This window comes from Pantoea agglomerans NBRC 102470 (assembly GCF_001598475.1).
Classification (GTDB): domain Bacteria; phylum Pseudomonadota; class Gammaproteobacteria; order Enterobacterales; family Enterobacteriaceae; genus Pantoea; species Pantoea agglomerans.
In genome coordinates this window covers 401729-629510 of the sequence record NZ_BCZA01000001.1, presented here as the reverse complement: position 1 = coordinate 629510, position 227782 = coordinate 401729, and the positions used below count along the sequence as shown (strand labels likewise).

The 227782-nt window shown below is 56.3% G+C and carries 217 protein-coding genes, 3 tRNA genes, 1 other RNA gene and 1 other annotated feature (1 of these 222 only partly in view); of the genes, 108 read left to right on the top strand and 113 right to left on the bottom strand.

The window, feature by feature from the left end:
- The 4 genes from PAG01S_RS03000 to PAG01S_RS02985 form a co-directional block, all read right to left on the bottom strand.
- A protein-coding gene (locus PAG01S_RS03000) for a sugar ABC transporter ATP-binding protein (protein ID WP_062757640.1) crosses the window boundary here: on the bottom strand, window positions 1-1374 show its 5' portion. It extends 129 nt beyond the left edge of the window; the window shows 1374 of its 1503 coding nt (coding positions 1-1374); its start codon is at window positions 1372-1374; its stop codon lies beyond the left edge, outside the window.
- 16 nt (window positions 1375-1390) lie between these two features.
- Window positions 1391-2431 carry a sugar ABC transporter substrate-binding protein gene (locus tag PAG01S_RS02995; RefSeq protein WP_062757638.1) on the bottom strand — a complete coding sequence of 347 codons (1041 nt, stop codon included), beginning with the start codon at window positions 2429-2431 and terminating at the stop codon, window positions 1391-1393.
- A gap of 55 nt (window positions 2432-2486) precedes the next feature.
- Window positions 2487-3467, bottom strand: a complete 981-nt coding sequence (locus tag PAG01S_RS02990; protein ID WP_010244956.1) for a TIM barrel protein — start codon at window positions 3465-3467, stop codon at window positions 2487-2489.
- Between the two features lie 309 nt (window positions 3468-3776).
- Window positions 3777-6134 (bottom strand): membrane-bound PQQ-dependent dehydrogenase, glucose/quinate/shikimate family, encoded by a 2358-nt coding sequence (locus PAG01S_RS02985; RefSeq protein ID WP_010670139.1) that lies wholly within the window; start codon window positions 6132-6134, stop codon window positions 3777-3779.
- Between the two features lie 668 nt (window positions 6135-6802).
- Between PAG01S_RS02985 and PAG01S_RS02980 the strand changes: the two genes are divergently transcribed.
- Both PAG01S_RS02980 and PAG01S_RS02975 read left to right on the top strand, forming a co-directional pair.
- Window positions 6803-7816, top strand: coding sequence for a GT-D fold domain-containing glycosyltransferase (locus PAG01S_RS02980; protein WP_033757620.1), 1014 nt, complete (start codon window positions 6803-6805; stop codon window positions 7814-7816).
- 191 nt (window positions 7817-8007) lie between these two features.
- Window positions 8008-9330 (top strand): MFS transporter, encoded by a 1323-nt coding sequence (locus PAG01S_RS02975; RefSeq protein ID WP_010670137.1) that lies wholly within the window; start codon window positions 8008-8010, stop codon window positions 9328-9330.
- Between the two features lie 91 nt (window positions 9331-9421).
- Here PAG01S_RS02975 and PAG01S_RS02970 read toward each other — a convergent pair whose 3' ends face one another.
- Together PAG01S_RS02970 and PAG01S_RS02965 are read right to left on the bottom strand one after the other, a co-directional pair.
- Window positions 9422-10852, bottom strand: a complete 1431-nt coding sequence (locus tag PAG01S_RS02970) for a purine-cytosine permease family protein (RefSeq protein ID WP_062757637.1) — start codon at window positions 10850-10852, stop codon at window positions 9422-9424.
- Window positions 10853-11206: 354 nt separating this feature from the next.
- The gene (locus PAG01S_RS02965; protein ID WP_062757635.1) at window positions 11207-11662 is read right to left on the bottom strand and encodes a winged helix-turn-helix transcriptional regulator; all 456 of its coding nucleotides are present in this window, start codon (window positions 11660-11662) and stop codon (window positions 11207-11209) included.
- A gap of 129 nt (window positions 11663-11791) precedes the next feature.
- Here PAG01S_RS02965 and PAG01S_RS02960 point away from each other — a divergent pair, with 129 nt between their 5' ends.
- Both PAG01S_RS02960 and PAG01S_RS02955 read left to right on the top strand, forming a co-directional pair.
- On the top strand, window positions 11792-13003 hold the full coding sequence (locus PAG01S_RS02960; protein WP_062757631.1) for an MFS transporter: 1212 nt from the start codon (window positions 11792-11794) through the stop codon (window positions 13001-13003).
- Window positions 13000-13884 carry an EamA family transporter gene (locus PAG01S_RS02955; protein ID WP_022625667.1) on the top strand — a complete coding sequence of 295 codons (885 nt, stop codon included), beginning with the start codon at window positions 13000-13002 and terminating at the stop codon, window positions 13882-13884. The genes PAG01S_RS02960 and PAG01S_RS02955 overlap by 4 nt, the downstream gene beginning before the upstream one ends.
- A 16-nt stretch (window positions 13885-13900) precedes the next feature.
- Here the strand turns inward: PAG01S_RS02955 and PAG01S_RS02950 are convergent, their stop codons facing one another.
- The 4 genes from PAG01S_RS02950 to PAG01S_RS02930 form a co-directional block, all read right to left on the bottom strand.
- A complete protein-coding gene (locus tag PAG01S_RS02950) occupies window positions 13901-14533 on the bottom strand; it encodes a DapH/DapD/GlmU-related protein (protein ID WP_010244979.1) in 633 nt (210 codons plus the stop codon).
- Between the two features lie 626 nt (window positions 14534-15159).
- Entirely contained in the window at window positions 15160-16461 is a 1302-nt protein-coding gene (locus tag PAG01S_RS02940) for a PQQ-dependent sugar dehydrogenase (RefSeq protein WP_010670132.1), read from the bottom strand.
- Between the two features lie 12 nt (window positions 16462-16473).
- Complete coding sequence (locus PAG01S_RS02935; protein ID WP_010244987.1) at window positions 16474-16881, bottom strand: DUF2231 domain-containing protein; 408 nt, start codon at window positions 16879-16881, stop codon at window positions 16474-16476.
- 165 nt (window positions 16882-17046) lie between these two features.
- Complete coding sequence (locus PAG01S_RS02930) at window positions 17047-18162, bottom strand: ABC transporter substrate-binding protein (RefSeq protein WP_010670131.1); 1116 nt, start codon at window positions 18160-18162, stop codon at window positions 17047-17049.
- A 346-nt stretch (window positions 18163-18508) separates the two neighbouring features.
- Here PAG01S_RS02930 and PAG01S_RS02925 point away from each other — a divergent pair, with 346 nt between their 5' ends.
- The 6 genes from PAG01S_RS02925 to PAG01S_RS02900 all read left to right on the top strand — a co-directional run bounded on the left by PAG01S_RS02925 (window position 18509) and on the right by PAG01S_RS02900 (window position 24960).
- On the top strand, window positions 18509-19663 hold the full coding sequence (locus PAG01S_RS02925) for a mandelate racemase family protein (protein WP_010244993.1): 1155 nt from the start codon (window positions 18509-18511) through the stop codon (window positions 19661-19663).
- Window positions 19664-19786: 123 nt separating this feature from the next.
- Entirely contained in the window at window positions 19787-21418 is a 1632-nt protein-coding gene (locus PAG01S_RS02920; protein WP_062757630.1) for an ABC transporter substrate-binding protein, read from the top strand.
- Window positions 21415-22446 (top strand): ABC transporter permease, encoded by a 1032-nt coding sequence (locus PAG01S_RS02915; RefSeq protein ID WP_010245000.1) that lies wholly within the window; start codon window positions 21415-21417, stop codon window positions 22444-22446. Before PAG01S_RS02920 ends, PAG01S_RS02915 begins: the two co-directional genes overlap by 4 nt.
- The gene (locus PAG01S_RS02910; protein ID WP_062757628.1) at window positions 22443-23348 is read left to right on the top strand and encodes an ABC transporter permease; all 906 of its coding nucleotides are present in this window, start codon (window positions 22443-22445) and stop codon (window positions 23346-23348) included. The genes PAG01S_RS02915 and PAG01S_RS02910 overlap by 4 nt, the downstream gene beginning before the upstream one ends.
- Entirely contained in the window at window positions 23320-24186 is an 867-nt protein-coding gene (locus PAG01S_RS02905; protein WP_010245006.1) for an ABC transporter ATP-binding protein, read from the top strand. Before PAG01S_RS02910 ends, PAG01S_RS02905 begins: the two co-directional genes overlap by 29 nt.
- Window positions 24187-24195: 9 nt before the next feature.
- The gene (locus PAG01S_RS02900) at window positions 24196-24960 is read left to right on the top strand and encodes an ABC transporter ATP-binding protein (protein WP_060680191.1); all 765 of its coding nucleotides are present in this window, start codon (window positions 24196-24198) and stop codon (window positions 24958-24960) included.
- A 70-nt stretch (window positions 24961-25030) separates the two neighbouring features.
- On the opposite strand, the gene PAG01S_RS02895 is transcribed toward PAG01S_RS02900, so the two are convergent.
- Complete coding sequence (locus PAG01S_RS02895) at window positions 25031-25669, bottom strand: RpiB/LacA/LacB family sugar-phosphate isomerase (protein WP_003853539.1); 639 nt, start codon at window positions 25667-25669, stop codon at window positions 25031-25033.
- Between the two features lie 139 nt (window positions 25670-25808).
- Here PAG01S_RS02895 and PAG01S_RS02890 point away from each other — a divergent pair, with 139 nt between their 5' ends.
- From PAG01S_RS02890 to PAG01S_RS02880, 3 genes are all read left to right on the top strand, one after another.
- Window positions 25809-26138: a cupin domain-containing protein gene (locus PAG01S_RS02890; RefSeq protein ID WP_061901453.1), complete on the top strand. Its 330-nt coding sequence runs from the start codon at window positions 25809-25811 to the stop codon at window positions 26136-26138.
- Window positions 26139-26404: 266 nt separating this feature from the next.
- On the top strand, window positions 26405-26644 hold the full coding sequence (locus tag PAG01S_RS02885) for a hypothetical protein (RefSeq protein WP_010245020.1): 240 nt from the start codon (window positions 26405-26407) through the stop codon (window positions 26642-26644).
- 321 nt (window positions 26645-26965) lie between these two features.
- Window positions 26966-27460 (top strand): P-loop nucleotide/nucleoside kinase family protein, encoded by a 495-nt coding sequence (locus PAG01S_RS02880; protein WP_022625673.1) that lies wholly within the window; start codon window positions 26966-26968, stop codon window positions 27458-27460.
- 19 nt (window positions 27461-27479) lie between these two features.
- On the opposite strand, the gene PAG01S_RS02875 is transcribed toward PAG01S_RS02880, so the two are convergent.
- A complete protein-coding gene (locus tag PAG01S_RS02875; RefSeq protein ID WP_062757626.1) occupies window positions 27480-28373 on the bottom strand; it encodes a dihydrodipicolinate synthase family protein in 894 nt (297 codons plus the stop codon).
- Between the two features lie 125 nt (window positions 28374-28498).
- On the opposite strand from PAG01S_RS02875, the gene PAG01S_RS02870 reads away from it, so the two are divergent.
- The 5 genes from PAG01S_RS02870 (at window position 28499) to PAG01S_RS02850 (ending at window position 32365) form a co-directional block, all read left to right on the top strand.
- Window positions 28499-28813 (top strand): antibiotic biosynthesis monooxygenase family protein, encoded by a 315-nt coding sequence (locus tag PAG01S_RS02870; protein ID WP_010245030.1) that lies wholly within the window; start codon window positions 28499-28501, stop codon window positions 28811-28813.
- A 1-nt stretch (window position 28814) separates the two neighbouring features.
- Window positions 28815-29198: a hypothetical protein gene (locus PAG01S_RS02865; protein ID WP_062757624.1), complete on the top strand. Its 384-nt coding sequence runs from the start codon at window positions 28815-28817 to the stop codon at window positions 29196-29198.
- Window positions 29199-29202: 4 nt separating this feature from the next.
- Entirely contained in the window at window positions 29203-29913 is a 711-nt protein-coding gene (locus PAG01S_RS02860; protein ID WP_062757623.1) for an ArsR/SmtB family transcription factor, read from the top strand.
- Window positions 29914-30238: 325 nt separating this feature from the next.
- Entirely contained in the window at window positions 30239-31546 is a 1308-nt protein-coding gene (locus PAG01S_RS02855) for an MFS transporter (RefSeq protein ID WP_088234226.1), read from the top strand.
- A 9-nt stretch (window positions 31547-31555) separates the two neighbouring features.
- Window positions 31556-32365 (top strand): molybdate ABC transporter substrate-binding protein, encoded by an 810-nt coding sequence (locus tag PAG01S_RS02850; protein WP_062757621.1) that lies wholly within the window; start codon window positions 31556-31558, stop codon window positions 32363-32365.
- Here PAG01S_RS02850 and psrA read toward each other — a convergent pair.
- The 17 genes from psrA to PAG01S_RS02770 all read right to left on the bottom strand — a co-directional run bounded on the left by psrA (window position 32340) and on the right by PAG01S_RS02770 (window position 46496).
- Window positions 32340-33239: an L-proline-binding transcription factor PsrA gene (psrA, locus tag PAG01S_RS02845; RefSeq protein WP_010245041.1), complete on the bottom strand. Its 900-nt coding sequence runs from the start codon at window positions 33237-33239 to the stop codon at window positions 32340-32342. The two genes, PAG01S_RS02850 and psrA, sit on opposite strands and share 26 nt — an antisense overlap.
- A 114-nt stretch (window positions 33240-33353) precedes the next feature.
- Window positions 33354-33794 carry a thiol-disulfide oxidoreductase DCC family protein gene (locus PAG01S_RS02840; RefSeq protein ID WP_062757619.1) on the bottom strand — a complete coding sequence of 147 codons (441 nt, stop codon included), beginning with the start codon at window positions 33792-33794 and terminating at the stop codon, window positions 33354-33356.
- Complete coding sequence (locus tag PAG01S_RS02835; protein ID WP_062757617.1) at window positions 33763-34386, bottom strand: P-loop nucleotide/nucleoside kinase family protein; 624 nt, start codon at window positions 34384-34386, stop codon at window positions 33763-33765. Before PAG01S_RS02835 ends, PAG01S_RS02840 begins: the two co-directional genes overlap by 32 nt.
- Window positions 34383-34820, bottom strand: coding sequence for a PTS sugar transporter subunit IIA (locus PAG01S_RS02830; protein WP_010245049.1), 438 nt, complete (start codon window positions 34818-34820; stop codon window positions 34383-34385). Before PAG01S_RS02830 ends, PAG01S_RS02835 begins: the two co-directional genes overlap by 4 nt.
- Before the next feature lie 9 nt (window positions 34821-34829).
- Window positions 34830-35099, bottom strand: a complete 270-nt coding sequence (locus tag PAG01S_RS02825; protein ID WP_010245053.1) for a hypothetical protein — start codon at window positions 35097-35099, stop codon at window positions 34830-34832.
- 95 nt (window positions 35100-35194) lie between these two features.
- Window positions 35195-36037, bottom strand: coding sequence for a class II fructose-bisphosphate aldolase (locus tag PAG01S_RS02820; protein WP_010670115.1), 843 nt, complete (start codon window positions 36035-36037; stop codon window positions 35195-35197).
- The gene (locus PAG01S_RS02815) at window positions 36024-37391 is read right to left on the bottom strand and encodes a PTS sugar transporter subunit IIC (RefSeq protein WP_050679525.1); all 1368 of its coding nucleotides are present in this window, start codon (window positions 37389-37391) and stop codon (window positions 36024-36026) included. Before PAG01S_RS02815 ends, PAG01S_RS02820 begins: the two co-directional genes overlap by 14 nt.
- On the bottom strand, window positions 37384-37698 hold the full coding sequence (locus PAG01S_RS02810) for a PTS sugar transporter subunit IIB (protein WP_010245062.1): 315 nt from the start codon (window positions 37696-37698) through the stop codon (window positions 37384-37386). Before PAG01S_RS02810 ends, PAG01S_RS02815 begins: the two co-directional genes overlap by 8 nt.
- Before the next feature lie 10 nt (window positions 37699-37708).
- A complete protein-coding gene (locus tag PAG01S_RS02805) occupies window positions 37709-38689 on the bottom strand; it encodes a 6-phosphofructokinase (RefSeq protein ID WP_062757615.1) in 981 nt (326 codons plus the stop codon).
- A gap of 458 nt (window positions 38690-39147) precedes the next feature.
- On the bottom strand, window positions 39148-39732 hold the full coding sequence (locus tag PAG01S_RS02800; RefSeq protein ID WP_010245067.1) for a YceI family protein: 585 nt from the start codon (window positions 39730-39732) through the stop codon (window positions 39148-39150).
- A gap of 114 nt (window positions 39733-39846) precedes the next feature.
- Complete coding sequence (gene pqqF / locus PAG01S_RS02795) at window positions 39847-42123, bottom strand: pyrroloquinoline quinone biosynthesis protein PqqF (protein ID WP_062757613.1); 2277 nt, start codon at window positions 42121-42123, stop codon at window positions 39847-39849.
- Entirely contained in the window at window positions 42123-43289 is a 1167-nt protein-coding gene (gene pqqE / locus PAG01S_RS02790; RefSeq protein WP_161939645.1) for a pyrroloquinoline quinone biosynthesis protein PqqE, read from the bottom strand. The genes pqqF and pqqE overlap by 1 nt, the downstream gene beginning before the upstream one ends.
- Window positions 43252-43530, bottom strand: coding sequence for a pyrroloquinoline quinone biosynthesis peptide chaperone PqqD (gene pqqD / locus PAG01S_RS02785; RefSeq protein WP_010245072.1), 279 nt, complete (start codon window positions 43528-43530; stop codon window positions 43252-43254). The genes pqqE and pqqD overlap by 38 nt, the downstream gene beginning before the upstream one ends.
- 3 nt (window positions 43531-43533) lie before the next feature.
- Window positions 43534-44289 carry a pyrroloquinoline-quinone synthase PqqC gene (gene pqqC / locus PAG01S_RS02780; RefSeq protein ID WP_010245074.1) on the bottom strand — a complete coding sequence of 252 codons (756 nt, stop codon included), beginning with the start codon at window positions 44287-44289 and terminating at the stop codon, window positions 43534-43536.
- Window positions 44290-44292: 3 nt separating this feature from the next.
- Window positions 44293-45210 carry a pyrroloquinoline quinone biosynthesis protein PqqB gene (gene pqqB, locus PAG01S_RS02775; protein ID WP_010245077.1) on the bottom strand — a complete coding sequence of 306 codons (918 nt, stop codon included), beginning with the start codon at window positions 45208-45210 and terminating at the stop codon, window positions 44293-44295.
- Between the two features lie 54 nt (window positions 45211-45264).
- Entirely contained in the window at window positions 45265-45336 is a 72-nt protein-coding gene (pqqA, locus tag PAG01S_RS21460; protein WP_010245082.1) for a pyrroloquinoline quinone precursor peptide PqqA, read from the bottom strand.
- A 143-nt stretch (window positions 45337-45479) separates the two neighbouring features.
- Complete coding sequence (locus tag PAG01S_RS02770) at window positions 45480-46496, bottom strand: dipeptidase (protein ID WP_033767177.1); 1017 nt, start codon at window positions 46494-46496, stop codon at window positions 45480-45482.
- 239 nt (window positions 46497-46735) lie between these two features.
- Here PAG01S_RS02770 and leuA point away from each other — a divergent pair, with 239 nt between their 5' ends.
- On the top strand, window positions 46736-48451 hold the full coding sequence (leuA, locus tag PAG01S_RS02765; protein ID WP_062757735.1) for a 2-isopropylmalate synthase: 1716 nt from the start codon (window positions 46736-46738) through the stop codon (window positions 48449-48451).
- Here the strand turns inward: leuA and PAG01S_RS02760 are convergent.
- On the bottom strand, window positions 48372-49151 hold the full coding sequence (locus PAG01S_RS02760; protein WP_010245094.1) for an AraC family transcriptional regulator: 780 nt from the start codon (window positions 49149-49151) through the stop codon (window positions 48372-48374). The two genes, leuA and PAG01S_RS02760, sit on opposite strands and share 80 nt — an antisense overlap.
- The gene (locus tag PAG01S_RS02755; RefSeq protein WP_255265338.1) at window positions 49148-50134 is read right to left on the bottom strand and encodes an NAD(P)-dependent oxidoreductase; all 987 of its coding nucleotides are present in this window, start codon (window positions 50132-50134) and stop codon (window positions 49148-49150) included. The genes PAG01S_RS02760 and PAG01S_RS02755 overlap by 4 nt, the downstream gene beginning before the upstream one ends.
- A gap of 68 nt (window positions 50135-50202) precedes the next feature.
- Between PAG01S_RS02755 and pqqU the strand changes: the two genes are divergently transcribed.
- Window positions 50203-52323, top strand: coding sequence for a TonB-dependent receptor PqqU (pqqU, locus tag PAG01S_RS02750; RefSeq protein ID WP_170933467.1), 2121 nt, complete (start codon window positions 50203-50205; stop codon window positions 52321-52323).
- 21 nt (window positions 52324-52344) lie between these two features.
- Window positions 52345-52608, top strand: a complete 264-nt coding sequence (locus PAG01S_RS02745; RefSeq protein ID WP_245006261.1) for a contact-dependent growth inhibition system immunity protein — start codon at window positions 52345-52347, stop codon at window positions 52606-52608.
- Window positions 52609-52699: 91 nt separating this feature from the next.
- On the opposite strand, the gene PAG01S_RS02740 is transcribed toward PAG01S_RS02745, so the two are convergent.
- The 3 genes from PAG01S_RS02740 to PAG01S_RS02730 form a co-directional block, all read right to left on the bottom strand.
- The gene (locus PAG01S_RS02740; protein WP_062757609.1) at window positions 52700-53260 is read right to left on the bottom strand and encodes an isochorismatase family protein; all 561 of its coding nucleotides are present in this window, start codon (window positions 53258-53260) and stop codon (window positions 52700-52702) included.
- A 15-nt stretch (window positions 53261-53275) separates the two neighbouring features.
- A complete protein-coding gene (locus PAG01S_RS02735) occupies window positions 53276-53701 on the bottom strand; it encodes a MarR family winged helix-turn-helix transcriptional regulator (RefSeq protein WP_062757607.1) in 426 nt (141 codons plus the stop codon).
- 66 nt (window positions 53702-53767) lie between these two features.
- Window positions 53768-54325, bottom strand: a complete 558-nt coding sequence (locus tag PAG01S_RS02730) for a helix-turn-helix domain-containing protein (RefSeq protein ID WP_062757605.1) — start codon at window positions 54323-54325, stop codon at window positions 53768-53770.
- An 84-nt stretch (window positions 54326-54409) separates the two neighbouring features.
- Here PAG01S_RS02730 and PAG01S_RS02725 point away from each other — a divergent pair, with 84 nt between their 5' ends.
- The 4 genes from PAG01S_RS02725 (at window position 54410) to PAG01S_RS02710 (ending at window position 62490) form a co-directional block, all read left to right on the top strand.
- Window positions 54410-55621, top strand: a complete 1212-nt coding sequence (locus PAG01S_RS02725; protein WP_140417621.1) for a benzoate/H(+) symporter BenE family transporter — start codon at window positions 54410-54412, stop codon at window positions 55619-55621.
- Window positions 55622-55793: 172 nt separating this feature from the next.
- Entirely contained in the window at window positions 55794-57161 is a 1368-nt protein-coding gene (locus PAG01S_RS02720) for an SrfA family protein (RefSeq protein ID WP_062757601.1), read from the top strand.
- Window positions 57162-57163: 2 nt separating this feature from the next.
- A complete protein-coding gene (locus PAG01S_RS02715) occupies window positions 57164-60127 on the top strand; it encodes a virulence factor SrfB (RefSeq protein ID WP_062757599.1) in 2964 nt (987 codons plus the stop codon).
- A complete protein-coding gene (locus PAG01S_RS02710; RefSeq protein ID WP_062757597.1) occupies window positions 60124-62490 on the top strand; it encodes a virulence factor SrfC family protein in 2367 nt (788 codons plus the stop codon). The genes PAG01S_RS02715 and PAG01S_RS02710 overlap by 4 nt, the downstream gene beginning before the upstream one ends.
- On the opposite strand, the gene PAG01S_RS02705 is transcribed toward PAG01S_RS02710, so the two are convergent.
- From PAG01S_RS02705 to PAG01S_RS02695, 3 genes are all read right to left on the bottom strand, one after another.
- Window positions 62487-62750: a barstar family protein gene (locus PAG01S_RS02705; RefSeq protein ID WP_010670099.1), complete on the bottom strand. Its 264-nt coding sequence runs from the start codon at window positions 62748-62750 to the stop codon at window positions 62487-62489. The two genes, PAG01S_RS02710 and PAG01S_RS02705, sit on opposite strands and share 4 nt — an antisense overlap.
- Before the next feature lie 2 nt (window positions 62751-62752).
- Window positions 62753-63187, bottom strand: a complete 435-nt coding sequence (locus tag PAG01S_RS02700; protein ID WP_022625697.1) for a ribonuclease domain-containing protein — start codon at window positions 63185-63187, stop codon at window positions 62753-62755.
- 86 nt (window positions 63188-63273) lie between these two features.
- On the bottom strand, window positions 63274-63615 hold the full coding sequence (locus tag PAG01S_RS02695) for a helix-turn-helix domain-containing protein (protein WP_009090299.1): 342 nt from the start codon (window positions 63613-63615) through the stop codon (window positions 63274-63276).
- A gap of 302 nt (window positions 63616-63917) precedes the next feature.
- On the opposite strand from PAG01S_RS02695, the gene PAG01S_RS02690 reads away from it, so the two are divergent.
- The gene (locus tag PAG01S_RS02690) at window positions 63918-65072 is read left to right on the top strand and encodes an efflux RND transporter periplasmic adaptor subunit (protein ID WP_010245312.1); all 1155 of its coding nucleotides are present in this window, start codon (window positions 63918-63920) and stop codon (window positions 65070-65072) included.
- Window positions 65073-65084: 12 nt separating this feature from the next.
- Complete coding sequence (oqxB, locus tag PAG01S_RS02685; RefSeq protein WP_062757596.1) at window positions 65085-68237, top strand: multidrug efflux RND transporter permease subunit OqxB; 3153 nt, start codon at window positions 65085-65087, stop codon at window positions 68235-68237.
- A gap of 234 nt (window positions 68238-68471) precedes the next feature.
- Here oqxB and PAG01S_RS02680 read toward each other — a convergent pair whose 3' ends face one another.
- The 4 genes from PAG01S_RS02680 to PAG01S_RS02665 form a co-directional block, all read right to left on the bottom strand.
- Window positions 68472-68897 carry a type II toxin-antitoxin system HicB family antitoxin gene (locus tag PAG01S_RS02680; protein WP_010245317.1) on the bottom strand — a complete coding sequence of 142 codons (426 nt, stop codon included), beginning with the start codon at window positions 68895-68897 and terminating at the stop codon, window positions 68472-68474.
- A gap of 21 nt (window positions 68898-68918) precedes the next feature.
- Window positions 68919-69101: a type II toxin-antitoxin system HicA family toxin gene (locus PAG01S_RS02675; protein ID WP_010245321.1), complete on the bottom strand. Its 183-nt coding sequence runs from the start codon at window positions 69099-69101 to the stop codon at window positions 68919-68921.
- Window positions 69102-69298: 197 nt separating this feature from the next.
- On the bottom strand, window positions 69299-69793 hold the full coding sequence (locus PAG01S_RS02670; RefSeq protein WP_010245324.1) for an RrF2 family transcriptional regulator: 495 nt from the start codon (window positions 69791-69793) through the stop codon (window positions 69299-69301).
- Window positions 69794-70000: 207 nt separating this feature from the next.
- Window positions 70001-71185 carry an MFS transporter gene (locus PAG01S_RS02665; RefSeq protein WP_062757594.1) on the bottom strand — a complete coding sequence of 395 codons (1185 nt, stop codon included), beginning with the start codon at window positions 71183-71185 and terminating at the stop codon, window positions 70001-70003.
- 202 nt (window positions 71186-71387) lie between these two features.
- Here PAG01S_RS02665 and tus point away from each other — a divergent pair, with 202 nt between their 5' ends.
- A complete protein-coding gene (gene tus, locus PAG01S_RS02660) occupies window positions 71388-72317 on the top strand; it encodes a DNA replication terminus site-binding protein (protein ID WP_033757557.1) in 930 nt (309 codons plus the stop codon).
- 43 nt (window positions 72318-72360) lie between these two features.
- On the opposite strand, the gene fumC is transcribed toward tus, so the two are convergent.
- Complete coding sequence (fumC, locus tag PAG01S_RS02655; protein ID WP_010245332.1) at window positions 72361-73758, bottom strand: class II fumarate hydratase; 1398 nt, start codon at window positions 73756-73758, stop codon at window positions 72361-72363.
- Between the two features lie 199 nt (window positions 73759-73957).
- Between fumC and manA the strand changes: the two genes are divergently transcribed.
- Window positions 73958-75133 (top strand): mannose-6-phosphate isomerase, encoded by a 1176-nt coding sequence (gene manA / locus PAG01S_RS02650; protein WP_062757592.1) that lies wholly within the window; start codon window positions 73958-73960, stop codon window positions 75131-75133.
- Window positions 75134-75265: 132 nt separating this feature from the next.
- A complete protein-coding gene (locus PAG01S_RS02645; protein ID WP_062757591.1) occupies window positions 75266-76765 on the top strand; it encodes a YdgA family protein in 1500 nt (499 codons plus the stop codon).
- Window positions 76766-76807: 42 nt separating this feature from the next.
- On the opposite strand, the gene malI is transcribed toward PAG01S_RS02645, so the two are convergent.
- Entirely contained in the window at window positions 76808-77833 is a 1026-nt protein-coding gene (gene malI, locus PAG01S_RS02640; RefSeq protein ID WP_062757589.1) for a Mal regulon transcriptional regulator MalI, read from the bottom strand.
- Between the two features lie 174 nt (window positions 77834-78007).
- On the opposite strand from malI, the gene malX reads away from it, so the two are divergent.
- The 3 genes from malX (at window position 78008) to add (ending at window position 81926) form a co-directional block, all read left to right on the top strand.
- The gene (gene malX, locus PAG01S_RS02635) at window positions 78008-79597 is read left to right on the top strand and encodes a maltose/glucose-specific PTS transporter subunit IIBC (RefSeq protein WP_062757587.1); all 1590 of its coding nucleotides are present in this window, start codon (window positions 78008-78010) and stop codon (window positions 79595-79597) included.
- 17 nt (window positions 79598-79614) lie between these two features.
- Window positions 79615-80787 (top strand): MalY/PatB family protein, encoded by a 1173-nt coding sequence (locus tag PAG01S_RS02630; RefSeq protein ID WP_062757586.1) that lies wholly within the window; start codon window positions 79615-79617, stop codon window positions 80785-80787.
- Between the two features lie 143 nt (window positions 80788-80930).
- Window positions 80931-81926 (top strand): adenosine deaminase, encoded by a 996-nt coding sequence (gene add / locus PAG01S_RS02625; protein WP_010245359.1) that lies wholly within the window; start codon window positions 80931-80933, stop codon window positions 81924-81926.
- 82 nt (window positions 81927-82008) lie between these two features.
- Here the strand turns inward: add and PAG01S_RS02620 are convergent, their stop codons facing one another.
- The 5 genes from PAG01S_RS02620 to PAG01S_RS02600 all read right to left on the bottom strand — a co-directional run bounded on the left by PAG01S_RS02620 (window position 82009) and on the right by PAG01S_RS02600 (window position 87751).
- Window positions 82009-83055, bottom strand: a complete 1047-nt coding sequence (locus tag PAG01S_RS02620) for an oxidoreductase (protein WP_062757584.1) — start codon at window positions 83053-83055, stop codon at window positions 82009-82011.
- A 102-nt stretch (window positions 83056-83157) separates the two neighbouring features.
- Window positions 83158-84075, bottom strand: a complete 918-nt coding sequence (gene araC / locus PAG01S_RS02615) for an arabinose operon transcriptional regulator AraC (RefSeq protein ID WP_003853440.1) — start codon at window positions 84073-84075, stop codon at window positions 83158-83160.
- A 76-nt stretch (window positions 84076-84151) separates the two neighbouring features.
- Complete coding sequence (gene araH / locus PAG01S_RS02610; RefSeq protein ID WP_010245363.1) at window positions 84152-85135, bottom strand: L-arabinose ABC transporter permease AraH; 984 nt, start codon at window positions 85133-85135, stop codon at window positions 84152-84154.
- 12 nt (window positions 85136-85147) lie between these two features.
- Window positions 85148-86668, bottom strand: coding sequence for an L-arabinose ABC transporter ATP-binding protein AraG (gene araG, locus PAG01S_RS02605; RefSeq protein ID WP_010245364.1), 1521 nt, complete (start codon window positions 86666-86668; stop codon window positions 85148-85150).
- A gap of 99 nt (window positions 86669-86767) precedes the next feature.
- Complete coding sequence (locus tag PAG01S_RS02600) at window positions 86768-87751, bottom strand: arabinose ABC transporter substrate-binding protein (protein WP_010245365.1); 984 nt, start codon at window positions 87749-87751, stop codon at window positions 86768-86770.
- Between the two features lie 365 nt (window positions 87752-88116).
- Between PAG01S_RS02600 and PAG01S_RS02595 the strand changes: the two genes are divergently transcribed.
- From PAG01S_RS02595 to PAG01S_RS02585, 3 genes are all read left to right on the top strand, one after another.
- On the top strand, window positions 88117-89814 hold the full coding sequence (locus PAG01S_RS02595; RefSeq protein WP_050679511.1) for a ribulokinase: 1698 nt from the start codon (window positions 88117-88119) through the stop codon (window positions 89812-89814).
- 209 nt (window positions 89815-90023) lie between these two features.
- Window positions 90024-91523, top strand: a complete 1500-nt coding sequence (gene araA, locus PAG01S_RS02590; RefSeq protein ID WP_062757582.1) for an L-arabinose isomerase — start codon at window positions 90024-90026, stop codon at window positions 91521-91523.
- An 828-nt stretch (window positions 91524-92351) separates the two neighbouring features.
- Window positions 92352-92819: a GNAT family N-acetyltransferase gene (locus PAG01S_RS02585; RefSeq protein ID WP_062757580.1), complete on the top strand. Its 468-nt coding sequence runs from the start codon at window positions 92352-92354 to the stop codon at window positions 92817-92819.
- Between the two features lie 44 nt (window positions 92820-92863).
- Here the strand turns inward: PAG01S_RS02585 and yjfF are convergent, their stop codons facing one another.
- The 4 genes from yjfF to ytfQ all read right to left on the bottom strand — a co-directional run bounded on the left by yjfF (window position 92864) and on the right by ytfQ (window position 97409).
- Window positions 92864-93850: a galactofuranose ABC transporter, permease protein YjfF gene (gene yjfF / locus PAG01S_RS02580; protein ID WP_010245373.1), complete on the bottom strand. Its 987-nt coding sequence runs from the start codon at window positions 93848-93850 to the stop codon at window positions 92864-92866.
- On the bottom strand, window positions 93847-94863 hold the full coding sequence (gene ytfT / locus PAG01S_RS02575; protein ID WP_010245375.1) for a galactofuranose ABC transporter, ATP-binding protein YtfT: 1017 nt from the start codon (window positions 94861-94863) through the stop codon (window positions 93847-93849). Before ytfT ends, yjfF begins: the two co-directional genes overlap by 4 nt.
- Window positions 94856-96376: a sugar ABC transporter ATP-binding protein gene (locus PAG01S_RS02570; RefSeq protein ID WP_010245377.1), complete on the bottom strand. Its 1521-nt coding sequence runs from the start codon at window positions 96374-96376 to the stop codon at window positions 94856-94858. The genes ytfT and PAG01S_RS02570 overlap by 8 nt, the downstream gene beginning before the upstream one ends.
- 76 nt (window positions 96377-96452) lie before the next feature.
- Window positions 96453-97409 carry a galactofuranose ABC transporter, galactofuranose-binding protein YtfQ gene (gene ytfQ / locus PAG01S_RS02565; RefSeq protein ID WP_010670079.1) on the bottom strand — a complete coding sequence of 319 codons (957 nt, stop codon included), beginning with the start codon at window positions 97407-97409 and terminating at the stop codon, window positions 96453-96455.
- Window positions 97410-98096: 687 nt separating this feature from the next.
- On the opposite strand from ytfQ, the gene ydgT reads away from it, so the two are divergent.
- From ydgT to PAG01S_RS02505, 12 genes are all read left to right on the top strand, one after another.
- On the top strand, window positions 98097-98312 hold the full coding sequence (ydgT, locus tag PAG01S_RS02560) for a transcription modulator YdgT (RefSeq protein ID WP_003853427.1): 216 nt from the start codon (window positions 98097-98099) through the stop codon (window positions 98310-98312).
- Window positions 98313-98422: 110 nt separating this feature from the next.
- Window positions 98423-98866, top strand: a complete 444-nt coding sequence (locus PAG01S_RS02555) for a DUF2569 domain-containing protein (protein WP_045140389.1) — start codon at window positions 98423-98425, stop codon at window positions 98864-98866.
- A 123-nt stretch (window positions 98867-98989) separates the two neighbouring features.
- The gene (gene rsxA, locus PAG01S_RS02550) at window positions 98990-99571 is read left to right on the top strand and encodes an electron transport complex subunit RsxA (protein WP_003853423.1); all 582 of its coding nucleotides are present in this window, start codon (window positions 98990-98992) and stop codon (window positions 99569-99571) included.
- A complete protein-coding gene (gene rsxB, locus PAG01S_RS02545; RefSeq protein WP_010245386.1) occupies window positions 99571-100149 on the top strand; it encodes an electron transport complex subunit RsxB in 579 nt (192 codons plus the stop codon). Before rsxA ends, rsxB begins: the two co-directional genes overlap by 1 nt.
- The gene (gene rsxC, locus PAG01S_RS02540; protein WP_062757579.1) at window positions 100142-102685 is read left to right on the top strand and encodes an electron transport complex subunit RsxC; all 2544 of its coding nucleotides are present in this window, start codon (window positions 100142-100144) and stop codon (window positions 102683-102685) included. Before rsxB ends, rsxC begins: the two co-directional genes overlap by 8 nt.
- Window positions 102686-103744 (top strand): electron transport complex subunit RsxD, encoded by a 1059-nt coding sequence (rsxD, locus tag PAG01S_RS02535; RefSeq protein ID WP_010245395.1) that lies wholly within the window; start codon window positions 102686-102688, stop codon window positions 103742-103744.
- A gap of 3 nt (window positions 103745-103747) precedes the next feature.
- Entirely contained in the window at window positions 103748-104380 is a 633-nt protein-coding gene (gene rsxG, locus PAG01S_RS02530; RefSeq protein ID WP_062757576.1) for an electron transport complex subunit RsxG, read from the top strand.
- Window positions 104373-105077: an electron transport complex subunit E gene (locus PAG01S_RS02525; protein WP_010245400.1), complete on the top strand. Its 705-nt coding sequence runs from the start codon at window positions 104373-104375 to the stop codon at window positions 105075-105077. Before rsxG ends, PAG01S_RS02525 begins: the two co-directional genes overlap by 8 nt.
- Window positions 105074-105706 carry an endonuclease III gene (gene nth / locus PAG01S_RS02520; protein WP_031591465.1) on the top strand — a complete coding sequence of 211 codons (633 nt, stop codon included), beginning with the start codon at window positions 105074-105076 and terminating at the stop codon, window positions 105704-105706. The genes PAG01S_RS02525 and nth overlap by 4 nt, the downstream gene beginning before the upstream one ends.
- Before the next feature lie 207 nt (window positions 105707-105913).
- Window positions 105914-106633: an HPP family protein gene (locus PAG01S_RS02515; RefSeq protein ID WP_062757574.1), complete on the top strand. Its 720-nt coding sequence runs from the start codon at window positions 105914-105916 to the stop codon at window positions 106631-106633.
- A 257-nt stretch (window positions 106634-106890) separates the two neighbouring features.
- A complete protein-coding gene (locus PAG01S_RS02510; protein ID WP_010670073.1) occupies window positions 106891-108234 on the top strand; it encodes an MFS transporter in 1344 nt (447 codons plus the stop codon).
- Window positions 108212-109555 (top strand): enolase C-terminal domain-like protein, encoded by a 1344-nt coding sequence (locus PAG01S_RS02505; protein ID WP_062757570.1) that lies wholly within the window; start codon window positions 108212-108214, stop codon window positions 109553-109555. The genes PAG01S_RS02510 and PAG01S_RS02505 overlap by 23 nt, the downstream gene beginning before the upstream one ends.
- A 39-nt stretch (window positions 109556-109594) precedes the next feature.
- Here the strand turns inward: PAG01S_RS02505 and PAG01S_RS02500 are convergent, their stop codons facing one another.
- On the bottom strand, window positions 109595-110290 hold the full coding sequence (locus tag PAG01S_RS02500) for a CTP synthase C-terminal region-related (seleno)protein (RefSeq protein ID WP_062757569.1): 696 nt from the start codon (window positions 110288-110290) through the stop codon (window positions 109595-109597).
- Between the two features lie 669 nt (window positions 110291-110959).
- Here PAG01S_RS02500 and dtpA point away from each other — a divergent pair.
- A complete protein-coding gene (gene dtpA / locus PAG01S_RS02495) occupies window positions 110960-112456 on the top strand; it encodes a dipeptide/tripeptide permease DtpA (protein ID WP_010245419.1) in 1497 nt (498 codons plus the stop codon).
- 151 nt (window positions 112457-112607) lie between these two features.
- Window positions 112608-113213 carry a glutathione transferase GstA gene (gene gstA, locus PAG01S_RS02490; RefSeq protein WP_062757567.1) on the top strand — a complete coding sequence of 202 codons (606 nt, stop codon included), beginning with the start codon at window positions 112608-112610 and terminating at the stop codon, window positions 113211-113213.
- A gap of 32 nt (window positions 113214-113245) precedes the next feature.
- Here the strand turns inward: gstA and pdxY are convergent, their stop codons facing one another.
- The 4 genes from pdxY to PAG01S_RS02470 form a co-directional block, all read right to left on the bottom strand.
- Window positions 113246-114106 (bottom strand): pyridoxal kinase PdxY, encoded by an 861-nt coding sequence (gene pdxY / locus PAG01S_RS02485; RefSeq protein ID WP_010245428.1) that lies wholly within the window; start codon window positions 114104-114106, stop codon window positions 113246-113248.
- 57 nt (window positions 114107-114163) lie between these two features.
- Window positions 114164-115438 carry a tyrosine--tRNA ligase gene (tyrS, locus tag PAG01S_RS02480; RefSeq protein WP_010245429.1) on the bottom strand — a complete coding sequence of 425 codons (1275 nt, stop codon included), beginning with the start codon at window positions 115436-115438 and terminating at the stop codon, window positions 114164-114166.
- 140 nt (window positions 115439-115578) lie between these two features.
- Complete coding sequence (gene pdxH / locus PAG01S_RS02475) at window positions 115579-116235, bottom strand: pyridoxamine 5'-phosphate oxidase (RefSeq protein WP_010670068.1); 657 nt, start codon at window positions 116233-116235, stop codon at window positions 115579-115581.
- A 25-nt stretch (window positions 116236-116260) separates the two neighbouring features.
- On the bottom strand, window positions 116261-116575 hold the full coding sequence (locus PAG01S_RS02470) for an MliC family protein (RefSeq protein WP_010245432.1): 315 nt from the start codon (window positions 116573-116575) through the stop codon (window positions 116261-116263).
- A gap of 189 nt (window positions 116576-116764) precedes the next feature.
- On the opposite strand from PAG01S_RS02470, the gene PAG01S_RS02465 reads away from it, so the two are divergent.
- From PAG01S_RS02465 to PAG01S_RS02450, 4 genes are all read left to right on the top strand, one after another.
- Window positions 116765-116968 (top strand): hypothetical protein, encoded by a 204-nt coding sequence (locus PAG01S_RS02465; RefSeq protein WP_003848989.1) that lies wholly within the window; start codon window positions 116765-116767, stop codon window positions 116966-116968.
- Window positions 116969-117335: 367 nt separating this feature from the next.
- The gene (locus PAG01S_RS02460; RefSeq protein WP_062757565.1) at window positions 117336-117569 is read left to right on the top strand and encodes a YgdI/YgdR family lipoprotein; all 234 of its coding nucleotides are present in this window, start codon (window positions 117336-117338) and stop codon (window positions 117567-117569) included.
- Window positions 117570-117584: 15 nt separating this feature from the next.
- A complete protein-coding gene (locus tag PAG01S_RS02455) occupies window positions 117585-117815 on the top strand; it encodes a YgdI/YgdR family lipoprotein (RefSeq protein WP_010245445.1) in 231 nt (76 codons plus the stop codon).
- A 443-nt stretch (window positions 117816-118258) separates the two neighbouring features.
- The gene (locus tag PAG01S_RS02450) at window positions 118259-118531 is read left to right on the top strand and encodes a hypothetical protein (RefSeq protein WP_010670065.1); all 273 of its coding nucleotides are present in this window, start codon (window positions 118259-118261) and stop codon (window positions 118529-118531) included.
- Between the two features lie 551 nt (window positions 118532-119082).
- On the opposite strand, the gene PAG01S_RS02440 is transcribed toward PAG01S_RS02450, so the two are convergent.
- From PAG01S_RS02440 to umuD, 4 genes are all read right to left on the bottom strand, one after another.
- The gene (locus PAG01S_RS02440; RefSeq protein WP_033771678.1) at window positions 119083-119697 is read right to left on the bottom strand and encodes a TetR/AcrR family transcriptional regulator; all 615 of its coding nucleotides are present in this window, start codon (window positions 119695-119697) and stop codon (window positions 119083-119085) included.
- 186 nt (window positions 119698-119883) lie between these two features.
- Window positions 119884-120159, bottom strand: coding sequence for a hypothetical protein (locus tag PAG01S_RS02435; RefSeq protein ID WP_033767133.1), 276 nt, complete (start codon window positions 120157-120159; stop codon window positions 119884-119886).
- Window positions 120160-120310: 151 nt separating this feature from the next.
- The gene (gene umuC, locus PAG01S_RS02430; protein ID WP_010245457.1) at window positions 120311-121579 is read right to left on the bottom strand and encodes a translesion error-prone DNA polymerase V subunit UmuC; all 1269 of its coding nucleotides are present in this window, start codon (window positions 121577-121579) and stop codon (window positions 120311-120313) included.
- A gap of 2 nt (window positions 121580-121581) precedes the next feature.
- Window positions 121582-122001, bottom strand: a complete 420-nt coding sequence (gene umuD, locus PAG01S_RS02425) for a translesion error-prone DNA polymerase V autoproteolytic subunit (protein ID WP_010245460.1) — start codon at window positions 121999-122001, stop codon at window positions 121582-121584.
- Window positions 122002-122336: 335 nt separating this feature from the next.
- On the opposite strand from umuD, the gene PAG01S_RS02420 reads away from it, so the two are divergent.
- The gene (locus PAG01S_RS02420; RefSeq protein ID WP_062757563.1) at window positions 122337-122588 is read left to right on the top strand and encodes a hypothetical protein; all 252 of its coding nucleotides are present in this window, start codon (window positions 122337-122339) and stop codon (window positions 122586-122588) included.
- Window positions 122589-122697: 109 nt separating this feature from the next.
- On the opposite strand, the gene PAG01S_RS02415 is transcribed toward PAG01S_RS02420, so the two are convergent.
- Complete coding sequence (locus PAG01S_RS02415; protein ID WP_010245468.1) at window positions 122698-122922, bottom strand: hypothetical protein; 225 nt, start codon at window positions 122920-122922, stop codon at window positions 122698-122700.
- Between the two features lie 541 nt (window positions 122923-123463).
- Between PAG01S_RS02415 and PAG01S_RS02410 the strand changes: the two genes are divergently transcribed.
- The 3 genes from PAG01S_RS02410 (at window position 123464) to PAG01S_RS02400 (ending at window position 125812) form a co-directional block, all read left to right on the top strand.
- Entirely contained in the window at window positions 123464-123721 is a 258-nt protein-coding gene (locus PAG01S_RS02410; RefSeq protein WP_022625723.1) for a biofilm development regulator YmgB/AriR family protein, read from the top strand.
- Window positions 123722-124010: 289 nt separating this feature from the next.
- Window positions 124011-124859 (top strand): manganese catalase family protein, encoded by an 849-nt coding sequence (locus tag PAG01S_RS02405; protein WP_052271713.1) that lies wholly within the window; start codon window positions 124011-124013, stop codon window positions 124857-124859.
- Between the two features lie 89 nt (window positions 124860-124948).
- Window positions 124949-125812, top strand: coding sequence for a glucose 1-dehydrogenase (locus PAG01S_RS02400; protein ID WP_062757561.1), 864 nt, complete (start codon window positions 124949-124951; stop codon window positions 125810-125812).
- Here the strand turns inward: PAG01S_RS02400 and PAG01S_RS02395 are convergent.
- Window positions 125805-126815, bottom strand: coding sequence for a UV damage endonuclease UvsE (locus tag PAG01S_RS02395; RefSeq protein ID WP_062757559.1), 1011 nt, complete (start codon window positions 126813-126815; stop codon window positions 125805-125807). The two genes, PAG01S_RS02400 and PAG01S_RS02395, sit on opposite strands and share 8 nt — an antisense overlap.
- 101 nt (window positions 126816-126916) lie before the next feature.
- Between PAG01S_RS02395 and PAG01S_RS02390 the strand changes: the two genes are divergently transcribed.
- Window positions 126917-127282, top strand: a complete 366-nt coding sequence (locus tag PAG01S_RS02390) for an MmcQ/YjbR family DNA-binding protein (RefSeq protein WP_031591491.1) — start codon at window positions 126917-126919, stop codon at window positions 127280-127282.
- 105 nt (window positions 127283-127387) lie between these two features.
- Here PAG01S_RS02390 and PAG01S_RS02385 read toward each other — a convergent pair whose 3' ends face one another.
- The 3 genes from PAG01S_RS02385 to zinT form a co-directional block, all read right to left on the bottom strand.
- A complete protein-coding gene (locus PAG01S_RS02385) occupies window positions 127388-127672 on the bottom strand; it encodes a helix-turn-helix domain-containing protein (protein WP_010245485.1) in 285 nt (94 codons plus the stop codon).
- Window positions 127665-127985 (bottom strand): type II toxin-antitoxin system RelE/ParE family toxin, encoded by a 321-nt coding sequence (locus PAG01S_RS02380; RefSeq protein ID WP_010245489.1) that lies wholly within the window; start codon window positions 127983-127985, stop codon window positions 127665-127667. The genes PAG01S_RS02385 and PAG01S_RS02380 overlap by 8 nt, the downstream gene beginning before the upstream one ends.
- 140 nt (window positions 127986-128125) lie before the next feature.
- A complete protein-coding gene (zinT, locus tag PAG01S_RS02375) occupies window positions 128126-128773 on the bottom strand; it encodes a metal-binding protein ZinT (protein WP_010245496.1) in 648 nt (215 codons plus the stop codon).
- A 389-nt stretch (window positions 128774-129162) separates the two neighbouring features.
- On the opposite strand from zinT, the gene katE reads away from it, so the two are divergent.
- On the top strand, window positions 129163-131427 hold the full coding sequence (katE, locus tag PAG01S_RS02370; RefSeq protein WP_010245500.1) for a catalase HPII: 2265 nt from the start codon (window positions 129163-129165) through the stop codon (window positions 131425-131427).
- A gap of 68 nt (window positions 131428-131495) precedes the next feature.
- On the opposite strand, the gene PAG01S_RS02365 is transcribed toward katE, so the two are convergent.
- Complete coding sequence (locus PAG01S_RS02365) at window positions 131496-133154, bottom strand: methyl-accepting chemotaxis protein (protein ID WP_062757558.1); 1659 nt, start codon at window positions 133152-133154, stop codon at window positions 131496-131498.
- Window positions 133155-133376: 222 nt separating this feature from the next.
- On the opposite strand from PAG01S_RS02365, the gene PAG01S_RS02360 reads away from it, so the two are divergent.
- Window positions 133377-134633 carry a mechanosensitive ion channel family protein gene (locus PAG01S_RS02360; protein ID WP_010245507.1) on the top strand — a complete coding sequence of 419 codons (1257 nt, stop codon included), beginning with the start codon at window positions 133377-133379 and terminating at the stop codon, window positions 134631-134633.
- 54 nt (window positions 134634-134687) lie between these two features.
- Here the strand turns inward: PAG01S_RS02360 and PAG01S_RS02355 are convergent, their stop codons facing one another.
- Complete coding sequence (locus PAG01S_RS02355; protein WP_033767119.1) at window positions 134688-134984, bottom strand: hypothetical protein; 297 nt, start codon at window positions 134982-134984, stop codon at window positions 134688-134690.
- Window positions 134985-135410: 426 nt separating this feature from the next.
- Between PAG01S_RS02355 and treZ the strand changes: the two genes are divergently transcribed.
- The 4 genes from treZ (at window position 135411) to budC (ending at window position 142746) form a co-directional block, all read left to right on the top strand.
- Window positions 135411-137195, top strand: coding sequence for a malto-oligosyltrehalose trehalohydrolase (treZ, locus tag PAG01S_RS02350; protein WP_062757556.1), 1785 nt, complete (start codon window positions 135411-135413; stop codon window positions 137193-137195).
- Window positions 137192-139720 carry a malto-oligosyltrehalose synthase gene (treY, locus tag PAG01S_RS02345; RefSeq protein WP_062757554.1) on the top strand — a complete coding sequence of 843 codons (2529 nt, stop codon included), beginning with the start codon at window positions 137192-137194 and terminating at the stop codon, window positions 139718-139720. The genes treZ and treY overlap by 4 nt, the downstream gene beginning before the upstream one ends.
- Window positions 139721-139779: 59 nt before the next feature.
- Complete coding sequence (gene glgX, locus PAG01S_RS02340) at window positions 139780-141855, top strand: glycogen debranching protein GlgX (protein ID WP_010245519.1); 2076 nt, start codon at window positions 139780-139782, stop codon at window positions 141853-141855.
- 126 nt (window positions 141856-141981) lie between these two features.
- On the top strand, window positions 141982-142746 hold the full coding sequence (budC, locus tag PAG01S_RS02335) for a meso-2,3-butanediol dehydrogenase (protein WP_062757553.1): 765 nt from the start codon (window positions 141982-141984) through the stop codon (window positions 142744-142746).
- Between the two features lie 114 nt (window positions 142747-142860).
- Here budC and PAG01S_RS02330 read toward each other — a convergent pair whose 3' ends face one another.
- Window positions 142861-143136, bottom strand: coding sequence for a hypothetical protein (locus PAG01S_RS02330; protein ID WP_010670051.1), 276 nt, complete (start codon window positions 143134-143136; stop codon window positions 142861-142863).
- A 542-nt stretch (window positions 143137-143678) separates the two neighbouring features.
- On the opposite strand from PAG01S_RS02330, the gene PAG01S_RS02325 reads away from it, so the two are divergent.
- Together PAG01S_RS02325 and PAG01S_RS02320 are read left to right on the top strand one after the other, a co-directional pair.
- Entirely contained in the window at window positions 143679-144218 is a 540-nt protein-coding gene (locus PAG01S_RS02325; RefSeq protein WP_062757552.1) for a TetR/AcrR family transcriptional regulator, read from the top strand.
- A complete protein-coding gene (locus PAG01S_RS02320) occupies window positions 144215-145363 on the top strand; it encodes an MFS transporter (RefSeq protein ID WP_062757550.1) in 1149 nt (382 codons plus the stop codon). The genes PAG01S_RS02325 and PAG01S_RS02320 overlap by 4 nt, the downstream gene beginning before the upstream one ends.
- Before the next feature lie 151 nt (window positions 145364-145514).
- Here the strand turns inward: PAG01S_RS02320 and PAG01S_RS02315 are convergent, their stop codons facing one another.
- Window positions 145515-145748, bottom strand: a complete 234-nt coding sequence (locus PAG01S_RS02315; protein ID WP_010670048.1) for a hypothetical protein — start codon at window positions 145746-145748, stop codon at window positions 145515-145517.
- Window positions 145749-146037: 289 nt separating this feature from the next.
- Between PAG01S_RS02315 and PAG01S_RS02310 the strand changes: the two genes are divergently transcribed.
- From PAG01S_RS02310 to PAG01S_RS02300, 3 genes are all read left to right on the top strand, one after another.
- The gene (locus tag PAG01S_RS02310; protein ID WP_062757548.1) at window positions 146038-146559 is read left to right on the top strand and encodes a GNAT family N-acetyltransferase; all 522 of its coding nucleotides are present in this window, start codon (window positions 146038-146040) and stop codon (window positions 146557-146559) included.
- Window positions 146560-146659: 100 nt separating this feature from the next.
- Entirely contained in the window at window positions 146660-147871 is a 1212-nt protein-coding gene (locus PAG01S_RS02305; RefSeq protein WP_062757546.1) for a diguanylate phosphodiesterase, read from the top strand.
- Window positions 147872-148100: 229 nt separating this feature from the next.
- Window positions 148101-148334 (top strand): DUF4060 family protein, encoded by a 234-nt coding sequence (locus tag PAG01S_RS02300; RefSeq protein ID WP_010245542.1) that lies wholly within the window; start codon window positions 148101-148103, stop codon window positions 148332-148334.
- A 46-nt stretch (window positions 148335-148380) separates the two neighbouring features.
- Here PAG01S_RS02300 and anmK read toward each other — a convergent pair whose 3' ends face one another.
- Window positions 148381-149502 (bottom strand): anhydro-N-acetylmuramic acid kinase, encoded by a 1122-nt coding sequence (anmK, locus tag PAG01S_RS02295; protein WP_033767108.1) that lies wholly within the window; start codon window positions 149500-149502, stop codon window positions 148381-148383.
- A gap of 282 nt (window positions 149503-149784) precedes the next feature.
- Between anmK and slyB the strand changes: the two genes are divergently transcribed.
- Complete coding sequence (gene slyB / locus PAG01S_RS02290) at window positions 149785-150252, top strand: outer membrane lipoprotein SlyB (protein WP_010245548.1); 468 nt, start codon at window positions 149785-149787, stop codon at window positions 150250-150252.
- A gap of 40 nt (window positions 150253-150292) precedes the next feature.
- On the opposite strand, the gene slyA is transcribed toward slyB, so the two are convergent.
- A complete protein-coding gene (gene slyA / locus PAG01S_RS02285; RefSeq protein ID WP_010245551.1) occupies window positions 150293-150730 on the bottom strand; it encodes a transcriptional regulator SlyA in 438 nt (145 codons plus the stop codon).
- 150 nt (window positions 150731-150880) lie between these two features.
- On the opposite strand from slyA, the gene PAG01S_RS02280 reads away from it, so the two are divergent.
- From PAG01S_RS02280 to PAG01S_RS02270, 3 genes are read left to right on the top strand one after another with little or no spacing between them, the layout of a single operon-like run.
- Entirely contained in the window at window positions 150881-151117 is a 237-nt protein-coding gene (locus tag PAG01S_RS02280; RefSeq protein ID WP_010245554.1) for a DUF1656 domain-containing protein, read from the top strand.
- A 5-nt stretch (window positions 151118-151122) separates the two neighbouring features.
- A complete protein-coding gene (locus tag PAG01S_RS02275) occupies window positions 151123-151980 on the top strand; it encodes an efflux RND transporter periplasmic adaptor subunit (RefSeq protein WP_033771647.1) in 858 nt (285 codons plus the stop codon).
- Window positions 151977-153977 carry an FUSC family protein gene (locus PAG01S_RS02270; RefSeq protein ID WP_010245560.1) on the top strand — a complete coding sequence of 667 codons (2001 nt, stop codon included), beginning with the start codon at window positions 151977-151979 and terminating at the stop codon, window positions 153975-153977. The genes PAG01S_RS02275 and PAG01S_RS02270 overlap by 4 nt, the downstream gene beginning before the upstream one ends.
- On the opposite strand, the gene PAG01S_RS02265 is transcribed toward PAG01S_RS02270, so the two are convergent.
- The 4 genes from PAG01S_RS02265 to PAG01S_RS02250 all read right to left on the bottom strand — a co-directional run bounded on the left by PAG01S_RS02265 (window position 153978) and on the right by PAG01S_RS02250 (window position 156385).
- Window positions 153978-154445, bottom strand: coding sequence for a hypothetical protein (locus PAG01S_RS02265; RefSeq protein WP_010245563.1), 468 nt, complete (start codon window positions 154443-154445; stop codon window positions 153978-153980).
- 130 nt (window positions 154446-154575) lie between these two features.
- On the bottom strand, window positions 154576-155094 hold the full coding sequence (gene sodC, locus PAG01S_RS02260) for a superoxide dismutase family protein (RefSeq protein ID WP_033757495.1): 519 nt from the start codon (window positions 155092-155094) through the stop codon (window positions 154576-154578).
- A gap of 84 nt (window positions 155095-155178) precedes the next feature.
- Window positions 155179-156075 (bottom strand): aldo/keto reductase, encoded by an 897-nt coding sequence (locus PAG01S_RS02255; protein WP_062757545.1) that lies wholly within the window; start codon window positions 156073-156075, stop codon window positions 155179-155181.
- 70 nt (window positions 156076-156145) lie between these two features.
- The gene (locus tag PAG01S_RS02250) at window positions 156146-156385 is read right to left on the bottom strand and encodes a DUF1289 domain-containing protein (protein ID WP_010245573.1); all 240 of its coding nucleotides are present in this window, start codon (window positions 156383-156385) and stop codon (window positions 156146-156148) included.
- A gap of 174 nt (window positions 156386-156559) precedes the next feature.
- On the opposite strand from PAG01S_RS02250, the gene PAG01S_RS02245 reads away from it, so the two are divergent.
- From PAG01S_RS02245 to rnt, 4 genes are all read left to right on the top strand, one after another.
- Window positions 156560-157156 (top strand): TetR/AcrR family transcriptional regulator, encoded by a 597-nt coding sequence (locus PAG01S_RS02245; RefSeq protein ID WP_010245576.1) that lies wholly within the window; start codon window positions 156560-156562, stop codon window positions 157154-157156.
- Between the two features lie 50 nt (window positions 157157-157206).
- Complete coding sequence (locus tag PAG01S_RS02240) at window positions 157207-158304, top strand: alkene reductase (protein WP_010245578.1); 1098 nt, start codon at window positions 157207-157209, stop codon at window positions 158302-158304.
- Window positions 158305-158420: 116 nt separating this feature from the next.
- The gene (gloA, locus tag PAG01S_RS02235) at window positions 158421-158828 is read left to right on the top strand and encodes a lactoylglutathione lyase (RefSeq protein WP_010245580.1); all 408 of its coding nucleotides are present in this window, start codon (window positions 158421-158423) and stop codon (window positions 158826-158828) included.
- A gap of 120 nt (window positions 158829-158948) precedes the next feature.
- On the top strand, window positions 158949-159617 hold the full coding sequence (rnt, locus tag PAG01S_RS02230) for a ribonuclease T (RefSeq protein ID WP_010245582.1): 669 nt from the start codon (window positions 158949-158951) through the stop codon (window positions 159615-159617).
- A 43-nt stretch (window positions 159618-159660) separates the two neighbouring features.
- On the opposite strand, the gene PAG01S_RS02225 is transcribed toward rnt, so the two are convergent.
- Window positions 159661-159996, bottom strand: coding sequence for a Grx4 family monothiol glutaredoxin (locus PAG01S_RS02225; RefSeq protein ID WP_170933470.1), 336 nt, complete (start codon window positions 159994-159996; stop codon window positions 159661-159663).
- 365 nt (window positions 159997-160361) lie between these two features.
- Here PAG01S_RS02225 and PAG01S_RS02220 point away from each other — a divergent pair, with 365 nt between their 5' ends.
- Window positions 160362-161159 (top strand): C40 family peptidase, encoded by a 798-nt coding sequence (locus PAG01S_RS02220; protein ID WP_010245589.1) that lies wholly within the window; start codon window positions 160362-160364, stop codon window positions 161157-161159.
- Window positions 161160-161205: 46 nt separating this feature from the next.
- On the opposite strand, the gene cydH is transcribed toward PAG01S_RS02220, so the two are convergent.
- Window positions 161206-161295: a cytochrome bd-I oxidase subunit CydH gene (cydH, locus tag PAG01S_RS22175; protein WP_010245592.1), complete on the bottom strand. Its 90-nt coding sequence runs from the start codon at window positions 161293-161295 to the stop codon at window positions 161206-161208.
- 281 nt (window positions 161296-161576) lie between these two features.
- On the opposite strand from cydH, the gene purR reads away from it, so the two are divergent.
- Window positions 161577-162602 (top strand): HTH-type transcriptional repressor PurR, encoded by a 1026-nt coding sequence (purR, locus tag PAG01S_RS02215; RefSeq protein ID WP_010245595.1) that lies wholly within the window; start codon window positions 161577-161579, stop codon window positions 162600-162602.
- Here purR and punR read toward each other — a convergent pair.
- Window positions 162599-163504 (bottom strand): DNA-binding transcriptional activator PunR, encoded by a 906-nt coding sequence (gene punR / locus PAG01S_RS02210; RefSeq protein ID WP_033771638.1) that lies wholly within the window; start codon window positions 163502-163504, stop codon window positions 162599-162601. The two genes, purR and punR, sit on opposite strands and share 4 nt — an antisense overlap.
- A gap of 107 nt (window positions 163505-163611) precedes the next feature.
- Between punR and punC the strand changes: the two genes are divergently transcribed.
- Together punC and cfa are read left to right on the top strand one after the other, a co-directional pair.
- A complete protein-coding gene (punC, locus tag PAG01S_RS02205) occupies window positions 163612-164814 on the top strand; it encodes a purine nucleoside transporter PunC (protein WP_062757543.1) in 1203 nt (400 codons plus the stop codon).
- 310 nt (window positions 164815-165124) lie between these two features.
- The gene (gene cfa / locus PAG01S_RS02200) at window positions 165125-166273 is read left to right on the top strand and encodes a cyclopropane fatty acyl phospholipid synthase (RefSeq protein ID WP_062757541.1); all 1149 of its coding nucleotides are present in this window, start codon (window positions 165125-165127) and stop codon (window positions 166271-166273) included.
- A gap of 343 nt (window positions 166274-166616) precedes the next feature.
- Here cfa and PAG01S_RS02195 read toward each other — a convergent pair whose 3' ends face one another.
- Entirely contained in the window at window positions 166617-167276 is a 660-nt protein-coding gene (locus PAG01S_RS02195) for a riboflavin synthase (RefSeq protein ID WP_052271704.1), read from the bottom strand.
- Window positions 167277-167478: 202 nt separating this feature from the next.
- Here PAG01S_RS02195 and PAG01S_RS02190 point away from each other — a divergent pair, with 202 nt between their 5' ends.
- The 6 genes from PAG01S_RS02190 (at window position 167479) to PAG01S_RS02165 (ending at window position 171547) form a co-directional block, all read left to right on the top strand.
- Window positions 167479-168852, top strand: a complete 1374-nt coding sequence (locus tag PAG01S_RS02190) for an MATE family efflux transporter (protein ID WP_062757539.1) — start codon at window positions 167479-167481, stop codon at window positions 168850-168852.
- A gap of 152 nt (window positions 168853-169004) precedes the next feature.
- Window positions 169005-169081 (top strand) — tRNA-Val (locus tag PAG01S_RS02185).
- Between the two features lie 3 nt (window positions 169082-169084).
- Window positions 169085-169161: transfer RNA gene (locus PAG01S_RS02180), tRNA-Val, on the top strand.
- Window positions 169162-169172: 11 nt separating this feature from the next.
- Window positions 169173-169249 (top strand) — tRNA-Val (locus PAG01S_RS02175).
- 344 nt (window positions 169250-169593) lie between these two features.
- Entirely contained in the window at window positions 169594-171006 is a 1413-nt protein-coding gene (pykF, locus tag PAG01S_RS02170; RefSeq protein ID WP_010245613.1) for a pyruvate kinase PykF, read from the top strand.
- A 304-nt stretch (window positions 171007-171310) separates the two neighbouring features.
- The gene (locus PAG01S_RS02165) at window positions 171311-171547 is read left to right on the top strand and encodes a major outer membrane lipoprotein (protein ID WP_003853216.1); all 237 of its coding nucleotides are present in this window, start codon (window positions 171311-171313) and stop codon (window positions 171545-171547) included.
- An 81-nt stretch (window positions 171548-171628) separates the two neighbouring features.
- Here the strand turns inward: PAG01S_RS02165 and PAG01S_RS02160 are convergent, their stop codons facing one another.
- The 7 genes from PAG01S_RS02160 to sufA are packed head-to-tail and all read right to left on the bottom strand — an operon-like array spanning window position 171629 to window position 178291.
- A complete protein-coding gene (locus PAG01S_RS02160; protein WP_010670037.1) occupies window positions 171629-172654 on the bottom strand; it encodes a L,D-transpeptidase family protein in 1026 nt (341 codons plus the stop codon).
- Between the two features lie 56 nt (window positions 172655-172710).
- Window positions 172711-173127, bottom strand: a complete 417-nt coding sequence (sufE, locus tag PAG01S_RS02155) for a cysteine desulfuration protein SufE (protein ID WP_010245623.1) — start codon at window positions 173125-173127, stop codon at window positions 172711-172713.
- A gap of 21 nt (window positions 173128-173148) precedes the next feature.
- Window positions 173149-174372, bottom strand: coding sequence for a cysteine desulfurase SufS (sufS, locus tag PAG01S_RS02150; RefSeq protein ID WP_062757732.1), 1224 nt, complete (start codon window positions 174370-174372; stop codon window positions 173149-173151).
- Window positions 174372-175652 carry a Fe-S cluster assembly protein SufD gene (gene sufD / locus PAG01S_RS02145; RefSeq protein WP_062757538.1) on the bottom strand — a complete coding sequence of 427 codons (1281 nt, stop codon included), beginning with the start codon at window positions 175650-175652 and terminating at the stop codon, window positions 174372-174374. Before sufD ends, sufS begins: the two co-directional genes overlap by 1 nt.
- Window positions 175627-176373 (bottom strand): Fe-S cluster assembly ATPase SufC, encoded by a 747-nt coding sequence (sufC, locus tag PAG01S_RS02140; RefSeq protein WP_010245631.1) that lies wholly within the window; start codon window positions 176371-176373, stop codon window positions 175627-175629. The genes sufD and sufC overlap by 26 nt, the downstream gene beginning before the upstream one ends.
- Before the next feature lie 42 nt (window positions 176374-176415).
- Window positions 176416-177909: a Fe-S cluster assembly protein SufB gene (sufB, locus tag PAG01S_RS02135; RefSeq protein ID WP_010245634.1), complete on the bottom strand. Its 1494-nt coding sequence runs from the start codon at window positions 177907-177909 to the stop codon at window positions 176416-176418.
- Window positions 177910-177916: 7 nt separating this feature from the next.
- Window positions 177917-178291, bottom strand: a complete 375-nt coding sequence (gene sufA / locus PAG01S_RS02130; protein ID WP_010245637.1) for a Fe-S cluster assembly scaffold SufA — start codon at window positions 178289-178291, stop codon at window positions 177917-177919.
- Between the two features lie 388 nt (window positions 178292-178679).
- On the opposite strand from sufA, the gene PAG01S_RS02125 reads away from it, so the two are divergent.
- Window positions 178680-179084, top strand: a complete 405-nt coding sequence (locus tag PAG01S_RS02125; protein WP_010670035.1) for a hypothetical protein — start codon at window positions 178680-178682, stop codon at window positions 179082-179084.
- Window positions 179085-179117: 33 nt separating this feature from the next.
- Here the strand turns inward: PAG01S_RS02125 and ydiJ are convergent, their stop codons facing one another.
- Window positions 179118-182171: a D-2-hydroxyglutarate dehydrogenase YdiJ gene (gene ydiJ / locus PAG01S_RS02120; protein WP_062757536.1), complete on the bottom strand. Its 3054-nt coding sequence runs from the start codon at window positions 182169-182171 to the stop codon at window positions 179118-179120.
- A gap of 205 nt (window positions 182172-182376) precedes the next feature.
- Between ydiJ and ydiK the strand changes: the two genes are divergently transcribed.
- Both ydiK and rprA read left to right on the top strand, forming a co-directional pair.
- Window positions 182377-183495 (top strand): AI-2E family transporter YdiK, encoded by a 1119-nt coding sequence (gene ydiK / locus PAG01S_RS02115; protein ID WP_062757534.1) that lies wholly within the window; start codon window positions 182377-182379, stop codon window positions 183493-183495.
- A gap of 292 nt (window positions 183496-183787) precedes the next feature.
- Window positions 183788-183895, top strand: an RNA gene (rprA, locus tag PAG01S_RS02110) — antisense sRNA RprA.
- A 69-nt stretch (window positions 183896-183964) separates the two neighbouring features.
- Here the strand turns inward: rprA and ppsA are convergent.
- Complete coding sequence (gene ppsA / locus PAG01S_RS02105) at window positions 183965-186349, bottom strand: phosphoenolpyruvate synthase (protein WP_010245649.1); 2385 nt, start codon at window positions 186347-186349, stop codon at window positions 183965-183967.
- A 437-nt stretch (window positions 186350-186786) separates the two neighbouring features.
- Here ppsA and ppsR point away from each other — a divergent pair, with 437 nt between their 5' ends.
- Together ppsR and PAG01S_RS02095 are read left to right on the top strand one after the other, a co-directional pair.
- On the top strand, window positions 186787-187614 hold the full coding sequence (gene ppsR / locus PAG01S_RS02100) for a posphoenolpyruvate synthetase regulatory kinase/phosphorylase PpsR (RefSeq protein WP_010245652.1): 828 nt from the start codon (window positions 186787-186789) through the stop codon (window positions 187612-187614).
- Between the two features lie 151 nt (window positions 187615-187765).
- A complete protein-coding gene (locus PAG01S_RS02095; protein WP_062757532.1) occupies window positions 187766-188812 on the top strand; it encodes a 3-deoxy-7-phosphoheptulonate synthase in 1047 nt (348 codons plus the stop codon).
- Between the two features lie 7 nt (window positions 188813-188819).
- Here PAG01S_RS02095 and PAG01S_RS02090 read toward each other — a convergent pair whose 3' ends face one another.
- From PAG01S_RS02090 to PAG01S_RS02025, 15 genes are all read right to left on the bottom strand, one after another.
- Window positions 188820-190271 carry a protein adenylyltransferase SelO gene (locus PAG01S_RS02090; protein WP_062757530.1) on the bottom strand — a complete coding sequence of 484 codons (1452 nt, stop codon included), beginning with the start codon at window positions 190269-190271 and terminating at the stop codon, window positions 188820-188822.
- An 80-nt stretch (window positions 190272-190351) separates the two neighbouring features.
- Window positions 190352-191098 (bottom strand): EAL domain-containing protein, encoded by a 747-nt coding sequence (locus PAG01S_RS02085; RefSeq protein ID WP_010670031.1) that lies wholly within the window; start codon window positions 191096-191098, stop codon window positions 190352-190354.
- A 295-nt stretch (window positions 191099-191393) separates the two neighbouring features.
- Window positions 191394-191852, bottom strand: a complete 459-nt coding sequence (locus tag PAG01S_RS02080; protein ID WP_010245666.1) for a C40 family peptidase — start codon at window positions 191850-191852, stop codon at window positions 191394-191396.
- Window positions 191853-191920: 68 nt separating this feature from the next.
- Window positions 191921-192670, bottom strand: coding sequence for a vitamin B12 ABC transporter ATP-binding protein BtuD (btuD, locus tag PAG01S_RS02075; RefSeq protein ID WP_062757529.1), 750 nt, complete (start codon window positions 192668-192670; stop codon window positions 191921-191923).
- Complete coding sequence (locus tag PAG01S_RS02070) at window positions 192671-193216, bottom strand: glutathione peroxidase (protein WP_010670029.1); 546 nt, start codon at window positions 193214-193216, stop codon at window positions 192671-192673.
- Window positions 193217-193266: 50 nt separating this feature from the next.
- Window positions 193267-194250 (bottom strand): vitamin B12 ABC transporter permease BtuC, encoded by a 984-nt coding sequence (btuC, locus tag PAG01S_RS02065; protein ID WP_010670028.1) that lies wholly within the window; start codon window positions 194248-194250, stop codon window positions 193267-193269.
- Window positions 194251-194429: 179 nt separating this feature from the next.
- Window positions 194430-194732: an integration host factor subunit alpha gene (ihfA, locus tag PAG01S_RS02060; RefSeq protein ID WP_003853259.1), complete on the bottom strand. Its 303-nt coding sequence runs from the start codon at window positions 194730-194732 to the stop codon at window positions 194430-194432.
- 4 nt (window positions 194733-194736) lie between these two features.
- Window positions 194737-197124, bottom strand: a complete 2388-nt coding sequence (gene pheT, locus PAG01S_RS02055; RefSeq protein ID WP_062757528.1) for a phenylalanine--tRNA ligase subunit beta — start codon at window positions 197122-197124, stop codon at window positions 194737-194739.
- 14 nt (window positions 197125-197138) lie between these two features.
- The gene (gene pheS / locus PAG01S_RS02050; protein WP_010245680.1) at window positions 197139-198122 is read right to left on the bottom strand and encodes a phenylalanine--tRNA ligase subunit alpha; all 984 of its coding nucleotides are present in this window, start codon (window positions 198120-198122) and stop codon (window positions 197139-197141) included.
- Between the two features lie 71 nt (window positions 198123-198193).
- Window positions 198194-198319, bottom strand: a sequence feature (Phe leader region).
- Window positions 198270-198314 (bottom strand): pheST operon leader peptide PheM, encoded by a 45-nt coding sequence (gene pheM, locus PAG01S_RS22170; protein ID WP_106120997.1) that lies wholly within the window; start codon window positions 198312-198314, stop codon window positions 198270-198272. (Overlaps the previous feature by 45 nt.)
- Before the next feature lie 117 nt (window positions 198320-198436).
- Window positions 198437-198793, bottom strand: coding sequence for a 50S ribosomal protein L20 (gene rplT / locus PAG01S_RS02045; RefSeq protein ID WP_003853267.1), 357 nt, complete (start codon window positions 198791-198793; stop codon window positions 198437-198439).
- Between the two features lie 42 nt (window positions 198794-198835).
- The gene (gene rpmI / locus PAG01S_RS02040; protein ID WP_010245683.1) at window positions 198836-199033 is read right to left on the bottom strand and encodes a 50S ribosomal protein L35; all 198 of its coding nucleotides are present in this window, start codon (window positions 199031-199033) and stop codon (window positions 198836-198838) included.
- Between the two features lie 99 nt (window positions 199034-199132).
- Complete coding sequence (gene infC, locus PAG01S_RS02035; protein ID WP_029519030.1) at window positions 199133-199684, bottom strand: translation initiation factor IF-3; 552 nt, start codon at window positions 199682-199684, stop codon at window positions 199133-199135.
- A gap of 3 nt (window positions 199685-199687) precedes the next feature.
- Window positions 199688-201616, bottom strand: a complete 1929-nt coding sequence (gene thrS, locus PAG01S_RS02030) for a threonine--tRNA ligase (protein ID WP_062757526.1) — start codon at window positions 201614-201616, stop codon at window positions 199688-199690.
- Window positions 201617-201862: 246 nt separating this feature from the next.
- Window positions 201863-202624 carry a DUF481 domain-containing protein gene (locus PAG01S_RS02025; RefSeq protein ID WP_031590484.1) on the bottom strand — a complete coding sequence of 254 codons (762 nt, stop codon included), beginning with the start codon at window positions 202622-202624 and terminating at the stop codon, window positions 201863-201865.
- A gap of 350 nt (window positions 202625-202974) precedes the next feature.
- Between PAG01S_RS02025 and ghoS the strand changes: the two genes are divergently transcribed.
- Together ghoS and PAG01S_RS02015 are read left to right on the top strand one after the other, a co-directional pair.
- Window positions 202975-203292 (top strand): type V toxin-antitoxin system endoribonuclease antitoxin GhoS, encoded by a 318-nt coding sequence (ghoS, locus tag PAG01S_RS02020; protein ID WP_033757474.1) that lies wholly within the window; start codon window positions 202975-202977, stop codon window positions 203290-203292.
- A gap of 78 nt (window positions 203293-203370) precedes the next feature.
- Complete coding sequence (locus PAG01S_RS02015; RefSeq protein WP_033757473.1) at window positions 203371-204264, top strand: fructosamine kinase family protein; 894 nt, start codon at window positions 203371-203373, stop codon at window positions 204262-204264.
- 12 nt (window positions 204265-204276) lie between these two features.
- Here PAG01S_RS02015 and PAG01S_RS02010 read toward each other — a convergent pair whose 3' ends face one another.
- Window positions 204277-204813: a YniB family protein gene (locus PAG01S_RS02010; RefSeq protein WP_010245694.1), complete on the bottom strand. Its 537-nt coding sequence runs from the start codon at window positions 204811-204813 to the stop codon at window positions 204277-204279.
- 146 nt (window positions 204814-204959) lie between these two features.
- On the opposite strand from PAG01S_RS02010, the gene hxpB reads away from it, so the two are divergent.
- The 6 genes from hxpB to PAG01S_RS01980 all read left to right on the top strand — a co-directional run bounded on the left by hxpB (window position 204960) and on the right by PAG01S_RS01980 (window position 210271).
- The gene (gene hxpB, locus PAG01S_RS02005; RefSeq protein WP_010245698.1) at window positions 204960-205628 is read left to right on the top strand and encodes a hexitol phosphatase HxpB; all 669 of its coding nucleotides are present in this window, start codon (window positions 204960-204962) and stop codon (window positions 205626-205628) included.
- 173 nt (window positions 205629-205801) lie between these two features.
- A complete protein-coding gene (gene kduI / locus PAG01S_RS02000) occupies window positions 205802-206638 on the top strand; it encodes a 5-dehydro-4-deoxy-D-glucuronate isomerase (RefSeq protein WP_010670022.1) in 837 nt (278 codons plus the stop codon).
- 16 nt (window positions 206639-206654) lie between these two features.
- A complete protein-coding gene (gene kduD / locus PAG01S_RS01995) occupies window positions 206655-207416 on the top strand; it encodes a 2-dehydro-3-deoxy-D-gluconate 5-dehydrogenase KduD (protein WP_062757524.1) in 762 nt (253 codons plus the stop codon).
- A 140-nt stretch (window positions 207417-207556) separates the two neighbouring features.
- The gene (locus tag PAG01S_RS01990) at window positions 207557-208147 is read left to right on the top strand and encodes a metal-dependent hydrolase (protein WP_062757522.1); all 591 of its coding nucleotides are present in this window, start codon (window positions 207557-207559) and stop codon (window positions 208145-208147) included.
- Window positions 208148-208298: 151 nt separating this feature from the next.
- Complete coding sequence (locus PAG01S_RS01985) at window positions 208299-209690, top strand: L-cystine transporter (protein ID WP_010245712.1); 1392 nt, start codon at window positions 208299-208301, stop codon at window positions 209688-209690.
- Between the two features lie 188 nt (window positions 209691-209878).
- Window positions 209879-210271 (top strand): DUF6515 family protein, encoded by a 393-nt coding sequence (locus PAG01S_RS01980; RefSeq protein ID WP_010245714.1) that lies wholly within the window; start codon window positions 209879-209881, stop codon window positions 210269-210271.
- Between the two features lie 66 nt (window positions 210272-210337).
- Here the strand turns inward: PAG01S_RS01980 and osmE are convergent, their stop codons facing one another.
- Complete coding sequence (gene osmE, locus PAG01S_RS01975) at window positions 210338-210673, bottom strand: osmotically-inducible lipoprotein OsmE (protein ID WP_010245718.1); 336 nt, start codon at window positions 210671-210673, stop codon at window positions 210338-210340.
- A gap of 49 nt (window positions 210674-210722) precedes the next feature.
- Between osmE and PAG01S_RS01970 the strand changes: the two genes are divergently transcribed.
- From PAG01S_RS01970 to cho, 5 genes are all read left to right on the top strand, one after another.
- On the top strand, window positions 210723-210929 hold the full coding sequence (locus PAG01S_RS01970) for a hypothetical protein (protein WP_062757521.1): 207 nt from the start codon (window positions 210723-210725) through the stop codon (window positions 210927-210929).
- Window positions 210930-210975: 46 nt separating this feature from the next.
- Window positions 210976-212178 (top strand): multidrug effflux MFS transporter, encoded by a 1203-nt coding sequence (locus tag PAG01S_RS01965; protein WP_022625759.1) that lies wholly within the window; start codon window positions 210976-210978, stop codon window positions 212176-212178.
- Window positions 212179-212296: 118 nt separating this feature from the next.
- A complete protein-coding gene (gene nadE / locus PAG01S_RS01960) occupies window positions 212297-213121 on the top strand; it encodes an NAD(+) synthase (RefSeq protein ID WP_010670018.1) in 825 nt (274 codons plus the stop codon).
- Window positions 213122-213181: 60 nt separating this feature from the next.
- Window positions 213182-214072 carry an aromatic amino acid DMT transporter YddG gene (yddG, locus tag PAG01S_RS01955; RefSeq protein WP_010670017.1) on the top strand — a complete coding sequence of 297 codons (891 nt, stop codon included), beginning with the start codon at window positions 213182-213184 and terminating at the stop codon, window positions 214070-214072.
- Between the two features lie 67 nt (window positions 214073-214139).
- Window positions 214140-215000 carry an excinuclease Cho gene (gene cho, locus PAG01S_RS01950; protein ID WP_010245728.1) on the top strand — a complete coding sequence of 287 codons (861 nt, stop codon included), beginning with the start codon at window positions 214140-214142 and terminating at the stop codon, window positions 214998-215000.
- Between the two features lie 73 nt (window positions 215001-215073).
- Here the strand turns inward: cho and spy are convergent, their stop codons facing one another.
- The 6 genes from spy to PAG01S_RS01920 form a co-directional block, all read right to left on the bottom strand.
- Window positions 215074-215568: an ATP-independent periplasmic protein-refolding chaperone Spy gene (gene spy / locus PAG01S_RS01945; protein WP_010245731.1), complete on the bottom strand. Its 495-nt coding sequence runs from the start codon at window positions 215566-215568 to the stop codon at window positions 215074-215076.
- A 308-nt stretch (window positions 215569-215876) separates the two neighbouring features.
- A complete protein-coding gene (astE, locus tag PAG01S_RS01940) occupies window positions 215877-216872 on the bottom strand; it encodes a succinylglutamate desuccinylase (RefSeq protein ID WP_010670016.1) in 996 nt (331 codons plus the stop codon).
- 50 nt (window positions 216873-216922) lie between these two features.
- Window positions 216923-218251 (bottom strand): N-succinylarginine dihydrolase, encoded by a 1329-nt coding sequence (gene astB, locus PAG01S_RS01935; protein WP_062757520.1) that lies wholly within the window; start codon window positions 218249-218251, stop codon window positions 216923-216925.
- On the bottom strand, window positions 218248-219717 hold the full coding sequence (gene astD, locus PAG01S_RS01930) for a succinylglutamate-semialdehyde dehydrogenase (RefSeq protein WP_062757519.1): 1470 nt from the start codon (window positions 219715-219717) through the stop codon (window positions 218248-218250). Before astD ends, astB begins: the two co-directional genes overlap by 4 nt.
- Window positions 219714-220745 carry an arginine N-succinyltransferase gene (gene astA, locus PAG01S_RS01925; RefSeq protein WP_033757454.1) on the bottom strand — a complete coding sequence of 344 codons (1032 nt, stop codon included), beginning with the start codon at window positions 220743-220745 and terminating at the stop codon, window positions 219714-219716. Before astA ends, astD begins: the two co-directional genes overlap by 4 nt.
- The gene (locus PAG01S_RS01920) at window positions 220742-221962 is read right to left on the bottom strand and encodes an aspartate aminotransferase family protein (RefSeq protein ID WP_062757518.1); all 1221 of its coding nucleotides are present in this window, start codon (window positions 221960-221962) and stop codon (window positions 220742-220744) included. Before PAG01S_RS01920 ends, astA begins: the two co-directional genes overlap by 4 nt.
- 929 nt (window positions 221963-222891) lie before the next feature.
- On the opposite strand from PAG01S_RS01920, the gene PAG01S_RS01915 reads away from it, so the two are divergent.
- On the top strand, window positions 222892-223965 hold the full coding sequence (locus PAG01S_RS01915) for a porin (protein ID WP_062757516.1): 1074 nt from the start codon (window positions 222892-222894) through the stop codon (window positions 223963-223965).
- Window positions 223966-224041: 76 nt separating this feature from the next.
- On the opposite strand, the gene PAG01S_RS01910 is transcribed toward PAG01S_RS01915, so the two are convergent.
- Window positions 224042-225598: a putative bifunctional diguanylate cyclase/phosphodiesterase gene (locus PAG01S_RS01910; protein WP_062757515.1), complete on the bottom strand. Its 1557-nt coding sequence runs from the start codon at window positions 225596-225598 to the stop codon at window positions 224042-224044.
- A 552-nt stretch (window positions 225599-226150) separates the two neighbouring features.
- On the opposite strand from PAG01S_RS01910, the gene PAG01S_RS01905 reads away from it, so the two are divergent.
- Window positions 226151-227695, top strand: a complete 1545-nt coding sequence (locus PAG01S_RS01905) for a methyl-accepting chemotaxis protein (RefSeq protein WP_033771601.1) — start codon at window positions 226151-226153, stop codon at window positions 227693-227695.
- Window positions 227696-227782: the final 87 nt, after the last annotated feature.

Sequence of the window (227782 nt, the reverse complement as noted above, 5' to 3'; positions counted from 1 at the left end):
CTCGGTCATTTCTGACGACACCACCACAATGGCTTTGCCCGCCTGGGCCAGTTTTTCAATCAGGTGATAGATTTCAGACTTGGCACCAATATCGATACCGCGCGTCGGCTCATCAAACAGAAACACATTGGCATCCGCCGCAACCCAGCGGCCGATGATCACTTTTTGCTGATTGCCGCCACTCAGCGTGCCGATGGTTTTCTCAATGTCGAGCGGGCGCAGTTTCAGGTCGCCCATGACCTTCAGCGCCTCGCGGTCCAGCCTGGCCTGGTTCATCAGCCCCGCCGACGTGAAGCGGTGCATCGATGGCAGCGCCATATTCATCTTCACCGCCCGCTCTTTGATAATGCCCTCTTTTTTGCGGTCTTCAGGTACCAGGCCAATGCCCGCTTTGATCGCCGCACGCACGTTGTGGTTCTTCACCGCGGCACCGTTGACGCTCACCGTGCCACGGGTGCGCCTGTCGATACCGGCAATCAGCTTCAGCAGTTCGGTGCGCCCCGCGCCGACCAGTCCGGCAATGCCCAGCACTTCGCCCGCACGAACGCTGAAGTTTGCCGCCACCACCTCATTGCCACGCGTCAGATCCTCTACCCGCAGCACTTCGCGATCGGTGACAAAGGCCTGATGGTCAAGCTTGTCGATCTTCCGTCCGACCATTTTGGCGACGATGCTCTCCTCATCCTCATCACTGATGTTGACCACCCCAACCTGCTTTCCGTCACGCATAATGGTGGCGCGGTCGCAGACCCGGAAAATCTCATTCATCTTGTGCGAGACATAGATCAGCGAGACGCCGGTCGACTTCAGATCGCCAATCAGCTCTGCCAGCCGGTCAAATTCGCGTGGCGTCAGGCTGGAGGTCGGCTCATCCATGGCGATGATTTTGGCGTCATCCAGCAGCGCCCGGGCAATCTCAACAATCTGCTGCTGCGATACCTTGAGGTTCCTGATCGGCGTATCGGGATCGATAGTGGGATCCAGCGTCTTCAGAATCAGGGTAGCCCGCGCCAGCTGGGCCTTTTTATCCACCCACCAGCCTCCGGCGCGGGTCAGCGGGCGACCCAGAAACATGTTCTGCGCCACGGAAAGCTCAGGCACATGCTGTAACTCCTGGTGGATCATCGCGATCCCGGCCTGACGGGCGCTGAGCGGACTGCGGATCTGCACCCGGTTTCCATTGACGCTGATCTCCCCGCTGTCCGCACCGCGAACGCCGGAGAGGATATTCAGCAGCGTCGACTTACCCGCGCCATTTTCCCCAATCAGCGCGTGCACCTCGCCGGGCCGCACTGAGAAATCGACATTCTGCAGCGCGGCGGCGTTACCGTAACTTTTGCTGATGCCACGCATCATTAAGCGAAACTGTTCCATACCCGCTCCCGCTGACTTATTGTTGAGCCAGCAGCTGACGCAACCGGTTGTTGTCTTTGGTTGAGAACGCCTCGACATTCTCTTTGGTGATCAGCGCCTGGGGTGTCGAGACAACGCGCGACAGTTTCTGTCCATTGATCAGCCGGATAATGACGTCCATCGCCACTTCACCGGTCAGCACCGGGAAACTGTCGACCGTGCCGGTCAGCTCGCCGCGCTTAATCGAGGCGTAGGCATCGGAAATGCCGTCAGTGCCAAAGATGGCCACCTGTGACGCTTTGTTCTGCGCGCGTACCGCCTCCACCACGCCCAGCGCCATGGTGTCGTTGTTGGCGTAGAAGCCGATTAAATCAGGATGCTGCTGCAGAATGGTCGATGCGGCGTTAAAGGCCTGCTCGCGACTCCAGTTAGCGGGCACGCTGGCCACGATGGTGAACTTCCCGGCGCTGTCCAGCGTCTCTTTAAAGCCACGGGTGCGCTGTCCGGCGGCATAAACCCCTGGCTGCCCTTCAATCACCGCCACTTTGCCGCCCTGCGGATGGTGCTGCATAAACCACTTCGCTACCCGCACGCCATTGTCCTTCTGGACGTTGCCGACGTAGTAGCGCGCATTCGGCATTACCGCATCATTAACGTTAACCACCGGAATATTTTTACTATTGGCACTCTCCAGTGCAGGCTCCAGGTTGATATCGGTCTGCGGCGAAACCAGCAGGCCATTAAAGCCCTGCGAGATCAGGGTTTCCGCAATGGAGAGCTGACCGAGCTGATCGTCTTCATTGGCCGCCGCCTGATAAGCGACAGTGAAACCATACTTTTTCGCCGCATTCTGGTAGCCCTGGCCGAGTGAGCGCCAGTACTCATTGGTCAGGGTTTTCGATACCCCGCCAATCTTCAGCGACTTATCGACTTTTGGCAGTGCGCCATATTTGGTGTCGAGCTGGGTCCAGTCGGTGCGATCCGGTTCAGTATCGGATTGCAGCGGTGCCAGTTCTGCCGCATAAACCGTGCTGCAGAGCAGTGAGGAGGCGATAAGAGAAAGCAGGCGTTTTTTCATTTTTTATTCTCAGGGTGTTGGGTAGAGATGTGATGTTTTTATGATTAATCGGCTGTCAGCGCGCCAGCATGATGTCATTGACGATCTGCTGAGAGGCCACCGCATCCTGACGCTCAATGGCCGCCAGTAACGCCGCGTTGTCGTGCAGCTGGTCACAAAGCCTCAGCAGACGAGTCACGGTCGCAATATTGCTTTCTGCCTCACGGATCGGGTCAAGACCGCTGGCATCCGGGAAGGTATCGAAGTAGTAGGCACCGCGATAACCATCACGCTGCATCTGCCAGAGAAACTCCAGCGTGGCGCGTGGGTTAACTGAGCCGACCATCAGGCCGTCATCACGCTTGCCCCAGCCGTCATTAAGGTCCAGCCCCAGCAGCCGTGAGCGGCGCGCCACCATGGCGGCGGCGTAAGCCGGGATCTCATTGGCAAACAGTACATGAGCAAAATCCAGGGTGATCCCCAGGTTGGCGCAGCCCGCCTCTTCCACGGCCAGCAGACAGGTGGTGGCGTTGGGAAAGATGCTGTAGGCGCGTGGCTCATTGGGTTTATATTCGATGCTGACGTCAACGTCCGGTGCATACTCCGCCACTTCACGCACGGCGCTGACCGCATCCTCCCAGATCTTCTTATAGTCCGCCTGGAAGCAGTAATCGAAACCGTCCTGCCCCATCCACAGCGTCATCAGCCGTGAACCAAATTCCCGACCCGCGTCAATGCCCCGTTTGGTCAGCTCAATCGCTTCGCGACGCACTTTCGCGTCGGGATGGGTAAACGCGCCGATTTTGAACTGTGGCGCGTCCCAGCGCATCTGCATACCGTTAACGGCCAGACCCGCATCACTGATCGCCTGGCGCAGTGTGGGGATATCGCTGGTGAGATGTTGCGGAAAGTTGAGGTCGAGATGCGTTAAGCCTTTGACCTTGCCTGCACGGGCAACCATCTGCAGCACAGAGGGCTTGCCCTGCTGATCGGGCCAGTAGAGGTGCGCCCCCGAGGCGAAAGAGTTAAGACGGGTAGCAAATTTCAGTTCCGACATGAGCATCAATCCTTCAGAGTGCGTATTGTGAAGTACTTTTCGTATTCACGATTAATTGTGAAGTCATATATTAATCTACGCCTCGCGGCTTAATGCGCAAGTCTGTCAGGCAGGAGAAATCATTAAACCGGGAGCGCTGTCACGAAATGGTTTCGATGCGTTATCAGATGATGTGAATGCGGAGATGAAAGAATTAAGATGAAATACAACGGGTTGTCGCGCGAAGCCGGGCGTGAGATCTGGCAGACAGAAGCTTAAAAAAAAGCTGAGCGCCAGGGCGGCGCTCAGCAGGTCGGTTTTTTTAAAAAATCACTTCAGACGGAAAGCGACAACGCTGTCGCCCGCCGTGGTACCGAGCGAGCCGTGGCCGCCCGCGGCAATCACCACATACTGCTTACCATCTTTGCCCATAAAGGTGGATGGTGTGGCCTGCGCACCCGCGCTCAGTTCAGTCTGCCACAGCAGTTCGCCGGTGGTGCTGTCGTAAGCACGGAAGAAGTTATCTGCCGTTGCGCCGTGGAACACCAGATCACCCGCCGTCAGCAGCGGTCCGCCGTGCGCCACCATCCCCATCGGGAAACCGAGCGGGAAGCGGCCAGGCAGGAAGCTGGTTTTGAGGTTTTTGGTGGTGCCGACGCGGCGCAGCCATTCGGTTTTGCCGGTGGTCAGATCCACACCGACCATCCGTCCCCACGGTGGCGCGATGCAGGGAATACCCAGACCTGACGCCATCTGCTGGATGTGGATAGCGTAGTCACCGTGGAAGTTCTCATTCCAGTACGGCGTACCATCTTTGGTGAAGGTACGCTGGGTTTCGGTTTCCGGCGTGCGTCTGATGAGGTTGTATTTGTAAGCCAGGCGTACCGGTGCCGCAATCAGCATCTGACGCTGTGGATCAACCGCTACTGAACCCCAGTTAAACACCCCGATGTTGCCCGGGAAGATCAGCGAGCCTTTCTCCGTTGGTGGCGTCCACGGGTTACCGTCATAGCGCAGCTCACGGAACGTGGTGCGGCAGGCCATCTGGTCAAACGGCGTAATGCCCCACATTGACTTCTCAGTCAGCGGCTGCGGAATGAAGTTCAGGCTTGAGACCGGCTGAGTCGCCGCATACTGCTCGCCTTTAATACCATCCGTGGAGACCTTAACCTGCTCTACCGGATAAACCGGTTCGCCGGTCAGGCGGTTCAGCACAAACAGGTTGCCGGTTTTGGTCGGCAGGATCACCGCCGGTTGCGGTTTGCCCTGATAGTTGATGTCCACCAGCGACGGCTGTGACGGGTTATCGCGATCCCAGAGGTCGTGGTTCGAACTCTGATAACGCCATTTGAACGCACCGGTTTTCAGATCCAGTGCCACCAGCGCATCACGGAATTTTTCAGTGTTGCTGGCGGGATCGCGTTCAAGTCCCACTTCATCCGGCGAGGCGTTACCAAACGGCACATAGACCAGGCCGTTTTTCAGATCGGCGCTCAGGGTGGCCCAGGCGACCGGGGTATCCTGCGGATAGGTTGCCCCTTCAGCGACCGGTGCGGTGTTATCCGGGTTAGCCGGATCGAAGTTCCACACCAGACGACCGCTGACGGCATCATAGGCACGGATCACACCTGATGGGTTACCGCTGTTGAAGCCGTTATCCATCACCGAACCGCCGACAATCACCAGGTTGCCCGCCACCAGTGGCGCGGCAGTCTGCATCAGCGCGTGCGGACGCACCTCGCCCATGTTGGCGCGCAGATTCACCACACCGTTGTCACCAAAGTCAGCACAGGCTTTACCGGTATCGGCATCCAGCGCCAGCAGGCGGGCATCGGTGGTGGCATTGAAGATACGCTTGCGGCAGATGGCCGGCGATGCGCCCGTCTGCGCCTGCGCCTGCTGACCGGCATCGAAGTAGCTCACGCCACGACAGGTCTGGTGCTGCTGCAGATAAGAGCGGTTTTTATCCGGCGTCGTTTTCCACTTCACCGCACCGGTTTCCGGGTCAAGAGCATGGACTTCGTTGTGCGGCGTACAGAAGTAGAGCATGCCGTTGGCTTTCAGCGGTGTCGCTTCAAAGGTGTATTCGGTCGCATCATCACCCTGACGCAGGTCGCCGGTGTGATAGGTCCAGGCCACTTCAAGATCTTTCACGTTATCTTTAGTGATCTGCTTCAGCGCCGAGAAGCGCTGGCCATCTGTGGTTCCGCCATATGCGCTCCACTCTTCAGCGGCACCGCCGGTCGCAGAGGCGTTGCGCGGCGTATTAATGGCGCCCTGCTGCGGTAGCGGATCGTAGAAGCAGAGACCGATGACCAGCAGCACCATCAGGACGACGGAACCCCCGAGGAAAGGATGGAAACGACGCTGCCCCTGATAGAGCGGACGCACCACCCACGGCAGCGCCAGCCAGAGACCCAGCACGCCAAACAGGTCGCCGCGCGGGATCCACTGCCATTTGTCGAAGCCCACTTCCCAGATAGTCCAGAACAGAGTGATCCACATCAGCAGCGCATAAAGCGTCAGCGCACTGCGTTTGTTCATCAACAGCAGAATCGCGCTGAGCAGAACGCCCACGCCCATCAGCGCATAGAACGCGCTGCCTCCTGCAAGCAGGAGTTGTCCTCCCATGTAAATCAGGGCGATAGCAAATATCACCATGATTATACTGGTTATTTTATTGATCATGATCCATCCTCGGGTCATTAGCGGCAATTGAAAGGTTAAGCTGGAAACATAAATTCAACGAGATTTTAACTTACGCACGAAATATGTAAAAACGTGTATAAGCGTTAATCATTAGAAATATTTATTATAAATGTCACCTGTTAATGCGGTCAGGCCGCTTTTTTTACTTTCTGAAGGGCTGATTACGGGATATCCATCACAAAAAATTAACCATAGGCTGCTAACGACCGCACCTTTTGTTCAAAGGCGATTAATTAACAGACAAGCCGCCCTTCTGTAACGCCAGCTAAAGTGTGCCCGACGAAAGATTTTCAGAGTCAAATAATCATAATGGTTTATTAACTCTGTTGTGAAATAACTCTTATTGCTGAAATCGGGAATGTTACTGCCCTGCTGTTATTCTTGGCGGCTTCATCAACGCTGGTGCGGTGTCGCTGCTGTTCAAATGATTTAATTGTGCCAGCCTGAACGCGTTTTTTATTATTTTCCTGAAAAATAACACTCAGGAAATAGATTAATGAACAAAGGGATTTTGCCGATGAAAACGATTTCAGATATTCCGTAGCATGACGCTTATTTTATCTGTGATATATATCAGCTCTCTTATATTCGTTTATCCGGCCAGCAGGCGGGATTTTTCTGGCAGCAATAAACCAGGCAGGTTAACTATGACCGCACTTCACGCTATTTATCGCAAGTTTCGTTTCCCTTTTAAGTTTCTTAATGCTGCCATTCGCTATCCTGCCGCGCAGGCACGGGTAAAGCGTTATTCCGTTATGTCGATAGAAGAGACTGTCGATCTGTTATTACGTAACCCACAATTATCTCTGGCCCGTTATGGCGACGGTGAACTGGAAATGACCTGGTATAAAAATATCGGTTTTCAGCCATTTGACCCGAATCTCTCTGCACGACTCAAAGCCTTGCTGCAGCAGGATTCAGGAGCCAACCCGAACTGTCTGATCTGTCTGCCGGATGCCTTTCGTACCACCCGTAATATGCGGGGCGGGTCGGCCCTGTTCTGGTTCTTCCATAAATCATTTTATTTTAAATATTATGAGGGTCTGCTGAATAAACAGTACCAGTATGGAAATACCTCGGTGACCCGTCCCTATCACGATTATAAAGGCAAGCAATTATCCCGGACGATATTTGATAAGTTTAAACAGCTCTATCAGGGCCGCCGGGTATTAATTGTGGAAGGCAGCGGAACGCGCCTGGGATTAGGCAATGATTTACTGGAGGGAGCCAGCGAAGTGAAACGTATTACGACGCTGAACCGTAATGCCTTTTCCGTCTATGATCGTCTGTTTGATACCGTTTTAAAGAATGCCGTCAACTTTGACCTGGTCTTGATTTCATTAGGGCCGACCGCAACCGTGCTGGCATATGATTTAAGTCAGCACGGTATCCGCTGTATTGATAGCGGCCACGTCGATATTGAATATGAGTGGATGCTGGCCAGTGCCACCAGCAAAATAAAAGTGGACGGAAAAAACGTCAATGAGGCGGGCGTACTGCTGAGTGAACAGACTACGGTGGCAGATGCGACTTATCAGCAGCAGATTTTACAACACGTTGGCGAAATACCCCAGGTCGGGACGGCTGATACAGAAGCAGTCACGGAAGCCGTGGTTATCCCGCTGCCACACGTCAGCCCCAACCATCATAACGCCGCCTGAGCCTCACCACCGACAGGCAGCGGCTGCACCGCATTGAAGCGCAGGCGAATTATTAGCGGGATCAGTTAACCCCCTTCGGAGCGGGCTCAGGGGCCCGAATTCTGTGCTTGTCCGCGGTTTGCCGGATAAATACCCTTTCCGGCATCAATTTTGCTTCTGCTCTCCTGAGACATTTAATCAGGAGAAGTGAGATGACAACCAGCCGTTACCGTTACACCATATTTTCACTGCTGTTCCTGATCGCCCTGATCAACTATATCGATCGCGGCGCCCTGTCGTTTGCGGCCAACGCCATTGCGGCGGAGTATCACTTCAGCAAAGTCCAGCTCGGTGCCGTGCTGGGCTACTTTGGCTTTGGCTATCTGTTTGGTTCGCTGTGTGGCGGCTTTCTTGCCGACCGTATCGGCACGAAAAAAGTCTGGCTGCTGGCAGGCGTACTCTGGTCGCTGCTGGAGATCGCCACCGCCTGGGCGGGGGAACTGGGCATGGCGCTGTTTGGCGGATCCGCCATTATGGGCTTTGCTGCCCTTCGCATCATGTTTGGTTTTTCCGAAGGCCCGGCCTATGCGCTGATGAACAAGGCGATTGCTCACTGGGCACCCGATAATGAGCGCGGCTTTGCGCTGGGCATCGGCCTGCTCTCGACCCAGGTTGGCGCGCTGCTGACCGCCCCGATTGCGGTGGGCCTGCTGCTGCTGACCCATGACTGGCGCATGATGTTTATCCTGCTCGGTGTTTTCTCCCTGCTGGCGATGGCGCTGTTTGCCCGCACCTTCAGCGACAGCCCGGAGAAAAGTCCACATACCAATGCCGCAGAACGTCAGCTTATCCAGACCGGTCAGCGCCGCAGCGCGGGCGACAGCGTACCACTGCCCTGGTGGCGCTTCTTTACCAGCCGCACCCTGGTCTGCAACGCGCTGGGCTACTTCTCATTCCTCTACATCACCTTTACCCTGGTGACCTGGATGCCGAAATATCTGCAGGATAATTTCCATTACGACCTGCACTCACTGTGGTACGTCGCGATGATCCCGTGGAGCGGCGCCTGTATCACGGTGCTGCTGGGCGGTCGCATTGCCGATGCCCTGCTGGCTCGCTTCCGTAATCTGCGTCTGGCGCGCAACTTGTTTGCCGCCGTCACGCTGTGCGGCACCGCCTGCTGCTTTATGGCGATCCCCTATGTGCAGTCGGCTGCCGGGATTATTGCACTGATGACCCTGGGCAATGCGCTGAATGCACTGGTAAACAATGTCTACTGGTCGGTGGTGATTGATGTCACCCCTAAAGCGTCGGTGGGTACCTACAGCGGCATGACGCTGGCGATAGCCAATCTGGCAGCGATTATCTCTCCGATGCTCTGCGGCTGGCTGGCGGAATATTACGGCTACAACGCGATGTTTACCGTCACCGCGCTGATCGCCTTTGGCAGTATGCTGGCAATGACGCTGCTGCAACCGGAGAAGCCGCTGGTGGCAGAGGCGCAGACCGGCGCAGCGGACGTTTCTGCCGCCTGATCTTAAAAGAGGATTTCCTGACACGCGGGTGATCACACACCCGCGAAGAGTAACAGTCCCTGACGACAGCCGCTCAGGCGGCCTGACCTTGTTATTGGGCGGGATAGATTGACTGTTCGGGGATGCCCCGACGATCCCAGCGGCTGGCGATCAGCCATAACAGTGCCGTCGCAAACCAGCCGATGATCCACGAGACATCATTACCGGCAAAAATCCAGGTTAGCGATCCATGGTGCAGCGGATTATCGATAAACGGCAGTTGCACCAGCACGCCCAGAAAATAGACGGTAATACCGGCCAGGTTCCAGCGTCCATAGCGCCCGTCCGGCTGCGACAGTGCCGGGACATCAACCCTGCCCCTGGTGATCAGATAGAAATCGGTCAGGCTGATCGCGCTCCACGGCACAAAGAAAGCCAGCAGAAACAGCAGGAAGTGGGTGAAGGATTTCAGAAAGGCTGGTTCACTGAGCAGAGCAATGACGCAGGCCAGCGTAACCATAAGCACCACAAACAGAATGCGCCCGCCCCGACTCAGCGTGGTTTGCTGCCGGAAGCCAGAGACAATGGTGGTCAGTGACATAAAACTGCCGTAGGCGTTCAGCGTGGTAAACGTGATTTTTCCAAAGCAAATGGCGAAATAAATCACCATGGCCATGGTCGCCGTGCTACCCATGCTCACGATGTAACCGACCTCATTGCCTGCAAACGCACTTCCGGCAATGGCAGCGACAATCACCCCCAGCGTCATTGACGCCTGCGTGCCAAGTACGGTGCCAAAAAAGACTGAACTGAAGAGTTTCTTTGCGGAGACATCAGCTGACAGATAGCGTGAATAGTCAGAGACATAAGGACAGAAGGCAATTTGCCAGGATGAAGACAGGGAGACCGCCAGCAGGAAATTTGCCGGGGTAAAGTGCTGATTCTGCCACACGGCTGATAAGTCATGCGCAGAGAACAGCGTGATAAACAGATAAGCAAAGGCTAAAACGCCAATGACGCTCGCCAGCTTGCCCAGTTGATGAATCACGCGATAGCCCAGCACCGCAATGATCACGATGAGGGTGCTGAACAGGATCATCCCGGTTGAATGACTGACATGGATAAGTTTAGCCAGCGCCTGCCCGGCTAATACTGTCCCGCTGGCTGAAAATCCCACATACATAATGCACACCAGCACCAGAGGAATAACAGCACCAAACACGCCAAACTGCATACGGCTGGTGATCATCTGCGGTAAACCCAGGCGCGGACCCTGGATCGCATGCAAAGACATGATCGCTGCACCCAGAATCTGCCCCACCAGTAAGCCGATAAGAGACCACACGACGTCTCCACCCAGCACCACGGCCAGCGCACCCGTGACAATAGCCGTGATTTGCAGATTGCCACCAAACCAGAGCGTGAACTGGTTAAAGGGATGACCATGACGTTCACCCAGCGGGATGTAATCAATGGAGCGGGTTTCTGACAGGCCCTGTTTCTCTGAGCCTGAATAATCTGATACAGATGATTTGACCGACATAGATTCCTCGCTGGAACAGTGAGAGACGTGTTGACTGAAAGCGTGATTTGCCCAATCCAGGGTTGAGAGTACATGTCTATACAAGCAGCGATATTGTCATGCGCATCGGGAAGTTACAAGGCAACCGGTCATTGGAAAATGTGATGATATCGACAGGCCTGTCATGATGGGGCAGGAAAGGATGAGGGAGCGCGGGGACCTGTTTCCGGGGGATAACGCCCTTATGGCGGGGCGTAAAACGGGAGTAAGGCATTTTGTTCGATCACCGCTACAGGCGACAGCGATGATCGGGTAACGCGTACGATGTCAGGCCTGTCAGTTTCAGAGTGTGCGGAAGAGGAAAAACCCTGACGGTTACCCTTTAGCCACTACCCGCTGACGATGACAGTCGGCCGGTTCCAGTTTTTGCCCCTGTGAAGAGATAACCTCCAGGCGTGGCAGCGGCTTTCCTTCCGCATTATCCAGCAGCACGGAGTGGGTTTCGCCCTTCTCAAACAGGTAACGCTCGCCCCACTGGCGCATCGCGACCACAACCGGAAACAGCGAACGGCCTCTTTCGGTCAGGACATATTCGCTGTAGGCGCTGCCGTCGGAGGCAGGCGCAATCTCAAACACCCCTATCTCCACCAGCTGCTTCAGGCGTGACGCCAGGATATTTTTCGCCAGCCCCAAATTCCGCTGGAAGTCACTGAATCTGCGGACGTCATCAAAGGCTTCACGCAAGATCATCATGCACCAGCGCTCACCTATCGACTCCAGGGTTCTGGCGACCGGACACTCGCTGGTTCTCAGGGATTCCTGCTTAGCCATGCTCTTCTCTCACGCTGCCTGTCTCATGATGGCAGTTTAGCCACTCCGAAAAGAAGTTGCAAAAAAAAACCAGCCCGGTTAAAGATATCGCCAATCCAGTTTCAAATAAAAACCAGAAAGGAAAGCAACATGACCTGTACGATTGGCAAGATGCGTGATCCTGAAGCCGATTCGCCCCCAGCCGCGATCCCGGTGCTCTCGTCCCGGATGATCTTTTTTTTCTCACTCACCTCTGCGCTGGCGGTCGCCAATGTTTACTCGGCACAGCCTCTGCTGGAGTCGATCGCCGCCAGCCTGCAGGTTTCCACCGGCACCATTGGCACAGTGGTAACGGCTACGCAGAGCGGCTACGCCCTCGGGCTGGTCTTTCTGGTGCCGCTGGGCGACTGCGTGAACCGCAAAAAACTGGTGATTACCCAGTTGCTGCTTTCCGTGCTGGCGTTAATCACTGCTGCGGTTGCGCCAGACCTGATGACGCTGCTCTGCGCAATGCTGCTGGTGGGATTAATGGCGGTGGTCACGCAGCTAATGGTGGCGTGGGCCGCCATGCTGGCATCGCCAGAACAGCGCGGACAGGTGGTGGGTAGCGTGACCAGTGGCATCGTGATCGGCATCCTGCTGGCGCGGTTTGTTTCCGGGATGATTGCTGACCTGGCGGGCTGGCGGGCGGTCTATCTGACGGCTGCCTGCCTGTTACTCCTGATCTCGCTCATCCTGGCGAAAGTGCTGCCCGCCACAGCAGTTCAGACGCGGCGCACATCTTATCCTCACCTCTTACTGTCCGTTTTCCGTCTCTTCCTCACGGAACCGCAGTTGCGCAGACGCGGGATCCTGGCGCTGCTGATTTTTGCGGTCTTCAGTATGCTCTGGTCTTCGATGGTTCTGCCACTTACCGCCCTGTCACTGTCACACACCCAGACCGGGATGTTCGGCCTGGCCGGAATTGCCGGTGCGCTGGCGGCCTCCAGAGCAGGCGCATGGGCTGACCTGGGCCTGGGGCAGCGTGCCACTGGCTTAGCCCTGGCGTTGCTGACCTTCTCCTGGCTGCCGATAGCCGCGCTTCACACCTCGTTGCTGTTGCTGATTTTCGGGGTGATCCTGCTCGATTTCGCCGTCCAGACGGTACATGTGATTAATCAGAGCCTGATCGTGGCCGCCCGACCCGAGGCGGCAAGTCGTCTGGTGGGGGCCTATATGTGCTTTTACTCGCTGGGCAGTGCGCTGGGGGCCATCGCCGCCACTCAGCTTTATACACACTGGGGATGGCAGGCTGTCTGCTATGCCGGTGCAGCGGTCAGTGCCTCTGCCTTTCTCTGCTGGTCCGGAGTACGTCAATCATGAAATTAACGCATCTGCTGCTCGCCGTCATGATCACCGCCATCTGGGGGGTTAACTTTTCGGTTATCAAGCTCGGCCTGCAGGCGGTCGACCCGTTTATCCTGGCAGGTATCCGCTTTACGCTCTGCGCCCTGCCAGCGTTGTTCTTTATTAAGAAACCGGACGTGCCGTGGCGCTACCTGATCAGCTATGGCCTGGTCTTCGGGATTGGCCTGTGGGGTCTGGTGAATCTGGGGATTAAAACCGGACTGTCGGCGGGCATCGCCTCGCTGCTGCTGCAGTTCAGCGCCTTCTTCACGCTGCTGCTCGGTGGCTGGGTATTTAAAGAGCGTCTCAGCCGCTATCAGATCGCCGGGTGTGCGCTGGCCTGCGCCGGTCTGCTGAGCATTTTTTTCATTACCGATGGTTCGGTGACGTTTTCCGGCATGCTGCTGGTGCTGGCAGGCGCGGTCGCATGGAGTATTGCCAATATCATCAATAAAAAAGCGGGCACCCGGCAGGTTTTTGCTTTTCTGGTCTGGTCGAGCGCCTTTGCACCCATTCCACTCTTCCTGCTGGACGGGCTGGTCAATGGCAGCGCGGGCTATCACGCACTCTTCACTCAGCTGGATGTGAAGGCGGTGTTGTCGATACTGTTTCAGGTCTATCCCAATACCCTGCTGGGCTACTGGGTGTGGAACTGGCTGCTGAAACACTATCCGGTTTCAACGGTCGCGCCACTGTCGCTGCTGGTACCGGTGTTCGGCATCCTGGGTTCAGTGGCGATATTTGGCGAAACGGTTTCACCTCAGAAAATCGCCGCGCTGCTGCTGATCGTCGCCGGACTGGCCGTCGGGCTCTATGGCCAGCGGGTTGTGCGCTATTTCGGCGTACAAACCGGCTGACGGCGCCGTGGGGTGGCTATGCACCGTGCCGCTGGCAGAACGCTTCGATGTCACCGTGCTGAAAATCGGGCAGATTCGCCAGCAGTTTCTCCAGCGGCCAGTTCCACCAGGCAATGCGCTGGAGACGGGCGGCGATAGCCGGTGTAAAGCGCACCCGCAGTGGCCTGGCCGGAACACCACCCACTACGCTGTAGGGCGCGACGTTTTTCGTCACGACTGCACCCGCAGCCAGCACCGCACCATCACCAATGGTGACGCCAGGCAGCACAATTACGCCGTGACCTATCCACACATCGTGACCGATTATCACCCGATCGGCGCGACGGGCGGAAAAGAAACCCTGATCGCGTCGGGCGTCGGGGTGGTAATACTCCGGGCAGTAGGTAAAGCGATGCTGGGAGGCGCGGTCCATAGGATGATTCGGCGCGCCAATGCGCACCTGATTAGCAATGGCGCAGAAGCGCCCCACCTGGGTATCGGCCAGGCAGCAGTGTTCGCCGACATAGGAGAAGTCACCCAGCTCGCTATACTCCAGCGTGCTGTGCGCCAGGATCTCACACTGCTGACCCACAGTGGTTTCGCGCATCTTCACACTCTCATCAATCCAGGTGTGCGCTAATCGGGCGGGCATAACGGCGGCAATGGACATAAAACTCCCGGTCTGGATAAGCAGCGCCCCGGCGGCGAGCTTTGCCGCACCACCTTACCCGCCTCCGATGACAGAGAATTGACAAAGAAAAAAGGCGGAGTGGTTAGCTCCGCCTTGTTTCAAGTTCCGGTTAACCTGCGTGACCGGTCAGTTGCATAAGGGCAACGATGATCTGCAAGATGACCCGGATAAGATCCAGAATCAGCTTAGTCAGTTCCATCACTTTCCTTCTCCTTTTACAGGAGCGCGCTGTTCGGCAACCAGGGCTTTGACTCTACCCGCCGGGCGCCTAAGCACATCTTTGTGGAGAGAGCTGAGCGGCACTCATGGTTAAAGCCACAGGCCAGCACCACCTGATGCCTGCCGGGATTTTAAAACCGTGCCCCTGGGAGCGGCCAGTCGACAATGAGGCGATGCTCAACACTCAACACCTGTATAAACATACAGCATTTTGGCGAAACTTGAAATCCTTAGCCGCACATTTTACAATCTTGTTTGTGGAGAGTGCTGAGCACCTCGTTCGCAGCGCGGTTACCAGCCGGGTAGCGAACAAAAAATAAAGGATTTGGCGAAATGCCAAATCCTTTTTTTATGCCTGCTTTCTGCTTAAAAAAACAGCGCAATGCTTACTTCGCGGCGCTGATTCGCCACACGGTATTACCCGCATCGTCAGCAATCAGGACACCGCCCTGTTTGTCGCTGGCCAGACCGACCGGTAATCCACGCACCTGCTTTTCGTCGTCCGTCAGGAAGCCCGAGACCACCGTCTGCGGCTGACCCACCGGCTTGCCGTTTTCAAATTTCACCCACACCACTTTGTAGCCATTCAGCGGCGTACGGTTCCAGCTGCCATGCTCACTGATAAACGCACCGCCCTGGTATTGCGGCATGTTATCTGCGCCGTAGAACAGCAGCCCCAGCGGAGCGACATGCGAACTCAGGGCATAATCAGGCTTAATCGCTTTCTCAACCAGATCGGGACGCTGCGGTTCGGCACGGGTATCCACATGCTGACCAAAGTAGCTGTAGGGCCAGCCATAGAAGCCTTTGTCCTGCACTGAGGTCATGTAGTCAGGCACCAGATCGGAGCCGATTTCATCACGTTCATTGACGATGGCCCACAGTTTTCCGCTCTGCGGTTCCCACTGTAAGCCGGTCGGATTGCGCAATCCGCTGGCGTAGATCCGGCTGGCACCGCTGGCCGCGTCCACTTCCAGCACTGCGGCGCGGCGATACTCTGCGCCAATGCCGTTCTCGGTGACGTTACTGTTGGAGCCGACACCCACATAGAGCTTGCTGCCATCGGGGCTGGCCAACAGCGCTTTGGTCCAGTGGTGGTTAATCGGCCCACCCGGCAGTTCCGTCACCTCTTCAGGCGCGGTGCGGATCTCCGTCTCCCCTTCGCGATAGGGGAACTTCACCAGGCTGTCAGCATTCGCGACGTAAAGGGTATTGCCAATCAGCTGCATACCAAACGGCGAGTGCAGATTCTCAATAAAGCGGTGCTGCTCCCATTTGCCATTGACGTTGCGCAGCAGCGTAATCCGGTTGCCGCCAGCGCCGCCCTTACCTGACGCTTTCTGCACAATGCCCATAATCAGCTGTTTAGGCCGGGTGGTGGGTTTGGCCGGGCCGTTGGATTCCGCCACCAGCACATCGTTATTCGGCAGCACATAAACCTGACGCGGATGCTGCAGATTGTCAGCGATCTTTTCGATTTTCAGCCCGTCAGCCACTTTTGGCATTTCGCCCGCTTTCCACGGCGTGCCTTCCGGCACCTGCATCGGCGGCATAAAGAAGTTCTGTGCCTGCGGCAGTTCGGGATTCGGTCCGATCTGCTTCTGCGGATCGACCAGCGCACCATCATCACAGCCTGCCAGTAGTGCTGTCAGGGTAAGCGCGAGCAACGTTTTATGCGGTATCTTCATGGTGGCTCCTCCTTAAGCGCTACGCTGACGTAACGCAAGTTGCACATTCGCCAGCAGCAGCAGCGCTACCACCAGCGTCGAAAGCGTCACGCCCAGCGGGATGACAGCGGCGGCATCACGGCTGTGAATAAACGCATTGACGATAGCGATCACAATCGCCACCAGCCAGAGCCAGAAATGACTCTTTTCCGCACTGTCACTGCCGCGGAACAGATAGACCAGCGCGATGAGTCGTGGCACAATCGCCAGTATCAGTCCCAGCGCAATCAGCCAGCCTGCGGCATCCGTCCAGAACAGCACAAAGGTCTGGCTATAGAGAATATCGAACAGCCAGGCCGCGACAAAAAAGCCCAGCGGCACCGGCTCCAGCAGAGCGTACAGCGTCACGGCAAAGGCCGATCTTCCCAGGGTATTGCGCATGTTTCTCTCCATTTTTAACGTGAATGCGGACCGCGTCAGACGTCGCGCTGCTCAGAGCAACTGACTCCGCGCCTGTAAAAGATTAGTAAATCTGAAGAGAAACAGAGGGTTTATTCGGGAGGAATTGCAAATCAGGCGGATGACGTCCCTGTCATCGCCGGTCAGTCAGGGTTTATCAGCGGGTAAAGTGACCCAGTATCCTGGCTGATAAGGCAGCGGCAGGAACTTCTCGTGGAACGTGCGGAAGGTGGCGTCCGGATCCAGATCGGCAAACAGATCGGGATGCAGCCATTTCGCCAGCGCCTGGATAGCCACAAACTGGTAAGGGCTGTCGTAGAACTGATGCCAGATGGCGTGGACATTGCCGTTGTGCGCCACCGGCAAGGTTTTAAAGGCATCGCGCATCATCAGCCCCTTAAGACGCGCGGTAGCCTCGGTGACATTGGCACCCGGACCGACGCCGACCCATTTGCCCACGGTATTGTAATTCTTCCAGTTAGCGCCGGTCACCACCACCACATCCGGCTGGCTGGCGATAATCTGTTCCGGGTTAACGGTGCCGAAGGTGCCAGGGATCAGATCTTTAGCGATGTTACGACCGCCCGCAATCTCAACCATCTGACCAAAGTTTTCATTGCCAAACGACATGCAGCACTCGTCGCTGTAGCCGCCTGCACGGTCAATCATCACTTTCGGGCGGTAGCCGGTAAAGTTCTTCAGACGCGAGGTGACAAGGTCAATCTGCTGCTGGCGGAAGGTGATAATTTCCTGGGCACGCGCCGGTTTGTTCACCAGTTCGCCCATGATGCGGATACTTTTCTCAGCATTCACCATCGGCGCTTCGCGGAAATCGATAAACACCACCGGCACGCCTACTGCCTGCAGTTTTTCAATCAGCTTGCCTTCATCGGTGGCGGCTTTAGATTCCAGATTCATCAGCACCAGATCGGGCTTCAGGGTTAACGCCTGCTCGACGTTGAAAGTGCCATCTTTCGCCCCGCCAAAGGTCGGTAATTTTTTAATTTCCGGATAGCGTTTTTCGTAAGCCTGATAACCGTCCCAGTCCGCTTTCGGGAAGTCGTCACGCCAGCCAATCACCCGTTTAAATGGGGCATCAGTATCAAATGCCGCCAGCAGATACATCTGACGGCCCTCACCCAGAATGATGCGTTTTGCCTCCTGCGGCACCTCGACCTGACGGCCTGCGACATCGGTAATCAATTTGGCCGAAGCCGTCCCTGCCAGCGTGAGCAGCCCCAGCGCTAAAAACCATTTTTTCATTGTAAAAACCCGCACAAATGATAATGAGAATTATTAATGTAAAGCGGCGTTACTATCACCTAAAACAGCGGTCAGGGGAAGTCATCCGGTTAAATGTTTTTTGCGGCGGGGTTAACTGGCGGAGTTCCGCTTAAAGAGATCCCTTGAGAGGAAAAAGCGCAGCGTGTCGCTGCTCACAAAACGGTCAGCTTTCGTGAATATGTTCACAACACCCTGGGCAGTTGCACACATATTAGCCATTAATCGTATCGTTTTGGCTAATGCGTTAATGAATTGTGAAGGCTAGATTGAAAATGAAACAGCGTTTTAATAATTCATCAGGACAGACTGCCACAGGAGCTTAACCGTGAAGATCAGCGCCATTGATGTCACCCTTTTTACCTATCCCACCCAGCGCTGCGCCGACAGCGCCGGACACTCCCACCCTGGCCCGGAAAATGATGCGCAGATGGCGCTACTGACCCTGACCAGCGAGGAAGGCGACTGTGGTTACGCCTTTGCGCCGCCAGAAGTGGTGCGATCCCATGTGGTTAATGCCTTTTTCCGCAAAGTGCTGATCGGTCAGAACGCCTTTGACCGGGAGCGTCTTTGGCAGGATCTGGTGCACTGGCAGCGCGGCAGCGCCCATCAGCTCACCGAGCGGGCGCTCTCCGCTGTGGAGCAGGCATTATGGGATCTGATTGGACGGAAGCTGAAACAGCCTGTCCACAAACTGCTGGGCGGCTATCGCGAGAAAATCCCGGCTTACGGCAGCACCATGTGTGGTGACGAGCTGAGCGGTGGATTATCAACGCCGGATGAGTATGCGCAGTTCGCGGAAAAACTGGTGGCGCGTGGGTATCAGGCGATCAAGTTGCACACCTGGATGCCGCCGGTCTCCTTCGCACCCAGCCCGGCGATGGATATCAAAGCGTGCGCGGCGGTGCGTGAAGCGGTTGGCCCCGATATCGCGCTGATGCTGGATGGCTACCACTGGTACAGCCGCAGTGACGCGCTGACCATCGGCAAGGCGCTGGAAAAGCTTAATTTCGCCTGGTTCGAGGAGCCGATGGAGGAAGAGAGCATGGCCTCTTACGCCTGGCTGGCCGAAAACCTCTCTATCGACGTGCTTGGTCCGGAGAGCCTGGGTGGTAAACATCACAGCCGCGCCGACTGGGTGCGTGCCGGAGCCTGCGACATTCTGCGAGCCGGTGCCAACGGCGTAGGCGGCATCTCGCCCACCCTGAAAGTGGCGAATCTGGCTGAAGCCTTTGGCATGGATTGCGAAGTGCACGGCAACGGTGCGGCCAGCCTGGCGGTGGTCGGGGCGATCCGTAACTGCCGCTGGTATGAGCGCGGCCTGCTGCATCCCTTCCTGGATTATGAAACACCGCCCGCCTACCTCAACAGCCTGATCGATCCGATGGACGATCAGGGATTTGTCACCCTGCCCACCCGCAGCGGGCTGGGTGAGGATATTAACTTCAGCTGGATTGAGACGCACACGCTGAACCGCTGGTAAATCGCACTACCGAAGTACGGCAAACAATAATAACCCCGTCGCCCGCCTGCTGCCTGCCATCCCGGTAGTCAGCAGCAGGCAGAGTCGTAAACGGGAAAACCTCTGACCTGCTGGACTTTACCTATGACCCTGACACAACGATGTGGCGCGTGGCTGATCACGCTGCTGGTGCTGACGGGCAGCGCGTCAATCCAGGCAAAGACCCCGGATGACCAGCTGATCGTCGGCATGAATATGAATAACCTGCTCACCCTGGATCCGGCCGCTATGACCGGCAACGAAGTGGTCGGCATTGTCGTGAATCTCTATGACGGACTGGTCGAGCTGAACCCGCAGCAACTCACCGAGGTGCGCCCGGCGCTGGCGGAACGCTGGTCAGTCAGCCCGGATAACCGCACCCTGACTTTTCACCTGCGCGACAACGTCAGGTTTCACTCCGGCAATCCGCTGACCAGCGCCGATGCGGTCTGGTCGATGCGGCGGGTGCTGCATCTGAACCTGGCGCAGGCGTCGGTGTGGAAATCGTACGGCTTCAGCCGCGACAACGTTGACCAGATGATTACCGCACCCGACGACCGCACGCTGGTGATCAACCTGCCCAGACCTAACGATCCGCAACTGGTGATCTACTCGCTGGCGGCGCTGGGCAGCATGGTGGTGCTGGACAGCAAAACCGTGCAGCAGCATGAGGTGGATGGCGACTGGGGCAACCGCTGGCTCACCACCCATGAAGCGGGCTCCGGCCCGTTCCGGCTGGATGTGTGGCAGGCAAAAGATGTGCTGCGCATGAGTCGTGCGACTGATTACTGGCGCGGCGAGGCGAAGATGTCGCGGGTGGTGTTCCGCCATCTGCAGGAGTCGCAGACCCTGCGGCTGATGATGGAGAAAGGCGATCTGGATATCGCCAGCAACATGGCGATCCCCGACGTGCGCGCCCTGCGGCACGACCCCGACCTCACCATTGATGCGGTAAGAAAAGGAACGATCTACTACCTGGCGATGAGCGTGAAAGATCCGCACTTCGACAATATCAAAGTGCGGGAAGCGGTACGCTACCTGGTCGATTATCAGGGCATCAATAAAAGCCTGATGACCGGCTATGGCGAGCTGCATCAGCGCCCGATTCAGGCTGGCATGCCCGCCACGCTGCCCGACCCCGGTTACCGGCTCGATGCGCCGCGCGCCCGCGCACTGCTGGCTGAAGCGGGTTATCCGGACGGCTTCGACACCACGCTGCGGGTGCTGGCCGATCAGCCATTTCTGAACATCGCCATCGCGGTTCAGTCGACGCTGCTCCAGGGCGGGATCCGCGCAAAAATCATCACCGGCACCGGTAACCAGATCTATGGCGCGATGCGCGATCGCCAGTTCAGTCTGCTGGTCGGGCGCGGTGGCAGCGGCGTGGAGCCGCATCCCCACTCCAGCCTGCGTGCGCTGGTCTATAACCCGAATAATGCTGACAGCGCCCGGCTGACCAACTTCCAGGGCTGGCGCACCGGTTTCTACGACGCACAGCTCAACAGCATGATCGATCAGGCGCTGGTAGAGCGCGACAAAACCCGCCAGCAGCAGGCCTATTACGCCATCCAGCAGCGCTATGACCAGCTGGTGCCTGCATTGATGCCGATTTCACAAATGCTCGACTCCGTGGTGGTCAGCAACCGGGTGCAGGCTTATCAGCCGCATCCCTCAGCGACCACCTTCCTCCGCGATGTCTGGAAAACCCCTGAAGCCAAAGCGGGAGGCACCCTATGATCCTGACCCTGACCCGAACTCAGTGCCGCCGCATCAGCCATCGCGCGGTGCAGGTAGTGATTACCCTGTTCGGCCTGCTGCTGCTGACCTTTTTTATTGGCCGGGTAATGCCGCTGGATCCGGTGCTGGCGATTGTCGGCCCCGACGCCGATCAGGCCACCTATCAGCAGGTTTATCACCAGCTCGGCTTTGATAAACCGCTGTGGGTGCAGTTTGGCATCTACCTTAACGCGCTGCTGCATGGCGATCTCGGCCATGCGCTGCTCACCGGTCAGCCGGTGGTGCATGACATTGTGCGCGTCTTTCCGGCAACCGTAGAGCTGGCCACGCTGGCGATTGTGATTGGCGCAGGACTGGGCGTGCCGCTGGGTGTGCTGGCGGCGGCGCGTCGCAACAGCGTCATCGACTATGTGGTGCGGATGCTCAGCCTGGCCGGTTACTCCACCCCAATCTTCTGGGTCGGCATGATTGGCCTGCTGCTGTTCTATGCCCATCTCGGCTGGGTCGGCGGCGCAGGTCGGGTGGACTTCAGCCTGGATGGCATCGTGCCACGTCGCACCGGCTTTATGCTGATTGACGCCCTGCTGGCGGGCAACAGTCAGGTGTTCTGGAATGCGCTGAATCATCTGGTGCTGCCCGCCTCGCTGCTTGGCTTTCACTCCATGGCCTATATCAGCCGCATGACGCGCAGCTTTATGCTCGCGCAGCTGTCGCAGGAGTTCATTCTGACCGCGCGGGTCAAAGGCCTGACTGAATGGCAGGTGATCTGGCAGCACGCCTTCCGCAATATCCTGGTGCAGCTGCTGACCGTGGTGGCGCTGGCCTATGGCTCGCTGCTGGAGGGCGCGGTGCTGATTGAAACCGTCTTCTCCTGGCCCGGCTTTGGCTCCTACCTCACCGGCAGCCTGATGCTGGGCGATATGAATGCGGTGATGGGCTGTGTGCTGGTGGTGGGCCTGATTTTTGTGTTGCTTAACCTGATCTCCGACCTGCTCTATCAGGTGTTCGATCCGAGGACCAAAGTATGACGATCTCTTTTGACGCTGCGTCTGTGAGTCATTCCCGTGAGCGGCTGGTGCGCTGTCAGCGTTTTGCTGCCCGCTGCGGCTATTTCCTCTGGCGCATGGCCTGTAATCCCCTGACCGCGATTGGTGGTGGCATTGTGCTGGTGCTCTGCATCGTGGCGCTGTTCGCGCCCTGGATCGCGCCGTATCACCCGCTGGTTCAGGATCTGAACAATGCGCTGACGCCTCCCGGCGCGGCCCACTGGTTCGGCACCGACGAGTTTGGCCGGGATATCTTCAGTCGTCTGGTGTGGGGCGCATGCATCACGCTCTACATCGTGCTGCTGGTATCGGTCACCGTCGGGCCGCTGGGCCTGCTGCTGGGCGTCACCGCCGGTTATTTTGGCGGCAAAGTCGACGGCGTGCTGATGCGCGTCACCGATATCTTTATCTCCTTCCCGAGCCTGGTACTGGCGCTGGCCTTTGTTGCCGCGCTGGGGCCGGGTCTGGAGCATGTGGTGATTGCGATTACGCTCACCGCCTGGCCACCCATTGCCCGTCTGGCCCGCGCTGAAACGCTGTCGCTGCGTCAGGCGGACTTTATCTCGGCGGTGCGCTTACAGGGCGCGTCGCCGCTGCGGGTGCTCTGGAAGCACATTATTCCGCTCTGCCTGCCGTCGGTGATTATCCGCATCACCATGAACATGGCGGGCATTATTCTCACCGCCGCCGGGCTGGGGTTTCTCGGGCTGGGCGCGCAGCCGCCGGATCCGGAATGGGGCGCGATGATCGCCAGTGGCCGCACCTACATGCTGGAGTGCTGGTGGGTGGTGACCGTTCCCGGTCTGGCGATCCTGATTAATAGCCTGGCATTTAACTTCTTAGGAGATGGCCTACGTGACCTGCTCGATCCCCGCAGTGAGTAACGCCTCGCCGTTGCTCGACGTGCGCGATTTGCACGTGAACTTTGTTAACGGACGCCAGATTACGCCGGCGGTGCGTGGCGTCTCCTTTCAGCTCGGTCAGGAGAAGCTGGCGATTGTCGGTGAGTCCGGCTCCGGTAAATCGACCGTGGGTCGCGCCCTGCTGCAGCTGCATCCAGCTAAGGCGCGCATTGAGGCGAGCCGGATGCAGTTTGGCGATATCGACCTGCTGCACGCCAGCCCGGCAGAGATGCGCGCCATTCGTGGCAAACGTATCTCGATGATTATGCAGGACCCGAAATATTCGCTGAATCCAGTGATCCGGGTTGGCGAACAGATTGCCGAAGCCTGGCGCAGTCACCATCGCGGCCAGAAATCGGCGGCACGTCAGCGGGCGCTGGCGATGCTGGAGGAGGTGCAGATCCGCGATCCTGAACGGGTATATCAGCTCTATCCCCATGAGATTTCCGGCGGCCAGGGGCAGCGCGTCATGATCGCCATGATGCTGATCACCGAGCCGGAACTGGTGATTGCCGATGAGCCCACCTCTGCGCTGGATGTCTCGGTTCGCCTGCAGGTGCTGGCGCTGCTGGATGATCTGGTGAAAGCGCGCGGTCTGGGACTGATTTTTATCAGTCACGATATCAATCTGGTGCGCAGCTTCTGCGATCGGGTGCTGGTGATGTATGCCGGACGCGTGGTGGAGTCGCTGGCCGCCAGCGAACTTGACCGCGCGCAGCATCCCTACACCCAGGGACTGCTGGCAGCACTGCCCGACCTTGATCGGCGGCGCACGCGTCTGCCGGTGTTACAACGTCACGCCAGCTGGCTAACTGACTAAGGAGTTACGATGATTGAGGTGAAAAATCTCAACCTGGGTTTTGGTGAAGAGGGTCGCCGTAATCAGGTGCTGTTCGACGTCAGCCTGCAGGTTAAACAGGGTGAAATCTTCGGGCTGGTCGGTGAGTCGGGCTCGGGCAAAACCACGGTGCTGAAGTGTCTGGCGGGCCTGTTTAATCACTGGCAGGGAGAACTGACCATTGATGGCCAGCCGCTGGCGCATCGCATCGATCGGGCGCGCTGCCGTCAGGTGCAGATGGTGTTTCAGGACCCTTATGGCTCGCTGCATCCGCGTCACACACTGGGCGATATTCTTGAAGAGCCATTACAGATTCAGGGTATCGGGCAGCGCCAGCAGCGCGTCGTGGCAATGCTGGATAAGGTCGGGCTGAATCGTGCCTGGCAGACGCGTTATCCGCACCAGCTTTCCGGTGGTCAGCGTCAGCGCGTGGCGATTGCCCGGGCGCTGATTTTAGAGCCGCGCGTGCTGCTGCTGGATGAGCCGACCTCCGCGCTGGATGTTTCGGTGCAGGCGGAGATCCTCAATCTGCTCAGCGATCTGCAGCAGCAGGAGAACCTGACCTATCTGATGGTGACGCACGATCTCGGCGTGGTGGCGCACCTCTGCCATCGCGTAGCGGTTATGCAACAGGGCAAAGTGCTGGAGACGCTGGATGTGCCGACGCTGGTGGCCGACCGGGCCGCGATGCCCTACACCCGGATGCTGGTAGAGGCGAGTCGTCATTACAATCCGGCGCTGGCGCAGCAGAGCTGACGTTCAGCTGATGTCGGAAAAGAGAGAATAAAAAAAGGCCGGTCAGACCGGCCTTATGACCCCGGATGCGTTAGTGGGTCAGCTGACGCACAAAAGCGACGATTTCCTGATTTTTGCCATGCTCAAACAGACACTGCTGGAAGCGTGGGCCACTAACGGCAGTACGCACCAGTTCAGGGTCGATGGCGCGCAGCGTGTCGAGGTAGTTCTCTTTGATCACGGCAGCTTTGACCTGATTCAGCAGACCGGCATTACGCACCTGCGGCTCTTTACGCTCTGGCGGATAGCCATTGCCCTTCTCGCCGGTGAAGGCTTTTTCAAAGATAAAGCGCAGGTTAAGTTCAGCGCCCCAGCCAAAGCCTTTGGCGAACGGCAGAGATAAGGCATTACCGTTGTTGATCTGGGCAAACAGGTAGGCATCCGCCGGATCGATACAGTAGCCGCAGACGACGCCCGGGTGAATGTTAAGCGACATCAGCGCGCCCTGCCCGGTGCCGCAACCCGCGACCACGAAATCCACGGCCTGGCTGTTGAGCAACACGCTGGCCTGAATGCCGAGGTGAATATAGGTCAGGTGGTGATCCTGCTCATCGCTCATACCGACGTTGAAGACCTGATGGCCCAGCGGCTGTGCGACGCCTTCCAGTTCTTTCAGCACGGTAACGTTTTTAGCGGCCTGGCTGTTTTCCATCATTAACGCGATTTTCATGATCTACCCTTATAAATTAATTGAAACACCGTTTCATTTTAGTGAAAAACCACTAAAGTGCATAAACTAATTCACCCGAGTGCTGTGAGATCCATCACAAAACGGTCACCGCAGCAGGGGCAACCGCAGGAGGATTGCGATGTTTATCTACCATAAAGAGCGACCACTGGAAGATCTGGGCAACGGCGTGACCCGCCGCGTGCTGGCGTACGGCGGCACCATGATGGCGGTAGAAGTGATTTTTGAGAAAGAGGCTTTCGGCCCGCTGCATCACCATCCCCACGAGCAGCTGACCTATGTGCTGAGCGGACGTTTTGCCTTCACCATCAATGGTGAAACGCGTGAGGTGGGCGCAGGAGATACGCTCTATAAAGCGCCCAATGTGGTTCATGGCTGTGTCTGTCTTGAGGCGGGCACATTACTGGATACGTTTACACCGCAGCGCGAAGATTTCCTGACCGCTAAATAGTGCATGCGGCCCGGTGGGCCGCCTGTTGACCTGACGCAGGACTGACCTGGTTTTTCCCGTCTCCGCATCCTGCTTCAGGCCCGCAGAATTTTTCTGAAATTCCTTCTCCCGCTAACTTAATGATTAGCTGACATTTACGCCGCAACCGCGCTGCGCTTAGCTTCGTCCTGAAAATCAATCGGGCAGATTCCTGTACAAATTCCGGATCGTTGTATAAGTTTAATAGCAATCGCCGAACATTTTTTAACCCGAAACAGGACAATATTATGCCAATGCAAAACACCCTCACGTTGCCGGTGAATCACAGTGGCCCGGTCAAAAATGAGTTTAGTTCATCCTTTGCCGTGTCTGAACAGGACAAACTCAACTTTCTGATCGAAGAGTTACTGGAAGCGGGCAAGGAAAAAAGCTGTATGGAACTGCTGCGCCATCTGGCATCCGCAGACAGTGCAGAAGAAGAGGCATGCTGCCGCGAACTGCTGACGTTGCTGATGGCACAAAAATGAAGTCAGTTGCCAGCTGTTCAGCGCCGATTCATCCCTTTCTGAAAGCGTATCTGATATTGCACTCAACGCCTGACCGCACTTCCCCGTTCAGGCGTGTCAACATGCCCAGCGAAAGCCGCGGTTTTTTCTGAATGCAGTAACGCCCGCAGCAGCAGAGACTGTTACGCGCGGTAAACCGGGTTTTACTCACCAGCAACTTTTTGCCTCTCATTGCTTATCTCTCCCCTGTTTTGTTAGCCTGAATCCCGCTTCGGCGAGACCTGCTTTACTTTCCCTTCGCGTAATGCGCGCGGTTCACTATCAGGCTGACACAGGAGTGATATGACCATGACTTTTGCCCCCGCCACGCTGCATCTGCTGTGTGGAAAAATTGCCTCCGGGAAATCGACGCTGGCGGCGGAGCTGAGCGCCGCCCCCGGTTGCGTGGTGATCAGCGAGGATCAGTGGCTCGCCGCGCTTTATCAGGACGAGATGCAGTCGGTGGCCGATTACGTGCGCTATGCGGCAAAACTCAGAAAGGCGATGACGCCTCATCTGGTCGCGCTGCTTAACGCAGGGGTGTCGGTGGTGCTCGATTTTCCTGCCAACACCCGGGCGAATCGCGACTGGATGATGTCGGTGATTAAGGCAACCTCTGCCGACCATCGTCTGCATTATCTGGACGTACCGGATGCGCTGTGTAAATCGCGCCTGCACGCCCGAAATCAGGGCGGCGAACACGCCTTTGCCGCAACGGACGAGCAGTTCGCGCTGATTACCCGCTATTTCGAAGCGCCGCAGGAGGAAGAAGGCTTTAACCTGGTGCGCCACGGTTAATGCCTTCTGGCGCGGGATCTTAAGAGAGGTCGAGTGCCGCGAGCACGTCAGCAATCTGCTGGCAGTGCGCATCGGAGAGCGGCTGCAGCGGGCGCGGCAGGCAGTCGCGTTCGGTCAGTCCCAGCAGCCCCGCCGCGGCGCTGATCACCCGGAAACTGCCGCCATGCTGGCGGAACAGCGCCCATAAAGGCTGCAGGCGATCGGACTGCGCCCTGACGCTCTGATGGTCGCCTGCGGCCGCCGCTTCGGTCATCGCTTTTGCAACGCGCGGAAACAGTCCGCCGCACACCGAATACCAGCCATCACAGCCCGCAATCAGCCCGTTGGCGGCAGAAGCATCGCCACTGACGCCAATCGATACGGAATCTGGCAGCGTGCCGCGCAGCTGAGCGAGGCGATCGTTAGCCGCAGATTGCTCCGCCGGTACACCAGGAATTTTCACTGACCCGACACCGGAAAGTGCGGCGATCCGGCTCAGCAGCGCATCGGAAAAGGTAAAATGGGTGGTGCCGGGATTGTCATAGATACAGACTGGCACCGAGGCGTGTCGCGTTACGGTCTCGAAAAGCGTGAACACCTCATCTTCATTCAACGCCTGATAACCCAGCGGCGGCAGCAATAACGCGGCCGCGCCCGCCTGTTGCGCGTCCTCCGCCAGCGCCAGCACCTCGTCAGTGCCCACCGCACCAATGCAGATCATCACCGGAATCGACTCTGCATGTTCCACCGCCAGTTCTGCGATACGCCTGCGCCGCGCGCGGGTGAGATAGGCGTAGCTGCCGGTGGACCCCAGCACGCCAAGGGAATCGACTTTTGCATCAATCAGCCTGCGCAGCAGCCGCAAAAAAGCCGCTTCATCGGGCTTGCCTGCCGCAAAGGGAGTAAGGGGGAATGCACTGAGTCCGCTGAACATATCATCTGCTCCATTACAAGATTGCACCGGCTGGAGGTCGCCCCTGCAGCCATATTTCGTTACCGGCCGAAGCATCAACCCGCCCCGCCCGCTATTTTTGCGCTATCACCCAAAGGAGAATAGCGATGATTGCCGTACTATTTGAAGCCGAAGCCCGACCCGAACACCAGATGCGTTACCTGCAACTGGCTGCCGACCTTAAACCGCTGCTGATGCAAAACAGCGGGTTTATCTCTCTTGAGCGCTTTCAAAGCCTGACCGATGAGAAAAAAATTCTCTCGCTCTCCTGGTGGCGCGATGAAGAATCGGTGCTGGCCTGGAAGCGCAACCTTTGTCACCAGGCCGCACAGCGTGAAGGCCGCGAGACCCTTTTTGCCGGTTACCGTCTTCGCATCGTCACGCTGATCAGAGAATATGCCTCACAACAGGGAGTAAATTAACATGTTCGATATTCATGTCATCCTGCAAAATAGTCCAGGCACACTTTCCCGGCTCACCACGCTGCTGGGCCGTCATGGGATTGGCCTGGAAGGCGGCGGCCTGTTCTCCTTTGGTGAACAGAGCCACGCTCATTTTCTGGTTGAGGAAGGCGAACGGGCGCGGGCCGTGCTTGAAGCAGAAGGTATCGCCGTCGAGGCAGTTAACGTTCCACTTATTCGCAGGTTACCGCAACAGCGTCCCGGCGAGCTGGGGGCGATCACTGCACGCCTTGCCGATGCCGGAATCAACATCCTGGTGCAATACAGCGATCACGCTAACCAGCTGATCCTGATCACCGATAACAATCGATCAGCCGCCGGGCTGACCACAGAATGGGCACGCTAATCTGATGGCAACACCACAACCGCACAACGCACCTGGCGATAGCGAAGCACTTGAGAATGCGATTGTGGGCGTCGCCGCCGCAATGGCCGATCCGTCACGGGTGAAGATGCTGTCCGCGCTGATGGATGGACGCGCCTGGACCGCCACCGAACTCAGTGCCGTCACCGATGTGGCACCCTCAACCGCCAGCGCCCATCTGAACCGGTTGATCACCAGCGGCTTGATCGTCTGCGTGGCGCAGGGGCGTCACCGTTATTACCGACTGACCGGCAGTGATATCGCTGCGCTGATTGAGAACATGATGGGCGTGTCCTGGCGACGGATTGCCGCGCCGGCGAGCACCACCCCAACATCGCTTCGCTCCGCCCGCACCTGTTACGACCATCTGGCCGGTGATATTGCGGTGCAGATCTATGCCGTAATGGCGCAACAGGGCTGGATCACACCGGAAGGCAGCGCTGTCACCTTATATGGACAGCAGCAGTTTGCGGCGTTGCAGATTGATCTGTCGCAGCCCGGACGCCGCAGAGCCTGCTGTGGCTGTCTCGACTGGAGTGAGCGCCGGTTCCATCTCGGCGGCTACGCGGGTGCAGCGCTGCTGAGTGCCTTTGAAACGCAAGGCTGGCTAACCCGGCAGCCTGGCTACCGTGAAGTGGTTTTTACCGTAGCGGGCGTCCGACATTTACATCAGATTTTTGGCATAACCTTTCCCTGACGCCTTGCTGCCTGCGTTCTGAACCTTTTTGTTGCCGCCAGACTCTGCGCTGATGGCCTCAGACAAGCTAGATTCCCCCTATTCGCCTGCAACACGCTTATGAAATCTGTCACATTTCCGCAAACTCCTCTCAGGCTCACTAACAGGCACAAAAAAACCATCCCGCCATTTAACCTGTTGAATGCGAAACACTTTAAGTGATAACGCCTGGCAATCATGCGGCTGGCACATTAATCGATGCCCTTTTTGCACTTATTTAGCGCCGGGCGCTGATCCACTCTTCAGTGACAGGCGCGGCAAAAAGCGTCATACCTTACTGGAGCTACTGATGCAGACAACCTCACCCATGACTCACCGCGCCAGGATTGGCGCAATATTCCGTGTTACCTCAGGCAACTTTCTCGAACAGTTCGACTTCTTCCTGTTCGGTTTCTATGCCACCTATATCGCCCATACCTTTTTCCCGGCCAGCAGTGAGTTCGCCTCACTGATGATGACCTTTGCCGTGTTTGGCGCAGGGTTCCTGATGCGCCCGATTGGCGCGGTAGTGCTGGGGGCGTACATCGATAAGGTTGGCCGTCGTAAAGGGCTGATCGTCACGCTCTCCATCATGGCAGCAGGCACCTTTATGATCGTGCTGATCCCCTCTTACCAGAGTATTGGCCTGTGGGCGCCGCTGCTGGTGCTGATCGGTCGGCTGCTGCAGGGCTTCTCCGCCGGTGCAGAGCTGGGCGGCGTGTCGGTCTATCTCGCAGAGATTGCCACACCAGGCCGCAAGGGCTTCTACACCAGCTGGCAGTCAGGCAGTCAGCAGGTCGCGATTATGGTGGCGGCGGCGATGGGCTTTATCCTCAACGCGGTGCTGGAAGAGAGTGCCATCCGTGAATGGGGCTGGCGCATTCCGTTCCTGTTTGGCTGCCTGATTGTGCCGTTTATTTTCGTGCTGCGTCGCAAGCTGGAAGAGACCCAGGAGTTCAACAACCGTCGCAGCCATCCCGATGTGAAGCAGGTGTTCCGCATCCTGCTCGCCAACTGGCAGGTGGTGATTGCCGGGATGCTGATGGTAGCAATGACCACGACTGCGTTTTACCTGATTACGGTTTACGCGCCGACCTTTGGCAAGAAAGTGCTATTGCTCAGCGCCTCTGACAGCCTGCTGGTGACGTTGCTGGTGGCGGTGTCGAACTTTATCTGGCTGCCGATTGGCGGCGCGATCTCCGACCGCTTTGGCCGTAAGCCTGTGCTGGTCGCCATGACCCTGCTGGCGATCGTCACCACCTATCCGGCTCTGAGCATGCTGGCCGCCGCACCGGGCTTCTCGATGATGCTGGGCGTGCTGCTGTGGCTTTCAATGATCTATGGTCTCTACAACGGCGCGATGATCCCGGCGCTGACCGAAATCATGCCAGCGGAAGTGCGCGTGGCGGGCTTCTCGCTGGCCTATAGCCTGGCAACTGCGCTGTTTGGCGGGTTTACGCCGGTGATGTCAACCGGCCTGATTGAGATGACCGGCGATAAAGCCTCGCCAGGCTACTGGATGAGTTTTGCCGCAGTCTGCGCCCTGGGGGCAACACTTTATCTCTATCGTCGTACACGCAGTGCCGTATCACCTGCCCATGAAACCGTTAGCTGAGGAATGAAGATGAAACTGAAAACGATGTCGCTGTACGCTGCTCTGCTGTTCAGCGTGGCGGGCAGCGCCACGGCGCAGGCAAAAGAGCTGACGGTGATGATCTCCGGCGGGTTTAAAGCAGCGTGGGATACGCTCTCGCCCCGCTTCGCCCAGCGTGAAGGGATCACTATCAACACCGTCGCCGGTCCGTCTATGGGCAAAACCCCGCAGGCGATTCCGGCCCGACTGGCGCGCGGTGAACCGGCCGATGTGGTGATTATGGTCGGCGATGCGCTAAGCGATCTGCAAAAACAGGGCGAGACGCTGCCGGGTTCACGGGTTGAGCTGGCGGACTCGCGCATCGGCGCGGTGATCAAACAGGGTGCCACGCCGGTTAAGATTGGCAGCGAAAGCGCGCTGCGTACTGCTCTGCTGAACACCAGCTCCATCGCCTATTCTGACAGCGCCAGCGGTAAATATGTCAGCAGCCAGCTGTTCAGCCGCCTGGGCATTGAGGATCAGGTTAAGGGGAAAGCGGTGAAGGTTGAGCGCATCCCGGTGGCCTCAGAGGTCGCGGCCGGTAAATACGCTATCGGCTTTCAGCAGGTCAGTGAGCTGCTGCCGGTGCCGGGCGTCACTTTTATTGGCGAACTGCCGGACAAGCTGCAATACACCACCCGCTTCGCCGGTGCCGTGGTGCGCAAGTCAGCGCAGCCGGATGAGGCGGCTAAGCTGCTGCGCTGGCTCGCCTCTTCTGAAGCACAACAGGCGGTGCACGGCAGCGGACTCCACACCGTGAAAGCGTCAAAACCGGTCAGAGACGCTGATACTGTTCAATAATCAGGTTCTCCAGTTCGCCCGCAATGTGCGACAGCGTCCGGCCATTTTTACGTAGCAGACCCACGGTGCGTTTCACCTGCGGATCGGTCAATGGAACCGCCATCAGCAGGGCATGATCGTAGCCAGGCATCGACATGGCTGGGACGGCAGCAATGCCCAGCCCCGCCTCAACCATCCCCAGCATGGTGGTGACGTGCCGGGTTTCACAGATACAGGGTTTCTCCGGCATGATCGCCTGCAGCGCCTGATCCAGCAGGTTGCGATTGCCGGAGGTTTTATCCAGCCCGACCCACTCATACTGATAAAACGCCTGCCAGCTCAGACTCTTTTTGCCGGCTATAGGATGGTCACGCCGACAGGCCGCCACGTAGGGATCATCCATCAGCGGCTGGAAATGCACATCCGGCTGCGAGCGGCTGGAAAAACTGATGCCAAAGTCGGCCTGACCGCCAATCACCGCGTCATAAACGTTAGCCGCACTGCTGTCGATCAGTTTGACTCGTACGCGGGGATAGCGCGCCTGAAACAGCCGGATAATGTTGGGCATAAAGTAGTAGGCGGCTGACGGCACGCAGGCCACGGTGATCAGGCCGGTGCGGGCTAAGCTCACCTCACTGAGATCGGCCATGACCTCTTCAAAATCAGCCAGCAACTTATCCGAGCGCTGAGCAAACGCATGCCCCTTAAGGGTCAGCGTGACGCGGCGCGTGGTACGCTCAAACAGTTTGATCCCCAGCGAGGTTTCCAGCTTATCTATCCTGCGGCTCAGCGCCGACTGTGAGAGGCAGATCGATTCTGCCGCCAGGCGAAAATTGCCAAACTCCACCAGCGCGCGAAACGCGTAGAGATCGTTGAGATCGAAATTAACCGGCATAAATCCCTCTTACCGCTTCCTGAAAGCATCACATTTATCTAACATTCGGTGGACATAACAATAACATCATTGTTCTCATTGATCTCATTGCCACCTGCGACTGGCTGTTAAAGATTAGTGAGCTGTATCAACCTGATGCAGAAAACGTCCGGGATAATCGGGTTGGATAGCGTGCTGGGCGCTGTAACGCCCAAACAGCTTATAGCGGTTTAACGCGATACGGTCGTAGGCAAAATTACTGATCGCGTCGGGAAAGTGGCACAGCACCGCCAGCCCGCGCCACGGGGCCGGCAGGTGCTGCATCACGCGGAACACCGCCTGCGCCCGCAGCCAGTGCTGGTTATAGGCAATGTAGACAATGGTGCTGATGTTCTCTTCCGGCAGTCCGGCCCAGCGCAGCAGCGCTTTGCCCTGCTCGCTCTGCACAGAGGCAAAACGGACCTGCCGCGCCAGATGGCGACGCAGCAGGAACTGAACCCAGCCGTTACACAGCTTACAGACGCCGTCATAGAGCACGGCGCTTTCACCGGTTTGCAGATAAGGGGGCGACGACATCCTGCAACTCCTCACTCCTCTTATGATGAACTGAAGTGTAGCGGGTTCTGGTCAGTTGCTGCTGCAGCCAGTGAATAACGGCAGCGTGATCCTGGGCGCAGGCATCAACCTCATACACCTGGCCCAGCGCCATCGGAGTGGCCTGTTGTGCCAGCTGGCGCAGCTCCGGCAGATACTCAGCCCCTGGATGGCCCGGCAGCCGCTGCGACAGCCGCGCCTGATAGCGCGCCACCGCCGCTTCCGGTTCAATCTTCAGCCACAGTTCCAGCGCCTCCTCCACGCCCGCCTGTTTCAGTCCCTGCTCCAGCAGCGTGCGGGGCTGGAACCCAAACCAGGCGTCGATCAGCCAGATCTGACTGGCGGGTGCCTGCGCGACGATGTTCCAGATCGCCTGATAGGCCGCGCAGCCCAGTTGCCGGTTACGCTGGCGATCGACCGGCGCAAAAGCGTGCATAAACGGCTCTTTCAGGCTATCGAGCGTCAGCACCGGCCAGCCAAAGTGTTGTGACAGCACGCGCGTCAGGGTGCTTTTACCCGATGCCGGAATACCGTTAACCAGCACCACGCGTTTGGGGGGGATATTTTGCGTCATAAGATATCGATGACCTCCGCGACACTGCTGGCCTGACGTAACCGGACCAGCGTTTCCTCATCTTCCAGCAGCGACACAATCGCGCGGATCCCCTCTTCTATATGCGCATTGCTGTCACGCGCGCCAAACATAATCACAATGTCCGCTTTATCACTGCCCTCAAACGAGATCGGCTCATTCAACAGAATCATACTGAAACAGTCGCGGATCACCCCCGCGTCCGGTCGCGCATGGGGAATGGCGATCCCCTCTTCAAACACGTAGTAAGCGCCATGGGCCAGGGTATTGGCAATGACCGCATCAGGATAAGAGGCATCGAGATAGCCGCCACTGACCAGGGGTTCGGCAGCCAGCGCGATAACCTGACGCCAGTCCGTGGCGTCGATACCAATCTGAATAGCGTTTGCCTCTTGCAATAACTGCTTAATCGTCATCAGCTCTCCTTAAATCGACTGGCGAACCACATTGCGTAATTCATCGATTTTGACAAACAGCGCATCAATTTCATTGCGATAGCGACGGCTTTTCGCAAATAAGCTTAATGCCCGGTTATATTCCAGCATTAATTGTTTTTGCGTTTCGCCATCACGCGGATTAATAGCCAGCTGCTGCTCCAGTTGCGTTATTTTCTCGCGACTTAATTCCGCCAGATGATCCTGTTGCTGCTCGCTGGGTTGTTCCACAGCCGGAGACTTTTTTAAGAATCCAAACATAGGCTCTCCTGCCCCGTAGCATGTCGGGGTGGCTCAGATTTATAGGTAATTATAAAAGGTTTGACGCAATAAGCCGGTGATAGCGAAACGGGCGATTACCGGAATAATTGCATCTTCTCTACCAGCACACTGGTTACCGCATCATTGGCCGGCACCAGGAAATTACGCACGCTGTCATTGACCTTGCCTTTTTCAAAGGTCGATTTGCACTGCGCCACCCACTGAACATTCATTTCGGTGCCGACATTGACCTTCTCAATACCGCTGCTGACCGCCAGCCGCATATCTTCATCGCTGACGCCGGTGCCGCCGTGCAGCACCAGTGGCGTGTGGGTTGCCGCCGTGATATCTGCCAGCCGCTGATGCTGAATATGCGCTTTGCCGGTGTAAAGTCCATGCACGGTGCCGATGGAGATCGCCAGCATATCGACGCCGGTCTCTTCGACAAAGCGGCGCGCATCTTCCACCGGCGTAAACGCAATCGCCTCCATTTCCACGCATTTACCATCTTCCGAGCCGCCAATCGCGCCCAGCTCCGCTTCTACCGAAACATTGTGCGGACGCGCCATATCAATCACCCGGCGGGTATTGGCAATATTCTCTTCTATCGACAGATGTGACCCGTCATACATCACGGAACTGAATCCGGCATCAATTGCTGTCTGAATCGCCGCTAAATCGGAACAGTGATCGAGATGCAGACAGGTCGGGACATTCATACTCTCTGACAGCGATTTAATCGCATCGACCAGTAATTTATGGCCGAGATATTTCGCCGTTCCGGTAGAGATCTGAATCATTAACGGACTATTGGTTTTCTCTGCCGCTTTAAAATAGGCGGGCAGCATCTCCAGGCAGTGAAGATTAAAAGAACCCACCGCTTTAAAGTCGCGCTGCTTAGCCAGCTGTAACAGATCGGCGAAGTTATAAAGTTTCATGGATTTTTTCCTCTTGAGGTTTTGTGGATTTGCCATTAACAAACCAGGCAAGCGCGGTAACAAAGGCAATAAACAGAGCAACGAACAGCCAGTTATTCTGGAAGGCGTGGCCGAGCACCAGGCCGGTACTGATGACATCTGAGTCACTGAAGGTCACACCGGTGAAGCCATAGCTCTCCAGCATCGGCACCAGGATGGCGGGCAGAATGGTGATAAAGAGGCCGTGGACGAAGCCGCCGATCATCGCGCCGCGCCGTCCGCCCATGGCATTACCAAATACCCCGGCGGTGCCACCGGCAAAGAAGTTGGTCAGCAGGCCAGGCAGGATCATCGCCAGACCAAACATCGGGAAGACGAGCATGCCGACAATTGAGCCGAGCGTGGTGGCGAGAAAGCCAACAATCACCGCGTTCGGGGCATAGGGAAACATAACCGGGCAGTCCAGCGCCGGTTTGGCATCCGGCACGACACGCATGGCGATACCGCGGAAGGCAGGCACCAGCTCGTTCAGCAATAGACGAACGCCGCTGTAGAGCACAAAGACTCCGGCCACGAACTGAATCGACTGCATAAAGGCGTACATCAGGTAGTTCATGCCGTTGCTGTACTGGGCGATAAACGCCGGACCGGCCGCCACGGCGGGGATCAGGTACATCGGCACCATCACCAGCGCCATCGACAGATAGGTATCCTGCAGAAACTTGAAGTTATCGGGCAGCTTCAGATCTTCAGTGGATCGCGATCCTTTGCCGACCACTTTGGCGACCGCCGCAGTGACCAGATAACCAATGGTGCAGAAGTGACCCAGGGCAACGTCGTCCGAATCGGTAATACGTCGTACCACCGGCTGCGCCAGCGCAGGCATCACCACGGCCATGACCCCGCCAAAGATACCGCCGGTCAGGATCAGCGGCAGACCGGTCAGCCCCGCTTTGTAGCCAATCACCGCGCCAATCGTCGCCATCCACAGCAGGGCCTGGCCGGTGAGGAAGATGTACTTAAAGGGCGTCAGTCGCGCGATGATGATATTGACGATAAAGATCACCAGCAGCGTCAGTGCCACTTCAGACCCCAGCTCACGGTTAGCCAGCCCGGCAATGGCGGCAACATCGGTGATATAGCCGCGCATGCCAAAGCCGTGGGTAAAAATGGTATTGAGGAACGTCAGGGTTCCCACAATAATATTGATACCCGCCATCATAATTAAAAAGCCGAGCAGGGTTTTAAAGGTGCCTTCCACCACCTTGCCTGCGGATTTCTTTTGCAGCAGCAGACCGATCAGGGCAATAAAGGCGATCAGAATAGACGCCTGCCCCAGCAGATCTTTTACCAGGAAGTCGATCACACTATTCATGGGCGGCGACCTTTACGTTGCGTTCTTTTAAAAAGGCCAGGATCTTCTGCTCTATTTCCGCTTTATCGGTGAGCCGGTTAAGAATAATGACCCGCTTAATCTGTTCCGGACTGGCGTCGGCATTTAACACATCGGCAAAGGCTTTTTGCGTCAGAATCATGTCCGACTTAAAGGCATTCGCTTCTGAAATGGTGGTGTGATCGATATCGGCCTCAATCTCCAGTTTTTTTAAAACCGCTTTTGCGCTCATCTCAATCGCAAAACTGGATCCTAAGCCACAACCACAGACACATAATATTTTCAGCATGGTTTTCTCCTCACAATATATTGAGTTGTTTAGCGAGTTTGTAATGGTGCCCGTCAATATCGACCAGGCGTTTTTGCATGCTTATTAAATCAATCGGAATCGGTTTATTGCTGCCGTTAATAATGACCGCTTTATTCCGCATGCCTGACTGAATACAACGCACCACTTCACTGGCCATAATGGTGCCCTGATAAATCTCTTCGCAGGTGGGATCACCATTCCGCAGCCCGTAACCGAGGATAGTTTTACGGACGCGTACGCCAATAAGCGGCTCAAGCTGTTTGATTAAGGTGTCGATAGCCCCCTGAAAACCCGGCGAATATTCGCGGGTGTAGCCTTCTGAACAGAGAATGATCACGCTGTTCTGCTCTGCCAGCCGCCGGGTGATGCGCTGCGCCAGCTGTGGCAAAGGAATCTGGCACTCCGGGATCAGCGCAATGTCCGCATTGGATTTAATCGCCGACTGCAGGGTTAATTCGCCGCAGTAGCCGCCGAGTAACTCCAGCATAAATACCCGGCCAGGTAAGGCGCGCCCGGTATTCCGCAGTTTCGCGACCTCTTTTAATACCTGCTCGCAGGCGGTGGAAAAACCCAGGGTGTAATCACTGCCGAAGACATCATTATCGATGGTCATGCCGACGCCGAAACAATTAACGCCAGACTCCGACAGGGTATGGAGAAATTGCAGCGACCCGTCTCCGCCCGCCATAATTAACACTTCAATACGGGCGCTTTTCAGCTGGCGCGCAATACATTCATATTCGCTGCGCACCAGTTTCTTTTGCGTGCGTCCCGATTGCATAACCGGAATCGGGGCGATGGCAAAGTCGAGCAGATCACGCTGGCTGATATCACGATGGTTATTTGCCAGCAGGCCGGGAATGCCACCATCAAATATCACGATCTCCGCCTGCGTCAGACGTCCTAACTGGAAGACAAAATTATTAATGCCGGTTACATCACCGCCACTGATCACCATTCCAATTCGCATTTCCCTCACCTCGCTGGCTTAATCTGCTGAGGGCCATTCTTCCGGTTCGTGGGGTTGCTATTTGCAGAGGAGATCACAGTTACGAGCGGTATTTTTTGGGCGGGGTTATTGACAGGGGTGTCTGAGCGGCGGTTTTTGAGATCAAAATCACACTATTCGCGGGAAGGCCGATTAGAGTGAAACGATATAAATCAATGAGTTAGTTCAGAAGGCATCTGAATTTTATTTCGCCACACAGCGGCACAGAGTGGCTTATTCCGTGCTGTTGCAAATTTGTGACTTTCGCCTCATTTTTCCCGGTTCCGGGCCAGATAAAGCGTTCAGAAGATAATTGATGAGGAGATATCCGGATTATTTTATGGCAGATAAACAGGCCGGCAGAATAGATTTCAGAGGGGAAGAAGGCGCAGAAAAAACGAATAAGGGGCGTAGCAGCAAGCCACTACGCCCCAAAAAGCTTACTTCGCGTAGGCTTCAGTAGACAAAGTCAGAGTGACCTCGTCGCTTACCGCTGGGACATATTTGTCCAGCTTGAAGTCAGAACGCTTGATGGTGCCGGTGGCATCAAAACCAATCGCCTGCTTTTTCACCATCGGATGCTCGCCCTGCTTGTTCAGCGTCGCGTGCAGCGTAACTGGCTTGGTGATCCCTTTCAGGGTCAGGTTGCCTTCAACATCAAATTTGTTGTCGCCCTTCGCCACCACTTTGGTGCTGTGGAAGGTCGCAGTCGGATATTTAGCGGTGTCGAAGTACTCAGCGCCTTTGAATTCTTTGGTCAGCGCAGCCACGTGGCTGTCGATTTTGCTGACTGGCAGGGTCACGTCAACGCGTGATGCCTCTGGATGATCTTTATCAAACACCAGGTTACCGGTTGCATCAGGGATATCAGCGGTAGGGTTTGAGAAGCCGAAGTGGTTCCAGGCAACAATCACCGACGTATGCTCAGGATTCAGCTGGTAGTGCATCGCCTCAGCCTGAGACAACGGGGCGTAGAGGGTGGCAGCGGCTAACAGGGGCAGTGCAATACGTTTGAAGTTTTTCACGGTCAATTCCTTATGCGGACAAAGTGAATTGAGTGTGGTCCAGTTCGCCCGGAATAGACAGTGAAGAGATTTGTCGGTAATTTTCAAATAAATTCAGCAACTTTATACCGGGCGCTACACATTCTCGCCGCCGGTGAACAGCACCCGCCAGCGGCGGCGATCCTGAATCAGCGTGCGGTGAAGCTGTTGCAGATCCGCAAGTGTCAGCGCCTCAATCTGCGCCGCATCCGGTTCTGCCAGGCCATTGTCAGCGCGTAAGCACGCCAGTGGCTGATCCACTTCCCGGCTCAGAAGACGCGCTTTCAGTGCCGCCAGATCGTAACCCGCCAGCGTCTCGTTCAGTGACCGCAGGAAGTTGCGGCAGTAGCGCAGCAGTGACAGCGCGCTGTAATCGGGCGACTGCAGCGCAAACAGCACCCCATCTTCATCGGCACAGCGCATATAGCGGCTGCTCACCACATAACCGATAGGCTGCTCAACGCGATAGCGCTGGAAAAAGCGCGGCTCGTAGATCAGCGCCAGCGCGCGAAGCGCCGCCAGCTGTTCAGGTCGATGCAGCGGGATAAACAGCAGCAGAGCATTGTCCGCGCTGCTGTGTGGCAGGCGCGTCATACCGGTTTGCGTCGTCATGCGCTTTGGCGGCGTGTCAGGGTTAACCGGTAGCGACAGTGCGCTCAGCCGCCGGGCAATCAGTGAATGCAGTGCCGCGTTGCCGCCTTTCAGCGCCGCCCGCCAGCAATGTGGCGTAATGGTGGCGGCCAGCTGCCAGGGCAACTGCCGCAGCAGTGCACGGATCGCGATGCTTTCTCCCGAAGAAGGCTGCGCCGCCTCAACCGGCAGCGTCAGTGCGGCGACGATCTGGCTCAGCGCCCGGTCAGCCACCGCCTCATCCGGCGTCAGTTGTAGCGTCAGTTGCCACACGCCCTCCACTTCCTGCCAGCTGCCGTTGCCGCCCTGATGACGCAACGCGGCAAACAGCGGACGTAACCGCCGCCCCAGCGCTTCGCCTGTCGCTTCGGTGAACGTTGACCAGAACTCTGGTCGCAGGATCAGCGTCGCCTGCAGGTCGTCAGGCTGATGATGCGGCAATGCCACCGCCTGTGCGGGCAGCGGCTCAGACGTTAAGGCGGTCTCGAACGGATAGAATGTGAAATTCGCCGGAGGTAGCGCCTCAGACGGGGCTGGTTGCCAGGCGGTCAGCGCAAGGCTGAATCCCTGCGTCTGAAGGGTTTCCTCAGCCGGGTGCGACGTGCAGAACAGCAGCGTGCCCGGCGCGTCGGTGAGACGCGCCAGCAGCGGCTGTAACGCAGGCACGGCTTCATCTGGCGCAAAGCCGATTGCGCGCTGGCGTAACTGCTCCATCGGTGACAGTGTCACGAATCGCTGCTTTGCCAGCTGGTGATAGTGTTGATGTTGTGGCTTATTCGTCTGGCGCAGTGCCTCCAGATAACGGTCGATCAAGACATTAACGGTTTCGGGTTGATGCGTTTCAACGCCCAGCGCCAGCCAGAGCGCGCCTCCCGCCTGATAGATCCACTTCAGCTCCAGCGACTCCGCCAGCCCCTGCTCACGAAGGGTAGCCAGCAGCGATCCGGGTGCTTCATCCAGCAGAAATTCACGCCATAACGTGACACCGTCACTGTTATCCAGTATCCAGCTGCGCCATAGCGCCCCAGGTGCGGTCTCTGCCAGCTGCCAGCAGGTATCGCTGGTCAGCTGCGGCGGTGGCAGATCCTGTCGCCACTGACCGGAGGGCAGCGCGGCAGCAACGTTACGCGCCAGCTGTTCCAGCTCATCCAGTGAGTGCGGCCCCTGCAGCCAGAGCCGCATATTGCTGGCGAAGTAGTAGCGCTGGTGGAACTGGCGCAGGGCCCGCTGTAGTGCAGAGAGCTCATCGCCAAAACTCGCCCGGCTGCCAATATGGAACCGGTGGAATTCCGCAGGTGACGCGGCGGCGTGCAGCAGTGCGGCTTCAATGCGTGACGGCTGATGACGCTGCAATAGCTGATATTCTGCATCAATCACCGCCACTTCCTGACCGATCGCCTGATTATCAAGCAGCGGATGGCAGACCATATCCTGCAGCCGCGCCAGCCCCTCAGCCAGCAGCGACGGCGTGACCTCAAAAAAGAACGCGCTGCGCCGGGCCAGCGTGGTGGCGTTAACCCTGCCACCCTGCGTCTGAATCCAGCTCATCAACCGGCCCTCATCAGGCCAGCCGGTGCTGCCGGTGAACAGCAGATGTTCAAGCAGATGCGCCAGTCCGGGCCAGCGATCGGGTTCGTCGTGACTCCCCGCGCCCACCTGAATCAGGGCGGCGGCCTGGCTGGCATCGGGCTGATGCACCAGTTCAACCGTCAGACCGTTTATCTCCAGGCAACGCGTTTTCATCAGAGGTTCCGTGTTTTATAGATCAATTGTGAGTTGCTGCGGTTACGGAACTGCAGCTGACCAATTTTAATGTCGCTGCAATCCGCCTCACGCCGGGCGTCAAGGATTTTGCCGTGATGCGGTGATTTGCTGCAGACCGGATCGGTGTTGTCGGCATTGCCGGTCAGCATGTAAGCCTGACAGCGACAGCCGCCAAAATCTTTCTCTTTCTCATCACAGGAGCGGCATGGCTCTGGCATCCAGTCAAAACCGCGATAACGGTTGAAGCCGAATGAGTTATACCAGATATCGTCCAGACTTTGCGTCAGCACTGAGGGAAATTCTATCGGGAGCTGACGCGCACTGTGGCACGGCAGCGCGGTGCCCTCTGGCGTAACGCTGAGGAAGATGGCGCCCCAGCCACCCATGCAGGGCTTAGGGCGCTCTTCGTAGTAGTCTGGCGTCACAAACAGCAGGTTGGTCAGATTGCCGGTGGTGCTCATCCGCTCGCGGTAGGTTTTCACCACCGCCTCTGCGCGGGCTATCTGCTCGCGGGTGGGCAGCAGGCCTTCACGGTTAAGCTGCGCCCAGCCGTAGAACTGACAGGTCGCCAGTTCCACGTCATCCGCTTCCAGCTCAATGCAGAGATCGATGATCCTGTCGATCTGGTCGATGTTATGGCGATGCAGTACAAAGTTCAGCACCATCGGATAGCCGTGGGCTTTCACCGCTTTCGCCATCTCCAGCTTCTGCTGAAACGCTTTTTTCGAACCGGCCAGCGCCGCATTCAGGGTTTCGTCACTCGCCTGGAAGCTGATCTGGATATGATCCAGCCCCGCCTCGCTGAACGCATCCAGCTTCTTCTCCGTCAGGCCGATGCCCGAGGTGATCAGGTTGGTGTAGAAGCCGAGGTCGCGCGCCGCTTTGATCAGCTCCGGCAGATCTTTACGAACCAGCGGCTCGCCGCCCGAGAATCCGAGCTGCACGCTGCCCATCGCCCGCGCCTGACGAAACACCTCAATCCACTGCTCGGTGGTCAGCTCCTTCTCCTGCTGGGCGAAATCCAGCGGGTTGGAGCAGTAGGGACACTGCAGCGGACAGCGATAGGTCAGCTCGGCCAGCAGCCAGAGCGGCGGATTCACGTCAGGTTTATGCGGGGTCACGGAACTGTATCCACTTCTGTTCATAGGCTGATTGCAGGAACTCTAAAACGTCTGCACCCACGCCGCCCGCTTCCGGAAAACGGCTATCCAGCGTTGCGATAATCGCGGCGATATCCTGCTTGCCATCCACCAGTTCAAGGATGGCGGCGGCGGTTTCGTTCAGCTTCGCCATGCCTTCGGGATAGAGCACCACATGAGTATCCTGGGCGGCTTCCCACTGCATACGGTAGCCGCGACGAAACGCGGCAATCGAGTTTTCATTCATCTGTTATACCAGTCGGGTGGTGTGCCACGCCGCTTTATCAGTCACGGTGTGATAAGGCGGACGTTTCAGCTCGTATGCCATGGTCATGGCGTCCAGCATGCTCCATAAAATATCGAGCTTAAACTGCAAAATTTCCAGCATGCGGTTTTGCGTCTCAGCGGTGGTGAAATATTCCAGCGCCAGCGCCAGGCCATGTTCCACATCGCGGTTCGCCTGACCCAGGCGACTGCGAAAGTAGAAATAGCCCTCTTCTTTGATCCACGGATAGTGCTGCGGCCAGCTATCGAGCCGTGACTGGTGGATCTGCGGTGCGAACAGCTCGGTGAGTGAGCTGCAGGCTGCCTCCTGCCAGTTGGCGCGGCGGGCAAAGTTAATATATGCATCCACCGCGAAGCGCACGCCCGGCAGCACATGCTGCTCTGAAAGTAGTTCTTCGCGCGTCAGCCCGACCGCCTCGCCCAGCCGCAGCCAGGCCTCAATGCCGCCCTCTTCGCCGTTGCTGCCGTCGTGGTCGAGGATGCGCTGCACCCACTTACGGCGGGTAGCCGGATCGGGGCAGTTGGCCATGATCGCCGCATCTTTCAGCGGAATGGTGGTCTGGTAATAGAAACGATTCGCCACCCAGCCCTGAATCTGCTCGCGCGTGGCCTGACCGTTATGCATCGCGATGTGATACGGGTGATGGATATGGTAGTAAGCGCCTTTGTCGCGCAGGGCCTGTTCAAAAGCCTGCGGCGACAGCGTGTCAGTGATCTGCATGTTTTAGCCCTGAAGGTGGATCGCCATTCCGTCCCAGCTCACCTCTATTCCCTGCTCCGTCAGAAACTGACGCTGCGGTGATTGCTCGTTAAGGATCGGATTGGTGTTGTTAATGTGGATCAGAATTTTGCGTTTTGCCGGCAGCGATGCCAGCAGCGCCATCAGCCCCTGCTCTTCCGCCAGCGCCAGATGGCCCATCGCCTTGCCGGTGTTATGACCCACGCCAGTAGTCAGCAGCTCATCATCCTGCCAGACGGTGCCATCAATCAGCAGGCAATCCGCTTTTTGCAGCCACGGCAGGATCACCGCATCCGGCTCGCCCAGGCCTGGCGCGTAAAGCAGCGTCTGGCCATTCGCGCGGTTTTCAATAAACAGCGCCACGTTATGGCCCGGCAGTGGCCGGTCGCGATACGGCGAGTAAGGCGGTGCATTACTGATAATCGGAATCGCGGTGAACTGAAGATCACCACAGACATCGACGCTGAACGGCGTCAGTGGCGCAATGGGACGGTGCTGTAAGCCTCCATTCCAGTGGGTGAGCATAGGAAATATCGGGAAGCCGGTGCTGAGGTCACCATGCACTTCCGGCGTGCACCACACCTGATGCGGACAGCCCTCACGCAGGCTCAGCAGCCCGGTGGTGTGATCAATCTGGCTGTCGGTAAGGATAATCGCGCCGATCGCCGTGCCGCGTAACACCCCTTTGCGGGTCAGTTCTGGCGTATGCAGGATCTGCTGGCTGATGTCGGGTGAAGCGTTGCATAACACCCAATCTTCGCCGTTATCGCTGAGGATAATCGACGATTGCGTGCGTGCCTGAGCCTGAATCGTGCCGTTACGCACGCCGTGGCAGTTGGCGCAGTTACAGTTCCACTGCGGAAACCCGCCGCCCGCGGCTGAACCGAGGATTTTGATAAACATAGAGGAAAACCAGAAGTTGAAAAAAAATGCCCGCTCAGAGGGCGGGCAGAACGATTAACGGTTGGAGATGTAGAGAGTCACTTCCAGACCGAGACGCATATCAACGAAAGTTGGTTTTTTCCACATGAGTTACTTCCTCTTGGTTAACAGTAAATGAGCTGCCTGAAATCAGTGTGACCGGCATTGAATGAGACCGCCGTCACAATTTCCAGGCAGATGTTGCGCCAATGGCGCGTCGGGATCAAGCCCGGAACATCAGGAAATTGTTATCACAGCCCGGTCAGATGTAAAACCCGCTGCCAGTTTCCCCATGCCAGTTTCTCTGTCAGTGTCTGATCATAGCCCGCTTCCTGAAAAGCGGCGAGCAATCGCGGCAATCCGCTGACATCGCCCAGCGCAGCCGGTGGGGTAATCCCGTCGAAATCAGAGCCAAAGGCTACATGGTCGCTGCCCATTATCTTCAACAAGTGATCACAATGCTTAACAATTTCTGTTAATGGCGTGTCAGCGTCGCGTTTACCGTCGGCGCGCAGAAAAGCGTTGCCGAAATTAATGCCGACCAGACCGCCGCTGTCGCGGATTGCCACCAGCTGGTCATCCGTCAGATTACGCGGCTGCGGACAGAGAGCATGCGCGTTGGAGTGGCTGGCGACCAGCGGCGCGCTGGAGAGCCGGGCGGTGTCCCAAAAGGCTTTTGCGTTCATATGCGACACGTCAATCATCATCTTCAGGTCACTCGCCTGCTGAATCAGCCTCTCTCCGGCGCGGGTCAGGCCTGGCCCGGTGTCGGGCGAGCCAGGAAAGGTGCCGCTGACGCCTTCACCAAAGCGGCTGGCCAGATTCCAGAATGGCCCGATGCTGCGCACTCCCGCCTGCCAGAAGGCGTGCAGCTGCTCGCCCTCCTCATCCAGCGCATCAGCACCTTCGATGTGTGCCACCATCGCCAGTACGCCTGCGGCGCGGCAGGCGACGATCTCGTCATGGCTACGGCAGAGTCGCGCCCGCCCGCCTGACGCATCAGCCAGCTGCTGCAGGATCTCAAGCTGTTGCCACATGATCTGAAGCGGTTGAAACGGCTCGTCGGCACGTGCCGGAACGGTGCGGGCAATGTACTCCTGCGGAGGCACAAAGATTGCAAACAGCCCGCCGCCGAGCCCGCCCTGCTGAATGCGCGGAAAATCGAGGTGGCCCCGTTCAATCCCCTGATAAAACGCCTGCGCGGGCGCATCACGATGATGCAGCCAGAGGTTAAGCAACAGATCGTTGTGACCGTCAAAAATCAGCATAAGAGTCCACCCAAATAAACAGGCGACCATGCTAACCCTGCCCGGCGGATTCACCAAACCAGAGCGCACGCAGGGCCACGCAGGTCATGCAGGTCATGCAGGTCATGCAGGTCATGCAGGTCATGCAGGTCATGCAGGTCATGCAGGGTGTTGTCACTTTTGCGCGTCAGGTTGTCAGCCCTGCGCGCGCGGACCCGGAGGCGTGTCGGCAGACTGATAAAAAACCACAGGAGACTCTTATGCTGACCCGACCCGCTGATAAATATCGTCCCTCCCCGCTGATCACCCTGCCCGATCGCCAGTGGCCCTCACGCCAGCTGACCCAGGCGCCGCGCTGGCTCTCCACCGATTTGCGTGACGGCAATCAGGCGCTGGCAGAACCGATGGATCGGGAACGCAAAATGGCCTTCTGGGATCTGCTGCTGCGCTGCGGGTTTCGGGAGATCGAGGTCGCCTTTCCCTCGGCGTCGCAGACCGATTTCGATTTCGTCCGCGACCTGATTGAGCAGCAGCGTATCCCGGAGGATGTGACGTTACAGGTGCTGACTCAGGCGCGTGAGGACCTGATTGCCCGCACGTTTGTGGCGCTGCGGGGCGTCCCGCGCGCCATCGTGCATCTCTATAACGCCACCGCGCCGCTGTTTCGCGAGCGGGTATTTAAGCAGAGCAAAGCGGAAATCGTGGCGCTGGCCACCGCTGGTGCACGGCAGATCCGCGCCGAATGCGAGGCGCAGCCGGAAACCCACTGGACCTTTGAATATTCGCCAGAGACCTTCTGCTTTACCGAGCCGGAGTTTGTGCTGGAGATCTGCGAGGCGGTAGCCGATGTCTGGCAACCGGACGCGCAGCGCCCGATGATCATTAACCTTCCCGCCACGGTGGAGGTGAACACACCCAACGTTTATGCCGATCAGATTGAGTTTTTCTGCCGTCACTTCAGCCGCCGTGATGCCGTCTGCATCAGCGTGCATCCGCACAACGATCGCGGCACCGGCGTTGCCTGCGCAGAACTGGCGCTGCTGGCGGGCGCTGACCGGGTCGAGGGCTGTCTGTTTGGTAACGGTGAACGCACCGGCAATGTGGACCTGGTGACGCTGGCGCTGAATCTCTATACCCAGGGCGTTTCGCCCCAGCTCGATTTCAGCCAGATGCATGAGGTAATTGAAGTGGTAACCCGCTGCAACCAGCTGCCGGTTCATCCGCGCCATCCCTATGCGGGCGAGCTGGTCTTCACCGCCTTCTCTGGTTCTCATCAGGATGCAATTAAAAAAGGGTTTGCCATCCGCGCTCAGCAGCAGGAGACAGAGTGGCAGATGCCTTACCTGCCGCTGGACCCGGCCGACATTGGCTGTAGCTATGAGGCGGTGATCCGCGTTAACAGCCAGTCGGGAAAAAGCGGGGCCGCCTGGCTGCTGGAGCAGAATCACGGGTTACAAATGCCGCGAGCGCTGCAGCAGGATTTCAGCCGCTGTGTTCAGCAGGAGACTGACCGGCACGGCGGAGAGATGACGCACTACGCGCTGTGGCAGCTCTTCTGCCGCCAGTATGGCGTAACGCAGCCCGCGGTGGCATTACAGCGGGCTGACAGCCAGAGTGACAGCGGCGGGCAGACGCAGATTAGCGCCAGCGTGGTGTATCAGACGCAATCGCTGATGCTGACCGGCAGCGGCAACGGCTGGCTGTCGGCGGCGGTCAATGCCCTGCGCAGCGCGTTTGATCTGCATCTGACCATTGAGGACTATCACGAGCATACGCTGGGACGACGCAGTGACAGCCGCTCGGTGGCCTATATCAGCTGCGTGGATGCCCGTGGCGCGCGAGCCTGGGGAGTGAGTATCGACAATGACACCGCCCGCGCCGCCCTGCAGGCGCTGCTCAGCGCGGCAGGCCAGTTTCTGCAGGCGGAAAATAGTCAGTCGGAGAGACGCCCAGCAGACGACGAAACATCGCACTAAACGCGCTGGGGCTTTCATAGCCCAGCTCCAGCGCCACCCGCAGCACGGAGTCGCCCTGAGCCAGTCGCGTCAGGGCGATAGCCAGTCGGGCGCGCCGCACCCAGTCGCTGAACTGCAGGCCGGTTTCGCGCATAAAATGGCGGGCAAGAGTGCGGCCCGAGACATTCAGGTGGGCACTGGCCCGCAGCAGCGTCCAGCTCTCACCGGGCGTCTGCTGAATCAGCTCGCACAGCGCCTGTAAACGGGGACTGTCGGGCGTTGGCAGCGCAAAGGGCAGCACATCCATGCCCCGAATCTCATCCAGAATTAACTCCATCACCCGCTCGGCCCGACTGCCTGCGGCGTAACGCTCTGGCAGGCTCAGCGCCGTGACAATCAGCTCGCGCAGCAGCGGTGAGATTTGCACCACCTGACAACTGGCGGGCAGATCGGCGCGCGCCAGCGGATCGATAAACAGCGTGCGCGCCGCCACACTGCCGGTAATCTGCAGCGCATGACGGGTAAATGCGGGCAGCCAGACGCCGCGACTCGGCGGCACAATCCAGCTGCCATACTCCGTCTCTACCCTTACCACGCCGCTCAGGGTGTGGATCAGCTGGGCACAGGCGTGCTGGTGCCAGGGTTCGCTGGCACCGTGCAGATAATCGTGCGCAAGCGGCACCAGCGGACGCGTGCTGAAGTCAAAATGCTGCTGACTCATTGCGCCTTCAGGTAGCGGTAGATCACCGCCAGATCCTCTTCACCGTGTCCGGCCTCCACCGCCTGCTGCCAGAGCTGGGCGATATTCTCCAGCGCCGGCAGCGGCGTCTCTGCGGCATCCAGCGCCAGGCGGGCATCTTTCAGCGCCCAGACCAGATGCATCTGCGGCGTGAAGTCGTCGCTGGCGATCATCCCGAGCTTCATTTTTGCATACGGTGCGGCCAGCGGACCGCCCTCCAGCACCTGCCAGAGATCGTCGGTGGAAAAGCCGAACTGCTCTGCCAGCCGGGTACTCTCCGCCAGGCTCTGCATCATGCCAATCAGCCAGCTGTTGATGACCAGCTTCATCCGGGTGCTTTTTCCCGCCTCACCCAGCCACTGGGTGCCTTTACTGATGGCAGCAAACACCGCTTCTGCGGCCTGCGCCCGGCTCTGATCGCCGCTGGCCAGCACCAGAATCTGCGCATTCTCTGCTGGTGCTTTGGTGCCGGAGACCGGCGCGTCGATCAGTAACAAATCGGGGCGTTTTTCTGCGAAAAAGGCGATCAGCGCGTCGGTTTTTTCTACGCCGATGGTGCCCATCTGGCAGAGCGTCGCGCCCTGCTTAAACGCCTCCTGGACCTGATGCAGCACCTGCTCAGTGGTGTCACCATCAGACAGCATGGCGATCACGACATCTGCTTCACGCACCGCCTCGGCTGGCGAGTCAGCCAGCTGCAAACCCGCATCCAGCAGATCTTCGCCGCGCGCGCGGGTGCGGTTCCAGCCATGAACGCGAAAGCCATTTTTCAGCAGGTTGGCGGCAAATGCGTGCCCCATTGCGCCTAATCCCAGAACCGCCACTTCAGGTTGTTTCATGCTGACTCCCGTGAGTTTTTTGTCTGCATCCGGGTGAATCGGACGCCTGATCACTGCAAAAGATGGATTCCAGCCTGGCGGTAAACAGAGAAAAAATCCAGCCCGAAACGATGTACCCCAGCGCATCAAACCCTTACCATATGCGGAAATTGTTCCACCTGGTTCATATCCTCTCTTTTTTCAGGCCACATATAATGAAAATAATCTCTCTGCGCCAGGCGACGCTGTTGATGTTGCCTGCCATTTTGCCACTGCCGCTGCTGGCGGCGGATAATGACAATACCCTGGTCGTCACGGCTGCACCGCCGGAAACGGGCCTTAACGAACTTGATACGCCTGCGGCCCTGAGCGTGGTCAGTGGTGACGATATGCGCCAGGCAGCGCCGCGCGTTAACCTGTCGGAAAACCTCAGCAGCGTGCCGGGTCTGCAGATCCAGAACAGGCAAAATTACGCGCAGGACCTGCAGCTGTCGATGCGTGGCTTTGGCTCCCGCTCAACCTACGGCGTACGCGGGCTGCGCATCTATGTGGACGGCATCCCGGCCACCATGCCGGATGGTCAGGCGCAGACCTCCAATATCGATATCGGCTCAATTGATCATGTTGAGGTGCTGCGCGGCCCGTTCTCTGCGCTTTATGGCAACGCTTCGGGTGGCGTGATCAATGTCACCACTCAGCAGGGTCAGCAGCCGACCACGCTTGAAGCCAGCAGCTGGTACGGCAGCTATGGCAGCTGGCGCAACAGCGTGAAAGCCAGCGGTGCGACCGGTGACGGCAGCCATGCCGGGGATGTTAACTACACCGTCTCCGCCTCACGCTTCACCACTCACGGCTATCGTGATCACAGCGCTGCGCAGAAGAACCTTGGCAACGCCCGACTGGGCGTGCGTATTGATGATGTCAGCACCCTGACGCTGCTGTTTAACAGCGTTCACATTGACGCGCAGGATCCCGGCGGCTTAACCGAGGCGCAGTGGCGTGAGAATCCACGTCAGGTGGTCAGCAACGTCCCGCTTTATAACACCCGTAAGACTGTCGATCAGACTCAGGGCGGCCTGCGTTATCAGCGCCAGATGAGTGAAAATGACGACCTCAGCGTGATGCTCTATGCGGGCATGCGCGAAACTACCCAGTTCCAGTCGATCCCCGCAGCCGTGCAGCGCAACCCGTCTCATCCCGGTGGCGTGATCGCCCTGACCCGCCACTATCAGGGCGTCGATACCCGCTGGACCCATCGCGACACGCTGCTGTCTATTCCGGTGGCGCTGACCGGCGGACTCGACTACGAAACCATGACCGAGCGCCGCAAGGGCTATGAAAACTTCACGGTCAGCAACGGGGTGACGCAACTGGGCGAACAGGGCAATCTTCGCCGCAATGAGCGCAACCTGATGTGGACGCTCGATCCCTATCTGCAGACCGCCTGGCAACTGACCGATAAGCTGTCGCTGGATGCGGGTGTGCGGTTCAGCACCGTTAACTTTGACTCTGATGACTTCTATATTCAGCCCGGTAACGGCGACGACAGCGGTGATGCGCGCTATCACAAATGGCTGCCCGCTGCGGCACTGAAGTATGCCTTTGACCCAGGCTGGAACGCGTGGATCTCCGCCGGTCGCGGCTTTGAAACCCCGACCATTAATGAGCTCTCTTACCGTTCAGACGGCGCGACCGGTCTGAATCTGGGGCTGAAACCGGCCACCAGCGATACGCTGGAGATTGGTAGTAAGAAACGCATCGGCAATGGCTTGATCAGCGCGGCGTTGTTCCAGACCGATACCCAGGATGAGATTGTGGCGGATGCCAGCAGTGGCGGACGCACTACCTATAAAAATGCCGGTCAGACCCGCCGTCGCGGTCTGGAGTTAAGCCTGGATCAGCAGTTTGCCTGGGACTGGCGGCTGAAGATGGCCTACACCCTGCTGGATGCGCGCTATCGCACTAACGCCTGCGGCAGCGACAGCTGTGACGGCAACCGCATTCCTGGTATTGCCCGTAACATGGCTTACGCCGGACTCGGTTATCTGCCGGAACAGGGCTTTTATGCAGGCAGTGAGGTACGTTATCTGAGCCAGATCGCCGCTGAAGATCAGAATAGCGTGAACACCCCATCCTACACCGTTGCAGCGGTTAACAGTGGCTATAAGTGGCTGGTTGAGAACTGGACACTGGATCTGTTTGGCCGGGTCGATAACCTGTTTGACCGGCACTATGTGGGTTCAGTGATTGTGAATGAGAGTAATGGTCGCTATTTCGAATCCGCGCCGGGCCGCAATTACAGCGTCGGTTTAACGCTGGGTTATGCCTTCCGCTAAATTATAACGGGTAACGTCATTATGTTCTCACGTCTTATCCGTGGATGGGGTGATAAACCCGAGAAACAATACCCGGCGCTAACCGGCATGTTAAGAGTGTTTTTAAGCTGCCACCATGACGACTTTGGCAGTACCCTCGAAGAAATGCTCCAGAGCTATATTGATCATGACATGCCTGTTATTGAAGCGCGGAATGAAATAAACATCCTGCTTCAGAATGAGGATGACGATTTAAATGTCATTATGTCAGCGATTGCTGATGAAGAGTTTCGTCCGGCCCCCTAGGGAGAAACATGGCGCAGTTTTTTGATAAGAGCTATGTCTGCCCTCAACGGGCCACCGTCGCGGTGGCCCGACGCTTAACGTCACACGCCAATCATGCGCGCGAATTCAGCTGCGCCTTAATATCCTCACAGCTGCCGGTTTCACCCAGGCGCGGGAAGATCAGGTTCACGCTATTGTTGTGCGTATCGAGGTTGAGATCGGTCATCGCATCGGTCGCCAGCGTGACGTTGTAACCCAGCTCATACGCCTGTCGTGCGGTGGATTCCACGCCGATACTGGTCGCGATACCACAAATCACTACCTGAGTAATGCCGCGCTTTTGCAGCTCATCGTGCAACGCCGTGGCGTGAAACGCACCCCAGGTTTTCTTGGTGACCGTAAGGTCATTTTGCTGTGGGGTCATCGCCGGAACCAGCTTGGCCCAGTCGGCGGGCAATTCGCCGCTGTGACGTGCCTGCTCATTGCGGCCCGGCGCCCCACCAGCCACGTTAACCAGCACAACCGGCAGATCGTGCGCGCGAAACGCCTCAGCCAGTCCGGCACAGCGTTCGATCACCGGCTGCGGTTCATGAACCAGCGGCAGCGCCACAATGCCATGTTGCAGGTCGATAACAATCAGCGCAGTTTTTGCATCCAGTGTGGTTACAGCCATGTTGAATCCTCAGATTTAATAGTCAGTGAGTCGTTGCAGCAGAGGGAGAACGTCGGTCAGTTGCTGCTGTTCTGCCGGACTCAGTCGCGCTTCCAGCGTCCGGACCAGCCAGTCATCGCGCATCGCGCGACTCGACGTAATCACCGCCATGCTGGACGTCGTGGGAAGATAGCGGGTTTTACGGCCATCATGGGGATCCGGCTCGCCCGTCACCAGTTCCGCCGCCAGTAACCCGGCGACGGTCGCGCCCATTGACTGGGTACGTACGCCCTCGGCCGCCGCCAGTTGCGTTACCGTCATCGCCCCATCGCGAACCAGATGACCCAGCACCGCGACCTGCGACCAGGTTAATTCGCCAGGCGGTGCTGACTCGCGCAACCGGCGGCCCAGCTTGCCCACCAGCATGCGCAGCATTGCAGCGGATTCAGTCAGATCGCTCATTACCCGTCTCCATCGATAAGCGAAAGTATAAAGATACGAAGGTAAACTGTGTAGTTTGCTCAGGTATCAATTTGTAACGTCCGGGCGCTGCAGATAATGGATCAGACTGTGGAAGCGCAGCGGCGTGCTGAGCGGGTTCCGGTAGCTGTGCTGCACATCGGCCCTGAACTGGAACGCCTCCCCGGCGAGCAGACGTCGCCAGAGGTCACCGACGCCCAGCAATAGTTCGCCCTCGATGACCACCACCTGCTCCACACAGCCCGCTTCATGGGGCGAAGAATGACTCTGCGCGCCCGCTACCAGCTCCACCGCCAGCAGATCAAAACGCAGTTGCGGATCGTAAGGCAGCAGCGACCGTACCGACATGTCGGCATTGGGCTGACTGAATGCAGGCGCGGCGCCTGAAGGCAACACGCTGCCGTCGATAAAAAAGGAAAAGGGAACGTTGAAACCGGTGGCAATCTTCCACAGCGTCGCCACGGTGGGACTCGATTCGCCGCGCTCAATCTGGCCCAGCATCGCTTTACTGACGCCGGTTCGCTCCGCCGTCAGCGTCAGGCTCCAGCCATTGGCCTGCCGCAACTGTCTGAGCGCGCTGCTCAGGTGTTGCTGAAAATCCGCCATTTTTTCTCCTGCTTTCTCGTCATCCTGGTGAGTGACGTTATGGCAATAGTGTAACACTTGTGCGTTATAGCGCATCATGCGACCATGTGCGCTATAACGCACAACCTCTTAAAGAGTCTGACCATGACGAGAGCGGAACCTCCCCGTTTTACCCTGCCGATGCTGGTCTCCGGCTTCGTGGCTGTGCTGGTGGGCTACAGCAGCAGTGGCGCGATTATCTATCAGATGTTTCAGGCAGCGGGCGCCACGCCCGCGCAGATTGGCGGCTGGCTGTCGGTGCTGGGCATCGCGCAGGGGATCGCCTCGCTGGGCCTGTCACTGCGCTACCGCATGCCGGTGCTGGCTGCCTGGTCAACGCCCGGCGCTGCGCTGCTGGCGACCAGTTTTCACGGCATTTCGCTGAATGAGGCGGCAGGCGTCTTTGTTTTCGCCAACCTGCTGATCGTATTGTGCGGCGTCACCGGCCTGTTTGCCCGGCTGATGAACTACATTCCCGCTTCACTGGCAGCGGCGATGCTGGCAGGTATTCTGCTGCGCTTCGGGCTGCAGACCTTTGCCGATTTGCAAAGTAACTTTCTACTGTGCGGCAGCATGTGCCTGGCCTGGCTGCTGGCCCGCCGCTGGCTGGCCCGCTATGCGATTCTGGTCACGCTGCTGGTGGGTGTTGCCGTTGCGCTGGCACAGCACGCCATCCACTTTCCGCCGCAGCCGATTAGGCTGGCGATGCCGGAAGTCGTGATGCCGCACTTTACGCTCACCACGCTGCTGGGGATCGGCGTGCCCTATTTCCTGGTGACGATGGCGTCGCAGAACGCCCCCGGCATCGCCACGCTACAGGCGCACGGCTACCGTCCGCCCGTCTCTTCACTGATGAGCTGGACCGGATTAATTGCGCTGCTGCTGTCGCCATTAGGGGGTTTTTCGGTCTGCGTGGCGGCGATTACGGCGGCCATCTGCATGAGCGATGAGGTCGACCCAAATCCTCAGCAACGCTGGCGCGCGGCGGCGCTGGCGGGGATCTTCTATCTGCTGGCGGGCGCGTCCGGTGCGCTGATCGCCGTGCTGTTCAGTGCCCTGCCTGTGGTGCTGATTGAGGCGCTGGCGGGTCTGGCACTCCTTGCCACGCTGGGTGGCAGCCTCCACCGCGCACTGGATCTGCCTGCCGAACGCGACAGCGCGCTGATCACCTTTCTGATCACCGCATCCGGCGTTTCGCTACTGGGCATTGGTCCGGCCTTCTGGGGACTGGCGGGCGGCGTCATCGCCCACCTGCTGCTGGTGCGCAAATCCGGCTGATTGCGTCATACTCTCTGAAATAGCGGTGGTTTTTCCGTCAGCCGGTGAAAAAAACAGTGGATTTACCCCCTTTTTCTGCCGTTTGATTTGTCATTGCCCCGCGTAAAATCAACCCAATCGTCGATAACACGCGATTTTCTGCCTCAGACAACGACCGATAAGGGCCCAACAGGTGGCAAAAACTTTTCTGCGCAGCGGTAATTTAGATGCAGTTCTGGCGTTAGGTGAAAATGGCCAGCCGGTCTATGCCTCAGCACTGCAAATTCGTGAAACCCTGCGCCTGCGCCGTCAGAGCGCACTGGCAGATTGCCTGGCCATTCCTCAGGCCAATGAACGGGGCGATCGCCTCGACTGGTATGCCCCTTTTAGCGGCCGGGTCAAATCCTGGCTGGGTGCCAGCGATCATGAACGTCGCGCGGCGCTGCAACAGCTCACCGCCTGTCAGCAGGATATGCAGGATCTCAGTACGCGCGCGCGCGCGGCAGAGAACCCATCAATGCGGCTGTTTGGTGCGCTGCTGAGCAAAACCCTGCAATTCCCCGACCAGCAGTATGTCTATCTGGTTGATGGCAAACCGGTCATCACCTTCTGGGGCTTTGTCGATGCCCAGGCGCGTAGCCGCGATGACGCGCTGGCCTGCCTGCGTGACACGCTGGAAGAGAACCTGCCGGTGGCGCTGGTTGAACCGCTGCCTGAGCTGCCTGCCGCGCCGGTCATCGCTGAACCAGTGATGATCGCTGAGCCCGAACCTGAACCTGAACCTGTGGCTGAACCGCTGCCGGTTGCAGCACCCGTTGAAGCTCAGCCGGCGACGCCTGTAGCGGCTCGCCGCCGTTTCCGCGTCTGGTATCTGTTACCGCCGGTGGCGATTGCTGCCGCCGTGACGGTGGCCGTGTTGCTGCATCGTTCAGAACCCGTAAAAACACCGGTTGCCACTGCGAAGCCAGCGTCAGCTCCGGCGACGGTATCCACTCCGGCCCCTGCTGCGACTCCGGCACCGGTTGCGGCGACACCGTCTGTCACCCCACCTGCCGAGCAGGCAGCACCGGAAAAACTTCCCGAATCGCAGCCGCAGAAACCGGCCAACATCACCACCGATACCGCACCGGCAACCTCATCTGCTACCCTTGCCACAACGGTGACGGCGCCGGTTCCGGCCAAACCCGATGACCTGATCGTGACGCCGGATGCGGTGCGCGATGGCCAGGTACGGGTGATTGATGGCCGCTGGCGTGTCACTATCGACCAGATGCCGACGCCAACCGGTAAGCCTCCGGTGATGCGCTTCCAGTTTAAAAACGGCAAAGGCAGCGTGCAGATCGCCCAGGGCAATACCACCTGTAAAGCGGATGTCAGCGCGGCCATGACCAGCGCCGGTAACCTGGTGATTGAGAGCCGCTACACGGCGAAGTGCCAGAACAGTTCGCGCTACCGTATGCCACTGCTGGTCTGCCATGCGAGTATCGGCGCCGCAGTGTGTGAAGCGCAGTATGCTGATGACCGGGTCTTCCCGATGACGATTAAGCGTGAGAGTAAATAACGATGCTGGCTCCCCTGATCGATGACAAACAAAAAATTTCGCTGATTGAAAATAGCGGCGTGCAGTTTCTGGATTTCGGCCTGCAACTCTCAGATACCCCTGCGCGCCGCCAGTTTGTGCGCCAGACCGCCAACGGCCCGCTGCTGCGCCTGAACGTCGATGGCAACAGCGGTAAGTTCCTGCTCTATCCGGAAGATGGCGGCGCTGCGGAAGTGGTGCGCCCGGAGTCTGATATCGCGCTGGCGGACTCACTGTCCCTGCTGTCAGCCTGCTGGCTGCCGCTGCCGATGCTGCGCTGCGCCAGCGGACGTCGTTTTATCGGCGGTCCTGAAAACTGGGCGCGGATGCGTCTGGTTGCGCTGCCCGCGCCCGATGCAGCGGGCAATACCCATCGCGTCAGCCTGGCCTTTGATACCCGCTGCGTAGCGGAACAGGATGGCGGTGAACAGCTCGGCCTCAGCACGGCTGATGCTCAGAACGGTGTGACCTTTGCGCTCGCCTGGCACAACTACGAGCTGGGTGATTTTCTTGACCTGACCTGGGTTGACGGCTGGCTGCGCGAATCCTTTACCGACCGCGTCTCCGATCGCCGCGAACAGGCGATTAATCAGGCGCTGCGCGAGTTTGAGTATCAGGCGCACTACCTCAATCTGCTGGAGCTGCTGGGCGAACAGCTCGACCTCAGCGAGATCCATATTCAGGCTGCCACGCTGCAGACCCCGGCGGTCAATGTCGATATCATTCTGGATGTCGGTAACTCCCATACCTGCGGCATTCTGGTTGAAGATCACCCGGAAGAGAGCAACGGCCTGAAACAGACCTATGAGCTGCAGCTGCGCGATCTGTCGCAGCCGCATCAGGTTTACAACGAGCTGTTTGACAGCCGTCTGGAGTTTGCCGAGACCCGTTTTGGCAAAGCGAACTTCTCGCTGGAGAGCGGTCGTGAGCAGGCCTTTATGTGGCCTTCTCTGACCCGCGTCGGCCGTGAAGCGAGCCGTCTGGCCCTGCAGCGTGTGGGACTGGAAGGCAGCACCGGCCTCTCCAGCCCGCGTCGTTATCTGTGGGATGAGGCGCGCTATCAGCCAGGCTGGCGTTTTAACACGCCCGGCGAACAGACTGAACCGCTGGCCTATGCCGCGCCCTTTACCACCCTGCTCAACGACGAAGGTCAGCCGCTCTCGACGCTGGCACCCGACGATCGTCTGCCGGTCTTTTCTCCGCACTACAGCCGCAGTTCGCTGATGACCTTTATGCTGTGTGAGCTGCTGGCTCAGGCGCTGATGCAGATGAACAGCGCGGCACAGCGTCAGCGGATGCCACAGAGCCACGCGCCGCGTCAGCTGCGCCATGTGATCCTGACACTGCCGTCAGCGATGCCGAAGCCGGAGCGTGAAATTTTCCGCCGCCGGATGCAGGAAGCGCTGGCGCTGGTCTGGAAAGCGGAAGGCTGGCTGGCTGACGAAGATGACCTTTCACCAGCACTGCCACGTCAGAACCCGAAACCGCTGCCGGATGTGCAGATGGAGTGGGATGAAGCGACCTGTGGTCAGATGGTCTGGCTGTTTAATGAAACCCAGGTCAACTTTGCCGGTCGCGCCGAAGACTTTTTCAGCAGCATGGCCCGTCCGGATCGCCCGCGCGATGCTGACGAACTGCCAGGCAAGAGCCTGCGCATCGCCTCGATTGATATCGGCGGCGGCACTACTGACCTCGCCATCACCCAGTATCGTCTGGATGATGGTCAGGGCAACAACGTCAAAATCACGCCGCGACTGCTGTTCCGCGAAGGCTTTAAAGTCGCGGGCGACGATATCCTGCTGGATGTGATTCAGCTGTGGATTTTACCGGCGCTGCAGCAGCATCTGCAGAAAGCGGGCCTGACGCTGGCGGAACCGCTGATGAACAAGCTGTTTGGTCACGACAGCCGCATGGACGGTCAGGCCACGCTGCGTCAGCAGATCACCTTACAACTGTTTATTCCGCTGGCGCAGGCGGTACTGGAACGCTACGAAAACTGGGATCCGCTGGAGAGCCACGCGGAGATCAACGCACTGTTTGGCGAGCTGGTCGATCAGCCGCCGGGCGAAGCGGTACTGGCGTTCGTCAACGGCGAGATTCAGCGCGAGCTGGGCGGTAACAGCCGCTTTGACCTGCTACAGGTGCCACTGGTGGTGAGCCTGTCACAGCTGCACGGCGAATTTATGCAGCACCGGATGGCGATTATCCCGGCGCTGCGTTCAATGTGTGAAGTGGTGTCGCTCTATCAGTGTGACGTGCTGCTGCTGACCGGTCGCCCGTCGCGCTTCCCGGGCATTCAGGCGCTGGTGCGTCATCTGCAACCGCTGCCGGGCAGCCGTATTCTGTCGCTGGAAGGCTATCACACCAGCGACTGGTATCCGTTTAACAAACATGGCCGCATCGACAACCCGAAATCGACCGCGGCGGTCGGCGCGATGCTCTGCCTGCTGGCGCTGGATCTGCGCCTCAGCAGCTTCTGGTTCCGCGCAGGCGATTTTGAACCCTACTCGACGATTCGCTATCTTGGCATGCTCGACGAAAACCAGGCGCTGACGGACGAGAACCTCTGCTACAGCGAAATTGACCTCGACGATCCCGGCTATGTGCTGGATAAAAAGCGCAGTTTCCGTATTCGCGGCAACGTCTGTCTCGGTTTCCGCCAGCTTGATAACGATCGCTGGCCCGCCTCGCCGCTCTATAGCCTGACGCTGAACGACGCTACCCTGGCGCGTAAAGTGGCCGGTGAGAGCGTGCTGCGCATCCGGCTGGCGGTAAAAGCCGGACCCGACGCGTCCGGCCCGGAAAGTCTGGTGCTGAGCGATGCCCGCCTGGATGATGGCACCCGCGTGCCGCTGGAGCAGTTGAGTCTTAAGCTGAATACCCTGTCGGCGACCGGCAATGCCAATGCGCAATACTGGATTGACAGCGGGAGCGTGTGTAAACGATGAAAGCCCTGAAACCCCGTCAGCCGCAAACGCTGGCAAAACGTCTTGGCCTGTTGCAGGACGCCCTGAATAACAGTCTGGCCTGGATTGAGAGCAGCCGTGAGCAGTCGCCGCGTCTGGCGCTGGAAGCAGAAACCCTGACGCTGCAACTGCGCCAGGCGCGCGTGCAGACTCAGGCGCTGGCGCAGCAGGTGGCGCGTCCGGTGACGCTGGCGCTGTTTGGACAGTCGCAGGCGGGTAAGGCCTGGCTGCTGAACGAAATGGTGGCCGATGCACAGGGCCAGTTAGTGACCCGCATGGGCGATAAACTGCTGAACTGGTTTCAGCATATCAATCCCGGCAACCTCGATTTTGCTACCGCCACCCGTTTCAGCCATCAGCGCGAGCCGCTTTCAAACGAGTGGCCGGTTGAACTGATGCTGCTGAGTGAAGCGGAGATCGTACGGCTGATGGTCGCCTGTGCCGGCGCGACAACGCCCGACACCGCACAGATCGACAGCGCACTGCAGCGCCTGCAGCGTCATCGCCTCGCCACGCCGCTGGCGGGTCTGGAAGGCGATGCGCTGGTGACACTCTGGTCCTGGTGCCGTCGCCGTGCGCACCACGATGCGCGGCTTGATCGTCATTTCTGGCCGCAGGCGGTTGAGCTGGCGCCCTGGCTCAGCGTTGACGACCGGGTACAGCTTTTTTCACTGCTGTGGCCGGGTCAGCCTGAACTGAATGAGATGCTGCGCACCCTGCTGCATCTGCGTCACCAGCTGCGTAACAGCAGCCGGGTGCTCGCCCCGCTGAGCCTGCTGACCGACACATCACTACTGCCAGCCGAGCAGCTGATTGTGCCAGCCAGTGAGCAGGATCAGCAGCAGCTGGTGGAAGTCTGCCCGCTGAATGGTAACCGCATCGGTAAGGCGCAGAACGTGCCGCTGGGATTACTGGCGCTGCTGACGCTGGAAGTGCTGGTCCCGCTGAGTTCCACACCGCGAACCGCGCTCTATGATGATGCCGATATGCTGGAACTGCCCGCGCCAGGCCAGTCCGGTGACGCGGCAACCCAGGAAGATCGTCAGCGCCTGCAGCAGCAGGATCCGCTGCGTGCCCAACTGCTGGAACAGAAACGTGCCCTGCTGCCCGGTTTTTACGCCGCGCGTCAGGCAATTGATCTGCTGCTGGTCTGTACCGCAGCCAGCCAGCGTCAGGATGCCGACCTCGCCAGCGAAACGCTGCGCGAATGGCAGCGTCAGCAGCCCGCACAGGAATCCGCAGAGAAACCGCGTCTGATCTGGGCGATTACCCCTTTCGATGCCCGCCATCAGCAGGTCAATGTGGATGAAGCGGTGCAGCGTCAGATGGGACAGCCCGGTCAGCACTGGGGATCGATGCTGGCACTGGATCGCGCGGGCGTCGACCGCATGGCGAGCTGGTTGCAGGATGAGATGCAGCCGGAAGCGCGCCGCGACATGCTGCTGGCTCAGCTGGCGCAGATTCAGCACACTGTGGTGGAGCGGCGTTTATTGCCCTGGACCGAAGCGGGTGCCAGCCCGGAACAGGCGGCACGCAAACAGAATATCGCCGATACGCTACTGAAGTGTTTACAGCATCGGACCGGCCTGCATGGCGAGCTGCTGGAACGCCTGCAGCCGCCGCGTGAGGCGCTGCGTCAGCTGTGGCTCAATCAGTCCGCCTTACAAGGCAGCAAACCGGCCAGTATTCAGGCCCCGGAAAATCAGTTTGGCATCGGGTTTGAATTTGACCTGTTCAGTGAGAGCCCGGCTGAAGCGCCGGTTCAGCCGCGTCAGAGTCTGCAGAGCGCGCAGCACTATCCGCGTCAGGTGCTGCTGCTGTGGCTGGATCATCTGCGTCAGCTGCCGGAAAACCGCAGCCTGCTGGCGTTGCTGAACGTGGATAAGCCAACGATGGAGTGGCTGGTTGAAGAGCTGATCACGGCCGGATTCCGCACCGATATCGCGCAAAAGCTGCAGCAGGCGCTGCATGAGCCCGATACGCAGAGCGTCAGCCATGAATCACGCGCGGATCGTCAGGTGACGCGGGCAATGACGGTGCTGGGGGATTTTGTGGCCTGGCTCGGCTTTTTACAGCGTCCTGAAAATGAACGCCCTGCCAGCCGCGTTAACCGGGGTCAGGTGATTTTCTCGCGGCCTCCGGCTCCCAGCGTCAGCTTCAGTTCCGGTCAGCGTCTGACCAGACTCTCTGCCGCCCCGGCCAACCACACGGCCTACTATATCTACGACTGGCTGGTGGGGCTGAACCAGGTCATCATTGAGAACAATGGTTACACTGGCGGCGGCGATCTGCCACTGGCAGCACGCGAAGCGCTGGTTGCGCTGCTCAAGCCGCTACGCGCTTAATCAATGATCAGGCGCAGTTCGCCCTCCAGCGACTGCGCCGCCTCTTCCAGCAGCGCCAGCACCGGCGCTAAATCGGCCTGATGCGCGGCATAGTGCTGCAACCACATTGTCGCAGGCAGCGCCATCCCGCCCGTCAGCCAGTCCCATAACGCATCCAGATTATGTCCGAAGGTCTGCGGACAGCCGCTCTGCTCAGCAAACTGCTGATAAAACGCCGCGCGCGTGGTGAGCTGACGCAGGTCAAAGGTCAGATTAAGCATGATCAGGGCACCTGCCTGAAACTGCGGTAATGATCGGTGGAGAGAAACACCAGCCCGTCTGAGGAGTAGACCAGGCGATCGGCGTCGCGATGCCCGCAGCGATAATTCACATCCGCTTCATACCACTGACGGCCCGCACGCGCGGGCAGACGCTTTTCACGGTTCGTAAAGCGATCGCCGCCGATGGCTCTGCCTGGCAACACGTCACACAGGTTGCCTTTAGCCGGATTCCAGCCAAGCTTGCGCGCGTCGTTTTTGGTGAGGTAGTAGTCCGGCAGTTGCTGATGCTGCAGCACCCAGCGCGCCACGGTATGGGCGTCAGTCAGGGTGGCGATATCCGCCTGGGCAGGGGTTGAAACGGAATTCAGATAGGGTTTAAGGCCGTAGAAACAGGCCGCGAGGACGAGAAAAAGTCCAATCCAGAGTTTTTTTGACATGATGGCATCCGTGACGACAGGACGCAGATGATACCAGTTTTGCGCGCAGAGAAAAGCGCGGGCCAGACAAGCTGGCCCTGGCGAGGTTATGCTGCGTGCGAATCCCCGCTGTGCCGACGCCATGCACCCGGCGCGACGCCATACTGGCGTTTGAAGCTGCGGTTAAAGGATTGCTGGGAGTCGAAACCTAACGAGATAGCCACATTGAGAATCGGTTCATCTGTGCTGGTCAGGCGGTCGGCTGATTTCTTCAGCTTCTTAACCCGGATGTATTCACCCAGTGGATAACCGGTGTGCTCTTTAAACATGCGCTGCAGGTGCCATTTGGAGTAGCCCGCGCGCTCTGAAACGGTATCCAGATCCAGACGTGCTTCGATGTTGTTATCAATCCAGTCGATTAAATCGTGAATAAAAGCATCACTCATCATTCCAGTCTCTCCTGTCGCCGTGGCGAAAAGTATTAGTATCAGTTGCAGTTACACTTAAGGGTGGCTGACTATGCCATTTAATGCAAGTTTTATTAGTACATTAAATGCCGCACTATCTGTGGGGTTTTAGCTAAGTTGTTCAGGCTTTCATCGCCCTGCCCTAAACCGCACATAAAGTGTATCTGTTATTCTTGCAGTTGCCAGCCACGCAAGCCTACACTCACCGCGATTAATTGCAATCTTAAAAGTTGCAAATATTGGCCTGCAGGCCGCCTGTTTATATCTATCGCGGAATAACAACAATGATTACGAACCGGGTTCGTCAGGGTTTAACCCTCTTAGGGATGGTACTGCTCATCACGCAACTGAGCGGCTGCGATAAAGGTGTGGCGCAAAACGCCGCTCCCCCGCCGCCTGAAGTGAGTGCCGCACCCGTGCTGATCAAACCGGTCAGTCAATGGGATAATTTCAATGGCCGGGTTGAAGCGGTGCAGAGCGTGCAGTTGCGTCCGCGCGTCTCTGGCTACATTGATGCCGTTAACTATCGTGAAGGCGATGAGGTCAGAAAAGGTCAGGTACTGTTTACCATTGATGACCGGAGTTACCGCGCGGCGCTGGAGCAGGCCAAAGCGGAACTGGCCCGGGCGCGCAGTCAGGCGAGTCTGGCCCGCAGCGAATCGGGCCGCAGCGAGAAGCTGATCGGCACGCAGGCGATTTCCCGCGAAGCGTGGGAGCAGCGTCGTTCTGCCGCCAGTCAGGCGCAGGCGGATGTGCTGGCCGCAGAGGCCGCGGTCGATATGGCGCAGCTGAACCTCGACTTTACCCGCGTCACCGCGCCGATTGATGGCCGCGCCAGCCGGGCGATGATCACCGCCGGTAACCTGGTGACCGCCGGCGACAGCGCCAGTGTGTTAACCACGCTGGTGTCGCAGCAGCAGATGTATGTCTATTTCGATGTCGATGAGAACACCTTCCTGAACTATCAGGCGATGGCGCGTCAGGGCCAGCAGCGCCATGCGCTGCCGGTTGAGATTGCGCTGGTCGGCGAACAGGGTTTCCCGCACCAGGGCAAAATTGACTTCCTGGATAACCAGCTGACCGCCAGCACCGGCACCATTCGTATGCGCGCCCTGCTCGACAATCAACAGCGGCAGTTTACGCCTGGCCTGTTTGCCCGCGTGCGTCTGCCCGGCAGCGCGCAGTTCGAGGCGGTGCTGATCGATGATAAAGCGGTATTGACCGACCAGGATCGCAAATATGTCTACGTGGTGGATGGCGAAGGTAAAGCGCAGCGGCGCGATATCCAGCCTGGCGCGATGGTGGATGGTTTGCGCATCGTTAAATCGGGTCTGCAATCCGGCGACAAAGTCATCATCGCCGGTCTGCAAAAAGTATTTATGCCCGGCATGCCGGTCACTGCTCAGCCGGTCGCCATGCGTGCGGCAGCCGCTCAATAACCCGAGGCCGCTATGGACTTTTCCCGCTTTTTTATCGACCGGCCCATTTTTGCTGCGGTGCTGTCGATCCTGATTTTTGTGACCGGGGTGATTGCCATCCCGCTGCTGCCAGTCAGTGAATATCCCGACGTGGTGCCACCCAGCGTACAGGTGCGCGCCGAGTATCCAGGCGCTAACCCGAAAGTGATTGCGGATTCCGTGGCGACGCCGCTGGAAGAGGCAATCAACGGCGTCGAAAACATGATGTACATGAAGTCAGTAGCCGGTTCTGACGGCGTGCTGGTGACCACCGTCACCTTCCGTCCAGGCACCGATCCTGATCAGGCGCAGGTACAGGTGCAGAACCGCGTAGCGCAGGCGGAAGCCCGTCTGCCGGAAGATGTGCGTCGGCTGGGGATCACCACCCAGAAGATGTCGCCGACCCTGACGCTGGTCGTCCACATGTTCTCACCGAACAATACCTACGATTCGCTCTACCTGCGTAACTACGCCACCCTCAAGGTGAAAGATGAGCTGGCCCGCCTGCCGGGTGTCGGTCAGATCCAGATTTTCGGCGCAGGCGAGTATGCGATGCGCGTCTGGCTTGATCCCAATAAAGTGGCGGCGCGTGGTCTGACCGCCTCTGACGTAGTGACGGCGATGCAGGAGCAGAACGTGCAGGTCTCTGCCGGTCAGCTGGGTGCCGAGCCGCTGAAAAAGCAGAGCGATTTTCTGCTGTCAATCAACACCCAGGGACGACTGGAGAGCGAGCAGCAGTTTGGCGATATCATCCTGAAAACCTCGGAAGATGGTTCGCTGGTGCGGCTGCGCGATGTGGCGCGGATTGAGATGGGCTCGGGAAGCTATGCCCTGCGCTCGCAACTGAATAACAAAGATGCGGTTGGTATCGGCATCTTCCAGGCGCCTGGCGCCAACGCCATCGACCTCTCCAATGCGGTTCGCGCCAAAATGGATGAGCTGGAAACCCGCTTCCCCAACGACGTGAAATGGGCCGCGCCTTACGATCCGACGGTGTTTGTCCGTGACTCGATTAAAGCCGTGGTGCAGACCCTGCTGGAAGCGGTCATTCTGGTCGTGCTGGTGGTGATTCTGTTCCTGCAGACCTGGCGCGCCTCCATCATTCCCCTGCTGGCGGTGCCGGTTTCGATAGTCGGTACCTTTAGCGTGCTCTATCTGCTTGGCTTCTCGCTGAATACGCTGAGCCTGTTCGGGCTGGTGCTGGCGATTGGTATCGTGGTGGATGACGCCATTGTGGTGGTGGAGAACGTCGAACGTAACATTGAGATGGGGCTGTCGCCGCGCGCCGCTGCGCATCAGGCGATGCGTGAGGTCTCCGGGCCGATCATCGCCATTGCGCTGGTGCTTTGCGCGGTGTTTGTGCCGATGGCGTTTCTCTCTGGCGTCACCGGGCAGTTCTACAAGCAGTTCGCCACTACCATCGCCATCTCTACAGTGATCTCTGCTATTAACTCGCTGACGCTCTCGCCTGCGCTGGCGGCGATGCTGCTGAAAGATCATCACGCGCCGAAAGACCGGCTGACGCGGATCATTGATGCGCTGTTTGGCTGGCTGTTCCGGCCGTTTAACCGCTTCTTCCAGCGCAGTGCCCATGGTTATGAATCGCTGGTGGGCCGTACGCTGCGTCGCCGTGGCGCCGTGTTTGGCGTCTATATTCTGCTGCTGGCGGGTGCCGGATTTATGTTCCACACCGTGCCGGGTGGATTTATTCCGACGCAGGATAAGCTCTACCTGATTGGTGGCGTGAAGATGCCGGAAGGTTCCTCTCTGGCGCGCACGGATGCAGTGATTCGTAAGATGAGCGAAATCGGTATGCAGACCGAAGGCGTCGCCTATGCGGTCGCGTTCCCTGGCCTGAATGCATTGCAGTTCACCAATACGCCGAACAGCGGCACGGTGTTCTTCGGTCTGAAGCCGTTTAATGAGCGCAAACATACGGCGGCGGAGATCAACGCTGAGATCAATGCGAAGATCGCTCAAATCCAGCAGGGCTTTGGCTTCTCGATTATGCCACCGCCGATTCTGGGGCTGGGCCAGGGCTCGGGCTATTCGCTCTATGTGCAGGACCGGGCGGGTCTGGGTTATGGCGCGCTGCAGACGGCGATTAATACGCTGTCGGGCAGCATCATGCAGACGCCAGGGATGCACTTCCCCATCTCCTCTTATCAGGCCAACGTTCCGCAGCTTGATGTGAAGGTAGACCGGGATAAAGCCAAAGCGCAGGGAGTATCGCTGACCGCGCTGTTCAGCACGCTCCAGACCTATCTCGGCTCGTCGTATGTGAATGACTTTAACCGCTTTGGCCGCACCTGGCGGGTGATGGCGCAGGCTGACGGGGATTTCCGCGACAGCATCGAAGATATCGCTAACCTGCGTACCCGAAACGATCGCGGTGAGATGGTGCCGATTGGCAGCATGGTCAACATTACCACCACCTACGGTCCCGACCCGGTGATCCGCTATAACGGCTATCCGGCGGCGGATTTGATTGGTGATGCCGACCCACGCGTGCTCTCCTCGGCGCAGGCGATGAGTCAGCTCGAAGCGATGTCCGGTCAGCTATTGCCAAACGGCATGAACATCGAGTGGACCGATCTGAGTTATCAGCAGTCAACGCAGGGCAATACCGCGCTGATTGTCTTCCCGATGGCCGTGTTGCTGGCGTTCCTGGTGCTGGCCGCGCTGTATGAGAGCTGGACGCTGCCGCTGGCGGTGATCCTGATTGTGCCGATGACCATGCTCTCTGCGCTGTTTGGCGTCTGGCTGACTGGCGGTGACAACAACGTCTTCGTGCAGGTCGGACTGGTGGTGCTGATGGGGCTGGCCTGTAAGAACGCGATTCTGATCGTCGAGTTTGCGCGGGAGCTGGAGATTCAGGGCAAAGGGATTGTGGAAGCGGCGCTGGAAGCGTGTCGCCTGCGTCTGCGTCCGATTGTGATGACCTCCATCGCCTTTATCGCCGGTACAATACCGTTGATTCTGGGTGAAGGCGCGGGTGCAGAGGTCCGTGGCGTTACCGGTATTACGGTCTTCTCCGGCATGCTCGGCGTGACGCTGTTCGGCCTGTTCCTGACGCCGGTGTTCTACGTCGCCCTGCGCAAGCTGGTGACGCGCCGGTCAGGTAGTGCATCGTCCGTGACGGCGTAAACCGTAAAAGTTAAAAGGGGCGACCGCATGATCGCCCCTTTTTTTGCCTGTAATTCACAGATGCCGGCAGATTCTGCCTTGCAGGTTAGCGCCGCTTCAATCTTTCATTCAGCGTTTCAATGATAAACGCATTCAGCGAGGTTTCATTGATCATGGCGGGTTGCCCGGCGACATTAGCCAGATCAGAATTATTATTCATCTTTGACCTCTAGCGTTCTGCTTGCGGACAGATGATCAGGTACGAATTTCAATCCGGGCTTTGCGTCCCAGCTGAGCCAGCGCCAGCTCCACATTTTCGACTTTCGATGAGTGCTCTACATCCAGTAGTCGATCAACCTGTGGGCCATTCACGCCCAGCTGACGTGCCAGATCGACTTTACGGGTGCCGGTTTCAATCATTGCGTTGTAAAGTGCCGCTTTCATTGCCACCAGTACAGGCACAGAGACAATGTACTCTCCTTCCAGCGGTTTACTGGCAACCGGAATCGGACGACGCGTATCCATCTCGAGAGAGATTGCCGTCACCAGTCCATCTTCGGCTTCTGCAAGTGCTTCCTCAACGGTGTCACCGACGGAATGCAGTAACGGCAAATCACGACACGAGACCTCATAGGTATCGGTTTTGGCGTCATGAGTTAATCTGACGGCATAATTAAACATAGAGTACCTCTCTGATCGGGCTCACAGGCCCAGATCTTTTAAAATTTTTCTGCGCGTACCTTCAGGCATTTCTTTTGCTCCGTGATCCGGAAAAATGGATTGCCTGTCGCCCAGGAAGACCTTGAAATGGCTGCTTCCACTGCGGTGCTTAGTCAAAATAGCGCCCTGCTGAATGAGCCAGCGTCTGAATTCACTGTACTTCATCGCGTTCCCTCGCTGTGTATAACAGCAAGAATAACATTGGTGATAATCAATACAACATTAATGTTGTGATGGATACTGAATTTTCAAATGATTGATCAGGTTCAGCGTGATAACCGACCCCAGGAAAGTGAGTTATTGGCTTATGGCAGATTTGAGGCAGGAAGTTAGTGACCAGCAGGCATAAAAAAAGCCGCTAATCAGCGGCTCTTTTTGCAGAGATCATCAATCTCTTCGGGTTCAGGTTCCGGCACGGCGGTGCAGTTGCTGGTGTCGCGTTTCTTCAGTTCGTTCAGTGCGTCTGCCACGGTGCGTTTTGCCAGCACATCCAGCGACGCCTGCTCGGCTTCATCGGCTATCGACTTGAAGTACCAGCAGAGGTTGGCACTGACCAGACAGCGTGGCGCGACGTCGGGACGCGCGGCCCAGATTTTTTTGTCTTCGATCACGGAGACATAGATATCCCGCAGGGTAATTTCCGCAGCAGGACGGCCCAGATGAATCGAACCGGTACGGCCCAGCGTGGAGACGATAATGCCGTCACGGGTCAGCGGGACCATTAATTTTCGTATGAAACTGGGATTCGCTTCCAGCCCGTAGGCCAGAATCGCGCTGGTAGAGCGTTTTCCCATTTGCTCCGCCATCGCTACGCTCAGAACCATTTGCAAAGCTGTCGGGAAGCGGTAATCAAGCATTTCTTTATCCTGAGTTGCGGTGCATCTTATTGTTTTATTGCCGCATAAGTGAACAATCAATGAGCAATAAATATAACAAACACTGTTGCTTTTTTGAAGCAAACCGGCGGTGACAAGGCACGTATTCACCAAAGGCTGAGGCCCGATAGCACAAGGTGCTTAGCCTGCTAACGGCCCTCTTCCTGCGGAGCAAGGAGAACCGTTCCGTTATGCCGTGTTGGCCGCTGTCGCCGGTAATCGCTGCTTCAGCGCAATAACCAGTACCACGTTAAAGATTGCCAGGGCGCAAAGCAACCACAGCGTCGCCGATGCTCCCATCTTTTCAAACACATATCCACCTATCAGCGGCGTCAGTGCCTGCCCCATCAACGCCGGGCGGGCCATTTTACCCACCACAATCGCATAGGACTCTGGTTTGACCATCGCCAGCGGTAAAGTTCCCCGCACGATGGCACGTAAGCCATTTCCTGCGCCATACAACACCATGCTCAGCAACGCCATCTGCGGAAACAGTGCCAGCAACAGCAAGCCCAGTGCCACCAGCCCGACGGAAAAAAAGGTGGTACGGATGGGATGACTGCGTTTAAAGGCGATATCGACGAGTCGGGATCCCACCTGGCACGGACCAAGTACGGCGCTGATCGCCAGCGCCGAGGTCAGCGTATGGCCACTCGCCTGCAACAAAGCGATAAGCTGCACGGAAATAGCCGTCATGATCACTGACGCCAGGGTAAAAATGGCACACAGCAGCCAGAACAGCGCAGGCGCAATCTCCGCCGTGCCAGGCTGCGGACTCAGTCGTTTCACCGGCCGCTTAGCATGACTGTCGGGTAAGGCAAACAGATAGGCGGGCAGCACGCAGACGACCATCAGTACCGCAATAATCAGCGACGCGTTTCGCCAGCCGAATCCGTGGATTAACAACGCCGTTCCCGGCCAGACCAGCGTGGTGCAGAAGCCAGATATCAGGGTGATACCGGTGATCGCTGCACGCGCCTGACCGCCATAGCAGGTGCCGAGCGTGGCAAATAGTGCGTCATAAAGGCCCATCGCCATACCGATGCCAATAATTACCCAGGCAAACAGAAACAGCGGCAGAGAGTGGCTATAAGCCATGATCACCAGCCCCACCGCCATCACCATCCCACTCAGCGCCAGCAACAGGCGGCCACCGGTACGGGCGATAATTCTGCCAGCCAGCGGTGACAGCAGGCCCGAGACCAGAATCCCGGTCGAGAGCGCGCCATAAATCCACTGCTGTGACCAGCCTGTCTCAGCCGCAATCGGATTCGCCATCACTGCCATCAGATAGAACGACCCGCCCCACGAGAGGATCTGCACCCAGCCCAGGGTAATAATGGCGGCGATACCGGGTTTGTTGTTCTGATTCACAAGCGTTCTCTTGGTTAGCAGGCGAACCGTTTTTATAACATGTTCTGCGATAAGCCAAAATGCGTGATGCCCTTTCGACTGGATAGCCAGGCAGGCCGCACGGTTTTGAGTAAAACACTTTTAGTATGTTGTAACTATATGGTGCTTGCATCCTCGCCAGGCTTCTGCCACATTGTGGACGTTGTAACTATGGAGGCACAACATGACGCGCTACGACTTAGTGGCTGATATGCATCAATGTGTAAATGACCTGGAACTGGCGCTGGGTGAATTGCGTCAGCAGATTGAAGCGCAGCCTCTGCTGATCGCCCGCGTCTTCAGCCTGCCGCCGGTGGTTAAAGGCCGCGAACATGAAGCGATCACCCGGATTGCCGTCGAGCAGCATCTCGGGGAGAGCGCGTTAAAGATGGCGCTTGACCACTACTGCCGCCTGTTTATGCAGCATCAGTCAGAACAGCTGAGCACCAAGGCTGCCGTGCGCTTGCCTGGCGCGCTCTGTATCGAATGCGACGCGCAGCAGGAGGCGGAGATCGGCGCACTGGTCGACGTCATCAATCAGCTGAAGGCACGGCTGGAGCAGCTGATTACGGTGGACTCTGGCCTGCCGAGTGAGGCGCGTTTTGAGTTTGTCCACCAGCATTTGCGCGGGCTGATTACCCTGAATGCCTATCGCACTATCACCCTGCTGAGCGCACCGGATAGCCTGCGTTTCGGCTGGGCCAACAAGCACATTATCAAGAATCTCAAGCGTGAAGAGGTGATCGCCCAGCTGGAAAAAAGCCTGAAGTCGGGACGTGCAAAAGCGCCGTGGTCACGTGAACAGTGGGCGGAAAAAGTGCAGGAGGAGCTGGCAAGCGTGCGCGCCCTGCCCGCCTCGGCACGGCTGAAAATCAAGCGCCCGGTGAAAGTCCAGCCGGTTGCACGCGTCTGGCGCGCGGATGAACAAAAACAAACTCAGCTGGCCTGTCCTTCACCGATTCTGGTTATCTGTCGCGATCGCAGCCAGGTTCCGGTTCTGGGCGAATTGCTTAACTACGATGCCGATAATATTAACCATCGTTATAAACCTGCCGCTGAACCGCTGAATCTTTTGATCCCCAGACTGCATCTGTGGGTCGATTGTCCGATATAAATAATAAAGGCCAGCATTCGCTGGCCTCTGACTCACTCAAACCTTACGACTTCATGCTGCCGACCATCTCTTCCGGACGAACCCAGGCATCAAACTCCTCTTCGGTAAGATAACCCAGCTTCAGCGCCGAGCCTTTCAGCGTCAGCCCCTCTTTGTGCGCCTTCTTGGCAATTTCTGCCGCTTTGTCATAGCCAATATGGGTATTCAGCGCCGTCACCAGCATCAGCGATTCGTTAAGCAGTTGATCGATGCGCTCACGCACCGGCTCAATACCGACCGCGCAGTGATGATTAAAGCTGTCCATGCCATCCGCCAGCAGGCGAATTGATTGCAGGAAGTTATGGATTACCATCGGACGGAACACGTTAAGCTCAAAGTTACCGGATGCGCCGCCCATGTTGATCGCCACATCGTTACCCATCACCTGACAGCAGAGCATGGTCATCGCTTCGCACTGGGTCGGGTTAACTTTACCCGGCATGATGGAGCTGCCAGGCTCATTTTCCGGGATGGCGATTTCGCCGATGCCGCAACGCGGGCCGGAAGAGAGCCAGCGCACGTCGTTAGCGATTTTCATCAGCGAGGCGGCCAGCCCTTTCAGCGCGCCATGCGCATGCACCAGCGCATCACAGGTTGCCAGCGCCTCAAATTTATTTGGCGCAGTGACAAACGGCTGCTGCGTGAGATCGGCCAGCGCCTTCGCCACGCGCACCGCATATTCCGGATGGGTATTCAGGCCGGTGCCTACTGCGGTGCCGCCCAGCGCCAGTTCCGCCACATGCGGAATGCTCTGCTCAATATGCTTCAGGTTATGCTCCAGCATCGCCACCCAGCCGGAAATCTCCTGGCCCAGGGTCAGCGGCGTGGCATCCTGCAGGTGAGTACGGCCAATCTTGACGATATCTTTGAAGGCGTCGGACTTCTGGCTTAAGGTCTTTTTCAGTACCTGAATCTGAGGGATCAGCTGTTCGCGCAAGGCGATAACGGCGGCAACGTGCATCGCCGTCGGGAAGACATCGTTGGAGCTCTGGCTCTTGTTCACATCGTCGTTGGGATGAACCAGCCGCGCCATACCACGCTCGCCGCCGAGGATTTCACTGGCGCGGTTCGCCAGCACTTCATTCATGTTCATATTGGTCTGGGTGCCGGAACCGGTCTGCCAGATCGCCAGCGGGAATTCATCCGCATGCTTGTCAGCCAGCACCTCATCGGCCGCGCTGACAATCGCCTCGGCGCGGTCAGCGGGCAGCAGTCCCAGATCGCGGTTAACGCTGGCCGCGGCGCGCTTGGTCAGTGCCAGTGCATGCACCAGTGCGGTCGGCATTTTTTCGGTTGAGATGCGGAAGTGTTCCAGTGAGCGCTGTGTCTGCGCGCCCCACAGTTTGTCTGCCGGTACGTCGATGGGGCCCATTGAATCTTTCTCAATGCGATTGGCTGCCATGAATACGTCTCCTTCATCTGGTTTTTAAAAGAATGGCCGCCCGGTACGTCATTACGATCGACTGCCGGGCGGTCAGGATAGTAATACACAATAATTTAACATTATCAGAGCTTAGCGTCCTTTTGCGCTGGAGATGTATTTTTACCGGCAGTTTCTGCTTTAATACTGGCAATAATTTCCCGTGATAAAGGGTTATACAATGCAAAAAATGAACAATACGCTGCAAAACTACGCATGGGGCAGCAAAACTGCGTTGACTGAGCTTTACGGAATCGCTAATCCACAGGGGCTGCCGATAGCGGAACTCTGGATGGGCGCACATCCAAAAAGCCCCTCCACCGTGATTGACCAGGGCAGCGAGCGTTCGCTGCGTGACGTGATTGATGCCGCGCCTGCCGCCATGCTGGGCGAAGCGGTGGCACAGCGTTTTGGTGAACTGCCCTTCCTGTTCAAAGTGTTGTCTGCCGATCAGCCGCTGTCGATTCAGGTCCATCCCAGCAAACGCGCGGCTGAAGTGGGCTTTGCCCGTGAGAATGCGGCGGGTATTCCGCTGACGGCTGCTGAGCGTAATTATAAAGATGCCAACCACAAGCCGGAGCTGGTCTACGCGCTGACGCCCTTCCAGGCGATGAATGGCTTTCGCACCCTGACGGAGATGGTCTCACTGCTGGAGCCGGTTGCGGGCGCACATCCACAGATAGCCCATTTTCTGCAGCATCCCGATCAGGAGACGCTGGCCGCGCTCTTCTCTACCCTGCTGTCACTGGAGGGTGAGGCGAAATCGCTGGCGCTGGGCATCCTGAAATCCGCGGTTGATGCACAACAGGGTGAGCCGTGGCAGACCATTCGCATGATTGCGGCAGAGTATCCTGACGACAGTGGCCTGTTTTCGCCGCTGCTGCTGAACGTAATCACGCTGCAACCGGGCGAGGCGATGTTCCTCTATGCGGAGACCCCGCACGCTTATCTGAAAGGCGTGGCGCTGGAGGTGATGGCAAACTCCGATAACGTGTTACGGGCCGGTTTAACCCCGAAATATATCGATATCGCCGAGCTGATGGCGAACCTGAAGTTTGAAGAGAAGCCAGCCAGCACCCTGCTGACCGAGCCGGAGCAACAGGGCAACGCACTGCGCTTCCCGATTCCGGTGGAGGATTTTGCTTTTGCTATTCATACCCTGAACGCAGAGCCACAGCCGCTGGCGCAGCAGAGCGCCGCACTGCTGTTCTGCATTGAAGGCCAGACGGTGATCGCCAAAGGCGAGCAGCAGGTAACGCTGAAACCAGGTGAATCCTGCTTCATTGCTGCCAGCGAATCCCCCGTAACGGTCGCAGGCACGGGCCGACTGGCGCGGGTATTTAACGACTTAGGGTGAAGCGGCTGACGGAGTGTCTGTTAACTGCTATTATTTCAACCTATTAGCTTTTAAACGCCTGCGGGCGTTTTTCTTCAGTCGCTGGGGTAAACCTGCGGCATAAGCGGACTCAAGGATAAGGACGAATCAGCAATGAAAAAGACCAATGTTGCCGTAGGTGTCATCATCGCACTGGGCGTAGTCTGGACTGGCGCGGCATGGTTCACCGGCAAGCAGATTGAAAGCCACAGGGATGAGCTGGTGCAGAACGCCAATGCCCAGCTGAATGCTTATGCCCCTAACAGCCGTCTGAAGATTAGCTATCAGGACTATCAGCGCGGCGTGTTCAGCAGCAAAGTGAATCTGGTGATTCAGGCCAACTCGCAGACGGAAGATAATCCCCTGCTTAAACCCGGCCAGAGCATCATCCTGAACGAAACCATCGATCATGGCCCTTTCCCGTTTGCTCAGCTGACGCATTTCAATCTGATCCCGAGCATGGCGTCGGTTCATACCGAACTGGCTAACACCGATGCGGTGAAAAAGCTGTTTGAGCTGACCGGCAACAAGTCGCTGATTAACGCCGATACCCGTATCGGCTACAGCGGTGCCACCGATACGGCGCTGCGCGTTCTGCCGATTGATTATCAGAATGCGCAAAGCGGCGAGCGTCTTGCCACCAATGGTGGCACCTTCAACGTCAGCGCGGATAACAAAGGCGACAAAGTGTCGCTGGACAGTGACGTTGATAGCCTCGCGCTGACCAGTAAAAATGAGATGGGCCAGCCGGTGCTGTTCACCATTAATGGTCTGAAGCTGAGCGGTAACACCCATCTCAGCCCGGAAGGCGTACGTATTGGCGACCAGTCAGTGGATATTGAGAAGGTCAATGCCAGCATTAATGGTCAGGACGCCCTGACGCTGCACAAAATGAAAGGCACCTCCTCTTTCGATAACAGCGCCGGTAAGATTGGCGGCAATATCGACTACAAGGTTGAAGGCATTCAGCTGCAGAAGCAGGATTTTGGTCAGGCAGCGCTGAAGATGAAACTATCACAGTTTGATGCGCAGGCGGTAAAAGCCTTCTCCGATCGTTACAACGCGCAGATGCAGGAACTGCTGAGCCAGCCTGGCGTCGCGGAAGATCCTATCCGCTACCAGGCGGGTGTGCATCAGATTCTGATGAGCAACCTGCCGATGCTACTGAAAGGCTCACCTGCGATCAGTATCGCCCCGCTGAGCTGGAAAAATGATAAAGGTGAAAGTACCTTTAACCTGAACGCAAATTTCAACGATCCCTCTGCGGTGACCGGCGAAGCCCAGACACTCAGCGCCATGGTTGATCGGGTACTGAAGAGTCTGGACAGCAAGCTGGTCATCAATATGCCAATGGCGACCGAAACCATGCATAAAGTGGGACTGGCTGAAGGATATCAGGCCGATGACGCACAGAAGCTGGCAGATCAGCAGGTGAAAGGACTGGCGGCGATGGGTCAGATGTTCCGCCTGACCCAGCAGCAGGATAACAATATCGTCACCAGCCTGCAGTATACCAACGGTCAGGTGAACATGAACGGCGACAAAATGACGCTGGAGCAGTTCCTCTCCCGCTATATGCTGGGTATGCCGACCAGCGAAGGGATGCCGCAGTAATTCTCTACTCTTCCTTTAAAGGCGACCTCCGGGTCGCCTTTTTTATGCCGAGCCGCGAATAACCAGCTGCGGCGGCATAATCACGTTCTGCCGGGCGGTATCCGGTTGCGCTATCCGTTGCAGGATACGCTCAGCTGCCACACGGCCAATCTCCCGGGCTGAACTGGTGACAAACGTCAGCGGCGGATCGGTCAGTTCCGCCTGCGGTTCATCGCCAAAGCCCATCAGAGCCAGCTGCTGATCGTAATAGCTGTCGACTGCACCCCGCGCGAATGTTCGCCCGGTGCGCAACAGCCCAAAATAGCATCCCAGCGCGGTAGTGGCGTTATAGGCCAGCACGGCAGTCAGCCGCGGATGGTGCTGAAACAGCTGTACCGCCGCGTCAGCCGCCTCTTTTTGCGTGTTACCGCATTCAATAATCCACTCAGGCCGGAACGGCAGCCCATATTGCAGCAGGGTGGCGCAGTAGCCGCCAAGACGTTCTGCCCGGGTCAGTGATGCGCTATGGCCGCCCAGCCAGGCAATGCGCTGATGCCCCTGACGAATCAGGTATTCTGTGGCCAGACGCGCAGCCTGAGCATTATCGGGGCGGATAGCGTCTACCTCCTCCAGGCTACTGGCGCGCGCGGCACAGACTAAGGCCATATTCACCTCTCTGGCCCGCGTCACGATCTGGCTGGCCTTATCGGCACCGCCTCCCAGCACCACGCCATCCACTCCCTGAGCGACCAGTGACTCAAAGCAGCGATGCAGATGCTGTCCCTGGGCGCCGCTCTGCGTCAGGAACAGCAATTTGCCCTGCTTCTCCAGCGCCTCACTCAGACCTGCCGTCATTTCAGCATAAAATGGCTGGCTGAGATCGCGGACGATCAAGCCAATCACGCCACTCTCACCCCCGCGCAGCATGGTTGCCGAACGGTTACGCACGAAACCGAGTTGCTCAATGGCCTCGTTCACGCGCGCCATGGTGGCCGCAGAGATCCGTCCTTTGCCGGATAACACCAGCGATACCGTGGTCACCGACACGCCCGCCGCCGCCGCAACATCATTGATGGTGATTTTACTCATCAGATTACTCAACTGAACTACAACATTAGAAGACAAGGTAAAACGTTACACCTTATGACGTCAGAATTATATCGTCCATGACCTGAAGAGTGTGATTCAGCGCGCATAAGATCCAGGTAAAACGTTTTATCATCCCGCCACTTCACTCAGTGGTCCGTTTATCCAGGAGCGTTCATGTCACCCTCTCACCAAAAAATGTCCGTCTGGGAATTTTTCCAGAGTCTGGGGAAAACCTTTATGCTGCCGGTTGCCCTGCTTTCCTTCTGCGGCATCATGCTCGGGATTGGCAGTTCGCTGAGCAGTCGTGATGTCCTGACCCTGTTACCTGTGCTGGATCAGCCCTGGCTGCAATATCTGTTTCTCTGGATGGCCAAACTGGGATCGTTCGCCTTTAGCTATCTGCCGGTGATGTTCGCCATTGCGATTCCGCTGGGTATGGCGCGCGAGAACAAGGGCGTGGCAGCGTTTGCCGGCTTTGTGGGGTATGCCGTGCTAAACCTCGGCATCAACTTCTGGCTCAATATCCACGGCATTCTGCCAACCACCGATGCCGCCGTGCTGAAAGCTAACAACGTTCAGCCGATCCTGGGGATCCCGTCGATCGATACCGGCATTCTGGGCGCGGTCATTGTGGGTATTGTGGTGTTCTGGCTGCATGAGCGCTTTCATAATATCCGACTGCCCGATGCGCTGGCCTTCTTTGGCGGCACCCGGTTTGTGCCGATTATCACCACGCTGGTGATTGGTTTACTGGGACTGGTCGTCCCGCTAATCTGGCCTTTTTTCGCGCGGGGTATCACCGGATTAGGCTGGATGATTAACAGCGCGGGTGATTTCGGCCCGATGATCTTTGGAACCGGCGAACGTCTGCTGCTGCCGTTTGGCCTGCAGCATATTCTGGTCGCCATCATGCGCTTTACCGATGCAGGCGGCACACTGGATGTGTGTGGCAAGAGCGTGAGTGGTGCCTTAACCATTTTCCAGGCGCAGCTCGCCTGCCCGGAAACCCACGGTTTTGCTGAAAGCGCGACCCGCTTCCTGTCACAGGGTAAAATGCCTGCCTTCCTCGGTGGTCTGCCAGGTGCCGCACTAGCCATCTATCACTGCGCCCGCCCGGAGAATCGTCATAAGATCAAAGGCCTGTTGATCTCCGGCGTGGTGGCCTGCGTGGTTGGCGGCACCACCGAACCTATCGAATTCCTGTTTCTGTTTGTCGCCCCGTTCCTCTATCTGATCCACGCCCTGCTGACCGGCGTTGGCTTCAGCATCATGGCGATACTGGGCGTCACTATCGGCAATACAGACGGCAATATCATCGACTTTGTGGTGTTTGGTGTGCTGCACGGGCTGTCGACCAAATGGTACTGGGTACCCGTTGTCGCAGCGATATGGTTTGTTGGTTACTACCTGATTTTCCGATTCGCCATTCTGCACTTCAATATCAAAACACCGGGCCGCGAAGTGGAAAGTGCCAGTGCGGTTGCGCAGCAGGTCAGCAATGCCGGTAAAGGTAAATCTGGCTATAACTCACCGGCTATTCTGGCGGCACTTGGCGGCGTGGAGAATATTACCTCGCTGGATAATTGTCTGACGCGTCTGCGTCTGACCCTGGCGGATATGAGTAAAGTAGATGATGCGGCGCTGAAAGCCAACGGCGCGATAGGTGTGGTCCATCTTAATCAGACCAGCCTGCAGGTGGTTATCGGTCCACAGGTGCAGTCGGTGAAAGATGAACTGTCACACCTGATGAATGTCCCTGCCTGAAGTGCCGGAGCCGATTAATGTTTAACTTTGACGAAGTCATCGATCGCCGCGGCAGCTGGTCTACCCAGTGGGATTTCGTGGCTGACCGCTTTGGCGTCCCCGATCTGCTTCCGTTTACCATTTCGGATATGGACTTCAGAACTGCGCCAGCGGTTCAGCAGGCGCTGACGCAGCGCGTAGCACACGGCGTGTTGGGTTACAGTCGCTGGCAGCATGATGATTTTCTTTCCGCCTGCTGCCACTGGATGTCCAGCCGTTTCGGCTACCAGCCCGATGCTGACACCCTGGTTTATGGCCCATCGGTGATCTATATGGTGGCGCAGATGCTGCGCCGCTGGAGCAACCCGGATGATGAAGTGGTGCTCCACACCCCCGCCTACGATGCTTTTTATAAAACGGTACGCGGCAATCAGCGACAGGTGCTGGAGATGCCGCTGCAGCGGGATAATGGTAGCTGGCGATGTGATATGGCCGCGCTGGAGACGCGCCTGGCGCGCCCGCGCTGCAAAATCCTGTTGCTCTGCAGCCCGCACAATCCCACCGGCAAAGTGTGGACAGCAACTGAGCTGCACCAGATGGCGGCGCTCTGCGATCGTCACGGCGTGCGGGTGATCAGCGATGAAATTCATATGGATATGATAATGGGTAATCAGCCCCATACTCCGTGGGCCAGCGTGGCGCGCAGTGACTGGGCGCTGTTTACCTCGGCGTCGAAAAGCTTCAACGTGCCGGGACTGACCGGTACGTGGGGAATTATCCCGGATGCGGCAGACAGAGCCGCCTGGTTTCAGGCGCTGAAAAATGCTGACGGCCTTTCGTCGCCGGCCGTTCTGGCCGTCACGGCACACGTTGCCGCCTACCGACAAGGCGCACCCTGGCTGGATGCCCTGCGCAGCTATCTTTATGGTAATTTCATACTGGTTGCCAATCGGCTTAACGCTGAGTTTCCCGCACTGAACTGGCACATTCCCGAGGCGACCTATCTCGCCTGGCTCGATATCAATCCGCTGGGCATTCCAGAAGAGGCCCTGCAACAGGCGCTGATCCAGCAACGGGTCGCAATTATGCCCGGATCGATCTACGGTGATGCAGGCAAAGGGTTTTTGCGTCTTAACGTTGGCTGTCCGCGCAGCAAAGTTGATGAGGGCGTTTCACGCCTGATTGCGGCGATCCATCAGTTGCAGGGCTGACATTAACCGGCGAGGCAACCATTGCTCGCCGGTTATGCGTAATTAAGCAGCATCCGGCGCGGCTGTTGCGCAAATAGCTGGCGCTGTTGCGCAAGATATTTTTATAATGCTCTGCACTTCACCGACAACTGAGCGAGTGCGCCATGATCGATTCTAAAATTCCTCTGACTGATATTCACCGCCACCTTGATGGCAACATCCGTGCACAAACCATTCTCGATTTAGGTCGCCAGTTTAACCTCGCCCTGCCTGCTTCCACGCTGGAGACGCTGCGTCCGCATGTGCAGGTCGGCCAGAATGAGCCTGACCTGGTGAGCTTCCTGCAGAAGCTCGACTGGGGTGTGAAAGTGCTGGGTGATCTGGATGCCTGCCGCCGGATCGCGCAGGAGAATGTCGAAGATGCCGCCCGCGCGGGCATTCACTATGCTGAACTGCGTTTTTCCCCTGGTTATATGGCGATGACCCACAATCTGCCGATTGCCGGTGTGGTTGAAGCGGTAATTGAGGGCGTGCGCGCAGGCCGTCAGCAGCACGATATCGACGTGCGTCTGATCGGTATTATGAGCCGTACCTTTGGCGAAGATGCCTGCCTCAGCGAACTGGAAGGTTTGCTTGCCCATCGCGATCACATCACCGCGGTCGATCTGGCGGGTGATGAGCTGGGCTTCCCGGGCAGCGAGTTCCTGAGCCACTTTACCCAGGCGCGCGATGCCGGTTTCCGCGTGACCGTCCATGCGGGCGAGGCGGCCGGACCCGAGAGCATCTGGCAGGCGATTCGGGAGCTGGGTGCAGAACGTATCGGTCACGGCGTGAAAGCGATTGAAGATCGCGCGCTGATGGATTTCCTGGCGGAGCACCGTATTGGTATTGAATCCTGCCTGACCTCCAATATCCAGACCAGCACCGTGCCATCACTGGCGCAGCATCCGCTGAAGACCTTCCTGGAGCATGGCATTCTGGCGACGATTAACACGGATGATCCGGCGGTTCAGGGCATTGAACTGGCGCATGAGTATCATCACGCCGCTCCGGCTGCCGGTCTGAGCGCGGCGCAGATCCGTCAGGCGCAGGAAAATGGTCTGACGATTGCGTTCCTTAGCGAAGCAGAGAAAGCGGCTCTTCGCGCACGGGTGCAGTAATCCTGAAGCGTAGCGACAAAAAACGGGCCGGATATCCGGCCCGTTTCGCTTTTTTACTTATTGCGTTTTAAGCACCGACCGATTAAACGCGCTTTAGCGACATCGTCTGGCGTTTCTCGGCGGATTGCAGACCTAACTCGATCAGTTCCATCACATGAATCGCCTCTTCCGCTGTCACCGGATTGTTACCACGTCCGGCAATCGCATCGCGGATGCCCGCATAGTAAGCGGGATAGTTGCCTGGCTGGGTCAGTTGGGTCGTTTCGGTCAGGGAATCTCCGTCAACCAGCGTCAGAGTGCCATCACGCATGTCATAGCCCCAGTCTTCCTGCGGCGGGAAATCACCTGACTTCAGGCGATCTTCCTGCGGATCAAGACCATATTTGACGTAACTGCCGCGCGTGCCGTGGATGGTATAACGGGCAGATTCTGCCGCGACCAGCATGCTGGCGTGCAGCACGACACGGCGCTGCGGATAAGTCAGCGTCGCGTGGAAGTAGTCCGTAGTCTGCGCGCCCGGACGCATCTCGGCCAGATCAACCGTGATAGCGACCGGCGGGCCAAACAGCTGCAGCGCCTGGTCCAGCAGATGCGGCCCCAGGTCATACCAGATTCCGCTGCCTGCGCCTTTCATTTCACGCCAGCGATTACGCACTTCCAGACGGAAGCGGTCAAAGTGCGATTCGAAGTAGCGCACTTCACCCAGCGTACCGGCCTCAATCAGCGATTTCAGCGTCAGGAAGTCACTGTCCCAGCGGCGGTTGTGGAACACCGACAGCAGCAGCCCTTTGGCTTTCGCCAGCGCATCCAGTTCACGTGCCTGTGACAACGTCACGGTGAACGGCTTATCGACTACCACATGTTTACCGGCGTTCAGCGCCGCTTTTGCCAGCGGGAAGTGCGTGTCGTTGGGGGTAGGAATAACGATCAGTTGCAGCGTCGGGTCGTCCAGCAGCGCCTGAGGGTCGGCCACTACCTTAACGGCGGGCCAGTCGGCGTGGGCTTTGCTGGCGTCGCTACTGGAAATGGCTGCCAGCTCGACGTCCGGCGTCCCCGCAATCAGCGGGGCGTGAAACGTTTTACTGGCAAAACCGTAGCCGATCAGACCAACACGTAATTTATCGCTCATTTGGATTCCTCTCAGAGCCTGATTGACCAGACTCTTAGTTGATAACCTGATTGATTTAAGACTATTAACCAAATGACGACAAGCCGGAATTCCCCGAAAAAACTAAGAGATAGCACTTCGCGCCAGCGGCCAGGCGGTCTGAGCGGCCAGGCTGTCGTGCGCATCCTGATTACGGCGGCGGAAGTCGCTGGGACTGACGCCGACCCGCTTGCGGAACACCCGCGAGAAGTAGAGCTGATCGTCATAGCCCACTTCACGTCCTACCGAGGCGATCGGTTCCTGGGTGGTCTGCAGCAGCAGTTTCGCGCGGATTACACGCTGATCTTCACGCCAGCGCAGCAGGTTCACACCCATCTGCTCGCGGAACAGGTGCGCCAGCCGCGACGGCGACAGACAGACGTGGCGCGCCACCTCTTCAATCTTAACCTCGCTGGCGAGATGGTTGGTGACGTACTGGCAGGCTTCAATCACGCGCGGATCGCGAATTAACTGATGGCTGCGTGGATCTTCTTCAACGGCGCGCAGCAGCAGCCGTTCCAGCAGGTTCATCGCCAGCTCTTCTGCAAAGCGACGGCCCGAATTGTGGGTCTGTTCGATACTGGCAAACAGGCGATCAAATTCGCCGCGCAGCGATTCAGGCAGCAGCAGTCGTCCCACGCCCTCCTGCTCATCCTGCCAGCGCAGCCAGTCGTGCCAGTAGGCGCGCGGACGGAAATAGACCCAGCGGTGAAACCACTGCGGGCTGTCCGGCGCGCGACCATAATAGTGAGCCGTTTTCGGCTGAAACAGCAGCATTTCGCCAGGTTCGCAGTCAAATGCCCGCTCGCCGTCAAATACCCGCCCTTTACCTTTAATAGTGAGATTCAGAATGTAACCTTTCATGCCGTGCGGGCGATCGATAAAGAAATCGAGCGGACCATCGGCGGTGATCGGCGTCAGCCCCGCCACCAGCCAGGCATTGAATGAATAGCCCGGCAACAAGGGGTTTTGCTGCTCGGCCGGTAATTCGCGGTGATACATAGCGTCCTCACTCAGTCTGTTATTGTTCGGATAGCCCGCAGAGGCTTCTGCCTCTGCGGACCAACGGCTCGCTCAATCAGGCTTTTTTCTGTTTGTAACGGTCAAAAATCACCGCAGCTAACAGTATCAGACCGCGTACCACATACTGTGAGAATGGCGAGATATTCAATAAATTCATCGCATTCTCTACCGTGCCGAGGATCAGCACCCCTGCCACCACATAGGAGATTTTACCGATGCCGCCCTTCAGCGAAACGCCACCCAGCACGCAGGCAGAAATCACCACCAGCTCATAGCCGATGGAGGTCATTGGCTGGCCGCTGGTCATACGTGACGCCAGAATGATGCCCGCCGCCGCTGAAACCAGACCGGAGAGGATAAAGATGATGATGCGGGTGCGCACCACCGGCACACCGGCCAGACGTGCGGCTTCTTCATTGCCGCCAATTGCCAGGGTGTTACGGCCAAAGGTGGTTTTGTTGAGCAGGAAGCCGAAGATCAGCATGGTGGCCAGAGTCAGCCAGATGGGAGCGGGCACGCCAAGCCAGTTGGCAAAGCCCAGTTCGAAGAAACGCTCATCTTCGATACCGACCGCTTTACCGTCAGAGAAGATATAGGCCAGGCCGCGGACAATCTGCATGGTCGCCAGCGTGGTGATCAGCGCATTGATCTTGAGTCGGGCAATGACAAAGCCGTTGATAAAGCCGGTGATCATACCGAGAACCAGGCCGGCACCCACGCCAATCCACAGGCTTTCGGTCATGTTAATCACCACGGCGGTAACCACACCCGCACAAGCGATGACGGAAGCGACCGACAGGTCAAAATCACCGGAAGCCAGACAGAACAGCATGCCGCAGGCGACCATGCCGGACATCGACATTGCCAGCCCTAAGCCTTTCATATTGATAAACGAGCCGAAGTTCGGCACAAAGATCGCACAGACAATAAACAGCAGTGCAAATACCACCAGCATGCCGAAGTTGTCCCAGATGCGACCTAACTGCAGGCCGCCGCGTGAAGCGGGCTGCGGCGTATTTGAGGTCGTGGATGAAGCCATGATGATCTCCTGTCAGGCCACGGCGGCCGCTTGAGTGGTTTTGGGCATCGCCAGGCTCAGCGTCTGCTGTTCCGTGGCGTCGTCGTGTAGCAGTTCACCGGCAATGGCACCTTCGCGCATCACCACGATGCGATCGGCCAGGCCCATCACTTCCGGTAAATCGCTGGAGGCGAACAGCACCGCAATGCCCCGGTTCGCCAGCTGATAAATCAGGTTATAGATTTCATGTTTGGCACCGACATCGATACCGCGCGTTGGCTCATCCAGCAGGATCACCTTCATATCCTCTGACAGCCAGCGTCCCAGAATCGCCTTCTGCTGGTTGCCGCCGGAAAGGTTCATGATCAGCTGATCGGCGCTGGGCGTTTTGATGTTTAGCGAGCGGATATGGCTGTCGGCATTTTTATTTTCCCAGCCGTTTTTAATCAGGCAGCCCGCAGTAAGGTTATGACGACGGGCGCTGATGTTGATGTTGTCGCGCACCGAATGCACCGGAATAATGCCCTCGGCTTTGCGATCTTCCGGGCAGAGCATGATGCCCGCACGGATGGCATCGATCGGCTCCCGCAGCGGCAGCGGTTTGCCGTCCAGAATCACCTGACCGCCGCGCAGACGCGTGCCGCCAAACAGCCCTTTCAGCAGTTCACTGCGACCGGCACCGACCAGGCCAAACAGGCCGACGATTTCACCGGCATGGACTTTCAGCGAAATCGGCGTCCGCACGCCCTTCGCTTCGACCTTGTCCAGCTCCAGCCGCACCGCGCCTTTGGCACGCGGTGAATAGCCATAGATATCACCGAGGTTTCGTCCCACCATCGCCTGCACCAGATCGTCGTGATGGGTGTTGGCCATGTCAGTAAACGTCCGCACGTAGCGGCCATCTTTAAAGACGGTGATGGCATCGCTGAGGGCGAAGATCTCCTCCATGCGGTGTGAAACGTAGAGCACCACCCGGCCCTCCTCACGGAGCTGACGGATGACGCGGAACAGGTTGTCGATTTCACGCGCTGAAAGTGAGCTGGTTGGCTCATCAAAGGCGATAATACGCGCGTTACGCGCCAGCGCTTTGGCAATCTCCACCATCTGCCACTGCCCCAGCGACAGATATTTCAGCGGCATATCGGGATCGATATCCATGCCGAGATTTTTCAGTTGCAGGCCCGCCTCAAAACGCATCAGCTTACGGTTGACCAGCCCATGTTTGTGCGGGATCTGACCGAGATAGATGTTCTCTGCCACGCTCATTTCCGGCACCAGATGCAGTTCCTGGTAAATAATGGCGACGCCCGCGTCCAGCGCATCGGTGGTGCGCTGAAAGCTCATCGGCTGGCCTTTAATACGAATCTCACCGCCGCTCGGCTGATAACTGCCGCTGAGTATTTTTAACAGCGTCGATTTGCCTGCGCCGTTCTCGCCCATCAGAGCATGGACTTCACCGCCACGGCAGTCGAAGGAGATATCCTGCAACGCTTTGACGCCAGGGAAGGTTTTACTGATGCCATGAAACGACAGAAATGCTGAATCAGTGTTCATGTTTTTCCTCACTCTTTCGCGCCACCGGCCGGTTATGGCGGGCGGCGCGAAATTGGCTATTAAGGATGCCAGGCGACAAACTGCCTGGCAGGCTCAGGGTTACATCAGTCCTTTTTTCGCCAGTTCAGTTTTGAAGTTGTCACGGGTGATCAGCACCACATCGGTAACTTCGGTGAATTTCGGTGGCTCTTCACCTTTGCTGACCCAGTTGTAGAGCATCTGGCTGCTTTTGTAGCCGTGGATATCCGGGCTTGGCAGCAGCGATCCGTAGAAGCCGGTTGCCTTCTCTTTCGACAGTTCACTGATGGCATCCACGCCGTTGATGCCGATACCGATGACGTCAGCGGCTTTAAAGCCCTGACCTTCGGTCGCACGCACGCCGCCCAGCACGGTGTTGTCGTTCATGCCGACAATCAGCCAGTGTTTGACTTCAGGATGCTGAACCAGCAGAGAGTTACCGGCGTCAAACGCGCCAGGGATGTCGTTAGATTTGGTGGGGACCTGGTAGATCTGCGCTGCCGGGAAGCCAGCGGCTTTGATGGCGTCCATGGAGCCGCCGGTACGACGACGAGCAGTGTCGAGTTCGTTAGCGGTAATCGCCATCACGCCGGTGGTTTTCACATCCCAGCCGCGTTTCTGCATCTCTTTATAGAGTTCCTGACCCTGACGCTCACCAATTTTGGTCGCAGCCATCATCACCAGCGGCACGGTATCCATTGGTTTGCCTTTGGCGGTGACGAACTGGTCATCGACCGCGATGACTTTCAGACCGTAGCCACGCGCTTTTGCCATGATGGCAGAGCCGAGTTTCGGATCGGGCGTACAGATAACAAAACCTTTCGCGCCGTTAGCCGCCAGGCTGTCGATGGCATTCAGGGTTTTTTCACCATCCGGCACGGCAATTTTAATGACATCAAAGCCAAGATCTTTGCCCGCTTTGTCGGCGAATTTCCATTCAGTCTGGAACCAGGGTTCTTCTGGTTGCTTGACTAAGAATCCCAGCTTCATGGTCTCGGCGATAGCGGATTGTGACATAACCGCTGCCAGGCCGATGGCCGCGAACGCTTTAGTGAATTTATGCATGATGCTCTCCGGTACCAGGTTATTTTTCGCTGCTAATAACGAATCGGTGTAAACGCTACCAGTTTGTTTTGTTTTGTGGGTACAGCCATAAATCAGTGCGTTAGGCTGGCATGTGCTGACAGACTGTCCAGACGCTGGGCTAGTTTTAGCGGTATTAGCGAAGAAAAATGTAGAGCGGTATCACATCTTAAAATCACGACAAAATGATCCATATATTCAGCAAATTTAACCGGACCTTAACTTTTGCAATGGATCACAAAATCACTGCCGATGACAGAAAAGTGCATATTGTCAGCCAGCGATGACTAACTGATTTCGCGCGCCGAACCCAGGATACAGGAGTTAACTAACTACAGGAGATTCCGATGCGTGCTGGAGCCATCACCCTTGGGCTGGACTTTGGTAGTGATTCGGTGCGTGCGCTGGCCGTGGATTGTCATAGCGGCAAAGAGCTGCAGAGTGCGGTGTTCAGCTATCCGCGCTGGCAACAGGGCTTATACAGCGATCCGCACACTAACCGTTTTCGTCACCATCCACAGGATTACATCGACGCCATGGAGCAGGCGCTGCTCGGCGTGCTGAATGCACTGAGTGAAGATCAGCGCAACGCCGTGGTCGGCATTGGTGTTGACAGCACCGGTTCGACCCCTGCCCCTATTGACCGCGACGGCAACGTGCTGGCGCTGCGTCCGGAGTTCGCCGACAACCCCAACGCGATGTTTGTGTTGTGGAAAGATCACACCGCTATAGAAGAAGCAGAAGAGATTAATCAGCTGTGCCACAGCGGCCGCTTCCAGGATTACAGCCGCTATATTGGCGGGATTTACTCCTCTGAGTGGTTCTGGGCGAAGATTCTGCACGTGTCGCGTGAAGATGCGGCCGTGCGTGACGCCGCTGTCTCCTGGGTCGAACTGTGCGACTGGGTGCCAGCCTTGTTAAGCGGCACCACTGCACCTGACAAATTGCGTCGGGGGCGCTGTGCGGCCGGGCACAAGGCGCTGTGGCACGGCGACTGGAACGGCCTGCCCGATGTCGATTTTCTCAATGCGCTGGACCCGCTGTTGACGCAACAGCTCGACTCTCCCCTGTTTACTGATACCTGGACCGCTGATCTGCCTGTCGGCACGCTTAGCCCTGAATGGGCGCAGCGTCTTGGTCTGACGCAAACCGTGACGCTTTCGGGTGGCGCATTTGACTGCCATATGGGCGCGGTCGGTGGCGGTGCCAAACCCTATACCCTGGTGAAAGTGATCGGCACCTCAACCTGCGACATCCTGATTGCGGATAGTGAAAAGGTCGGCGATCGCGACATCAAAGGCATCTGTGGTCAGGTCGATGGCAGCGTAATGCCGGGCGCTATCGGGCTGGAGGCGGGTCAGTCTGCCTTTGGTGATATCTACGCCTGGTTCAGCCGTTTACTGGGCTGGCCGCTGCAGCTGGCGGCGCAGCAGCATCCGGAGCTGAAGCCTCAGCTGGCTGAGATGCAAAAGAGTCTGATTAAAGATTTGACCGAGGCCTGGGCCGCAAACCCGCAGCTCGACCATCTGCCGGTGGTGCTGGACTGGTTTAACGGTCGCCGCACGCCAAATGCCAATCAGCGGCTGAAAGGGGTAATTACCGACCTCAATCTGGGCACCGATGCCCCCGCGCTGTTTGGTGGTCTGGTCGCCGCCACCGCATTTGGCGCACGCGCAATTATGGAGTGCTTCGAACAGCAGCAGATCCCGGTCGAGAGCATTCTGACCCTGGGCGGCATCGCGCGGAAATCCCCGGCGATTATGCAGGCCTGCTGCGATGTGATGAACCGCCCACTGGATATCGTCGCTTCTGACGAGTGCTGTGCGCTGGGTGCGGCCATTTTCGCCGCCGTCGCCGCCGGTGTGCACGCCAGCGTTCCCGACGCCCAGCAGGTGATGGCCAGCCCGATTGCCGTGACGCTGCAGCCCGATCCGGCGCGCGTCGCCCGCTATCAACAACTTTATCAACGCTATCAACAATGGTGCGTGGCGGCTGAACCGCAATACGCCGCACGCCCCGCTTCCGCTAAGAGCCTATCCCAGTAGGCGTAATTGTTGCAGGCAGTCTGGACACGGACAGCGCGGAACAATCCGTAGTACACGGAGTACGTGAGGATTACTCGCTACGCTCGCCCTTTCAGGGCCGCCCTGACGGGCGTTCAGGTTGCTAAAGCAACCTGTGTGAACACTGCCCAGGTTCAGACTGACAAATAAAATAGCCTATTGAGGTAGGCTCAAAGTAAAGGAGTGATTTTATGGAACAGTCAAACAGCTACAGCGTGTGGTTTGTCATCGGCACGCAGCACCTCTACGGGGCGGAGACGTTACGCCAGGTTGAACAGAATGCACGTCAGGTGGTAGAGGGTTTAAATCAGGCCGGTTTACCGCTGCGTCTGGAGCTGAAACCGCTGGTTAAATCACCGGATGAAGCGCTGGCTCTGTGTCGCGATGCCAATTATGACAAGCAGTGCGTCGGTATCATTACCTGGCTGCACACCTTCTCCCCGGCCAAAATGTGGATCGGTGGCCTGAGCGTGCTGAATAAGCCGCTGCTGCAATTCCATACCCAGTTCAATGCGGAGATTCCGTGGGACAGCATGGACATGGACTTTATGAACCTGAACCAGACCGCACACGGCGGCCGCGAGTTCGGTTTCATCGGCGCCCGTATGGGCCTGCAGCACAGCGTGGTGACCGGTCACTGGCAGGATAGCGCCAGCCAGCAGCGCCTCGGCAACTGGATGCGTGCAGCACTGACCAAACAGGCCAGTCAGCAGCTGAAAGTCGCGCGTTTCGGCGACAACATGCGTGAAGTGGCCGTGACCGAAGGCGATAAAGTCGCCGCGCAGATTCAGTTCGGTTATTCGGTGAATGGCTGGGGCGTCGGCGATCTGGTTGAGGTGATCAATGGCGTCAGCGATGGCGACGTGAATGTGCTGGTCGACGAATATGAAAGCCTGTATCGCTTTACCGATGTTGCCGCTTCCGGCGGCGAAAAGCGTCAGAACGTGCTGGATGCCGCACGCATTGAGCTGGGTCTGAAACGTTTCCTGGAAGCAGAAGGCTGCCACGCTTTCACCACCAACTTCCAGACGCTGCATGGCATGACGCAGTTGCCAGGCCTGGCGGTTCAGCGTCTGATGGGTCAGGGCTATGGCTTCGCAGGTGAAGGTGACTGGAAGACTGCTGCGCTGCTGCGCATTTTCAAAGTGCTGGCTGGCGATCGCAAAGGTGGCACCTCCTTTATGGAGGATTACACCTATCACTTCTCACCCGGTAACGATCTGGTCCTCGGCTCGCATATGCTGGAGGTCTGCCCGTCGATTGCCATTGAAGAGAAGCCATTGATCGATGTGCAGTTCCTGGGCATTGGTGATAAAGCCGACCCGGCGCGCATGATTTTCTCAACGCCAGCGGGTCGCGCGATTAACGCCAGCGTAATTGATATGGGTGATCGTTTCCGTCTGCTGGTTAACGTGGTGGATGCTATCGAACAGCCGAAACCGCTGCCGAAGTTGCCGGTTGCGCGCGCACTGTGGAAAGCCCAGCCGTCACTGGCAACGGCATCCGAAGCGTGGATTCTGGGCGGCGGCGCGCACCATACGGTGTTCAGCCAGGCGCTGACGCTGGATGATATGTATCTGTACGGTGAGATGAACGACATTGAAGTGCTGGTGATTGATGAGCACACGCGTTTACCTGCGTTTAAAGACGCACTGCGCTGGAACGAAGCGTATTACCGTTTGAAACGTTAATAACTAAAGGGCGCTGTTCAATTTTTTAATTAACAGCGCTCTTAAGTAAGTTAATGAAACGGCCGACGCAGGATTATGCGGCATCAGTTTTTGATAAATACTGTGCTATTCAGTCGGGAATGACGGGCGTTCCGTAATTTTGATAGTTCAGCGCATGTTTTTAAAGCAATGATCAAGCCCAACCGGGAAGGAATGGTATGCCTGAAAAGCAAAGCGTCCGTGCCAGGAATGGCGCGGCCGATCCGCATGGATGCGGGAATCCTTTGCGATCAGGCATACCTTTCCTGACCTTTCTCATCAGCCAACAGCAATTTGTATTAATCCACCATCAATAGAAATATCCACTGTCCTGCTTCTTAAAGTGATGCATCAGCCCAACCGGGAAAGAAAGGTATGCCTGAAAAGCAAAGCGTCCACGCCAGGGATGGCGTGGCCGATCCGCATGGATGCGGGAATCCTTTGCGTTCAGGCATACCTTTCCTGACCTCTCTCATCAGCCAACAGCAATTTGTATTAATCCGCCATCAATAGAAATATCCACTGTCCTGCTTCTTAAAGCGATGCATCAGCCCAACCGGGAAGGAAAGGTATGCCTGAAGAGCAAAGCGTCCGCGCCAGGGATGGCGCGGCCGATCCGCATGGATGCGGGAATCCTTTGCGATCAGGCATACCTTTCCTGACCCTGCTCCTTAATCTAAAGCGATTGTTTTTCCTGTCATACAAAAGAGAACCAAAGTCTTTGCTATAACTTAACCCTTTCATGAACTTGCACTTTACCCCACCAGCCTGTATTGCTTGTAGCCTGACAAAACAAAGGTCGCCAGCGCCATGCACATTGCCGAGCTAAACCAACATCCCGGCTTCGCCGGACAAACCGCACAACTGTTGCACACTGAATGGTCACACCTTCCTGCATGGTCTCACCCGCCAGCCATCCTTGAGCGTTTAAAACAGCGCAATCAGAAACCTTCTGCAGAATTTACTCTTATTGCCACACCGGATGGCAAAACGGTGGTCGCGACCTGTAGCGTCATTCGCTATGAACTGGATGACATTCCGGCACGAGAATTCTGGATTGGTGAGGTGGTGACGGACAAGGCATTCCGGGGTCAGGGCGTGGCAAAAGCGTTAATACAGCAGGCGATTGCGCGAGCCAGACAACAGCAGATGGGTGAATTGTGGCTCTATACACCCGATCAACAGGCGTACTATCAGCGTTCAGGATGGCAGGCGGTGGAACAGCGGCAAATCGCGGGTGAAGAAGTTACGGTAATGGTGCTGCCTCTGGCGCAGTAAAAGGCGGCTCCTGCGAGCCGCCATTGACCGGAGTACTGAAGAACTCAGGAAGGTAATCGCTTAACGGGCGCGTTCTGCTGACGATCCCAGATGACCGTCAGTAACCGCTGCAGGGCGATAAACGCAAACAGCAGAATTCCGATGGCGATCTTGGTCCACCAGGAACTCAGCGTACCGTCGAAGTTAATCCAGGTCTGAATCAGCCCCTGAATCAACACACCGAACAGCGTGCCCAAAACTGTACCCACACCACCCGACAGCAGCGTGCCGCCAATCACCACTGACGCGATCGCATCCAGCTCTACACCCAGCCCTGCCAGCGCATAACCTGCCGAGGTATAAATTGAGAACACGATCCCGGCCAGCGTCGCCAGCGTGGTGGAAAGCATATAAATCTTAATGGTAGTCGCACGGGTCGAAACGCCCATCAGCTGGGCGGATGTCATATTGCCACCAATAGCGTAAACCCGGTTACCAAAGCGCGTACGGTGCGCCAGAATAATCCCGCCAGACACCACCACCAGCATAATCACCGCCAGCAGACTGAGACGCCCACCGCCCGGCACTTTCCACGCCAGACTGGAAAGCATGCTGTAGAACGGATGATCGATAGGAATTGAGTTCTCCGACACCAGATAACTGCATCCGCGCAGGAAAAACATCCCCGCCAGCGTAATGATAAATGCCGGAATCTTCAGTGCATCGATCAGCCAGCCCATCATGGCGCCGAACAGCGCGCCCAGCGACAGAATCAGCGCAAAGGCCAGCAAGGGATCGATATGAAAATCACCGATCGCCCGGGCAAGAAACACGCCGGTAAAGGCGATCACTGCACCCACAGACAGATCGATACCGCCCGATAAAATCACGAAGGTCATGCCGACGGCGATAATCCCAAGGAAAGCATTATCGGTCAGAATATTGCAGATTACCCGGGTGGAGGCAAAGCCCGGAAACTGACTCAGACAAAACAGGTAACCCGCCACAAACACCAGCAAGGTGATCATCAGCGGAAGATGACGTTTAATCATGTCGGGCGTCTCCGTTTCAACATCGCAATAAACCGTGGTGACTGCAGCAACAGCACGCACATCACCACCACCGCTTTCACCACCTGATTCAGCTCAGGCGGGAAGCCGGAGAGCAAAATCCCGGTATTCATCGACTGAATAATCAGCGCACCGATCAGCGACAACACCAGATTAAAGCGGCCACCCATCAGCGACGCACCGCCAATCACCACGGCGAGAATCGCATCCAGCTCCAGCCATAATCCGGCGTTATTAGCATCCGCACCGCGAATATCCGCCGCGACGATCAGTCCCGCAACAGCGGCACAAACGCCACTTATGGCGTAGGTTGACATTACCACCAGCCAGCCTGTCACTCCCGCGTTACGGGCCGCGCGCAGGTTAATCCCCACGGCTTCGATAAACAGACCCAGCGCGGTTTTGCGCGTCAGCAACCAGACCGCCAGCGCTACCACCAGCGTGATCCAGACCGGGACCGGCAACATCCACAGCGAGCCGTTACCAAACCAGCCAAGACTGTCACTGTCGAACGTCACAATCTGCCCCTGCGTAATCAGCTGAGCGATTCCGCGCCCGGCGACCATCAGAATCAGCGTGGCAACAAATGGCTGAATACGCAGCAACGCCACCAGCACGCCATTCCATACGCCACAGGCTAAACCGGTTCCCAGCGTGCAGAGAATAATAAACGGCACACCGTGTCCGGCTACGGTCAATGTCGCAGCCGTCGCGCCTGCGATCGCCATCACCGCACCCACGGAAAGATCGATGCCGCCGGTGGCGATCACCAGCGTCATCCCGATCGCCAGCAGGGCAACCGGTGCCGCACGGTTAAGAATATCGATCGGACTGCCGAACAGACGCCCATCCTGCAGATGCACGGCAAAAAAGTTATTGGCCACCAGACTGTCAATCAACAGCACCAGCAGCAGCGCGGCGATTTGCGGCATCCCTGGCGGGAGTTTCAGCTTACGACGTGGCGTTTTTTCAGATGTCATAGGGGACTCAAGCATGTTTTACCCCTCCGTCCGCGATAGCATTGACGATCGACGCTACCGAAAGCTGCTCCAGCGGAATTTCTGCCACCTGCTTCAGATCGCGCATAATCAACACCCGATCGGCATAACCGACCAGCTCTTCGAGTTCAGAGGAGATCACCAGCAGCGCCAGACCATCGGCGCACAGGGATTCAATTAAACGGATAATCTCGGCGTGCGCGCCCACATCAATGCCGCGCGTTGGTTCGTCGAGGATTAAAAACTGCGGTTTGGTCACCAGCCAGCGCGACAGCAGCACCTTCTGCTGGTTGCCGCCCGATAACAGCTCCACAGGCTGCTCTGCATGCGGCGTACGAATACCCAGACTCTTGATAAAACGATCGGCAATCGCCTGCTGCTCACGCTTCTTAATTGGCCGTAACCAGCCGCGCTGCGCCTGCAACGCCAGAATAATATTTTCACGAACCGAGGCCGCGCCGATAATCCCGTCAGTCTTACGATCTTCCGGGCAAAAACCCATGCCCAGCTGTGAGGCTTTCGCCGGATTAGTAATGCGCTGCACCTTGCCTTTGATCTTCGCTGTTCCTCGGTCGGCACGACGAATACCAAACAACACCTCGGCGGTTTCGGTGCGGCCCGAACCCAGCAGCCCCGCCAGTCCCACGACTTCGCCTGGACGAACTTCCAGGTTAAAGGGCTCGATGGTGCCTTTCCTGCCGTAATCCTCAAACGACACCACCGGCTGATTGCTGCGCAGCGTGCTGCCCTGCCGCTGCAGCGCCGTCTCCAGCAGTTCGCGACCCAGCATCAGCTTAATCAGCTCAATCTGCGGCAGCGTGGCGGTATCGCGGGTGGCGATAAATTGCCCGTTACGCAGCACGGTAATCCGGTCAGTAATGCGGTACACCTGGTCGAGAAAGTGCGTCACAAAAATCAGGCTCATCCCTTTGGCTTTTAACTGCGCCATCAGGGTAAACAGCATCTCAACCTCGCTGGCATCCAGACTGGCTGTCGGCTCATCCAGGATCAAAACCTGGGCGGAAAGATCGACCGCGCGGCAGATGGCGATAATCTGCTGCATCGCCACCGAGTAGTGGCCCAGCGGACGTGTCACATCGAGGGAAAAACCATAGTTCCGCATCAGCGCATCGGCCTCCCGCACCATCCGGCGACGGTCAATCATGCCAAAGCGGCGTGGTTCGCGGCCAATATAGAGGTTATCTGCCACCGACATGTTCGGCAGCATATTCACTTCCTGATAAACGGTGCCGATACCCATCTCCTGCGCCTGCGCCGTATTATGCGGCGTAATCGGCTCACCATTCAGGGTGATGGTCCCTGCATCACGGCTGTAAACACCGGTCAGCACTTTAATCAGGGTGGACTTGCCGGCACCGTTCTCCCCCAGCAGCGCCATGATCTCCCCTTTACGGATATCAAAGGAAACATTATTCAGCGCTTTGACGCCGGGAAAACCTTTGCTGACGCCGCTGATGGATAACAGCGGTGTTTCATTTTGCGTGGTCATTCTGCTCACTCCGCCTCACGTCATGAAAAACCGCCCCGTAGGGCGGTCTGCGGCTGGTCTGCGGCTGATCGGTGAATCAGTAACCCATGCCTTTTTTGGTATCCAGCTCCTTCTGCGCGTCGGCAGGCAGGAACAGCTTAGATTCGGTCTTGATCACTTTTGGCGGCAGCGTGCCATCTTTCTTGAATTTTTCCAGCGCATCAAACGCCGGGCCAGCCATGTTTGGCGTCAGCTCCACGTTGGCGTTAGCCTCACCCGCCAGCATCGCTTTATAGATATCCGGTACACCATCAATCGAGCCGGTCAGAATATCTTTGCCCGGTTTCAGGCCAGCTTCTTTAATCGCCTGAATGGCACCGATCGCCATATCATCGTTATGCGCGTAAACCATGCAGATGTTTTTGCCGTTGTTCTCCGCCTTGATAAAGCTCTCCATCACCTCTTTACCCTTACTGCGGGTAAAGTCACCCGACTGCGAGCGGATCACTTTAATGTTTGGATGGTTGCTGATCGCTTCAGCAAAGCCTTTCTTACGATCGATTGCCACGCTGGCACCCACCGTGCCCTGCAGTTCCACCACGTTACACTGCTTGTCGCCCACGGTTTTCACCAGCCAGTCGCCAATCAGCTTGCCTTCCAGCACGTTGTCAGCCGTCACCACCGCCTGATAGAGCGATTTGTCTTTTACCACAATGGCGCGGTCCAGCAGGTAAACCGGGATTTTGGCATCTTTGGCTTCTTCCAGTACCGGCTCCCAGCCGGTCTGCACCACCGGTGCGATGAAGATGGCATCAACGCCCTGAGCGATGAACGAACGTACCGCCTTGATCTGATTCTCTTGTTTCTGCTGTCCGTCGGCGATTTTCAGGGTGATTCCGCGTTTTTTGGCTTCGCTTTTCGCTACGTTGGTTTCCGCCGAACGCCAGCCAGATTCCGAACCTACCTGCGAGAAGCCGACCGTCATATCTGCAGCGAGTATCGGGCCGGTTAACGCGGCGCTGACCAGCGTGGTCAGAAGTAAACGTTTCCACATAGTTTTTAATCCTCTGAAAGGCGTTTGCTGTTTAGGGTAGAGAGCCTGCTTAGACTGGACTAAAAAAGGGTGCATAATGGCGACACACTTCACAAAACAGAGCAATTTAAAGGGGTTACGTGTAGTCACACGGTTTGGCTGACGAGGGAGTTATGGATAAAACGGCTGAGTAGAAAAAATCTGCTCGTTAAATAATTGTAATAAACAGAATCGCTTATGCTTACTGCAACTGGAAACGATTACAGCCAGGCGTACAAAACGGGTTATCCGGCCTGCGATGAACAAAAAATGGGATTTGTGATAGTCCGCACAGTAGGTTGCTGGTCTGGGTCAGGCGCGAAACGTTTCTCTGGCAGTAAGTGCAGAATGGTTAATTTTTTTGGGCTAAAAGGGTGAGAAAAAAGCCACTAGTGCATTGTCAGCGCTGAATAAGAAAAAAAATAATATTTTGCCTCTGCTTTTTAACGCTTTATGCCGGCTCTGTCCGTAATAAGTTAGTGAGGTGTTTAAGATAGAGACGCTGAGTTGCTGGCTCAGACAATAGTAAAAAAGCCAGATATGGAGTTTTAGTGACTAATAAGGTGCTTTTATCTGATTTTCGCCTTTTTTAATCCGCATGATCTGGACAGCATAAGCTTGCCCCCTATACTGAGCACTCCTTTGTTACTTCTATCTGTTATGGCAATGATGACTGCGCACGATTACCTGCTTAAATTCCGCAAAGTAAATAATTCAGACAGTCTGGAAAAGCTTTTCGATCATCTTAATTACTCCCTGACGAATGATCTGGAAATCATCAATATGTACCGGGCTGCCGATCACCGACGTGCTGAACTGGTCTCTGGCGGACGGTTATATGATCTCGGCTGTGTCCCTAAAACGGTGTGGCGCTACGTGGTCTGATTTCCGGCTGATTTATCGCTGTTTATCCCGCTGATCTTGTCCGGATGGGCGTGCCCCTCTGGACATGTTATTCTGCTGCGCTTCGACTCCCCGAGACAGGAATAACCACGATGAATGAACAGGTTGCTGCGCCGCGTATTGGTGGCTGGCTTTTGCTGCCGCTGGCCTGGCTGATAATGACCCTGTTAACCACCGTTCTGGTGCTGGCGATGTATCTGACACCACTGTTTAATCCGGAATGGCGTGTGGCGCTGTTTTCTCACGGCAGCACACTCTTCTCTTACTGGGCTATTTCCCTGCTCACCGCCGTGGCGGTCTGGGCTTATAGTCTCTGGATCAGCTGGCTGTTCTTTAAGCGCTCCCGCCGCCTGCCGCGTCACTATCTGCTCTGGCTGCTGATTACCGTGCTGCTGGCGCTGAAAACCTTTGCTTTTACGCCGGTTACCGATAGCCGTGCCCTCCAGACATTACTGCTGTCACTGCTGGCCGCTGCGGTGTTTGTGCCCTACTTCAAACGCTCAAAACGGGTAAAAACGACCTTTATCGCGCCATAATGCTGTGAGTTATGTCAGGAATTTAATGCTGAGTGCGGTCTGCCGCTCAGCGGATGGCGCAGGTGTTGAGATACGCCGCGCTATCAATGATAATAAGCCGCTTTCTGGCTCCCAGGCGAAAAAATGACCGATTATCTGCTTCTCTTTGTTGGCACCGTGCTGGTGAATAACTTCGTATTAGTGAAGTTTCTCGGCCTGTGTCCTTTTATGGGCGTTTCCAAAAAACTGGAAACGGCGATTGGCATGGGCCTCGCCACGACATTCGTCATTACCCTGGCCTCGATCTGCGCCTGGCTGGTCAACCATCTGATCCTGCTGCCGCTGGATCTGGTCTATCTGCGTACCATGGCCTATATCCTGGTGATCGCCGTCGTGGTGCAGTTCACCGAAATGGTGGTGCGTAAAACCAGCCCGTCGCTCTATCGTCTGCTGGGTATCTTTCTGCCGCTGATCACCACCAACTGTGCGGTGCTGGGCGTGCCTCTGCTGAGCGTCAACCTTAACCACACCTTTATGCAGGCCGCGCTGTATGGTTTCAGTGCTTCTATCGGCTTCTCGCTGGTGATGGTACTGTTCGCCGGTATGCGCGAGCGGCTGGTGCTGGCCAATGTTCCTGCCCCGTTTAAAGGCAACTCCATCGCCCTGATTACCGCGGGCCTGATGGCGCTGGCGTTTATGGGCTTCAGCGGTCTGGTGAAATTCTGATGACCGCGATCTGGATTGCTGTTGCCGTATTAAGTGCGCTGAGCCTGGTGTTCGGCGCGCTGCTGGGTTACGCCTCGCGCCGCTTTGAGGTCGAAGAAGATCCTATTGTTGAGCAGATTGATGCCATCCTGCCGCAGAGCCAGTGCGGTCAGTGTGGCTATCCGGGCTGTCGCCCTTATGCGGATGCGGTCGGTAACAATGGTGAAGCGATCAATAAATGCGCGCCAGGTGGTGAGCAGACCATGCTCAAGCTGGCAGCCCTGCTTAACGTTGAACCGCAGCCGATTGATGGCGATGAAACGGCGAAAGAGCCGGTGCGCACCGTGGCGTTTATTGATGAAGCCAACTGCATTGGCTGCACCAAATGTATTCAGGCTTGTCCGGTAGATGCCATTGTCGGGGCAACCCGCGCCATGCACACCGTGCTGAGCGATGTCTGCACCGGCTGCGATCTCTGTGTCGCGCCCTGCCCGACTGACTGTATTGAAATGCGTCCGGTTGCCACCACGCCAGCTAACTGGAAGTGGGATTTAAATACCATTCCTGTACGGGTGATCCCGGTAGAAACTCATGCTTAATCTGTTTAACTTCCTGAAAAAAGATAAGGTCTGGGATTTTCAGGGTGGTATTCATCCGCCGGAAATGAAAACCCAGTCCAACGGCACGCCGCTCTCCGAACTGCCGTTGCCGCACCGTTTTATTATCCCGCTGAAACAGCATATCGGACATGAAGGTGAGATCTGCGTTGCGCCTGGCGACAAAGTGCTGCGCGGTCAGCCTCTGACATTTGGCACTGGCCGCATGCTGCCAGTCCATGCGCCCACCTCCGGCGTGATTGAAGATATCGGTCAGCATATGACCGCGCACCCTTCCGGTCTCTCTGAGCTTTGCATTTTCCTGACGCCAGATGGCGACGACCGCTGGATGCCGCTGGATCCGCTGCCTGACTACCGGCAGCATGCGCGCGCCGACATTGTGCAGCGTATTCACGACGCCGGCATCGCCGGTCTCGGCGGCGCGGGTTTCCCCACCGCCACCAAACTGAAGGGCGGCCTGCGCGGGGTTAAAACCCTGATTATTAACGCGGCGGAGTGTGAACCTTATATCACCGCTGACGATCGTCTGATGCAGGACTACGCTGCCGAAGTCCTGGAAGGCAGCCGTATTCTCGCCTGGGTGTTACAGGCTGAACAGGTGCTGATTGGCATTGAAGATAACAAGCCTGAAGCCATTGCCGCACTGAAGCAGGCGCTGGGTAGCGAGCGTGATCTGCACATCCGGGTCATCCCGACCAAATATCCCTCCGGCGGTGCCAAGCAGTTGACCCGCATCCTGACCGGGAAGGAAGTGCCGCACGGCGGGCGTTCCTCCGATATCGGCGTGCTGATGCAGAACGTCGGCACCGCCTGGGCGGTTAAGCGGGCCATTATCAATGGTGAACCGATCACCGAACGCGTTGTGACGCTGACCGGCGAGGCGATTGCCCAGCCGCGTAACGTCTGGAGTCGTCTCGGCACCCCAATCAGCCATCTGTTACACCAGGTCGGGTTCACGCCTGCGCCGCGTCAGATGGTGATCATGGGCGGTCCGCTGATGGGCTTTACTCTGCCATCGCTGGATGTGCCGGTGGTGAAGATCACCAACTGTATTCTGGCTCCATCTGCCAGTGAAATGGGCAACAACGACGAAGAGCAGTCCTGCATTCGCTGTTCAGCCTGTGCCGATGCCTGTCCGGCCAAACTGCTGCCGCAGCAGCTTTACTGGTACAGCCAGGGCGGCGATCACGATAAAGCGCGCGCTCACCATATTGATGACTGCATCGAATGTGGTGCCTGCGCCTATGTCTGCCCGAGCAATATTCCGCTGGTGCAATATTACCGTCAGGAAAAAGCGGAACTGCGCGCCATCGATCTGGAAGCGAAACGCACGCTGGAAGCCAAAGCACGCTTCGAAGCACGCCAGGCGCGACTGGAGCGTGAAAAGCAGGCTCGTGAAGCGCGTCATGAAGAGGCGAAGCAACGCGTTGCCCGCACCGATACCAGCGAACTGGCTGCGGCCAAAGCGCGGGTGAAAGCCCGCCAGACGGCCGAACCGGATGAGGCAACGCTTGAAGCCCAGCGTGAAGCCCGCCATGCGCAGGCGCGTCTGCGTCAGGCCGAGGCGCAGGCTGAAACCCAGCCGGTGACGCGTCAGACCGTCGATCCGCGTAAAGCGGCGGTTGAAGCGGCTATTGCCCGGGCGAAAGCGAAGAAAACAGTGCCGGTTGATGCGGCGGATAACCGGGCTGAGGCCAGTGTCGATCCGCGTAAATCGGCAGTAGAAGCCGCCATTGCCCGCGCCAAAGCGAAGAAAGCCGCTCAGGCTGAAGGCACCGAGGCACCACAGGCCGCAGACGACAGCGCTGCAGACGCCGCCGCTGAAAGCGATCCGCGTAAAGCCGCGGTTCAGGCCGCTATCGCCCGCGCTAAAGCGAAGAAAGCCGCACAGGCTGAAAACGCCGAGGCACCACAGGCCGCAGGCGACAGCGCTGCAGAGGCTGCCGCTGAAAGCGATCCGCGTAAAGCAGCGGTTCAGGCCGCCATCGCCCGCGCCAAAGCGAAGAAAGCCGCTCAGGCTGAAAACGCCGAGGCACAGGCCGCAGGCGACAGCGCTGCAGAGGCTGCGCCAGCCGCCGCTGAAACCGATCCGCGTAAAGCCGCGGTTCAGGCCGCTATCGCCCGCGCCAAAGCGAAGAAAGCCGCACAGGCTGAAAACGCCGAGGCACAGGCCGCAGGCGACAAAACTGCAGAAGCCGCGCCGGACGCCGTCGCTGAAAGCGATCCGCGTAAAGCCGCGGTTCAGGCCGCCATCGCCCGCGCCAAAGCGAAGAAAGCCGCTCAGGCTGAAAGTGAGGCGGATGCCGCTTCACGTGATGCCGCAGCACTGGCCACCGCCGCGCATTTTGCGGTGGATAAAGCGGAGCAGGCCCAGGAGCAGGCAAACAACGCCAATGCAGAACCTGAACAGGCACCTGAACTGAATCAACCCGATGATGCGCGCAAGGCCGCTATTGCTGCCGCCATCGCCCGTGCCAAAGCGCGTAAAGCGCAGTCGTCTACGACGCTTGAGGATTAAATGGCTTTTCGTATCGCAAGTTCTCCTTACACCCATAATCGCCGCAGCACCGGCAATATCATGCTGCTGGTGGTGCTGGCCGCGGTGCCAGGTTTTGCTGCACAGTGTTATTTCTTTGGCTACGGCACCTTTTTACAGGTCTTACTGGCGACGCTGACCGCCTGGCTGACAGAGGCAGCGATTCTGCGACTGCGCAAAGCGCCCGTTGCCAGTACCCTCGCGGATAACTCGGCGCTGCTGACCGCCGTCCTGATCGGTATCAGCCTGCCGCCGCTGGCGCCGTGGTGGCTGGTGGTGATCGGTACCCTGTTTGCTGTTGTCATTGCGAAACAGCTCTATGGCGGACTGGGTCAGAACCCGTTTAACCCGGCGATGGTGGGCTATGTGGTCCTGCTCATCTCCTTCCCGGTGCAGATGACCAGCTGGTTGCCGCCCGATACGCTTCAGGCGATCAAACCCGGGCTGATGGACAGCCTGAGCATGGTGTTCCGGGGCCACACGCTGGCGGGTGAAACCATGCAGCAGCTACAGATGGGTGTTGATGGCATCAGCCAGGCGACGCCGCTTGATACGTTTAAAACTGGCTTACGCGCGGGGCACAGTGCTGAACATCTGCTGGCGCAGCCGATTTACAGCGGTGTGCTGGCGGGCCTCGGCTGGCAGTGGGTTAACGTGGGTTATCTGGCCGGCGGCCTGTTCCTGCTGTGGAAAAATGCTATCCGCTGGCATGTCCCTGCCGCCATGCTACTGTCACTGGCCTTCTGCGCGACGCTGGGCTGGTTCTTCTCACCAGAATCGCTGAACAGCCCGCTGATTCATCTTTTCTCCGGTGCCACCATGCTGGGTGCGTTCTTTATTGCCACCGATCCGGTGACCGCTTCGACCACCAACCGTGGCCGCCTGGTGTATGGCGCGCTGATTGGACTACTGGTCTGGCTGATTCGCAGCTTTGGCGGTTATCCCGATGGCGTAGCGTTTGCTGTGCTGCTGGCGAACATCTGTGTGCCGCTCATCGATTACTACACCCAGCCGCGCGTTTACGGCCATCAGAAGGATTAAGCGATGCTGGAGACGATTCGCAAAAACGGGGTAACGCTGGCGATTTTTGCTGCGATCACTACCGCCGCCACGGCAGTGGTAAATACGGTAACCAGGCCGACGGTGGAACATCAGACCCTGTTGCAGCAGAAAAACCTGCTGGACCAGGTGGTGCCTGTTGAGCTTTATGACAACAACATCCAGCAGGACTGTTACGTTGTCACGGATGCAGCGCTGGGCAACAGTACGCCGCACCATCTCTTCCTTGCGCGTAAAGGCGGCCAGCCGGTCGCGGCTGCACTGGAGACGACTGCACCTGACGGCTATTCTGGTGCGATACAGATGCTGGTCGGTGCCGATTTCCAGGGTAAAGTATTGGGCGTGCGGGTGATTGAACACCACGAAACGCCCGGTCTGGGGGATAAGATCGAACTGCGTATCTCTGACTGGATCAACAGCTTTAATGGCAAAGTGGTTCATGGTCCGGCGGATAAAGCTTTTGCGGTTAAAAAAGATGGCGGTGAATTCGATCAGTTCACCGGTGCCACCATTACCCCACGCGCGGTGGTCAATGCGACCAAACGCACCGCGCTGTTAATGAAAACGCTTCCGGAGAGACTCTCTTCGTTACCGGTATGTGGAGACGCAAATGAGTGAAGCTAAAAGCCTGCTGGTCGGTGGATTATGGAAGAACAACTCAGCGCTGGTGCAGCTGCTGGGCCTCTGCCCGCTGCTGGCGGTCACGGCAACCGCCACCAACGCGCTGGGTTTAGGTCTGGCGACCACGCTGGTGCTGACCCTGACTAACAGTTTTATTTCCGCCTCGCGCCGCTGGGTGCCATCGGAAATTCGTATCCCGATATATGTGATGATCATCGCCTCGGTGGTGAGCTGCGTACAGATGCTGATCAACGCCTATGCCTATGGTCTTTATCAGTCGCTGGGGATTTTTATCCCGCTGATCGTGACCAACTGCATCGTGGTGGGTCGTGCTGAAGCCGTCGCCTCTAAAAGCAGCATTCCGCTTGCCGCGCTGGATGGCTTCGCCATCGGCATGGGCGCGACCTGCGCTATGGTGGTGCTGGGATCGCTGCGCGAAATTATCGGCAGTGGCACGCTGTTTAACGGTGCCGACCAGCTGCTCGGTCCCTGGGCGAAGTCGCTGCGAATCGAAGTGGTCCATTTCGATTCGCCAATGTTGCTGGCAATGTTGCCGCCAGGCGCCTTTATCGGCCTGGGCATGATGCTGGCGGGTAAATATCTGATCGATCAGAAGATGAAACAGCGGGCAGCACTGCGTGCTCAGGCGGCCGAAACCGCGCCCCCTCAGGACGCCGTCGGGAAACCGGTGTGAATCAGACCAAACGGACCGAAATTCTCCGTCGGCTGCAGCAGAATAATCCGCATCCGACCACCGAACTCAACTTCAGCTCACCGTTTGAGTTGCTGATTGCGGTGCTGCTCTCGGCGCAGGCGACCGATGTCAGCGTGAACAAAGCCACCGCAAAGCTCTATCCGGTGGCCAATACGCCTGCCGCGATGCTGGCGCTGGGTGTGGATGGCGTGAAGGAATACATTAAAACTATCGGCCTGTTTAACAGCAAAGCGGAAAATGTGATTAAAACCTGCCGTATTCTGCTTGAGCAGCACAACGGCGAAGTGCCGGAAGATCGTGCGGCACTGGAAGCTCTGCCCGGTGTCGGCCGTAAAACCGCCAATGTGGTGCTCAACACCGCCTTTGGCTGGCCGACGATAGCCGTCGATACCCATATCTTTCGCGTCAGCAACCGGACGAAATTTGCGCCGGGTAAGAATGTGGAAGAGGTGGAGCAGAAGCTGCTGAAGGTGGTTCCGGCGGCGTATAAGGTTGATTGCCATCACTGGCTGATTCTGCACGGCCGCTACACCTGCGTGGCGCGTAAACCCCGCTGTGGCTCCTGCCTGATTGAAGATCTCTGCGAGTATCCCGACAAAGTCGAGTGATCGCACTGACGAGAAACCCGCTGCGGCGGGTTTTTTATTATCTGCCGATCACTTCTGCTGACGCGTCTCCTGCCCGATCCCCCTTTTCGCTGCTCTCCCTGTTCGTACGAATAACGGTACAGTTTGTCGGGTTGTTACATTGATGTTGATGATGGAGAATCGCCGCCCCTGACGATAAGAAAATGTTATGACACAGTGAGTAAAGTAATGAACAAAAGCGCTTCTGCCGGAAGCCATCCTCTGCGCCTGTTTCTGGCGCGCCTCTGGCCACATCCGCTGGCAGTGAGTAAAAAGCATGTGGTGATCGCCGGACTGGGTGCCGGTATCGGCTTGATCCTGACCAGCCTGCTGAGCCACTGGGTGCTGGGCGAACTGAACCTGTGGTTTGTCGCGCCGGTCGGTGCCTCGGCGGTTTTACTCTTTGGTCTGCCCGCCAGTCCGCTGGCTCAGCCGTGGGCAATCGTCGGCGGCAACAGCCTGTCAGCGCTGGCGGGCGTTACTGTCAGCCAGCTGATCCCGGATCCTGCCCTTGCCTGCGGCGTCGCAGCCTGTGTGGCGATCCTGTTAATGTTCCAGCTGCGCTGTCTGCATCCGCCCGGCGGTGCCGTTGCGCTGACCGCTATTCTGGGCGGCCCTTCGGTGCAGCAGCTTGGATATCACTTTGTCCTGACGCCGATCCTGCTCAATTCACTGACCCTGGCCCTGCTGGCACTGCTGTTTAATAATCTGGCTGGTCGTCGCTATCCGCATCCGCTGGCCCCGGAAGAAGTTAAACCCGATCCGGTAGCCATGCCGGTCCCGCTGACGCGCGCCGATCTGCATCAGGCTTTGCAGGACGGTGAACTGATGGATATTGACGAGGATGATTTGCAGGCGCTGCTGCTGCGTGCTGAAGAGATTGCCCAGCGCCGTCAGTTCAGTGGCTGAAACCTGTCTGCCCGCACTGTTACATCTTTCACTGTCGGCGCGACTTCTGGCATTCAGGTCTCCCCTGAACGCTGGTCCTGAGAAGTTGATCGCTGCCACAGTTTTACTCTGCCGCTTCGCCCACGCCACTCCGTAACATATTGATAACACAACCGTCCAGGCCGTACGCCCATCGGCTCCTGGGCGGATGCCCATAGAGCTGGCCTTTTCAGCGCCCTACACTTTGCTCTTCTTTACGTTTCTCACGAGGAAGACCGATGGATAGCGCCTTGTCCCCGCAGCACGATGAGCTGATCGCCTCCGCCATCAAAAAGTTCTTCACCCATATCATCCCGATGCTGGTGGTGATGCTGATTATTAACCAGATCGACCGCGCCAATATTGGCTTTATCAAAGCGGAGTTGCGAACCGATGCCGGGATCAGCGCGGCGGCCTTTGGGCTGGGCGCGGGCCTCTTTTTTATCGGCTATGCGCTGTTTGAGGTGCCGAGCAACCTGATGATGAAGCGCTTCGGCGCCCGCGTCTGGCTGACGCGCATCATGATAACCTGGGGGCTGGTGGTGGTCCTGACCGGTTTCGTCACCTCACCGATCCAGTTTTACCTGCTGCGTTTTTTACTTGGCGTAGCGGAAGCAGGCTTCTTTCCTGGCGTGCTGTTCTATTTCCGTCAGTGGGTGCCCAATGCCTGGCGCGGCCGTGCCACCGCGATGGTGCTGAGTGCCACCGCTGGCGCCTTTCTCTTCTCCGGCCCCATCACCGGCGCGATCCTGATGATGCACAATTTCCTGGGGATTGCAGGCTGGAAGTGGGTGATGTTTCTCGAAGGCGGTGCGTCGGTGCTGGTCGGCATTCTGGCCGCCTGGGTGCTGGTGTCACGACCTGGCGAGGCGCGCTGGCTGAGTGCCGCGGAGAAACAGGCGCTGGTACAGCAGTTGCAGAATGAAGAGACGCAGCGTGACGAGCTTAACCGCGAGCCAGGCAAAATGTCGCTGCTACGTAATCGCAGCCTGCTGTTCTTCTGCGCGATCTTTTTTACTATGACCATGACCGGCTATACGCTGGTGTTCTGGCTGCCGCAGATTATTCAGCGCATTCAGGGCTTCAGCAGTTTTGGCATCGGCATTCTCACCGCCGTGCCCTGGCTGTGCGCCATTATTGCCATTAACCTGCTGAGCCGCTTTTCAGACCGCCACCGCGACAAACTCGATAAAGCGCTGGGTGTCGCCATGCTGGTAGCGGCCTGCGGCACCTTTATGGCCACGCTGGGTTCCCCGTGGTTTGGCTTCCTGGCGATGATCGTGGCCTGTATCGGCTCGAAAGTCAGTGCGACCTTTTTCTGGCCGATGCCACAGGGAGAGCTGCCCGCCTCGATTGTCGCGCCCGGCATTGCGCTGGTGAATTCCGTTGGCAACCTTGGCGGCTTCTTCGCACCGACGGTGTTTGGCTATCTGGAGATGAAGACCGGCTCCACTACCGGCGGTCTCTATGCCCTGACCAGCGTCTCGCTGCTGACCGGGCTGTGGCTGCTGCTGCGCCGCAAGCCATCCCCGCCTTCCCTTGATCCTATGGAGAATCAACATGTCAGACAGTCCAGTCATTAAAACAATGCGGGTAGTGCCGGTCGCCGGATATGACAGCATGCTGCTGAACATTGGCGGTGCACACAACTGCTACTTTACCCGTATCCTGGTGATCCTGACTGACTCGGCTGGCCGTACCGGCGTCGGCGAAAGTCCCTGTCACGCTTCAACGCTGGCGCTGCTTGAGCGCTTTCGTCCGCAGATTGAGGGCAGCGAACTCCTGCGGCTGAATGCCACCATCGCCACGCTGTTTGCCAGCGACGCACGACACCAGCAGACCGCGCATACCGACGACATTCATATTCCGCAGATGAACCCGGAGAAGTTTTACAACGCCACCGCGGCGATTGAAGCGGCGCTGCTTGATCTGCTGGGACAGCACCTGAATCTGCCGGTTGCCGAGTTACTTGCCAGCGGCAAGCAGCGCGATCGGGTGCCGGTCCTCGGCTATCTGTTCTATATCGCCGACCGTAATCTGACCAGCATGAACTATCAGGCGGGCCACGCGGGTGGTGATGCCTGGCTGCAACTGCGTCATGAGAAAGCGATGGACGCGGAAGGCGTGGTGCGGCTGGCGGAGGCGGCAGCGGATCGCTATGGTTTCCGCGATTTCAAACTCAAGGGCGGTGTCCATCACGGCGAAGTGGAAGTGGATACGGTCAATGCCCTGCTGGCGCGCTTCCCGCAGGCGCGGGTAACGGTTGATCCCAACGCCAGCTGGTCGCTGGATGAGGCCATTTATTATGGCAAACAGCTGGCGGGCCGCATTCCCTATCTGGAAGATCCCTGTGGCGCGGAGCATGGCTATTCCGGTCGGGAAACGCTGGCAGAATTCAGGCGGGCCACCGGCATTCCGGTTGCCACGAATATGATCGCCAATGACTGGCGACAGTTGCAGCATGCGCTGCAGCTCAATGCCATCGACATTCCCCTGGCCGACCCACACTTCTGGACGATGCGTAACGCACACACCGTGGCGCAGCTCTGCCATGAGTGGGACCTGACCACCGGCTGCCACTCAAACAACCACTTTGACGTGTCGCTGGCGATGGTGGCGCATCTGGGGGCAGCCGCACCCGGTGATCGCCTGACCGCCTTTGATACCCACTGGATCTGGCAGGATGGGCAGCAGCTGACGCAGCATGCGCCGCAGATTCGGGATGGCTATCTGGAACTGCCAGAGGGGCCAGGGCTGGGGATTACCCTGAATATGGAACGGGTTGAAGCGGCACATGCACTCTACAACTCGCTACCGGATAAAAACCGAAACGATGCGCTGGGCATGCAGTTTCTGATCGATAACTGGTCCTTTAACGCAAAACGCCCGGCCATGCTGCGCTGACGAGCATCACCCTGTGACAGTGTCACAGGGCGATCGCGTTTAGCGTTGCGCCAGCGCCGCCTGCATCCAGGCAATCACCAGCGGAGAATCTTTGTCCTGCAGTGCGGCGCGTTCCGACTGAAACAGCGTGGCGACATAGAATGGGTGATCCGGTAGCTCGACGCCACGCACATCGCCCGCGTTGTCCCAGGCAGTAATGCGCAGCGTATTATCGCCCAGCGCTGCACTGAATTCCGGGTTAACACCAAAGTTACAGTGATAACCTTCATCACTCTCCAGCGCGCCATAGGCTCTGGCAATGCGTGACCCGGGTCCGAACCTCACCGCGCCGCGCTGTTCCACCAGCGAGCAGCTCAGCGGGGCAATCACCATCCTTCCCTCGGTGTCTGTCTCGGCATGACTGGCATCCTGCCAGCCCAGTACGTTGCGCGCATATTCGATCAGCGCATACTGGAATCCACCGCAGGAGCCAAGAAAAGGCTTTCCGGTTTCACGCACCCAGCGGAGTGTGTCAAACACGCCGGCATCATTTCGATAGGGGCTACCTGGCACCACCCAGACGGCATCGCTGAGTTGCAGTTCTGACTCATCCAGTCGGTCAGTGGCGATCCACTCCGCTTCAGCGGTGATATTCAGCCAGCGGGCAGCACGTTCAATAGCAAGGGGGATAGCCTGATGGGCAACCGCATCGGTGCGGTAGTCACCAACCAGGGATAAGCGCAGGGGGGACGACATAAACAGATCCTTCTCGGGGAAATTGAGAGGTTACAGTAATGTTAATTTACTGTCGAGGGCGAGCTGAAAGCGGATTATCGTGATAGGTTTTTTAACATGCACGGGCAGCTTTTCACCGGCAGGCTGAGCTGATTTTTATCTTGCCAGCGCCTGCGAGCACCCTCAGCTGCCGCGTCAGACGAGACGACGCAACCGGTTTCTTTTTTTCCTTTCTGAAATAAATCATCTGTTTGTGCACAGGATCATCATTTGACGGTTTTTGCGGCAATGCCAGGCGTGTAATGTCCGATAATTCGGCAGATTGACTGTGAATTAATCAGCAACCTGCCGTTAGTGCTGCCTGATTATCATTCAGCAAACTATTTATCTGGTTAACCGCGCATTAGCAGTTAATGTTAATACTCTCCAGTGCAAGGCGCTTATCCAGCGTTTATGCGCTGCTATTTACACTACACTCAAAATTAAAAACCAATTAACAGTTTGCTATAAGTTTTTTAACCCAACATTCCAGGGTCGGGCGGGTTGTCAGAAAATTCTTGCCCTGCCGCCCGTAATCAGCCAAATTAGTCGCCGCTTTTCCCTTCTAATAACAATCTTGCGCATGGAAAACTCACATGACGCGGACTTAATTCCTGTCCCGAAACAGGGTATGAAAAAACTGAGGTACATGTGTCAACTGCAAACAAACACACTGATGAGGCTGTCAGTCTCAATGCGTTTAAACAGCCGAAGGCGTTCTACTTAATCTTCTCGATTGAGTTATGGGAACGTTTTGGCTTCTATGGCCTGCAGGCCATTATGGCGGTTTACCTGGTGAAGCAACTGGGGTTGTCTGAATCAGACTCCATTACCCTGTTCTCTTCATTCAGTGCGCTGGTGTATGGCCTGGTCGCGATTGGCGGCTGGCTCGGTGATAAGGTGCTGGGTACCAAACGCGTCATCGTACTGGGTGTCCTGGTGCTGGCGCTGGGCTATGCACTGGTGGCGTTCTCCGGTCATAACGTCAGCATTGTCTACATCGGTATGGCGACCATCGCGGTGGGTAGCGGCCTGTTTAAGGCAAACCCCTCTTCGCTGCTCTCTACCTGCTATGACAAAGATGATCCGCGTCTCGACGGTGCTTTCACCATGTTCTATATGTCGATCAACATCGGCTCACTCTTCTCAATGATGCTGACACCGTGGTTAGCGGCGAAATATGGTTATAGCGTAGCCTTCTCACTGTGCGTTATCGGTCTGATCATCACCCTGTTTAACTTCCTGTTCTGCAAACGCATGGTTAAGGATTACGGTTCTAAACCCGATTTCGCTCCGTTGCAGATCGGAAAACTGCTGATGACGCTGGTCGGCATCGTCGTACTGATCGCACTGGCCAACTGGATGCTGCATCACCAGTCTATCGCACGACTGGTGCTGGCGGTGATTGCCCTGGGTATCGTGCTGGTGTTTGCCAAAGAGGCCTTTGCACTGCAGGGTGCGGCACGTCGTAAGATGATTGTTGCTTTCCTGCTGATGGTCGAAGCGATTCTGTTCTTCGTGCTTTATATGCAGATGCCAACGTCACTCAACTTCTTTGCTATCCGCAACGTTGAGCACACCATTCTCGGCATTACTTTTGCCCCCGAGCAGTTCCAGGCGCTGAACCCGTTCTGGATTATGCTGGCCAGTCCGCTGCTGGCGGCGCTCTATAACAAGCTGGGCGATAAACTGCCGATGCCGCACAAGTTTGCCTTTGGTATGGTGCTCTGCTCCGCTGCGTTCCTGGTGCTGCCGGTGGGTGCGAAGTTCGCCAGCGATGCCGGTATCGTTTCCGTTAACTGGCTGATCCTGAGCTATGCGCTGCAGAGTATCGGTGAGCTGATGATCTCTGGCCTCGGCCTGGCGATGGTGGCACAGCTGGTGCCTCAGCGTCTGATGGGCTTTATCATGGGTTCCTGGTTCCTGACTACCGCTGGCGCGGCAGTGATTGCCGGTAAAGTGGCAAATCTGATGGCCGTGCCTGAAAACGTTACCGATCCACTGATTTCGCTGGCGACCTACAGCCGCGTATTCCAGCAGATTGGTATCGTGACGGCGGTGATCGCCCTGCTGATGCTGATTACGGCGCCGATGCTGAACCGCATGGCGCAGGATCCGGACGCGAAAAAAAATAACGTGCAGGCGTAATTCACGCTGCACTTCAGCTAAGCCGGGCTCTGCCCGGCTTTTTTTATGGCTTGCCGCAACGCCCTTCGCAGATCCCTGATCTTTGTCACTGGTAATCCCGCTTTGACTCTTTACTATGCAAGGATTCCATTGCAACAAGGAGTACCTGGTCATGAAACTGTTTTGCAAAGCGGGTGCCTGCTCTCTCTCACCCCATATTGTTATGCGTGAATGCGGACTCGACTTCACTCAGGTGAGTGTTGATCTGGCCACAAAAATCACTGAACGGGGCGATGACTTCCGCCAAATCAATCCTAAAGGCCAGGTGCCCGCGCTGCAGCTCAGCGACGGTTCTGTGCTGACGGAAGGCGTCGCCATTGTTCAGTACCTGGCGGATCTTAAGCCCGATCGCCATCTGCTGGCACCGGTTGGCAGCCTGACGCGTTATCACACCGTGGAGTGGCTCAGCTACATCGGCAGTGAGCTGCATAAAAGCTTTGGGCCACTGTTTCGTCCCGGTTACTCCGATGAGGTGAAAGCGCAGACCCGCAACCAGCTGGAAGCAAAATTCCGCTATGTCGATGAGTCACTGCGCGACAAACAGTGGCTGATGGGGCTGCATTTCAGCGTGGCGGATGCCTATCTGTTTGTGGTGACGCGCTGGGCAAAAGCGCTGGGACTGGATTTATCCGGCTTTACGGCGCTGGGCGCGTGGTTTGATCGTGTCGCGGAACGTCCTGCGGTGCAGGCGGCGCTTAAAGCGGAAGGCTTAGCCTGAGTCAACAGGGCCGGTTATCCGGCCCTGATGCGTTACAGTTTTTCTGCCGCGAAGTGCTGCGTCGGCGTGGCGATGGCATCCTGTGCCGCCACCAGCTGCAGTTCATATTCGCCCATCTGATGGGTTTTCAGCATCACCTCGTATACCGCTGCGGTGACATGCTCCAGCGCATCCTGCAATGATTTCCCGTGCAACAGATTAACCAGCAGCAGACCGCTGGTGAGATCGCCCACGCCGACCGGCTGACGGACACCGAAATCGACCAGCGGACGGCTGATGTGCCAGGCATCTTCAGCCGTTACCAGCAACATTTCAAAGCGATCGCTGCGACGACCCGCACGCGCCAGATGCTTCACCAGCACCACGCGTGGTCCCTGGGCAATCAGTGCCCGCGCAGCGTCTACCGCCGCGTCGACGTCCGTGACGGTGCGCTCGCTCAGCATCTCCAGTTCAAGCAGGTTCGGGGCGATAATGTCGCTGGCAGGCATCGCCATTTTACAGTGAAACTCCGCCACACCCGGTGCTACGATGCAGCCTTTCTCCGGATGGCCCATGACCGGATCGCAGAAGTACCAGGCATTCGGGTTGGCCGCTTTGACCTGACGGACAATCTGCAGAATCTGCTCGCCCTGCTCTGCCGAGCCCAGATATCCGCTCAGGACCGCGTCACAGGTCTTCAGGCGGTCGATGTCAGCAATGCCTTTAACAATGTCGGTTAAATGCGTTGCAGGCATCACCGTGCCGGTCCAGTGGCCATATTGCGTATGGTTGGAAAACTGCACGGTATTCAGCGGCCAGACGTTTGCGCCCATACGGCGCATCGGAAACTCAGCCGCCGCGTTACCAGCGTGACCAAAAACAACGTGCGACTGAATCGCTAAAATATTTTTCACTTGTTTGCCCTGTCCTGCCTTGCCATAAAAAAAGGGCCGGAAACCGGCCCTGAAATCTTACTGCCAGTTAATCAGGCAGTAATGTTTCTTGCCGCGACGCAGCAGCGTATAGCGGTTAAACAGTTTGTCACTGTCGCTGAAGCGGTACTCCGCATCGGACTGCTTTTCACCGTTCAATGAAACGGCATTGGAGCCGATCATGGTGCGCGCCTGGCCACGGGACGGCACCAGCTCTGCTTTCACCAGCGCCTGCTGCAGATCATCGTCAGCGCCCAGCACGATAGTTGGCATACCATCCTGCGCCAGCTGTTCAAAATCGGCTTCGGTCATTTCGCTCACGGATCCGGAGAAGAGGCTGGCAGTAATGCGTTTCGCCGCCGACAGACCGGCTTCGCCATGCACCAGACGCGTCACCTGCTCAGCCAGCACGTACTGCGCACGTGGCGCGGTGCCGCTGTTTTTGTCTTCTTCTTCCAGCGCGTTGATCTCTTCCATGCTCAGGAAGGTGAAGAACTTCAGGAAGCGATAGACGTCAGCATCCGCGGTGTTGATCCAGAACTGATAGAACTTGTACGGGCTGGTTTTCTTCGCATCCAGCCAGACTGCGCCGCCTTCGGTTTTACCGAATTTGGTGCCGTCAGACTTGGTGATCAGCGGAACGGTCAGGCCAAAGACCTGATTCTGATGCAGACGACGGGTCAGATCGATACCGGAGGTGATGTTGCCCCACTGATCAGAACCGCCAATCTGTAGCGACACACCGTGCAGCTCGTTCAGACAGGCGAAGTCATAGCCCTGCAGCAGATTATAGGAGAACTCGGTAAAGGAGATGCCCTGATCGTCACGGTTCAGACGCTGCTTCACCGCTTCTTTGTTGATCATCTGGTTAACAGAGAAGTGCTTGCCGATATCACGCAGGAAGGTCAGCACGTTCATGCCGCCAAACCAGTCGTAGTTGTTGGCAGCGATGGCGCTGTTGCTGCCGCAATCGAAGTCGAGGAATGGCGCCACCTGCTGGCGGATCTTTTCAACCCATTCGTTGACGGTTTCACTGGTATTAAGTTTACGCTCTGCGGCTTTGAAGCTCGGGTCACCAATCAGGCCGGTTGCACCACCGACCAGCGCCACCGGCTTGTGGCCGGCATCCTGAAAACGCTTCAGGCAGAGCAGCGGTACCAGATGGCCCAAATGCAAGCTGTCAGCAGTGGGGTCAAAGCCGCAATAGAGCGAAATTGGCCCCTGCGCCAGTTTCTCTGTTAACGCGTCTTCATCCGTCACCTGGGCGATTAGGCCCCTCTCCTGCAATTGTTGTATCAGGTTACTGCTGGTCATTACTGACTCCAAATTGATCAGACTGCACCTATGCTGGTACACAGCTTTCCGCTGAGTTGCGGAATCGAAAAAAATCAGGGCTATAGCATAAAGCGCTGACGCTTTCTGTGCCAGCGCTGATAGGGGCGAATCGTGCAGATTCAGGGTGCCAGACGGTCGATTTTCCAGCCGTCGTGATCGCGCTGATAGATGAAACGATCGTGCAGACGATGTTCGCCACCCTGCCAGAACTCCAGCGTGTGAAATTTCACCCGGTAGCCACCCCAGAAGCTGGGCAGCGGCACTTCGCCCTGCTGGAACTTCTGTTTAAGCTCCAGGAACTTTCCTTCCAGAATACCGCGTGCCGAAATACGGCTTGACTGCTTCGACACCCAGGCACCAATCTGACTGTCGCGCGGACGACTGTGGAAATATTTCAGCACCTCGAGGGGCGACAGTTTTTCCACTTCACCCAGCACCATCACCTGACGCTCCAGATAGTGCCACGGGAAGTGCAGAGAGATGCGCGGATTGTGCGCCAGCTGCAGCGCCTTACGGCTGCCGAGGTTGGTGTAAAACACCATGCCCTGCGCATCGTAGTGCTTCAGCAGCACGATACGCTGCCACGGCTGGCCCTGCTCGTCTACGGTTGCCACGGTCATGGCGGTAGGATCGGGCAGTTTTGCCTCGCAGGCCTGGCTTAGCCACTGTTCAAATAGCGCGATCGGATCGTCCGGCAGATCCTTACGACGCAATCCACCGCGGGTATATTCACGCCGCAGATGGGCAATGGTGTGTAGCGTTTCGCTGTCGCTCATAATGCTCGCCTATTCAGATAACAAGTCAGCTGGCAGGTTGCAGCTCACAATCATTCACGACAATTTTATCGTTACGTTCGATAAATGCGCCGTTTCCTTTGGACCAGAACACATAGGTGTTATCGCTGTAGCGTGCGCCGGACGCGGATACCGTCTGCTTCAGCGTCAGAGGCTGCCCATCCATGATGAAACTGACCTGCTGCTGCGCCTCGTCCAGCGTCACGGTCAGGGGCATGGTTCCGCAGCGATAGTGCAGGGTCTGCGGCGACGGCGGCTGTTTATGCATCAGGCTACAGCCTGACAGCAGTAGCACCGCGGCAACGGTTAATCCTTTCAACATAAGCGGGTCTCCTTCACGAGTGAAGCTGGCATTATAAGAAGGATTGCGCGCGAAGTAAGTGGGAATCCACGCCAATCTGGCAGATGCTGTCAGTCAGGCTGAATTATTGCGCCTTTTCAGACGGTTGTCTGAAGGCACAGGCCGCGTTCTCAGGCTACGCTCTATAGATCTTAAGCGAGGAAGACAAACATGAAATTTGATAACGAAGATGCATTTAAGCTGGCAGTGGCGTTTATGAACCACAAAGAGAATGCCACCATCGCCAGCAGCTACTTTAAAACCTTTATCGACACCTACCAGAAATTTGACCGCTGGCTGAGCGCATCAGACCCGGTCAGCGCCATGAAAGCAGAAAAAGCGGCCGCCAAAGCGGGCGAAGACTCCATCCTCTGATCCGCTTCTCTACGGGTCCGATAGCCTTCAGGGTATCGGACCCGTGAATCCCGCCAGACATTCACCCACATGCTGACTATTTCCGCACCGCTATTCTGGCTTTTACGGAAATATCCGCTCTGGCTGCCGTGCTTATATCCCGCATCAGCATCGATCTTATTTTGATACAGCGCATCCTCTGCTGAAATGGCACAGAACGGCTGGGTACATTTGCAATAAATGCTATTTCACGCCGTCATCCCCCCTAATCAGCAACACACACTCCGGTTTTGTTTAAAAAACAGGCAGCGAGACGCGACAGGGCCAGCAAACCTGATAAAGCCGACTATGCTGTAAACGTTCGGATATACTTCATGGAGCAGAAAAAATGAAAATGAAATCCCTGTCAACCATTGCGTTGCTGGCTCTCTCTTTAGGTACGCTGGCAGGTTGTGCCTCAAACCAGTCGATTAAGACCACCGATGGCCGCACGATTGTCACCGATGGCAAACCGCAGATTGATTCAGATACTGGTCTGGTTTCTTACCGCGATGCTCAGACAGGAAAAACTGAGCAGATCAATCGTAATGAGATCAGTAATATGAGTGAACTCGACAACTAATATAAGGTGAATAAGATGAAAAAAGCGCTGATTTTACCTCTCGCCGCATTGATTGGTATGACCGTATTAACCGGCTGCACCCGTACCAGTTATGCGATTCAGACTAACGATGGACGCACCATTATTAGTGATGGCAAGCCTTCTGAATCGGATGCCGGCCTGCTGGCTTATACCGATGCAAATGGCGTGAAGCAGCAGATTAATAAAGCGGACGTTAAAGCGGTCTCTGAAGTACCGAAGAAATAATCCGATCGCTGTTGCCCGATGAATAAAGCCGCCCATGGGCGGCTTTATTTTTGCCTGCGCCTGGCACGAAGTGGCGCACAGGCCTGGTTTTATTCCCCGGTGGTTTATAAATCAGAAATATCCGCTACGGCGTGGCCATAATATGACAGGCAACCGTGCGGATAGTGGTGCAGATAATAATCTGATAACGAAATGCGCCGTTCCGCCCTTATCTGAATTTCCGGCAACTCCCAGCTTTTTTAACCAGCATAATAGCTCATCTTATTTCTCACAAAAAACCTCAGCCTGTTTTTATGCTTTGATATGAGTGGTTTACCGCCTCGATTAAAGGTTCACTTTATTTTCGGTAAATTTTAATCATAGCGCCCTGCTGTTTCCCACCTTTTAGTCCAGAGCGCCTTTAACTAGACTCTTTATATCGCTACTTAATCAGGAGGGTGCAGATGGTTTATCACGACAAAACAACGGGTCATATGATTCTTGGTGAAGCTGCAATTAATCTGGCTTTTGACGAACAGGAGATTACGCTGGTAGCACTGATTCGCCAGTTGAGCGAAATGGCCGAACAGGAGCGCAACGATGAGCGGGTCACGCAGATTGCCGATGCGCGCAACTGGCTCAAAGGTTTTATCGAATCCTCAACGCGCGACCGTGCCGAATTAAACTGGCTGGTCGAAACCGGGCAGGCACCGGTTTCCCTTAAAGATTATCGTTAGTTATGTGCGGGTCATTGCTGTTTATTTTGGGTGCCGGGCGCGCGCCTGGCCTCTCAGCCAGAGAAGCAGGGATAGCGTGGCAGTGGAATAGTGCATGTCGGCCAGAACGTGACCAGAACGTGAATTGCAACGCTCTGCACCCGGCTCCTGCGTCCGCCTGAAACGGCTTCCACACCCATTGATGAGTGCTATTGCTCTGCACTCATCGGCCTGCCATCTGGCCGTTAACCGGTCCTCGTCTGCTTCTCTCCGCCTGTCTTCACGGTCAGCGCGTCAGCGGCTCCCCGTTTTCAGTCACCTGCAGCGTTTTTGGATGTTTCGCTGTAGGGGTTTCAAACCCACCACGGGCAGCAAAAACAGAACAGCCAATGGCTGCCACGAGTGTCAGTAAGATTGAAGTTTTCACGAAACGCGCCTTAATTTTCTTCGCTACAGGATAAAGCGTGAAAGCCTGGCACATAATCAGATGAGGGGAAAGGAGAGTGCAGAATTTCTCTGTCTGGAAGCCCCGGTCCGGGAAGTCTGTTTACTGATTGAGCAGCCTTAGCAGGTTACCCCAGTACTTTCAATGCCAGCGCCAGCGTCTTTTCTTCGTTAGTCACATCGCTGACCTTACCTGCCACCCGCAATCCAAAAGCAATACAGAGAATTAAACCGGCTGCCGCCTCGCTGTCCAGCGTGTTATCGATAGATCCATCCTGTTGTCCCAGCTCCAGCAGCGAGACCAGGAAGCGTTGATTACGCTGAACGACCTCATCAATGCGCTGCGCGAGTGGCTGATCCATCGTCTGCAGCGCAATCGCGCTGGAGACGACCAGACAGCCGCAACGACCCTCGGTGGCACGTGCCGAATCCAGGTAGAATTGCAATAGCTCGGTTATTTTCCCCCGCCCGCTGGCACAGGGTGCCAGACGACGGTGCAACTCACTATTTCTCAGCAACAGATAGCGTTCGAATACCAGCAGGAAGAGCGAGCGCTTATCTTTAAACGCCTTATAGATGCTGCCTGCGGAGAGATGCATCGCCTCACCCAGATCGTTCATTGAGGCCGCGTGATAACCTTTTTGCCGGAAAACGATCATGGCGTGATCCAGAGCCTGTTCGATCCCGAACTCTCTGGGGCGTCCCCGCTCTTTGTTTTTATACGTTGTGGCTGTCGTGGTCATTGTTACCGGCCTGGGGAGGTGTGTTGCTGTCAAAATCAATGGCGATTCTATCCCAGGCGCGGGTAACAAGCCAGGCCGTCCGCCACCCGTCACGCGCAGACGGCCCGTTATTTCCCGGACGCATTAATATGATTCGCCGCTGTCTGACCAGCCGCCGTCTGGTCTGCGGTGCAAGCCGGACGCGGTTCATTCAGATAAGGATGTTGTCTCTGTGCGGCCTTTTTCCCGCTGCTGGCTGCGCTTCAGCGCGTTTATTTTTATCAGCCATAACGTAAATTGCTTAATAAGCAGGCTGGCGTGGTTTTCATTGTCAGCAAAACATAGAAAAAGTCGGGTTTTTATATTGCTGTTATCGTCGATCGCATAAATCTCATATTCGTCATGATGGCGGGATTTTATGATTGCTGTGAAATGTATTGCGGGCCAGAGCATCACTCTGGCTTCAAACTGCCTGAAATCCATTATATTTACCTGGTAATTTGCTTAAAATACCCGATGAAAAACTACTCAACGGGTCAGACAAAGCATAACTTCCTGCCACTTTAATCGCGTGATAAAAAAAGCTTTTAGCAGAGGCCGCGGCTTCAGCAGCAGAGGAACATCGGGTCAGCCTTCACTTAAGCGCAACCACAGGCAGATCGGTTATCCGGGTGGTATAGGCAGGCGACAGCATCTCGCGTTTCATCGACCAGGCTTTGTTGATCCCCTGCCCGGCAAACCACAACTTCCCGCTGCCGAGCTTGTTGACTGTGTCGATCAGCTTCATCAGCTCTTCGCTATTGCGGCGTGGCTGATGTTCGTCAAACAGATCAAACTGAGCCACGCCCTGGCTGAAAAAATCCCCCAGCACGATGCCCGCCTTCATATAGCGATGTCCCTCAATCCAGATGTTATCCAGGCACGCCATTGCAACTCTGATGATGTCGCGTGTGTCCTGTGTCGGAATCAGCAGTTGCTCCATCGACTGATTGCCATAAAAGGGTTCGTCAGTCGCATGCGGACTGGTGCGCACAAATACCCCTACCTGACGGCAATATTGATTCTCACGGCGCAGCTTCTCCGCCGCGCGCTCGGCATACGCGCAGACAGCCTCGCGCATCTGATCGTAGTCGGAGATACGGCTGCCAAACGAACGCGAACACATGATTTGCTGTTTTACCGGCGTCACTGACTCCAGCTCCAGACAGGATTCGCCACGCAGCTCTCTGACAGTGCGCTCCAGCACGACGCTGAACTGTTTGCGGATGGCCTCGGTGCTTTGATCGGCCAGATCTTTCGCCGTCATGACGCCCATGGCGTTGAGCCGTTTGCCGATCCGATGACCCACGCCCCAGACTTCCGCCACATCAATCAGCGCCAGCAGCTTTTTTTGTCGTTCAGGGTCCGACAGGTCGACAATGCCGCCGGTTTTGCTCCACTTTTTGGCCGCAAAATTCGCCAGCTTGGCCAGCGTTTTAGTCTGTGCAATGCCGACGCCCACGGTCAGATGGGTCTCTTTGCCTATTCGTTCTCTGACCTGGCGACCAAAGGTCTCCAGCGCCATACAGTTCTGCACGCCGGTGAGATCCATAAACGCCTCGTCGATCGAGTAGATCTCCACCGACGGCGCCATCTCTTCCAGTATGGTCATCACCCGATGGCTCATGTCGGCGTAGAGCGCATAATTTGAGCTGAAGACCTGCACCGCGTGACGCGTTAGTTCTTCACGCATCTTAAAATAGGGCGCGCCCATTTTGATGCCGACTTTCTTTGCCTCGGCGCTGCGCGCAATCACGCAGCCGTCGTTGTTCGACAGCACTACTACCGGTTTACCTTTAAGATCAGGCCGGAAAACGGTCTCACACGACGCGTAAAAGCTGTTTACGTCGACCAGCGCGAACATGGTCAGTGGGTCGCTTTAATAACAAAGGTCACAACGCCAAACACCTCCAGCGCATCTTCGGTCTGGATAGCGATCGGTTTAAATTTGGTATTCATCGGCATCAGTTGCAGGCAGGGATGAAGCTGGAGACGTTTAACGGTGAATTCACCTTCGACCGCGGCGACCACAATATCGCCGTGTGAGGCGGTGAGTGAACTGTCGACCACCAGCATGTCACCATCATTGATGCCCGCCTCAATCATTGACTCGCCGCTGACCCGGACAAAATAGGTGGCGCTGGGGTGCTGGACCATCAGCGCATTGAGATCAATACGTTGTTCGACATAATCCTGCGCCGGGGATGGAAACCCGCACGGCACACGTTCGATATATAGCGGTAAAGGCATAACGGCACGAATGTCCGCAGGTTTAATGAATTCCATAATTTCGCTCCTTTTTCAGATTACTGTATATAAACACAGTAATAGCTAATCCCCCTTTTAATCAAGTGACATGGAACATCTTTAAGCGAAAGGGTTGATGGTAATGCACTTTTTTTTAAACGTTTTTTCGCATTGCCGTCAGAGTAAGCGGAAACGGGTTACTTTCGCCGCATCGCCGGAATAGCGTCGATTTCTTCTTACAGTAAAGAATCTTATAAATTCACCGGCTGATTATTTTTACTTAAGGAAAATCTGACAACGCTTCTCTGGCATTCGGAGAGGTTTGAATATTACGGGCGGGCTGGTTATTCTGCTTTTTTAAGCATGGAGGGATTATGGCAGACGACGATCGAATCAAACATCTTGAAGAGGCAGTTGCGCATTTAAGGGTTGAGACTACGGTATTAAAAGCGATACTCGGTCAGCAAATTGCGCTGAATAATCTCAATTACAAAGGGAAGTTTGACGATGTACTGGCGGCGCTGGCGAAAGAGTATGCCGAACGCGGTCTGGAAGAGGGCAATAACCAGGCTATCCATGATGCCCTGCGTCAGTATATTAAATATGAGCCACCCGCAATGGAATAAGCGGATTTTCCGGCAGCGTCCGATTGCCGGACTTTACCGGCTCCTGAACGCTGCCACCGCCCTGTCCTGCACCGCCTCCGCAGCAGCCTCAGACGATACTGGTTAGTGTTTACACCTCGCTGTCACTCTCCAGCGCATCCTGAATCGCGTCGGCCAGATTAGCAACTTCATTCGCCACGGCCTGCAGATCCCAGGCGGTTTTTGAGCCGGTTGCAGAGGTGGAGGCGCTGACGGACTCCTTTGCCACTGACAGAGCAGCAGCCACGGCGACCGAACGTTTATGTTGTTCCTGAGTCATGCCCGCAGGCGGAATTGCGAAATAGTCGTGAACCATGATCATTTCCTTGTGATAAATAAGGGGTCAACCTTAGCCTTCTGCATCAGGCGTGGGAAGTGAATTATGCGGCATGGCCTGTCAGACGGCCAGGATTGCAGCAGCACAATCGCACCCGCCACTTTTCCAGCGCTGAAACCTGTACAACTTTGGCTGAAATCTGCGGAAAAAAGCGGTTTTAACGCATTGATGTGTCGTCAGCACAATCCCCAGCCTGCTGGTCTGAAAATCGCCACCCCTCTGAAAACCTCACCAACCCACTGTATTTATTCAATTAACCATCGAAAACCTCTTTTTTCACTTTAAACATGCTTTTTATATACACCACCGACCAGTTAAATTTTGTCAAATTTCATTGTACAACTTTGCGATTCTTGTATAACTTTGTCTCGTGATGTTAAATCACTTGTAACGAAAGGTGCTTTGCACCGCATCTGAAGGTGTTGTGGATTTCCACCTTCAGATGCATTTTTTTTTTGCGTCAGCCGGTAACCGGATCTGAATCGACGCGTTCTTCCCCCCATTTCTTATGAGGCCTGACATGCAAACAACGATGAATACAGAGTCTCAGATTTCTGATTACTTCATGAACTCTGGCACAGCGCTGACCACTGAAAAACAGGTTATCGCCGCAGTCCATGCCGAACTCGCCCATGCGAAAACCCATGTCTCCGATAAAGACATTGTGCTGGGCCTGATTCACCGCCTGGAGAGTGAGCGTGACGTGGTTAAGCAGGATATTTACCGTCAGGCGCTTGAACATGTTCTGCAGCGCGCTTCGGCGACCAGCGACAGCTAAAAATCTGTGTCTGTTATGAGGGAACGCGAATTAGCATGGATGCTTTTCCCGTCCGGAATCAGCCCCTGTTATGGGGCTTTTTTTATTCCTCCTGCTCTGAATCACTTGTCCCCTTCACACCGCTAAGATTGCCTGCCCCACCGGACCAGATATAGCTCCGGAAAACACCGTTTTCGCCATTTATTCAACCTGAAATTCCGGTTAATTGCTGTCGTTTCGCTTTATTTATCCGATATCTGTGTCCAGGCTTTTTCTGCATCCACTGCAAACACAGTCGAGGAAAATAATCATGTTTCATCATTCATCAAAACTTCAATTCCCGGTTCGTGTAGAGAAACCCGATCCAGAATTTGCCATGCTGCTCCAGCAGGCCATCGGCGGCGTCGAAGGTGAGATTCGTGTAGCGATGCAATACTTTTTCCAGGCGATGGGCGCGCGCGGTGATGTGCGGATTCGTGATCTGCTGATCTCGACCGCTACCGAAGAGCTGAGCCATATCGAAATGCTGGGCTACGCCGTGGCGCTTAACCTTGAAGGCGCCCCGCTCTCTTACCAGGAAGCGTCAGCGAAAGATCCGGTAGTTAATGCAATTCTGGGCGGAATGAACCCGCGCCATATCCTCTCTTCCGGTCTGGCAGCGATGCCGGTTAACGCCAACGGCATGCCTTTTGATATGAGTCATATCTACGCCTCCGGCAACGTGGCGGCCGATATGCTGGCTAACGTCACCGCAGAAGCCACGGGCCGCGTACTGGCGACCCGCCTCTATAACATGACGGAAGACAAGGGCATGAAGGACTTCCTCTCCTTCCTGATCGCCCGTGACACCATGCACCAGCAGCAGTGGCTGGCAGTGATCGAAGAGATGGGCGGACTGAACGCGTCGCTGCCGATCCCGAACAGCTTCCCGCAGGAGCATGAGGCGCAGGAGCACTCTTACTACTGTCTGAATACTTCGCTGGATAAACCGCTGCCGGAAGGTCGCTGGAGCAGTGGCCCGGCTTACGATGGCCATGGTCAGTTCAGCGCGAAACAGCAGCCAGAGATTCTGGGTGATGAGCCGCTGCTCGGCAATGCGCGTCCCGGTTCTGGTGCGCAGTCTGAGCAGATTGACGGCGTTACGTCACCGAAGCCTTAACTGACACAGGCGTGCCGGTCCGGGCCACACCGAACGGTGTGACCCGGACCGGTTGTTTTACGCTAACGGATTTTTATGGAGGAATATTCATGTCATCGACTCAACGCCCGCAACCCCCTTTTGCCGAACAGCAACAAACGCCGCCGGGTAAAACCGCTGCGATGCAGCCTCAGCCCGATCACGGCGAGCAGAGTTATCAGGGCTCCGGCCGCCTGGCGGGGAAAAAAGCCATTATTACCGGTGGCGATTCCGGCATTGGCCGGGCCGTCGCCATTGCCTTTGTCCGGGAAGGGGCCGATGTCCTGATCTCTTATCTTGATGAACATGAGGATGCGCAGGATACCGCCCGGCTGGTTGAAGAAGCGGGACAGAAAGCGGTTCTGGTGCCTGGCGATATTACTGAGGCGTCACACTGCAACGCCCTGGTCGATAAAGCCGTCGAAGCCTTTGGTGAGATTAATATTCTGGTGAACAACGCGGCGTATCAGATGACGCGCGAATCGCTGGATGAGATCAGCGACGAAGAGTTTGACCGGACCATGAAGACCAACCTTTACGCGATGTTTTACATCACTAAAGCGGCAACACGGCATATGCCTGCTGGTGGATCGATCATTAATACGGCCTCGATCAATGCTGACCAGCCGAAACCGAAGCTGCTCGCCTACTCCGCCACCAAAGCCGCCATTATTAATTTCTCTGGCGGCCTGGCAGCCTTACTGGCTGAAAAAGGTATCCGTGCCAATGCGGTCGCGCCCGGCCCTATCTGGACGCCACTAATCCCGTCGACCATGCCGGTTGAACAGGTGAAGAACTTTGGCAGCGAAGTGCCGCTGCAGCGTGCCGGTCAGCCTGCAGAACTGGCTGCAACCTATGTGATGCTGGCCAGTGATGAAGCCAGCTACATTTCAGGAGCGACCATCGCCGTGACGGGCGGTGTGGCCATTATTTAACGTTCGCCGATTCCCTGGTCGCTTCGGCCAGGGGATTAGCTATCAGCTTCTGCGTTATCCCCCACTGGTAGAGTTGTTCCCGCGCCAGATTCTTCATTTTCACTTCGCACATGATATCGAAATCCTGAAACGACAGTGCCCACGTATTCAGCGTCGGATTAAAGAAGTAATCAGAGTGCGCCCGCAGCTTGCTTTTGCTCACGCCCAGCTGCTGCTGATCGGGCCAGCCCTCCTGCGGAATCATCCCCTCCTGCGAAATCGAATAGTGCAGTACCGGCCGCACGCCGCGCCACGAATCGATCACTCTGGCAACACGCGCGTCATCCGGCTGAATAAACTCACTCTCTTTTACCCAGTGATGGTGAATATCCAGCACCACCGGACAGAGTGGCGCTGCCTGCAGCACGTCATCCAGCGAGCAGGAGATCTCATCATTCTCCACCGTCAGCATCCGCCGCGCTTCCGGGCTGAGCTGATTAAACGACCGTTTGAAGCCGTCGAATCCCGCCTTGCCGTTCATATGAATGTTGATTTTAAAATCCTGGAAGGTCTTGCCATATCCCATCAGACAGGCGCAGAGCGTGTGATACTCCACATCCTCCAGCGCGCGCACCACCACATCGGGATTATCGGAGGCGAGCACGGTATATTGTCCTGGATGGAATGAGAGACGGATGTGATGCGCCCGCGCCAGCTCGCCACAGCGGGCAAAGAGCGGATAGAGTTCAGGCAGAAATTCGGTGAACAGTGGCGTGGCCTCGGGAACCGTATAGAGCGGTAACAGATCGCTGCCAATACGCATCATCCTGAGTGGCTCAGGTAAGGTGGCCAGATGCTCAAGCGTCAGGTAGAGATTGTTGAGGTTGGTGACGGTAATCTCATAGATCAGCTGATTGCGTTCATCGTGCGATAAACTCAGAAACCGTTTACGGGTGGTGGCGCGAAGCGGGAAAAACTGTTTGCCATCGCTGTTGAGATACTTACATGCAAAGCCTAATTTCATGTCTGCTCCTGATTTATGCTTATCAGAAGTGTAACAGGCCCCTGGCGACCAGCCAGTCGCGGGCCGCAGACTCAGGCTGAATAATTACAGGGAGACTCACTATGCAGGGCCATGAGATCCAGCGCATCGCCATTGAAGCGGCTGAGCGGCTGCCCGCCGCTGAATGCAGCTATCCATTCGGGCCGGAACATCAGGTCTATAAAGTGTGTGGAAAAGTGTTTTTACTGCTGACCGAACTGCGGGGTGTGCCGATTATCACCCTGAAATGCGAGCCGCAGCAGGCGGAGCTGCACCGGGTGATCTATCCCTCGATCACCGCCGGTTATCATATGAATAAACGTCACTGGATCACGGTCTATCCCGGTGACGACCTCTCGCCTGGCTTGATTCAGCAGCTGGTTGAGGATTCGTATCAGCGTGTGGTTAAAGGTATACCCGCCTCGCGCCGCCCGGCCTGGGTGGGATAAAACCCGTAGAGGGGATGCGTGTGCACCGGAAAGAAAGTTTGCTTGATAGCAGGCAAGATAAATAGCAGGGCCAGCATTGTTCTGGCACCTGCCGTCATCTCTCAATCAAAGAGAGATCTGGGGATTTTCAACGCCACAGGCACGGGCATAGCGGGCGAGTGTTTCAACTGTGGCTTTATCTGCGCGACGCTCGGTGCGTGACACTGCCGACGGGCTGACACCGAGCGCCTCCGCGACCTGAGCGCTGGTCATTCCGGCGCTTTCCCGCCATTTGGCTAACTGCTCGCGCAGGTGCTCTGCCCGAACTTCTGCCTCGTAATGTTCGCGAACAGCCGGATCAGATAAAATTTCTTTGCGGGCCGTCGTCCACGCAACTGATTTCTTACTCATCGTTTAACATCTCCTCTAAACGGTGCGCCGCTGCCGTCATGACTGCTGCTGGCGTTTTCTTTGTCTCTTTCACAAAAGCTTTCAGGATAAAAATACGTCTGCCTTTCTGGTAAACATACACCGCTCGCCCAATCTCATTGGCCTTCGCCCTGAGCTCAAAAAAACCCGACCCTAACGGTTTGGTATCCGGCTCTCTCAAATCAGTTCCACGGGCAGCCAGTTTATCTATTTGCCGGGCCAGCTTAGCCCGGAGCATCTCTGGCATTGCCTTAATTTCAGTGAGCGCGTCCTTGTGTATCGTTATCTCAAACATAGATCCTCCGTTGGAGTTAAGTTAACTCATGAGTTAACTTAACTCAAGGATCTATATTTCCTCAAACGGGGGAAATGAATCCAGTCGCTATCCTTGCGAAACAGCTCTGATCCGCGGAGCATCTGACACCGGCCCGGCACTCAGTGGTGCAGCATCTCCTCCACGACCTGTGAGTTCATCATCTGGTAAGGATAATAGGTCGGCCAGTTATCCATCTCCGCCAGCAGGGCTTGCTGAGAATCGTTGCCCATAAAGATATGGAAATGGGCAGATTTACGCGGCCCGATGGTGTGGTCGCTGAACTGCACATATTTCGGCGCTTTGCTGCCCGCGTCCTGGCATTCAAACAGGTAGCGCACCCCTTTTTTACCTGAGGCATAGGTCAGGATTTTGTGGCCCGCATACCGGTAGTGGCAGGCGCTGACCTGGTCGCCGATGTGGAACTCCATCACGCCATTTTCAATACCGATGGTATCGACGTCGGTGGCGTAGCCTTTGCGGTAATACGCTTTATACTCCTCTGCCGTTTTGCTGTGATCCTGCTGCGCTTTCTTCTGCCAGACCGGGTCCAGTTCGCCGCTTTGCAGCAGCGGATAAACCGACTGCCACAGGCCATCCCAGTCAGCGAGCGGACGATCTTTCACATCGCTGTCAGCAAAAACCCCTTCTGCCGCTTTCTGCTCCAGGGCTGACAGCGGTTTTCCATGTGCATGCGTGCCGTGTGCCAGCGACGGCTGGCTGACTAACAGTGCGCCCAGTAGCCCAATCCATTTACCTGCATGATTCATCAAAGTCTGATACCCCGGTCAACGTTACAAAATGAAATGTTATGATATAACATTTCTAACTTCAACCAAAAGCAGCAAACGCCAGCATTAATTTTATTAATCGGTTAATGCCCTGCATCAGGCAATGAACGCCTCCAGCGGCGGCAGGTTCTGCATCCTCTGAAAGCTCACTTTCCGTATAGCAGGCGCGGGCTGGAACGCCGTTAAGCCAGACGGCACAAGGCATGAATAAGCGAAGCGATAATCCGGATTGAGAGATAAGTGCGCATTTCTGGCGGACAAAAAAGGCACAGTCGTCACAGTTAAATGCCCGATTTAACCTCAGTATTGTTCAGGTTGTTCTATATTTAGTGTCGTCGAAAGTAAAATAACAGCTGGAGCATGAATTAATGTCGAAAGAAACAGAGAAGAAACCCCTGAGCGAGCGCGCCCCCACCACCGGTCCGGAATCCTCAGAGCCGGGTCTGGGTTCACTGGCACCAAAAGATGGTTCGCATCAGCCCCCAGCCGAACCGACTCCGCCAGGCAAGCAGCCCACCGCCCCAGGCAGTCTGAAAGCGCCTCAGACGCACAACGCCAAACTTGACCAGCTTGAAGCCAGCCGCAAAAACGGCACCGACCGCGCCCTCACCACCAACCAGGGCACACGCATTGCCAACGATCAAAACTCACTGCGTGCCGGTTCGCGCGGTCCGACGCTGCTGGAAGACTTTATTATGCGTGAGAAAATCACGCACTTTGACCATGAGCGTATCCCGGAACGTATCGTTCACGCCCGTGGCTCTGCCGCACATGGCTATTTTCAGCCTTACCGCTCCCTGAAAGATCTGACCAAAGCGCAGTTCCTCAGCGATCCCGAGCAGACCACGCCAGTTTTCGTGCGTTTCTCTACAGTTCAGGGCGGTGCCGGATCGGCTGATACCGTGCGTGACATTCGCGGTTTCGCCGCCAAGTTCTACACCGAAGAGGGTGTGTTTGACCTGGTGGGCAACAACACACCGGTGTTCTTTATTCAGGATGCGCATAAATTCCCTGACTTTGTGCATGCCGTTAAGCCGGAACCGCATAACGAAATCCCGCAGGGCCAGAGCGCCCATGACACCTTCTGGGATTATGTCTCTCTGCAGCCGGAAACCATGCACAACGTTATCTGGGCGATGTCTGACCGGGGTATTCCGCGCAGCTATCGCACCATGGAAGGCTTTGGTATTCACACCTTCCGCCTGATTAACGCAGAAGGTAAAGCGACCTTTGTCCGTTTCCACTGGAAGCCGGTGGCCGGTAAAGCGTCGCTGCTGTGGGACGAGTCACAGAAACTGACCGGTCGCGATCCCGATTTCCATCGCCGCGATCTGTGGGAAGCCATTGAAGCGGGGGATTTCCCGGAATATGAACTGGGCCTGCAGCTGATCCCGGAAGAGGATGAGTTCAAATTTGACTTCGATATTCTGGATGCCACCAAGCTGATCCCGGAAGCGCTGGTGCCGGTTGAGATTGTCGGCAAGATGGTACTTAACCGTAACCCGGACAACTTCTTTGCTGAAACCGAGCAGGTGGCGTTCCACCCAGGCCATATCGTGCCGGGCCTCGATTTCTCCAACGATCCGCTGCTACAGGGTCGTCTGTTCTCCTATACCGATACGCAGATCAGTCGTCTGGGCGGACCGAACTTCCATGAGATCCCGATCAACCGTCCGACCTGCCCGTACCATAACTTCCAGCGCCAGGGCATGCATCGTCAGGATATCGACACCAATCCGGCGAACTACGAGCCGAACTCGATCAACGATAACTGGCCGCGTGAAACCCCACCTGCTGCAGAAGGCGGTGGCTTCGAGAGCTATCAGGAGCGGATTGAGGGCCATAAAGTGCGCGAGCGCAGCCCCTCATTTGGTGAGTACTATGCGCAGCCGCGCCTGTTCTGGCTGAGCCAGACTGAAGTCGAGCAACAGCACATCATAGGTGCCTACTCGTTTGAACTGAGTAAAGTGGCGCGTGCTTATATCCGTGAGCGTGTGGTAGATCATCTGGCACGCATCGATACTAAACTGGCGCAGGGCGTGGCGGATAACCTGGGACTCGCTCTGACGGATGAGCAGCTCAACATTCAGCCGCCTGCGCCGGTGAATGGCCTGACTAAAGATGACAGCCTGAGCCTCTACGCCATTCCGGATGGCGAGATTAAAGGTCGCCAGGTCGCACTGCTGCTCAGCGATGGTGTGAAGGCGGCTGATGTGCTGGCGATTTTGCAGGCGCTAAAAGCGGTGGGTGTTCACGCCAAACTGCTGGCTCCGCATATGGGCCAGGTGCGCGCCGATGATGGTTCAGTGCTGCCGGTCGATGCGACGTTCGCCGGTCTGCCCTCTCTGACCTTTGATGCGGTGATGGTGCCGGATGGCAATATCGATGCCCTGCTGCTGAGCGGCGATGCCCGTTACTTCCTGCTGGAAGCCTACAAGCACCTCAAGGTGATTGGTCTGGTGGGCGAAGCGCGCCGCTTTAAAGCACAGTTTGGTCTGGAGGATGCGGATCAGGAAGAAGGTATTGTGCAGGGCGACTCGGCGGAGAGCGCGCTGATGTCTGAGTTCACTCAGGCGATGAAAGCGCACCGCGTCTGGTCGCGCAGCCAGAAGGCACAGTCCGTCCCGGCCTGATGTCAGCGGCATGATGCTGCATGCCGCGTCACAAAATAAAAAACCGCCCTTCGGGGCGGTTTTTTTTATCAGAAGGTCTGCCAGTTATCGTTGTCCGCCAGGCGGGCAGGCTGAAGTTTTGGCACGGCAAGGGCTTTCGCCACCGGCGCAGCAGAGAACGCCACCTGCAGAGTGCCGGTTTTGAATACCGATACCGTTTTACGCAGGTAGCTTGCCTGCTCTTCCAGTGAGGCGGCAGCAGTCGCGGACTCCTCCACCAGCGCGGCGTTCTGCTGCGTCACACCATCCATTTCCGAGACCGCTTTGCAGACCTGCTCAATGCCACGGGTCTGTTCAGTCGAGGAGGCCGCGATCTCTTCGATCAGCTGCGTGACACGACTCACCGACGTCACGATGCTCTCCATCGCGACGCCCGCCTGAGAAGCATGACCGGCACCGGTTTTAATCCGCTCGGCTGAGCGGTCGATCAGTCCCCGGATCTCCTGCGCGGCGCTGGCGCTGCGCCCGGCCAGCGAGCGCACTTCACCCGCTACCACTGCAAATCCACGACCCTGCTCACCGGCACGCGCGGCTTCAACGGCGGCGTTCAGCGCCAGAATATTGGTCTGGAAGGCAATACTGTCGATAATGGCGATGATACCGGCGATCTGATTCGAGCTTTCGCTGATCTGATCCATGTTGGCGATGACCCGGGCGACAGTCTCACCGCCCTGCATGGCCGTGGCTGAAGCCTCTTTCGCTACCGTGGTCGCCTGCTGCGCATTGTCTGCATTGAGTTTCACCGTTGAGGTGAGCTGCTCCATACTGGCTGCGGTCTGTTCCAGCGCGGCAGCCTGCTGTTCGGTACGGGAAGAGAGATCGGTGCTGCCCGCAGAGATTTCCGCTGCACCGGTAAAGATAGAGCGGGTGGCGTCATCGACCGAGGTAATGGTCACCACCAGCGCATCGCGCATCTGTTGCAGCTCCTGAATCAGCAGGCCCATCTCATTGCGGCCTTCGTGCTGAATATCGGAGGTCAGATCACCGCCTGAAATGGCGCGCATATGGCCAGTCAGCCTGCCCAGTGGGCCAATCAGCAATTTCTGCAGCCCAATCCAGACCGCGACCCCAATCACGCCGGTAATCAGGCCAATAGTCAGCAGCGCCCAGAGCGCATCCGTCAGGCTACGCTGGTTATGCTCCGAGGACGCTTTCATCAACTGGATATTCACCGCCCGCCAGGCCTCATAGGCACTGTCGAGCTGGTCCTGCGCCGCCTGTGCTTCAAGGTTGCCGTAGCCCGCATAGTTGCCCTGCTTCAGAAAGGTAATCGAGGCCAGCATGGTGTCACGCATCTGCTGGTAGGCGGTCTGCACCTGCGTCGCCTGGGCTTCACCCTGGCCCTCTTTGCGCGGCAGCGCCTGCCAGGCTTTGAAGTCCGCATCGGCGGCGGCGGCTGACGTTTCAGCCTGCTCCAGCAGCGCAGCCATGGCTGCCAGTGATTTTGGATCCTGCTGATTTTTCAGGAAACGGATTGCCACGCGGTTGATGGTGACGCGGGTTTTAATCAGGGTTTTTACCGCATCACTCAGGTGCTGCTGCTGCAGCGTAAGCTGCTCTGCCGCCACAAAGTTTTTGTCGGCTTTTGAGACGCCGTTATAGAACAGAAATCCGGTCAGGGTCAGTAACGCCACAAAGACCACCAGAACAGCAGCGATACCGTGAGTGATTTTAAGATTTTTAAGCATGTCCGCAGGCTCATATCAGAGGAGATAAAGCTGTTATCGGCCAGCGCGGCGTTTATCTGAGTGTTGCACCAGAGAAGGTAACAATCCGCAGGATGGAGGGTGCTGCCAGCGCGCCGTTACGCAAAAAAAGCGGTGCGGCTCAGCCTGAACGCATTCGGCGCTTAACAACCGTCCCCGTGCTGTGGTTGAATTCGCCCCTTATCTTTTTTGCACGTGGTTATCATGCATTACATTCAGAGTCTGATGAGTTTTATTGAGGGAAACAGGGTGCTGTCGATCAGCTTCAGCCTGTTGCTGCTGATTATGGCCGGGATGGTCACTCACCTGATCTGCAAATTTTTCATCGTCAAAGTGATCAGGAAGGTCTTTTTCAGCAGCCACAAAAAGGGCGTGCCGCTGGATAAAGATGTCCGCCTCTCTCAGAAGCTGTCAAATTTTGTGCCGGTGATTGTGGTCTACAATTTCCTGCAGTTTATGCCGGGCCTGCCTGAAAATCTGAAAGTGGCGATTCAGACCATCTGCGGCATCCTGTTTTTTGTCTATCTGTCGATCTTCTTCAACGAAGTGCTGGAGATTGTTAACAACTCCTATTCGCGCAAATCAAAACGCAAGAATCACTCGATCAAAGGCTATATCCAGATCGGAAAAATTCTGGTGCATATTATCGCCGCGATCATGATTCTGGCGATTATGTCCAACAAGTCACCGGCGATTATCATCTCCTCGCTGGGTGCGGTCGCCGCGGTGCTGATGCTGATCTTCCAGCATACGCTGTTGTCGCTGGTGGCGAATATTCAGCTCTCCTCTAACGATGTGCTGCAACTGGGCGACTGGATTGAGATGCCGGACAGAAATATCAGTGGTGAAGTGATCGATATTGCCCTGCATACCATCACCATCCGCAACTGGGACAACACCATTTCGCGCATCCCGACCAAGAACTTCCTGACCGAGACCTACACCAACTGGCAGGCGATGTTCTCCTCGGGCGCACGCCGCATCATGCGCAGCTTTTATCTTGATCAGAAGTCGATCACCTTTGTGAATCAGGAGATGCTGCAGGCGATGAGCCAGATCCGTCTCGCTGGCGAATCGATCACTGAGCTGCTGGATGGGCGTGATATCAATGCCGTGGGCGACCGCTGGTTTATGGAGAACGGCATCACCAATCTGATGGTGTTCCGTAAATACCTGACCGCCTGGCTGGCGCAGCGTGACGACATTCAGAAAGAGATGTATATCGTGGTGCGACCGCTGAAACCGTCGCCGGATGGATTGCCGGTGGAGATCTACTGCTTCACCTCCTCTATTTTCTGGGCCGATTACGAAAATACTCAGGCAGCGATCTTTGAGTATATCTACGCGATGGCCCGCCACTTTGAGCTGCAGATTTATCAGCATCCGGCAGGATCCGATTTTGCCCGTCTGGCTCAGCCGCGCCCCGACAGCCGGGATGCACAGCAGAGCGGCGGGCAGTAACCAGAATGCGCGGTGGCGATCTGCCGCCGCCGTGATTCACGTTTGCTCAGCGCATTAACTTTTACTCAGCGCATAGTTCAGCACTTTGTCATTTTTCATCTGCACGGTCAGCGTCTGCCCTTCGGTGGTATTCAGGGTGCGCGCCTCGCTGTAGGTCCACTTCAGCAACCGCTGCCCGTCCGGGTAAGGCGTTTCACTGTCAGGCTGACCGAACAGCGCGATCAGCTGGGCTTTGGTGGTCTGACCGGCATGAATTTGCTGCAGATTACTGCTGTCCAGCCTGTGTCCGACCCGGTTAGAACAGGCGGAGACCAGCAACAACAACGCGGCTAACAGAACTCTTTTCCTCACGTAACATCCTTCTGAAGTGTTCAGCGCCGCAGGTCATCCGGAGCGACCTGCGCCATCGCGCATAAGCTTATAGCGAATCGGCGCCATCCGGCAGGCTTTTCTGCGCCTGGTTCCTGCTTTCGCCCCGCCGGATGCAGATTCACAGCAATTAACGCAAATTAATGCCTCTCCACCTCCCGCCGCCCTGCGATTGCAACATCTTAGTCTATGATTACTCTCTGTATGCCGCGTGGAAGCGGTCTCACGGCCCGTTTTCCGCCACACCACGCTGAATACCAGTCCGGCTTTCTGACTGAAGAGACGCGCCAGCCCACCTGGCCTCCTGGTCTCGCTGATAGCTTTAAGATTTTTTGACGCTTGCGTCATCGACATCCTTTTCGTGCGGTGGCCACCATCGCGCATTTCCAGGCTAAATGAGGCAACTGAATGGAATCCAAATCTTTTTTTAAAAGTTGGGGCGCTGAACGGGTTGCCAGCGACGAGGTGCGTTTCCGCCTCTGGGCAACCGGTCAGCAACGCGTGACGCTGCGGCTCTCCGGTAAAGACATTGAGATGACGCCGCAGGCTGACGGCTGGTTTGAAACTCAGGTCGCTGGTGTGGCAGCCAATGCCGAATATGATTATGTGCTGGCCGATGGTACAGCGGTGCCCGATCCCGCCGCCCGCGCTCAGAAAGCAGAGGTCAATGGCCCGTCGCTGGTGATCGATCCTGACGCTTATCAGTGGCAGAACACGAGCTGGAAGGGTCGTCCATGGCAGGAGTCGGTGGTGTATGAACTGCACATCGGCACTTTTACGACTGAGGGCACCTTCCGGGCGGCGATTGAGAAGCTGCCAACGCTGGCTGAAACCGGCATTACCATGATTGAAGTGCTGCCGGTGTCGCAGTTCGGCGGTAATCGCGGCTGGGGCTACGATGGCGTGCTGCTCTATGCACCGCATGCCGCCTACGGTACACCCGATGATTTTAAAGCCTTTATTGACGCAGCACACGGCCACGGTCTGTCGGTAGTGCTGGATATCGTGCTGAACCACTTCGGCCCGGAGGGCAACTATCTGCCGCTGCTCTCACCAGACTTCTTCCACAAAGCGCGCCAGACGCCGTGGGGCGCCGGTATCGCCTATGACGTTGATGCGGTGCGCCGCTATATCGTGGAAGCGCCGCTCTACTGGCTGCAGGAGTTTAATCTGGATGGCCTGCGCTTTGACGCCATCGATCAGATTGACGATCCCAGCGACAAGCATGTGCTGATTGACATTGCTGAGCGCATCCGCGCCTCGATTACCGATCGCCCTATTCATCTGACCACCGAAGATTGCCGTAACGTCACCTTCCTGCATCCGCGTGACGAAAACGGGGACGCTCCGCTGTTTACCGGCGAATGGAACGATGACTTCCACAACGCCGTGCATGTGCTGGCAACCGGTGAAAGCCACGCCTATTACCAGGATTTCGCCGACCAGCCGGAACAGCGGGTAGCGCGGGCGCTGGCAGAAGGCTTTGTCTATCAGGGCGAAGTCTCGCCGCAGTCGGGCGAGCCACGCGGCGTGAAAAGCAGCAGCCAGCCGCCGGTCGCCTTTGTCGACTTCATCCAGAACCATGACCAGACGGGCAACCGTGCGCAGGGCGAAAGGCTCATCAGCCTGGCCGGCGCAGAGCGCACCCAGGTGCTGCTGGCGATGTTACTGGTCTCGCCTCATATTCCGCTGCTGTTTATGGGTGAAGAGTATGGCGAAACCCGGCCGTTCCTGTTCTTCACCGATTTCCACGGCGATCTGGCCAAAGCGGTGCGTGAAGGTCGCGCCAGAGAGTTTGAAGGCCATGCCGGTCACGGCGAAACTGTGCCGGATCCTAACGATGTCACCACCTTTGAACAGTCGAAGCTTAACTGGCAGCGAACAGAAACGCCGGAAGGTCAGCAGTGGCTGGCGCTGACGCGTCAGCTGCTGGCCCTGCGTCAGCAACATATCGTGCCGCTGCTACAAACCGCCGGTGGCGATGCCGGTCAGGTGGTGAAAACGGCGGAAGGTTTCCTCGCGGTGCGCTGGGACTTCCCGCAGGGCACGCTGTCACTGGCGCTGAACGTCGGCAACAGCACACAGCCGATCCCCGATCTGCCCGGCGAAACGCTGTTTGCCTGGCCGCAGGCCGCCAGCGAACTGATTCCCAACGCTATCGTGGTTCGCCTGGCTAAGAGAGAAGCAGAATGAATATTCCAACCGCAACGTACCGCATTCAGTTCCGCAACGGCATGACGTTTGACCGTGCGGCGGCGCTGGTGCCCTACCTGAAACAGCTGGGTATCAGCCATCTTTACGCGTCACCGATCTTCAGCGCCACCGCTGAATCGACCCACGGCTATGACGTGACCGACGTTAACCAGATCGAGCCGTCGATTGGCGGCCGTAAAGGATTTGATCGCATGGCTGCTGCGCTGAAAGCGGCCGGGCTGGGGCTGATCCTCGACATCGTGCCCAACCATATGGCCGCCTCGCTGGAGAACCCGTGGTGGCGCGACGTCATTGAGCATGGCGAACAGAGCCGCTATGCGCATTACTTCGATATCGACTGGTCACGCCGCCTGACGCTGCCGTTCCTCGGTGACACCTTTGAGGCGGTGCTGGCCAACGGCGAGATCAGCGTGAAGCGCGATCCGCAGACCGGCAAACCGGCGCTGGCCTACTTCGACAATTTCTATCCGCTGGCACCTGAGACCTGGCAGGATCGGGAAGAGGCGGTGCTCGCCCTGCGCGACGCGGCAGAGATTGCTGAGCTGCATGACCAGCAGCCGTGGCGGCTGATGTCGTGGCGCGATGCGCCCAACGATCTCTCCTACCGTCGCTTCTTTGAAGTGACCGGTCTGGTGGGCGTGCGCGTGGAAGACAAAAAGGTCTTTGATGCCGCGCATGAGCTGATCCTGGAACTGGTTCACAGCGGTGCGGTGCAGGGCTTACGCGTCGACCACGTGGATGGCCTGGCCGATCCGCACGGCTATCTGGAACAGTTACGCCAGGCTGCCGGTCCCGACTGCTATCTCACCGTGGAGAAAATCCTGGGTGACAATGAACAGCTGCCTGATGCATGGCCCGTTTCCGGCACCACCGGATATGAATTTATGGCCGCACTCGCCAATCTGCTGGTCGACAGCGATCAGCTGAGCGGACTGCGCAAAGCGTATCAGGCCGTCATCGGTAAAACCGTTGATATGAAAGCGGAGCTGCGCGCAGCCAAACTGTTGATGGCAAACCGCAATTTTGCCGGTGAATTTAACCGGTTACTGCAGCTGGCACTGAAGATTGCCGACGCAGAAGGCACGCCACAGCCGGAAGCGGAACTGAAGAATGCGCTGCGTGAACTGCTGGTGGCGTTCCCGGTCTATCGCACCTACGGTACGCCGCAGGGCCTGACGCCAGCCGACACCGCGCTGTTGCAACAGGTGGTCAGCGAGGTCAAAGCCAGTGCCCATGCGCCCGACAGTCAGGCGCTTGATTTCCTGACCCATATTCTGCGCGCAGAAGTTGCCGACTCCGCTCGCGACGATGCCACGCAATTCCGCACCCGCTTCCAGCAGCTGACCGGACCGCTGATGGCGAAATCGGTGGAAGATACCCTCTTCTTCCGTCAGCACATGGCGCTGGCGCTGAATGAAGTGGGCGCTGAACCGCTGGCGCGCCACTTCTCGCTGGATCAGTTTCACGCTGAAATGCAGGCGCGGCGCGAACATCAGCCCGATGCGCTGTCGGGCACCTCCACACACGACACCAAGCGCGGTGAAGATGCACGTGCGCGACTCTATACCCTTACCGAAGCGCCGCAACGCTGGGCGGAATGCGTCAACCGCTGGCGGGAGATGAACCACGATCAGGTCGTACGCCTGAAAGATGGTCCGGCACCCGAACCGGCCGTGGAGTGGATGCTGTATGAAGCGCTGGCGGGCGTCTGGCCAACCACCCTGCAGCCGCAGGATGCGGAAGGTCTGGCGGCGCTGGAAGCCCGCTTTGTGGTCTATGTGGAAAAAGCGCTGCGTGAAGCCAAGCTGCGTACCGACTGGGCCGACAACAACGACGCCTACGAAGAGGCGGTGCTGGACTATGCCCGTCACCTGCTTGCGCCTGCCAACAGCACCTTCCTCAATGATTTCTGCCAGTCGCTGCAACCCTTTATGCGTGCCGGTCTGGTTAACAGTCTGACCCAGACTGTGGTGAAGCTTACGGCGCCTGGCGTACCCGATATTTATCAGGGCAGCGAGGCGCTGGACTTCAGCCTGGTCGATCCCGATAACCGCCGCGAACCCGATTTCGACGCGCTGGCGGCGATGCTTAACGCGCCACAGCACGACGGCAGCGAGGCGCACTGGCTGCGTGGTCAGGTCAATCAGCAGGCGATTGTGAAGCTGCTGACGCTGCGTCAGCAGCAGCCTGCCCTGTTCCGCCACGGTGACTATCTGGCACTGTCGGCAGAGGGCGAGCAGCAGAATAATGTGCTGGCCTTTGCCCGCACCGGACAGGATCAGGCGGTGATAGTGGTTGTGTCACGCCGGGTCTTTAACCAGCTGCCGGCGAATCTCGACCAGCCGCCCGCTGCGCGCTGGGCTGACACGGTCATTGCGCTGCCCACCGCACTGGGCCAGCGCCGCTACCAGGATGTGCTGACCGGTAAAACGGTGGCTGCGGGCGACCAGTTGCCGCTTACCGGGCTGGCATCGCAGTGGTGTGCCGTGCTGGTGGCACAGTGAATTCCGGAAAGAACTTTTTTTATTACGCGTCAATCTGTTCATTGAATAACGAGGCATAAATGTCAAACAGTCAGCGTTTTGAAATTACGGCGGGATACAGCCATTTACTGGGGGCCAACTTTGATGGTCAGGGCGTGAACTTCGCCCTGTTCAGCGCCCACGCCGAGCGGGTTGAACTCTGTCTGTACGATCCCAGCGGTAAAACGGAAATTGCCCGTCTGGAGCTGCCGGAATATACCCATGAAGTATGGCACGGCTATATTCCGGGCCTTCAGCCCGGCGCGCTCTATGGCTATCGCGTTTATGGCCCTTATGACCCGGAAAATGGTCATCGCTTTAACCCGAACAAGCTGCTGCTCGATCCCTACGCCCGTGAACTGGCGGGTGACATCGCGTGGAACGAAGCGCACTTCGCTTACGATCTCTATCATGACGATAAAGATCTGACCTTCGACAGCCGCGACAGCGCGCCGTTTACGCCAAAGTGCCGGGTGATCGATCCCAACGAATTCGACTGGCAGGATAAAAACCGCCCGAATGTGCCGTGGCCGAAAACCGTCATCTATGAAACCCACGTTAAGGGCTTCACGCAGCTCAACACCGCCCTGCCACCTGAAATGCGCGGCACCTTTGACGGCATGAGCCACAAATCGACCGTCGACTACATCAAAAGCCTGGGCATTACCTCGGTCGAACTGCTGCCGGTACACTGGTTCCCGGATGACCAGCACCTGCTGGATAAAGGGTTGAAAAACTTCTGGGGATATAACACGCTGAACTTCTTTGCCCCCGCCACCCGCTACTTTGGGCCGCGCGGCATTCAGGGCTTCCGTGACATGGTGCGAGCCTTCCATGATGCCGGTATTGAGGTGATCCTCGACGTGGTTTACAACCACACCGCCGAGGGGAATGAGCTGGGGCCAACGCTGTCGTTTAAAGGCATCGATAACTTCTCCTATTACCGTACGTTGCCAGACCAGCATCGCTATTACATCAACGACACCGGTACCGGTAACACCGTCAACACCTCGCATCCGCGTGTGCTGCAGATGGTGCTCGATTCGCTGCGTTACTGGTCAGAATCAATGCATATCGACGGCTTCCGTTTCGATCTGGGTACCATTCTCGGTCGCGAGCCTGATGGTTTTGACCCGCGCGGCGGCTTCTTCGATGCCATCATGCAGGACCCGGTCCTGTCGCAGAAAAAGCTGATTGGTGAACCCTGGGATATCGGTCCGGGCGGCTATCAGGTGGGCAGCTTCCCGCCAGGCTGGGCAGAATGGAACGATCAGTATCGCGATACGGTGCGTGACTACTGGAAAGGCAACAACGTCTCCACAGACTTTGCCGCCCGCCTGCTGGGTTCCGGCGATCTCTACGATCAGCACGGTCGTCGTCCATGGGCCAGCGTCAACTTTATCACCGCGCACGATGGCTTCACCCTCAACGATCTGGTGTCGTACAACGACAAACATAACGCGGAGAATGGCGAAGACAACAACGACGGTCACAACGACAACCGCTCTTACAACTACGGAGTTGAAGGCCCGACCGATGATGAAGGCATCAACGCGGTGCGCGAGCGTCAGAAGCGCAACTTCCTCGCCACGCTGATCTTCTCACACGGTACGCCAATGCTGCTGGCGGGCGACGAGTTTGGCCGCAGCCAGATGGGCAACAACAATGGCTACTGCCAGGACAGCGAAATCTCCTGGGTACACTGGGATAACCTGCCGGAATCTGCCGAGGCGCTGCGCGAGTTCACCCGCCAGATCCTGACGTTACGTGCTCAGCAGCCGTTACTGCGCCGTGAAAACTGGCGTGATGGCATGGATATCAAATGGTTTAACGCCGGTGGCGGCTTCCAGCAGGCTGAGCAGTGGGACGAAGGCTCAACGCTGGGGGTTTATATCGGCCGACCGGACCTCCAGACCGAGGAAGGCATCTGGCACGACGTCCTGATGCTGTTCAATCCGTTTGAAGGCAATGTACCGTTCCAGATCCCGCAGTTTGGTGAAGGCGGCTGGGTGCTGGAACTGACCACCAGCGACACCGCGAAGCGCGGTCTGGTGATCACCAAAGAGAAGGATTTCGAACTGGAAGGACGCAGCTTCGCCCTGTTCAGACGTCCATAGCCGCTCACCCGGTTAAAAAGCAGTCATCTGGCGCAGCGCATTTCGCGCTGCGCTTGTGTTTCTGGCGATCGCTGCCAGGCTTAACCGGTTGTTAACAGTGAGAATTGATGCTGAAAAGGAGGCATAATGTCCAGATTTACGCAGAAAGTTGTGGTTGTGACAGGTGCCGGATCCGGCATCGGCGAAGCCAGCGCAAAACGCTTCGCTGAAGAGGGTGCATCAGTGGTGCTGGTGGGCCGTACCGCGCAGAAACTGGAAGAGACGCTGGCCGACATGACGCCAGGCGATCACCTGGTGGCTGCCTGCGACGTCTCAGAAGCCGCACAGGTTAAACAGCTGTCAGAAACCGTCCTGAAGAAGTATGGCCGTGTTGACGTGCTGGTGAATAACGCCGGCGTCATCGTGCAGGGCCGCATCCATGAAGTCGATCTCGACGCATGGAAAACCCTGATGAAAACTGACCTTGATGGAGTTTTCCACGGCGTACACTATTTCATGCCTGCCCTGTTAAAGAACAAAGGCAACGTGGTTAACATCTCTTCCGTTTCCGGTTTAGGCGGCGACTGGGGCATGAGCATCTACAACGCGGCCAAAGGGGCGATTACCAACTTCACCCGTGCGCTGGCGATGGACTACGGCGCAGATGGCGTACGAGTCAATGCAATCTGTCCCGGCTTTACCTTTACCGATCTGACCGAAGATGCCAAACAGGATCAGGCGCTGCTGGAGCGCTTTTACGACCGTATTCCACTGCGCCGGGCCGGTGAAGCGGATGATATCGCCCGTGCCATTCTCTTTATTGCCAGCGATGAAGCCAGTTATATTACCGGCGTTAATCTGCCGGTTGATGGCGGAATTACCGCTTCAAATGGCCAGCCTAAACAGGCTTAAATAAAGAACAGGGCAGCGTCTTTACGCTGCCTTTTTTTATTCTAACCGGCCCGCAGCATTAATTCCCTTTATTATCCTTCTGCCACAGCAGAACAATAACTCCCTGCATACAAATTAATGTTTTGGCGTATGGCGGGTTGGCGTTGCCGCGCGTGCAGGTTTAATTGCCGTGCTGCTGCTGGTCGGGCAAATAAAAGTGCTCAGACAGGCATTACAGAGTATGGCATTAGCGTGATGAACTTTCGCCACGGCCAGCGCCTGCTGGCGGGTATAAAGCGAACCAATAAAAACGCGTTTATCGTTCTTTGACAGATTAACGCAACCTTCTTTGTGTAAAATCCATCCACCCATGGGACGCGGGCACAGATAATAGTAGCTGGCTTTGAGCATGGTAGTCATCCTGATAGTTGCTGTATGTATCTTAAAAAACGAACCAAAATTCGTAAGAGGTTTTTTTTGTAATCTGAAGCTTTATTAAACTAACTGAGAATTATCCCTAAAACCACTTTATTGCGTAAGTCTGGCTGACTTTGAGAATATGCCCTTTTTCATTGCTCATGTCGCTTCAGGCATTCCACGCGCTGTAACGCCCTCACCCTCACTGTCGCCCCGCTTACATTTATACTGCTAATGCATCATTAAAAAAGCAAAAAACAAAATAAAATTTAAAAAACAATAGTTTATAAAATCAATCCGCGCGCCATGGGTGACGCGCTACTCAGATATGATTAGAGCAGAAGCTGAAAAATATCATCCCCGCAGGGGTATTTATGAGTATTGATAAACTGAACCTGAATAAGAGTGAAAGTGGTGCACAGTGTGCCTTTAAGCGGAACGCCAGCTCCCCTGGCATCAGGGATTTATCAATACCGGCGGGCGTAATTAACAGCGACCGGCTTGAAAAAGTAAAACGATCGGTTTACTTTTAAAGCATGAAAAAGAGAAACGATATCATCCAGGCCGCCGAGCGGCTCTTCTACACTCACGGTTTCCACGCCACCAGCACCGACAATATCTGTCGCGAAGCGGGCGTCTCTACCCGCACGCTCTATCATCACTTCGCCTCACGCGAAGCGCTGACCGCAGCGGTACTCGACGCGCGCGAGCAGCGCTTTATAGCCGATCTGCTGCCACCGCAACAGCCTGATGCGATAGCGCATCTGTTCAGGGTGCTGGGCGAGTGGACGGAGGCGAACGGTGCCCGTGGCTGCTTCTTTCTTAAAGCCTGGGGAGAGTATGCCGAGCGGGACAGTGAACTGGCCGCTCAGGCGCTGGCCTTCCGGGCCACGATGCGGGCTTATATCACCCTTTGTGTGACGCATCTGCGCGGTGCTGAAAATAAGTCGCTGAGTGATGCTATCTGGATACTCTTTGAGGGTGCCATTACCACGGCGCTGATTACCGGTCCCGCCGCTGCTCAACAGGCGGCGCAGGTCGTCAGTCAGTTACTTCAGAACAGGGCGACAGGATGAGATCGCCCATCGCGCTGGCGCTGACCGGCTTCAGCCTGATCGCCGTGACCTATGGCATGGCGCGCTTCTCATGGGGATTGATGCTGCCCGCTATCTCAGCGGAGATCCCCTTCAGCCCGCAGCAGGCGGGTATGCTGTCAGCCTGCAGCTTTGTGGCATATTGCCTCACTATTCTTACCGCAGCCGCGCTGGCAGATCGCTATGGCACCCGGCTGACGGCGCTGCTGGCCTCACTCAGTGCGACGGCGGGTCTGCTGCTGCTCGCCTGTGCCTCATCAACGCTGCTGCTGGCGGCCGGACTCTTTATTGCCGGATTGAGTGCCGGTCTGGCTTCACCAGCCCTGGCGGCGGCGGTCAGCGATCGAATCCCTGCTGCGGGTCAGCCGCGCATCAATACCCTGATCAATGCCGGCACCAGCGCGGGCATTATCCTGACGGTGGTCATCCTGAGCGTTCTGCCCGGCGGCTGGCGTGCCGCCTGTCTGCTGTTCGCTTTGCTGTCGCTGGCCTGTGTGCTGCCGGTGATGCGCGTGTTATCGGGTCACGCCGCCAGTCGTCCCACCAGAGTGCGTCACTGGCACCAGCGGCTGTATCGCCGCTCCATGCATCGGCTGATGAGTATTGCGTTGATTTCGGGTCTGGTCAGTGCAGCCTGGTGGAGCTTTGGGTCAGCGCTGCTGCGACAGCATGTCGGTGTGGATGAAGAGACCGCCCGCTTACTCTGGCTGATTGCCGGAGGCGCAGGCATCGTGGGTGCGGCAACCGGCCCGGTCGCTGCCCGTATCGGGCTGAAGGGTGTATACCGGCTCTCACTGTGCGGGATGGCAGTGCCACTGCTGGTGCTGGCCTGGAGTCGGGGCGAATCCACCGGCTTAGCGATCGCGGTTGCCTGCTGTGGCGCAGGTTACGTCACGCTATCGGGCGTGCTGCTGGTGTGGGGCGCACGCGCCACTGCTGAAGATCCGGCGACCGGCGTCGGCATCCTGTTCTTTATGCTGGCGGTGGGCCAGGTAGCGGGATCGCTGCTGTTTGGTCAGCTCTACGCCTCTTTGGGAGCCAGTACGGCATTAACGCTGTTTGCGTTCAGCGCCCTGCTGCTGCTGTTTATTGCACCCGCGCAGAACAGCAGCGAGTCGGGTAAATAAGCAGGCGTAAACGAATGGGTTGGCAGAAAACAGGGAAGTTAGAAATAGCGTCGATGCTATTTACCAGACAGTGCCAATATTATCGCCCGGGGAATGAGGAAATATTACGCAGGCGTTATGGCTGAAGCGATAAACTCATCGCGGCGTCCATTCAGATCGCGCGAATATTTTTAATGCGTGGATTTATTTTCTGCTGAAGCAAATCTTCTTCGGGACCCAGATAATAAGGCACAGCACACTGCTTACCATCTTTGGTAAAAATAATCTGGTTATCATGCAGGAATAACGCAGTAAAATGGCCCAGTACCACACCATTTAATTCAAAGCAGTGATTTCTTGCTGCACGCAGCCCCTGCTTACTATTCAGAAAATCAACAAATCGCATCACGCTGCGCCTCCAGTTAATAAATCAACCCCATCAGAATCGCGAAGATAATAGCCTTAACGCCGGCACGGATCATCCGGCTGACGCTGTTTTCAGAATAGGCTTAATTACCATTCAGTAGTAGCACTAAACCGACGTGATTTTTTATCTGCTTCCTGCCAGGAATAATCCTGGAGAACGACGCACTCATAAAATTTCATGAGGGCGTAATATTTATATTGCGCCCTCACATCGCCCGCTATACCGTTGTTTTTCCACCAGGTGCAGACTTTCGGGGCAAAACCGCATAATGGAAATTTTTGAGGCAGATGAACGCCACATCATGGCGATTCAGCAGATCTACGCCTGGCATGTCCTTAACGGCACCGGCTCATTTGAGACAGTGCCGCCCGACGCGGCAGAGATTGGCGAGCGGATGCGGAAGATTCAGCAGGCGGGCCTGCCGTGGTTTATCGCCGTCAGCGACGGAGAAGTACGTGGGTTCTGCTATCTGACGCCTTATCGCCCGCGCCATGCCTACCGGCATACGCTGGAGGACTCAATTTATATCGATCCCGGATTTCAGAAGCGCGGAGTCGGTTCGCGCCTGTTAAACCATGTAATCCGCTGGGCTGAGCAGGCAGGGTTCCGCCAGTTGATCGCCAACGTCGGCGACAGCGAGAACCAGGGCTCGATTGCCGTACATCGCGCCGCAGGCTTTGAGATGACAGGTATCCTGCGCTCGGTAGGTTTTAAACAGGGTCGCTGGCTGGATACCGTTTTTATGCAGCGCTCTCTGGGAACGGGCAATACCACGCTGCCGGTTGATTAAAACAGAGTCAGAGTGAGAAAGACGTACTGGCCCTCGTTTTCCCCGGAAGAAGCTTCTGGTAAGGTGCCATAACAAAAAATAAAAAATTCCGGAAACCTTTATGTTGTCGACAATCATCTATCGCAGCCACATTACTGAACATGTGCCGCTTGAGATCCTGAATGGTTTGGCGCGGAAAGCGAATAAAATCAATAAATCCTCAAGCGTCACCGGAATTTTATTATTCAATGGCACGCATTTTTTCCAGCTGCTGGAAGGTCCGGAGGCGGCGGTCAATGCAGTTTACAGCCGGATTTGCCAGGATCCACGCCACCATAATCTGGTCGAACTGCTGCGCGATTACGCCCCGGCACGCCGTTTTGGCCACGTCGGTATGGAGCTGTTCGATCTGCGGCTGCATGATAAAGAGACGGTACTGGAGGCGGTGCTGGCAAAGTGCACCACAAAGTATCAGCTGACCTATGCCGATCGCGCACTGCAGTTCCTGCGCACCTTTGTCGAAGCGCGGGAAAAAGAGAACTATTTTGAGATCCCGGCCGCCAGCGGCTGGACGTTTATCCGTGACGAGTCAGAACAGCGTGAAGGCAACGCATCGCTGGTGGCTGCGGATGAGGTCAGCTTTGCTTTTCAGCCGATCGTTGACCCCTTCGCCTGCGAAATCGTCTCGCTGGAAGCGCTGCTGCGCGGCCCGCAGGGAGAATCGCCGCTCGACTATTTTGCCCGACTGTCACGTGAGCAGCTCTATCAGCTCGATCTGAGGTCGAAAAAGATCGCCTTCGCCCAGGCGAAGCAGCTGGGGATTGAGGGAATGACTCTGTCGATCAATCTGCTGCCGATGACGCTGGTGGAAGTGCCCGACGCCGTCCCGTTTTTGCTGGATGAGATTGCTGCGCAGGGACTGGTGCCAGAGCAGATCATGGTTGAATTCACCGAGAATGAAATTATCTCGCAGCCTGAGGCCTTTGAAGCCGCCATCAGGCAGCTGAAGGCGGCCGGCATCAGCCTGGCGCTGGATGATTTCGGTGCCGGTTTTGCCGGCCTGTCGCTGCTGACGCGCATTCAGCCCGACAAGATTAAAATCGACCGAACCATCATCGCTGATGTGCATAAAAGTGGGCCGAAGCAGGCGATCATTCATGCCATTCTGAAATGCTGCTCCTCGCTGGAGATCGGTGTTATCGCCGAGGGTATTGAACAGCCGGAAGAGTGGATGTGGCTTGAAGCGGCAGGCGTGACCCAGTTTCAGGGCTTTCTGTTCTCAAAACCTGTACTCAATGGCGTTGCGGCCGTAGCCTGGCCGGAGCTGATCTGACCGCCTCTGCGATTTGGATGAATTTGCGATTTCCTGCCTTGCTGGATCACCCGGTGGCTGCTAAATAGTTAACAGCCTCGGGGGATCATCTTTCTGTCATCTTCCCGCGGCAGAGTCAGTCATTACCCAGTCAGTGATTAAATGTTTAGCAGTCAGATGTTCAGTGTTTAGGCCAGCGCTACGCGCCATGCGTGCGACGTGACTCCAGGGACAGCATTTGAGGAACTGAATGAAGCAAATCATCCGCGGTGATAAAGAACCCTCCCATATTCTCGCAGCGACTCGTGCGCTTGAAGCGCACTACTCCCGCTACGGAGAAGGTAATAAGTACCATCCCGTTATCTATTCCATCGCCTACCGCAGCCGGTTTTATCAGGTTGAGGTGATTACCCGACGTGAAACCATGGTTGCCTCGGTGATTACTGGCGTTCGCAACCTGACGCATCTCTCCGGCGCCGCCTGACGGCCACCTGTCATCCTGCGGGGGCAGATTGCCCCCGACTCCCCGCTTAGCGTCGGTAGAGTGAATTCGCCGGAAAGATTGCGCCAATCACGCTTTTTTCCCGTGCGCCCGTTACCGCAGGCAGATTGCCCGGCAGGCCGGAGAGCGTGCGGAAAGCCAGCCAGGCAAACGCCAGCGCCTCCATATCGTCACCACTGACACCCGCCGCATCGGTAGTCGTTACTTCCGTTCCCGGAAGATGCGCTGCCAGTCGTGCCATCAGCAGCGGATTGCGGCTGCCGCCGCCACACACCAGCAGACGGTCGCAGCCATCATTGAGTAACACCTGCTGCGTGATGGTGATGGCGGTCAGCTCGACCAGCGTAGCCTGCACGTCCTGCGCAGCCAGACCCGGGAAATAGCGCAGATGCTGCTCCAGCCAGCTGAGGTTGAAGTGTTCGCGCCCGGTGCTTTTCGGCGGCGGCAACGCAAACCAGGGCTCACGTAGCAGCGCCTCCAGCAGTGCCGGAATCACCGACCCGCTGCGCGCCCACTGCGCATCTTTGTCATACGGCTGAGCCTGATTACGCCAGATCCAGGCGTCCAGTAGCATATTGCCGGGGCCGGTATCGAAGCCGCGCACCGGTTGACCCGGGATCAGCAGCGAGAGATTGGCGATGCCGCCAATATTCAGCACCATGCGGCGTTCAGTAGCATCCATCAGCAGCGCCTGATGAAAGGCAGGCACCAGCGGCGCGCCCTGCCCGCCCAGCGCCATGTCACGGCGGCGGAAATCCCCTACCACGGTGACGCCGGTGGCCGCCACGATCTGATTATGATCGCCAATCTGCAGCGTATTGGGTGCGTCACTCTGCGGCTCATGCCAGACGGTCTGACCATGACAGCCAATCGCCGTGATATCGCTGGCGTCAAGCGATTCGCGCTTCATTAATGTCACTACCGCTTCAGCAAACAGCTGGCCGAGGCGGGTATCAAGCTGGCCGAGCTGCGACAGCGTCAGGGACTGTCCCTGACATATCGCCAGAATCGCCTGACGCAGTTCTGGTGGCATCGGATGGCAGTAGCTGGCCTGCTGCGCCACCATATTTTCATCAATGGCAGCCAGCACCACATCCACTCCATCCAGGCTGGTGCCTGACATTACCCCAATATAGCGTCCTGATTTCATAGCCATTCCTTACTTCCGGCCGGAAGTGCAATTCATCTGCGGTTAGCCTGACAAATAATGATCGCTAATTCTATGATTAAATTCTTTTTATCCAATCGTGCTGACTGATAACGTAATGGGACTATTTTTAGTCCACGATTGAATTATTGTTGATCCTGCATAGTCTATGCTTCGTCCAGCCGTGTTTTATTCGGACAGGGATTAATTTGCCAGGTTTGTGTCTTATACTGTGAGCAGGATAAAGCGGTAAACGTGGCACCTTCTCGACTAAAGGAGTTTCAAATGATCAAGCGTGTAATTGTGGTCGCTCTGGCCGGTGTGATGCTGGCAGGTTGTAGCAATACCAGTACGCTGTCGGGTGATACCTACAGTGCCAGTGAAGCTAAGCAGGTGCAGAGCGTTTCGTACGGTACCTTAGTCTCAGTACGTCCGGTGAAAATCCAGGGCGGCGATGAGAGCAATGTCATCGGTGCTATCGGTGGTGCGGTGCTGGGTGGCTTCCTGGGTAACACCATTGGTGGCGGCAGCGGACGTAGCCTGGCGACAGCCGGTGGTGCGGTTCTGGGTGGCGTAGCAGGCCAGGGCGTACAGGGCGCAGTCAATAAAACCGATGGCGTTGAGCTGGAAATCCGTAAGGATGATGGCAACACCATCATGGTGGTTCAGAAACAGGCCGCCACGCGTTACTCTGTTGGCCAGCGCGTTGTGATGGCATCCAACGGCAGCCAGGTGACGGTTTCACCTCGCTAATGAAGCTAAACAAAAAACCGACGCCTGGGCGTCGGTTTTTTTATTTCTCTTTATGCTGAAGTTCGAGAATGTTTTTTTCAAGCCGGGCGATCAGCGTCACCATCTGACTGATCTCTTCCCGACTGATGCCGGACAAAATGTCATCCCGCGTCTCATCAATCACACTCTCAACCTGTTCGATAATCGGCTCGGCCTGCTGCGTCAGCTTAATGCGCTTGGCACGACGATCGTTGGCGCAGGTCGAACGGGTGATTAATCCTTTCTCTTCCAGCTGATCCAGCGTGCGCACCAGCGAAGGCTGTTCAATACCAATCGCCTTGGCTAACTGAATCTGGGACTGTTCGGGCGGCAGTTGATGAATATTGTGCAACGTCACCCAGTGAGTCTGAGTCAGCTCAAGCGGCTTCAGCCGCTGATCAATCAACGCGCGCCAGATGCGCACCAGGCGAGATAAATCCGTTCCGAGGGGCGTATCCATTTCATCTCCTTATAATTAGCTTGCTAGCTATCAAGCCAGATTTTACACTATTCTGCGAGTTTACAGGACAAATTACAAATCCCGGACCAGGCCACCATAACGTGGCAGCGCTTTCACTCTGCTGTTTGGGTTAACGAAGGATGTTATCACGTGCTCACTCCTGCTTTTTCAGGTGCGAATCCGCTGACCGATCTGGTGGTGGGCGCCTCACTGTTTTTCCCGCCGATATTCAAAGCGGTGATCCTCGGCTTCTTTTTCTGGCTGCTGATCCACCCTCTGGTGCGTGGCTGGATCTACTCCGGCGATGTCTGGCATCCCACCCTGTTTGATCTCTCCCTGTTTGTGCTGTGCGTTACCGCCGCACTCTGGCTCATCGGTCACGGATAATCGATATGAAATTTAACGCGGTAAAATACTTCTCCACGCTGATCGTGTTTGCCCTGGCGCTGCTGGCCGCTGGCTGGCTCTGGAACTACTACATGCAGTCGCCCTGGACCCGTGACGGGAAAGTACGGGCAGAGCTGGTGGATATCACGCCTCAGGTGTCGGGACGAATTACGCAACTGAAGGTCAAAGACAATCAGTTTGTGCATCAGGGCCAGCAGCTGTTAACGCTGGACCCGGTGCCATGGCAGATCGCGCTCGACAATGCCGCCGCCCAGCTCAGCAAAGCGCAGGCGGATCTCGCGAAAGCGCAGCATGAATTTAATCGTCGCAGCAGCCTGCCGCGCAACATCATCTCCGCAGAGGACCTTGATGCCGCGCGATTAAGCGCCGGCGCGGCGGCCGCCAGCACCAAAGCGGCACAGGCGGAGTGGGAACGGGCGCGCTGGAATCTGCAGCAGACGACGCTGACCGCACCGGCGGATGGCTGGATCACCAATCTGACGCTGCGTCCCGGCAACTATGCCACCGCGGGTTCGCCTCTGTTTGCTCTGGTCGACAGCCACTCTTACTACGTAATGGGCTACTTCGAAGAGACCAAACTGCGCCATATTCACCCAGGCGCAGCGGCCCAGGTGGTGCTCTACAGCAATGGCATGCGGCTGCAGGGTCAGGTGGATAGCATTGGCCGCGCCATCTATGACCAGAGCATTGAGACCGACAGCGGCCTGGTGCCCGATATCAAACCCAACGTGCCCTGGGTGCGGCTGGCGCAGCGGGTGCCGGTGCGCATTCGTCTCGACCCGCTTCCTGCCGATGCAGACCTGGTGGCGGGAACCAGCTGCACCATCACCATCCAGCCATGAATTTTCAGTGGCTGGCCTGGGATCAACTGCCCTGGATTAAGGCGAACGCCGGCCAGTGGCGCTATGCGTTGCGCAACGCTATTGCGATGTGCCTGGCGCTGAGCATCGCCTACGCACTGGATCTGGATGAGCCGTACTGGGCAATGACCTCTGCTGCCGTGATTAGCTTTCCCACCGTCGGCGGCGCGATCAGTAAAAGTCTGGGGCGCATCGTTGGCAGTCTGATGGGGGCCAGCGCTGCGCTGCTGATCGCCGGACATACGCTTAATGAGCCGTGGCTGTTTACCTTTGCCATTGCCGGCTGGCTGGCGCTCTGTACCGGCATAGCGAACCACTACCAGAATAATGTTGCCTACGCCTTTTCGCTGGCGGGCTACACCGCCGCCATCATCGCCTTTAGCAGCGTTAACATCACCGATATCACCTCGCTATGGACCATCGCTCAGGCACGGGTTTGCGAGGTGATCTCCGGCATTCTCTGCGCCGGATTAATGATGATGGTACTGCCGAGTACCTCCGATGGTGAGACGCTGATTACCTCACTGAAACAGATGCATGCCAGGCTGCTGGAACATGCGGTATTACTGCTGCAGCCCTCAGCCAGCGAGACCATCCGGACCGCGCATGAAAATGTCATCAGCCAGATCCTGACCATGAATCTGCTGCGGATTCAGGCGTTCTGGAGCCACTACCGCTTTCGCCGACAGAACAACGTGCTGAACTATGTGCTGCACCAGCAGCTGCGACTCACCAGCGTGCTCTCCAGCCTGCGACGCATGCTGCTGAACTGGCCCGACGCGCCAGAGGCGCTGTTTGACGCGCTGCAACAACTGCTGGCGGAGCTGGCGAAACCGGCGTGTGATAAATATCGTCTGGCGCAAATCCTGCGCAGCGTGACCCCGGCAGCGGATGGCGACTACCGGCAGCGCGCTTTTTGTCAGCGGCTGCGCTACTTCTGCTGGATGTACCTCAACGTGCTGCGCTGGATCCGCCTGCTGGATCGCGCCGATGCCGACACCCGCTTTCAGCCACCGCCGGTTCCGGCGCTGGCGCGCGACAGTGACAGCGCCGAGGCGGGCTGGAGCGCCCTGCGTACCTTCTGCGTTATCGTGCTGGGCTGCGCCTTCTGGATCAATACGCAATGGTCTTCCGGTGCCGCCGCGCTCACCTTAACCGCCATTGCCTGTGTGCTCTACGCTTCATCACCCTCACCTGGCGGCAGCGTCACGCTGCTGCTGAAGACCCTGCTGTGGCTGTTTGCGTTTAGTTTTGTGATGAAGTTTGGGCTGATGGTGCAGATCAGTCAGCTGTGGCAGTTTTTACTGTTTCTGTTCCCGCTGCTGGTGACGCTGCAACTCTTTAAGCTGCAGCAGAAGCAGCGCGCCGGGATGTGGGGACAGTTCATCGTCTTTATGGGTTCGTTTATCGCGGTGACTAATCCGCCCACATGGGATTATCAGGACTTCTTTAACGATAACATCGCCAAAGTCTGCGGGGTGCTGCTCGCCTGGCTGGCGTTCCAGATTCTGCGACCCAGCTCCGATGCGCGGCGCAGCCGACGGCATATCCGGGCGCTGCGGCTGGCGTTTCTCGATCAGCTGCGGCAGCGGCCCCGGCTCAGCGAGAGCCGCTTCGAATCGCAGATTTACCACCGTATCAGCCAGCTCAGTCACAGCCGGGACGAGCAGGCACGCGTCTGGCTACTGCGCTGGGGCGTGGTGCTGCTCAACTGCTCGCATATCGTCTGGCAGCTGCGTGAATGGCGCGCCGGTTCAGCCGCACTGATGGGGTTTCGCGATCACTGCCTGCAAGACTTACAGCAGATTATCAGCAGCCGCGGCGTGCGCCACAGCTCGCTGGATCGAATGCTGACGCAACTGGAGGAGACCATCACCGCGTTACTGGCACTGGAAAGCAACGAGGCCAGCGAGCTGGCGGGGATTATCTGGCGGTTACGCTGTTCACTGGCACAGCTGAAGCAGGCGGTGCCGGAGTGATCACTGGCAATATTGCTGCTGTTGCCGGTTAAAATCATCCTGCAGCTGTTGCAGCGTTTTATGGCCTTCGAAGCGGGTTTTATCCATTTCGGTCATCGGTTCAATCACCAGCACTTTCTCATCGGGTGAGAAGATAAACCGGCGTGTCAGTTCGGTACCGGTAAAACTCTGACCATGAATGCCACCGCACACCATAGTCATGGTACGGCGATAGATAGTGCTATCCGTGAAATTGGTTTCGGTGGCGCTGCGAAAGACCTGATCGCAACCCTGCGCTTCCAGCTTACGCACCATGTTGCGGCTCAGCCATTCACGACCCTTCGCGATCTTTTCACAGGTGATACGCATTGGGTTGGTATCGATGGTGCGCTGCAGTTCGCGTCCGGTTTCGGTGACCAGTTGCGTATCATTGGGTTTATCGCATCCCACCAGCAGCAGACACAGCAGTAATGCGCCCTTGAATTTCATTTTCCTGCTCCTTTCCCCATCACGCTTTCTTACCTGAATCAATATCATAGGGGGGAAATGTCAGGGATGGTACAACAATTCATAAACAGGCAGGAGAAAAGCGGGCGGCCATCGCCTGCCGCCCGGAAACTCAGATTACACCGCAAGCGTAGCGTGCCCCGCCACCGCCCAGCGGTTTAGGATGGTCAGCATGATTGTCACCGCCGACGTGCACCATCAGCGCTTTGCCTTTGATCTCTTTTAACGATTTCAGACGCGGCGCCAGCACCGGATAAGTGGCGCTGCCTTTGTCATCGACATAGACCGCGGGCAGGTCGCCCAGGTGCCCCTCTGCATAAGGCCCCAGATGTTTGCCGCTGTTGGCTGGATCAAGGTGACCACCCGCCGCACCGGCGGCGACCACTTTGCCTTCAGACTCGCCCGGTTCACAGCTGCCTTTAGCATGAACATGGAAACCATGAATGCCCGGCTGAAGGCCCTGCAGATCCGGCGTAAACTGCAGACCATACTGTGTCTCGTCAATCTTAACGGTGCCCAGCGATTTCCCAATCCCTTCAGCGGTAACCTGATGGATCGTAACCTGCTCGCTGGCAGCCAGTGCTGAGCCGCAGGCGATCAGTGCGAATAAGGCAACTGCTTTCATTTTCATGGTGACTCCATTTGCATACCAGGGTTTGAGATAAGTCTGGTCGCTGTTGCACTATTTTGCCGGAGATTGACGCAGTTTTACGCTTCAGGGCACATCAAATCCCAGCGCCGCCTTGCGAATACGGAACCACTGCTGACGCGACAGGGATAAGTTCAGTGCTCCGGCGGCTTCGCTGACCCGCGCCGTTTTACCTGAGCCGATGATTGGCAGCGGGCGCGATGGCAGCATCAGTATCCAGGAATAGACCACCTGCTCAAGGCTGGTGGCACCGGTTTCCTGCCGCACGGCTTCCAGTTCGTCACGCAGCGGCTGGAAATGGGGATCGTTAAACAGGCGACCGCCACCCAGACAGGACCAGGCCATCGGACGAATACGCAGCTGCTGACACTGATCCAGCGAGCCATCCAGCAGCACACTTTGCTGCACGGGTGAGATCTCCAGCTGATTTGTCACCAGCGAGAACGGCAGACGGGATTGCAGCAGGGAAAACTGTGATGGTGAGAAGTTGGAAACGCCAAAATGCAGAACCTTGCCGCTGTGATGCAGCGCCATAAAGGCTTCGGCCACCTCGTCAGCCTCCATCAGCGGATCGGGACGATGGATCAGCAACAGGTCGAGACGATCGGTGTGGATATGGCGCAGTGAGTTTTCAGCACTCTGCAGGATATGACGTTTGTCGGTAATGTAGTGGCCTATCTGATGCTCAGGCTGAGCGCGGGTGGCGATGCCGCACTTGGTGACAATCTGTAGCTGGTCGCGCAAGCCGGGTGCCAGTTTCAGTGCCTCGCCAAACGCCGCCTCACACTGGTAGTCACCGTAGATGTCCGCATGGTCAACGGTAGTGATGCCGAGCCTCACATGGTGCTCAATAAAGGCGACCCGTTCCTGTGGCGACATCCCCCACTCCATCAGACGCCAGTACCCCATGACCAGCGGTGAAAAATCGGGCCCCTGTGAAGCGATGGCTTGCGGTTCTAACATGACGTTCTCCCTGTGTTGCGCGTTGGCTGAAATTAGCGTGTCAGAGAGTATAACGGAAAGCGCAAAGTCGTCAGAATAACTCCGGCTGTTGTGGCGCGTGCGGCTCCTCGCCTTTCTGTTGCCGTTGCAGACGCTGACGCCGCTGCTGACAAAGACGAATGACCTCACGCTTTTGCGCATCGCTGAAGCGCAGCCAGTTGAACCGCTCATCGCGGCTGCGTAAACATCCCAGGCAGTAGCCGCGCGCATCCGTCTGGCAGATGCCGCGACAGGGGCTGGGAACCGGGAAAAACTCAAGCTGCTCGGCCACCACGCCTCCGGATTCACAGAATAAACAGTCCAGTAAAAAGCGTAGCCTGGTTGCGCAGGAAGTAAGCCCCACCCGGTCAGAATTATCCTGTTCTTTGACTCAGGAGTGAACACTCTGTGCCAAATAGAGAGGGTTGCGTTGCATTAGACCGACTGGTCTACTAATCTCACTGCCATGAATAAGACGCTACAACGCAACGAAACCCGCGAACACCTGCTCCAGACAGGTGAGCAACTCTGTCTGCAACGCGGCTTTACCGGAATGGGCCTCAGCGAACTGCTGACGCAGGCGGCGGTGCCGAAAGGCTCCTTCTACTACTACTTCCGTTCTAAAGAGGCGTTTGGCGTGGCGTTACTGGAGCGCTATTTTGCGCGTTTCCTGCAGGATGTGGCGTTGCAGCTTAACCAGACCGAAGGCACGCCGCGTGAGCGTCTGCTTAACCATTTTCGTGCTGCCGTTGATCTGTTTGTTCAGCAGGGCCACATCGTAGGCTGTCTGGGCGTCAAAGTCTCCGCGGAGGTGTGCGATCTCTCAGAGCCGATGCGTGATGCACTGCAGCAGGGTGCCGGAAAGATCACGGCACTCTACGCCCGGACCCTGATTGCCGCAGAGCAGCAGGAGTCGCTGAGCCTGCCGCAGCCCCCCGCGCAGATGGCGGAATTGCTGTCGCTGCTGTGGCTGGGTGCCAGCCTGCAGAGCAAAATTTCCCGCGAGGCGCAGCCACTGCGTCTGGCATTGAGTACCATCGAACAGTGGCTTGAACGCCGCTGATTTTTAAAAAACATGTTTGTAGACGACTGGTCTACTAATCAGGAGCTATTATGGCGAGTACCCAGCTGTTTCGTCCGCTAAAAGTCGGTGCAATTACCGTCCCAAACCGCGTATTTATGGCACCGCTGACCCGTCTGCGCAGCATTGAGCCAGGCGACATCCCTACCCCGATGATGGCTGAATATTATCGCCAGCGCGCCAGCGCCGGTTTGATCATCACCGAAGCGACCCAGATCTCTTTCCAGGCGAAAGGCTATGCCGGTGCGCCAGGCTTACATACTCAGCCACAGATTGCAGCGTGGAAAGCGATTAACGAAGGCGTGCATCAGGCTGGCGGTCACACCGCAGTACAGTTATGGCACACCGGTCGTATCTCACATAACAGCGTACAGCCGGAAGGCAAAGCACCGGTTGCGCCATCGGCGATTGCCGCTGGCACCCGTACCTCTCTGCGTGCTGAAGATGGTAGCGTCTATCGCGAAGATACCTCAACGCCGCGTGAGCTGACAGTGCCAGAGATTAAGCAGATTGTGGCAGATTTTGGCCAGGCTGCGGCCAACGCGCGTGAAGCGGACTTTGACCTGCTTGAGCTGCACTCGGCGCACGGTTACCTGATGCACCAGTTCCTGGCACCAGGCTCAAACCAGCGTACTGATGAATATGGCGGCAGCATCGAAAAGCGCGGCCGCTTTGCGCTGGAAGTGGTTGATGCGGTGATCGCTAACTGGTCAGCCGATCGCATTGGTATTCGCGTCTCACCTATCGGCAGCTTCCAGAATCTGGACAACGGCCCGGATGAAGAGGAAGCGGCGCTGTGGTACATCGGCGAGCTGGCAAAACGCAACATCGCCTATCTGCACCTCTCTGAGCCAGACTGGGCGGGCGGTCAGCCTTATACCGACGCTTTCCGTCAGAAAGTGCGTGATCTCTTCCCGGGTGCCATCATTGGTGCCGGTGCTTATACCGTTGAGAAAGCGGATGACCTGATTGGTCGCGGTCTGATCGATGCGGTTGCGTTTGGTCGCGATTACATTGCTAACCCGGATCTGGTTGAGCGTCTGCAGCAGGATGCCCCACTCAATCCACAGCGTCCGGAAAGCTTCTACGGCGGCGGCGCTGAAGGTTATATCGACTACCCAACGCTGTAACCGGTTCGGGCTGCCGTCCGGGATGATGACGGCAGCCATTATTCAATAGCAATTTTCATCGCTATACTTAGCGCCTGAGTCATCGGGCGATGGCGTTTTATTTAAAAGAGGATGTTATGCGTTTACTTCATACCATGCTGCGCGTTGGCGATCTGCAACGTTCAATCGATTTCTACACCCGTGTGCTGGGCATGCGCGTGTTGCGTCAGAGCGAAAACACCGAATACAAATATACCCTGGCATTTGTTGGCTACACCGACGAGAGCGAAGGTGCGGTGATCGAACTGACCTACAACTGGGGCGTCGATAAGTATGACCTCGGTGATGCCTATGGTCATATTGCGCTGGGCGTTGATGACGCAGCAGCGGCCTGCGAACGTATCCGCAAAGATGGCGGCAACGTGACGCGTGAAGCTGGCCCGGTTAAAGGCGGCTCCACCATTATTGCCTTTGTTGAAGATCCCGATGGTTACAAAATCGAGCTGATCGAAAACAAAGATGCCGGTAACGGCCTCGGCAACTAAACCTGCCTGTCAGCCTGCCCGATCGGGTGGGCTGAATCCCCTTCTCTGCGCTTCATCTGCTGCACCCGGCCCCGTTTTTTGCCATAATACGCGCTGCCCTTTTTCTGCAACGAGATCCTGATGTCTGAATCGAATTCCCCTAATGCACTCAATCAACGTTTCCGTGGCTTCTATCCGGTGGTGATCGACGTTGAAACCGCGGGTTTCAATGCGCAAACCGATGCGTTACTGGAGATTGCCGCTATCACGCTGAAAATGGATGAAGAGGGATGGATTCAGATTGACCAGACGCTGCATTTCAACGTCGAACCTTTTGTCGGGTCGCTGCTGCATCCCGAAGCCCTGGCCTTTACCGGCATCGATCCCAGCAATCCTCTGCGCGGCGCAGTCAGTGAATATGAGGCGCTGCACGCCATTTTCAAAATGGTGCGCAAGGGCATTAAAGACAGCGGCTGCAATCGCGCCATCATGGTGGCGCACAATGCCACCTTCGACCTGAACTTTATGTCAGCGGCGGCGGAACGAGCCAGCCTGAAGCGCAACCCGTTTCACCCGTTTGCCACCTTTGACACCGCGGCCCTGAGCGGGCTGGTTTTAGGGCAGACGGTGCTGGCGAAGGCCTGTATTGCGGCGGGCATGGAGTTTGACAGTACGCAGGCGCATTCTGCGCTCTATGACACTCAGCAGACGGCAACGCTGTTCTGCGAGCTGGTGAACCGCTGGAAACGGTTAGGCGGCTGGCCACTGCCCTTCGCGGAAGGCGATGCAGAAGCCACGACATCCGCATAAGGGATGCCGCAATGAAAAAGGCCGACGTGATGTCGGCCTTTTTTTATTCTGCTTCTTTAAATTTTTCTGCAGTCTCTTTGATCAGCGTCTGCAGTTCACCACGTTGTAACATCTCAACGATGATGTCGCATCCACCGACCAGCTCGCCATCAACCCACAGCTGCGGGAAAGTTGGCCAGTTAGCGAATTTCGGCATCTCGGCACGAATGTCCGGGTTCTGCAGAATATCCACGTAAGCAAAACGCTCACCGCAGGCTGAGAGCGCCTGCACCGCCTGTGCAGAGAAACCGCAGCTTGGCAGTTTCGGGGAACCTTTCATGTACAGCAGGATCGGGTTTTCTGCGATCTGGCGCTGAATTTTTTCTACAGTACTCATAATTGCCTTCCTTAATTCGTCACATCGTGTTTGTTTATTGTAGCGACTTCGCAGCGTGACTGAAAACGAGATTTTGATCGCTGCCCGATTAAATCGCCATCATTGTTAAGTCCTGCTCCGGGACACCTGAATTCCTGATTATTAACAGCAGGTAACAGATTAATAATTCGTAATAATTTCGTTGATATAAGACGCTGAAAATGTTCATTTTCAGCACAATTGCGTGGGTTGCAAAGATTAATATTAAAAGGCATTACAGTTTTTAAAAGAACTGGACTAGAATGGCCTGGGCGCTGATCCTGGATCAGATTAATCTCAACTTTGTCGCGGTGCGTAGTGGCCCTGACAACTTAACTAATCAACGGACTATGCGTTTAATCATTACGTTTTTCATGCTGGCCTTTGCGCAACTGTTTTTCAACATCGCCGCTGCGTCGCCTCACGCACCGGTGAACGTCAGTACGCATAAAGCAGAGAAAAAGAGTGCGCGCGACGATGAGCGTCGCAAGCGTCGCCCGGTCAAAACGGTGACGAAAAAGACTCGCCTCAGCCCGGTTCAAAAACTAAAAACAAAAAAACTGAAAAAAGTCGAACTCACCGCAAAACAGACGCCTGCTAAGAAGACCTCGCTAAAAACCGCCCGTCTCAGTAAGAACAAAGAGAAGAAACGCTATGGTCATCAGCGCCTGCTGAAAACCGCTGAGGTCACCACCAGCGAGACCGGCACGATTAAGATGAGCAAATCTCACCGTCAGCGCTACCAGAAGGCCCGCGAAACCGCGATGACCAAGCTGATGGGTCAGTTGGGTAAACCCTATCAGTGGGGCGGCACCTCTCCCCATACCGGTTTCGATTGCAGCGGCCTGGTCTGGTACGCCTATAAAGATCTGGTGAAGTTTAAGATCCCACGTACCGCTAACGAGATGTACCACCTGCGTGACGCCGCCCCGATCAAGCGTGAGTCGCTGGAGAAAGGCGATCTGGTCTTCTTCCGTATCAATGGACGCGGTACTGCGGACCATGTCGGCGTTTACCTGGGTGATGGCAAGTTTATCCAGTCGCCACGCACCGGCAAAGATATTCAGATCAGCGCGTTAGGAGAAGATTACTGGCAGCGCCACTATATTGGTGCCCGTCGGGTGATGACGCCAAAAACCATACGCTGAGCAGTCGAACAACCAGAAGAGAGCCGGGATAATCCCGGCTTTTTTATTAGTGCAGAATAGCGGTAAAACTAAAGGCCACAATCATCAGCAGACAGCCCGCGGTGGTCATTAAAGCCAGTTTAAGATCGGTACTCATTGCTTGCTCCTTAGTCACACAATCAGTAGGGGTATCGCATTTTCCCACAGGGCCCGGTAAAAATCTCGTTTTATCCGTTCAGCCTTGTTAGAATCCCGCCTTTGTTGCGCAACGCGCGCAACCCTGATTCCGTTTGCGCACGTTTTCAGGCGCTTTTACGCCGCCAGCGGCCTGTTTCCTGGCCAGGAAAGCTGCATTTTTGCGGAAAAAACCCTGAGCAGACGCAAACGTTTAACACTACGCTTATCATAGAGTTAGATAAGCACTGGAGTCCGATTTTCATGGCAACAATTAAAGATGTGGCGAAACGCGCTGGCGTCTCAACGACCACCGTTTCGCACGTCATCAATAAAACCCGCTTTGTGGCTGAAGAGACGCGCAACGCGGTCTGGCAGGCGATTAAAGAACTGCACTACTCGCCGAGCGCCGTGGCGCGCAGCCTGAAAGTGAACCACACCAAGACGCTGGGCCTGCTTGCCACCTCCAGCGAAGCACCCTATTTCGCTGAAATTATCGAAGCGGTTGAAAATCACTGCTTTGACAAAGGCTATACGCTGATTCTGGGTAATGCGCATAACGATCTGCAAAAACAGCGCGCCTATCTCAGCATGATGGCGCAGAAACGCGTCGATGGGCTGCTGGTGATGTGCTCTGAATATCCGGACGATCTGCTGCAGATGCTGGAAGAGAACCGCAATATCCCGATGGTGGTGATGGACTGGGGTGAATCGCGCGCCGACTTCACCGACACGGTACTGGATAATGCTTTTCAGGGCGGCTATCTGGCGGGACGCTATCTGATTGAACGCGGACACCGGGATATTGGTGCAATCCCCGGCCAGATGGAGCGTAACACCGGTGGCGGACGTCATGCCGGTTTCCTGAAGGCGATGGAAGAAGCGGGTATTCAGCCACGCGCCGAGTGGATTGTGCAGGGTGACTTTGAGCCGGAGTCAGGCTATCAGGCGATGCAGCAGATCCTGTCGCAGAAGCAGCGTCCGACGGCGGTGTTCTGTGGCGGTGACATCATGGCGATGGGCGCGATTTGCGCCGCCGACGAGATGGGTTTACGCGTCCCCCAGGATATTTCGGTGATCGGCTATGACAATGTGCGCAACGCCCGTTATTTTGCACCGGCCCTGACCACAGTGCATCAGCCTAAAGCCCAGCTGGGTGAGAAAGCGCTGGAAATGCTGCTGGACCGCATTACCAGTAAACGCGAAGTGTCACAAACGATTGAGGTCCATCCCACGCTGATTGAGCGCCGTTCCGTGGCCGATGGCCCGTTCCGCGACTATCGCCGTTAATGCTCGCTTAACCACTCCTGATTAAGCGTTTGCGCATCACCCAGATAGCTGAGCAACCAGCCTGTCGCGGGTGATGCGCGATCCTCTGCCCAGCTAACGCAGCATGGACTGTCCGGAAACGCCACCGGCAGCGTCAGTTCAACCAGCTCGCCGCTGTCGAGCAGCGGCCTGGCCAGGTGACCGGGCACCATCGCCACACACAATCCCGCCTGCACGCAATCCAGCCCGGTTTGCCACTCCGGCACCACCAGCCGGCGCTGGTTATCCAGCGTCCATGTCATACGACGCGGCAGTGCCCGTGAAGTATCTTCCAGCACCAGGGATGGCCAGCTCCGCAGCGTGTCATCATCTATCTGGCTCGCCTGCGTCAGAGGATGGTCGGGCGCAACCACGCAGCGCCAGTTAAGTGTGCCCATATCCCGAAAAGCAAAACGTCCGCCCACCGGTATCGCCTGCGTGGCACCAATCGCCACTTCCACCCGGCCATCGGCCAGCGCATCCCAGACGCCGTTAAAGACTTCATAGCTGATAATCAGCTCCATATCGGGAAAGTGGCGATAGAAATCTTTGACCAGTTGTCGGGTGCGCTGAGGTTTAGCGATACGGTCAACGGCTATGCTTAGCTGGCCGCGCCAGCCGTTAGCCAGCTGCTGACACTGTCGCCGGGTGGCAAGCATTTTTTTGATGACGCTGCGCCCTTCCCGGACAAAATGCTCACCCGCCGGGGTCAGAACCACTTCGCGATGCTGCCGTTCAAACAGCGGTACCGCCAGCCAGTTTTCCAGCTGACGCACCGTATAGCTGATGGCAGAGGGCACCCGATGTAACTCCTGCGCGGCGGCGCTGAAGCTTCCTCCACGGGCGACAGCGTCAACCACCTCTAATGCATATTCTGACCACATAATCTGCCTTCAAAAATTTTAACAGCAATCGGCAAATATTAACGTTTCACAGCAGCAAACGCACCTTTTACACTCTGCCGCGTTTATCCTGCAAAAATGAGAATCAGATGCTGTCGAATAAAGGGTTTATGCCCTACCTTGCCCTGCTGAGCATGCTGGGCTTTTTAGCCACTGATATGTACCTGCCCGCCTTTGGTGCGATGCAGCAAACCTTTAACACTTCACCCGGTCTGATCAGCGCCAGTATGAGTCTCTTCCTGGGCGGCTTCGCCGTGGGTCAGCTCTTCTGGGGACCGCTTTCCGATCGCATCGGTCGTAAACCGGTGCTGCTGTCCGGACTGGCCATGTTTGGCGCTGGCTGCGCAGGCATGCTGTGGGTGAATGATATCTATCTGATGCTGGCGCTGCGTTTTGTCCAGGCGATTGGCGTCTGTGCCGCTGCCGTAAGCTGGCAGGCGCTGGTGGTGGATCGCTACCCTGCAGCGCGCGCTAACAAAGTCTTTGCCACCATTATGCCGCTGGTTGCGCTCTCTCCGGCGCTGGCTCCGCTACTGGGTGCCTGGCTGATCGGCCACTTCCACTGGCGTTCGATTTTCCTGGTGCTGACCCTGATTGCGGTGGCGTTGATTCTGACCACGCTGCGTCTGCCCACCGTGCGCAAGGCCGCGGGAGAAAAAGGTGCGCAGCCCGGCTTTTTCACGCTGCTTAAATCCCGGGTCTACAGCGGCAACGTGCTGATCTACTCCGCCTGCTCAGCCAGCTTCTTTGCCTGGCTGACCGGATCGCCCTTTATTCTGGCGGATCTGGGTCTGTCGCCCGCCGATATCGGTCTGAGTTATGTGCCCCAGACGCTCGCCTTTTTAATTGGCGGCTTCGGCTGTCGCACCCTGCTCAACCGCTTTAACGGCGCACAGTTGCTGCCCTGGCTGCTGGCCGTCTACAGCCTGAGCATTCTGGCGCTGTTTGCTGTTGCGCTTGCTGGCAGCAGCACGCTGGTGAGTCTGATGGTACCGTTCTGCGGTATGGCGCTGGCTAACGGCGCGATCTATCCGATTGTGGTGTCCAGTGCGCTGATGCCCTTTCCGACCGCTACCGGTAAAGCCGCCGCGTTGCAGAATACACTGCAGTTAGGACTCTGTTTCGCTGCCAGTTTGGCGGTGTCGGCCGGCTTAACTCAGGCGCTATTTACCACCACACTGATGATGACGGTGACAATTGTGCTGGCGCTGATGGGTTACGCCATGCAGCGTGCCGCAAGCGCACAAACTGTTGTTGCCTCTGCGCAAACTGCCTGCCAGGATAATCAGTGACACACTGACTTTTTAGTTAGCGCCCTAACAATAAGTTATTGAATATTGACCCGCGTGAGCATATACTCATCCGGGTCAACAAATCTGTAATAAATCAACAATATAATAACGTAATAATCTGATTGGCACCCTGCTGCCGGGATGGTATTCGCGCGCGTTATTCTCACCTTACCCGACCTGCTGCAGGCTGTTCCAGTCCTCTGTATCACACAGATAACCGGTTTGCGGAGCCATCCGCATCGTTTCTCATTGCCTGAATAAATTGGCTACTCTTTGTTCAGGTTCAGATTGGACAGGTGGTGGAAAATCTATGAGTTCATCTTATGCAGAAGAAGTGAGCCTCGAAGAAAACCATTGGTATCGCATCGTTCATGAACTGCTGGAAAAAGCGGATATCGAAATTAATGGTTCACGTCCCTGGGATATTCATATTAATCATCCTGGTTTTTTTAAACGTGTTCTGCAGGAGGGCTCTCTTGGGCTCGGTGAGAGCTATATGGATGGATGGTGGGAGTGTGACCGGCTGGATATTTTCTTCCACCAGGTACTTAAACATAAACTCGATCAGCAGCTGCCTCATCACTTCAAAGATACGCTGCGCATTGCCGCCGCACGCTTAACCAATCTGCAGTCAAAAAAACGGGCGTGGATTGTCGGTAAAGAGCATTACGACCTGGGCAACGACCTCTTTTCACTGATGCTCGATCCCTATATGCAATACTCCTGTGGCTACTGGAAAGAGGCGACGACACTGGCGACGGCGCAGGAAGCCAAGCTGGATATGATCTGCCGTAAATTAGCGCTGGAACCTGGAATGTCACTGCTGGATATCGGCTGTGGCTGGGGCGGACTCGCGGAATTTGCCGCACGTCATTATGGCGTTAAAGTGCATGGCGTGACGATTTCCGCCGAACAACAGAAACTGGCGCAGCAGCGCTGCAGCGGATTAGACGTCACGATTCTGTTGCAGGATTATCGCGATCTGAATGAGCAGTTTGATCGTATTGTGTCGGTGGGTATGTTTGAACATGTCGGACCGAAAAATTATACGACCTATTTTGACGTGGTCGATCGTAATTTAAAGCCTGACGGTATTTTCCTGCTTCACACCATCGGCGCGATTAAAACCGATATGAGTGTCGATCCCTGGATCGATAAATATATCTTCCCCAACGGCTGCCTGCCTTCGGTGCGCCATGTGGCCGATGCCAGCGAGCCCCATTTTATTCTGGAAGACTGGCACAATTTCGGCGCAGATTACGACAAAACACTGATGGCCTGGCATGAACGCTTTTTGCAGGCCTGGCCAGAGCTGGCCGATAAATATGGCGAACGCTTTAAACGGATGTTCTCCTATTATCTGAATGCCTGTGCCGGTGCCTTTCGGGCGCGTGATATTCAGCTGTGGCAGATCGTGTTCAGTCGCGGTATTGAGGGGGGATTACGGGTGGCGCGGTAGGGGTTAAAAAGTGGGCAATTAAGAAAGCGCTGCCTCGGCCAAAGACTTTATAAGAGTGGCCCGTTTTGCTTTAAGAGGAAGCGTTGCGACAGGAACAGGGTCAGATCGGAAAGTCGCAAAACCTGTCATTCCTGACACGCCCGGCCCACGCGATTACGCACCTCATCCCTGAGGTGCGCCCGTTGCCGGGCCAACGCTTTGCGTTGTTCAAAAACGCTTCCGGCGTTTTTATCCGGGCGGCGGGATGCTTTCCTCTTCTGACCCGGTTCCCTGCGCCCTGAACGTTTATAGTGCTGACAGAGTAAAACCGATTGGGCTGTCTGCGGTGCTTACGCGCCTTTTATTAACTCTCTGTCGTTGACTGGCCGGTCAGCATGCTCATCGCCGCCGCGGCATCGCGCTGTGCTAACACCCGCTCAACAGTCTCCACGATTGCCTGCGTGTGCGGATCGATTTCAATATTCACCCGGTCGCCAAAGGTCTTCGCCCCCAGCGTGGTACGCTCCAGTGTTTCCGGGATCAGATAGACGCAGAACTTAGTCTTAGTCACATCGCCTACCGTCAGGCTGATACCGTCGATGCCGACAAACCCTTTATGCAGAATATATTTCATCTGCGCCGCATCCTGGATTTTAAACCAGACCTCGCGGTTATGTTCTGACTGGATGATCTTGCAGATTTCAGCGGTGGTCATAATATGACCAGACATCAGATGTCCGCCTATTTCATCGCTGAATTTCGCTGCACGCTCAATATTGACCACATCGCCCTGACGTAAATCGCCAAGGTTAGTCACCCGCAATGTCTCTTTAATTAAATCAAAACTGACGCGGTCGCCTTCAATTGCCGTTACGGTTAAACAGCAACCGTTATGGGCTACGGATGCGCCCAGCGCCAGACCCGGTAAGAGCTCTTGCGGCAGGCGGACAGTGTGGGTGCGAAACAGTTCTTTCTCTTCAATGGACACGATTTCTGCGGTGCCCTGCACAATACCGGTAAACATAGTCTTTGCCTCTGCGAAGTTTACGCTAGTTTATCACAGCTCAGGTCGGCTGTTAGATTTCAGCCCGCCCCGCCGCTTTATAGCGGAGCAAACCGCATTGTGTGACAAAGATTGGCGAATTCTGTTACGCCAGTTACACTAGCTCGCGAAATTCCCCGGGCTTCCTGCCCCTTTTAATTCATTCAATAAGTCAGGTGTTAACGTGCAGAAGTATTTAACAGAAGCGCGTCAATTGCTGGCCCTTGCGATTCCGGTCATCCTTGCTCAGGTGGCTCAAACCGCAATGGGATTTGTGGATACCATTATGGCCGGCGCAGTCAGCGCCACGGATATGGCCGCCGTTGCTGTCGGCACCTCTGTCTGGCTACCGGCCATCCTGTTTGGTCATGGTCTTCTGCTTGCATTGACGCCCACCGTTGCGCAACTCAATGGTTCTGGCCGCCGCGAACGCATCGGTGAACAGATCCGCCAGGGATACTGGCTCGCCTTTTTCGTCTCCCTGCTGATTATGGTGCTGTTGTGGCATGCCGGTTATCTTATCCGGGCGATGCATGACATCGATCCAGTGCTGGCGCTGAAGGCAGAAGGCTATCTGCATGCCCTGCTGTTCGGCGCGCCTGGCTACCTCTTCTTCCAGGTGCTCCGCAATCAATGCGAGGGGCTGTCGAAAACCAAACCCGGCATGGTGCTGGGCTTTTTAGGCCTGATGTTCAACATCCCGCTCAACTATGTCTTTATCTATGGCCACTTCGGCATGCCTGCCCTGGGCGGTGTCGGCTGCGGCGTGGCGACCGCCTCGGTCTACTGGGTGATGTTTATCTGCATGCGCTTCTGGGTGCGCCGGATGGGTAGCATGCGCGATATCCGTATGGAGAGCCGCTGGTCACCCCCTTCCCGTCCGATTCTGAGCCGCCTGATGACGCTGGGATTGCCGGTGGCGCTGGCACTCTTCTTTGAGGTCACGCTGTTCGCCGTGGTCGCCCTGCTGGTTTCGCCACTGGGCATCGTTAACGTGGCCGGTCACCAGATTGCGCTCAATTTCAGTTCACTGATGTTTGTATTGCCGCTGTCGCTGGGTGTCGCGACCACCATCCGCGTCGGTTATCGTCTGGGTCAGGGCTCCACCGAGCAGGCACGGGTCGCGGCCTGGACCGCCCAGGGGGTTGGCATCAGCATGGCGGCGCTGACCGCCATTTTTACCGTGACGTTTCGTCATCAGATTGCCCTGCTCTATAACGACAACCCTGAAGTGGTGACGCTGGCGGCACAGCTGATGCTGCTGGCGGCAATTTATCAGTTCTCAGACTCGATACAGGTGATTGGCAGCGGGATCCTGCGCGGTTATAAAGATACGCGGTCGATTTTCTTTATTACCTTTATCGCTTACTGGCTGCTGGGGCTGCCCGCCGGTTATCTGCTGGCGCTGACCGACTGGGTGGTGCCGCGCATGGGACCTGCGGGCTTCTGGTGCGGCTTTATTATCGGCCTGACCTCGGCTGCGGTGATGATGATCTGGCGCATCAGACGGTTACAGCAATCTCCGGCGGAGATTATCCTGATGCGTGCAGCGCGATAACGTTCGAGGCGGGTCATTCATGGCCCGCAATGACGAAAAAAACGACGGTTAGCACAGTTGCTGTGCAGTCATGGCGAAAAAACTATTTTCCCCTTGCCAGCCTCACACGCTGCCGTTAATATTCGTCCCCGCTGTCGCCCTGACAGCATGTTGCGCTCTTAGCTCAGTTGGTTAGAGCACCACCTTGACATGGTGGGGGTCGATGGTTCGAGTCCATTAGAGCGCACCAAGTGCGTCCGTAGCTCAGTTGGTTAGAGCACCACCTTGACATGGTGGGGGTCGGTGGTTCGAGTCCACTCGGACGCACCAATATTCAGTATGCGCTCTTAGCTCAGTTGGTTAGAGCACCACCTTGACATGGTGGGGGTCGATGGTTCGAGTCCATTAGAGCGCACCACTTTCAGAATTTCTTCAGCTTGCGCAACTCCACTTTTATTGATCTGCATCGCTTCCCCCTTCTGCTTTTTGATTGGTTTTCGCATACTTAGCGTCTATACTGTCCCGCGTTGCTTACTTGAAAGGTTTCAGCGATCACGTGCTTACTGCGATAACTCAAATGATTTGCGCAACAACAGCGTGGTGGTTACCAACCGTAACCGCACAACTTCCCTGCACGCCTGGCCTTCGTCACCTATTCTTACTCAGTACTGCCCTTTTCAGTCTCAATCAGAAATTTCATTTCGATGCGCTGCCATCGGATTCCGCCCTTATTCATCCATCACAACTTACAGAAAATCCGTCATGAAAAAGACTAAAATCGTTTGTACAATCGGCCCGAAAACCGAATCCGAAGAGATGCTGACTCAGCTGCTTGAAGCTGGCATGAATGTTATGCGTCTTAACTTCTCTCACGGCGACTACGCTGAGCATGGCCAACGCATCACCAACATGCGTGCCGTTATGCAAAAAACCGGCCGTCAGGCCGCTATTCTGCTGGATACCAAAGGCCCTGAAATCCGCACCATGAAACTGGAAGGCGGCAACGATGCGGCTCTGAAAGCGGGTCAGACCTTTACCTTTACTACAGACCAGAGCGTGATTGGCAACAGCGAGCGCGTTGCGGTGACCTACCCGGGTTTCACTGCTGATCTGAAAATCGGCAACACGGTGCTGGTCGATGATGGCCTGATTGGTATGGAAGTGACCGAAGTCACTGAAAATACCGTGGTGTGTAAAGTCCTGAACAATGGCGATCTGGGCGAAAACAAAGGCGTTAACCTGCCAGGCGTCTCTATCCAGCTGCCAGCACTGGCCGAAAAAGATAAACGCGACCTGATTTTTGGTTGTGAGCAGGGCGTAGACTTCGTCGCCGCCTCTTTCATCCGTAAACGTTCAGACGTGCTGGAAATTCGCGAGCACCTGAAACAGAACGGCGGCGAGCATATCCAGATCATCTCCAAAATCGAAAACCAGGAAGGCCTGAACAACTTCGACGAAATCCTCGAAGCGTCAGACGGCATCATGGTTGCGCGTGGCGACCTGGGCGTTGAGATCCCGGTTGAAGAAGTGATCTTCGCACAGAAGATGATGATCAAAAAATGTAATAAAGCACGCAAAGTGGTCATCACGGCTACCCAGATGCTCGATTCCATGATCAAGAACCCGCGCCCTACCCGCGCAGAAGCCGGTGACGTGGCAAACGCCATTCTTGACGGTACCGATGCTGTCATGCTGTCAGGTGAGAGTGCCAAAGGCCGTTATCCGCTGGAGTCAGTCACCATCATGGCGACCATCTGTGAGCGTACCGATCGCGTGATGAAGTCCCGCATCGACAGCCAGAGTGATAACCGCAAAATGCGTATCACAGAAGCCGTCTGCCGTGGTGCGGTAGAGACCGCTGAGAAGCTGGAAGCGCCACTGATTGTGGTTGCTACCGAAGGGGGTAAGTCTGCTAAAGCCGTGCGTAAATACTTCCCGAACGCGACCATCCTGGCGCTGACCACCAATCCGATGACTGCCCGTCAGCTGATCCTGAGCAAAGGGATTGAGACACGTCTGGTGACTGAGATCGCTTCAACCGACGATTTCTATCGTCTGGGTAAAGAAGCGGCGCTGGAAAGTGGCTACGGCCAGAAAGGCGATGTCGTGGTGCTGGTGTCAGGTGCATTAGTACCAAGCGGAACTACCAACACTGCTTCTGTACACGTTCTGTAAAACGCTCTCTGACCATTATTTTGAAGCGCCTTTATCGGGCGCTTTTTTTTATTTCTACTTAAACCAAATGTCAGAAAATTCCAATCGAAAATAACTATTCAAATACTCTTAATATTAAGGTTAATCCGATTAAATCTCTCTGTTTTCGCTAAATTTTTTTATCATATTCTGTGATTCGCTGCTTCTTTGAGCGAACGATCAAATTTAAGCATCTTCTCATCAAAAATTTATTCTCAACTTAAAAAGCTTTGTGTAATACTTGTAACGCTACATGGAGATTAACTCAATCTAGAGGGTATAAATAATGAATCGTACTAAACTGGTACTGGGCGCGGTAGTTCTGGCTTCAACTATGCTGGCTGGTTGCTCAAGCAACGCTAAAATCGACCAGCTGTCTTCAGACGTTCAGACTCTGAACGCTAAAGTTGACCAGCTGAGCAACGACGTGAACGCAGTGCGTTCAGACGTTCAGGCTGCTAAAGATGACGCAGCACGCGCTAACCAGCGTCTGGACAACCAGGCTCACTCTTACCGTAAGTAAGAGTTCTGGTTTAAAAATGGCGCCTTTATGGCGCCATTTTTTTTGCTCCGAATTCAGTGCCCTTCACAGGCACTTATCCGTTCAGGGCTGAACCGCGTTGCCCTCAGCCTGTGTCACCGGGCTATCAGCCCCCACAGACGCGCTCTCCAGCCCTGCAGGCGGCACCGTATCACTCTGCACCGGCTCCCCACTGCTGACCAGCACAGGCATGCCTGAGCGTCGCGCTAAGCTGGCTTTAATCAGGGCACTATCACTCTTCTCACTTTTCATAAACTGCTTCACTCCGGCAGTGAGTGCAATCGGCATGGTCTGTGGATCGTCCTTATCGTTGCGTGACAGCGGCTGATGCACTTCCACGTAGCGTTTCCCATCCGGCTCTACAGCGTACTTCACCGGCTGATTGATGATCTGTACCCGCGTCCCTTTCGGCGCTGAGTTAAACAGCGCTTCGATATCTTCTGAACGCAGACGGATGCAGCCTGAACTGACGCGCATGCCGATACCGAATTTCGCATTAGTGCCATGGATAAGATACTGGCCGGTGCCGCGCGCCAGACGCATGGCAAACTGCCCCATCGGGTTATCCGGTCCGGCGGGGACCACGCCAGGCAGCGTAATGCCCTCTTTGGCGTAGCGTTTGCGGATGTTCGCCGTGGGCGTCCAGGTGGGATTAGGGATCTTCTGGCTGATCTGCGTCACCATCACTGGCGTGGCTGCACCCAGCTGGCCAATACCGATGGGATAGACAATGACCTTATCCTCCCCTTTGGGATAGTAGTAGAGACGCAGCTCGGCCAGATTCACCACAATCCCTTCGCGCGGCGTATCGGGCAGGATCATCTGCAGTGGAACCGTCAGCTGGGTGCCCGCTTTGGGCAGCCAGGGATCGGTACCGGGATTTGCCTCCAGCATGCTCAGCAGGCCGACCTGGTAGCGCGCCGCAATCGCTTCCAGAGGTTGTTTATTGTCAGGAACCTGAGTCAGGACGTTTTCGCCAATCAGGCGACTGTCAGGTGGTGGCAGCGGATATTCGGTGGCGAACGCGGGTGCAGAGAGCCCAAAGCAGGTCAGCAGCAATGCACCGGCTAAACGTAAAGCAGGTTTCATGCAATTTTCTCGTCAGATAAAAAAACAGACGCCGGATGGCGTCTGTGGAGTGTAACTTAGCTGAGGTTCTGAGCGGTATGGCGAATAGACCGAATCATCGCCTCCAGCCCCTGCGACCGGGTGGGCGTCAGGTGCTGCATCAGTGCCAGTTCGCCAAACCAGTGGCGCACATCCAGCGCCAGGATATCGGCGGGCGGCAAGTTCTGATAGAGGCTAAATACGATAGCAATCAAACCTTTAACGATAGCGGCATCGCTGTCGCCTTCAAACGCAATGGAACCATCCGCCTGCGGGGTCATTCTGATCCACACCTGACTCTGACAACCCGAAATCACGTTCTCCGGCTGGTGTAAGGTTTCAGAAGATTCCGGAAGCTTTGAACCCAGCTCAATAATGTAGAGGTACTTCTCTTCCCAGTTAGCGCAACGGTTGAAGTTGCGAACCAGTTTCTCTTTTTCAGGCAAATTCGCCATCAGGGACTCCGTTAAAACTGTTCAGCCGCCCAGCAGACGATGAATGCGTGTCAAACCGGCAGCCAGACGATTCACTTCCTCTTCACTGTTATAGAACGTGAAGGAGGCACGGCACATCGCCGGTACATTGTAATGCTGCATCAGCGGCATCGCGCAGTGATGTCCGGTGCGGATGGCAATGCCATATTGATCCAGGAAGCTGCCGACATCGTAGGCGTGATGTTTACCGAGATTGAAGGCGATAACGCCAGCTCGTGACTGCGGACCGTAGATCTGGATATCCGGAACGGTGCCCAGTTTATCGAGCGCATAGTTCATCAGTGCCGTCTCGCGCTGATGAATCGTATCCAGTCCCAGCGCCTGCACATAGGCCATCGCCGCACCAAAGCCGATAATACCGCCGGTATTCGGCGTACCCGCTTCAAAGCGCCACGGCGCACTGTTCCAGGTGGTGCCGGTGGGCAGTATGACGCGCTCAATCATTGAACCGCCCCCTTCCCATGGTGGCATCTCATCCAGCAGCGCTTTGCGGCCGTAGAGGATACCCACGCCGTTCGGGCCATAGAGTTTATGGCTGGAGAAGGCGTAGAAGTCGCAGCCGATATCCTGCACATCAACCTTGTCATGCATCACCGCCTGGGCACCATCCACCAGCGTGATGACGCCAGCCGCTTTTGCCTGAGCAACGATCGCCTTAACCGGATTAACCGTGCCGAGCACGTTTGAAACATGCGTCACCGCCAGCAACCGCGTACGGCTGTCGATCAGCCCCGCCAGTTGCTCCAGCGCCAGCTCACCGTTGTCATTTAATGGCAGGACACGCACTTCTGCGCCGGTGCGCTGGGCCAGCATCTGCCATGGAACGATATTGGCGTGATGCTCCATCTCAGTGATGATCAGGTTATCGCCAGCCTGGAGGTTACTGCTGCCCCAGGTGTTCGCCACCAGATTGATGCCTTCGGTGGTGCCTTTGACGAAGACAATCTCTTCCTGTGACTGCGCATTGATAAAACGGGCAGCCTGATCGCGCACGTTCTCCATGTCGCTGGTCGCCTGCTGGCTCAGCGTATGGATACCACGATGCACGGCCGCATAGCCGTGCTGATAGAAATGACTCTCGGCGTTAATCACCGAGAGTGGACGCTGTGCGCTGGCCGCACTGTCAAGATAGGCCAGCGGATGACCGTTGACCTCACGCTTCAGGATAGGAAAATCAGCCCTGACGCGTTCGAGATCGAAGTTCATCATATGTCGCCTCCGGGAAAACGTTGCGCGATACGCTGCAGCACGGCCTGACGCATCACCTCATTTTCCAGTGTTTCGGTCAGTTCTGCGGCAAACGCATGAATAATCATGGTCTGTGCAGCATCCTGCTCAATACCGCGCGAACGCAGGTAGAACATCTGCTCATCATCAATACGACCGATGGTGGCACCGTGGCTGCACTTGACGTCATCCGCATAAATTTCCAGCTGCGGTTTGGTATCGACTTCTGAGAGCTTGCCCAGCAACAGGTTGTTGTTGGTCATCTGCCCGTCGGTCTTCAGCGCATGCTGTGCCACTTTAATGTGGCCGTTAAACACCGCACGGCCTTTGTCACGCACGATGGTTTTATGCATCTGGCGGCTGACGCAGTGGCCCTTGTTGTGCTCCAGGTAAGTACGGGTATCCGCCACTTCCTGTTTCACTGGCAGCACCAGGCTGTTGATCGCCAGCGTGGTGTTTTCGCCATTCAGCTGGGTACTGGTGTTGTGACGCGACAGCCCGGCACCCAGCAGGAAGCTGGTGCTGCTGACCTGTCCATCGTTGCCAATGACCAGATCGTTATGCGCAAAGTGATAGCTGGCGCTGCTTTCAAAGGCCAGCTTCGTGTGCGTCAGTTTTGCATTGTCGCCTACCGCAAAGGTAAAGCGCGTGCCGGTGAAATGGGCGCGCTCATCCAGTGAAACGTAGTGCTCAATCACTTCCGCTTCGGCACTCTCTTCCAGCTGCAGGTGATGACGATAGTGAACCGTGTTCATACCCGTCTGCTGACCGCTGGTGATATGCAGCAGATAGACCGGACGCGCAGCGGATTTACCGCGCGCCAGACGCAGGGTCGTCACCTCTTCTGCCAGACTCTCAGTCAGATGCAGGAAGAGTTCAGGCTGAACCGCAGCAGGCAGCGGACGGCGCTCGGCGGCCACGCTGTGCTGAACCTCAAACAGATCGCAGTCGCGACTGCTGAAGGCTGGCTGGAACTGACCGTCAACATAAACCAGACGGATCGCATCCAGCGGCAGCGCCAGTGCATCAACCTGTTCAGCGCTCAGAGTCTGCGGCGTGTCAGGCAGTACAAACTGCTGTGACAGTAAGGTGTCCAGCGGCGTGTACTTCCAGTTTTCGTGCTTGCGGGTTGGCAGGCCAACGCGCATCAGTTGCTGCCAGTGCTGCTGTGCCTGCAGAGAACGCACGTCGCCGCGCGACTCAAACAGGTGATGCCACTGTTGCAGCGCAGAATCACTCTTCGTCGGTAAGCCAGCCATAACCTTGCTCCTCCAGCTGTTTCACCAGCGAGAAGTCGCCAGATTTCACGATTTTGCCCTGATACAGAACATGAACGAAGTCTGGCTTGATGTAATCCAGAATACGCTGGTAGTGGGTCACGATGATAAAGGCACGCTTCTCGTCGCGCAGGCTGTTTACGCCATTCGCCACGATTTTCAGCGCATCGATATCCAGGCCTGAGTCGGTCTCATCCAGGATGCAGAGTTCTGGCTCCAGTGCCGCCATCTGCAGGATGTCGTTACGCTTCTTCTCACCGCCGGAGAAGCCAACGTTGACTGAGCGGGTCAGCAGATCTGCCGGCATCTTCAGCAGCTCAATTTTCTCTTCAATGAAGTCCTGGAAATCGAAGCGATCCAGCTCTTCCTGCTGACGATATTTGCGTACCGCATTGACCGAGGTCTGTAAAAAGAACTGGTTGCTGACGCCCGGAATTTCTACCGGATACTGGAATGCCATAAAGATGCCTTCACCGGCGCGCTCTTCAGGGGCCAGTTCCAGCAGATCTTTACCTTTGAAGCTGACCGAACCGCCGGTTACTTCATAATCTTCACGGCCTGCCAGCGTCGCTGACAGGGTGCTTTTACCTGAGCCGTTCGGGCCCATGATGGCATGCACTTCGCCGGGTTTAATTTCGAGATTCAGGCCACGCAGAATGGCTTTATCTTCAACACTGACCTGCAAATCTTTAATGCTTAACATACTTATTCCTTCACATTGCTTCCGGCAACGCGTGTGACGGCATCAGCCCACACTGTGCTCAAGGCTGATGGCTAACAATTTCTGGGCTTCCACAGCAAATTCCAGTGGCAACTCCGAGAATACGTCTTTACAGAAGCCGTTCACGATCATCGAGATGGCGTCTTCTTCACTGATACCGCGTTGCAGACAGTAGAACATCTGATCTTCGCCGATACGTGATGTTGTAGCTTCATGCTCAAGCTGAGCGGTATTGTTGCGGGTCTCCACATACGGGAAAGTATGTGCGCCGCAATCAGGACCGATCAGCATCGAGTCACACTGCGTAAAGTTACGGGCATTGGTCGCAGTTGGCATGATTTTCACCAGCCCGCGATAGGTGTTCTGACTTTTACCGGCCGAAATCCCTTTGGAGATGATGGTCGACTTGGTGTTTTTACCAATGTGGATCATCTTGGTGCCGGTATCGGCCTGCTGACGACCACTGGTCAGTGCCACTGAGTAGAATTCACCCACCGAATAGTCCCCGCGCAGAATGCAGCTTGGGTATTTCCAGGTGATAGCAGAGCCGGTTTCAGACTGTGTCCAGGACATCTTGCTGTGGTCGCCTTCACACAGCGCGCGCTTGGTCACGAAGTTCAGGATACCTCCCTCACCTTCGCCGCCCGGGAACCAGTTCTGAACCGTCGAATATTTCACTTCGGCATTTTTGTGGATGATGACTTCCACCACGGCCGCGTGCAGCTGATAGGTGTCACGCACTGGCGCTGAACAGCCTTCGATGTAGCTGACGTAGCTGTCTTCATCGGCAATCAGGATGGTGCGTTCGAACTGACCGGTTTTCGCTGCGTTGATGCGGAAATAGGTCGACAACTCCATCGGGCAACGCACCCCTTTCGGGATATAAACGAAGGTGCCGTCAGAGGCGACCGCCGAGTTCAGCGCCGCAAAGAAGTTATCGTTCGCCGGAACAACCGTGCCGAGATACTGCTTCACCAGCTCCGGGTGCTCCTGGATCGCTTCGCCAAAGGAACAGAAGATAATCCCCTGCTCCGCCAGCTTGCCGCGATAGGTGGTCGCCACCGAAACGGAGTCAAAAATGGCGTCAACCGCCACTTCACGGCCTTCACGCACCGGGACACCCAGCTGATTAAAGGCGTTTTCCACTTCCTGTGTCAGATAATCGCTGGCTGGCGCGCTGCCTGAAGCCTGCAGTGCACCGGGTTCTGATGCGCAGCTGTCATCACAGTTGCCGCAGGAAGGCGCGGAGTAGTAGCTGTAATCCTGGTAGTCGAGTTTTTCGTAGTGCGCTTTCAGCCAGTGTGGCTCTTCCATTTCAAGCCAGGCACGAAACGCTTTAAGACGAAACTCCAGCATCCACTCTGGCTCGTTACGCTTGGCCGAGATCGCCCGCACCACATCTTCATTGATGCCGTTGGCAAATTCTTCGGTTTGCAGTTGGGTAAAGAAGCCCTCTTTGTAGTTGAGCTTGCCTTCCCAGATTTGTACATCGTCAGATGTTTCGCTGTGTCGTGACATATTTCACTTACTCGACGCCAAAGCTCTCACCGCACCCGCAGGCGTGCTGAGCTTTAGGGTTATTGAATTTAAAAATCTGATTCAGGCCTTCACGAACGTAGTCCAGTTCGGTGCCATCAACGAATGGCATCGCCTGTAGCGGCACAAACAGCGTTGCGCCATGGAATGAGAACTGCAAATCATCCTCGACTGGCTCTTTCACCAGATCCATGACGTAACCAAACCCGGCGCAGCCGGATTGTTTTACGCCGAGCCGCAGACCCTTGACATCGGGGTCCTGAGCCGCCAGATTGAGAATTTGTTGCGCTGCGGTTTCAGTCAGCGTCAGCCCTTTCCAGACAAAATCGTCGGGTGAGAAAGAGTCTGTATTAACGGATGCCATGTTGATACCTCTTGAGTCCGGACCTTTTCAGGCTATCCCCCTATGGTAGTGATCTGACCAATCACTTCAACCTCTTGTTTTGCAGGGATAATCATCTTGTGCGGTTTTATTTGCTTAATTATTAAGCATAGCCTCTTCAGCTCACCTTGTGGTGAGCGCGTCAGCATAAATAAGCCAGTGTTAACCTATTAATAAATCACTCTTTTTTAAATAACCATTTTTGATAAAAATGCTTATTGATAGGTTACGCCTTTCTGCGATGTAAACAGATTGTTATTTCCGATTATACCGACAGGCAGGATAAATCGATAAATTTTTCTGCCCGCCAATTGCAATCACAGCTCAATTGAATATGATAATTATTATCATTCACATTCAGGGTGGCGTTATGACGCTTTCTGTCTCAGCCTGGCTGCAGCACAAAATCGACGAATATCAGTTTGCGGTGCGTGATATCACCGTCGACTTTTATATGGCGCAGGCAAAGCTCGACCGGGCCGACTGCACGATTCATCAGCTACGTCAGTTTAACGATGCCTGTCAGGATATGGCAGAAATCTGCCAGTTGAACGGTGACGACCAGAGTTACCTGCATGCCATGGGTAAACTGCATCACCGACTGGTGCAGGAGATGGGAAACAGCGATCGCGATCGCCTGTTTCGCCTTCAGGCTTATCAACTGGCGCGATTGTCCCTGACCCGCCTCTGCCATCAACTGGCAATGGTCGGGGAGTGGAACCAGGCCACTGCGCTGCAAAGTGACTTCATGCGTCACGCAGGCTGGATATTCTAATCCAGCCAGGGCGTGACGTCGCGCACAATTTTTTTACATTAGCTCTAACAATGCCTGAAGCGGATGACGCATTCCGTTGCCCTCTACACGCTTGACCTGACTGCGGCACGAATAGCCAGTGGCCAGGCAGCGCTGGCGTGGCAGTCGCTGAAGCTGGGGATGCCAGGAGAGCGCGTAGATCCCCAGCGAGTTTTCAAGGTTCTTACTTTCGTGACCGTAGGTGCCAGCCATACCGCAGCAGCCAACATTGATGTTCTCCAGCTTCGCGCCAAAACGGGAGAAGATCGCCTGCCACTGATTCGGTGTGGAGGGCAGCGCGGTCACCTCGGTGCAGTGTGCAAACAGATACCAGGATTCTCCGCCCGTGGCCTGCACGTCACGCTCTGCCAGTGCACGCTCTAACCACTCATGTACCAGCAGGACGTTAAAGTCGCCGCGTGATTCGCCCAGCGTCTGACGATACTCATCGCGATAGCAGAGCACCGTGGCCGGATCGACGCCGACCATGGGCAACCCCAGTTTTGCCACCCGATTCAGGAAATCGGCGGTGCGGGATGCCGTGCGGGCGAAACGGTGCAGGAAACCTTTCACATGTTGCGCTTTGCCATTTGGCGAGAATGGCAGGAGCACGGGCCGGTAGCCCAGTTTCTCAATCAGCCTGACAAAATCGTTAACCAGCTGCGCCTCATAGAAGCTGGTAAACGGATCCTGCACCACCAGCACACAGTTTGCGCGATCGGCAGCTGGCAACGCTTCCAGCTGTTCCAGCGTCATGTTCATGGCGGGATGACCGCTGAGCTGCTGTTTCAGATTTGGCGCCGAGAGCAGCGGCAGATCGACCATGCCGATATGCGTTTTACTTATCTCTTTCAGCCACGGCTGGCGCAGAAAGAAGTTAAACACTTTCGGTGCTTTTGCCATCAGCGGCGCATAGCCCTCCACGGCAGCCACCAGGTGATCGCTGACCGGACGCAGATAACGGGTATGGTAGAGCTGTAAGAAGCGCGAGCGGAAAGCGGGCACGTCAATTTTAATCGGACACTGGGTGGAGCAGGCTTTGCAGGCCAGACAGCCCGACATCGCCTCTTTCACCTCGTGCGAGAAGTCATACTCCCCTTTGCTGGCGTGCCAGCTATTGCGGGTACGGGCAATCAGAGTGCGAAGCGACAGCCGATTTTCGGGCAGCTGCTTTTCCAGGGTGAGCGGATCGACGCCCTGCCCGGCCAGCAGCCGCAGCCACTCCCGCGTCAGCGTTGCCCGCCCTTTGGGCGAGTGAATGCGGTTGCGGGTGATTTTCATGGAGGGACACATCGGGCTGCGGGCATCAAAGTTAAAACATAACCCGTTGCCGTTACACTCCATGGCGCCACGCCATTCATCCCGGACCGTTAACGGAATCTGACGATCATAGGTTCCGCGCTTCACCGCATCGACCTGCATCATTTCATCATTACTGTTGAATGGCGTACAGATCTTGCCCGGATTCAGGCGATTGAGCGGATCAAAGGCCGCTTTGATGCGGCGCAATTCGTTAAACAGCGTCTCACCGAAGAATGCCGGACTGTACTGGGCACGGAACCCTTTGCCATGTTCACCCCACAGCAGGCCACCATAGCGCGCTGTCAGCGCTACGACTTCGTCGGAGATCTGTTTCATCATCATCTCCTGCTGCGGATCGCACATATCCAGCGCCGGACGCACATGCAGGACGCCTGCATCGACGTGACCAAACATGCCGTAGCTCAGCCCGTGGCTGTCGAGCAGCGCGCGAAACTCGACGATGTAGTCCGCCAGTTTTTCCGGCGGGACCGCGGTATCTTCCACAAAGGGAATCGGTTTAGCCCGGCCTTTGGCATTTCCCAACAGACCCACCGCTTTTTTACGCATGTTATAGATGCGTTCAATGCCATCCAGGTCGTTACAGAACTGATAGCCAATCACGCCGCCCTGCTGCTGCACCATCAGTGCGTCAAGGCGGCCACAAAGCTGTTCAATCTGCTGATCGATCAGCGCGGCGTTGTCACCGGCAAACTCAACAATATTCAGACCCAGCATCTCTTTGTCGGGTACATCGGCGATCAATTCGCGCACCGAGTGCCAGACAATGTCTTCACGCGCCAGGTTCAGCACCTTAGAGTCAACGGTCTCTACCGAGAGCGCCTGCGCTTCCACCATAAAAGGCGCATTGCGCAGGGCGGAGTCAAAGGAGTCATATTTGATATTCACCAGTCGGCGCACTTTAGGCAGCGGCGTGATATCAAGCCGCGCTTCCGTGACAAAGGCCAGCGTGCCCTCTGCGCCGCACAGCAGGCGCGTCAGGTCAAAGGTTTGCATATCGTCGCTGAAAACATGGCGCAGGTCATATCCGGTCAGGAACCGATTCAGCTTTGGAAACTTTTCCAGAATCAGCGCACGATGCTCGCGGCAGCGCGTCAGCACCTGCTGATAGAGCCGGCCTTCGGGCGTCGCCGTCTGCGCCAGGGTTTCAGCCAGCGCGGTGGCCATTGGACGCGTATCAAGGATATCGCCGCCCAGCAGCACGGCGCGCAGGCCCAGCACATGGTCCGAGGTTTTGCCATAGACCAGCGAGCCCTGGCCGGACGCATCGGTATTAATCATGCCGCCCAGCGTGGCACGGTTACTGGTGGATAACTCCGGCGAGAAGAAAAAGCCGAATGGCTTCAGCCAGGCGTTAAGCTGATCTTTGATCACCCCCGCTTCAACCCGCACCCACCCCTCATCCGTATTGATCTCCAGGATACGGTTCATGTAGCGCGACATATCCACCACAATCCCCTGATTCAGCGACTGACCGTTGGTGCCGGTACCGCCGCCGCGCGGGGTAAATACCAGACTGGCAAAGCGCGCTTCTCCGGCCACGCGGGCGAGCAGCGCAACATCCGCAGTCGAGCGCGGAAAGAGCGCCGCGTCGGGCAGCAATTGATAGATGCTGTTATCGGTGGAGAGTGAAAGACGGTCGGCATAGCTGGTTGCCATGTCACCGGTAAAACCCTGCTCTTTCAACGACTCAAGGAACGTCAGCACCAGTTGAACGAGGCCCGGTGCCTGCGAAATCTGTGGGATCATGATTGTCTGACCGAAGGTGTTGTAAACGTTTGCGTTTATAGATTAGCGATTTCTCGTTTTATCATATTTTTCCTGCGCCTGCCCTTTTTTCAGAAAAGGCAAAAACCTTTCTCCGCGACTCTGTTTAAACCTCAGCAAATAGATCATGATAAAAACGGGCATCCGAATGCCTGAAAATGAAGGATTAAGACGAGGTTATGAGTCAATGATGAAAAGCCAGTACCGGGATATGGATTTACCGCAAATACTCTTCACCCTGATGTTCATCTTGCTGCTGATTGTCGCCTGTTTATGGGTCGTGCAGCCGTTTATTCTGGGCTTTGCCTGGGCCAGCATGGTGGTGATTGCCACCTGGCCATTGATGCTGAAATTCCAGCGACTGTTATGGGGACGCCGTTCCCTGGCGGTGATCGTGATGACACTGCTTCTGCTGCTGCTGTTTATTATCCCTATCGCCCTGCTGGTCAGCAGCCTGATTGATAACAGCGCGCCGGTGATTGCCTGGGTTACCCAGGGGCATATGATGCCGCGACTGTTATGGCTCAACGATGTCCCGATGGTCGGCAAGAAGCTTTATGTCAGTTATGACACGCTGGTGGCGAGCGGCGGTGCCGGCGTCATGGCGAAAATACAGCCCTATATCGGCCGTACCACCGGCTTTTTTGTCGCGCAGGCCGGTCATTTCGGACGCTTTATGATCCATCTGGGCGTGATGTTACTGTTCAGCGTGCTGCTTTACTGGCGTGGCGAACAGGCTGCCCAGGGCATTCGTCACTTTGCTTTCCGCATGGCGGGACGACGCGGTGATGCCGCCGTACTGCTGGCGGCGCAGTCCATTCGTGCCGTGGCGCTTGGCTTAGTGGTGACGGCGCTGGTGCAGGGCGTGCTGGGCGGTATCGGTCTGGCGATCTCCGGCATTCCTTACGCCACGCTGTTGACGGTACTGATGATCCTCTGCTGTCTGGTACAACTCGGCCCGCTACTGGTGCTGGTTCCCGCCATTATCTACCTCTACTGGAGCGGAGATACAACATGGGGAACGGTGCTGCTGGTCTGGAGCTGTGTGGTCGGCACGATGGATAACGTGCTGCGCCCGATGCTGATCCGTATGGGTGCCGATCTGCCGATGATCCTGATTCTTTCTGGTGTTATTGGTGGACTGTTTGCGTTCGGGATGATTGGTCTGTTTATCGGGCCAGTGGTTCTGGCGGTCTCCTACCGTCTGGTTTCCGTCTGGGTTCATGAAGCGCCTGCCCCGGATAGTGACCAACTGGCCGTGGCTGATGCCCTGGCGGATCACGAGGATACCCCGCCTGCTGTATGATGGGATGCAATAACCCGCTGCGCCGCTACCCCCCATAAGCATTGATTAGTGCGGTTAATGATGATTAACCGCACCCCTTCTCTCAGATCAGATAAATTCTGTTTTCCATTAGCGATTTTTAAGAAAAAAGCCACCTTTGGCCTGAAAGTGACCTTTTCGGGCCAAAAAAGATTACTTTCTGCACTGTTTCTTAAGCCAAATGGCGAAGTAAAGGTCACAAAAGATTATTGGCTTTAAACTAATAAGAGGATTCTTAAAGACGACAGCCAGCCGTATGAATAACATGTTTCCTATGTTCGAAATCAACCTGATGATTTTCAGACAATCTCATTCCCCTGAGTAGAGTAAAGAATTGCTGTGTGTAGTCTTTGCCCATCCCCTGTGATGGGCTTTTTTTTTGCCTGAATCTGACCAGATATAAACAGAAAAGGCCCGCATAGCGGGCCCTGAAGAGTGCTAACAACCCGTATCAGGCTGTTTTATTTAACTGCGCCAGACTCACCCAGGTCTCCACTACCGTGTCCGGGTTCAGTGACAGACTGTCGATGCCCTCTTCCATCAGCCATGCGGCGAAATCCTGATGGTCTGACGGTCCCTGCCCACAGATTCCGACATATTTCCCCTTCTGCTTCGCGGCCCTTATGGCCATTGAAAGCAGCATCTTCACGGCTTCGTTACGCTCGTCAAACAGTGCGGAGACGACGCCAGAGTCGCGGTCCAGCCCCAGCGTCAGCTGAGTCATGTCGTTTGAGCCAATAGAGAAGCCATCGAAGTGCTCCAGGAATTGATCCGCCAGCAGGGCATTGGACGGGATCTCGCACATCATAATGATCTTCAGCCCGTTCTCGCCGCGCTTCAGTCCCTGACGCCCCAGCTCTTCCACCACAGCCTTCGCCTGCTCAACGGTGCGCACAAACGGAACCATAATCTCGACGTTTGTCAGGCCCATCTCGTTGCGAACACGTTTCACCGCTTCGCACTCCAGTGCAAAGCAGTCCCGGAAGCTGTCAGCGACATAGCGACCCGCACCCCGGAATCCCAGCATCGGGTTTTCCTCTTCCGGCTCGTAGCGTTCTCCACCCACCAGGTTGGCATATTCATTGGTTTTAAAGTCAGAAAGTCGGACAATTACGCGTTTCGGCGCAAAAGCGGCGCCAAGCGTGGCAATTCCTTCAGTCAGGCGAGCGATGTAAAACTCCACCGGATCATCAAATCCTTTCATCATTTTACGGATCTGCTGCTGCAGCTCCGGCGTCTGTTGATCAAACTCCAGCAGCGCTTTAGGGTGGACGCCGATCATACGGTTAATGATAAATTCCAGCCGCGCCAGACCCACGCCTTCGTTAGGCAGACAGGCGAAATCAAAGGCGCGATCGGGGTTGCCCACGTTCATCATGATCTTCAGCGGCAGTTCAGGCAGTGAATCGACCTGCGAACTGGTGACGTCGAAGTCGAGCAGTTGATCATAAACGTAGCCGGTATCACCTTCGGCACATGAGACCGTGACGTTATGCCCCTCTTTCAGCCGATCAGTGGCATCGCCACAGCCCACCACTGCCGGAATGCCCAGCTCACGCGCGATGATCGCAGCATGACAGGTCCGTCCGCCGCGGTTAGTCACAATCGCTGATGCTTTTTTCATGATCGGTTCCCAGTCCGGGTCGGTCATGTCGGTCACCAGCACATCGCCTTTTTCAATGCGATTCATTTCGCTGATATCGTGGATGACCTTCACCACGCCTGCGCCAATACGATGACCGATAGCACGACCTTCCACGACGACGCTGCCCTGCCCCTGCAGCGTGTAACGCTCCATTACCTGACCATTTGAGCGTACGGTTTCAGGGCGCGCCTGAACAATAAACAGTTTGCCGGTGTGCCCATCTTTGGCCCACTCAATATCCATCGGGCGCTGATAGTGCTGTTCAATCAGCACCGCCTGCTTCGCCAGCGCCTGCACTTCCTCATCGCTCAGGCAGAAACGGTCGCGTTCGGCCTCAGGCACATCTTCGATCCGCACCTGCTCGCCATGCGCCTGGGAATCGGCATAGACCATGCGAACCTTTTTCGAGCCCATATTGCGGCGCACAATCGACGGACGATCGGCTGCCAGGGTTGGCTTGTGCACATAGAACTCATCGGGGTTAACGGCACCCTGCACCACCATTTCCCCCAGCCCCAGTGCAGCGGTGATAAAGACCACCTGATCAAAGCCGGACTCGGTATCAATGGTGAACATCACACCCGAGGCGGCCAGGTCTGAACGCACCATGCGCTGTATTCCCGCTGAGAGCGCAACGCCACGATGGTCATAGCCCTGATGCACACGGTAGGAGATAGCGCGGTCATTAAACAGCGAGGCGAAGACATGCTTTACCGCCACCATGACGGCGTCGATGCCCTGTACATTCAGGAAGGTTTCCTGCTGGCCGGCAAAAGAGGCGTCAGGCATATCTTCTGCGGTTGCAGAGGAGCGCACGGCAAACGACGCGGCATCATCATCAGCAGAAAGCTGCTTATAGGCGTCCAGAATGGCGGACTCCAGCTCGGGCAGGAACGGTGTCTCCACGACCCACTGACGAATCTGCTTACCCGCTTTTGCCAGCGCATCAACGTCATCAATATCGGTCTCATCCAGCAGCGCATAAATACGCTGATTCAGCCCGCTTTGATCGAGGAACAGGTTAAAGGCGTAGGATGTGGTCGCGAAACCGTTGGGCACGGAAACGCCCAGCGACGACAGATTAGTAATCATTTCACCCAGAGAGGCATTTTTGCCCCCCACCCGGTCAACATCATGCATGCCAAGCTGGTTATACCAGAGCACGAGTGGCTGTTCGCCTTTACTGGACATTGAGCTTATCCTTTATCAATTATCAATGAATGGACACAGGGAGTAATCTGTCTTCAGCCTGGCATATCACCCTCTCAATAACGATCTGTTGAATCGTTAAAGCAGAATTTCAGCCACAGTTTCGGAATTGTGAGCGCATTATTTTGCTGTTGCGCAAAGTCGTCTTTTTTCTCTAAATGATTGATGCCACAGGAAATGGCAGATTTTCAGCCACTTAAGCATTCATTTTTGTTGCGCAACAACTGCGTGGCTATTTGCGGCTTAACGACGGATTAAAAAGAATGCTGGCTCAACGAGCCACCCTTTCATTTTTAGTATCGTGATGAAACGACAGACAAATAATCCGGACAGACATTCCAGAAATTAAAATCAGAGATGATTTATTTAATCGCATGGCCCATGCTGAATGCTCACTCTTGTCTGAGGCTGATTTCGTTATGACAACTGACAGAAGCGTTTTTTATATCTCCGATGGTACGGCCATTACGGCTGAAGTGCTGGGTCATGCGGTGCTGTCGCAGTTTCCGGTCAATATCACCAGCCTGACGCTGCCGTTTGTGGAAAATGTTCAGCGGGCGCTGGCGGTAAAAGCCCAGATTAACGCGCTCTATCAGCAGAGCGGTGTCCGGCCGCTGGTCTTTTTCTCCATCGTGACGCCGGAAGTCCGCGACATCATCGTACAGAGTGACGGCTTTTGTCAGGATATCGTCCAGGCGCTGGTCGCCCCGCTTCAGCAGGAGCTGGGGTTATCGCCCGCGCCGGTGGCACACCGTACCCATGGACTGGATGCCAGTAACCTGGGTAAATATGACGCACGTATCGCGGCCATCGATTACACCCTGGCGCATGATGACGGCATCTCGCTGCGCGGGCTGGAAGATGCGCAGGTGATTCTGTTAGGCGTCTCACGCTGTGGCAAAACCCCCACCAGCCTCTATCTGGCAATGCAGTTTGGTATTCGCGCCGCCAACTATCCATTCATTGCCGACGATATGGATAACCTTAAACTCCCGCCCGCGCTGCGCGCGCATCAGAATAAACTGTTCGGGCTGACCATCGACCCGGAACGGCTGGCTGCGATACGTCAGGAGCGGGCGGAAAATACCCGTTACGCCTCGATGCGTCAGTGCCGGCTGGAGGTAGGCGAAGTGGAAGCGCTGTTTCGCACTCATCAGATCCGCTATCTCAACAGCACCAACTACTCCGTGGAGGAGATTGCGACCAAAATTCTCGACATTATGGGCCTGACTCGCCGCATGTACTGATGGGTAACCGGCGCTGAACTGTAAAGCGGCGCTGCCGTCGCTTTTGATTTCATTATTAAATTCCGGGTTGAATTCGCAGACTAATGGTTTATTGTGACCACCATCACTTCCCGGTATTTCACCGCTGCGAAGAACCGTTTTCGAGAAACCCATGAACAAAACCGACGAACTGCGTACCGCACGCATTGGTAGTCTGATTACCCCCGCCAGCCTGGCGGCTGAGCATCCTGTCTCTCCGGCAATTGCCGACAATGTCACCGCTGCCCGTAAACGTATTGCCCGTATTCTGACGGGTGAAGATCCCCGCCTGCTGGTGGTGATTGGCCCCTGCTCGCTGCACGACCCGAAAGCGGCGCTGGAATATGCTGAGCGTCTGAACGCGTTACGCAGCCGCTATGAAGATCGGCTGGAGATTGTGATGCGTGCCTACTTTGAAAAGCCGCGCACCGTAGTGGGCTGGAAAGGCTTAATCTCCGATCCGGATCTGGATGGGAGCTACGATGTGAACCGCGGCATAGGCATCGCCCGCCAGCTGCTGATTGATATCAACTCGCTGGGCCTGCCTACCGCCACGGAATTCCTGGATATGGTGATCGGCCAGTTTATTGCCGATCTGATTAGCTGGGGCGCGATTGGCGCACGCACCACCGAAAGCCAGATCCACCGCGAAATGGCATCGGCCCTCTCCTGCCCGGTCGGCTTTAAAAACGGTACCGATGGTAACGTACAGATTGCCGTGGATGCGATTCGCGCCGCGCGCGCCAGCCACATGTTCCTTTCGCCCGATAAGCTGGGCCAGATGACTATCTATCAGACCAGCGGCAACCCGCATGGTCATGTGATCCTGCGTGGCGGCAAACAGCCTAACTATCATGCCAGTGATGTCGCCGCCGCAGCCGAAAGTCTGTCGGCATTTAATCTGCCACAGCAGCTGGTGATCGACTTCAGTCACGGTAACTGCCTGAAGCAGCATCGTCGTCAGATGGATGTCGCGGCAGAGGTGGCAGAACAGATTAAAGCGGGATCGCAGGCCGTTGCCGGTGTGATGATTGAAAGCTTCCTGGAAGAGGGCAATCAGAAAGTCGTCAGCGGCGAACCGCTGGTCTATGGCAAGTCGATTACCGATCCCTGCCTCGGCTGGCAGGAGAGCGAAAAGGTGCTCGCCATGCTGGCCGAGGCGGTTTCTCACCGCCTCTGAGTCTGCATCAGCTGGAGCAGCTCACTTCCAGGGTTTTGCCCCAGTCTGGCGGCCGCTGACGATATTCAGCGGCTGTCTGTTCGCTAAAGGGTTGCTGTAACGCCTGATGCAGACGTGCCAGCGCCCCCTGCTCTCCCCGCTCCGCCTCTTCAATCGCCTGCTGCGCCAGATAGTTGCGCAGAATCACCGCCGGATTGGCCGCCTTCATCACGGCCTGACGTTCTGCATCGCTGACCTGCTCATCCATCAGACGGCTGCGGTAGCGCTGATACCAGCTATCAAACGCCTCACGATCAATAAACTCATCCCGCAGCGGTGAACGGCTGTCAGCCTGTTGCGTCTCACTGAGCAGGCGGAACGTCAGGGTGTAATCGCTATGCTCCTGCGTCATCAGTGCCAGCAGATCGGTCAGAATCTCATTATCGCTGCTCTGCTGCGTCAGCAGACCGAGTTTCGCCCGCATCCGTTCGCCCCAGACCCGCATCAGTTCAGGTTCGTAGGCGCTCAGTGCCGTCCGCAACTGCTCGGTGGTCAGCAGACCCGACAGCGCATGTGCCAGCCGGTTAAGATTCCACATACCGATCATTGGCTGATTTTCAAAGCTGTAGCGCCCCTGATAGTCGCTGTGATTACAGATAAAGTCAGGCTGATAATCATCCAGAAAACCAAAGGGGCCATAGTCGATGGTCAGACCCAGAATCGACATGTTGTCCGTGTTCATCACTCCATGAGCAAAGCCCACGCTCTGCCACAGCGCAACCAGACGCGCCGTGCGTAACACAATATCGGTAAACCACTGTTGATAGCGGTCTGCTTCAGCGTCCAGATGCGGCCAGTGATGGCGAATGGCGTAGTCGGCCAGTTGCTGCACTTTCTCCTGCTGCTGGCTGTAAAAGAAATGCTCGAAATGACCGAAACGCAGATGACTTGGGGAAATGCGCATCAGCATCGCGCCACGCTCTGTTGTTTCGCGGTAGACCGGTTCATCACCTATCGACAGGGTCAGCGCACGCGTGGTGGGAATGCCCAGATGATGCAGCGCTTCCGAGGCGAGAAACTCACGCACGCTGGAGCGGATCACGGCACGTCCATCACCCATGCGGGAATAAGGCGTCAGGCCTGCGCCCTTGAGATGCCAGTCCAGCTTGCTGCCATCCTCCAGACGCTGCTCACCCAGCAGAATGCCGCGCCCGTCGCCAAGCTGGCCCGCCCAGACGCCAAACTGATGGCCGCTGTAGACCTGCGCCAGCGGCTGCATGCCGGGCAGCAGTGCGGCACCGTGCCAGACGGCATGCCCCTTATCGGCAAAGAGCGCGCTATCCAGCCCCATTGAGGCTGCAAGCGGTGCGTTATGATACAGCAGGCGTCCGCCTGCAAGTGGCGTGGGGTTCAGCGCGGTGTAACACCCGGTAAGTTCACGGAACCAGGTGTTGTCAAAAGAGGCCTTGCCTGAGGACATTGTTTCTCCCATGCGATGCTCAGCGTTACTTAAGGTTAGTCCTCTAGTGTAACGCTGATAGCGGGGATTAACAGGAAGTATCAGCCGGGATGCTGCGCGGATGGCACACGATCGTCGGCGCAGATCAGCGAACGCAGCGCGTCAGATTTTACCACCGGGAAGAGCGCACCCTGAAACTCAGCACCGCTCAGCTGGCTGACTTTATCCAGCAGCACGTCGTCATCAATGCCACAAATAATGAGCCGGTCACAATGGGCGCGGAAATTATCGATAATGCTCTGAATAAATGGCACGAATGAAGCGCGCTTTGCCAGCGAATGAATAAACTCTTTGTCCAGGCAGATGCAGCTGAATAAATTATCGTAGACCGCATTAGAGGGGGTCTTACCCGCGCCGAAATGAGAAATCGCTAAATTAAACTCAGCATGCAGGCTTGCCAGCAGGGGATTATTTTTTCCCAGTTTTAGTTGCGGAAACGTTTCAGTGATATTCAACAGAATGAATGGCAACTGCTTTATTTTGCGCATCACTAATTCGCTGGCCAGCAGCGTCCGGGCCATGCCTTCATCAATACGTATAAATGCTGACACGGAATGCGCTTCAAAAAAGCCGCGATTCTGCTCCAGCAATCCAATCTGACTTTGCAGCAGGCGCAGCTGCTGCGACTCATCGAGCTGCGGCAGCAACAGATCCTGCGGCAGGGTGATGGGGGCACTTTCATGCACAAACTGCGTGACCAGCTCGACAGCGGTCAGTCGCCCATTAACATCACAGACAGGATAAAACCAGATTTCCGACTGATAGTCGGCCGAAAGATGAATTTTCATTTTAATGCCAGAATATGCGGCGATGGGGATATCGTATAGTAATGGTCAGGCGCAGGCAATAGTGCCAAATCATTGAAGAGACGAACTTCTTTACTCTTCCATTGCCGTTTGGCAGCAGGCGATCACCCTTAAGCCAAATAGTAGCGATAAAGCAGCGGTTATTAGTGGAATTAAATAAGCTTTTATTATGTTTATTAAAACCCACGCTCAATAACTGTCATTTAAAATAAACCTTTTACTCTCTGTTTTAACTCTATTTAAAATTGGACTTAAGTCTGATTCCCCGGACCTGCGTTTAAATACGACGGGCCTGCCAGAACACTTTTCGCCAGTAGACATTGTCGAGCGAGGAGCGGATGACGCCCTGGCTGGTTGAGGCATGAATAAAGGCATTATCGGTGTCATAAATGCCCACATGCAGGCCATTCTCCCCGCGACCGGTTTTGAAGAAGACCAGATCGCCTGGCAGCAGCTCGTCTTTGCTGATTCGGGTGCCGATATCGCTTTGAGCTGAGGTGGTGCGCGGCAGTTGCAGCGCAAATTTATCGCGGAAAGTCAGATAGACAAAGCCGGAGCAGTCAACCCCGTTACGACTCATGCCGCCATAGCGATAAGGCGTCCCACGCCAGTTACCGAGCTGATCGTTCAGTTCCGCAATCACGGTGATCGAATCGGAAAGACGGCCATTAATCGGCGGAGCGTGATGACTGCATCCCGTCAGCAGCAGAACTAAAATCAGCAAACCCAGGCGCATCGCCAAATGTCCTTATCAGAAGTTGCAACCGGCTTAATGTAGCGGTAAAGCCCGCCGGGTAGCAAGTGTCAGGGCAATACGGTCAGCAGCGTGCGTCCTTCAAGTTCAAGCTGCCGGAAAGCAATCTGGTAGATCGGTGTCAGGCGCTGCGGCGTCAGAACCTCAGCCGGTTCACCCTGCGCAATCAACGCTCCCTTATCCATCAGCCAGACCCGATCCGCCTGTTGCAGGCTGTGGTTGAGGTCGTGACTGCTGGCGATAACGCTGATGCCCGCCGCGCACAGGTCGGCAATCAGATCGTCCACCGCTTTTTGCTGGGCGATATCCAGCGCGGTCATGGGCTCATCAAGGATCAGCAGCCGCCCGTGTGGATTGATGTGGGGATCAATCTGCACACAAACCGCCGCCAGCCTGACGCGCTGCCATTCACCACCGGAGAGCCGGGTCAGTGAACGCGATAACTTATCCTGCAGCTGAAGCCGTTTCAGCAGCGTGCTGAGGCGATCGTCTGTCTGCCCCCCCGCCTGTTTCAGATGCAGACGCAAATAGTGCCAGACCGGCATCTGATTCAGCGGTGCCTGCTGCTGAGGCAGCCAGCCGCGAACCCGGGCCATCGCTGCGCCATTCCAGTCACTCAGCGGCTGTTCGTCCAGCAGCACCGTGCCGGAGGCGGGCTGCAGTCCCGCAATCACACTGAGTAAGGTGCTTTTGCCTGCACCGTTCGGGCCTGCCACGTGCAGCAGCTGACCGGCGGCAAGCTCACCGGTCAGTGGCAGCAGCCGTCCGGGGACGGCGGCCTGTTGCAGGCGCAACAGCATCTATTTTGCCAGCGCCTGCTTAATGGTTTCCAGAATGATCGGATCTTCCGGCGTCATGTCAGGTGCAAAACGCTGGATCACGCTGCCGTCACGGCCAATAAGGAATTTTTCGAAGTTCCACAGGATGTCGCCCTGCTCTTTCGGCGCGCGTCCTTTGCTCTCCATACGCTCGTAAAAGCCGCTGCCTTCCGGGCGCACCGCGTCAGGTCGGGCCGCAATCAGCTGGGCATAGAGCGGATGGCGGCCTGCGCCATTCACCTCGGTTTTGGCAAACATCGGGAACGTAACGCCATACGTGGTGCTGCAGAAGGTTTTAATCTCCTCACTGCTGCCCGGCTCCTGCTCCAGAAACTGGTTGCAGGGAAAACCGAGTACGCTGAAGCCCTGATCCTGCCAGGCTTTCTGCAGGTTCTCCAGCTCTTCATATTGCGGCGTCAGACCACATTTCGAGGCAACATTGACCACCAGCAGTACCTTGCCCTGCCATTGTGACAGCGTGGTTTTTTCCCCATCGAGCGTAACCAGTTCAGTTTGATAAATGTTCATGCTGTTTCCTGTTGTGGATGCTGTTGTGGATGCAGAGTCGCCAGCCGAAGCTAGCGTGAAGATTTCACCAGTAAAATAATAAACAGCGGCGCGCCCAGTGTCGCCGTCACGACGCCTATCGGTAATTCCGCCGACGTCAGCGCCAGGCGTGCCACAATATCGGCTGCCAGTAATACACCGGCGCCAGCCAGCGCCGATGCCGGCAGCAGATAACGGTGATCGCTGATGCCGCTCATACGCAGCAGATGCGGGATCACCAGTCCGACAAAGCCAATAGCACCGGCCATCGCGACGCTGATGCCGACCAGCCAGCCCATGGCGAGCACCAGCAGGTTACGCCAGTAGAAGAGAGACAGTCCGAGCTGGCGGGCAGATGTCTCGCCCAGCGCCAGCAGATTAAGAATCTGCCCGGTCGCTCCCAGGGCCAGCATCACCGGCAGCAGCGCCAGCATCATCCAGCCATAGCGCCAGTCAATCCCGCTGAATCCCCCCATCATCCAGTACATCAACTGACGCAGATCGAGGCTGGTGCTGAAGTAGACCGCCCAGGTCATGATGGCACTACAGATAATCCCCAGCGCCACGCCGGTAAGCAACAGCCGGGTGACCGAGAGCTGACGATGGGCAAAATGCAGCAGGATGAGCGTAATAATCAGCGCACCGGCCATCGCCGCCAGCCCAAGGCTCCACAGCGAGCCGCTGCCCAGCAGCACGCCGAGCACCAGGCCAATACCGGCACCGTTTGAGACGCCGAGCAGGCCGGGCTCCGCCAGCGGATTTGTAAACAGCGCCTGCATCACCACACCGCATACCGCCAGCGATGCCCCGACCAGCACCACCGCCAGACTGCGGGGCAGCCGCAACTGCCAGACAAAGAGCCTGCCGCTTTCCGTGAACCAGTCTGAGGGCGCGATCCAGCTGTCACCGGCACACAGGCTGAGACAGAGCAGTGCAGAGAGCATAAGTGCTAACACAATAAGCCATTTCTGGCCGCGCTGGTCGGCCTGGCGCGCGAGCTGGTCGAGCAGAGACATAAGCGGGATTAGCTGAGAAAACAGAGATTTGATTGTAGAGGGATTGCAGAAAAAAGAAAGGCAGATGAGGCGGTTTGCTCTTTGCCGTCAGGGAGAATAACGGGCGCGGGAAGCGGGATTACTGCGTACTGAAACCATGAAAAAAGGCCGCTTGCGCGGCCTTTTTGAAACGCTGAAATTCAGTCAGTCTCTTTGGGTGTAGCGTTCTCTACGCGGCTTTTCAGCTTCTGTCCTGGGCGGAACGTTACTACGCGACGCGCAGTAATCGGAATATCTTCACCCGTTTTCGGGTTTCTGCCAGGACGCTGGTTTTTGTCACGCAGGTCAAAATTACCAAACCCAGACAGTTTTACCTGTTCTCCATTCTCCAAAGCGCGACGTACCTCTTCGAAAAACAGCTCTACTAACTCTTTGGCATCGCGTTTGCTCAGCCCGAGTTTCTCAAACAGGTACTCTGACATCTCAGCTTTTGTAAGCGCCATAGGTTCAATCCCTCAAGGTTGCCTGGAATCGCTCTTTTAATGCCGCAACGCATTTGCCAACGGTCGCGGCAATCTCCTCTTCTTCGAGTGTCCGGCTGGTATCCTGCAAAATCAGGCTGATTGCGAGGCTCTTGTAGCCCTCAGAAACGCCCTTACCGCGGTACACGTCAAACAAGTTTACGCCAACTACCTGATTTACGCCAACTTTCTTACACTCCGCGATGATATCTGCTGCGGGGACGTTTTCAGCCACCACAACGGCAATATCACGACGGTTCGCCGGGAAGCGAGAAATCTCGCGCGCGTCAGGCAGGACGCGGTCTGCGACCTTATTCCAAAGCAGTTCAAAGACTAAGGTGCGGCCATTGAGATCAAGCTTACGTTCCAGCTCAGGATGAACCACGCCGATAAATCCGATATGTTCATCATGCAAATAAATCGCCGCGCTCTGTCCTGGATGCAACGCCGGATTCGCTTCAGCACGGAAGCTGATGTCATCCAGTTTGCCGGTTAAATCGAGCAGCGATTCTAAATCGCCTTTCAAATCATAGAAGTCAACTGTCTGACGCGCCAGATCCCAGTGCTCTTCAACGCGGTTACCGCTGATGACGCCAGCCAGCATAAGATCCTGACGGATGCCCAAATCTGCCTGGGTATCCGGCACAAAGCGTAAGCCGCTCTCAAACAGGCGCACGCGGCTCTGCTGACGGTTCTGGTTGTAGACTACCGCGCTGAGCAGGCCGGTCCAGAGTGAGAGACGCATGGTCGACATATCGCTGGAGATTGGGCTCGGCAGCAACAGCGCCTCTTCACCCGGGTGCAGCAGCTGCTGAATTTTCGGATCGACGAAGCTGTAGGTAATCGCTTCCTGATAGCCCTTATCCACCAGCAGGTTTTTCGCGCGCTTCAGCGACAGATTCGCTTCGCGATGCTGAGTCATCACCAGACCCGCCTGTACCGGCACATCCGGAATGTTGTTGTAGCCATAAATACGGGCCACTTCTTCAACCAGATCTTCTTCAATCGCCATATCGAAGCGCCAGCTCGGGGCGACGGCCTGCCACTGCCCTTCTCCCACGGTCACTTCACAGCCGAGACGCGTCAGAATGTCAGTCACCTGCTCATCCGCGATCACGTGGCCAATCAGACGGTCCAGCTTTTCACGACGCAGCGTGATCGTCGCTGGCACAGGCAGGGCTGCCTGATGAGTCTGATCGATGATCGGGCCCGCTTCACCGCCGCAGATTGACAGCAGCAGCTGGGTAGCACGCTCCAGTGCGGTGTGTTGCAGCGCCGGGTCAACACCACGCTCGTAGCGATGTGACGCGTCGGTATGCAGACCATGACGACGGGCGCGGCCGGTAATAGAGAGCGGATCAAAGTAAGCGCACTCGAACAGGATATTCTGCGTTTCGCCGTTCACGCCCGAATGTTCGCCACCAAAGATACCAGCCATCGCCAGCGCTTTCTGATGATCGGCGATCACTAAGGTATCACTCTGCAGGCTGGCTTCAGTGCCATCCAGCAGCGTCAGCTTTTCGCCTTCTTTCGCCATACGCACCACGATACCGCCGTCGATGCGGTCGAGATCGAAGGCGTGCATCGGCTGACCCAGCTCCAGCAGAACGTAGTTAGTGATATCCACCACCGGATCGATAGAACGAATACCACAACGACGCAGCTTCTCTTTCATCCACAATGGCGTGGCAGCAGCAACGTTTATGCCTTTTACTACACGGCCCAGATAGCGTGGACAGGCTTCTGTCGCATCAACCTGAATCGGGAAAGTGTCGTTCAGCGTCGCAGCGACCGGCTGCATCTCCGGCACGTTCAGTGGCAAACCGTTGAGGACGGCGACATCACGGGCGATACCGATCAGACCCAGACAGTCAGCGCGGTTAGGCGTGACGCTGATTTCAATGGTGTTGTCATCAAGCTGCAGGTAGGCGCGGATGTCGGTGCCAATCGGCGCATCGGCTGGCAGTTCGATGATGCCGTTGTGGTCGTCGGAAATCCCCAGCTCGGAGAAAGAGCAGAGCATGCCTTCAGACGGCTCGCCACGCAGTTTAGCCGCTTTGATTTTGAAATCACCTGGCAGCACGGCGCCGACGGTGGCGACCGCGACTTTCAGTCCCTGACGGCAGTTCGGCGCGCCACAGACGATATCCAGCAGGCGATCGCCGCCCACATTGATTTTGGTCACACGCAGCTTGTCTGCATTCGGGTGCTGGCCGCACTCCACCACTTCCCCGACCACGACGCCGTGGAACGCACCGGCAACCGGATCAACGCCGTCAACTTCCAGACCGGCCATAGTGATTTGTTCAGACAGCGCAGCGCTGTCCAGGGCTGGATTTACCCATTCGCGTAACCAGAGTTCACTGAATTTCATTGGATATCCTGCCCTTACTTAAATTGTTTGAGGAAGCGTAAATCATTTTCAAAGAAGGCACGCAGATCGGTCACGCCGTAGCGCAACATGGTCAGACGCTCCATGCCCATACCAAAGGCGAAACCGGAGTAGACTTCCGGATCGATGCCGACATTACGCAGCACGTTAGGGTGAACCATGCCGCAACCCAGCACTTCCAGCCACTTGCCGTTTTTACCCATGACGTCTACTTCTGCTGATGGCTCAGTAAACGGGAAATAGGAAGGACGGAAACGAATCTGCAGATCTTCTTCGAAGAAGTTGTTCAGGAAATCGTGCAGCGTGCCTTTCAGGTTGGTAAAGCTGATATTTTTATCCACAATCAGCCCTTCCATCTGATGGAACATCGGGGTATGGGTCTGATCGTAATCGTTACGGTAGACGCGGCCTGGCGCAATAATGCGAATCGGCGGCTGCTGAGCCTTCATGGTACGGATCTGCACGCCGGACGTCTGGGTACGCAGCAGGCGCGTGGCGTCAAACCAGAAGGTGTCGTGATCGGCACGGGCCGGGTGATGGGCAGGAATATTCAGCGCATCGAAGTTATGGTAATCATCTTCAATTTCTGGACCGGTTACGACGCCAAAGCCTAACTCACCAAAGAAGGTCTCAATGCGATCCATGGTGCGGGTTACCGGATGCAGGCCGCCATTCTCAATGCGACGGCCAGGCAGAGAGACATCAATGGTCTCTTCAGCCAGACGGGCATTCAGCACCGCAGCTTCCAGGGCATCTTTGCGCGCATTCAGACGCTCGGTGACCTGCTGCTTCGCTTCATTGATTACCGCACCCGCTGCCGGGCGCTCTTCGGCTGGCAGCTCGCGTAACGTAGTCATCTGCAGTGTCAGATGTCCTTTCTTACCCAGGTATTCGACGCGCACCGCGTCAAGGGCGGCGATATCCGTCGCCCCGTCGATGGCCGCCGTGGCGCTGGCCACCAGTTCTGCGAGTTGGGACATAGTTTCCTCTTTTTCCAGTCAGGCTGGTCAGTTCTCGTTGGGACCTGCCGGTCCAATATGCTAGCGCCAGAAACAAAAAAGCCTCCACGAGGGAGGCTTTTAGCGCGATTTTTCGTTTCTTTTCTTATGCGCAAAAGCCCCTGGATGTCAGGCGCTAAAGTAAAAAAAGAAACGGAAAATAGCAGCGTTCATGCTTGCGGTTACCTTGTCATGCGATACAGGGAGTCTATTGAAATGCTCAGCGACGAAAATGTCAATCTTTTGCGTAAGTTACAGGCAATAAAAAAGGGAGCAAGCTCCCTTTTCCATCTGACTTACGCCAGGGCTGATTTCGCTTTTTCGACCAGTGCAGAGAATGCCACTTTATCGAATACCGCGATGTCGGCCAGGATCTTACGGTCAATCTCAATGGCTGCTTTTTTCAGACCATTGATGAAACGGCTGTAAGACATGCCGTTCTGACGAGCCGCTGCGTTGATACGCGCGATCCACAGCTGACGGAACTGACGCTTACGTTGACGACGGTCACGGTAAGCATACTGACCAGCTTTGATAACAGCCTGGAAGGCAACGCGGTAAACACGTGAACGTGCACCGTAATAGCCTTTAGCTTGTTTTAAGATTTTTTTGTGACGTGCGCGAGCAACTACACCACGTTTTACACGAGCCATTTAGCTCTCCTGTTTAATATTCTGATTTAATGAAAAAATTACTTATGCGTACGGCAGGCAGGCAATTACCAGACCCAGATCGCCTTTTGACACCATGCCTTTAGGGCGCAGGTGACGTTTACGCTTAGTAGATTTTTTGGTCAGAATATGACGCAGGTTTGCGTGTTTACGCTTGAAGCCGCCAGAAGCGGTCTTGCGGAAGCGCTTAGCCGCACCACGTACAGTTTTAATCTTTGGCATTTTAAAAATATCCACTTCGCATTGTTAATAACATGACCCAGACAGGCGAACAGTTAACCGCACAGCGCGAACGCTGCGCGGTTAGTGTTACTTGAAAGCCTACTGTTTCTTCTTAGGAGCGAGCACCATGATCATCTGGCGGCCTTCGATCTTCGAAGGGAAGGATTCGACAATGGCCAAATCCAGATCTTCACACAGGTCTTTACGGACGCGGTTAAGCACTTCCATACCGATCTGCTGGTGCGCCATCTCACGACCGCGGAAACGCAGCGTGATTTTGGCTTTATCGCCTTCTTCCAGAAAGCGAATCAGGTTGCGTAGTTTGACCTGATAGTCGCCATCATCGGTTCCAGGACGGAATTTGATTTCCTTAACCTGAATAACTTTTTGCTTCTTCTTCTGTTCCTTAGAAGATTTGCTTTTTTCATAGAGGAACTTGCCGTAATCCATGATGCGGCAGACCGGCGGTTCGGCATTCGGGCTGATTTCGACTAAGTCGCCGCCCGCTTCCTCGGCTTTTTCCAAAGCTTCGCGTAATGTGACAATGCCAATCGGCTCGCCATCCATGCCTGTTAAGCGCACTTCAGTTGCGCGGATTTCACTGTTGATTTTGTTCGGACGCGTCGGTAGTACTCGTTTTCCGCCTTTAATACTTTATTCCTCCAATTGTTGAAGATTTCGGCTGCGAATCTCTTGTTGAAGTTTCTCAACAAACACATCGACATCCATCGACCCAAGGTCTTTACCACGGCGGGTGCGAACGGCAACTTTGCCAGATTCCACCTCTTTATCACCGCAGACCAACATATAAGGGACGCGACGTAATGTGTGCTCGCGGATTTTAAAGCCTATCTTCTCATTTCTCAAGTCTGCCTTCACACGAATGCCAGCATTCTGCAGCTTACGCGTCAAAGACTCAACATATTCTGCTTGTCCGTCGGTAATATTCATTACCACGACTTGCAGCGGTGCCAGCCAGGTTGGGAAGAAACCGGCGAATTCTTCGGTCAGAATACCGATGAAACGCTCCATTGATCCCAGAATCGCACGGTGAATCATCACTGGCGTCTGACGATCATTGTTTTCACCCACGTAGGTTGCTTCAAGGCGTTTTGGCAGGGAGAAGTCTAGCTGAACTGTTCCGCACTGCCAGGCGCGATCAAGACAATCGTACAAAGTAAACTCAATTTTAGGACCGTAGAACGCGCCTTCGCCTGGCTGGAACTCAAACTCAATATTGTTTTCGTTCAGCGCCGCAGCCAGATCTTCCTCGGCACGATCCCACATCTCATCCGTACCGATGCGCTTCTCAGGACGGGTGGATAACTTCACCACAATCTTTTCAAAACCGAAGGTGCTGTACATGTCATAAACCATGCGGATACAGCTGTTCACTTCGTCACGCACCTGCTCTTCAGTACAGAAGACGTGTGCATCATCCTGGGTAAAGCCACGAACACGCATCAGGCCGTGCAGTGCGCCTGAGGGTTCATTACGGTGACAGCTGCCGAACTCTGCCATACGCAGCGGCAGGTCACGGTAGGATTTCAGACCCTGATTAAAGATCTGAACATGCCCAGGACAGTTCATCGGTTTGATGCAATATTCACGGTTCTCAGATGAGGTGGTGAACATTGCTTCTTTATAGTTTTCCCAGTGCCCGGTTTTTTCCCACAGGACGCGATCCATCATGAATGGACCTTTAACTTCCTGGTACTGGTACTCTTTTAACTTGCTGCGGACAAACACTTCCAGCTCGCGGAAGATGGTCCAGCCGTCATTATGCCAGAAGACCATGCCTGGTGCTTCTTCCTGCATGTGGTAGAGATCCAGCTGCTTACCAATCTTACGATGGTCACGCTTCGCCGCCTCTTCCAGACGCTGCAGATAGGCTGCCAGCTGCTTTTTGTCTGCCCATGCGGTGCCATAAATACGCTGCAGCATTTTGTTGTTGCTGTCGCCGCGCCAGTAGGCACCGGAGATCTTCTGCAGTTTAAAATGATGGCAGAACCGCATGTTCGGCACGTGCGGACCGCGGCACATGTCGACATATTCTTCGTGATGATACAGGCCAGGCTTATCGTCATGGCTGATGTTTTCATCAAGAATGGTGGTCTTGTAAATTTCGCCGCGCGCCGCAAAGACGTCGCGAGCTTCCTGCCAGCTGACCTTCTTCTTCACCACATCGTAGTTGGTTTCAGCCAACTGATGCATGCGTTGTTCCAGCAGGTCGATATCTTCCTGGGTCAGGGTACGATCGATGTCGACATCATAATAGAAGCCGTTATCAATGACCGGGCCAATCGCCATTTTGGTATCCGGCCACAGCTGTTTAATCGCATGCCCTAACAGGTGCGCACAGGAGTGACGGATGATTTCCAGACCCGCTTCATCTTTAGCGGTAATGATCGCTACGGCGGCATCTTCAGTGATGGGATCAACAGCATCAACCAGTTCACCGTTAACACGGCCAGCGATACAGGCTTTCGCCAGACCAGGACCGATGTCCAGTGCAATATCCATCACACTGACAGGGTGGTCAAACACGCGCTGGCTGCCATCAGGAAGCGTAATTACAGGCATTTCATATCCTTATTTGCAGTGGTAAGCCACACGAAAGCCTACATGCAACGTAATGTAAAATTAGTGACCTGGCGTGATATCAGACCCACATTGTCGGAATGTCGCCAGGATTTCAGTGCGGGGCTGATGATAGCAGTTTTCCCCGGCGAGAAAAACCCATGCCTTTTTCGCTAAGCCCTGGAGAAATCAAAAAAAAGCGGCCTGACACACTGTCAGGCCGCTGTGAATGCTGCTGCAAAAATGCGCTTACATAGCGTAAGAGAGCATGATTGAGGTTTTGGTATCGGTGCGATCAGGTGCCGATTCCGGCGGATTGTTGTTCCAGCTGACGTTGTAAGCCAGCTTCAGCGCGAAGTGGCTGTTGATCGCCACCTGCAGACCAGTTTCGGAGTTCACCGTGGTGTCTTCTCCGAAGCTGCTCAGCACTGACACGCCCTGAATAAATTTAGTGGTGTCGGTCAGCTGCCACTGATAGCTGACTGCGCCATAGCCCAGCGCTTTGGTCTGATGACCACCAGCGTGATAATCGTCATAACGTACACCCGGACCCAATTCCGCACGCAGCGAGTGCACCGGTCCATTCAGAATCTGACGACCGTAACCGGCTGTCAGCACGTCGCGTGAATCGTAACCATTGAAACGATCGCTTAACCAGCTCGCCTGTCCAAACAGGTAGTCATACGAGTTGAGGTTGTAACGTGAACGACCACCGATGTTGTAAGTTTCAGAAGAGCGCTCATCGTTTGACGAGGTGTTGGCTGCGTTACCCCACAAGCTGTAAGCCATAGATGACTGATACCAGGTCATATTGGTCTGAGCCGTCATTGATGAACTGGTGGTGTTACCGGTTTGCGCCAGATATCCCGCAGCAGCAGAACCTTCAAACGGCTTTTTAGCTGTTGAAGGGTCATCCATTGACGTAAATACGGCGTTATCGGCCATTGCCTGGTGACAAAAAGCTCCGGCGGAGAGCAAAAGAACAGCAGACAGCTTGTTATAGGCTTTCATTAAATGTGATCCGTGCGACTGTTTAAAAAACGGAGAGTCTGAAGCGTTTTGCCGGGCATTCAATGCAATTTACGGTAAGTTTTGTAAAAAATTATTAACTTACACAAAATGCCTGGAATCGCCCTGACAACCCCTGTTAATTGGGACTCATCTTATTAACGTGGCGCATTATAGTGCTGCCCAAATGAAAAGCCAGACGCAACGGCAGAAGATTTTTACGTTATGCTGCTGGCTCCTGACACGAATTTACGCTATGCATCACGTCACACACGCAGCATCTCCTTCATAATTCGCCTGATTTTTCACCATGGTCTACGCTCAGTTCAGTTTCCCTTCCCCGGAGGTGCCTCATGAGCAACACCTTAACCCGCTATATCGTGACCTTTCACTATCAGGAGTCGGGCTTAAGTGACATCCTGGAACTGACCAGCGCAATGACCGCCGCAGGTTTCACGACCACGATGACAGATGACGACGGCCATCCACATGAACTCGGTACGAACAGCTATGGCATCGTCAGCACGCTGGAGGCTGAGGAGCTGCGGCGGCAGGTCACTGCGGCCGGTGAAAGCGCGCTGGGCCAGGAACCCGAGGTGACCGTCACGACCTTCGAAGAGTATCTGCGCGATGCTGCCGATCATCGCCCTGCCACCTCAGCGCCAGAATAAAGGGTGCAATTGCGCGGTTTTTGGTGAATATTTACGCAATACAACCGAACTTACGCAGCGAATAACGAGGATAGCCCAATGTGGTCAGCCATTAGTCGTCTGTTAAGCGAGCAGTTAGGCAACGCCGAAATCACTCAACGTCACGCCCTCGCGGGGGGTGATATCCATCCCACCTGGCAGATCCGCTACGGTGATCACGACGTCTTCGTCAAAAGTAACAGCCGCGATATGCTGTCGCTCTTTACCTGGGAAGCAGACCAGCTGGATTTGCTGGCGCGCACCGGCACGGTTCGGGTGCCTAAAGTCTATGGTGTGGGTCATCATCGCGAGGAGAGCTTTCTGCTGCTGGAATATATCAGGCCACAGCCGCTTGATGAGCAGAGTGCATATCAGCTCGGTCAGCAACTGGCGCATCTGCATCAGTGGAGCGAGCAGACGCAGTTCGGCCTCGATTTCGACAATAACATCACCACGACGCCCCAACCCAATAGCTGGCTGCGACGCTGGTCGGTTTTTTTTGCTGAACAGCGCATTGGCTGGCAGCTGCAGCTGGCAGCGGAAAAGGGAATTCAGTACGGGGATACAGAGCTGATCGTTGCCTGCGTGCAGCGGGTGCTCGCGTCACATCATCCGCAACCGTCGCTGCTGCATGGCGACCTCTGGCCGGCTAACTGCGCCAGCAGTGAGAGTGGCCCCTGGCTGTTCGATCCTGCCTGTTACTGGGGCGACCGTGAGTGCGATTTAGCTATGCTGAGCTGGTACCCTGACCTGCCTCGCCAGATTTACGACGGTTATCAGGCGGTGTGGCCGTTACCGGATGGTTTTTCGCAGCGTCTGCCGGTCTACCAGCTCTACTATCTGCTCAACCGGGCTAACGTCTTTGGCGGGCACTGGCCAGGCGATGCACAGTTCGCCATTGGCCAGTTGCTGGATGAGGATGCGCTGGGCGCCAGTCAGGCCAGACCGGCCTGACAAAGATCGCGGTCAGATAAAGCCCAGCAGCGACAGCGCAAAATAACCGGCTATCGCAATCACCACCGGCAGGACATAGAGCGGGAAGATCTGCAGGAAGATGGTGTGGCGAGGTACGCGCACCTTCTCTTCCAGTTGCTGACGGCTACGCCCTTCACTGCCTTTTGCCTGCTCCAGAATCATCTGATCCTCAATGCCTTCTTTGACGTGACGCGCCTGACGTCCCATCCGCGCGCCTGACGACTCCAGCGCCAGCCCGACAAAAATCAGAATATAGATCAGCCAGAAACCCAGGTTCATCTGACCGTTAAATTCCGGTACCGGCGAGTTATGCCAGAAGACATTCAGGAATGGTGTGTTAAAGCGCAGCATATCGACGATGACGTGGACGAAATCGAGCATGACGGCATCAATGCCTGGCTGCTTTTCGCTGTGCTTAAACATAAAGCTCAATACAGAAATAATGGTCGACAGCAGCGCCACTAAAAAGAGCACCCAGCCTGCCACTCGCTTGAGGATGGCAATACGGCCAGCCTGTTGATAGGTCATAATATCTCCTGAACCCGGAATCCAATTTGCCGTCAGTTTACCTGCCAACGGTGAAATTTCCCAAATAAAGCGTGGCCTGTCGGGCAGAGCGTGCGCCAGTAAAGAATGATGGTAAGGTAAAGCTGACTTTAAAAGGAGACCCCCTGATGCCTTATCACCGCCCTGTCCTTGCCGCCCTGTTTGATATGGATGGCTTACTGATCGATTCTGAACCTCTGTGGGATCAGGCTGAGCTGGATATCTTTTCAACGCTGGATGTTGACCTGTCACGTCGCAGTGAAATGCCCGATACCCTGGGTCTGCGCATCGATCAGACTGTACGGATGTGGTACGAAACGCTGCCCTGGCATGGCCCCTCTCAGCAGGAGGTCACTGAGCGGATTATTACGCGCGCCATGACGCTGGTGGATCAGACGCGGCCACTGCTGCCGGGCGTGGAAACGGCGCTGCAACTGTGCCGGGAACAGGGGCTGAAAATCGGCCTTGCCTCCGCATCACCGCTAAAGATGCTGGAACAGGTGCTGGAGATCTTCAATCTGCGCCCTTATTTCGACGTACTGGCTTCAGCAGAAGCGCTGCCCTACAGCAAGCCCCATCCGCAGGTCTATCTCAACGCCGCCGCCAGCCTTGCGATCGATCCGCTCAACTGCGTCACGCTGGAAGATTCGTTTAACGGCATGATCGCCACCAAAGCAGCGCGTATGCGATCGATTGTGGTGCCCGCCGCTGAACACCGCGACGATCCCCGCTGGGCGCTGGCGGATGTCCGGCTGGACAATCTGACCCAGCTTAGCCTGCAGCATCTGCAGGGATAATAACAGCCCGCTTATGGCGGGCTTTTTATTGCCTGTTGCACCTGCCACTTGATCTGACCCGCAAAAAATAAAACAACGTTTCATTTTTATTGAATTCCCATCCCGCTCTGCCTAAGATGCCAAAAGCGTCCCCGTTTGGGGCATGAATAACCTGACCTGCAGAGAGGCCTGAGATGGACGTTCGTCAAAGCATTCACAGCGATCACGCTAAGCAACTCGACACTGAAGCACTGCGCCGCGAGTTCCTGATTGAGAAGATATTTACTGCCGATGATTACACCCTGACCTACAGCCATATCGACCGCATCATTATTGGCGGCGTCATGCCGGTGAATAATCCGGTCACTATCGGTGATGAGATGGGAAAACAGCTGGGCGTCGCTTATTTTCTTGAACGCCGCGAGCTGGGTATGATCAATATTGGCGGCCCGGGTCTGGTAGAAGTTGACGGTAAAGCGTGGGAAATCGGTCACGAAGAGGCACTTTACATCGGCAAAGGTGCGCGCAACCTGCAGTTCCGCAGCCTGAACCCGGCGCAGCCGGCCAAATTCTATTACAACAGTGCACCAGCACACAGCACCTTCCCGGACAAGAAAATCACGCTGCAGGAAGCCGCCACCGCGACGCTGGGTGATGCCGCGACCTCCAATCGCCGCACCATTAACAAATTTATCGTGCCGGATGTGTTGCCCACCTGCCAGCTCACCATGGGCTTAACCAAACTGGATGAAGGCAGCCTGTGGAACACCATGCCCTGCCACACCCATGAACGCCGCATGGAAGTCTATTTCTACTTCGATATGAGCGAAGAGTGCGCCGTCTTCCACATGATGGGGCAACCGCAGCAAACCCGCCATCTGCTGGTACACAACGAGCAGGCGGTGATCTCACCCAGCTGGTCAATTCACGCCGGTGTCGGCACCCAGCGTTACACCTTTATCTGGGGCATGGTGGGTGAGAATCAGGTCTTTGATGACATGGACCACGTCAAAATCAGTGAACTGCGCTGAGCAGAGGAGAAATACCATGGTACTGAGTACGTTTAACCTGGAAGGTAAAGTCGCGCTGGTGACCGGCTGTAACACCGGTTTAGGGCAAGGTATGGCGCTGGGTCTGGCCCAGGCGGGTTGTGATATCGTCGGTGTTAACCGTGATGGCCCGGATGATACCCAAAGTAAAGTGGAGGCGCTGGGTCGCCGGTTCTGGCCGGTGCAGGCCGATCTGATGCAGACCAGCGTGGTGGCCTCAGTGGTTGAACAGGCGCTGGCCGCTGCCGGTAAAATTAACATTCTGGTCAACAATGCCGGCATTATCCGCCGTGAGGACGCACTGAATTTCAGCGAGCAGGACTGGGATGACGTGATGAATCTTAACAGCAAGAGCCTGTTTTTCCTGTCGCAGCAGGTTGCCCGTCAGTTTATCGCGCAGGGTAATGGCGGCAAGATCATCAATATCGCCTCCATGCTCTCCTTCCAGGGCGGTATCCGGGTGCCCTCTTATACGGCGTCGAAAAGTGCCGTGATGGGACTGACCCGTCTGATGGCGAACGAGTGGGCGAAACATGGCATTAACGTCAATGCCATCGCTCCCGGTTACATGGCCACCAACAATACGGAACAGCTTCGTAATGATGAATCGCGTAGTGAAGAGATTCTGGGCCGTATTCCGGCAGGCCGCTGGGGCGTGCCGGATGACATGATGGGCCCGGTAGTCTTCCTGGCCTCTTCCGCGTCTGACTACGTGAATGGCTACACCCTGGCGGTGGATGGCGGCTGGCTGGCGCGTTAATCTTACTGGCGGACAGTGTTTCATCGCTGTCCGCCTTGTTAATAATATTCATGCTTCGTTACAGCGTCACATGTTCTCATTTACTGGATAAATCCCTATACTGGATGCATCGACAGTTTTCTTTGCAACCAGGTTCTATCATGACGGGCGAAGGCCACATCATTTTTGCCATTGCCAGCGCTATCTTTGCGAAGCGTGCTGAGCTGACACCGGTGCTGGCGCAGGCCGACTGGTGGCATCTTGTTCCCTCAGCCCTGCTGACATGTCTGTTGCCCGATATCGATCACCCTAAATCTCTGCTGGGACAGCGACTGCGCTGGCTCTCTCATCCTATTGCGCGCGCGTTCGGCCATCGCGGCTTTACCCACAGTTTGCTGGCGATAGCCGCCGGTTTATGGCTTTTTCAGATAAACCTGCCCCAGTCGTCGCCAATACCGCCTGATGTCCTGCAGGGTCTGACGCTGGGCTACCTTAGCCATATTGTGGCCGATATGCTGACGCCAGCCGGGGTTCCGCTGCTGTGGCCCTGCCGCTGGCGCTTCCGGCTGCCGATTCTGCGCAGTCAGAAAGGCAACCAGCTTGAACGGGCATTGTGCCTGGGACTGGTGGGATATGCGCTCTGGTTTCCGGTGGGCATGCCATCTTTTGGTGCAAACGGCTGGCCGTCACAGCTGTTCGATACGCTACAAAATGGCGTCGGACGGTTTATTTCCAGTCATAGTGCGCAATAAATCAGCACAAAACGCTTTTTAGTTATAAACCATGCCATTTGGATATAAGGCACCCTCTTCGCCTGCTGTTACCATTCCTGCTGTCTTAATTCGTGATTAACATTATGCGGCCTTTCCAGAGCGAAAGGCCGCATTACTCTGGAGTTTCAGTATGGACCTTCCTCTTACGCTTAATATCGTAGCCTTTGTGGTGCTGCTGGTATTGCTCTCTCGCTTCAGCCGTCAGAACTGGAGCCTGTCGAAAAAAGTGCTGACCGGTCTGGTAATCGGCGTACTGTTCGGCCTGGTTTTGCAGTTGATCTACGGCGAAAACAGCGCAGTGGTCAAAGAGTCTATCAGCTGGTTTAACATCGTCGGTAATGGCTATGTCCAGTTGCTGCAGATGGTCGTAATGCCGCTGGTGTTCGTTTCCATTCTGAGTGCGGTCGCCCGTCTGCATAACGCCTCGTCGCTGGGAAAAATCAGCGTACTGACGATTGGCGTACTGCTGTTTACCACCGCGATCTCGGCGCTGGTCGGCGTCTTCGTGACCGGCCTGTTTGGCCTGAGCGCAGAAGGTCTGGTTCAGGGCGTGCAGGAGACTGCGCGTCTCAGTGCGATTCAGAGCAACTATGTCGGCAAAGTGGCTGACCTGACCGTGCCGCAACTGGTGCTCTCCTTTATCCCGAAAAATCCGTTTGCCGATCTGACCGGAGCCAGTCCGACCTCGATTATCAGCGTCGTCATCTTCGCCGCCTTCCTGGGTGTAGCTGCACTGCAGTTGCTGAAAGATGATGAAGTTAAAGGTCAGCGCGTGCTGGTCGCGATCGATACGCTGCAGTCCTGGGTCATGAAGCTGGTGCGTTTAGTGATGAAGCTGACACCTTATGGTGTGCTGGCGCTGATGACCAAAGTGGTTGCCGGTTCTAACCTGCAGGACATCATTAAGCTGGGCAGCTTTGTGGTCGCCTCTTACCTCGGTCTGGCCATCATGTTTGGTGTCCACGCCCTGCTGCTGTCGGTAAATGGTATCAACCCGATGCGCTTCTTCCGTAAAGTGTGGCCGGTTATTACCTTCGCCTTTACCAGCCGCTCCAGCGCAGCCAGCATTCCGCTGAGCGTGGAAACCCAGACCCGTCGTCTTGGCGTGCCTGAGTCGATTGCCAGCTTTGCGGCCTCTTTTGGTGCCACTATCGGCCAGAACGGCTGTGCCGGTCTCTATCCAACTATGCTGGCAGTGATGGTTGCGCCAACCGTCGGGATCAACCCGTTTGACCCACTGTGGATTGCGACGCTGGTCGGGATCGTGACGCTGAGCTCAGCAGGCGTTGCCGGTGTCGGCGGTGGTGCAACCTTCGCGGCGCTGATTGTCCTGCCTGCGATGGGCCTGCCGGTCACCCTGGTGGCGCTGCTGATCTCCATTGAGCCGCTGATCGATATGGGTCGTACTGCCCTGAACGTCAACGGTTCCATGACCGCCGGTTCTCTCACCAGTCGCTGGTTAGGTATGACCGATAAGCGCGTCCTGGAAAGCGACGACAACGCCGAACTGGCACACCGCTAATCTGCTCTGAACCTGGCGCGCCCGCGCCAGGTTATTCCCGCCCTTCTTCTCCATAATCTCCTCCATTAATGGCAACGCCGTTAAGAAAGCGTTAAGCATGGTAAACAGGCGAAAAATCGCCGCTTTAGTGCTTGTCTTTGCCGGGTAAAAAGCGAATTCTGCATCCAGTCTTATGAGGAGAACACATGATGAAAAAGATAATCGCCTCGCTTCTGACGCTGACGCTTTTGACACCCGCTCTGGCTTTCGCTCATCCTGGCGACTGGGGCCCGCCGGGTGGATGGGATCGCCACGGCGGCCACGGGCCACACTGGGGCGGACCCGGGCCGGTGCGCTTTTTGCCTGAAGCCGCAACCGCGGTGCTGATAGGCGGACTGACCTATTATCTGCTCAACGGCAATTATTATCAGCGTCACGGCGATGAGTATGTGGTGACAGAGCCGCCTGCAGAGTCGCGGGTCAGCAGTGAAATGCGGGTACTCGACTTTAACGGCAAACGCTTCTATGTGCAGGCTGGCCACTTCTACCAGCGGCAGATAGATGGCGATTATGTTGAAGTGCCGCGCCCGGCAGGTTTGTAGTCAGTGCCACAACGAAAAACGGCCCGTCATAATGACGGGCCGTTTGCTATTCAGGGGTGCTATGAGTTACTGCTGAACCTGCGGGTCGGTGTCATATTCCGCACAGCTCTGGAAGCCGTAGTTCATGACACGGCCGGTGTCGTTATAGCTCACGAAGTAAGTCTGAGCTTTACCGTCGCGCTGACCCAGTACATAAGTCTGGCAGGTGCCGCGCGCGTGAACCATGGTGATTTCAGTCGAAGGCGTACCGGCGATCTGACGAACCTGATCACGGGTCATACCCTTTTTAACATCCTTTACCACTGGCTTAGTCACGTAGCTTTCCGCACGATCGTAAGTCGTACAACCAGACAGTGCAGCCAGCGTCAGCGCCGCAGCGATACATCCCATCACTTTATTCATCTTGTTGTTCCTCATTTATTGTCCATGTGGAAACAAGCCTGGAACATAAATGCTGATTTATCAAGTTTATGACGAACAATTAGTGGCCTGCCAAATGTCAGGATTTCGTAAAGAAGGCTGTTTTGCTGTCAACGCAGACGTATACTGCCCGGCAAAACAGGTACCCGATAGCGCCCCGTTTTCAGAGACCACACCGTCATCCGCGCAGTCGCAGATTGGCGTAAATGTCACGTTACCGGCCGCTGTTTTTCACTGACTTACCCGCTTTCTGTTTACCCCATCGCTGACAATCCCGAGGATAAATGACCCCTGTACACTCCAATCGCCTGGTTTATGCCATTACGCTGGGCCTGCTGGCCGCACTGGGCCCGCTCTGCATCGACCTCTATCTGCCTGCGCTGCCACAAATGGCCCAGGATCTGCACACTGAAACCGCTACCGCGCAGCTGAGTCTGACCGCCGGACTGTTAGGTCTCGGCTTTGGTCAGCTGCTCTTTGGCCCGATGAGTGATAAGTTCGGCCGCCTGCGCCCGCTGACCCTGTCACTGGTGTTGCTGTTTATCGCCTCGATGGGCTGTGCGCTGGCGCAGGATATTAACCAGCTGCTGCTGGCGCGGCTGTTCGAAGGGTTAGCAGGTGCGGGCGGTGCGGTGCTGTCACGGGCAATTGCACGCGATATGTACAGCGGCCATGAGCTGACGCGATTCTTCGCTCTGCTGATGCTAGTCAACGGTCTGGCACCGATCGGTGCACCGGTATTAGGCGGCGTGCTGATGACGATTTTAAACTGGCGCGGCATCTTCATGGTGCTGGGCGGCATTGCCATTCTGCTGATCCTGCTGGCGCGCTGGAAGCTGCATGAAACCCTGCCTGAGGCACGCCGCAGTAAAGGATCAATATTCTCCGCCTACGCGGCATTGGGTCAGGTGATTACCCATCGCCCCTTCATGGGCTTCTGCCTGACCCAGGGATTTATGATGTCCGGCATGTTCGCCTACATCGGTGCCTCGCCGTTCGTGCTGCAGCAACTCTATGGTCTTTCGCCCCAGGCCTTTAGCTTCTGCTTTGCGGCCAACGGGTTTGGCCTGGTGATTGCTTCACAGACCAGCGCCCGCCTCTGTCCATTGTGGGGCGAATATCGGGTGCTGAAAGGCGGACTGACGCTGGCCTTTGTCGCCTCCAGTCTGCTGCTGCTGGCCGCGCTGCTGCATGCTCCCTTAGCGCTGCTGCTGGTGGCACTGTTCTTTACCATTGCCAGCAACGGCGTTATCGCTACCACCGCCTCGTCCCTGGCGATGCAGAGTCAGGGCCATCGCGCTGGTAGCGCCTCCGCGGTGATTGGCGTCACGATGTTCACGCTGGGTGCGATTACCGTGCCGATTACCGGCATCGGTGGCACCTCGGTGCTGAGCATGTGCGCCACCATTTTTGGCTGCTTTATGACGGCGATTCTGATGTTTAGCGTGCTGGCGAAAAAACCGCTGCCGCAGGTAAAAACTCACTGATTTCGCAACGTTTCATGGTAATCAGTTACCGCTTTGGCTTGTTGTTTTCGCAAAGGCACGTTAGCTTTAATAAAACGTTCGCATCGAGCCGACCGGCCACTGACCTGAGGAGAAGTTCATGTCACTGCAGCAGGAAATTATTGAAGCCCTGGGTGTGAAGCCCACTATCGACGCCGACCAGGAAGTGCGCGTCAGCATCGATTTTCTTAAAGCCTACCTGAAACGTCACAGCGGCCTGAAAACGCTGGTGCTGGGGATCAGCGGCGGTCAGGATTCAACCCTGGCGGGCGCGCTGGCGCAGCGGGCGATCACCGAACTGCGTCAGGAGAGCGGTGATAACGACTACACCTTTATTGCCGTGCGTCTGCCCTATGGTGTGCAGGCGGATGAGCAGGATTGTCAGGACGCGCTGGCCTTTATCAAACCCGACCGTTCGCTGGTGGTAAACATCAAAGAGTCGGTGCTGGCCAGTGAGCGCGCGCTGAAAGAGGCGGGTATTACGCTTTCCGATTTTGTCCGCGGCAATGAAAAAGCCCGTGAGCGGATGAAAGCGCAATACAGCATCGCCGGCATGACCAAAGGCGTAGTGGTCGGCACCGATCACGCGGCTGAAGCCGTGACCGGTTTCTTCACCAAGTATGGCGATGGCGGCACGGACATCAATCCCCTGTTTCGCCTGAACAAGCGTCAGGGCAAGCAGTTGCTGAAACACCTTGGCTGCCCGGAGCATCTCTATCTGAAAAAACCGACTGCCGATCTGGAAGATGATCGTCCAGGCCTGCAGGATGAAGTGGCGCTGGGCGTCACCTATGAGATGATTGATGACTACCTGGAAGGCAAAAGCATCAATCCTGACAGCGCCCGTATCATCGAAGGCTGGTATCAGAAAACCGAGCACAAACGTCGTCCGCCGATCACGGTATTCGACGACTTCTGGAAGTAATCCTGCCCCTCCCTTGCCGCGGCAAGGGAGGCTTCTCTCACTGACTTTGTTGATCGCTGCATGCCTGCCACCGTTTCGCGCGCGACCCTCGTCGGGCTTGTCGCCATTCTGCTCTGGAGTACGACCGTTGGCCTGCTGCGCAGCGTCAGTGAAGCCTTTGGCGCCACCGGTGGTGCGGCGCTGATCTACACCACCACGGCGTGTCTGCTCTGCCTGACCCGGGGCCTGCCCAGACCTGGCGCAATGCCCGCCATCTACCTGTGGCTGGGGGGCGTACTCTTTGTCGGCTATGAAATCTGTCTGGCGCTGGCCATCGGGCTGGCCAGCGATCGCAGCCAGTCGCTGGAGCTGGGGATGATTAACTATCTCTGGCCCTGCCTGACCATCGTGCTGGCGATCCCATTTAATCAGCAGCGTTTCCGTGTCTGGCTGTGGCCAGGACTGCTGCTGTCGCTGCTGGGGATCGTCTGGGTAATGAAAGGCAGCGGCAGCGGATCGCCGGCGCTGTTGTGGCAGAATATGCTGCGCAACCCGGTCGCCTATGCACTGGCCTTTATCGCCGCCCTGACCTGGGCGCTCTACAACAATCTCACCCGCCGCTTTGCCCGTGGTTCTAATGGCGTCACGCTGTTTTTTATCCTGACTGCACTGGCGCTGTGGCTGAAATATGCCTTCAGCGATCACACTGCACCGATGACCTTTACGCCGGTGCCGCTGCTGGAGGTGCTGTTTGTCGGGCTCTCCACCGCCATCGCCTATTCCGCCTGGAATCACGGAATTCAGCAGGGCAATCTGACGCTGCTGGCCACCGCCTCCTACTTTACGCCGGTGCTGTCGGCCCTGATGGGATCGCTGTGGCTCGGCCTGACGCCGCCACTGGCCTTCTGGCAGGGCGTGGCGATGATCACGCTCGGCTCGCTGATCTGCTGGCGGGCAACACGGTCTCTGTAACCAGACGGCTGGCGATCATTTCACCTGCCTGTTATGCTGTATGGACAACCAGTAAATGGAGTCCATCTTGGTCAGACGTTCTGCCATACTTCGCCCCGAACCCGACGCGAATGCAATTTATCAATATCCCGAACACCTGCGTGAATGGCTGGAAGGCCTGCCAAATCATCCTGGCGTCTATACCTTTCATGGCGAAAGTGAGTCGCTGCCGCTCTATATCGGTAAAAGTGTGAATCTGCGTTCGCGGGTGATGTCCCATTTCCGCACCCCGGATGAGGCGAAAATGCTGCGCCAGTCGCGGCGTGTAAGCTGGATCCCTACCGCGGGCGACCTCGGCGCGCTGCTGCTGGAAGCGCAGATGATCAAAACCCAGCAGCCGCTGTTCAATAAGCGACTGCGCAAAAACCGGCAGCTCTGTTCATTGCAGATTACCGACGGCAAACCGAATGTGGTCTATGCAAAAGACCTCGATTTCAGCCAGTCCCCCAACCTGTTTGGGCTCTATCGCAGTCGCTTCGCCGCGCTGGAACGGCTCAAGCAGCTCGCGGATGAGTATCAGCTCTGTCATGGCCTGCTGGGTCTGGAAGCGCTGAGTGCGGGGCGAGGCTGCTTCCGCTCGGCACTGCGCCGTTGCGCCGGGGCCTGCTGTGGAAAAGAGCCGGTCAGCGATCATCAGGATCGACTGCTGGAGGCGCTGGAAAACGTGCGGGTGTTCTGCTGGCCATGGCAGGGTGCCGTGGGGCTGGTGGAGGAAGGCAAAGAGATGACGCAGATCCACGTTATCGACCACTGGTTCTATCTCGGTTCGGTCAGCAGCATGGATGAGGCCAGAAAACTGCAGCGGCCCAAAGGCGGTTTTGATCATGACGGCTACAAAATCCTCTGCCGCCCGATTCTGTCAGGTGCCTACCCTATTCTGCCGCTATAAAAAAACCGCCGACGCTGCCCACTCACCTTCAGTGGACAGCGCCGGCGGTCTCAGACCGTTCGCTTAACGAGTGTTATTCAGCCGGTTCTGCTGGCGGTGCCATTTTGCCCTCGTGCGGGCCTTTCTCAGTCAGACGCTTTTCAAAGTTAGCGTTGTACTGTTTTTTCTGCTCCGGCGTCAGCACGTTATAGAGCTTGTTCTGGGTTTCCAGCATCTTCAGCGCATGCTCTTTGGCATTGGCGGACATCTTCTCTGCCTGTGCTTCTGCTTTGCTCTGGTCGAAGCTGTCAGAGGCAATAATGCTGTGGGCCGCACGACGCTCGTCCAGTGACGGGCGTTTCATATCTTTGTGGCTCTCTTTCATGATGTCGCGCATCTGAGTTTTCTGCGCGTCGGTCAGGTTCAGACCTTTAAACATCATCTCCATGCCGTGGCGCATTGGCGGCTTGTGCATCGCTTTTTCGCTACCTGCTGGCGGTGGAGTCAGGTTGTCAGCGGCTGCATGGACGGCGCTGGCTGCACCAAACGCCAGCGAAGAAGCCAGTAAAAGAGAAGTCAGTTTGCGCATAATAGTGTCCTTATAATTCATGATAATGACGACAGCACTCTGTCGCGTCTTCGGAAACAAGCATACGACGCTGAACGTCAACTACTCAGAGCCTGAGTAAAGCCGTGAAAGCATAAAAGATAAAAATCGGGCAATCATGAAGAGAATAAGAAGAAAGGCGTGAGGAATTGAAAATGTTTATGAATTTAAAGCGAATTTGGCAGAAATCATGGAGGAGTGTAAGGGTTACGACAGGAAAGCGGAAGCCGATCTTCCACTTTTCCTGTCGGTTTTTTAGCGCCGAGGGTCTGCGCTGTTAACAACCGCTATCAGACCGGCAGCGCCTGAGTCTGTTCGCTCTCTTCAATCAGCATCAGTCCGGCACGCAGCCCGGCGGCCACGTTAGGGTTAGGGAACAGCACATACTCCCGCGCCTGCTGCACGTAATAGCGGGTGCTACCATCTTCCGCCAGCAACGTCCCCTGTGGAAACGCGGTAAAGTTCAGCGTTTCCGGCGACATATGCAGCGTAAAGTGCTCACTCAGTCGGGTGATCTGCTGCGCGACCCGATAGTGACGCGGTCTAACCGCCGCCGCAGGCAGCGCTTCGCCATAGAGTAAAGACGCCAGCGCCTGCTGTGCCGCACTGAACTGACTGAGATCGTTTTCGCCAAACGGCAGCGCTTTGCCCAGCTCCAGGGTACAGCTGGCCGCACCGAAGTGCTCGCAGCTGAAGTGGGTAAAGGTGCCGCCCGGCGAGCGATGGAACACCAGCGCTTCCAGCCCGGCAGCGGCCAGCCAGTCAAGAAACGCGGGCGGCCAGGGGCGTTCATTGTGCGGCATCACGCCAAACTGAGGATGATAAGAGCCACGAATTGCGGTGTGCATGTCGAGGTGCCAGCGCGTTTCATCGCACTCGCCCAGCTGCCAGAAGGTCTCCAGCGTCTGCTCCAGCCGCAGCACGCGGCGGGCCTCATCACCATCATCAATCTGCTGCCAGCGTCCGCCAAACAGCCGGTTAATGTCATAACGCACATAGCGCTTACCGGTGCGTAGCGCTGAGGGATTACCCAGAATCACCAGCATGCGCTGCTGTAACGGCTTTTCGCCCCGCAGCAGCGGATTAACCAGCTGGTTCACCATTTCTACCGGGGCCGTTTCATTGCCGTGGATCCCGGCAGAGAGCACCAGCGCCTGTTTAACCGGCACCGTCGGCTCCATCAACAGTATGCCGTGATACAACCATTGCCAGCGAAGATGCGCCGTTTCACCACTACGCTTACGCGGCACCTCGCCGGAGAGCGTTTGCTGTAAAAAGTCCTGCATCGTTCCTCCTTTTCGCCCTGAGCAGGCGGCAGACTGTGCTGCCCCCTCCTTCACTGCTGAAATGCATATACATTTCCTAAGTCTAGCAGCTTCGTGAGTTCATCCAGCGCGTCGCGTCCCTCACGCAGCAATTGTGGGTCGACCAGATCGGCCTGGGTCAGGCAATCGCGGTAATGACGGTCAACCCAGTTATTCAGCGTGCTGAAGAGCCGATCGTTCATCAGCACCGCCGGATTCACTGCCTGCTGCTCCTGTGGTGTCAGCACCACCCGCAAACGCAGGCAGGCTGGACCACCCCCGTTATACATGCTTTCGCGCAGATCAAACACCTTCAGGGCTTTGAGTGGCGTGTCAGCCTCAACCTGTTCACACAGGTAGCGCCAGACACCCGGATGCTGACGTGACTCCTCCGGCAGCACCAGCATCATGGTGCCGTCGGGACGGCTCAGCAACTGACTGTTAAACAGATAGGTCTCCACCGCATCTTTCACTGACACCCGATTTTCCGGCACTTCCAGTGCCACAAAACCGGGAACGCGCGACCGAAGCTGCGCCAGCAGTTCAGGCTGATTAACAAAGGCGTGCTGGTGACAGAAGAGCATCTGCTGGTTACTTACCGCAATCACATCGTTATGAAACACGCCCTGATCGATCACCGCAGGATTCTGCTGCGCATACAGCACGCTTTCCGGTGAGAGCTGATGCAGACGGGCGACCGCCTCGCTGGCTTCCCGGGTCTGACGTGCCGGATAGCGCTGCGGGGCTTTGCCCTCATGGCTGCTGTCGCGGCCATAGACAAACAGCTGCACGCCGCGCTCACCATAGGCGCCGCCCAGTCGGTTATGGTTCGCCGCCCCTTCATCGCCAAACATCGCCACCTGCGGCAAGGCATCATGCACCGCAAAATGGCGATCGTCGCGGAAGATGGAACGCAGCAGCCAGGCCGTTTCCGGCGCTTCTATCGCACGGTGGAATTTGTTGTTAAGGTTCGCCACCGTCAGGTGAACCCGGCCATCAAGGCTGTCCGCTGACGGCGAGACCGTGGCAGCATTGGCGACCCACATCGCCGAGGCTGAACTGACGGCGGAGAGTAATCCCGGCGCAGTTTTCCCGGTCGCAGCCAGCACCTGCTCATCGCTGCCACCAAAGCCGAGCTGGCGCAGCGCCGCAATATTGGGCCGCTCATGCGGCGGGATCACCCCCTGAACGTAGCCCATATCGGCCAGCGCTTTCATCTTGAGCAACCCCTGCTTTGCCGCCAGACGGGGATTCGACGGCTGCAGCTGATTGCGGGTCGAGGCTTCGTTGCCAAACGACAGCCCGGCATAGTGGTGTGTTAACCCCACCAGCCCATCAAAGTTGGCCTCGGTTGCCTTCATGACGTCGTCTCCTGGGTGGAGAAATCGAGGCCCGGCGACAGCGTGGCGGGCAGCGTCAGGTCAGGCGTCTCCAGCGAAGCCATCGGCCAGGCGCAGTAGTCCGCCGCATACCAGGCGCTGGCGCGATGGTTGCCCGAGGCACCAATGCCGCCAAACGGTGCGGTACTGGCTGCGCCGGTCAGCGGTTTGTTCCAGTTGACGATACCGGCACGCGCTTCAAGCAGCAGCTGATCAAACTGCTGGCGTGAAGGCGAGATCAATCCGCACGACAGGCCATAACGGGTCTGGTTAGCCAGCGCTATCGCCTCTTCAAATGTCTCATAGCGGACTACGCCTAACAGCGGACCAAAGACCTCTTCATCCGGAATGCCCTGCACGCCGGTTAAATCGATAATACCTGGCGTCAGGATGGCACTGTGGCGATCCGGCCAGCGCATCGCCAGCAGCACCTCGCCGCCCGCCTCAACCCGCCGTTGCCACTCACCCATAATCTTCTCTGCCGCGCCGGTGGAGATCACGCTGCCAATAAACGGCTGCGGTTCAGCATTCCAGGCAGCGGGTTGCAGTCGCCCCGCCACCTCCACCAGCCGCCGCAGAAACGCATCCCCTGCATCGCCGCGTTTGACCAGCAGACGCCGCGCGCAGGTGCAGCGCTGACCGGCGGTTATAAAGGCTGACTGCAACGTGATGTTGACAGCCGCATCAGTGTCCGCCGGATCTTCAACAATCAGGGCATTGTTACCGCCCATCTCCAGCGCCAGCATCTTTTCAGGCTGACCGGCAAACTGGCGATGCAGCTGATAGCCGGTATGGGCGCTGCCGGTAAATAGCAGGCCATCAATCTGCTGACAGTTGGCCAGCGCCTGACCAGTCTCACGTCCGCCCTGTAACAGTGCCAGCACGCCGGCAGGCAGGCCCGCAGCCAGCCAGAGCTCAACGGTTTTTTCGGCGGTCAGCGGCGTCAGTTCGCTGGGTTTAAATACCACACAGTTGCCCGCCAGCAGCGCCGGAACAATATGGCCGTTTGGCAGATGTCCCGGGAAGTTATAGGGACCAAACACGGCCAGCACCCCATGCGGGCGGTGGCGCAGGGAGCTTTCGCCTTCATGCTGTTCACCGGTGCGGCTATGGTATGCCTTCACCGAAAAGCCGATTTTGTTGATCATCGCGCCCACTTCGGTCAGCGCTTCCCAGCGCGGCTTGCCGGTTTCACGGGCGATAGTTTCCGCCAGCGCCGTTTTATGCGCCTCAAGCCCGGCGGCAAATTTCTCAACGATCGCCTGCCGTTCCGCCAGCGGGCGTCTGGCCCAGGCTGGAAATGCGTCGCGCGCCGCCTCACAGGCTGCGGTGACCTGAGCGGCTGAGGCCGCTTGGCCCTGCCATAACGTCTCGCCGCTGACCGGATCCGCTTTCGTCAGAATCTCAGCGTCACCGTCCAGCCATTGTCCATTTATCAGATGTGTCATGCTGTTTTCTCCTCTTTGCAGAGCGTCACCACGCGCAGGCTGTCGCCCGGCTGGCAATGGAGCGCCTGCATCTGTTCATCCGTGAGTTGCACGCTGTCGCTGTCAGCCTTTGCCGGAATCAGCGCCACACGGAACTGGCGATAATCGCTATTGGCAACCAGACAGAGCGGGCCATCAGCCGGGTTTTCGCCCCGTTCTGCGCTGCGCAGACGGCTTTTACGCACCGCACGGATATGATCGATGTCGCACTCCAGTGTCGGGCCGCCATCAAAAATGTCGACATAATTGAGGTAGCGGAAGCCCTCTGCTTCCAGTACCGCCCGCGCAGGCGCGGTTTGCGGATGGACCTGTCCAATCACCGCCTGCGCTTCCGGTGTCAGGTAGTCGATGTAGAGCGGATGTTTCGGCATCAGTTCAGCGATAAATGATTTCTGTCCGGTGCCACTAAGGAAGTCCGCTTTGCTGAATTCCATAGAGAAGAAGCGGCTGCCAACGCTCTCCCAGAACGGCGAATGGCCCTGCTCATCGCTGACGCCACGCATCTCGGCCACCACCCGGTTGGTGAAACGTTCACGGAAACTGGCCATAAACAGGAAGCGTGACTTCGACAGCAGATAGCCGTTTTTGCCATCACGGTAATCGGGATCGAGAAACAGCGTGCAGAGCTCACTGCTGCCGGTATGGTCGTTACTCAGCGACAGGGTAGGCAGCGCGGCATAAACATTCAGCTCTTTTGAGGCGTGCACCTGGGTACCGACGCGAAAGTTGTACCAGGGATCCTGCAGACCCACCGCCACCTCAATGGCGCAGATACCGACGGCGCGGTTATCTTCGCTGTCGGCCAGCACAAAGACATAGCCCTGTTCGGCACGTGGCAGAGAATCCTCCCAGGTCTGCAGCGATCGATCGATACGCGCCTGTAGCGTCGCGCTATCAACCGGCAGCGAGGTCAGCCCGCCACCGGTTTTGCCCGCCAGCGCCATCAGCTGGCTTAAGTCATCGCGTTCAACCGGACGGATTACCATCATGATGTTGACCCTCGCACCAGGCTTTCGCACACTTCGGCAAAGCGGGCCATGCCCAGCTTCACTTCCTGCTCACTGATATTCAGCGCCGGGGCAAAACGCACCACATTGGCACCCGCAATCAGCACCATGACGCCCATTTCCGCGGCGGCAAGGTTGATCGCTTTGGCTTTACCGGCAAAATCGTCGGTGAGCACCGCGCCAATCAGCAGGCCAAGACCGCGCACTTCTTTAAACAGGTGCAGACGCTGGTTGATCTCATCCAGTGCCGCCACAATCCACTGGTGACGTTCTGTTACACCCGCCATCAGTTCAGGCTGGTTGATCAGTTCCATGACTTTACCTGCCACTGCGCCCGCCAGCGGATTGCCGCCATAGGTGGTGCCGTGGGTGCCAACGCCCATCACCAGCGCCAGATCTTCGCGCGTCAGCATCGCACCAATCGGGAAGCCGCCGCCCAGCGCTTTGGCGCTGGTGAGCACATCCGGCGTGACGCCATAATGCATGTAGGCATAAAGCGAACCGGTACGGCCAACGCCACTCTGCACTTCATCAAAAATCAGCAAAGCCTGATGCTTATCACAGAGCTCACGCAATCCACGCAGAAACGCCGGATCGGCAGGCAGCACGCCACCTTCACCCTGAATCGGTTCAACAATGACTGCGCAGGTATGGTCATTAATCAGTTCAGCCGCCGCCGCCAGATCGTTAAACGGGGCATGCTGGATCTCTGGCGGCAGCGGCGCAAAATCTTTTGAGTAAGCGGGCTGACCCCCGGCGGTTACCGTAAACAGGGTGCGGCCATGAAATGCATTCTTAAACGCCACGATTCCACTTTTATGCGGACCCACACGATCATGTGCCACCTTGCGCGCCAGTTTCAGCGCCGCTTCGTTCGCCTCCGCCCCGGAGTTACAGAAGAACACCCGGTCAGCGAAGGTGGCATCGATCAACTGCTTCGCCAGCCGCAGGATCGGTTCGTTGGTGTAGCCATTACCGGTGTGCCATAAACGTGCGGCCTGTTCCTGCAGCGCCTGTTGTAATGCCGGATGCGCATGCCCTAACGCATTGACGGCAATGCCACCGGCGAAGTCGATATAATCTTTGCCGTTTTGATCCCAGACGGTGGAGCCTTCCGCGCGAATCGGTATAAAAGTCGCAGGCGCATAAACCGGCATCATCCATTGATCGAAATCGTGACGTGAAACGTGCAGTGCCATAACCCACTCTCCTGCTTTACTTTACCGGCCGGGTAAAGCTTATGTTTTAAAATTGTTAAAAGATGTTGTAGTGCAGCCCTACTGTAGAGTGCAGTTAACGTGCCAGCCAGAGAATTAATGCATAAAATGGTCTTCACGACGTAATATCAATGAGTTAGATGTTGACAATATTCACTTAATTTGCATATATAGTGAATAGTTGTCTGATTGCAGCGCCAGAACCGGGTTTTAAACAGCAGAATTATGCATTCACGGGATGAAATATCGCTTTTGTGATCGCTGATAAATTATCTCTCCAGAAAAGCCCCTCCACTGCCCTGTTTTAGCGCAGTTTGCCTCGCGCTGGTGCAGCGATTACGCGGGGAACTCGCCCGGAAATGTCAGAACACCCTGGCTTTATTTAACAAAAGTTTTTCATTTCCCCCTGCAGACACATTAATCTGCGTATCTTTATCAGGCTATTTTATAAACAGGATGATCAATATTTAATCAGCAACTCTGACTATTATTCCGGAGGTGATTATCGGGCCAGAAAGAATATTCTATAAAGATGAACAAATATTAATACGCAGACTAATGGTTAGGATAAAAGCCTTATAAGGCTATTCTTAGCGGATAATCACCCATAATTAAATCAGGGGTTATATTGATTTAAAAGTGTACAAAAAAAGCCCATTTAAGACCACTACATATAAACATAAACCATTGATAAATAGAGATATAACATCAGATAGCTCATGATTACTTATTAGAAGAAAATCTTATTACTTTACAATTTAATCTTCTGTTCCTCGCTGTTATCCATCAACTGAATATAGACATCACATTTTGTTACTTTTATTGCACTTTGTAGTTTTACCTTTTTGTGTCATTTTCTTTTCACCCCATATCAGGGGAATAATAATTAATGAATACAGGGTAATAATTAAATGATGAAGCGCACTTTACTGGCGGCTGTCATGCCGTTACTGATCGGTCTCTCCTCCGCGCAGGCCGCAGAAGTTTATAACAAGGATGGCAATAAGCTGGATCTGGTCGGCAAGATTAACGTGTCACACCTCTTTTCTGACGATAACAACAACGATGGTGATACCTCCTCTTATGCCCGCTTTGGCTTTAAAGGCGAGACAAAGATTACTGACCAGCTTACCGGCTACGGTTTCTGGCAGTATCAGTACAGTCTGCATAACTCCGAGGGCAGTGACGCCCAGGCCACCAACCGTACCCGTCTGGGCTATGCTGGCCTGAAGTTTGGCGAGGCAGGTTCGCTGGATTACGGACGTAACTACGGCCTGGTCTATGACGTGCTGAGTTATACCGATATGCTGCCGTTCTTCGGCGGCGACTCCGGTTATACCGACGCCTTTCTCTCTGGCCGCTCAACCGGTGTACTGACCTGGCGTAACAGCAATTTCTTTGGTCTGGTCGACGGCTTAAACCTTGCCGCGCAGTATCAGGGCAAAAACGATCGCAGCAGTAACATTGACGGCGTGCGTCGTTCCAACGGCGACGGCTTCGCCCTCTCCGCTTCCTATGACTTCGATTTCGGCCTGAGCTTTGCCGGCGCGTTTGCCAGCCTGGAACGCACAACGGCGCAGAATGCTGCCGCACGCGGAGAAGGCGAAAAAGCCCAGCACTGGGCGACCTCGGTGAAATATGATGCGAACCAGGTCTATCTGGCTGCCATGTACGGTGAAACTCTGAACGCCACGCCAATTACTGGCGGTTTCGCTAACAAAGCGCAGAACTTTGAAGCCGTGGCGCAGTATCAGTTCCTGAACGGCTTCCGTCCGTCCGTGGGTTACGTCTCATCCAAAGGCAAGGAAATTGAGAATATCGGCGATGCCGACATCATTAAATACACCGCCGTGGGTGCCACTTACTACTTCAACAAGAACATGTCGGTCTATGGTGAATACCGCATCAACCTGTTGAAAGATAACAATCCGCTTCGCCTGCCGACCGACGACATCACAGCCCTGGGTCTGATTTACCAGTTCTGATGTGACAGCGGGCCCGGCTCTGACCGCCGGGCCCGTTTATTGTTTTAATCCCGGCCACAGAGAGTGTTGCGCGCTTTCAGCCCAGCGACCTGACTAAGCTAACGGCCATCGCCTCTTCCTGCATCAATTCCTCCACGTTAGCGGACGCCAGCAACGTGGTGGCCTGCCCGGCAGGAACCGGACGGCTGAAGAGATATCCCTGACCATAATCACAGCCGCGCTTTCTCAGCCACCTCAGCGTGGCGACATCCTCAATGCCCTCAGCAGTAATGATCACATTAAGCCCCTGACAGAGTGCCAGCAGCGTTTCCACCACTTTTCGCTGCTCAGATCCGGTCACGATTCCGGCGATAAACGTCTGGTCAATTTTGATTTTGGTAATACCCAGCCCCAGCAAAACCGACAGGTTGGAGTAGCCGGTGCCAAAATCATCCAGCACCACTCCGATACCGGCCTCTTTCAGCAGACGGATCGCCTGGCGGGCATCGTCAGAAATGGCCATGACATTCTGTTCGGTGATTTCAAGTTCCAGCATTACCGGCCCGGCATGCTGCATAATGCTGGACAAACAGCTGGTCAGCGACGGTCTCAGCAACTGCTCCGGGGTAATGTTCAGCGACAGGCAGAGCCCGGCTGGCCATGCCCGGGTTGCACTGACAGCATCCTGCAGCAGCGCCACTGTCATGCTGTCCATCAACCCCAGCCGCTCCACCACTGGCAGAAACTCTGCAGGTGAAACCGTCTGACCAGATGCAGTGATCCAGCGCGCCAGTATCTCAAAGCCGGTAATGTTACCGGTGCGCAGTGAAACCAGCGGCTGCAGAAAGGGAACGATGGCATGTCCGCTAACGGCGGCAACAACCTCCTGCTCCAGCCTTTCCCGCTGGCGAAAGCGCAGCTCCATGTCCGGGGAGAATCGTGCCAGACAGGCGCACTTATCCTGCTTCGCCTCGTACAGCGCCAGATCCGCCGCCCGCACGACATCGGCCTGACCCGTGCAGGATGAGCTGGCGATGCCTGCTGAAAGGCTCAGGAAGGTGTGCGGACCGGTCCGGATGGATGCCGCATGCTGGCAGAAGCTTTCGGCGGCGGCCAGCGCCTGATCTGCCTGTGAAGCCTGGGCAACAATGGCAAATTCATCCCCACCGATGCGAAACACCTGACTCCCGGTACCCGCCGAAGCGATCAGCAGATTGGCCAGCGCGACCAGCGTGGCGTCGCCCTGACGATGACCGTTCAGGTCATTGATATTCTTAAAGTCATTGATGTCGAGCAGCGTCAGGGTGTAGGGCGTCCCGTCGGCATCAAGCGCAGCAATGTGTGCAGTGAACGATCGGCGGTTCATGACTCCCGTCAGCGCATCAGTTCCGGCCAGCCTGAGCGCATTTTTTTCCGCACGCAGCGTGTTGCGGATCAGACCCGCGATAAGCAGCGCCGGAATAATCATTGCCAGTCCGGCAAACGAGGTGGAGGTCAGGATAAACCGCAGCCGCTCACTGGTTTCAAAATCGGGATCATAGCTCAGGCCCAGCAGGCTGGAGATCCACGCCTCGAGCCCGAATTCCCACAGCGTGGAGAGTAAAATGATGGTCGCAATATTCAGCATTGCGAGCCAGAAAAGTTTCAGGCGCATGCGTTAGTTCCCGGTGATGGAAAGTGTCAGAGTTTTGTTTTAATTTTCAGTAAAAAACCGGGGCGTACTTCTCATACAATGTCTGCTAAGCTGCCGACAATTATCACCCCTCCGCTATTTTTACTCATCGCATTCGCACGTTCTCACCCGCCTTACGGCAGTGAGGCAGACGTTCTGCGGAGCCCGATGCGTGTCGGTTACGTCATCAATGTCGAATAGTGTTCTATCGGCAGCAGCAGCCAGATTAACAGGCCCGTCCGGTTAAATTTGTGCACTCCGGTGTTTTTAACCGGTTACGCTGCTGGCGTATCGCGCCGCTGAACAGCGCGAAAAGGCGCACACTCGCCAGACGATAAAAAGCGATTTATCAGCATATTGGCCGGGTTTTCGTTATCAATTCCGTTACGATTTTTGTGGCATAACGAGGTGGGTATACATGCAGTTTTTAATTTCCTTAAATTAAATAGCGAACAATTTAGTTAAACGTAACTCTCCAGAAGTTCTCTCGCCTGCCGATACCGGTTTACCCAATGAACTCTTTCGGAACGAGAGATGAAAATTTCAACGCGCCTTAGCGCAGGTTTTGGCTTGCTTATTCTGCTGTTTATTATCTGTACCGGCACCGCGATTCACGCGCTGGATAGCGCTCGCGATGGTATGGATGAGGTGGTTAATGTCCGTTTGAAAAAGTACCAGACGGTGCTGGATATGCGTGGTGGCGTGCGGGATATGGCAATCGCGGTGCGTAACCTTGCTCTGCTGACCGATCCCGTTGCCATGAAGCCAGAATGGGAACGTCTGCAAAAACAGCGCGCGCTTTATATCAGCAACCGCGAAGTACTCTCAGGCATGATGCAGACCGACCCCGGACAGGCAGGACGGGAGGCGATGAGCAGAATCGAGTCCACTGAAGAGGCCGCTCTCTCCACGCTGATGACCGCCGGGAAACTGGGGATGGAAAATCGTCAGCAGGAGGTCACCGACTATCTGTTAAAGGTGGCGCGTCCGGCTCAGCAAAGCCTGCTGAAGGCGATAAACGATCTGACGGAGCTTGAGATGCGCAGCAGCCGGGATGCGGTAGTGGATAACGGCATCGCTATCGCCCGCACCACCTGGATACTGATCATCCTGGCGGTGCTCTCCGTGCTGGCTGCCGTCGTCACCTGCGCGTTTATTGTGCGGATACTGATGCGCCAGCTGGGCGGCGAACCGGTGCAGGCTCAGACGCTGGCTGCTGCGATTGCCGCCGGTGATCTCACCTCGCCGGTCACGCTGCGCCGTGGCGACAGCACCAGCCTGCTTGCGTCGCTCAGCGGCATGCAGACCAACCTGCGCGAACTGGTTACGCAGATCAAAGGGGCATCCGCCTCGGTGGCGCTGGCGGCCGATGAGATTTCGCAGGGCAATACTGAGCTTTCATCCCGTACCGAGCAGCAGGCTGCTGCGTTGCAGGAAACGGCCGCCAGCATGGAGCAGCTCACCGCCACGGTAAAAAGCAACGCCGCGGGCGCGCAGCAGACTGCCGGTTCAGCGCGCGAGGCCGCCACCCTGGCCCAGGCGGGCGAAGCAGATGTCCAGCGCCTGTCAGAAACCATGCATGACATTTCGCTGAGTGCCGTTCGGGTACGCGATATTACGTCGGTGATTGAAGGCATTGCTTTCCAGACCAATATTCTGGCGCTCAACGCCGCCGTAGAAGCCGCGCGCGCTGGTGAAGAGGGCCGCGGATTTGCCGTGGTCGCGGGTGAAGTCCGCTCGCTGGCCCAGCGCAGCGCCACCGCAGCACGCGACATCAAGCAGCTGATTGAGCAGGCCGTGACGCAGGTCGAGGATGGCGTAACCGTAGCGGCCGGAACGGGTGAGCGCATCCTGAAGATTGTCAGCCGCGTCGGTGAACTGGCCGATGCTATGGACAACCTCTCCCTCTCCTCCGGTGAACAGATGCAGGGCATCTCCCAGGTCAGTATTGCGGTGAGTCAGATGGATGGCGTCACGCAGAATAACGCCGCGCTGGTGGAAGAGTCCTCTTCTGCATCGCAGTCACTGCTGGCCCAGGCGCGCGACCTGCGCGGCATGGTAGAGACCTTCACCGTATAAGCCGTATCGGCGGGCGGCTTCAGCCTGGGTTAAATGCTGAAATTGTCCTGCCGATCTTAGCTGCGTTGCACCCGGCGCACGTTGTGC

Coding starts and splice junctions, on each gene's coding strand:
- PAG01S_RS02995 (WP_062757638.1), bottom strand. CDS start 2,431: ATGAAAAAACGCCTGCTTTCTCTTATCGCCTCCTCACTGCTCTGCAGC.
- PAG01S_RS02990 (WP_010244956.1), bottom strand. CDS start 3,467: ATGTCGGAACTGAAATTTGCTACCCGTCTTAACTCTTTCGCCTCGGGG.
- PAG01S_RS02985 (WP_010670139.1), bottom strand. CDS start 6,134: ATGATCAATAAAATAACCAGTATAATCATGGTGATATTTGCTATCGCC.
- PAG01S_RS02980 (WP_033757620.1), top strand. CDS start 6,803: ATGACCGCACTTCACGCTATTTATCGCAAGTTTCGTTTCCCTTTTAAG.
- PAG01S_RS02975 (WP_010670137.1), top strand. CDS start 8,008: ATGACAACCAGCCGTTACCGTTACACCATATTTTCACTGCTGTTCCTG.
- PAG01S_RS02970 (WP_062757637.1), bottom strand. CDS start 10,852: ATGTCGGTCAAATCATCTGTATCAGATTATTCAGGCTCAGAGAAACAG.
- PAG01S_RS02965 (WP_062757635.1), bottom strand. CDS start 11,662: ATGGCTAAGCAGGAATCCCTGAGAACCAGCGAGTGTCCGGTCGCCAGA.
- PAG01S_RS02960 (WP_062757631.1), top strand. CDS start 11,792: ATGACCTGTACGATTGGCAAGATGCGTGATCCTGAAGCCGATTCGCCC.
- PAG01S_RS02955 (WP_022625667.1), top strand. CDS start 13,000: ATGAAATTAACGCATCTGCTGCTCGCCGTCATGATCACCGCCATCTGG.
- PAG01S_RS02950 (WP_010244979.1), bottom strand. CDS start 14,533: ATGTCCATTGCCGCCGTTATGCCCGCCCGATTAGCGCACACCTGGATT.
- PAG01S_RS02940 (WP_010670132.1), bottom strand. CDS start 16,461: ATGAAGATACCGCATAAAACGTTGCTCGCGCTTACCCTGACAGCACTA.
- PAG01S_RS02935 (WP_010244987.1), bottom strand. CDS start 16,881: ATGCGCAATACCCTGGGAAGATCGGCCTTTGCCGTGACGCTGTACGCT.
- PAG01S_RS02930 (WP_010670131.1), bottom strand. CDS start 18,162: ATGAAAAAATGGTTTTTAGCGCTGGGGCTGCTCACGCTGGCAGGGACG.
- PAG01S_RS02920 (WP_062757630.1), top strand. CDS start 19,787: ATGACCCTGACACAACGATGTGGCGCGTGGCTGATCACGCTGCTGGTG.
- PAG01S_RS02915 (WP_010245000.1), top strand. CDS start 21,415: ATGATCCTGACCCTGACCCGAACTCAGTGCCGCCGCATCAGCCATCGC.
- PAG01S_RS02910 (WP_062757628.1), top strand. CDS start 22,443: ATGACGATCTCTTTTGACGCTGCGTCTGTGAGTCATTCCCGTGAGCGG.
- PAG01S_RS02900 (WP_060680191.1), top strand. CDS start 24,196: ATGATTGAGGTGAAAAATCTCAACCTGGGTTTTGGTGAAGAGGGTCGC.
- PAG01S_RS02895 (WP_003853539.1), bottom strand. CDS start 25,669: ATGAAAATCGCGTTAATGATGGAAAACAGCCAGGCCGCTAAAAACGTT.
- PAG01S_RS02890 (WP_061901453.1), top strand. CDS start 25,809: ATGTTTATCTACCATAAAGAGCGACCACTGGAAGATCTGGGCAACGGC.
- PAG01S_RS02885 (WP_010245020.1), top strand. CDS start 26,405: ATGCCAATGCAAAACACCCTCACGTTGCCGGTGAATCACAGTGGCCCG.
- PAG01S_RS02880 (WP_022625673.1), top strand. CDS start 26,966: ATGACCATGACTTTTGCCCCCGCCACGCTGCATCTGCTGTGTGGAAAA.
- PAG01S_RS02875 (WP_062757626.1), bottom strand. CDS start 28,373: ATGTTCAGCGGACTCAGTGCATTCCCCCTTACTCCCTTTGCGGCAGGC.
- PAG01S_RS02870 (WP_010245030.1), top strand. CDS start 28,499: ATGATTGCCGTACTATTTGAAGCCGAAGCCCGACCCGAACACCAGATG.
- PAG01S_RS02865 (WP_062757624.1), top strand. CDS start 28,815: ATGTTCGATATTCATGTCATCCTGCAAAATAGTCCAGGCACACTTTCC.
- PAG01S_RS02860 (WP_062757623.1), top strand. CDS start 29,203: ATGGCAACACCACAACCGCACAACGCACCTGGCGATAGCGAAGCACTT.
- PAG01S_RS02850 (WP_062757621.1), top strand. CDS start 31,556: ATGAAACTGAAAACGATGTCGCTGTACGCTGCTCTGCTGTTCAGCGTG.
- psrA (WP_010245041.1), bottom strand. CDS start 33,239: ATGCCGGTTAATTTCGATCTCAACGATCTCTACGCGTTTCGCGCGCTG.
- PAG01S_RS02840 (WP_062757619.1), bottom strand. CDS start 33,794: ATGTCGTCGCCCCCTTATCTGCAAACCGGTGAAAGCGCCGTGCTCTAT.
- PAG01S_RS02835 (WP_062757617.1), bottom strand. CDS start 34,386: ATGACGCAAAATATCCCCCCCAAACGCGTGGTGCTGGTTAACGGTATT.
- PAG01S_RS02830 (WP_010245049.1), bottom strand. CDS start 34,820: ATGACGATTAAGCAGTTATTGCAAGAGGCAAACGCTATTCAGATTGGT.
- PAG01S_RS02825 (WP_010245053.1), bottom strand. CDS start 35,099: ATGTTTGGATTCTTAAAAAAGTCTCCGGCTGTGGAACAACCCAGCGAG.
- PAG01S_RS02820 (WP_010670115.1), bottom strand. CDS start 36,037: ATGAAACTTTATAACTTCGCCGATCTGTTACAGCTGGCTAAGCAGCGC.
- PAG01S_RS02815 (WP_050679525.1), bottom strand. CDS start 37,391: ATGAATAGTGTGATCGACTTCCTGGTAAAAGATCTGCTGGGGCAGGCG.
- PAG01S_RS02810 (WP_010245062.1), bottom strand. CDS start 37,698: ATGCTGAAAATATTATGTGTCTGTGGTTGTGGCTTAGGATCCAGTTTT.
- PAG01S_RS02805 (WP_062757615.1), bottom strand. CDS start 38,689: ATGCGAATTGGAATGGTGATCAGTGGCGGTGATGTAACCGGCATTAAT.
- pqqF (WP_062757613.1), bottom strand. CDS start 42,123: ATGAAAACGCGTTGCCTGGAGATAAACGGTCTGACGGTTGAACTGGTG.
- pqqE (WP_161939645.1), bottom strand. CDS start 43,289: ATGAACAGAAGTGGATACAGTTCCGTGACCCCGCATAAACCTGACGTG.
- pqqD (WP_010245072.1), bottom strand. CDS start 43,530: ATGAATGAAAACTCGATTGCCGCGTTTCGTCGCGGCTACCGTATGCAG.
- pqqC (WP_010245074.1), bottom strand. CDS start 44,289: ATGCAGATCACTGACACGCTGTCGCCGCAGGCTTTTGAACAGGCCCTG.
- pqqB (WP_010245077.1), bottom strand. CDS start 45,210: ATGTTTATCAAAATCCTCGGTTCAGCCGCGGGCGGCGGGTTTCCGCAG.
- PAG01S_RS02770 (WP_033767177.1), bottom strand. CDS start 46,496: ATGCTGATTTTTGACGGTCACAACGATCTGTTGCTTAACCTCTGGCTG.
- leuA (WP_062757735.1), top strand. CDS start 46,736: ATGCTGACCCGACCCGCTGATAAATATCGTCCCTCCCCGCTGATCACC.
- PAG01S_RS02760 (WP_010245094.1), bottom strand. CDS start 49,151: ATGAGTCAGCAGCATTTTGACTTCAGCACGCGTCCGCTGGTGCCGCTT.
- PAG01S_RS02755 (WP_255265338.1), bottom strand. CDS start 50,134: ATGCGCTGGGGTACATCGTTTCGGGCTGGATTTTTTCTCTGTTTACCG.
- pqqU (WP_170933467.1), top strand. CDS start 50,203: ATGAAAATAATCTCTCTGCGCCAGGCGACGCTGTTGATGTTGCCTGCC.
- PAG01S_RS02745 (WP_245006261.1), top strand. CDS start 52,345: ATGTTCTCACGTCTTATCCGTGGATGGGGTGATAAACCCGAGAAACAA.
- PAG01S_RS02740 (WP_062757609.1), bottom strand. CDS start 53,260: ATGGCTGTAACCACACTGGATGCAAAAACTGCGCTGATTGTTATCGAC.
- PAG01S_RS02735 (WP_062757607.1), bottom strand. CDS start 53,701: ATGAGCGATCTGACTGAATCCGCTGCAATGCTGCGCATGCTGGTGGGC.
- PAG01S_RS02730 (WP_062757605.1), bottom strand. CDS start 54,325: ATGGCGGATTTTCAGCAACACCTGAGCAGCGCGCTCAGACAGTTGCGG.
- PAG01S_RS02725 (WP_140417621.1), top strand. CDS start 54,410: ATGTGCGCTATAACGCACAACCTCTTAAAGAGTCTGACCATGACGAGA.
- PAG01S_RS02715 (WP_062757599.1), top strand. CDS start 57,164: ATGCTGGCTCCCCTGATCGATGACAAACAAAAAATTTCGCTGATTGAA.
- PAG01S_RS02710 (WP_062757597.1), top strand. CDS start 60,124: ATGAAAGCCCTGAAACCCCGTCAGCCGCAAACGCTGGCAAAACGTCTT.
- PAG01S_RS02705 (WP_010670099.1), bottom strand. CDS start 62,750: ATGCTTAATCTGACCTTTGACCTGCGTCAGCTCACCACGCGCGCGGCG.
- PAG01S_RS02700 (WP_022625697.1), bottom strand. CDS start 63,187: ATGTCAAAAAAACTCTGGATTGGACTTTTTCTCGTCCTCGCGGCCTGT.
- PAG01S_RS02695 (WP_009090299.1), bottom strand. CDS start 63,615: ATGATGAGTGATGCTTTTATTCACGATTTAATCGACTGGATTGATAAC.
- PAG01S_RS02690 (WP_010245312.1), top strand. CDS start 63,918: ATGATTACGAACCGGGTTCGTCAGGGTTTAACCCTCTTAGGGATGGTA.
- oqxB (WP_062757596.1), top strand. CDS start 65,085: ATGGACTTTTCCCGCTTTTTTATCGACCGGCCCATTTTTGCTGCGGTG.
- PAG01S_RS02680 (WP_010245317.1), bottom strand. CDS start 68,897: ATGTTTAATTATGCCGTCAGATTAACTCATGACGCCAAAACCGATACC.
- PAG01S_RS02675 (WP_010245321.1), bottom strand. CDS start 69,101: ATGAAGTACAGTGAATTCAGACGCTGGCTCATTCAGCAGGGCGCTATT.
- PAG01S_RS02670 (WP_010245324.1), bottom strand. CDS start 69,793: ATGCTTGATTACCGCTTCCCGACAGCTTTGCAAATGGTTCTGAGCGTA.
- tus (WP_033757557.1), top strand. CDS start 71,388: ATGACGCGCTACGACTTAGTGGCTGATATGCATCAATGTGTAAATGAC.
- fumC (WP_010245332.1), bottom strand. CDS start 73,758: ATGGCAGCCAATCGCATTGAGAAAGATTCAATGGGCCCCATCGACGTA.
- manA (WP_062757592.1), top strand. CDS start 73,958: ATGCAAAAAATGAACAATACGCTGCAAAACTACGCATGGGGCAGCAAA.
- PAG01S_RS02645 (WP_062757591.1), top strand. CDS start 75,266: ATGAAAAAGACCAATGTTGCCGTAGGTGTCATCATCGCACTGGGCGTA.
- malI (WP_062757589.1), bottom strand. CDS start 77,833: ATGAGTAAAATCACCATCAATGATGTTGCGGCGGCGGCGGGCGTGTCG.
- malX (WP_062757587.1), top strand. CDS start 78,008: ATGTCACCCTCTCACCAAAAAATGTCCGTCTGGGAATTTTTCCAGAGT.
- PAG01S_RS02630 (WP_062757586.1), top strand. CDS start 79,615: ATGTTTAACTTTGACGAAGTCATCGATCGCCGCGGCAGCTGGTCTACC.
- add (WP_010245359.1), top strand. CDS start 80,931: ATGATCGATTCTAAAATTCCTCTGACTGATATTCACCGCCACCTTGAT.
- PAG01S_RS02620 (WP_062757584.1), bottom strand. CDS start 83,055: ATGAGCGATAAATTACGTGTTGGTCTGATCGGCTACGGTTTTGCCAGT.
- araC (WP_003853440.1), bottom strand. CDS start 84,075: ATGTATCACCGCGAATTACCGGCCGAGCAGCAAAACCCCTTGTTGCCG.
- araH (WP_010245363.1), bottom strand. CDS start 85,135: ATGGCTTCATCCACGACCTCAAATACGCCGCAGCCCGCTTCACGCGGC.
- araG (WP_010245364.1), bottom strand. CDS start 86,668: ATGAACACTGATTCAGCATTTCTGTCGTTTCATGGCATCAGTAAAACC.
- PAG01S_RS02600 (WP_010245365.1), bottom strand. CDS start 87,751: ATGCATAAATTCACTAAAGCGTTCGCGGCCATCGGCCTGGCAGCGGTT.
- PAG01S_RS02595 (WP_050679511.1), top strand. CDS start 88,117: ATGCGTGCTGGAGCCATCACCCTTGGGCTGGACTTTGGTAGTGATTCG.
- araA (WP_062757582.1), top strand. CDS start 90,024: ATGGAACAGTCAAACAGCTACAGCGTGTGGTTTGTCATCGGCACGCAG.
- PAG01S_RS02585 (WP_062757580.1), top strand. CDS start 92,352: ATGCACATTGCCGAGCTAAACCAACATCCCGGCTTCGCCGGACAAACC.
- yjfF (WP_010245373.1), bottom strand. CDS start 93,850: ATGATTAAACGTCATCTTCCGCTGATGATCACCTTGCTGGTGTTTGTG.
- ytfT (WP_010245375.1), bottom strand. CDS start 94,863: ATGCTTGAGTCCCCTATGACATCTGAAAAAACGCCACGTCGTAAGCTG.
- PAG01S_RS02570 (WP_010245377.1), bottom strand. CDS start 96,376: ATGACCACGCAAAATGAAACACCGCTGTTATCCATCAGCGGCGTCAGC.
- ytfQ (WP_010670079.1), bottom strand. CDS start 97,409: ATGTGGAAACGTTTACTTCTGACCACGCTGGTCAGCGCCGCGTTAACC.
- ydgT (WP_003853427.1), top strand. CDS start 98,097: ATGACTGCGCACGATTACCTGCTTAAATTCCGCAAAGTAAATAATTCA.
- PAG01S_RS02555 (WP_045140389.1), top strand. CDS start 98,423: ATGAATGAACAGGTTGCTGCGCCGCGTATTGGTGGCTGGCTTTTGCTG.
- rsxA (WP_003853423.1), top strand. CDS start 98,990: ATGACCGATTATCTGCTTCTCTTTGTTGGCACCGTGCTGGTGAATAAC.
- rsxB (WP_010245386.1), top strand. CDS start 99,571: ATGACCGCGATCTGGATTGCTGTTGCCGTATTAAGTGCGCTGAGCCTG.
- rsxC (WP_062757579.1), top strand. CDS start 100,142: ATGCTTAATCTGTTTAACTTCCTGAAAAAAGATAAGGTCTGGGATTTT.
- rsxD (WP_010245395.1), top strand. CDS start 102,686: ATGGCTTTTCGTATCGCAAGTTCTCCTTACACCCATAATCGCCGCAGC.
- rsxG (WP_062757576.1), top strand. CDS start 103,748: ATGCTGGAGACGATTCGCAAAAACGGGGTAACGCTGGCGATTTTTGCT.
- PAG01S_RS02525 (WP_010245400.1), top strand. CDS start 104,373: ATGAGTGAAGCTAAAAGCCTGCTGGTCGGTGGATTATGGAAGAACAAC.
- PAG01S_RS02515 (WP_062757574.1), top strand. CDS start 105,914: ATGAACAAAAGCGCTTCTGCCGGAAGCCATCCTCTGCGCCTGTTTCTG.
- PAG01S_RS02510 (WP_010670073.1), top strand. CDS start 106,891: ATGGATAGCGCCTTGTCCCCGCAGCACGATGAGCTGATCGCCTCCGCC.
- PAG01S_RS02505 (WP_062757570.1), top strand. CDS start 108,212: ATGTCAGACAGTCCAGTCATTAAAACAATGCGGGTAGTGCCGGTCGCC.
- PAG01S_RS02500 (WP_062757569.1), bottom strand. CDS start 110,290: ATGTCGTCCCCCCTGCGCTTATCCCTGGTTGGTGACTACCGCACCGAT.
- gstA (WP_062757567.1), top strand. CDS start 112,608: ATGAAACTGTTTTGCAAAGCGGGTGCCTGCTCTCTCTCACCCCATATT.
- tyrS (WP_010245429.1), bottom strand. CDS start 115,438: ATGACCAGCAGTAACCTGATACAACAATTGCAGGAGAGGGGCCTAATC.
- pdxH (WP_010670068.1), bottom strand. CDS start 116,235: ATGAGCGACAGCGAAACGCTACACACCATTGCCCATCTGCGGCGTGAA.
- PAG01S_RS02470 (WP_010245432.1), bottom strand. CDS start 116,575: ATGTTGAAAGGATTAACCGTTGCCGCGGTGCTACTGCTGTCAGGCTGT.
- PAG01S_RS02465 (WP_003848989.1), top strand. CDS start 116,765: ATGAAATTTGATAACGAAGATGCATTTAAGCTGGCAGTGGCGTTTATG.
- PAG01S_RS02460 (WP_062757565.1), top strand. CDS start 117,336: ATGAAAATGAAATCCCTGTCAACCATTGCGTTGCTGGCTCTCTCTTTA.
- PAG01S_RS02455 (WP_010245445.1), top strand. CDS start 117,585: ATGAAAAAAGCGCTGATTTTACCTCTCGCCGCATTGATTGGTATGACC.
- PAG01S_RS02450 (WP_010670065.1), top strand. CDS start 118,259: ATGGTTTATCACGACAAAACAACGGGTCATATGATTCTTGGTGAAGCT.
- PAG01S_RS02440 (WP_033771678.1), bottom strand. CDS start 119,697: ATGACCACGACAGCCACAACGTATAAAAACAAAGAGCGGGGACGCCCC.
- PAG01S_RS02435 (WP_033767133.1), bottom strand. CDS start 120,159: ATGGATTTCAGGCAGTTTGAAGCCAGAGTGATGCTCTGGCCCGCAATA.
- umuC (WP_010245457.1), bottom strand. CDS start 121,579: ATGTTCGCGCTGGTCGACGTAAACAGCTTTTACGCGTCGTGTGAGACC.
- umuD (WP_010245460.1), bottom strand. CDS start 122,001: ATGGAATTCATTAAACCTGCGGACATTCGTGCCGTTATGCCTTTACCG.
- PAG01S_RS02420 (WP_062757563.1), top strand. CDS start 122,337: ATGGCAGACGACGATCGAATCAAACATCTTGAAGAGGCAGTTGCGCAT.
- PAG01S_RS02415 (WP_010245468.1), bottom strand. CDS start 122,922: ATGGTTCACGACTATTTCGCAATTCCGCCTGCGGGCATGACTCAGGAA.
- PAG01S_RS02410 (WP_022625723.1), top strand. CDS start 123,464: ATGCAAACAACGATGAATACAGAGTCTCAGATTTCTGATTACTTCATG.
- PAG01S_RS02405 (WP_052271713.1), top strand. CDS start 124,011: ATGTTTCATCATTCATCAAAACTTCAATTCCCGGTTCGTGTAGAGAAA.
- PAG01S_RS02400 (WP_062757561.1), top strand. CDS start 124,949: ATGTCATCGACTCAACGCCCGCAACCCCCTTTTGCCGAACAGCAACAA.
- PAG01S_RS02395 (WP_062757559.1), bottom strand. CDS start 126,815: ATGAAATTAGGCTTTGCATGTAAGTATCTCAACAGCGATGGCAAACAG.
- PAG01S_RS02390 (WP_031591491.1), top strand. CDS start 126,917: ATGCAGGGCCATGAGATCCAGCGCATCGCCATTGAAGCGGCTGAGCGG.
- PAG01S_RS02385 (WP_010245485.1), bottom strand. CDS start 127,672: ATGAGTAAGAAATCAGTTGCGTGGACGACGGCCCGCAAAGAAATTTTA.
- PAG01S_RS02380 (WP_010245489.1), bottom strand. CDS start 127,985: ATGTTTGAGATAACGATACACAAGGACGCGCTCACTGAAATTAAGGCA.
- zinT (WP_010245496.1), bottom strand. CDS start 128,773: ATGAATCATGCAGGTAAATGGATTGGGCTACTGGGCGCACTGTTAGTC.
- katE (WP_010245500.1), top strand. CDS start 129,163: ATGTCGAAAGAAACAGAGAAGAAACCCCTGAGCGAGCGCGCCCCCACC.
- PAG01S_RS02365 (WP_062757558.1), bottom strand. CDS start 133,154: ATGCTTAAAAATCTTAAAATCACTCACGGTATCGCTGCTGTTCTGGTG.
- PAG01S_RS02360 (WP_010245507.1), top strand. CDS start 133,377: ATGCATTACATTCAGAGTCTGATGAGTTTTATTGAGGGAAACAGGGTG.
- treZ (WP_062757556.1), top strand. CDS start 135,411: ATGGAATCCAAATCTTTTTTTAAAAGTTGGGGCGCTGAACGGGTTGCC.
- treY (WP_062757554.1), top strand. CDS start 137,192: ATGAATATTCCAACCGCAACGTACCGCATTCAGTTCCGCAACGGCATG.
- glgX (WP_010245519.1), top strand. CDS start 139,780: ATGTCAAACAGTCAGCGTTTTGAAATTACGGCGGGATACAGCCATTTA.
- budC (WP_062757553.1), top strand. CDS start 141,982: ATGTCCAGATTTACGCAGAAAGTTGTGGTTGTGACAGGTGCCGGATCC.
- PAG01S_RS02330 (WP_010670051.1), bottom strand. CDS start 143,136: ATGCTCAAAGCCAGCTACTATTATCTGTGCCCGCGTCCCATGGGTGGA.
- PAG01S_RS02325 (WP_062757552.1), top strand. CDS start 143,679: ATGAAAAAGAGAAACGATATCATCCAGGCCGCCGAGCGGCTCTTCTAC.
- PAG01S_RS02320 (WP_062757550.1), top strand. CDS start 144,215: ATGAGATCGCCCATCGCGCTGGCGCTGACCGGCTTCAGCCTGATCGCC.
- PAG01S_RS02315 (WP_010670048.1), bottom strand. CDS start 145,748: ATGCGATTTGTTGATTTTCTGAATAGTAAGCAGGGGCTGCGTGCAGCA.
- PAG01S_RS02310 (WP_062757548.1), top strand. CDS start 146,038: ATGGAAATTTTTGAGGCAGATGAACGCCACATCATGGCGATTCAGCAG.
- PAG01S_RS02305 (WP_062757546.1), top strand. CDS start 146,660: ATGTTGTCGACAATCATCTATCGCAGCCACATTACTGAACATGTGCCG.
- PAG01S_RS02300 (WP_010245542.1), top strand. CDS start 148,101: ATGAAGCAAATCATCCGCGGTGATAAAGAACCCTCCCATATTCTCGCA.
- anmK (WP_033767108.1), bottom strand. CDS start 149,502: ATGAAATCAGGACGCTATATTGGGGTAATGTCAGGCACCAGCCTGGAT.
- slyB (WP_010245548.1), top strand. CDS start 149,785: ATGATCAAGCGTGTAATTGTGGTCGCTCTGGCCGGTGTGATGCTGGCA.
- slyA (WP_010245551.1), bottom strand. CDS start 150,730: ATGGATACGCCCCTCGGAACGGATTTATCTCGCCTGGTGCGCATCTGG.
- PAG01S_RS02275 (WP_033771647.1), top strand. CDS start 151,123: ATGAAATTTAACGCGGTAAAATACTTCTCCACGCTGATCGTGTTTGCC.
- PAG01S_RS02270 (WP_010245560.1), top strand. CDS start 151,977: ATGAATTTTCAGTGGCTGGCCTGGGATCAACTGCCCTGGATTAAGGCG.
- PAG01S_RS02265 (WP_010245563.1), bottom strand. CDS start 154,445: ATGAAATTCAAGGGCGCATTACTGCTGTGTCTGCTGCTGGTGGGATGC.
- sodC (WP_033757495.1), bottom strand. CDS start 155,094: ATGAAAATGAAAGCAGTTGCCTTATTCGCACTGATCGCCTGCGGCTCA.
- PAG01S_RS02255 (WP_062757545.1), bottom strand. CDS start 156,075: ATGTTAGAACCGCAAGCCATCGCTTCACAGGGGCCCGATTTTTCACCG.
- PAG01S_RS02245 (WP_010245576.1), top strand. CDS start 156,560: ATGAATAAGACGCTACAACGCAACGAAACCCGCGAACACCTGCTCCAG.
- PAG01S_RS02240 (WP_010245578.1), top strand. CDS start 157,207: ATGGCGAGTACCCAGCTGTTTCGTCCGCTAAAAGTCGGTGCAATTACC.
- gloA (WP_010245580.1), top strand. CDS start 158,421: ATGCGTTTACTTCATACCATGCTGCGCGTTGGCGATCTGCAACGTTCA.
- rnt (WP_010245582.1), top strand. CDS start 158,949: ATGTCTGAATCGAATTCCCCTAATGCACTCAATCAACGTTTCCGTGGC.
- PAG01S_RS02220 (WP_010245589.1), top strand. CDS start 160,362: ATGCGTTTAATCATTACGTTTTTCATGCTGGCCTTTGCGCAACTGTTT.
- cydH (WP_010245592.1), bottom strand. CDS start 161,295: ATGAGTACCGATCTTAAACTGGCTTTAATGACCACCGCGGGCTGTCTG.
- purR (WP_010245595.1), top strand. CDS start 161,577: ATGGCAACAATTAAAGATGTGGCGAAACGCGCTGGCGTCTCAACGACC.
- punR (WP_033771638.1), bottom strand. CDS start 163,504: ATGTGGTCAGAATATGCATTAGAGGTGGTTGACGCTGTCGCCCGTGGA.
- punC (WP_062757543.1), top strand. CDS start 163,612: ATGCTGTCGAATAAAGGGTTTATGCCCTACCTTGCCCTGCTGAGCATG.
- cfa (WP_062757541.1), top strand. CDS start 165,125: ATGAGTTCATCTTATGCAGAAGAAGTGAGCCTCGAAGAAAACCATTGG.
- PAG01S_RS02195 (WP_052271704.1), bottom strand. CDS start 167,276: ATGTTTACCGGTATTGTGCAGGGCACCGCAGAAATCGTGTCCATTGAA.
- pykF (WP_010245613.1), top strand. CDS start 169,594: ATGAAAAAGACTAAAATCGTTTGTACAATCGGCCCGAAAACCGAATCC.
- PAG01S_RS02165 (WP_003853216.1), top strand. CDS start 171,311: ATGAATCGTACTAAACTGGTACTGGGCGCGGTAGTTCTGGCTTCAACT.
- PAG01S_RS02160 (WP_010670037.1), bottom strand. CDS start 172,654: ATGAAACCTGCTTTACGTTTAGCCGGTGCATTGCTGCTGACCTGCTTT.
- sufE (WP_010245623.1), bottom strand. CDS start 173,127: ATGGCGAATTTGCCTGAAAAAGAGAAACTGGTTCGCAACTTCAACCGT.
- sufS (WP_062757732.1), bottom strand. CDS start 174,372: ATGAACTTCGATCTCGAACGCGTCAGGGCTGATTTTCCTATCCTGAAG.
- sufD (WP_062757538.1), bottom strand. CDS start 175,652: ATGGCTGGCTTACCGACGAAGAGTGATTCTGCGCTGCAACAGTGGCAT.
- sufC (WP_010245631.1), bottom strand. CDS start 176,373: ATGTTAAGCATTAAAGATTTGCAGGTCAGTGTTGAAGATAAAGCCATT.
- sufB (WP_010245634.1), bottom strand. CDS start 177,909: ATGTCACGACACAGCGAAACATCTGACGATGTACAAATCTGGGAAGGC.
- sufA (WP_010245637.1), bottom strand. CDS start 178,291: ATGGCATCCGTTAATACAGACTCTTTCTCACCCGACGATTTTGTCTGG.
- PAG01S_RS02125 (WP_010670035.1), top strand. CDS start 178,680: ATGACGCTTTCTGTCTCAGCCTGGCTGCAGCACAAAATCGACGAATAT.
- ydiJ (WP_062757536.1), bottom strand. CDS start 182,171: ATGATCCCACAGATTTCGCAGGCACCGGGCCTCGTTCAACTGGTGCTG.
- ydiK (WP_062757534.1), top strand. CDS start 182,377: ATGATGAAAAGCCAGTACCGGGATATGGATTTACCGCAAATACTCTTC.
- ppsA (WP_010245649.1), bottom strand. CDS start 186,349: ATGTCCAGTAAAGGCGAACAGCCACTCGTGCTCTGGTATAACCAGCTT.
- ppsR (WP_010245652.1), top strand. CDS start 186,787: ATGACAACTGACAGAAGCGTTTTTTATATCTCCGATGGTACGGCCATT.
- PAG01S_RS02095 (WP_062757532.1), top strand. CDS start 187,766: ATGAACAAAACCGACGAACTGCGTACCGCACGCATTGGTAGTCTGATT.
- PAG01S_RS02090 (WP_062757530.1), bottom strand. CDS start 190,271: ATGTCCTCAGGCAAGGCCTCTTTTGACAACACCTGGTTCCGTGAACTT.
- PAG01S_RS02085 (WP_010670031.1), bottom strand. CDS start 191,098: ATGAAAATTCATCTTTCGGCCGACTATCAGTCGGAAATCTGGTTTTAT.
- PAG01S_RS02080 (WP_010245666.1), bottom strand. CDS start 191,852: ATGCGCCTGGGTTTGCTGATTTTAGTTCTGCTGCTGACGGGATGCAGT.
- btuD (WP_062757529.1), bottom strand. CDS start 192,670: ATGCTGTTGCGCCTGCAACAGGCCGCCGTCCCCGGACGGCTGCTGCCA.
- PAG01S_RS02070 (WP_010670029.1), bottom strand. CDS start 193,216: ATGAACATTTATCAAACTGAACTGGTTACGCTCGATGGGGAAAAAACC.
- btuC (WP_010670028.1), bottom strand. CDS start 194,250: ATGTCTCTGCTCGACCAGCTCGCGCGCCAGGCCGACCAGCGCGGCCAG.
- ihfA (WP_003853259.1), bottom strand. CDS start 194,732: ATGGCGCTTACAAAAGCTGAGATGTCAGAGTACCTGTTTGAGAAACTC.
- pheT (WP_062757528.1), bottom strand. CDS start 197,124: ATGAAATTCAGTGAACTCTGGTTACGCGAATGGGTAAATCCAGCCCTG.
- pheS (WP_010245680.1), bottom strand. CDS start 198,122: ATGTCCCAACTCGCAGAACTGGTGGCCAGCGCCACGGCGGCCATCGAC.
- rplT (WP_003853267.1), bottom strand. CDS start 198,793: ATGGCTCGTGTAAAACGTGGTGTAGTTGCTCGCGCACGTCACAAAAAA.
- rpmI (WP_010245683.1), bottom strand. CDS start 199,033: ATGCCAAAGATTAAAACTGTACGTGGTGCGGCTAAGCGCTTCCGCAAG.
- thrS (WP_062757526.1), bottom strand. CDS start 201,616: ATGCCTGTAATTACGCTTCCTGATGGCAGCCAGCGCGTGTTTGACCAC.
- PAG01S_RS02025 (WP_031590484.1), bottom strand. CDS start 202,624: ATGAAAGCCTATAACAAGCTGTCTGCTGTTCTTTTGCTCTCCGCCGGA.
- ghoS (WP_033757474.1), top strand. CDS start 202,975: ATGAGCAACACCTTAACCCGCTATATCGTGACCTTTCACTATCAGGAG.
- PAG01S_RS02015 (WP_033757473.1), top strand. CDS start 203,371: ATGTGGTCAGCCATTAGTCGTCTGTTAAGCGAGCAGTTAGGCAACGCC.
- PAG01S_RS02010 (WP_010245694.1), bottom strand. CDS start 204,813: ATGACCTATCAACAGGCTGGCCGTATTGCCATCCTCAAGCGAGTGGCA.
- hxpB (WP_010245698.1), top strand. CDS start 204,960: ATGCCTTATCACCGCCCTGTCCTTGCCGCCCTGTTTGATATGGATGGC.
- kduI (WP_010670022.1), top strand. CDS start 205,802: ATGGACGTTCGTCAAAGCATTCACAGCGATCACGCTAAGCAACTCGAC.
- kduD (WP_062757524.1), top strand. CDS start 206,655: ATGGTACTGAGTACGTTTAACCTGGAAGGTAAAGTCGCGCTGGTGACC.
- PAG01S_RS01990 (WP_062757522.1), top strand. CDS start 207,557: ATGACGGGCGAAGGCCACATCATTTTTGCCATTGCCAGCGCTATCTTT.
- PAG01S_RS01985 (WP_010245712.1), top strand. CDS start 208,299: ATGGACCTTCCTCTTACGCTTAATATCGTAGCCTTTGTGGTGCTGCTG.
- PAG01S_RS01980 (WP_010245714.1), top strand. CDS start 209,879: ATGAAAAAGATAATCGCCTCGCTTCTGACGCTGACGCTTTTGACACCC.
- osmE (WP_010245718.1), bottom strand. CDS start 210,673: ATGAATAAAGTGATGGGATGTATCGCTGCGGCGCTGACGCTGGCTGCA.
- PAG01S_RS01970 (WP_062757521.1), top strand. CDS start 210,723: ATGCTGATTTATCAAGTTTATGACGAACAATTAGTGGCCTGCCAAATG.
- PAG01S_RS01965 (WP_022625759.1), top strand. CDS start 210,976: ATGACCCCTGTACACTCCAATCGCCTGGTTTATGCCATTACGCTGGGC.
- nadE (WP_010670018.1), top strand. CDS start 212,297: ATGTCACTGCAGCAGGAAATTATTGAAGCCCTGGGTGTGAAGCCCACT.
- yddG (WP_010670017.1), top strand. CDS start 213,182: ATGCCTGCCACCGTTTCGCGCGCGACCCTCGTCGGGCTTGTCGCCATT.
- spy (WP_010245731.1), bottom strand. CDS start 215,568: ATGCGCAAACTGACTTCTCTTTTACTGGCTTCTTCGCTGGCGTTTGGT.
- astE (WP_010670016.1), bottom strand. CDS start 216,872: ATGCAGGACTTTTTACAGCAAACGCTCTCCGGCGAGGTGCCGCGTAAG.
- astB (WP_062757520.1), bottom strand. CDS start 218,251: ATGAAGGCAACCGAGGCCAACTTTGATGGGCTGGTGGGGTTAACACAC.
- astD (WP_062757519.1), bottom strand. CDS start 219,717: ATGACACATCTGATAAATGGACAATGGCTGGACGGTGACGCTGAGATT.
- astA (WP_033757454.1), bottom strand. CDS start 220,745: ATGATGGTAATCCGTCCGGTTGAACGCGATGACTTAAGCCAGCTGATG.
- PAG01S_RS01920 (WP_062757518.1), bottom strand. CDS start 221,962: ATGGCACTGCACGTTTCACGTCACGATTTCGATCAATGGATGATGCCG.
- PAG01S_RS01915 (WP_062757516.1), top strand. CDS start 222,892: ATGATGAAGCGCACTTTACTGGCGGCTGTCATGCCGTTACTGATCGGT.
- PAG01S_RS01910 (WP_062757515.1), bottom strand. CDS start 225,598: ATGCGCCTGAAACTTTTCTGGCTCGCAATGCTGAATATTGCGACCATC.
- PAG01S_RS01905 (WP_033771601.1), top strand. CDS start 226,151: ATGAAAATTTCAACGCGCCTTAGCGCAGGTTTTGGCTTGCTTATTCTG.